The sequence below is a fragment of the Haloferax namakaokahaiae genome, from assembly GCF_042663225.1.
GTDB lineage: Archaea > Halobacteriota > Halobacteria > Halobacteriales > Haloferacaceae > Haloferax > Haloferax namakaokahaiae.
In genome coordinates this window covers 1593344-1761479 of sequence record NZ_JBHTAA010000005.1, presented here as the reverse complement: position 1 = coordinate 1761479, position 168136 = coordinate 1593344, and the positions used below count along the sequence as shown (strand labels likewise).

Genomic DNA, 168136 nt, shown 5'->3' with positions numbered 1-168136 from the left:
TGGGTCCGTGAATCAGGACGCGTTGAAGCGCCCTGAAATCGCGTTGTTGTCTTGTGCATTCTTCCGAAATGCCCTTTCACACTTAAGGTCGTCGTTTGGTGGGCACATCGGGAGAGTGTGTCACCCTGATGTGCACCGAACGACCTCGTGTGGAGGCTCGGAAGTGAAGCCCCCTGGGGCGTGTGCCCCGGGGCGCTTCTTCACATTACTTCCAATGCCGGGGTAACATAAAAGGCCGTCGAACCGATGGCGCTTCGTCATGCGGTTTCATGGCGTGGAGAACGTCAATCGAGCGTGGCAGTCGCTCACAGGCGAATAGGTATCGCGCGACTGGAGGCCGGTCGGTCATCCCTCGCATCGTACGTCAGGTCTGACCGGGTGTTGGTCGCGCAGCGAGAACTGACGTGGCCGTACTCAAATGGCTATCGACTATCGTCGCTCGTACGCGTACGCGTGTAAGAAATAATCTGCAGCGACCGATTACTCGTCGAGGTGCTCAATCCCTTGCTTGGAGACGTTGCCCTTGGTAATCTCTCCTTCCATCCAGTCCGGTTTGTCACCGGGGGCGTTGCTCGTCCACGCCCAGGCGTTGAAGATGTGGACTTTGTCTGTTCCTTTCTCACGAAGTCGAATCTCTGTTGGACTCGATTTCGCCTCGTCCTCAGAGCCGGCGGGGTCTAGCCGCCGTGCTGCTTTGAGTGCTGCCTGCCGTGGCATACTTCCTGAGAAAACGCTCGATTCTTTACCATTCTCCTCTCGGAGTACGAAGTTCCGTTTACCGTCCTCGCGTACCATGATTTTCCACCTCTATGCCAATGAACCACATGGCACATCATAAATATATCGCCGAATTTCGACCGACGACGGGGCCATGCTTATATACTCCCCCTGAATGTGCGACTGAGCGACCGGGGGAACTCACCGCACGACGACTATCCAACTGGACAACACATCATCTTGCATGACTGATGCGAAAAGTTGACCCACGGAGACAACACTTATGTATTCCCTGCGGCGAACCAACGGATAGACCCCCAGATGGTCCGGAAAAAGAAGCTCAGTCCGAGTGGCGCCAAAGATGAGAACGGCGAGTACCACAACGTGCACGTGAACCTTCACGAAGACGAACTCGCCGTTGCGGGAATGGAGATCGGTGACGAAGTGTTCGTCCGAGTCCGCGACGGAAAGATCATCATCCAGAAAGCAGACCCAGACCAAGTCGAACACGACTTCTAGGTCGGGATTTCGCGGCGTCACGACGGTGATGCCAGTCGAGACACAGACCACGATATGAACCCATACCATCTCGCAAAACCGCTCCTCTTCTCACTCCCGCCCGAAACGGCGCATCAATCGATTCACAGCCTCTTGCAGTCCGCTCGCGGAACGCCCGTCGAGTCCGCACTCGAACGACGATATCGCGTAGATGACTCCCGGCTATCGACCACCGTGTTCGGTCTCGACTCCCCGAACCCGGTTGGTGTCGCAGCCGGCTTCGACAAGAACGCGGAACTCCCGACGATGCTCGCGGCGCTCGGCTTCGGCCACGTCGAAGTCGGCGGTGTCACCGCGAAGCCCCAACCCGGAAACCCGCGCCCCCGGATGTTTCGACTCCCCGAGGACGGCGCGCTCATCAACCGGATGGGACTCAACAACGAAGGTGCGGACGTCATCGGCGAGCGACTCTCCGAAGGGCCGCATCCCGACATCCCAGTCGGCGTCAACCTCGCACTCTCGGAGGTGACGCCGACAGAAGACGCACCCGAGGACTACCGCTACACCTACGAACGGGTCACCGACGGTGCGGACTACGTCGTCGTCAACGTCTCGTGTCCCAACAGTCAGGGCTTCCGCGAACTCCAGAACCGCGACTCGCTCGAAGCGATTCTCGGCGAGCTCGTCGATGCGGGCGCAGACCCGCTCTTGGTCAAACTCTCACCGGACCTCCCCGAGCCGGCAGTCGAGGACGCCCTCGCCGTCGTGGACGAACTCGCGTTGGACGGCATCATCGCCAGCAACACCACCACCTCGCGCCCCGACTCGCTCCGGAACCCCAACCGAGCCGAGAAGGGCGGTCTCTCGGGGAAGCCAATCGAGCACGAAGCGACCGAGATGATTCGCTTCATCGCCGACCGAACCGACGTCCCCATCGTCGGCGTCGGCGGCGTCTCCGACGCGGAGGGAGCCTACGAGAAGATTCGCGCCGGCGCGTCGATGGTCCAACTCTACACCGGACTCGTCTACGAAGGCCCGAGCATCGCCCGCGACATCAACGCGGGACTCCTCGACCTCCTCGAACGCGACGGCTTCGACTCCATCGACGAAGCCGTCGGCACCGAGCGCTGACGAAGCGTTATATCGACGGCCGCTGTCGGTTTTCTCGTGCGAGCGTCACTGACCGGGCAAATCGTCGCATCGCATCCCTCGGCAGTGTACCGTGGGACGGTGTACACACAGGACGTTCTCTTCGAAGTCGAAGGCGTGCCGAAGTTCCACGTCTACGACCCGAGCAAACTCGGTAGCTGGGAAGTCGTCGGAACGGAACGGGCCTGCGAGTTGTATGTCTTCTGTGCAGTGATTACGGAGTCTCGGGAACGGGAGCGACGAATCGCCGTCGATGACGAGAACCGTCCCGTGTTCCGAGGACGAGTGACCGAGTTGAACGTCGGGGATGACGGCAGGAAAGGCGTCCTCGACGTTGGGGCAGGAACGGTCCTGTTCAGACCCGACGAGGCGGACGAACCACTCCACGTCGGGTCGTGGATTCGACTCACCCGTGCGACGATTCACCTCCTCGATTTCGACGGGTGGGATTCCACCGAGGAACGATACAACCGATTCGTGGCGAGGCTACGAGACGGAACGGAAGAAGAGCGACGAGCGGCCGCACGCTACTTCGGGAAGAATACCGCAACGAGCGCCCGAGATGACCTCGTCAGCGCACTCCACTACGACGACAGCACGGCAGTGCGATGCGAAGCGGCCACCGCACTCGGCCGAATCGGGATGACGACGCACCCCGACGGCGTGGAACGCCAGCACGTCGAGCGCGAACTCGGGCGGGCGCTGAAAGCCGACGACGACGCCGTCGAGGAGGCCGCACACCTCGCGCTCGACGATATCCGCCTCTCGGACGAAAACCACCTCCACGGGCGCGACTGGTAGAAAAGGTCGCCGACGAGCGACTACTCAGTTCTTGACGATGACGAGCGCGCCCTCGGTCTCGACGAAGTCGCCCTCGCCGGAGTAGGTGCGCGCTTCTTCGACCGAGAACATGTCGGGGCCGAGTTCGACGTCCGCGACGTGGAGTTCGTCGCCGACGAGTTCGTAGTCGTCCTGTGCGAGTGCGGCCTCGATATCGGGTACCTTGGCACCGAACTCGGGACCGACGACCGAGTAGTCGAGGTCGATGCCCGCGATGACCGACTCGATAGGCGGTTCTTCGGTGGTCGAAGAGAGGTCCGCGACGTGCATCACGCCGCTGATGTCGTCTTCGAAGCCGTCGATGTTGCCGTAGACTTCGACTTCGTCGAGTTCGACGTTGAGCGGGAGTTGCGCGTCGCTCTTGTACTTTCGCAGGGCACCGACGACGGCCATGGCCGTCTCGCCCGCTTCGAAGTCGGCGTCGAGACCGAGCGGTTCGGGCCACGCCTGCTGGTGGACGCTCGAACCCTCGTCGTACATGTCTGCCCAGAGTTCCTCGGTGATGTGCGCGAGGACGGGTGCGAACAGGACGACGAAGCGCCGGTGGGCGGTCTGGAGCGTGTAGGCCGCCGAGGGGTCGTCGCCCTCGCGGAGGCGCTGTTTGGCGATTTCGAGGTAGTCGTCACAGAACGTGTGCCAGAAGAAACTCCGGAGGCGGTCGCGCGCCTTCGAGAACTCCCGGTTTTCGAGTTTCTCGGTGACGAACTCGATTTCGCGGTCCATCGAGGCGAGGAGCCATCGGTCGATAGACTTCAGGTCGTCGTGGTCGAACTCCTCGGGTGCGTCCTCGGTCAGACTCTCGACCAACTTCGAGGCGTTCCAGAGCTTTCGCATGAGTTTCTCGCCCGCGACGAGACCCTTCTCCTGATACGGCAGGTCGTCGCCGACGGCGCTTCCGGCGGCCCAGTAGCGGGCGGCATCGACGGGGAACTTCTCCAGCACTTCGTCGGGCGAGACGACGTTACCGACCGACTTCGACATCTTCTCGCGGTTCTGGTCGAGGACCATCCCGTTTATCATCACGCTGTCGAACGGCACCTCGCCCGTGTGCTCGTAGCACTTGACGACGGTGTGGAAGAGCCAGAACGAGATGATGTCGTGACCCTGCGGGCGCATGTCGAACGGGAAGAGTTCGGGCTTGTCCATCTCGAAGGACTCGGTCTCGGCGTTCCAGTCCCAGCCAGCGTTGATGAGGGGCGTCAGCGACGACGTCGCCCACGTGTCGAAGACGTCGTCTTCGGCGACGAACTCGTCGTGACCGCACTCGGGACAGGAATCGACCGGCGGGTCGTCGGCGAGCGGGTCAACCGGCAGGTCTTCCTTGTCGGCGACGACGACGTGCTCGCACTCGCCGCAGTACCAGACCGGGAACGGAATCCCCGAAGACCGCTGGCGCGAAATCGCCCAGTCCCACTGGAGTCCCTCGATCCAGTTCTTGTACCGAGTGAACATCTTGTCGGGGAACCACTCCATCGCTTTTCCAGCGTCGAGATACTCCTCGCGCTTGTCGAGCAGTTTGATGTACCACTGGTCCTTGACGAGGAACTCGACGCTCGTACCACAGCGCTCGTGGACGTTGACGGTGTGGGTGATAGCGCGCTTGTCGAGCAGTGCGCCCGAGTCGTCGAGGTCAGCGACGATTTTCTCGCGCGCCTCACCCGAGGAGAGACCGGCGTACTCGCCCGCAACGTCGGTCATCGTGCCGGACTCGTCGATGGCGATTCGGAGCGGCAGGTCGTGTGCCTGGTACCACTCGATGTCGGTCTGGTCGCCGAAGGTACAGCACATGACCAATCCGGTTCCGGTCTCCAAATCGACGCGCTCGTCTTCGAGAATCGGGACGGTCTGGCCGAAGAGCGGAACCTCGGCCTCTTGGCCCACGAGGTCCTCGTTCTCGTCGTCGTCGGGGTGGACGAAGACGGCGACACACGCGGGGAGGAGTTCGGGTCGCGTCGTGGAGATGACGAACGAATCGTCCGAGTCGGCGACGCCGAACTCGATGTCGTGGAAGTGCGAGTGCTGTTCGTCGTCTTCGGTCTCGACTTGCGAGATAGCCGTCTCACACTCGGGACACCAGATTGCGGGTGCGCGCTGGCGGTACTGGCGGTCCTTCTCGTAGAGGTCGATAAACGAGAGTTGCGAGACGCGCTGGACCTGCGGCGAAATCGTCTGGTAGGTGTTGTTCCAGTCGATGGAGATACCGAGGCTCTGCATCTTCTCGTTGAAGTCGGCCTCGTACTCCGAAGTCACCTCGCGGCAGAGCTCTTGGAACTCCTGTCGGTCGTAGTCCTGGTGCTTGATTCCGAGTTCGTCCTCGGTCAGGAGTTCCGAGGCGATGCCGTTGTCGTCGTAGCCGAAGGGGAAGAACACGTCCTTCCCGCGCATTCGGTTGAACCGAGCGACGAAGTCCTGCAGGGTCGCCCCGTAGACGTGGCCCCAGTGCAGGCTTCCGGAGACCGTCGGCGGCGGCGTGTCGATCGAGAAGACGGTATCCGAGTCTACCGCGGCGTCCGGGTAGGCGTACAGGTCGTCATCGACCCACCTCTCTTGCCAGTTCGCTTCGACGGTTTCAGGGTCATATTCTCCGCTCGGCATTGCGTTGGCGTATCTACCACTGGGTAGACTGTTAAACAACTCGGTTAGAATGCGGGCGAGAGAGCGGAGAAAACCGACCGCCGGCGCTCAGACTACCGAGAGCGCGGCGTCGAGGTCCGAAAGCAAGTCGTCCACGTGTTCGACACCCACGGACAACCGGAGAAGCGAGTTCGAGATGCCGAGACGCTCGCGTTCGGTCAGCGAGAGCGGCGAGTGCGTCATCGTCGCGGGGTGCTCGATGAGACTCTCCACCCCGCCGAGACTCACGGCAAGCGGGAACTCCCGCAAGTTGCCCAAGAACTCCGCGGTCCCGTCGAGGTCGGTATCGAGTTCGAACGAGAGCACGCCGCCGAATCCGGACTGCTGGCGCGCGGCGAGTTCGTGCTGTGGATGCGACTCCAAACCCGGATACAGCACTCGCGTCACCGCGTCGTGGGATTCGAGGAACCGGGCGATTTCCATGGCGTTCTCCTCGTGCTGGCGCATCCGAAGCGGGAGCGTCTTGATGCCGCGGAGGGTCATGTAGGAGTCGAACGGCGAGAGCATCGACCCCATACCGACGCGCTGGAGGAACGCGAGTTCGTCCATCAGGTCGTCCGAGTCGGTGACGACTGCACCGCCGATGGAGTCGGAGTGCCCGTTCAAAAACTTCGTCGTGCTGTGGACGACCACGTCCGCACCGAGCGACAGCGGGTTCTGGAAGTAGGGGCTGAGGAAGGTGTTATCGACGCCGAACGTGACGTTCCACTCGTCGGCGACGGAAGCGATTGCCTCGATGTCACACAGGTGCATGAGCGGGTTCGTCGGCGTCTCCATCCAGATGAGCGTCGTGTCCTCGCTCATCGCCTCTTCGACGTTCGAAACGTCGGTCGCATCGACGAACGACACCTCGACGCCGAGTTTCTCGCCGAGCAGGCGGTTGAGCATCGTCTTCGTCCCGCCGTAGAGGTCCTCGAACGCCACGACGTGGTCGCCGGGCTGGACCGTCGCCATCATCGTCGCGGCGATAGCCGCCGTCCCGGAGACGAACGCGAGCGCGTGTTCCGCGCCTTCGAGCGCCGCGAGTCGGTGTTCCAACGCGTTCCGCGTCGGATTCGACAGCCGCGAGTAGAGATACTCGCCCGCGTCTGGGTCGAGCAACTCCAGGTCGGCATCGGGGTCGATATCGGGAATCGAGTACGTCGAAGAGAGGTGGAGGGGGACGACGACGTCCTCGACGCCCGGCGCGGGGGCCTGTCCGCGCTCGCCGTGGGTCACTGCCAGCGTCTCGCGGAGTAGTTCATTATCGTTCATACGAGAATCCCAACGAGCCACAGCCTAAAGATTTCTATCGTCCCGATATTGCATGCACGAAAGGAATCTCTCGGCGGTAGAAATTACCGATAGTTATCTCACCGGCGCGGGGGCCGGTCGCCACGCGTCGTTCTCGTCGATGTGTTGGGCCAAGGTTCGCGGGACGAGACCGAACCGCGACAGGTCGGGACGCCGCGGGCTGTAGGCCCCCGAATCGAACCACGCGTACATGTCGGCGACTTCGTCACCCCGAGCCTCGCGGTAGGCCGAACTCGGCGTCTGTTCGAATTCGACCGGACGGGCGAGCGCGTCGGCGAACGTCGTCGCAACCTCCGAGAGCGTCAGCGCGTCGCCGACGAGTTCGAAACTCTCGCCGAGGAACCGCGCGGGGTCGGCGAACGCTGCGGCCGCCGCCCGGCCGACATCGTCGGAATCGACGAGGTGGAGCACCGTCTCGGGCGAGACGGGGAGCGAGAGCCTCCCGGCTTCGATATCGGCGGCCAGCCACGCGAAGTTCTGCATGAAGTAGCCCGGTCTGACGACCGTCGCGGGGAGGTCACGCTCTCGAATCCGTCGCTCGATAGCGAACTTCGACTGGAAGTGCGGGAGGGGTGAGCGTTCCGCGCCGTCAACAGACGAGTAGACGAGGTGCGAGACGCCGGTGTCGGCGGCGGCATCGACGACAGCCAACCCCTGTGCGAGTTCCGCGTCGGGACCGTCCTCGAAGAACGTCGTCACGCAGAAGACGCCCTCGACGCCCGAGATGAGCGAGACCATGCGGTCGTAATCGCGCATGTCGCCTTCGACGACGTGGACGCCGCGAGCGACGAGTTCCTGTGCTCGGTCGTCGGTGAGGTCGCGTGTGAGACCGTACACCTCGTGCTCGCCGAACTCGCCCGAGAGGAGATGGTCGATGACGGCGCCACCCTGTTGCCCGGTCGCGCCAGTGACGAGTATTTTCATCACTAGAGAGAGGCGATTCAGCGAGATAACGGCGCTGAATGGGGAGATTCAGAAAACGACCGAGACGGCTTACTGCAGCGCCGACAGCTCGAACTCGAACGCCGCGACCGGCAGTTCGAGGTCGTGTTCGACGATGACGCGGGGGTGGAGTTCACCCATGACGCCCACTTCCTCACCGTCGATGACGACCGACGCAGTTCGACCCGGAATGAACGACGGGTGCTCGGTCGCGGGCGTCTCCAGTTCGACGCCGAAGTCGCGGCAGAGCGCCGTCAGGCGACTCTTTGCGTCTTCGTAGGTCGCGTCGTGGCGGGCGAGGACGGCCGCGACGTGGCGCGATTCCGCGACCCGCGTGTTCTCCGAATCGTCGCGGTGGGCGACGTGACCGATTTCGGCGAGGTCCTGCGGGTAGGCGCGGTGGGTGTTGTTCTCCAGCACCATCGTCAGCGACGGGAGCACCCACGACCGAAGCATCGTGTAGTCCTCGCTGTAGGGTTCGGTGATAGAGGCGGGTTCGCCGCCGCCGAGGACTGACGTGCCCGTTTCGACGCCCATGCGCTCGTAGTTCTCCTCCTCGGAAATCATGTGGAAGTTGAGGAGGTCCTCGAAACCGAGACCGACGAGCGAGGTGCGGGCGGCGTCTTCGAGCCGGGAGCGCGCGTGACGCTCACCGACCGTCCCCACGTCGGGATACCGCGGTTCGAGTTCGTTGAAGCCGTAGGCCCGACCAACGTCGTCCACGAGGTCGAGCGGCGAGAGCACGTCCACGCGGTACGGCGGAATGGAGACCTCGTAGACGATTTCGTCTCCCAATTCCGCGTTCGCGTCCATCCCGGAGCGCTCGAACAGGTCGATGACCTCGTCCATCTCCAACTCGACGCCCAGAATCGTCTCGATGCGGTCGTGACTGACGTGCTTCGTCTCGACTTCGAAGTCGGGTTTGACCACGGTTCCGGAGTCGTACTCGACTTCGACCTCCTCGATGGTCGCCCCGCGGGCGGCCAGCGCGTAGCAGATGATGTTGCACATCCGGTCGATGGTCCACTGGTCGGTGCCCGTGAGTTCGACGAACAGGTCGCGCGAGTCGGTGGTCACTTCGGTTCGGCGGCCGTTGATGACCGGCGGGAACGAGAACAGGCCGATTTCGTCGTAGATGGCCGGATAGCGGTCGTAGCCGCGGACGAGGTCGGCGTACTTCTGCCCGGTCGCGTGCTGTTCGAGCACCTCTTCGGGCGTCCACTCGTCGTTCGAGTCGAGCGCGACGAACGTGTCGCCCTTTGGTTCGACGCCCTTGTACGTAATCGAGTTGCCCGACGCGTCCTCAGACAGGACGTCGCCTTTCAGCATCGTCAGGTCGTGGATGCCGATTGCGCCCTTGGCGCGCTTGCGACCCATCGTCGCGTGAAGCTTCTCCTGCAACTGGATGAGCGACTCCAGCGCCGGGTCGTCGAGGTCAACGCCGCGGACGACCGCGCCGGTGACGTAGGGGCGCTCGTCCGGGACGGACTCGTCCACGACGATGGTCCAGTCGGGGTCGTTCGTCTTCGGGACGGCCACGCCGCGGGCGTCACCGTACTGGTAGCGAAGCGAGCGCGCGACACCCTCGACCGAGAGGCGGTCCAGTCGGTCGGGACCGAATTCGAGTTGGAACGCGCCGTCCTCGGTGACGCCCTCGAATTCGAGACCGAGCGCGAACAGGTCGTCTTTGAACTCGTCGTCGGATTTGTCTTCGTGGCCGGTCAGTTCGCGGAGTTCGTCGGGTTGAACGTCAACTACGGGCATTATCGGATTACCTCCGTTTCGCGGAGCAGGTCGAGGTCACACAGCGTTCCGTGTACGTCGCGGATGTCGTCGAAGCCGTACATGAGCATCAAGAGGCGTTCGAGGGCGAGCCCCCACGCCATCACGTCGCACTCGACGCCGAGGGGTCGCAGGACTTCCTCGCGGAACATCCCCGAGTTCCCGATTTCGATGAGTTCGCCCGTCTCCGGGTGACGACCGAACAGTTCGAACGACGGTTCGGTGTAGGGATTGTAGTGCGGTTTGAACTGGATATCCGTGATGCCGAAGTGCGAGTAGAACTCCTCGAAGGTGCCCATCAGGTCGCGCACCGAGAGGTCTTCGGCCATGACCCACCCCTCGATTTGGTAGAATTCGAGCAGGTGCGTCGGGTCGAGCGTGTCGTTTCGGTACACCTTCTCGACCGAGAAGTACCGCTGTGGCGGCTCTAGCTCGCCGACTTCGTGACCCGAGAGGTAGCGCATCGACAGCGACGTGGTGTGGCCGCGAAGCGCGATGGCGCGGGCGAAGTCCTCGGACCACGGCGAGTGGTAGCCGTCGCCGTCGTCGCCAACTCCTTCGAGGTGGGCCGAGCGGACGCGCTCGATGAGGTCTTCCGGGATGTCCTCCATCGGCGGCACGTCGAGGGCGAAGCGGTCCCAGTGGGTCCGCGCCGGGTGGTCCTGCGGCATGAACAGACAGTCGTTAATCCAGAAGTCGGCGTCGGCGTGCGGGCCTTCCATCTCGGAGAAGCCCATGCCGACGAGCACGTCTTTCACGCGGTCGGCGGTCTGCCGGAGGATGTGTTTCTTCCCGCCTTGGACCACGGGCGCGTCGGCCTCGACGTTGTACTCGGTGAACTCCACGTCCTGCCACTCGCCCGAGGTCAGCATCTCGGGGGTGAGACGCGAGACGGTCTCGGCGGCCTCGACGCCCATCATCAGCGCATCGACGCCCTCGTCGGTGAGGAGCACCGAGCGAATCGTCGATTCGTGGCGAACGACGAGGTTTCTCGATTCGAGTTGGTCGAGCACGTCGCCATCGACCGATTCGCCATCGAGGAGCGCCGAGAGCGCGGCGGCCTCTTCGTCGCCGTCGGGACTGGCGTCCGCGTCGGGGACGAGTTCGCCCGAGTCGATGCGGCCGTAGCCCTTTCGCGCGAAGTTCGAGAGCGCGATGTCTACTTGGGGACCGGCGAGCGAGGACGCGCCGATGACCTGTCCCATCGGGATTGAGTCGCCGTCGCCCACGTCGAGCGCGGCGCGGAAGAGTCGCACCTCGGGAAGTCCCTCCTCGGCGTACTCCTCGCCCTCGTCGGTGAGTTCGACCGTCTCTTCGACCGTCTCGGAGACCGAGACGAGTCCGTCGTCGCGGAGGTCGAACACCGCGCCCGTCACCGTCTCGGGTTTTATTCCTAACTCCTCCGCGAGTTGTTCTATCGTCTGTTCGTCTGTCGCGCTCGCGGCGTTCAACACCGCGACCTGTGATTCCGGAAGTCGCATCTGATTGTTGTCGTGTGAGCCGTCTGGTAGTCGGTTAGCAGTTTCGAAGGCCCGCCGTCGTGCGGGTGACCGAAGGGGTCGGTTTCGTCCAGCGAGCGTGGTCACACTCGGGTGGAGTCCGCCGACCTCAGGCGGTCAGAAAGAAGAAGCCGAACCCGTCGGTGGTCGGTTCGCGCACGCGCGTCCGGCGAGTGGGTTCGGTTGCCATAGGGGAGCGATTGTGAGTCTGAACTAAAAGCGTTGCGCGTCTCCCGCGTGAAATCGGCAGTAAACGTCTAGTGGGAGCACTTCGACCACTCACGAATGAACACCGTCCAAGGCCTCCTCGATTCGCTCGAAATCGGCCACGAGGCCTCGCTCATCGTCAAGCCCCCGAACCGCCCCGACGACAGGGACGACATCGACGCGTTCGTCGTGAAGACCTCGCCGCCCTACGAGTTCGACGACGGTTCGACGACCTATCGCGTCGTGGAGGACGACGGCGGCTATCGGGTGCTCTCGTCGCAAGACGTTGCCGACCCGAAACGCGTCCGCGGCGAACTCCGGACCGTCGTGAACATGAGCACCTGAGCGAGTTCTCGTGAGCGTTGAGGCACGCGCGACCCTCGGCGCTCAGCTCTCAAGCGACGTTCTGGGCACTCAAGCGACGTTCTGTTCTGTCAACGTCGTGCCCGACTCGAATCGCTCGACAGATAGCTCGGAGATATCGACCGACCCCGTGTCCTCGCCGAGACACAGGTCGGCCACGGCGTGGCCCGTCGCGGGCGCGTGCTGGAAGCCATGGCCCGAGAATCCGGCGGCGACGACGAATCCCGGAGCCACCTCGTCCACGATTGCGTGGTGGTCGGGCGTGACGGCGTACAAGCCCGCCCAGCCGTTTCTGATTCTGGTCTCGGGACCGAAGTAGGCCGCGCAGTCGTCGGCGCGTTCGGTCGCTTCGACGGCCCACTCGATGTCCATCGACTGGTCGAATCGGTCGGGGTTCACGTCGGGGTCGGTCGCCGAGAAGTGTCCGCCGACGAGCGCCGTTCCCTCGCGCTCCGGGCGGAAGTACGACCCCGTATCGAGGTCGATAGTCAACGGCGCGTCGTCGGGGAGTCTCGTCTCAGGTTCGACCACCGCGGCCTGCCGACGGCGCGGTGCAATCGGTAACTCGACGCCCGCGAGTTCGCCAATCGCTCGTGACCACGCGCCCGCGGCGTTGACCACGAAATCGGCCGTGAGCGTCTCGTCGGGCGTCTCGACCGTCCACTTCTCGCCCGCCCGCGTCAGTCCCGTCACTGGGGTCTTCGTTCGGATGTCGCCGCCGACGCTCCGAACTGCCTCCGCGAATCCCTGTACTGCGGAGTGCGGGTCGGCGATGCCATCCAGCGGCGAGTACGTCGCCGCGACGAACTGCTCGTCGCGCAGGCCGGAGAGGTGCGTTCGGGCTTCGTCGGGCGAGAGGAGTTCGCTCTGCGCGCCCGCCTCGTTCTGCATGGAGACGTTGTCGCGGAACGCGTCGGCTGTCTCCTCGGTTCGGGCGACGAAGAGATAGCCCGTCTTTCGGTAGTCGATATCGACGCCGAATGCTTGGCTAAAGGACTCCCAGACGGGGATGCTCGCCAGCGAGAGGTCCACGTTCACGCGGGTCGAAAACTGGGTTCGAATCCCGCCTGCGGCGCGTCCGGTGCTCCCGCTACCGAGCGACCCCGCCTCGCAGACAGTGACGTGGACGCCACGGGTGCACAGCGCGTGGGCACACGCGAGTCCGACGACGCCGCCACCGACGATGAGGACGTGCATGCTCGATGTAGAGACAGGCCGGCGATAAATGTGTGCCGTGCCAGCAATGCACGAAACGTTAACCAGACCCCGGTGAGAAGTCGCCGTATGGTCCGGATTCTCTCGGTGGACGTGATTCGCGGTCTTCTCTCGCTTTCAGAACTCTTTCCAGTCGTCGAAGCGGCGTTCGTCAAACAGGGTCGCGGCGAGGTCGAACGCCCACCGAGACCCCACTTCCCGGTCGGCATCGACGTCGATTCAGTCCGGAACGGAATCAACGAGTCGAATCCGGCCAGCGAGTCCGAAACCGACTCGCCGCTCGGGACTGCGCTCACCATGCCCGCCTACATCCACGGCCGCGACGTGTACGCGACCAAACTCGCGGCCGTCCATCCGGGCAACGTCGCTCAGTGTCTCCCAACCGTCAACGCACAGGTGGTCCTGACCGACGCGACGACTGGTCTCCCGCTCTCGCTCCTCGACGGAACCACGATTACGAGCGCTCGAACCGGCTGTATCGGCGGGTTGGCCGCCGAATATCTCGCGTCCGACCCGATTCGACTCGGCGTCTTCGGCGCGGGAACACAAGCGCGCTGGCAAACGCGCGCCATCGCCGCCGCCTGCGACATCGAATCCGTACGCGTCTACTCGCCGAGCGACTCCCGCGAGGAGTGCGCGGCCGACCTGCGCGACGAAGGAATCCACGCAGAAGCGGTCGAATCGCCGGAAAAAGCCGTCTCTGGGTCGAACGTCGTCGTGACCGCGACGACCAGCGACGACCCCGTCTTCGCCGGCGAGTTGCTCGAATCAGGAACACTCGTCGTCGCCGTCGGGGCCTACACAGCCGAGATGCAGGAACTCGATGCGAGGACGTTCGAGCGCGCCGCGCGGGTGTTCGCCGACGTGCCCGAGGAAGTCGCCGACATCGGCGATATTCAGGCGTCTGGGCTGTCAGAGTCTGACCTCGTGCCGCTCTCGGACGTGTTCGAAGGCGACGCAGGCCGCGAGGCTGACGACGAGATTCTGGTCGTCGAGAGCGTCGGGTCGGCGGTGCTCGATGCGGCGACTGCGCAGTATCTCTACGAGAAAGCAAAAGAGCGGAACGTCGGCGAAGACGTGGGGTTGTAGTCGAGTTAGTGGTCGGCCGCCACTTCACCTCGCTCCGCTCGGTGAAATACCGAGAATCAAAGATTCTCGACGTTTGTCTCGCTTACGCTCGACAAACCACCGTGAGACGCTTCGCGCCTCACGAGTCGCCACGTCGCTAATGCTCCGCGGCAACACCGTCGCACGTTACAGGCGCGACGAGCTGCCGCCTCACTAATGTTCGGCGGCAACACCGTGTCGTCAAAGACGCCACGAGCCGCAGCCTCGCTAATGCTCGGCTGCGACCCCTCGTCGCTCCGTCTCCAAGTCGATATCGAGCGAGTCGAGGAGTTCCTCGGCCTCTTCGCGCTTCTCTTGGTGGTCTTCGAGGAACTCGCGCATCAGCGTCGCGGCCTCCTCCTTACAGCCGCCACACAGTCGCTCGCCGCCGACACACTCGTCGTAGACCTTCTTGGCGAACTCGTCGTCGTCGCCCGTGAGTAAGTAGGCGTAGAGTTCGTACACCGGGCACTTGTCGGCCTCGCCGCCGAGTTCGCGCTGCTCTTCGGCCGTGTCGCGGCCGCCGGTGGTGGCGGATTTGACCTTGTCGTAGCCGTCTTCCGGGTCGTCCAAGAGCGAGATGTGACTCGCCGGAATCGACGAGGACATCTTGCCGCCGGTGAGACCCGTCATGAAGCGGTGGTAGGTCGAAGACGGCGGGATGAAGCCGTAGCCGCCGTGGTGAGCCTCGACTTCGCGGGCGAGGTCTTCGGCCGCATCGACGCTCATTTCGAAGGCGTCGATGTGCTGGTCGTAGCGCCGTTTCTCGCCGTCGATGTCCTCGATGAGCGCCTCGAACGCTTCGTCCGTCGCTTGGCGGGCGAAGAACCGAATCCGCGGGCGGAGCGGTTCCATGCCCGCGTTTTCGAGTTTCTTTACGGCGCTGTCTCGGACTGAGTCGGCGACGAGGATACCTTCGGCGTCGAGGTTGGCGTCGGCGAGCCACTCGGCGGCTTCGCCGCACCGGGGCACGTCGGCGTCTTCGGCGTACTCGTCGCGGGCATCGTAGGCCGCGGCGACGAGTGGTCGTTCGGTGTCGTCCAGTTCGAAGGACGCGAACGCCTCGGTCACCTTGAAAAAGCGCATCCGTTCGGAGAGGTCGCGGGCGAAGCGAACGTGCGGGTCCTGGTCGGGACCGACCGGGATAACCGTCGGCATCGGGTCGTCCAGTTGCGGGTAGAGGATGTCGGCCATCTGGGTGACGACCGATTGCATGTGCGAGACGTTGGTCTCGCCGTCGAAGCCGTAGATGGCTTGGAACTCCGAGAAGTTCGCCTTCCCGCCGAGTTCGAAGGCGAGTCGCTGGAGTCGGTCGTTGTCCGACTGCCGGTAGAGTTCGCCCTCGTCGGTGTCGAAGCCGAGCGCGATGAGCGACAGCAGGTAGTCGCGGCTGTGCTCGTTTATCTCGTCCCACGAGATGCCGCGGGCGGAGTGGGCCTCCATGTCGGCGATGAGACCGTACGCATCGCCGCCCTGCTGTTGGTGCCAGATTATCTCGTCGAAGACCAACTTGTGGCCGATGTGTGGGTCGCCGGTCGGCATGAAGCCAGAGAGGACGGCGAAGTCGTCGCCGTCGCGCATGGCTTCGAGAACCGGTCGGTAGTCGCGGTGGCCGAAGATGACGCCGCGGCGCATCAGGTAGTGGGGGTTCGGCACCTCGTCGAGCACGTCGTCGAACTCCTCGATGCCGAACTCCTCGAACAGTTTCCGGTAGTCGGCGATGGTTGACGAGCCCCACGGGTCGAGAGCGACTTCGTCGGCTCCCTCTGCTGTCCCTCCATCGGTGCGGATACGCTCCGCGGGTTCGTCTCGTGTCATGGCGTAAGCCGACTGACCGAAAGCCAGTCTACCTTCTGCTTGGCGTCGGTCAGCGCAAAAACCATTCGTTTGCGGACACCGCCGGCGAGGCGCACGTCGAGCGACAGATCGCGGGGGGCGAACGTGTGGTCGGGCGTCACGACGCGCACGAGGAACTCGGAGTGCGAGAGGTCCGAGACGGACTCGAAGTCGGTGTAGACCCGGAAGTCCGAGCCGAACTTGAAGCCGCTCTTCGGGACGGTCCCGGCCGCTCGGAGTTCGGAGTACACCGCGAGACGGCGGTCGAATCGGTCGCCTTCCACGTCGCGGCCGCAGGCGACGACGTCGGCCTCGTCGATATCGACCGCACCCTGTCGAGCGAGATGGGCGGCTTCGAGCAGCGAGAGTTGGAGCGGGCCGTCGTCGGCGTTCCGACCGTAGAGGCGCTGGCCGAAGAAGCCCTGCTGATACACGTCGTCCATCCCGGACCAGAGGAGCGCGCGGTCCGAGAGGAGTTGCGCGTCGAGGTCCGAGGGGAGGTCCTCGGTCGCGGTGCCTTCGGGGTCGTACGCCTCCGTGTCGAAGTAGGTCAAATCGCCGTCCTCGTCAACGATGGCGAGGACCACGTCGCCGAGTCCATCGACGGAGATGGATTCGCGTTCGCCGACGACGCGCATTCGGTGTTCGACCTCGCCGTCCCACGGGCCGTTGCCGCGCGGGTAGACGACGAAGTCGGCACCGTCGGCCACGTCGCTGTCTACGCCGGGCCAGTCGTCGCGGGCGGGCGAGAGGTAGAATCCCCGGTCGCGGAGGTCTTTGTAGACGACGAAATCGAGCGTCGTGCCGGTTCGGGCGAGCAGTTCGCGCAAGCCCATGCCGTCTACACCGTCGATGTCACCGCGGGCGAGGAGGTGTGCGGCCTCCACCGGGGCGACGATGAGGTCGTTGCCGCCGGTGGGTTTGCCGTAGCCTCGTGAGTCGTAGAAGCGCTGCCGGGCGTCGCCCGGCAGGTGGACGGAGTGGTCGTCGAGGCGTCCTTGCATACTCACTGGGGAGGCGGGCGACGACAAAGGGTCTGCGATGCGGGCGGCGGCGATGGGCGGGTGGCCCTGTCGCCAGCGACGGGACCACGGACGACGCCGCGGGCCTCCAGTCATGCGAACTCACAGGTCGAGTCCAGACACCGACGCCCGCGTGCGGTCTCGAAGATGGGAAGTCCGCACTCGCACGTATCGACCGCGACGCCCGAGGGGAGCGAGAAGGCAGTCTCGCACTCGGGGTAGGCGTCGCATCCGGCGAGCAGGCGGCCGCCGCGGTAGATGATTCGGAGCGGCGAGTCGCAGTCGGGACACGACCACTCGCCGTCGAATCGGGCTTTCACGCGCTCGTCGAGCGGGTCGCACGAGCGGTCGAGACAGACGTCGAACGCCGCGCCGCGTTCGACGTGAACGAGGGGGAGACCGCAGTCGTCACAGGTCGAATCGAGGACGGTGCTTCCGGCGGGGAGCGGGTACTCGACGCCCGAGTCGAGTCCGGCGACAGAACCGGCAGACCGAACCATCGGTTCGCCCGTGTCTGGGTGCGACCCGACCGGAACGCCCGCGGCAGTCGTCGGATACTCGGCACGGCCGGTCACGTCGTTGGATTTGACTTCCAAGCGTTGCTCGCCAGCGCGGGCGACGAGTCCGAACGACCCCGGACCTGATTCGACCGTGAGCGAGTCGGCGCGGGTGAGCCACGCGACCGGTTGATAGCCGTCTGCGTCGTGGACGAGGACGGTTCGGTCGGGTTTGGCGACGACGACGACCCGGCCGCGTTGGGTCCGGTCGCGCGAGCCTTCGAATTCGACGGTGCAGTCGCCCGCGAAGATGCGGATAGATTCCATGCGCCGGGGTCTGTTCGAATTCCGATTTCAACCTACGGGCGAAGGTCTATCACTGATGCCAAAACGGGGTCCATCAGTGATGCCGCGGCACGAAGGCCTTTGGTCGGCGGGCACGACGCCCGAGGTATGGACAAACCGGTCGTGCTGTTCGACATGGACGGTGTGTTGGTCGATTCCGAACCCTACTGGCACGCGTTCGAAGACGAGTGGGTCTTCGCCGACGCCATCGAGTCGGGCGACCCCGACCACGAGGAGATTACGGGGATGAACTTCCGCGAAATCTACGACTACCTCGACGCGGAATACGGCACCACCGTCTCCAAACCCGAGTTCATCGAGGCCTACGAGGCGAACGCTGTAGACCTCTACGGCGAGAAGGTCGTCCTGATGGACGGCGCGGAGTCACTCTTTTCGACCCTCCGCGAGAACGGCAAGAAAGTCGCCATCGTCTCGTCGGCCCCGCAGTCGTGGATTTCTGTCGTCCGCGAGCGCTTCGCCCTCGACCCCCTCGACCTCGTGCTCTCTGCCGACGACATCGACGACCCCGGCAAACCCGAACCGCACATCTACGAGCACGCCGCGAGTGAACTCGGCTACGACCCCGAGGACTGTGTCGTAGTCGAAGATTCGGTGAACGGCATCGAATCGGGCGTTCGCTCGGGGGCCTACACCATCGCCTACCGTGTCGGCCACAACGCCGAATTAGACCTCTCGCTGGCGGACGAAATCGTGGACGGACCCGAGGAGTTGCGGGCGGCCCTGACCGGCGAATAACGACATCAAAAACGCAGATAACCGCCATTTAGATGAAATTCAATCGGAGAGAGTTACTCGCCGCTGCGACAATCGGCTCACTTAGTGGCTGCTCGTCGTTCGGTCCTCCACCACTGGCGCTCCGGAGTGTTACGATAATTTGGACTGTCGACGAGCAGGTACTCCTCGACATCACCGTCAAACGAGACGGGAACGTGGTCTATAGCGAGACGCAGAAAATCGGACCGCAACGAGAGATGCCAGTCCGAATTCACGAATGGTCGTCTGAATCTGGCGAGTACGAGGTACTCACCGAAGCGAACGTCGACGGCGAACAGTTGCACTCTCGAACGTCGCCGACAGCCGTAGTCGACAGAACGAATCTCGACGGGAAAACGTGTCTCGATATGCAGGTGCACGTGGACGACGACGAGATGTCTCACCTGTTGTACTCGGAGTTGCCAGAAACCTGCGTGGGGACTCCAACCGAACGGTATCGATAGCCTACTCCACCCGAACCGTCCGTGTCTCCCGAATCGGTAACAACGGTAAGTCGGGGAACGTGACTTCCACCACGAATTCGAGTTCGTCGTCTTTCGCGCCGAAGACGCCGACGGGAATCGCCACCTCGTCGGTGAGATAACACGTCTTCTCGGACATCTCGATTCCATTTACCGTGACGCGAATCCCCGTGCTCGCGCCGCCGCCGCTGTTTCGCACCGTCACGTCGCGCATCTCGCTCTCACCGCGAGCGATAGACTCGGGGAACGCCCCCCACTCGACGCTCGGGTCGGGGAGTTTGCGCGCGCTCTTGACGACGCGTTCGGCGACGCCCTGCGAGAGACCGGCGCGACTGAGTTCTTTCGCGCCTGCATCGACCACGTCAGCGGGCGAGGAGAGACCGCCCGTTGCGAGCGTCTGCGCGCGGTTCGCACCGATGCCATCGACGGCGGTGAGCGCGGCGGCGTCGTTGCTGACGCCGTGGTCCACGCGCGCTTCGACGCGGCGGGCGAGGTTCGCGGCGCGGGCGTTGGCGAACGTGTCGAGGAACTCGCGGAGCGCCGAGAGGAGACGCAGGGCGTTCTGTCGAATCACCCACGCGTCGCTTCGGAGTTCGCCCGGCGTGGAGTTGGCCATGCTGGCGTGGAGGATGGCGAGCACTTTCTTCGGGCCGTCTTCGAGGTTCGTCGAGACGCCCGTGAGGACGGAATCGACGGCATCGACTTCCGACTGGCGGGCGGACACGTCGCGGAAGTCGGCCGCGCCCGCGACGGCTTCGAGGATGTCGTCGGCGGAGATACGCTCGCGTTCGGCCAGCCCGGCGAATCGGGCGGCGGTTTCGAGTCGAAGGTAGTACTTCGAGGTGAGACGACCCAGCGCGGTGGCGTTGATAGCGAGGTCCTCGTCCATCTCGACGAACCCGCGGGTGACGAGTCGGTCGAGCACGTCGCGGACGCGCTCGCGCAGGTCTTCGAAGTCGTAGGCGCTGGGTTTCGACTGCGCGCGACGGTAGTAGAACGTCGTCTGTAACCACGAGAGCACGTCGTCCAAATCTCGAATCGTGCCCATGGCAATCTCGGCGTTCAGATGCGAGTCGAGGTCTTCGGCCAGTCGTGACTCGATTTCTTTGCCTTCGCGGAGGAGTTCGCGGTACTTGTTCTGGTCCGAGTGGTCGCAGATGACCCAGCCGTAGCCCACGTCGTCGTAGCCGGGTCGGCCGGCGCGCCCGAGCATCTGGAGGATGTCCAAGGGAGAAATATCCACCTCGCCTTCGAGCGGGTCGTGGTGTTTCGTGTCGCGGATGACGACACAGCGGGCGGGGAGGTTGACCCCCCACGCGAGCGTGGAGGTCGAAAAGAGGAGCTGAATCTTCCCCTGCTTGAACCACTCTTCGACGGCCTCTCGGTCGTCGCGGGCGAGGCCGGCGTGGTGGAAGCCGACGCCGTCGAGGACTGCTTTTCGAAGCGAGTCGTTGCCGAGTTCCTTGGCCTCCGTATGAAAATCGTAGTCGCCGCGCGCGCCGATTGGCACGTCGCGCTTTGCGAGTTCGTCGCGGGCTTTGGCGGCGGCGCGGACCGCGTCCTGCCGCGAGGAGACGAAGACGAGCGACTGGCCGCCGTCGCGGATGTGGGGTTCCGCGAGGTCGAACGCGCGGTAGAGTCGGCGGTACTTGTCGGCGAAAGAGTTCTCGCCGTGGGTGTAGGTTTTGACGCCCGCGTGGAGGTCCACGGGACGGTAGTCGTCGCCGAACTCGAAGGTCGCTTCGTCGGGCGAATCGAGCCACGCGGCCACGTCGTCGATGTTGGGCATAGTCGCCGAGAGCGCCACGATTCGCGGGTCACAGATGCGGCGCATGCGCGAGACGGTGACTTCGAGGACGCCGCCGCGAGTCTCCGAATCGAGCAGGTGAACTTCGTCGATGACGACGCAGTCCACGTCTTCGATAAAGGAGTAGCGCGCGGAGTCGTGTTTTCTGGTCGCAGAATCGGTCTTCTCGGGCGTCATCACGAGGATGTCCGCGCGGGCGGCGCGACGCGGGTTCAGGTCGCGTTCGCCGGTGACGACGTACACCGAGTAGCCGAGTTCCTCGAAGCGTTCCCACTCGGATTCCTTCTCGGTCGTGAGCGCGCGGAGGGGCGCGATAAACAGCGCCGTGCCGTCGTCGCGGAGGGTGCGACAGATAGCGAGTTCGGCGAGCGCGGTCTTTCCGCTCGCGGTGGGCGCCGAGGCGACGACGTTGTGGTCGGTCTCCAAGATGGCGGGAAGCGCCTCGCGTTGCATCCGGTTGAACTCCTCGAAGCCGAAGGCGTGTGCGAAATCGGGGACGGCCTCGGCGACTTTCACGGCGCGCACCTCCGCGTCGAAGAGAGAGCACGGCGAGTGGCGAAGACGAGGGTCATACTCGTAGCCGAGTCGTCCGGGGGGAAAGGCGTTTCTCCATTCGGTCGCGTCGCTGGCCGAGCGAGAGACGAAAAAGCGTGTTCGAATGCGGTTCGTCGTGGAGGAAGTGGTGGCGGAGAGCGAACGAAAGCGGTCTGAGCCTTACGCAGCGCCGGCGAGGGCGGCGATGAAGGACCAGTTCGTCCCTGCTTTGGCTTCGTGCTTCTTCGATTCAGCCTTCGTCATGTTTCGTCTGTGTTGCCAGTTCATACCCGTAAAAGAATTTACTCGGATATAAGTTTTTCAGTCTGGTGATACATCTAGCACGGTTTTACATGCAATACGGGCTACAATCGTGATGTTTTCTGAGCGTTCGTTTACTTTCTGGTAAATACAGTATCTATATAGCATATTTTGGTTGGTGTGGTAGCACGGCACACGAATGGGGGCAGTCCGGCGATTTGATGAGAGACCACCGTCGGCGAGGCGGGCTAATCCTCACGCTTTTGCCTGCCCACCCGAAATTACTGCACATGCGCACGCGGCGGAAGCCCGATTGGTTGAAGATGCGACCCCCGTCCGGCCGGCGCTTTACCGACATCAAAGCGACCCTCCGAGAGCGGAACCTCAACACCGTCTGTGAGGAGGCCAACTGCCCGAACCTCGGCGAGTGTTGGAGCGGGCGAAACGGTCCCGGGACGGCGACGTTCATGCTCATGGGCGACCGGTGCTCACGAGGGTGCAACTTCTGTGACGTGATGACCGGCGGGATGGAGGCGCTGGACGCCGAAGAACCGGCCAACGTCGCCGAGGCCGTCGCCGAAATCGGTCTCGACTACGTGGTGCTCACCTCGGTGGACCGCGACGACTTACCGGACCAAGGGGCGAGTCACTTCGCCCAGACGATTCGGGAGATCAAACAGCGCGACCCGAGTATCCTCGTGGAAGTGTTGATTCCGGACTTCCAGGGCGAACCCGAGTTAGTTCGGAAGATTATCGACGCCAAACCCGACGTTATCGCCCACAACATCGAGACGGTCGAACGCCTCCAGTGGCCGATTCGTGACCGGCGTGCGGGCTACGAGCAGTCGCTCTCGGTGCTCCAACAGGTCACCGACGAGTCCGAAATCCACACGAAGACCTCCATCATGCTCGGTCTCGGCGAGTACCAACACGAGATTTACCAGACGCTCTCGGACCTTCGAGAAGCGGACGTGGATATCGTCACTCTCGGCCAGTACCTCCAACCCTCTCGGACGCACCTCGACGTGTTCGAGTACGTCCACCCCGACGCCTTCGAGACGTGGCGACGGGTGGCCGAGGACGAACTCGACTTCCTCTACTGCGCCTCTGGGCCGATGGTTCGCTCGTCGTACAAAGCGGGCGAGTTGTTCGTGGACGCACTCCTCCGCGAAGGGTCGTCAGTCGAAGAGGCGCGACAGGCAGCACGGGCGACCGCCGGGAACTGAGAAGCACTCTGTCTGTACATCGGCGGACTGTCTATCGAAGTTACATCTTCTGCGGGCTTTTGATTCATGCAATTTTCTCAAACTTTCCGAGTATTCGTCGGCGAGATGGGTGTTCATGCTACTTTCCTTCAGGAAGAATCGTTTAAAATCGTAAATGTCCAATTTTCTGGCCCATGAGTTTACATAGCATACACAGTCTGGCCGTATTCCGGACTAAAGTAAATTATATACGAAAACAATATAACAGCGGCGGGTGACGATTTTGCTATGACTAGGAGGGTTCTACCGTGAGCGTCCTTCAGCGTGATCCGCAGGATCAGGTACAAGTTCTCGACGAGGATGGTAACGTCGTAGGCGACGTGCCAGACATCGACGACGAAACGCTCGTTGACATGTATCGGCACATGCGACTCGCCCGCCACTTCGACACACGCGCGGTGAGCCTCCAGCGACAGGGGCGGATGGGGACGTATCCGCCGCTGTCGGGACAAGAGGGTGCCCAAATCGGCAGCGCAATCGCGCTCGACGAAGACGACTGGATGGTTCCCAGTTACCGCGAGCACGGCGCTGCACTCCTCCGCGGCCTGCCCCTCAAGCAGACCCTCCTGTACTGGATGGGCCACGAGAAGGGCAACGACATGCCGGAGGGAGTCAACATCTTCCCCGTCGCCGTCCCCATCGCCTCCCAAACGCTGCACGCGACTGGCGTCGGGTGGACGTTCAACCTCCGCAACGAGACGGACAAAGCCGCCATCTGTTACTTCGGTGACGGCGCGACGAGCGAGGGAGACTTCCACGAGGCGCTGAACTTCGCGGGCGTCTTCGACACCCCGAACGTCTTCTTCTGTAACAACAACCAGTGGGCGATTTCCGTCCCGCGCGAGCGCCAGACGGCCTCCGAGACGATTGCCCAGAAGGCAGTCGCCTACGGCATGGACGGCGTGCAAGTCGATGGGATGGACCCCCTCGCCGTCTACTCGGTGACGAAGGCCGCCCTCGAAAAGGCCAAGAACCCGAAAGAGGGCGAAGGTCGGCCCACGCTCATCGAAGCGGTCCAGTACCGCTTCGGTGCCCACACGACGGCGGACGACCCGACGGTCTACCGCGACGACGACGAAGTCGAGAAGTGGAAGGCCAAGGACCCGATTCCGCGTCTCGAAACGTTCCTCCGCGATACCGGTCGTCTGGACGACGAGAAAATCGCGGCAATCGAGAACGACATCGAGACGCGGGTCGCAGACGCTATCGAGGCCGCGGAGTCCGAACCGCGCCCGGACCCGGTCAACATGTTCAACAACGTCTACGCCGAGCGGACCGCGGAACTCGACGCACAAGCCGAGGAGTTCGAACACCTCCTCGAACAGGTCGGTGACGAAGGATTCCTCAGAGAATGAGCACGCAAAACCTCACTATCGTACAAGCGGTACGGGACGGTCTGTACACCGAGATGAGCCTCGACGACGAGGTGCTGGTCATGGGCGAAGACGTCGGCAAGAACGGCGGCGTCTTCCGGGCCACCGAGGGTCTCTGGGACGAGTTCGGTGACGACCGAGTCATCGACACCCCGCTCGCGGAGTCGGGTATCATCGGCACGGCCATCGGCATGGCCGCGATGGGTCTCAAGCCCGTCCCCGAGATTCAGTTCTCCGGGTTCATGTACCCCGGGTTCGACCAAATCGTGAGCCACATGTCCCGGTTCCGTACGCGGACTCGCAGTCGCTTTACGCTCCCGATGGTGCTTCGCGCACCCTACGGCGGTGGCATCCGCGCCCCCGAATCGCACTCCGAATCAAAGGAGATGTTCTACGCGCACGAAGCGGGACTCAAGGTCGTCATTCCTTCGACCCCGCACGACGCGAAGGGTCTGCTCATCTCCGCGATTCGAGACCCCGACCCGGTCATCTTCCTCGAACCCAAACTCATCTACCGCGCCTTCCGCGGCGAGGTTCCGGAAGAAGACTACGAGATTCCAATCGGCGAGGCGGCCGTCCGCCGCGAAGGCGAGGACGTGACCGTCTTCACCTACGGCGCGATGACGCGCCCGACGATGGAAGCCGTCGAGAACCTCGAAGACGAGGGTATCGACGCCGAAGTCGTTGACGTTCGCACGATTTCGCCGCTCGACCGCGAGACCATCGTGGAGTCGTTCAAGAAGACGGGTCGCGCAGTCGTCGTCCACGAGGCACCCAAGACGGGCGGTCTCGCCGCCGAAATCACGGCGACGATTCAGGAAGAGGCACTCCTCTATCAGGAAGCACCGGTCACGCGCGTCACGGGTTACGACGTTCCGTACCCGCTCTACGCGCTCGAAGATTACTACCTCCCCTCCGTCGCCCGCGTCGAAGAAGGTATTCGAGAGGCGGTGGACTTCTGAACAATGGCGATCAAGGAATTCAAACTACCCGACGTCGGTGAAGGCGTCGCAGAAGGCGAACTCGTAACGTGGCACGTCGCCCCCGGCGACGAGGTGACCGAAGACCAAGTGCTCGCGGAAGTCGAGACGGACAAGGCGCTCGTCGATGTGCCGTCGCCGTACAACGGCACCGTGAGCGAACTCTTCGCCGAGGAAGGCGAAGTCGTTCCCGTCGGCACCGTCATCATCACCGTCGAAGTCGAAGGTGAAGACGACGACGCGGGCGCAGCCGAGAAAGCGGCCGAGTCCGAAACCGAAGAAGCGGCCGAAGCCGACGAAGACGAAGACACCGGCGGACGCGTCTTCGCCCCACCGAGCGTCCGTCGTCTCGCCCGCGAACTCGACGTCGAACTCGAAACCGTCAGCGGGTCCGGCCCGAGCGGCCGCATCACGGAAGGCGACGTTCGCGCCGCCGCCGAGGGCGAGGAGGAAACCGAAGCAGAATCCAGCGGACCCCGCGAGGTCAAAGCCGGCAAGTCGGCGACGGCCAAGGCGAGCGAGAGCGTCTCCTCCGAGGCCGCCGACCGCGACCGGACGCTGGCCGCCCCGGCGACCCGCGCACTGGCGAAAGAGGAAGGTATCGACCTCAACGCCGTGCCCGCGACCGAGATGCGCAACGGCGACGCGTTCGTCTCGCCCGAAGCCGTCACGGAGTACGCACAGGCACAGCGCGAAGCGCAGGCCGCCGACGCAGAGGCGCTCGCAGAAGCGGGCGGCGAAGCAGGGGCCGAACCCGCCGCGGCCGCCGAATCCGGTTCCGGCGCTGGCGAGCGCATCCCGTACAAGGGCGTCCGCAAGGCCATCGCCGACCAGATGGTCCGCTCGAAGTACACCGCGCCGCACGTCACCCACCACGAGGAAATCGACGTGACGGAGTTGGTCGAACTGCGTTCGCAACTCAAACCCGTCGCCGCGGAGCGCGAGACGAAGCTCACCTACATGCCCTTCGTGATGAAGGCGGTCATCGCGGCGCTCAAGGAGTTCCCGTACATGAACTCCCAACTCGACGAGGAGAACGAGGAAATCGTCCTCCGCGACGACTACAACCTCGGCGTGGCAGTCGCCGCCGACGCGGGGCTCATGGTTCCGGTCGTCCGCGACGCCGACAGCAAGAGCATGCTCGAACTCGCCGACGAGATGAACGAGCTTATCGACAAGGCGCAGAGTCGCAAGATTTCGCCCGCCGAGATGCGCGACGGCACGTTCACCATCACGAACGTCGGCGGCATCGGCGGCGAGTACGCGACGCCCATCATCAACTACCCCGAGGTGGGTATCCTCGCGCTCGGAGCCATCAAAGAAAAGCCGCGCGTCGTCGATGGTGAAATCGTGCCCCGAAACGTCCTCACGGTCTCGCTGTCGTTCGACCACCGCATCGTCGATGGCGCGCTCGCCGCTCGCTTCACGAACCGCATCAAGGAAATCCTCGAAGACCCCAAACTGTTGGTGCTCGAATAATGGTCGTCGGAGACATCGCAACCGGAACGCAAGTACTGGTCATCGGTGCCGGACCCGGCGGCTACGTCGCCGCCATCCGCGCCGCACAGCAGGGTCTCGACACCACGCTCGTCGAGAAAGACGCCTACGGCGGCACCTGCCTGAATTACGGCTGTATCCCGTCGAAGGCGTTCATCACCAGCGCGAACCTCGCCCACGAGGCGGGTCACGCCGAAGAGATGGGTATCCACGCCGACCCCGTCGTGGACATGTCGCAACTCCGCGACTGGAAAGACGGCGTCGTGGACCAACTCACCGGCGGCGTCGAGAAACTGTGCAAGGCCAACGGCGTCAACCTCGTCGAGGGAACCGCGCGGTTCAAAGACGAGAACGCAGTGCGCATCGCCCACGGCGGCGAGGGACAAGGCTCCGAAACCATCGAGTTCGAGCAGTGTATCATCGCCACCGGGTCGCGCCCGATTCAGATTCCGGGCTTCGACTTCGCGGACGAACAGGTGTGGTCCTCCCGCGACGCGCTCGCCTCGGACACCGTCCCCGAGCGACTCGTCGTCGTCGGCGGCGGCTACATCGGGATGGAACTCTCCACGACGTTCGCCAAACTCGGAGCCGACGTGACGGTCGTCGAGATGCTCGACGACATCCTGCCGGGCTACGAAGCCGACGTGGCGCGCGTCGTCAAGCAGCGCGCGAAGGACCTCGGCATCGATATGAACTTCGGCGAGGCCGCGAGCGGCTGGACCGAAGAGGGTGAGGGCATCCTCGTCACGACCGAGACCGAAGACGGCGAGGAGTCCGAATACCGCGCCGACAAGGTACTCGTCGCAGTCGGTCGTTCGCCCGTCAGCGACACGATGGAAATCGAAAACGCCGGTCTCGAAGCCGACGACCGAGGATTCCTCGAAGTCAACGACTTCCGCCAGACGAGCGTGGAGAACATCTACGCAGTGGGTGACGTGGTCGCCGACACGCCGATGCTCGCCCACGTCGCCTCGAAAGAGGGAATCGTCGCCGCCGAGCACATCGCCGGCGAACCCGTCGCCTTCGACAGTCAGGCCGTCCCAGCGGCGGTCTTCACGGACCCCGAAATCGGCACGGTCGGCATGACCGAGGAAGAGGCCGAAGAGGCCGGTTTCGAACCCGTCGTCGGCCAGATGCCCTTCCGTGCGTCCGGTCGCGCGCTCACGACGAACCACGCAGACGGCTTCGTCCGCATCGTCGCCGACGACCCGTCAGGGTTCGTCCTCGGCGCGCAAATCGTCGGCCCCGAAGCCTCCGAACTCGTCGCCGAAGTCGCGTTCGCAATCGAGATGGGCGCGACGCTCGAAGACGTCGCCTCGACGATTCACACGCACCCGACGCTCGCGGAAGCCGTGATGGAAGCCGCAGAAAACGCGCTCGGACAGGCGATTCACACGCTGAATCGCTAAGTTTCGCTCTCTTCTCTTCTATTCGTTCTCTATCCACCACAGCGCCAGCATCGTCCCCACCACTGCCACGATGGCGGGAATCGAACGGTCCACACCGAGTGTGTCGAAGTTCACGAGGACGACACCCTCGGCGAGGGCGGCGAGCGCGAGAATCACGAACGCGAGTCCCGCCACCCATAGCTCGGGTGTTTTGACGTTAGCGATAGACATTGCAGACCGTACGGTGCAGAGTATGATAAATGTTAGCAGAAAACATGGCTGGTTGGGGGAGCGTGCCGTCTTACTGGTCGTGTTGGAAATTGAAGCCCGACGCATCACCCCCACCGTCGGCGGCCATCGGCGTCGCCTCGGCGGCTGGCGATGGCGTCGCAGTCGGCGTCGCTCGTCCGCCGGCCTGTTCGACCTCGAACCGGTTGAGCAGGTCGCTCAACTCCGTCGCCGAACTCGAAAGCGAGTCGATGCTGGTGGTCACTTCGGACATCGACGCGGTCTGTTCTTGCGATGCGGCAGAGACGCTGGCGACCTCCTCGCTGGTTCGTTCACCCGACTGGTTGACGCCATCGACCATGTCGAGTACGTCCTCGGTCAGGGTCGCTTGCTCGCTGGTCGCGCGGTCGATTTCTTGGATACCGTCGTTGACCTCGCTGACGCGGGCGGCAATCTCTTGGAAGGCGTCGAGTGCCTCTTCGACCGTCTCCGCGCCGGAATCAACGCGGTCGCCGACTTCCTGCATGTCCTCGACCGTCTCGGCGGCCGTGTGCTGGATGTTGGAGATGAGTTCCTCGATTTGCCCGGTCGCGTGGCCGGCCTCGCCCGCGAGTTCTTTGATTTCGCCGGCGACGACCGCGAACCCCTCGCCGGCCTTGCCGGCGCGGGCCGCTTCGATAGACGCGTTGAGTGCGAGGAGGTTAGTTCGGTCGGCGATTTCGGTGATGAGGTCTACGATGGTGACGATTTCACCGATTTCGTCGTGGAGAGCCTCGACTTCACCGAGCGTCGAGTCGGTCTTCGTCCGAACCGACCGCATCCCATCGAGCGCCTGCGTCGCGGACGCGCGACCGGTCTGGCCGTACTCGGCGGCGAGTTCGGAGGTCTTCGCAACCTCGGTAGAGGACGCGGCGACTTCCTCTATCGTCGCCGACAGCGTGCTCATCTCGTTCGAAACGTCCGTCAGGTTCTCGTGTTGGAGTTCGGTCTCGCCGGCGACGGAGTTCATCGCGTCGCTCACTTCCTCGCTGGCCGCTTGGACCTCGTTCGAACTCGCACGTATCTGGGTGGTCGAGGCCGCGACGTCGTCGCTGAACGTCTGGATGCGAACCATCGTGCCTTCGAGGTCCTCCATCATCTCGTTGAACGAGGCTTTGACCTGTTCCATCGTCTCGTGGTCCTTGTCGGCCCGCATCCGAACCGTGAGGTCACCGGTGGCCGCCTGCGCCATCACGTCGCTGAACTCCTCGGCAGAGGAGGCGAGCGACTGGGTGAGTTGTTCGGCCTCCTCGCGTGAGGCCGCCTCGTTCGCCCGCGACTCTTTCATGCTCTGGACGATGGCGTACGTTCCCGTCGCGCCGACCGAGAACACCGCAACCGTCGCCGTGAGGAGCGAGACGCTCACGATGTCGAGGATGGCACCGCCGAGACCGAGATGCTCGGCGGCGACGACGCCCGTCCAGAGCACCCCGAGGAGCGAGGCGAACGCGAAGTTCAGCCAGAATCCCGAGTCGTCGTCGGCCTCGCGGTACGCCTGTAGCGAGACGATTACCGCGCCGATGTACGCGCCGAATCCGATAACGTCCAGGACGGGAGTGAGTAACTCGAACATCGTTCACTCCCCGTCGGCGGCGGCGGCCGCACGCTGGGAGCGAGCGGCGAGCAGGAAGACGATACCCGAGGCGGCGATACCGGCACCGTGTTCGACGAGGTTGAGAATATCGCCGAGGACGAGCGCTTCGACGTTCGTCGCCAGCGCGCCCACACACAGCAAGAGGTAGCCCCCAGTGAACAGTTTCGAGCGTGATGTGTGTAACAACAAGACCGGAACGAGCCCAACGAGTGCGATGAGCACTAAGACGAGTTCTTTCGGGTCGAGTGCAGCCAGTTCTGAAGCCATGGTACAGATTGTCGAATGTTAACAGTTGTATATAGGACTAGGCCCCCGAGTATCTTTTCAGAGAATTACGGGCAAAAATGCCCGATAGATGGGTGATGTTTTGGAGATGTCTCTCAAAATTGAATAATTGGAGATAATACAGATTGTCAGACACGAGTTGTTCGTCGGAGGATACGATGCGAGAAGAGCGGGCGGTCGGTGAAGTTACTCTTCGGCGTCGAGGATGCCGTAGCCCTCGAACACCTTTCCTAATCGACTCATCGAGGAGACGACCACGTCGCACGCTGGGCGGACGGCGTCTTTCGGGATGAACCCGACAGACAGACCGGCGACTTCGAGCATCGGGAGGTCGTTCGCGCCGTCGCCGACGGCGACCGTTCGACTCATATCGACGTCGTGTTCGGCGGCGTAGTTCTCGAGTGCCGTGTCTTTGGTGCCTTCGATGAGCGACCCTTCGACGCCGCCGGTGAGTCGGCCGCCCTTCACGGGGAGATGGTTCGAGACGATATCGTCCACTTCGACCCCCTCTTTTTCCAATGCGCGTTCGACGCCGCGCTTGAACCCGCCGGTGAAGATAGCGACTTCGTGGCCGTGGTCGCGCAATCGCCGAATCAACTCGGCCGCGCCGGGGCGCAGTTCGACCTCGCCGTAGGCCTCCTCGGCGAGTTCCTCTTCGAGTCCTTCGAGCAGGCGAGCGCGGGAGCGAAGGCTCTCGGCGTAGCTTATCTCGTCGTTCATGGCGCGCTCGGTGATGTCTGCCATCTGCTCGGCGGTGTCGTTGCGCCGGCCGAGGAGGACGGTCATCTCCGAGTCAGAAAGCGTTCCGTCGAAGTCGAAGGCGATGATTCGCATTAATTGCTCGTCGTTCCCGCGGGGTTTCAAAGCTTCCGCGTCGGCAGTTATCGGTGAGAAAAATCGACACCGTGCTATATATCGGCCCTCTCCGTGACGGACAGTATGGACGAGGTACACGACGCCGAACACGAGACGCTCGAAGCGGTCGAAGCCGACTTGGCCGAGGACTTCGGCCGTGAGGGTGACGACCCGCTCCAACAGTTCATTTACAGCCTCCGCAACCTCGACGAGGTCGATGTTCGCGTCGTCGGCCAGTACGACGGTGAGAACTACGAACTGCTGTATCTCCGCGAGGACCTCGAATCGAAGTTCGGGCCCGAAGAGCGAACCGCGCGAATGAAGGCCATCGTGATGAAGGCCCTCGGCGAGCCGGTGACCGAACCCGAGTTCGACGACTACGGCGAGTTAGACGCGGTGCTCCGCTGGTTCGAGAACGCGGTCGTCGCCATCTATCCGCACGACGAGTGGTCGGGCGTCTTCGTCTCGTTCGACCGAACGGACTCGCCCGTCGTCGATTTAGCGCTCGAACACTTGGCCTGACGGGGTCGTGGCGTTCAGACGCGAAGCGGTGTCCACGTCTTCGGTCCGATATCGAGACCGCGAGTGCGAACTTCTGCGAGGCTCTCGGTCTCTCTCGTCTCGATGAGCGCGTCGAACGGCTGTTTGAGCAGTTCGAGTTCGCGGTCGTCGATAAAGCCGGTGTCGAGGGTGAACACGCCCGTGAACTCCGCGGCCGCGATTCGGCCGGTGATGACGTGCAGGAACTGGAACACTCGCTTGAGGTCTGTGTACATCGCAATCGTCGAGAGGACGTGGAGACCGACCCGAGCAGTCCGACCCGCCTCGAAGTGCGTGCGCAACGATTCGGTGAGGTGGATACCGATACCAGTGAGGTCACCCGGGTTCGAGACGTAGCGACTCTGGGCTGACCGCGCGTCACGCGAGAGCAGGTCGGCCACGCTCGTCGTGTCGATAACTTCGAACTGTTCGGCCGAGTGGCCGGCGATGTGCTCGAACTCGGTCGTTATCGTCGGCGCGGGCTTTCGGGTCGTGACGACGATTTTCCCGCCTCGCTGCGAGTCGTCCGACTCGGCGAGAAGCGAGAGCATCAGTCGTCGTTTGTGAGTCATCGCCGGGCCAGCGATGAGTACTGACCCGCCGTCGGGGAGCGAAAACTGCGGCGAAGATGGCGGGCTTTCCCCGGCACGATGTTCCATTTGGTAGTGGTATCTAGGCCGGAAATGAAAACGGTGACGGCACCGGTCGGACCCCCGCCGTGCGAGACACTCTCATGTTCACGATATAGGCCGTTGTGGCAATCCTTAACCCGCATGAGTTTGACCCTATCCGCATGAAGGTACTCGTCACGGACCCGATTGCCGACGCGGGTCTCGACCGGATTCGAGAGGCCGGTTATGCGGTAGAGACTGCCTACGACGTCGAAGGTGAAGCGCTCCTCGAAGCCGTCTCCGACGCGAACGGACTCATCGTCCGCTCCGGAACACAGGTCACCGCCGAGGTGTTCGAGGCCGCACCCAACCTCGTCATCGTCGGCCGCGCCGGTATCGGCGTGGACAACATCGACATCGAGGCCGCCACGGAACACGGCGTCATCGTCGCCAACGCCCCCGAAGGCAACGTCCGTGCCGCCGCCGAGCACACCGTCGCCATGGGCTTCGCCGCCGCGCGCTCGATTCCGCAGGCACACGCCCGCCTCAAGAACGGCGAGTGGGCCAAGTCCGACTACCTCGGTACCGAAGTCAACGGCAAGACCCTCGGCGTCGTCGGTCTGGGTCGCGTCGGCCAGGAAGTCGCAAAGAAACTCTCCTCGCTCGGGATGAGCATCGTCGCCTACGACCCCTACATCGGCCAAGAGCGCGCCGAACAACTCGGTGCGGAACTCGTGGAGTTCGACGACTGTCTCTCTCGTGCCGACTTCCTCACGGTGCACACGCCGCTGACCCCCGAGACGAAAGACCTCATCTCCACCGACGAGTTGGAGACGATGGGCAGCGGCTATCTCATCAACTGCGCCCGCGGTGGCGTCGTTGACGAAGCGGCACTCGCTCACGCCGTCGATTCCGGCGTCCTCGACGGGGCGGCAGTGGACGTGTTCGCCGACGAACCCGTCTCGCCCGACAATCCGCTTCTCGACGTGGACGATATCGTCGTCACGCCGCACCTCGGCGCGTCCACCTCGGCCGCACAGGAGAACGTGGCCGTCTCGACGGCCGACCAAGTCGTCGCCGCCTTCCGCGAGGAACCGGTGATGAACGCGCTCAACGCGCCGTCGGTGGACGAGAGCGCCTTCCCGCGCATCCGTCCCTACATCGGTCTCGCCGAGACGGCCGGCAAAATCGCCGGCCAACTGCTCGACGGCCGCATCGGCGAAATCGAAGTGAGCTACAACGGCGACATCGCGGGCGAGGACGTGGAACTCGTCACCGCCTCCGCGCTCAAGGGCGTCTTCACGCCGCTCGAATGGCAGGTCAACGCCGTCAACGCGCCGCGCATCGCCAAGGAACGCGGCATCGACGTCACCGAGTCGAAGTCCCGCCAGTCGGAGGACTTCCAGAGTCTCGTGAGCGTCACCGTCCGCAACGGCGACGAAGAGATGACCATCGCGGGAACGCTCTTCGCGGGCGACGACCCGCGTATCGTCCGCATCAACGGCTACCGTCTCGACGCGATTCCGCACGGTCACATGCTCATCGCTCGCAACTACGACAAACCCGGAGTCATCGGCCTCATCGGCACCGTCCTCGGCGACGGCGACGTGAACATCGCAGGCATGTTCAACGCCCGTCGCGCGAAGCCCGGCGGCGAGGCACTCACCGTCTACAACCTCGACAGCGAAGTGCCGGACGCGGTCCGCGACGAACTCCTCGCCGATGACCGTATCATCGACGTGGACATCATCACGCTCTGAGTCGGCGAACGAACGATTTGAGGCGGCTCAGGACGCCTGTCGGCATCTTCTCACGTTTTTCACGACGCGGCGGCTGTGCCTCGGAGAGCAGGTGCTCGTAGCCGTCGATGACCGACTGTCGGTCGCGCTTTTCGATGGCGAGTTGGCGTCGAAGGCGCTCGTTCGCCTTCCGAAGCGCCTCGTTTCGGCGTTGCAGGCGCTCAGCGTCAGTGGTGGTTCGTGGCGGCGAGCGCGACACTGCGACCCCGTCGTCCCGCGGGTAGGTTCGCGCTCCGGAACCGCCCGAACTGACGGTTCCAGTCGGAATGCTGGAAGCAGACATAGTCGTGACAACGGGACACACAGCAAAAAGAATGTGTCAGACGGACAACTTGCGTCCGTCTGCCGCTCGGTCGAAACTGTCCACCTGCCGCACGGCCGAGCGCGACCGGTTGGCGCGATTGCGAACGCGTCCGTTTTGGGTTACTCCGAGAGCAGGTCGAGCACGGCGTCGATGTCGTTGGCGACGGGTTCGGGGTCGTCGCCCGCTTCGAAGGCTGCGTCGGGGTCTTTCAGGAGGTGACCGGTGGTGAGACAGACGACCCGTTCGTCGTCGCCGACGACGCCCTCGCGGCGGAGTTTGCGGAGGCCGGCGACGGAGGCCGCGGAGGCGGGTTCGACGCCCACGCCTTCTGCGGCGAGGTCGCGCTGCGCGTCGGTTATCTCCTCGTCGGAGACGGCGACGGCGGTGCCGCCCGTCTCGCGGATGCCGGGCAGTGCCTTGGGGGCGTTGACCGGGTTACCGATGCGAATCGCGGTCGCCTTCGTCTCGACTTCGTCCCAGCGGCGGGTGTCGTCCCAGCCGTTCTCGACTGCTTCGACCATCGGGGCGGCACCTTCTGCTTGGACGCCGGTGAGTTTGGGCACGTCCTCGGCGTCGAGCGAACCAGATTGAACGAGTTCGCGGAACGCCTTGTAGAGCGCCGAGGTGTTGCCCGCGTTGCCGACGGGAAGGACGATGCGGTCCGGGTAGGTGTCGTAGTCGTCGAAGAACGCTTCGAGGATTTCCAGGCCGATGGTCTTCTGGCCTTCGAGGCGGAAGGGGTTGAGCGAGTTGAGGAGGTAGACCTCGCCCATGTCGGCGAGTTCTTGGACGATATCGAGACAGGAGTCGAAGTTGCCGTCTACTTCGAGGATACGGGCATCGTGGAGGGACGCCTGCGCGATTTTCCCGGCCGCGACGTTACCGGCGGGGAGGAGCACGAGCGTCTCCATGCCGCCGCGCGCGCCGTAGGCCGCGAGCGCCGCGGAGGTGTTACCGGTCGATGCGCAGGCGAGACGGTCCACGCCGAGTTCTTTGGCGACGCGGACCCCGACGGTCATGCCGCGGTCTTTGAACGACCCCGTGGGGTTCATCCCCTCGTGCTTGATGCGGAGGGTCTCGACGCCGACGTCGGCTTCGAGGCGGGGGACTTCGTGGAGCGGCGTATCGCCCTCGGGGAGCGAGACGCCCGCTTCGAACGGCAGGGCGGCGTTGTAGCGCCAGACGCCCCGACCCTCGAAGTCGTCCCACGTCGCGGGTTCGTCGTAGCGGACTTCGAGGAGTCCGTCGCAGTCGTCGCACGTGTATCGAATGTCCTCGAACGGCGCGAACTGTTCGCCGCATTCGATACATTCGAGCCAGACGCCGTCGTCGGCGACGGCCGGCGCGTCTTGGGCAGGTGCCGTGAGTTCGAGGCTCATTGCTCGGGCGGTGGCACCAGAGGGACAAAAACGGGAGGGTTCGGGCGGCACCTGCCGAGCGTCGTCTCGGCCAGCGACGTCTACGAGAACTACCGCCCGAACGAGTCGATTCGGTCGTGGACCGTCTCGGCCCACTCGTCGAGGGCGGCGTGCATCATCTCTTTCGCCTCGGGAAGCGGCGTCGCCGTGTACTGGTAGACGTAGCCGCCGGGGTCGAGCAACCGACGGCGGCGCTCGGCGAGTCCCTTCTCCAAGAGCGTCGTCAGCGAGCGATTCACGTTACTGCGGTCCCGGTCGAGCATCTCTGCGAGTTCCGCGACGGTGCTCCCCGGGTTGTCGAGGAGTGCGAGATACGTCCGACTCTCGTGGCGCTGGATTCCGAAGACGCAGGCGAGGACGTGCCCGAAACTCGGGTCGTTCGTCTCAATCAGGTCTTCCAAATCCGGTGCGTCAGCCATGCACGATGCTTCGGCGTGAGTCGAATTAAACCCTCACGTCCCGGAACACGGTGTCGCTCGTCTTTCGCGTCGTGAGCCTGTCGTCGTTCGCTCCTCGACGTCGGGAACTTGCTGTGCTCACTCCTTGGCGTAGCCCATCTTCGTGACGCACGCTCGCATCCCCGCTTCGTCCTCGTGCTTGTGGAGCGTCGTCGGCGTATCGCAGTAGAAAATCTTCCCGTCGTGGCGCAGTGTCACCTCGTGAGTACCGCCGAGCATCTCGGCGCGGACGACGATTCGCCGACCGTCCCGGAGGTGGTCGAGGATTTCGTCCGCGGTCAACTCACCGGAGTCGATGTACAGCGGTTCGGCCATACGGACCCATCACGGGCGGCCGGTATCAGTATTTTCGAAGGGGAAGGTGAACCTCGGGGGACGGTCGGTCAGTTGGTCGTCGAACGCGTCGGCGACTCGGACTCGCGTTCTGCCTCCGTCACCTCGACGCCCTCGACGGCTTCGGCGATTTCGGTGTCCTTCTCGGTGTCGATGTGCCAGCGGTCCACCTCGTCTTCGAACTGTTGAAGCAGGTCCGAGACGGTCCCTTTGAGTTCGTCGTCGTTGACGTTCACTTCGAAGACGAACTGTTCTTCTTCGGACCCGCGGCCGACCTGCTGGATGTTGGCGCTGACGAGTTCGTTGTCGAAGTAGTACGGTGCGAGTTGTGTCATGACCTTCCGATAGACGGCGTCTTCGACCTTCCGAAGCGCTTTGCGCCCGGCCGAGTCGGCCGCGCGTGCGACGTAGTTGATGGAGTCTTGCCACGATTCGACCGCGCTCTCGCCGTCTCCCTCTTCGACCTTCTCGTAGGAGTCGGTGAGTTTCTCACCCGCCGTCTTGAGGTCGTCGTTCGGGCTTTTGCCGGCCTTCTCGCCCTCGCCTTCGGCGATGCTCGCCTGCTCTGCGGTCTTCTTGTTTACGTCCTTTCCAAGGCGCTCGTGTGACTTGGGTCGCCACTCGTCCCACTCGTCGAATGCGGCCCCCTTTGTTCCGGCGTCGGCGAGCGCACGCGTAACGCGTTCGCCGTGTTCCACCACCTCGCCCCAGGTGCCCCGACACTTGAACCCGGAGATGCTCTCTTCCATGTCGTTGACGGGAATAGGCGCTAGAGAATATAAACTCTGCGAGCAAATTATTGCGATACGTTATCGAGAACCAAAGATGACGCGCTCGGCGAACGCGTCGAGTCGAGCCGAGAGACCTTCGAACCACGCCGATGGCGACGTTCGGCGGAGGTCACTATCGTCGAGTTCGATACGGTCGCCATCGAATGGGTTCGGTCCACCGTCGGCCGTCGCGTCCACGACGGTCGTCAACGAACACCGTCCGCACGCTTCTCGTTTCGGGTCCGACATAGACGTTTGATTCGGAATCATCACGAATAAACCTTGGTTTTGGGCGGGTTCACGACGGCTTTATGAGTCCGAACGTGGTGCCACGTCTCATGGGATACCGAGTTGTTGCAACCGAGGACATCGATGAGGTAGCAGACCGACCGTGCGAACTCCGCCGTATCGGGTCTGCAGGCGAGGTAGAGAACTTCGCGCTCAACTACTTCCGTGCCGAGCCCGGCGAGCAAGCGCCGCTGGCGTACCACTACCACACCGAACAGGAAGAGGCGTTCTACGTCCTCTCGGGCACGCTGTTCGTCGAGACGCCCGAAGAGACGTTCGAAGTCCCGGAGGGAAGCACGTTCGTCGCCGACCCCGAAAGCCCGCACCGCGCGCACAACCCCGAAGACGCTGCCGACGCGGTCGAACTGCTGGCTATCGGCGCGCCCGCCGTCTCGGGTGACGCCGAGGCGTACGACCCCGACGACGAATGAGCGACGAGGTCCGACCCGACGAAGAGTTCGACCCGCCGGTCTGGGACGACGAATATCTGGACCGCGTCTCCGACCGCCTCATGCACAATTACGACCTCGAACAGGACTACGGCGTCCACGGCGAGCGATTCGACCTCTTCGGGTCGATGCGCATGGAGACGCGGAAACAGTTCGTCCACCAGTCTATCAACTACGCCAACCACCACGCGAAAGAGTACCTCTTCGCCCGCTACGTCGATACCGCGACGGTGGCCGAACTCGAACGCCTCGTCGAACTCGGGCACAGACTCGCCGAGGAGTGGGTCGAACCGGACGAAGAACACTTCGGGACGGACTTCACGTTCGTCCTCGTCGCGCCCGAGATTCCCGACGACGTCCACGAGTTCGTGAGCGACTTCTCGGACCGGACGCTCATCAAATTCGGCTACTACGGCCACTTCGAGATGAACGTCGCCGTCGTCGCGCCCGAGGCCGAGACGGCCATCGCCAGTCCGAGCGCCGATTCGGTCGCCGCGTTCACCCTCTGGACCGACGTGTCGCCGACTGCGTCGGGCGGGTTGGTGCAGCGGCTCCTCGGCCGGTTACGCAAATAAAAAAGCGAATCGAAGGGTTCGATTCTAGTTCTTAGTCGTCGCTCGGTGTCGGCTGACCGCCACGGCCACCGCCGGATTCTCGTGCGTCTTGGATGTTGTCGTAGCCCATCTTGGCGAGCGACAGTGCAAGGTAGACGAGCACGAGTGCGATGATTATCTGCACGACTGCCGAGAGCATGGCGAAGAGGTCCGCACTTGCCATCCACTCGCTGTTCAGGAACTTCGCGTAGATGTTGTCGTGGAACGCCAGCCACAGCAGACCGATGGACGTGATGGTCGTCATGAGCGCCATCGGGCCGCCGGTGCTGAGAAGCTGCTTGGAGTCGTCCCAGTTAGCGAGCCAGACGGTCGCCGTCAGGAGCGCCATCGCGGCGAGCAGTTGGTTCGCGCCGCCGAACAGCTGCCAGAGCGTGAGCCACGAGCCACTCGTGATGAGCAGGTACGCGGGGACGGTCTGGACCAGTGCGTTCCCGTAGCGGTCGGATGCGAGCTCTTCGACCGACGACTCGGGCGTGCCGACGATTTCTTCCATCATGTAGCGGCCGAGACGCACGGCCGTGTCGGTCGAGGTGAGCAGGAAGCTCACGAGCACGAGGGCCATAAAGGGCCCACCGAAGCTCGTCGGAATGCCGAAACTCGACAGGATGACGCCGCCACCGGTTGCGAACGTCGGGAGTGCGAGGCCGATACCGCCACCCACGTCGGGGGCGATGATAGCGACCGTTGCGAGTGCGACGGTGGCGAGCAGGCCTTCGCCGAGCATGCCACCGTAGCCAATCATCCGCGCGTCACTCTCCTTGTTCAGTTGCTTCGAGGTGGTCCCCGAAGAGACGAGCGAGTGGAACCCGCTGATGGTCCCACACGCGATAGTGATGAACAGGAGCGGGAAGAGCGGTGCGCCGGAGCGACCGATGAACCCGTAGAAGGGTTCGAGGTTGGTCACGAGCGGTTGGCTCGACGTCCCGAAGAGCGTCCCAACGACGATTGCCACGAGCGCGCCACCGACGCCTGTGTAGAGCAGGAACGACGAGAGGTAGTCGCGCGGTTGGAGAAGCACCCACACCGGGAGTGCGCTCGCAATCGCCCCGTAGATGAGAATAATCGGAACCCACGCCGCTGCGTTTGCGCCGAATGCGCCTGCAGCAGGGAGCCACGAACCGCCACTACCGAACAGCACGAGTGTCGATGCCGGTGCGCGCGCCGCGGGTTCGAACAGTGCAATTGGGTACTGAATACCCGCGAAGACACCGATGAACATCGCCGCGACGAACGCGACGGTTCCCGGCAGGAACGGCAGATTGAGTTGGTACAGGTACACGCCGAAGAACACTGCGAGAGCGATGTACACCAAACTCGCAGTCGCCGCCTCGGGATACGCGTTGAACACGATGGCCACCACGAGGGCGAACACCGCGACGACGAGCACAATCGTCAGGAACGCGAACCACAGCAGCATGTTCTTGCCGCGTTCGCCGACGTACTCGCCGATGATGTAACCAATCGACTTCCCGTCGTGTCGCAGACTGCTCGAGAGCGACACGAAGTCGTGTACGCTGCCGAGCAGCGGATTACCGATAGCAATCCACGCGAGCGCCGGGAGCCAGCCCCACACCACGCCGGCCGTAATCGGGCCGACGATTGGTGCGCCGCCTGCAATACTTGAATAGTGATGCCCCAGTAGCACCGGCTTCTTCGCCGGTACGTACTCTTGACCGTCTTCGTATTTGTGTGCCGGTGTATCACGACTGTCGTCGAGTTCGACGAACTGCGCGAGGTACCGTGAATATCCGAAATACCCAACGGTAAACAACGCAACAACCGCTGCAACCAGCCAGATGACTTGTACCATGGTACTCTGCCCCATTGCCCGACACGGATATATCTAACTTAACGTTAACGATAGTTGGGAATCTATCACGGACGAATAACAGGTAACCGAGGAGAGGTGTGCGCCGGGGGAGTTCTGGCAAATATGTGGAAACAACAGCACCGTTACCCTTCGGTCGGAGTCGCGCCTTCAGTCGTCGTCGGGAGTCACGTCGATGTCGAGTTCGTCTGCGACCTCGCCGAGGAAGTCGCCTTTCACTTCGGCGACCCGTGTCTCGATTGCCGCGACCAGCGGCGGTTCGAGGTCTTCGCGGAGTTCTTCGAGTCGCTCTTGCTCAGTCGTGACTCGGTCGCGCAAGAACCGCGCCCCACGTCCCTCCTCGTCGGGGTCGGGTTCTGGTGTCAACCTGTTGACTGCAAGGCCACGGACGTTGAGGTCGTAGGAGTCCAGTTCCTCGACCGCTCGTTTCGTCTCCCAAATCGAGAGTTGGTCGGGGTTGACGACGAGGAAGAACGCCGCGTCGTTTTTCAGCGTCTCGGCCGCAAAGGAGAAGTTGTCGCGGCGGGCTTCGAGACGGGCGATAATCGGGTCGCCGTCCATCATTCGCCGCGGTTCGTTGTTGCCGATAGCGGCGCGTTCGAACAGCTTTACCGACTGCTTTCGCTTGTAGATGAGTCGCTGAATCCAGCCGTCGAGGTACTCGGGGAGCGAGAGGAGACGGAGCGTGCCGCCGGTCGGCGAGGTGTCGAAGACGACTCGGTCGTACTCCTCGGAGTCGCGCATGACCTCGATGAAGCGGTCGAAGAGCGCCGACTCGTGTGCGCCGGGCGTCTGGTGCGACATCTCGATTTGGCGGTCGATTTCGTTCACCATCGCCGGACTCACCTGGTCCGAGAGCGCCCGCTTGGTCTCCATCAGGTGCTCGCGGACCTCCGTTTCGGGGTCGATTTCCATCGCGTCGAGGTTCGGTTCGCCTTCGACGGGCGATGGCTGGTCGGTGAACTCCTGGTCGAACACGTCGCGGGTGCTGTGTGCCGGGTCGGTCGAGACGAGGAGCGTCCGAAGGCCCGCCCGTGAACACTTGACCGCGTACGCGCTCGACATCGTGGTCTTTCCGACGCCGCCTTTGCCACCGAAGAAGACGAATTTTTGCATGTTAGAAGTGGTACTGGTGTCCCTTTCGTTCGAGCAGCGACCCGCGGTCCCACATTCGTCGCTCCCACGCCTCGAACTCGTCTTCGAGGTAGGGGAGGAGTTCCGCCGTGTAGTAGGAGACGGGCGACGGGATGCCGAACGCGTCGGGGAAACACGCGAGCATGAACGCGTCTTCGTAGTCCTCGGCCTGCTTCTCGATTTTCTCGTAGGCCGGGTGGGTGATCATCCCGTGATAGAGGCCCCGAACCCACTCTTCGACCAGCAGTCGGAACGACTCGATTCGCGCGGCGAGGGTCATCAGTTAACAGTGTCACCATCCCCCGTGCAAAAGGGTATCGCTCACGAATTTCTACCGAAGATACCCACGGGTTCTTATACGAGGGCGAGGAAGCCCCGGCTATGACGACGCGGGAGACCATCCCCGTGACTATCCTCGGCGGAAGCCTCGGCGCAGGGAAGACGACGCTGCTCAACCACTTGTTGACGAACGCGGCCGGCAGGGACATCGCCGTCCTCGTCAACGACATGGGCGAAGTGAACGTCGATGCCGAGTTGGTCGCCGCAGAGTCCGAACTCGCGGTCGGCGGGGGAGTCACGGAGCTATCGAACGGGTGTATCTGCTGTGAACTACAGGACGACCTGGAGACGGCCGTCGTCCGCCTCGCCCAAGAGCGGTCGTTCGACCACCTCGTGGTGGAAGCCTCCGGCGTCTCCGAACCCGGCCCGGTCGCCCGACTCTTCGTCACCTCGCGTGCTGCCGCGCGGTACGACATCGCCGGTCTCGTCACCGTGGTCGATTCCCGCCTCTTCGCGGATACGTTCGCCGGCGGCGACCCCGACCAGACCGTCGCCGAAGACAGTGACGGCGAGGTTCGACCGCTCTCGGACCTGCTGGTCGAACAGGTCGAGAGCGCAGACCTCGTGGTGCTCAACAAGTGCGACCTCGTCTCCGAAGAAGAACTCGCTGGCGTCCGCGACGTGGTGAGCGCGCTCCGACCCGAGGCCGACATCGTCGAGACGACTCACAGCGCGGTCGATATCGACACGTTGCTCGCGGACCTCTACGACCCCGACGCGCCGGTCGGCTGGCGGGCGGCGCTGGAGACCGAAGCGGCGGAAGAAGAAGAAGAAGAAGAAGAACACGGCCACGGTCACGCGCACAACGGCGAAGCGCACGACCACGAACACGGACACAGTGACGACGGCCACGGCCACGACCACGCCGTCGTCTCGCACGCCGAGGAGACCTACGGCATCACGTCGTTCGTCTACCGGCGGCGTGCACCGCTCGACCCTGAGGGTCTCGAATCGGTGCTCGGCGACCTCCCGAGTTCCGTGATTCGCTCGAAAGGAACCGTCTGGGTCGGCGGCGCGGACGACGTACAGTACACCTACAGTCAGGCCGGCCCGTCGGCGTATCTCACCGCCAGCGGCCCGTGGATTGCCTCGCTGCCCGAGTTCGAACAGGACACCTATCGTCGCAACCACCCCGAGATAACGTGGCACGACGACTACGGCGACAAGCGCACGGAGTTGGTGTTCATCGGCCGCGACATCGACGAAGACGCGCTCGTGGCGGCGCTGGACGAGCACGTCCTCGGAGACGCTGGCGACGTCGCCCAGCGGTTCCCGACCGAACCCGGCGCGGAAGTCGCGCTCGCCGAACCGGAGGCGGGCGAATGAGCGAAGAGTCAGAGGGTGGCATCGAGTGGGGCGAAGGCGACCCGCGGGTGCTGATAGTGATGAACCTCATCCTCTCGTCCATCTTCGCCACGGTGGTCGTCTGGGCGCTCGATTACGCGAGTCTCTGGGCGTTCACCGCCGTCAACGTCGCCACCCTCGCGCTCGTGCTCACGGCGATAACGTACGTCGTGACGAAGTAGTCATGACGAAGTAGGCTGTGACCACGTAAGTCAGTCGTTCGTCAACGTACAGCAGGCGGACGCTGGCGGCCGATAGCCGGTTTTATGTCCTTCGGGAGTCCGCTTATTCGGTAATGCCGATTGAAGACCGAGACGACGCGTACGTGCTCACGCACGCGCTGGCGAAAGACACGCTCTCACGCCTCCGCGACGTGGAGACGACGCAGGTGGCGTTCCGGAAAGGACTGGTCAAACTCGGCCGCATCTGTGGCTACGAAATCATCGACGGGGCCATGGAGACCGAGTACGTCAGCATCCAGACGCCGCTGGCCGAGACGACCGGCGAGCGCGTGAAAGGACTGGACAACGTGGTCATCATCAACGTGCTTCGCGCCGCGACGCCGTTCGTCGAGGGCCTGCTGAAGGCGTTCCCACGCGCGAAACAGGGCGTCATCTCCGCCGGCCGCGACGAAGAGGCGGGCATGGACGACGACGGGAACTTCCCCATCACCATCGACTACGTGAAACTCCCCGAAATCACCGAAGAAGACACGGTCATCGTGGCCGACCCGATGCTTGCGACGGGTTCGACGATGTGCTCGGTCCTCGACCACATCCTCGAGAGCAACGCCGAGGTAGACCCGGCCAAACTGTTCGTTCTCTCGGCCGTCTCGGCACCGGACGGCCTGCTCCGCGTCGCCGAAGAGTTCCCCGACGTTGACCTGCTGACCGTCTCTATCGACGACTACCTCGACGACGACGGCTACATCGTCCCCGGTCTCGGTGACGCTGGCGACCGCGCCTTCCGCACGACGTAGCGCGCCCTCGGCGGGTAACGACTAAGTTGCCCCCCGCGGACTTCCGAAGCATGGACGAGACTCGCGCGACAGGAGGCACCCGCAGATGAGCGACCCATGCGACGGGTGCGGCCAGTCGGTCGAAGACGCACTTGCCCGGGACGTTCGACTCCAAGTGGACCGTTCGACGGTCGATAGCCAGCGGTTCTGTCCGACGTGCTTCGCCGAGTGGATAACGAAATACCAAGAGCAGATGTCGCCTTCCTCGAACCACGAATCGTCGGACGCCGACATCATCGTTGACTGAACGACGACCCCCTTTCTTCGAGTCGAAAACCGCATGACAGCGACGACTTACTGTGTCACAAACGGCGGTCCGAAACGTACCCACCGAGTACTACTGTGACACACACTCTCAACTGAGACCTCTCACGTCCACCTCACGATTCGATTTCCTCCCGTTCGAGTCGAACTATATACCATCATGATATCAGAACTACATTATTTACACGATTGTTGTGCACATATGTCAAGGCCGACCCGAATTAGACGATAGTGCCAAAAGATAGCATTTAACGAATTCATTGTGATAATGATTTATTGATAATCATGTGAAAATACACACAGGTTTGCCGTTGACATGAACAAGCATATATAGATAAATAACAATGATACTGTATGACTCGGAAACTTAACCGACGAGAGTTTATCGCAGCGACAGGCGTGGCCGGCGTTGCAGGTCTCGCAGGTTGTGCCGGAGGAAACGGTGGCGACGGTGGCGAAGGAACGACCGCAGAAGAGACGACCACCGAAGGAGACACGGGCGGCGAAGAGACCACCACCGAGGGTGGAAACGGTGGTGGCGGTTCGAGCCGTCTCTCGTGGCACGCAGGCGGTACGGGTGGGACGTACTTCCCGCTCTCCAACGAGTTCAAGTCCGTCGTCGAAGCGAACACGGACTACACGCTCCAGGTTCAGTCCACGGGTGCATCCGTCGAGAACGTCGGTAGTCTCGCCCGCGGCGACGCCGACTTCGCACTGATTCAGAACGACGTCGCCTACTTCGCACGCAACGGCGAAGGTATCGAGGCGTTCCAAGGCGCGCCCGTCGAGAACCTCCGTGGCGTCGCAACGCTCTACCCCGAGACGATTCACATCATCACGCTCTCGGATACCGGCATCACGTCGGTCGATGACCTCTCGGGTGCGACCATCAACACCGGCGACCTCGGGTCCGGAACGCAGGTCAACGCCGTCCAGATTCTCGAAGCCCTCGGCATCAGCGACTACTCCGAGCAGAACACTGGCTTCTCGCAGGCATCGGACCAACTGAAGAACGGCGACATCGACGCCGCGTTCGTCGTCGGTGGATGGCCGGTCGGTGCAATCGAAGAACTCGCCGCGACCGAGGACGTCGTCGTCGTCCCCGTCGATGGCGAACAGCGCGAAGCAGTCAAGGGTGCCGCACCGTTCTACGCGGACGACGAGATTCCGGCCGGCACGTACGGTCTCGAATCGGCCGTCCCGACCGTCTCGGTGCAGGCGATGATTGCGACCAACGCCGAACAGCCCGACGAGACGGTCGAAGAGGTCACCGCGGCCATCTTCGACAACGTGAGCGAACTGACCATCAAGACCGACTTCATCTCGGCGGAGACTGCACAGGATGGCATGTCCATCGAACTGCACCCCGGCGCGCAAGCCTACTTCGGCTAAGTAGTCGGCGACCGTCCCTAGAACCGCACACCTTCACCTCTTTCAATGCTCGACTCGACAGCAAAACGTCTCCTCGTCGTCCTCGCCGTCTTAGCGCTCGCTGTCGGCGGGAGCGCCGCAGTGCCGGCCGGACAGGCCCTCGTCGTCGAAGACGCCGAAACCGGCGAGGTGCTTTTGACACAGCACGTTTCGGAAAATACGACCGTCTCCGTCGAATACAACCACAGCGTCGAGAAGACGCGCGTCCTCGACGAGTACACCGTCCGGAACGGTGAACTCGAGATGACGAGAATGGAGTTCGAGTCGTACGGGTGGGGGCTTCCCGCCCGCGCCGACGTGCACAAGGAAAACGGCTCGTACGCCTTCGACCCCGAAGGAAGCTGGGAAGAACTCTACGTCAAACCCGGCCACGTCGCGGGGCACAAACTCCACGTAGGTGAGAGAACGTACGACCTAGTAGCGCTCTCGGATGCGCGAACGGTCCGACTCAGCGTGACGAACCAGTCCGTACTCGACGCAGCCCTCCACTGACCAACGACTGACCAATGACGAACCGAACACACGATGGGGGTCGAGGCAACGACCCTTCCGACGAGAACTGTGGTGACTGCCAGTCCGACGAGTGGACGGACGGCGAGACCACCCTGCCCGTGCGAGCCGATGGGGGCACTCCCACGGACGAGGCAGGCGAGCGTACAGACGAAGAACTATCCGAAGAAGAGGCACAGGAGATGCTCGAAGGAATCGAGCGAAAGCGGACGCTCACCGGGTGGGCCGCCATCGTCACCTCGATTATCGCCATCTCCTTCTCGCTCTTCCAGTCGTGGCTGGCCGCCCGCGGCTTCGACTTCTCCGCGACACTACCGTTGGTGGGCGAAGTGTCGCTCGGCGCGTTACAACTGTTACAGATCAACGCCGTCCACGTCGCCTTCGCGCTCGTCTTGGCGTTCATCCTCTTTCCGCCGACGACGGGCCACGGCGCGTTCGCCCGACGACTCGGCCGCGTCGTCCCGACGCTCGCCTCACGATTCGGCGAGGACAGTCCCATCACCCGCGCCGCAGACGGACTCCGTCGCGGAGTTCGATGGCTCGCCGTAGACCCCGAACGAGAGCGCGTGACGCCGCTCGACGTGGTGTTCATGGTTCTCGCCGCGGCGACGGCGCTCTACATGGTGATGGAGTGGAGCGAGATTCAGCGCCTCCGCGTGTTCGGTCTCTCGGCGGGTCGGACCGTCGCGGAGTACCTCGGTCCGTTCGGGGTCGTCCCCGAAGCGATCAGCGCGCTCGGGATTCCGCTGGCAGACGTCTCCTACCCGTTCTTCCTCGGCGTCGTCGGCGTCTTCCTCGTGCTCGAAGCGACGCGGCGCTCGCTCGGGTTCTACCTGATGGTCATCGTCGCCTCGTTCATCGTCTACGCGCGGTGGGGCTACCTCATCTCGCCGAGCCTGCCGATTATCGGCGTGCTCTCGATTCCGCAGGGGTCGTGGACGAACATCATCCAGAACCTCTGGTACAACACCGAGAACGGCGTGTTCGGGATTCCGGTCACCGTCTCGGTGCAGTTCATCTACATCTTCATCCTGTTCGGCGCGTTCTTGGAGATGTCCGGTGCCGGCCAGTGGTTCATCGACCTCGCCTACGCCGCGACCGGAACGCGAAAGGGTGGCCCGGCCAAAGCGTCCATCCTCGCGTCCGGGTTCATGGGAACCATCTCCGGGTCCTCTATTGCGAACACCGTGACGACCGGTGCGTTCACTATTCCGCTGATGAAGAAATCCGGGTACCGTGCGGAGTTCGCGGGGGCGGTCGAAGCCTCTGCGTCCTCGGGCGGGCAGATTCTCCCGCCCGTCATGGGTGCGGCCGCTTTCCTGATGATAGAGTTCATCGGCGTCCCCTTCTCGGATATCATCATCGCCGCGACCATCCCCGCCATCGTGTTCTTCTTCGGCGTCTGGGTGATGGTCCACCTCGAAGCGACCCGCGCGAACATCGGCGGATTGGACCGCTCGGAAGTCGTTGACCTCCGCAAGCACCTCTCGCGCGGGTGGTTCTACCTCATCCCGCTCGCACTGCTCTTGTACTACCTCATCATCGAGCGCCTGACGGTCGCTCGGTCGGCGTGGTTCACCCTCATCGCCATCATGGCGCTGCTCGCCGCGGTGGCCGCCTACAACGAACGGACGCGGATACCGTTGCTCGGGACGATTGGCGCGGTGTATCTCGCGCAGGTCGTCTCGTTCCTGACGACCGGTGTCGGCATCCCCGACGCGGTCGCCGGCGCTGGCGGCGAGGGTCTGTCGTTCGTCGGCGCGCTCTTCGCCGCCGCCGGCAACCTCGGCTACATCGTCATCTTCGTCAGCCTCGCAATCATGCTCGCGCGGCCGAATCTGGACGCGCCGTTACTCCGATTCGACGACGCGGTTGACGACGCGGCGGACAAAGTTTCCGCGGCGGTCTCGCGCCCGTCGCTCTCGGATATCAACGCGTTCCGCTACGTGACGTTCATCGGCAAGTCGATGGACTCCGGTGCGCGAACCTCGACCGAAGTCGTCATCGCCGTCGCCGCCGCGGGTATCATCCCCGGCGTCGTCAGCGCGACCGGTCTCGGCCCGAACCTGACCGCGCTCATCAAGACGGTCGCAGGCGGCTCTATCGTTCTCTTGCTGCTCTTTACGGCTATCGCCTCTATCATCCTCGGGATGGGCATGCCGACCACCGTGACGTACATCATTCTGGTGTCGCTGCTCGGCCCGGCAATCGCCCAGTCCTCGGACATTCCACTACTCGCGGCACACCTCTTTATCCTCTACTTCGGGGTGATCGCAGACATCACACCACCGGTGGCGGTCGCAGCGTATGCTGCGTCCGGGATTGCCCGGTCCAATCCGTTCAGGACGGGGACGAAGGCGTTCTCGCTCTCGCTCAACAAGGCAATCGTCCCGTTCGCGTTCGCGCTCACGCCGGGAATCTTGCTCCTCCGCGGGCGGGGTGAAGAAGCGTCGGTCATCACGTTCGCCGACGTGGCCGACCTCGCGTGGTTCGTCCCACAGGTCGTCATCCCCGTCGCGGGCGTCTTCCTCGGCGTCGTCGCGCTGGGTTCGACCGTCATCGGCTATCTCTACACCCGCGTCAGTCGCACCGAACGCGCGCTGTTCGCGCTCAGCGCGTTCTTCCTCATGGCACCGTCGCTCGTCGTGAACGCCGTCTTCGACCTCGGCGGGGCACTCGGTCTCGTCGGTGCGGCACCCGGCGGCGTCGTCGTTGACCTCGGACTGCGTGCCGCAGGCGGCGTCCTCTTCGGCGTGCTCGCGCTGAAGAACAAGCGAGAAACCGGCGACCGTAGCCAACCCGCACCCGAACCGATGGCCGAACCGACCGACTGAACGGGTCGTTCTGCTGAAAATCTTTTTCTATTCGAGTTCGACCCGGCCGCTCGTCGCACTCCGGAGTCTATCCCGCAGTTCGTCGGCGTCTTCGATAGGAACTCGAACGTCGAACGAGACCTGCTGGTCGTAGTCGGCGTCGAACTCCACGCCCGTCGATTCTAAGATTCCGCGAACGCTCCCCGAGTCGTCGTACTCGACCGTCGCGGTGAATCGCTCGTGGGGAATCTCCTCTATCACGCCCGCCGCGTCGAGCGCCTCTTTGACCGCTCTGGAGTAGGCGCGGGCGAGACCGCCGACGCCCAGGTTCGTGCCGCCGTAGTAGCGAGTCACGACCACGACGACGTTGCGGATGTCCTGTTGGACGAGGACGTTGAGCGCGGGCTTTCCCGACGACCCGGTCGGTTCGCCGTCGTCGCTCTGGTACTCGCGGAGCATGACGTTTCCACTGCCCGGAACCGACGACGATGCCGAACCCGCAGGGACGCGATAGGCGGGGACGTTGTGGGTCGCATCCGGGTGTGTCGCCTCGATTTCGTCGATGAACGCCTCCGCGTCCGCGACCGTCTCGGCGGGGGAGATGTAGCCGATGAACTCCGAACCCTGGACTTCGAACCGCGCGTCTGCCCGGCCCGAGACGGTGCGATAGGCGGTAGTCATGACTCCGAATTGGCGACGCGGCAATCAAAAACGTTCGCACAGAAAGAAGTTACAATCCGCAGGAGTTCGCGTACGACGTACAGCCATTTTGGATACAGACACCGCAGAAATGACTCGTCTCGGAGACTGCGGAACCACAACACAGGCAGGTTCGGAATTGGGACATGCTACAATGTAGCACGAATTTCTATATGAATCTTATCCCCGGAGTGACAGAACTTCACGAATAGTAACAATATCCAGAATGTCCATCATGAACGATAGTTCTAGAACGGGAGTTCACGCGATAGTGATACGGCGAACGAACGGGAGCGTCGAGAGACTGTTGAGAAGTTCGCCGGGGACTGGGTCGTCGGTGATGAGGTAGAGTTTCGGGTCGTCGGTGAACTCCGGGTCTTCGCTTATCGTCTGGCGAATCGAGATTCCCGCGTCGGCGAGTTTCGACGTGACGGTGGCGACGATACCCGGTTCGTCCGCGTTGGCCACCTCGACGGTGAGCACCGAGAGGTTCAACACGGGTGCGAGGTCCATCAGACTCGGAATCGAAGAGATGTTCTGGAAGATGCGGCGCAGTTCGTCGTCGGCGAGGATGGCGTCGGTCGTCGAATCGACGACGCGGCGGTCCACGTTCGCCTCGCGGGCGATTCCCGTGTTCGGAATCTCGATGCCGCCGGAGACGACGCGGCCTTCGTCGTTGACCGAAAACCCACGCTCCAAGAGCAATCGAATGACAGCCTGTTGGCTCGGACTGCCTTCGAACTTCTCCATAATCTCGTCAAACATCTGTTGTAGTGCAAATTTGCGTCGTGACGCATTAAGTGGTACGTCAGACAGCAGTTCCGTCACGCCGCGGGCGCGGAAATGCACCACCATCAGCGAACGAACATATCATCCAGCGAGCTTCGAACCCCTCGCGCCGGCAGACGAGGGTTTAACCCCCATCAGGGTGACACCTTGTGCATGCGCGAACTCCGCTCTTGTGACTTCTGTGGTGCCGACGCCGCGGGTATCTTCGAGGTGCTCCCCCCGGAATTCACTCCCGCCCCGGACCAGCGACGCGTCATCCTCTGTGCCGACTGCGAAGAGACGCTCACCTCCGTCATCGAACCGCTCGTGGCTCGCCTCGGCGCGGGCGACGGCGACACACCTGCACCCGATGCGACGACAGAATCGACCGGGTCTCCGGAATCGACCGCGTCTCCGGAACCGACCGGGTCGAACGCGGGCGGCGTTTCCTCGGTCGAAGTCGATGCCGTCGAACCTGCGCCGGAATCCGACGCGACGACGGGGTTGCCCGCGGACGACCCGCTCTCAGAGCCAGTAGACAGTGTTGAATCGACCGACGTCGAGAGAGAACCGAATCCAGAAGCGGAGTCAGAATCCGCCGACGTCGAGGGAGAAGCGACCGGTGTCCAGACGGAAGAAGCCGACGTCGAGACCGAACCACCGACGAACGCGGCCAGAAACGGCGAGCCGATGCGCCCCGAACCGCCGAAGTTCCGGCAGGTCATTCGAATCCTCCAAAACCGCGAGTTCCCCGTCGAGCGCGCGGAAGTCGAGGACCTCGCGTCGAACGCGTACGGACTCGAAACCGACGAAGTTCGAGATATTTTCGACTACGCAATCGAGCGTGACCTCCTCGAAGAGAAGGGCGGCCAACTGTACAGAGCCTGAGAAGCGCGGCGAATCCGCCTCGCCGAGCGCGCCTCCTTAGAGCGTTCCTTTCGTGCTCGGCGTGTCCGAACGCCGCGGGTCGATTCGAGTCGCGTCGTCGAGCGAGCGAGCGAGCGCTTTGAACATCGCTTCGACCTCGTGATGGGCGTTGTCGCCCTCGACGCCAACGTGGAGGGTGAGTCCGGCGTTCATCGCCAGTGAGAGTCCGAAATGCTCGGCCATGACGCTCGTGAAGTCGCCGATAGATTCCTGCGAGAAGTCGCCCGAGAAGTCGAAAAAGGGGCGACCGGACACGTCCACGACGACCGAAGCGACTGCCTCATCCAGCGGGACCTTGCGGTCGGCGTAACGGACGATACCTCGCTTGTCACCGAGTGCCTCCGCGAACGCCTCGCCGAGGACGATAGCCACGTCTTCGATGGTGTGGTGGTCGTCGATGTGCAGGTCACCGTCGCAGTTGACCGTCAGGTCGAACAGGCCGTGTTTGGCGAACGCTTCGAGCATGTGGTCGAAGAAGCCGATTCCCGTCTCGACGACGGCGTCACCGTCGCCGTCGATATCGAGCGTCACCTCGATAGTCGTCTCGCTCGTCTCGCGCGACAGCGCAGCAGTTCGGTCGGCGTCGCTCATACCGCGTTCGAGGGGTGGCGGGCATAAGGTGATTGCGCTCGCCACAGTCGCTCGACCCGAGAATCGTGTCAACCGATTCGAGAGTACGTCAGACGCACGTCTGCCTGAATTTCATATCGACTGCCCGTGAGTCACCCTCATGCATCGAACAGGAGCGCTGATGGCCGGGTACACCATCTGCATCGGCGGGCTGATGCTCACCGCTCCTTCAGGAACGATGGCTGCGGTGGGTGGGGCACTGGTCGTATTCGCAGCCGGGGCAACGGTGGTGAGTGAATGGGGAGACAGGAAGGCGTAGCCAGCAGTCTCAGGGAGCGACGGCGCTGGCGGACCAGTCACGGGAGGGCCGTCTAGTGTGCCTGCCAACGCCGCATCCGAAACGCGACGTTGTGACAGTGACAATGCTCGCGCTTGGCGGTCCGTTTCTGAACACCTCGCGGCCCGAGACCGCACTCATCGGCGTGCTGTTCGTCGCCGTCGGCGTCTATGGGACGGTCGATTCGCTCGGCGCACTCATCGAACGGTACTTCCATCTGTAGTTGTCGCCTCAGAGCGTTCCATCGGTTAGCTCTCACTCGACTGTTGGACCTCGTAGGTCAGAACCGCAAAGACGTCTCCCTGTTTTTCCACGTTAGTTAGTTTCAGGGGTGGGTTCGTGATTGTCCGCGGCAGTAGCGGAGCACCCGAGGCGAGCGTGACGGGAGCGACGCTGAGAATAATCTCGTCGAGTAACCCTCGGTCGTGGAACTGTCCCACTAGGTCACCACCACCGACAAGCCAGACGTTCTCGCCGTCAGCGGCATCCACCATTTCCGCGTGGACGGGCGCGACATCTCCCTGCACGAAGTGAACGTTCGCACCCTCGACCGCCGGTAAGTCCCGAGTACTGAACACCCACGCCGGAACCTCATACGGCCACTTCTCCGGGTTTTCCACGAGGTCCTCGTGCTCGAGAATCCATTCGTAGGTTGTCGAGCCCATCGCCAAGGCACCGACTTGGTCTACGAATCGGGAGTAGTCGTCGTCCACGCCCTCAATCTCCTCTATCTCTCCGAACTGAAAGAGCCAATCGAGAGAGTGATTCTCGTCCGCGAGATACCCGTCGATGCTCGTTGCGGTGTAGTATTGGGTCTTCATCGATGTGCTCACTGTACAGGAAGCGCTTCGATTGGATAATATCGCTCGTTTTCGCCTGTTGACACCGGCCAGTGACCGAGACGTGCCCCGTCTTCAGTACGCAGTTCACGTCGTGCGTCGAATGTTTCAACAGGACCGTTATTTTCACCGCACCCGCGACTCTCGGGCGGTCACCGACGCGAGGCGTCCATCGCTTCTTCCAGCGTGAATTGGCCCTCGTAGAGCGCCGTCCCGACGACGACGGCGGCCGCCCCAGCGTCCCTGAGCGCGCGGATGTCGTCCAATGTGGCGACGCCGCCGGAGGCAACGACCGGGATATCGACGGCCTCGACGACGCTCGTCGTCGTCCCGAGTTGGACGCCCTCTAGTTGGCCCTCGACGTCCACGTCGGTGAAGAGAATCGCGGCCGCGCCGAGTTCTTCGTAGCGGGCGGCGGCCTCGGCGGGGTCGAGGCCGGTCCCTTCGGTCCACCCGGAGACGAGCACTTCGCCGTCTTTCGCGTCGAGGCTCACCATCACGCCGTCGGGGTAGTCGTCGGCGAGTTCGGCGACGATATCGGGGTTTTCGACCGCCGCCGTCCCGAGAATCACGCGGTCCACACCCCGGTCGAGGAGTTCGCGGGCATCGTCGGCGGTCCGGATGCCGCCGCCGAGTTGAACCGGAACGGAGACTGCATCGAGCACCGCATCGACCGCGGGAGCGTTCTTTCGCTCGCCGTCGAACGCGCCGTCGAGGTCCACGAGGTGGAGGGTTTTCGCGCCCGAATCGACCCACTTGCGGGCGGCTTCGACGGGGTCGCCGTACGTCTTCTCGGTGCCGCGCTCGCCCTGGACGAGTTGGACGACCTCGCCGTCTTGCATATCGACCGCCGGGATGACTTCGAAACTCGGGAACATACGCCCTCCTGAGAGAGCGAACCGGGTAAACACACCGAATGCGGCGACCGGGTTGCCAGCGAGCGCCCGTGAAAAGTGGCCGACCCGAATCCCACCAGTTCGGAACGGCTTTGTCGCGCCAGCGAGGAGACACTGGCAATGAAACTCTTCGGTTCTAGCGGTACGCGCGGCGTGGTGGGGGAGAGTCTCACCCCCGAGTTCGTGCTCCGCGTCGCCAAAGCCGCGGGCACGGTCTGGAACGCCGACCGCGTCGCAATCGCCCGAGATACGCGAACGACGGGTGAGATGTTCGTCAACGCCGCGTCTGCGGGGTTGGCGAGCGTCGGCGTGGACGTTGACGACCTCGGTGTCACGCCAACGCCAGCGGCCGTCCGCTACTGCGAAGCCGCGGACGTACCGGGTGTCATCATCACGGCCTCCCACAACCCCCCGGAGTTCAACGGCGTCAAACTCGTAGACGACGGCGTCGAACTCTCGGTCGAACAGTTGGAGCGCGTCGAAGACCACATCCTCGCCGAGGATTTCGACGTGGCCGCGTGGGACGAAGTCGGCTCCGTCCGAAAAGTCGAGACGGCGAATCAGGACTACCTCGACGAACTGCTCGCCAGCGTCGATGCCGAGAAAATCGCCGACGCGAACCTCACCGTCGCCCTCGACCCCGGCCACGGCGCGGGGTCGCTCGTCACGCCCGACTTCCTCCGCGAACTCGGCTGTGAAGTCCGCACCGTCAACGCCCAACCCGACGGCCACTTCCCCGGCCGAAACTCCGAACCCGTCCCGGAGAACCTGACCGACCTCGAACGACTCGTTCGCGCGAGCGACGCGGACGTCGGTATCGCCCACGACGGCGACGCCGACCGCGCCGTCTTCGTGGACGAGCACGGCGAGGCAATCTCCGGCGAGTCGTCGCTGGCCGCACTGGTCGCCGCGAACCTCGAACCCGGCGATGCGGCCGTCTCGGCGGTCAACGTCTCTCAGCGACTCGTGGACGTGTGCGACGCCGCCGGCGCGGACCTCGAACTCACGCCCATCGGCTCGACCAACCTCATCACCCGCATTCGCCAACTGTGGACCGAAGGCGTGAACGTCCCCGTCGCGGGCGAGGGCAACGGCGGCGTCTTCTTCCCGAACTACCGACTCGTCCGCGACGGCGCGTACATCGCGGCGAAGTTCCTCGAACTCGTCGCAGAACGCCCCGCGAGCGAGGTCGTCGCGCCGTATCAAGACTACTACAACGTTCGCATCAACGTCGAGTACACGCGGGAAGCGGAACTCGACGCGATGCTCTCGGCGGCGGCCGCGTACGCCGAAGCCGCGGATGCGACGCCGAACACCACCGACGGCTACCGCCTCGACTACGGCGACGCGTGGGTGCTCGTCCGCCCCTCGGGGACCGAACCGAAAGTCCGCGTCTACGCCGAAGGGCGGAGCGAAGCACGCGCCCAGACGCTCGCCGAAGACGCCGCCGACGCGCTGTATGCGGCCTTAGACGAACTGTAGCTCTGGATTCATTTTTACGACTCGTCCGCGTACGTTCGGTATGAACAGCGACGTGGTCATCAGGCCGCCGCGCTCTCGTGCCGATATGCGCGGCGTCTGGCGCGTGAACGTGCGGTGTTGGAACGAGGCCTACGGTCATATCTTCGCCGACCGTGTCCTCCCGAGTCTCGACGAACCACCGTCGATATCCTCGCTGGGCGAACGGCTCGTCTACGCGACCAGTCTCAACGAGAGCGGGACCGGACGCTACGTCGTCGCCGTGGACGAATCGGGTGACGAGACCGACGGTGAACTGAAGGACGGCCCCGATGAGGGCGACCACGTCGTCGGCTTCGCAGCGGCGCGGTGGGGCGAAGATACGAAGTCGTTCGTCGGCGACGACGAGGCCGGACTGTGGATACTCTACGTGGACCCCGATTGGTGGGGACGGGGTATCGGAACGCGACTCCTCGAAACGGTCGAAGCGGCGATTCCCGAAGCGTACACGGCGCTCGTCTTGGACACGCTCGCGGAGAACGAGGTGGGAAGACGCTTCTATCGCGCTCGCGGCTTCGAGGTCCGCGAGACGATGCAGATAGAAATCGGTGGAGACCCGTACTCGGCCGTGATTCTGGCTCGGCCGCTCAGAAGCTAATCGCTGCGAAGAGGAGACAGAGACCGCCGAAGACGAGGAGCATGAAGCCGCGTTCGAGGTCGTCGTCGTCGATTTCGTCGTCCGGTGGGTCCTCGCGGGTCGGGTCGAGGACGAACTCCGGGTCGTCCGGCCGGGCGGCACGTCGAGCGGCGGCGGCGCTCTTGAGCAGGCGGGCACCCATGGCGAAGCAGGCGAGCCCGAGCAGGAGCGAAACCAGCGCAACCGCGTTTACGTCCACCATCAGTGAGTCGGTTACTCGTACACGTCGTCGGGGTCGAACACCTTCTCGCCGACGTCCTCACCGTCGATGGTGCGGTAGAAACACGACCGGCGGCCGGTGTGACAGGCACCGACGTTCTGCTCGACGAGATACAAGAGCGTGTCGGCGTCGCAATCGACGCGAACCTCCTGTACCGCTTGGGTGTGGCCGCTCGATGCGCCCTTCTCCCAGAGCTCGTCTCGACTCCGCGAGTAGTAGTGGGCACGCCCGGTTTCGAGCGTCCGCTCCAGTGCCTCGGGCGAGACGTAGGCGAGCATGAGCACCTCTCCCGACTCGGCGTCCTGGGCGACGGCCGGGACGAGTCCATCGTCGCCGAAATCGACCTCAACAGTCATAGTTCGGCTCACGAAGTGACGCGGGTTATCTCTTATGCGTTTCAGCGGACGAATGACAGGGATTAGACGATTCCGAGCGCGCCGAGGACGCCGAAGAGGATGTCGCCGTAGACGAACGCGACGACCAGTCCGACGAACATCGGGACGATGAACGGGATGCCCGGCGAAATCCAGACGGACTCGCGCTCGGCGACGAGTTCGAGGCCGCCCCGGAGTTTCTCGGGGGTCGTCCCGTAGGCCGTCCCCTCGATGGAGTCGAGGAAGGCGTCGGCACCCCACGGGTCGTCGGCCAATTCCTCGTCGCCGTCAGCGACACCCGCACGGTCGCCGTCGGAGGCGACGACGCCGCCGTCGGTCGCCGGTTCGCGGTGGACCGCGCCGTCGGTCGGGTCGAACGTCTCGCCAATCGTCGCGGGGTCGCGCAGGGAGCCGGGATTCTCGCGCACGTCCGCGAGGGTGAGCCCGCGCCACCGGAGATACATCCGAAGCGCGTCGAGGTCGAGTCCGTTTCGCGTGATGCCGTCGGGCGACTCGAACAGCCGACCGTGGGCGGTCGAGAGCGACGGCACCGACACCTTTCGGCCGACGAACGAAATCGGGAACTCGAACTCGCCGGCGGCGAGGTTGCGGGCCGCGAGCATGAGCGGGTAGCCGAGACCGAGGATGACCGTGTTCGTGAGGATGGTCATCGAGAAGACGCCGAGCGTGGTTCGAGTGAGCGGGAAGACTGTCCCACCGACCGCGTAACTCGGGAACGTCGGCAGGAGGATGGCGAAGACCATCAGCGCTTTCGCGTCTGCGCCGCCGAAGCCGCCGAGACGCCAGAACAGGTACGACAGCGGAATGATGAAGAAGACGCTCAGGCCGGCGCGGACGAGATACAGGCGGTCGAACACCGTCTCGATGGGGAAGACGCCGAGCAGTTCCCACGCGAGCAAGACGAGTCCCAACGCCGCCAGCGGGTACCAGACGACGTTCGGAACGCGCCGCGTGCGGATGTCGCGCCAGGCGGTCCACGCGAGGACGGGCACGACGACCAGTCGCAGGAGGTCGGGGAGCGTGCCGATACCGAACATACCCGGAGACTGGGGGCGAGGGAGATAGGTGTTCGGGAAGGATATCAATCGTGAAATCGCGTGCGATTGGTGAAAACGCACCCGCAGAAACGTCATCACGACTGTCTCCGTCGAGGACGTGGTCGTTCCCGACGACGGCGAAGTCGTCGCGTTCTGAGAGACGGGACTCGAAACTGACTAGACGGCGACACAATCCACGAAAACCCACGTTCTTCTCCAGAAGCTATAACCGCCCCCACCGCGCAGAGAAGAGTCATGTGTCGGGAGACGAAGCGAGAGCCAGCCTGGGTGTCGGTCATCAGGCTCGCCTTCCTTCGCGGGACGATAACTGTCGAAGCCGTGATGGAAGAGGCGAACCTCCAACCCGGCCACGAGCGAACGGTCCAAGACGTGCTCTCGACGATGGCCGACCGAAACCTCATCCGGCCGGTCGAGTCGAAAGAGGGAACGTACGTCCCCGGCCCCGTCCTCATCGAATCCGACCGATACAACCTCGACTTCTCGAAGGCCTCGGACGGCGGTGCGCACCGCTGGCAATCGGCCAACTGACGTGCTGGCTCCCTATCGACACTCGCTTTCCCATAGCGTAAACTATGAGTAGACTACGGGGGAACTACTCGTCTATGGGCCGTCTCACGGACACGAAGATATCCGAGAAGAACCTGACGACGATACCGAAACCAGTGCGGAACTTCCTCGACGTCGGTGCCGGCGACCGAGTCGAGTGGCACGTCGAAGACGGGCAGATAATGGTCAAAAAGCTCGTCTCTGAGTAGCGATTCGAGAGCGACGACCGGCCGAGTCGCGCCGAGCGGTGTGACAGTTCAGATGTCGTCCGGAACGTCCACGTCGCGCCGGATTCCGGGGTCATCGACGGCGACGAGCGCACTCGCCTCGCCGTCGAGGAGAATCTCGCGCCCGCCGATGTCGCCTTCCGTGTCGAGTAACGCGTCGAAGTGCCGCGAATCGAAGAGGACCGGATTTCCTCTGTTGCCGTCGAACGCGGCGGCGAGTGCGTCGCCAGCGTCGGCGGCGTACGCGGCACAGAGCGTATCGACCGTCTCCGGGGAGACGAAGGGCATGTCACCGAGGGCGACGACGACGGCATCCGCGTCGGTGGAGTTCTCCCGGACCGCTTCGATTCCCCTCCGGAGCGACGACGCCTGCCCCGTCTCGTAGTCGTCGTTGACGACGAATTCGACCGAGAGACCGTCGAGGGCGTCGCGCACGCGCTCGGCTTCGTACCCGAGGACGACGACGACCGAATCGACGCCGCTCTCGAGGAGCGTCTGGGCGGCGCGGCGGACGATGGGTTCCGAATCGACCGTCGCCAGCAACTTGTTTTCGTCACCGAATCGACTGCTCGTCCCGGCGGCGAGGAGGACGCCGACGACGGTCGGCGAGTCACCCGTCGAGTCTGAGGCGGGCGCGGCGTCGGGAGTCGCACCCTGAACGATAGGCAAGTCTCGGGATTCGACCGACTGGTCCGACGACTCCTCTTCCCGCTCCGGGCGCTCGTCCGTCATCGTTCCAGAACCGAGAAGGGGACGACGGAGACCTGTTCGTCCGCGGCGACAGGCTCTTCGGTGAGTATCACGCCGTCCGCGGCGCTCGCGCGCGTACTCGACGAGAGGACGCTCGGGTCGAACGTCTCGTCGTACACCGACAGCGGCGAATCGACGTGGCCGAGCGGCATCGCAACGCCGTCTTCCATGGTCACGGGAATCCCGTAGGTGAACCCGGGCACCGAGAGGTCAACGTCGCGCGCCATTCGCGCGGTGACGGTCGGAAGCGACGTCTCGCCGGTGAAGAACGGGCGAGCGACGAGCGCCGTCACGAGGTGTGCGCCGATTGGCTTGCCGGGGATGGCGAACGCCACCGCGTCGTAGTCGGGGAGTCGGGCGACCGCGATGGGTTTGCCGGGTCGCAGTTGGACGCGGTGGAACAGCACCTCGCCGAGGTCGGCGAGCGCCCGGACGACGTAGTCCTTGTCGCCGACGCTCGTGCCGCCGGTAGTGACGACCACGTCGTGTTCGCGGGCGAGTTCGGCGATTCGGTCTGTGACGCGGTCGTGCGTGTCGGGGACCGACCCTTCGTACGTCGCCTCGTGGCCCCACGAGCGGACGAGTCCGGCGAGCATCGGCGAGTCGAGGTCGGTCGAGCGCCCCTCGTGAATCTCGGTGCCGGTCGCCAGCAACCCGACCGAGAATCGCTCGTGGACGCGTACGTTCTCGATGCCGAGGTCACCCAGCAAGATGGCGTCCTTGGCACCGAGGCGGTCGCCGGTGGCGAACAGTTCGGTTCCCGCCGAGACGTTGCTTCCGCGCTCGTACACGTACGTGCCCGGTTCGATTTCCGGGCCGTCGAGTCGGCCGTCTTCGACGACCGCCTCTTCGCGCTTGAGGACGGCGTTCGCCGACCGCGGGAGCGGCGCGCCGGTCGCAATGCGAGTCGCCGTCCCGGGTTCGAGCGTGGGTGGTTCGTCTTCCGGAAAGACCCCGGTATCGACGACTTCGAACGGATAGGAGTCCGAGGCGTCGAAGGCGAACCCGTCCATCGTGGCGAAACTGTACTCGGGGAGGTCTCCCGGGGCGTCGATGTTCTCGGCAACTGTTCGACCGACGATGTCGTCGAGCGAGACGTGCTCGGTCCCGAGTCGGGACAGCGATTCGTCGCGGAGCGACCGAGTTCGCCGAACCGCGTCCGATACCGAGATGAGGTCGTCGCCGTCGTGCGTTTTGTTGGAGTTCATTGAATCTAGTAACCCGTGTAAGGTGATAACACATCCCCGAACACTTATTGTCACAGTAATCCATGACAGAGCTTGAGGTAATAGTATGCACATAGTGCGGGGTTATAAAAGATGACGACGACCGGAAAACGACCAACGCGGCTCAGAGAGGGGTGGCACTGATGGAGTTCAACGGCGAGTTCGAACTCGAAAGCGTCCCGCCGGAGAAGGCGTGGATCGTACTGTCAGACCCGATTGCGGTCCGAAATTCGCTGAAAGGCTGTAAGTACATCACGCCGAAGACCGACGAGTTCAGCTTCGACGACTACGAGCCAGAAGAGGACGTAGAGACGCTCCCCGAGGCGGACCCGGACGACGTCGCGGCGCGCGCGTTCAAGGAAGGCCAAGACTACGCCGCGCTGATGCAAGTCGGCGTCGGGAGCGTCAAGCCGCGCTTCGAGACGACGGTGTCGATTACCGAGCGCGACGAGGAGAAGTTCATCATGACCGCGACCGGCAGCGGGAGCGCCAGTGGCAGTAGCTTCAGCATGGAGTCGGGGATGCAAATCCACCCACTCGAAGACGGCGACGGCTCGCGTATCGAGTGGTGGACCGAAGCCGACATCTCGGGTCGCATCGCGCAACTCGGGTCGCGCGTCATCAACCCGGTGGCGAACAAAATCGTCGGCAACTTCTTCAAGGATATCGAGCGACAGATGACCGAAGTCAACGAGGAGACGGATTCGAGTATCACAGACCGAATCCGTGGGCTGTTATGAAGCCCGCACCGTTCGAGCAGCACGAACCGACCACCGTCAAGGAGGCGGTGAGCCTGCTCGAAAGTCTGGACGACCGCGCGATTCTCGCCGGCGGCCAGAGTATGGTCCCGATGCTTCGGTTCCGACTCGCGGTGCCGAAGACCATCATCGACATCAATCACGTCGAGGGACTCGACGTCTTCGGCGAGGAAGACGGGTGGCTCAGAATCGGGGCGCTCGTCCGCCACGCCGACGTAGAACACTCGGACCTCATCGCCGAGAAGTACGGCAGTTTCGCCGACACGGCCCCGCTCGTCGCCGACCCGCAGATTCGAAATCGCGGGACGGTCGCCGGGTCGGTCGCACAGGCGGACCCGAAGGGTGACTGGGGGAGCGTCCTCCTCGCCCACGAGGGCGAAGTCGTCGCTCACGGCCCCGACGGCGAGCGAACCATCCCGGCGGACGAGTTCTTCCTGTTGCCGTACGACACGACGCTCGATGAGAACGAACTCGTCACCGAGCTTCGCGTCCCGGTTCCGGTCGCCAACGAGGGAAGTTCCTATCACAAACTGAAGCGCAAGGTCGGCGACTACGCGATGGTCGGGTCGGCCGCGCGACTCATTCTGGACGACGACGGCGTCATCGAGACGGCTAACATCGCGCTCACTGCCGTCGATATCACCAACGTCCGAGCGACCGACGCCGAGGAGCACCTCGAAGGTGAGCGACCCAGCAGCGACCTGTTCAAGCGCGCCGGCGAACTGGCGGCCGAACAGTCGAACCCCGAGGCCGACGAGCACGGCGGCGTCGGATACAAAGAGCGGATGGTGAGCGTCCTCACCCAGCGCGCACTCAGCGACGCGGCCGAACGCACCGGCGCGGTGAAACGAACGGTGAAACAATGACGATTACACGAGAAATCACGCTCACGGTCAACGGGACCGAGCATACGGTCGAAGTCGAACCGCGCCAACTCCTGGTGCACACCATCAGGGAAGAACTGGATATGACTGGGACGCACATCGGGTGCGACACCGGCAACTGCGGCGCGTGTACCGTCGTCAAAGACGGCGAACCCATCAAGTCCTGTCTGATGTTCGCCACGCAGGCCGACGGGAGCGAACTGCTCACCGTCGAAGGGATGGAAGCACTCCCCGAGGCGGCCGGCGGTCTCCACCCGTTACAGGAGGGCTTCCGCGAGGAACACGGTCTCCAGTGCGGCTATTGTACGCCCGGCATGCTCATGTCCGGCAAGGCGCTGCTCGACGACAACCCGGACCCGAGCGAAGCGGAGATACGCGAGGCAATCAGCGGCAACCTCTGTCGCTGTACCGGCTACCAGAACATCGTCAAATCCATCGAGTACGCCTCGGACAAACTGACGGAAGTCGCCGCCGCCGACGGTGGCGTCGAAGCCCTCGAATCGTCCAGCACGGGTGACGCCGAGTTCACCTGCGGCGTCGAGAACTGCTGCGGCGGCCCATCGACCGACCGCGACCACGTCGGCGACACGGGAGGTGACGCCCGATGAGTAGCGACGAGCGACCGTACGTCCACTCGGAGGACGGCGGCCCCGACCCGGAGACGTTCTGTGGTCACGGCCGCGGCGGGATGGGCGAGGAGGTCAAACGCAAGGAAGACCAGCGCTTCATCACGGGTCGCGGCAACTACGTGGACGACATCAAGAAACCGGGGATGCTGCACTGCGAAATCCTTCGCAGTCCGCACGCACACGCCCGAATCAAGAACATCGACAAGTCGCGGGCGCTGGACGTGGACGGCGTCGTCGCCGTCCTCACCGCCGACGACCTGCTCGAACACGGCCTTGCGACGATGCCGACGTTGATGGCGGACACGCAGGACGTGCTCGTCAACGACAAGGTGAAGTTCCAGTCCCAAGAGGTCGCAGCGGTCATCGCAACCGACCGCTACACCGCGAAAGACGGCGCGCAGAAGGTCGTCGTCGATTACGAGGTGCTCGACCCGGTCGTGGATGCCCACAAGGCGCTCGAAGAGGACGCGCCGCTCATCCGCGACGACATCGAGGGGCAGACCGACAACCACTGTCTCGACTGGGAGACGGGCGACGAAGAGGCCACGGCGAAGGTGTTCGACGAGGCCGACGTGACCGTCAAAGAGCAGATGCTCTACCAGCGACTCCACCCCGCCCCAATCGAGACGTGTGGAGCGGTCGGCGACTACGACCCCGGCAAGGACAAACTGACGGTGCACATGACCTCGCAGGCACCGCACATCCACCGGACGCTGTTCTCGCAGGTGGCGGGCATCCCCGAACACAAGGTCCGCATCGTCAGCCCCGACGTGGGCGGCGGATTCGGTAACAAAGTGCCCATCTATCCCGGCTACGTCGTCGCGGCCGCCGCGTCGGTCGTCCTCGAAAAGCCGGTGAAGTGGGTCGAGGAGCGCTCGGAGAACATCCAATCGACCGGGTTCGCCCGCGACTACGACATGACGGGCGAACTCGCGGCGACGAAAGACGGCAAGATTCAGGCGGTGCGAACGCACGTGCTGGCGAATCACGGCGCGTACAACGCCGTCGCCCAGCCGTCGAAGTTCCCCGCGGGGTTCTTCAACATCTTCACCGGGTCGTACGACATCGACACGGCCTACGGGTCGTTGACGGCGGCGTACACGAACACCGCACCCGGTGGCGTCGCCTATCGCTGTTCGTTCCGGGTCACCGAAGCCGTCTACCTCATCGAGCGGATGGTGAAAGTGCTCGCCGACGAACTCGGCATGGACCCCGCAGAGATTCGACGGAAGAACTTCATCCCGCCGGAGAAGTTCCCGTACAAGAGTCCGACGGGGTGGAACTACGACTCCGGCGACTACGAGAAGGCACTCGACCTCGCACTGGAGATGGCTGACTACGACGCCTACCGCGAGGAACAACAGCGCCGCATCGACGAAGACGCCGACAAACTGCTCGGCATCGGCATCTCCTCCTTTACGGAAGTCGTCGGGGCCGGCCCCGGAAAGACCTGTGACATCGCCGGCGTCGAGATGTTCGACTCCGCCGACATCCGCGTCCACCCGAACGGGAGCGCCACGGTGCGAGTCGGCGTCCAGACGCAAGGACAGGGTCACGAGACCACCTTCGCCCAAATCGTCGCCGAGGAACTCGGCATGGACGTCGAGGACATCACGGTCGAACACGGCGACACCGACACCGACCCGTACGGACTCGGTACCTACGGGTCGCGGAGTACGCCGGTCGCGGGCGCGGCCGCAGCAGTCGCCGCCCGGAAGGTCCGCGAGAAAGCGAAAACCATCGCCGCGAACGAACTCGAAGCGAGCGAGGACGACGTGACGTGGGACCGCGAGACCGGCGAGTTCCACCTCATCGGTGCGCCGGACCGGTCGATTACGATCACCGAAATCGCCGCCGGAGCCTACATGAACCACCCCGCGGGCGAAGAACCCGGTCTCGAAGCCGTGGACTACTACGACCCGCCGGAGATGACCTACCCGTTCGGCTCGTACATCGTCGTCGTCGAGGTTGACCGCGAGACGGGCGAAGTCGAGTTCGAGAAGTTCGTCGCCGTGGACGACTGCGGCAACCGCATCAACCCGATGATTATCGAGGGTCAAATCCACGGCGGACTCGCCCAAGGTATCGGGACGGCGATGCTGGAACACGTCACCTACGACGACAACGGCAACGTCACCGGTGGCGACTTCATGAACTACCTGCTCCCCACCTCGATGGAGATTCCGGAGTTCGAGACGGGTTACACCGTCACGCCGTCGCCGCACCACCCGATCGGTGCGAAAGGCGTCGGCGAGTCGCCGACCGTCGGGTCGCCGCCGGCAATCGTCAACGCCGTCGTCGATGCGATGGCGCACGCCGGTATCAAACACATCGAGATGCCCATGACGCCCGACAGAGTCTGGGAGAAACTCGACGAGGCGGGTCTCGCCATCGACCCGGCCGACCACTTCGACTTCGAGTTCGAAGCGGCGGGAAGCGGCGAGGCGGCAGACGACTAAGCATAAATGACAGACGGAACAGCACACGACGCTCACCACGACGCCCACCACGACGCGGACGCCAGCGACGACCTCGCCGAACGCGAACGACTGCTGACCGAGCGCGGCGACCCCTACGCTCGGGCGACCGTCGTCCGACGCGAACCGCCGGTCTCGGCGAACGTCGGCGACCGCGCGGTCGTCACCGCCGACGGTGACCTCTTCGGATGGGTCGGCGGCGCGTCCTGCGCACAATCGACGGTGATTCGAGAGGCCCGAGCAGCCATCGCGGACGGCAAACCACGGCTACTCGGTCTCGCGCCCGACCCCGAGGACGTCGCACGCCCCGGACTGGACGCGTTTCCGATGACGTGCCACAGCGAGGGTACCCTCGAAGTGTTCGTCGAACCGGTGATTCCGGCGACGCAACTCCTCGTCGTCGGCGATTCACCCGTGGCGCGCTCGCTCGCCAGACTCGCCCCCGAACTCGACGTGACGGTCACCGTCGTGGACCCGGACGGGGCGAGCGACGAGCAGGCGGGGAGCGACGCCACGACGGTCCTGACTACGCTCGACCCCGGCGACATCGCCGCGGAAGTCGGGTCGGGACCGTTCGTCGTCGTCGCCTCGATGGGCAAGTACGACGCTCGCGGCGTCGCCGCGGGCGTCCTCGCCGACGCGCCGTACATCGGTCTCGTGGCGAGCAGCGTTCGCGCGACGGAAGTCGTCGAGCGCGCCGCCGGACTCCTCGACAGCGACCCGGAGACGATTCGGGATGCAGTCACGACTCCCGCCGGTCTCGACATCGACGCCCACACGGGGAGCGAAATCGCCGTCAGCATCCTCGCCGAACTCATCGACGTGCGAGCGTCGGTCGGTGCGGTCACTGCGTCCGGCAGTGAGTCGGCGCGCGAAACCGAGTCCTGCTGTTCCGGAGGCGACCACGACAACCACCACGACGCGGAGACGACGGAGGCCGCCGACGCGAGCGACGGGCCGCACATCGACCCCGTCTGCGGGATGACGGTCGAACCCGAGGGCGCGCCGAGCGTCACGCACGAGGGGCAGACCTACTACTTCTGCTGTCAGGGCTGTGCGGACTCCTTCAGCAACGACCCCGACGAGTACCTCGACGCGGACGAGGGACGGCCCGCTCACCCACGATGACGGGAGAGCAGTCGGAGCCTCCGACCTCGCCGTTCGGCGACCTCTCCGAATCTGGGTTGCGCGAGCGGTTCGACCGACTGAACTACGTGGCGACCGACCGCGTCGTCACCACCGTCTACCTCGCGCTGCGGATGGGCCGACCGCTCCTCGCGGAAGGGCCCCCGGGGAGCGGGAAGACGGAACTCGGGAAGGTGCTCGCCGAGGCGTTCGACACCGAGTTGATTCGCCTCCAGTGTTACGAGGGGTTGACCGTCGAGAACGCACTGTACGAGTGGAACTACACGAAACAACTGCTGGCCGTCCAGTCGGACGAAGGACGGGTGGGCACGGGCGAGACGAACGGCGAACCACCCGTAGACGAGGCACGATCGAACTCGGTGTTCGACGAGGAGTACCTCCTCGAACGCCCGCTCCTTCGGGTGCTCACCGCCGACGGCGACCGACCGCCGGTGCTGCTCATCGACGAGATAGACCGCGCAGACGAGGAGTTCGAGGCGTTCCTGTTGGAACTGCTCTCGGACTTTCAGGTGTCGATTCCAGAACTGGGGACGGTCACCGCGGACCACCCGCCCATCGTCATCCTGACCTCGAACCGCACGCGGGCGCTGAGTGACGCGCTCAAACGTCGCTGTCTGTACCTGCACGTCGAACCGCCGTCGTTCGAGACGGAGTACGAAATCGTCACCCGCAAAGTGCCCGAACTCGACGCCGTCGTCGCCGCCGAGGTGTGCGCAATCGTCGAGCGCCTCCGCGAGGAGTCGTTCCTCAAGCGCCCCGGTGTCGCCGAGACGCTCGACTGGGCGCGGGCGGTTGCGACACTCCGAGCCGACTCGGGAGACGACGACTCGGCGTCCATCTCGACCGACGAAATCGAGCGGACGCTCGGCTGTCTGCTCAAGGAGGTCGAGGACGTAGAGCGCGTCGATACGGAACTGCTCGAACGACTCCGTGAGGCCGCCAGCGTGGCGACCGACCGAACCGTGGAGGTTCCCGATGGCTCCCGGTCCTGACTTTTTCGACGGGAACGACGCGGGACAGACCCAGCCACCCGGCTGGCAGAACGTCCCCGACTTTCGACTCGCGCGACGCCACGTCGTGACGGAGTTGATTCGCTTCACGCGAACCCTCCGACACGCGGGCGTGTCGGTCCCGGCGAACGGCAGTCTCGACGGGGCCAGCGTGCTCGCGGTGATGGGGCTGTCCGACCGAGCGGCCGTCGCCGACGCGCTCCGAGCGACGTTGCTCGTCGATGCCGAGGACGGCGACGCCTTCGACGAAGCCTTTCCCGACTTCTGGCACCGCCTGCGAACGGGACTCGACCGAATCGCCACCGACGAGGGTGGTCTCTCGCCCGACGGCGACGAGTCGGACGACACAGAGAGAGAACGCCCAGTTGCGCAGTTACAGGAAGACGAGAGTGACGATGCCGACACCCCAGAGACGCTCGGCGACGCGGCGGCACCCGAGATGGGCGCCGGCGACGAACCGGGTCGGGTGGACGTTCGGATTCCGACGGGCATGCAACACTCGACGAGCGAGCGGCCCGCATCGACCGACCCCGGCGACGGGAACGCCCGGCGATACAGCGCCGTCGGCGGACGCGAAGCAATCGACGGCGACACGCCACCACTCTCTGAGCGCGACCAAGCGGCCGTCGAGCGATTCGTGGACGCGCTGGCGACCATTCCCGGCCGTCGAAGTCGCCGAACCGAGGACGGGAAACGCGTCGATGCCCGTCGCGCACTCCGAGCGAGCATCGCCACCGGCGGGACGCCCATTCGACTGCCGACCCGCGAACCGGTCGTCAACGAACTCCGGTGTTGCCTCCTCGTCGATGTCAGCGGCTCCGTCCTCGATACGGTTGACCGAGAGACCCTGCTCGCGTTCGCAGAGGCGCTCCAGACGAGCGCCCGAGCGGGGTCGGTCTTCCTGTTCGACACCGACCTCGTGGACGCGACCGACCAGTTCGCCCGGGCGAAGGGAAACCCCGCGGCCGCACTCCGCGCCGCCGAAATCGACTGGGGTGGCGGGACGCGCATCGGCGACGCGTTCGAGACGCTCCGACGAGAGCATCCCCACGCAATCGACCGGCGAACCGCCGTCGTCGTCGTCAGCGACGGTCTCGACGTGGGCGACCAGGAGACGCTCCAGCGGGGCGTGACGTGGCTCGCCGGCCGAGCCAACGCGCTCGTCTGGCTCAATCCGCTCGCGGTGTCGCCGGCCTACGAACCGAAGTCGAAGGGGATGGCGACGTGTCTGCCCTACGTCGATGCGCTGTTCGGATTTGCGACGCCGGCGGACCTGGCCGAGGCCGCGCGACAACTCGAACGCCGCGGCACCGCCGGGCCCATCGGCTACGAGTACGACCCGCGCCGAAGACGCTCCCGAGACGGCGCGGCGTCGAACGCGACGTCGAATGCGACGCCCAAAACGAGCGACGAGGGAGGAGTTTCGTGACCGACCCGCTTCTCCCCGCCGTCGTGGACCGACTCCGCACGCTCGGTGCGCCAAATCGAGCCACGCTGGAGCGAGTGACCATCGGCGATTCGGTTGTGATGGTCGAACTGTCCGGCGTGCAGGCGGCGACTCAAGTCGGGGAAGGGCCGAACGGCGAAGAGTCGAAGAGCGAACACTCGAACGGCGGGACGACTGCCGGTCTCGCCCATCGACCACCCGGTCCCGCGCCGTCCACGGACGGTCTCGACGTCTCGACGCTGCTCGATTGGGCGGCGTCGGCACCGGCCGAAGGCCCGAAAACGCCCGCCGACCGCGTCTCGTTGTCCGTCGCCGTCGCGGCGCTCAACGCGCTGTCGGTTCCCTCTACCGAGTGGACGGCGGGCGACCCGATGGCGCTGCTCGATGCGAACGTCGAGACGATTGCGACGGTGGGGCTGTTTCGCCCCGCGTTCCGGAAGTTCGACGACGTGGAGGTTCGCGTCATCGAACGCGACGCAGTCGGCGACGTGGCCGCGCCCGAGGGCGTTCAAGTCACGGTGTACGGGCAATCTGAGGCGAGCGCGGCGCTCGCCGACGCCGAGGTGATTTTCGTAACCGGGTCTGCGTTTCTGTACGGCGGCGTCGAGCGATATTTGGACGCCGCTCCGTTGACGGCGACGGTCGTGGTCGTCGGTGCGACCGCGTCGTTCCTTCCCGACCCACTGTTCGATGCCGGCGTCGATGTCGTCGCCGGCGCGTCGGTGGCCGACGCCGACCGCGCCCGAGCAGCGATTCGCGCCGGTGCGTGCGGGACCGACCTGCACGACGCCGGCGTGCAGAAAGTGTACGCCGTTCGCGGCGGGTCCACCGCGAGCGGCCTGTCGCTTCGGCGACGTGCGAACGAGGACCAGCGAGGACTGAACCCATGACAGGAAGCAAGTGGAGTGTTCCGGAGACCGAAGTAGTACAGCGCGTTCACGAGCGACTCGATGCGGACCACGCGGACGTTCTCGCCACCATCGTAGACGTGGAGGGGAACGCCTACCGACGCCCCGGTGCGAAGATGCTCCTCGACGAAGGGGGCGAAGGCGTCGGCAGTATCACCGCCGGGTGTCTGGAAGACGACCTGCGCACGGTCGCCGAGTCGGTCCGCGCGTCGGGGCGTCCCGAAGTCGTCACCTACGACCTGATGGACGACGAGGACGACGTGTGGGGACTCGGCGTCGGCTGTAACGGCATCATCGAAGTGCTGTTAGAACCACTGGACGAGACCTACCGACCGGCCGTCGAAGCGTTCACCAACGGGCGTGACGTGGCGGTTCTCACGGTTCTCGACGGTGACGAGAGCGCAGAGGGGTTCGGCAAAATGCGTGTGCCATTGGAAACCGGTGCTCGGGCGTACTACTACCCAGACGACGGGAGTTTCGTGACCCCCGACGGCCACTCGGCCAGCGACTGGCCCACGTCGAACGCGAGGTTGACCGAGAACGCACAATCGCTCGCCGAACGCGGGCGGGCGGGCGTCGTCGAACTCGACCACGAGGGCCATCGACTCAGCGTGTTCGTGGACGGTCTCGCGGCCCCGCCGAATCTCGTCGTCTTCGGAACGGGCCACGACGTCGGCCCGGTCACCGAGTTGGCCGCGAAGAACGACTTCCGGGTGACGGTCGTCGGATTCCGCGGCGGCGTCGATATCGAAGCGCAATTCCCCGATGCCGACGAGACGCTGACCACCTCACCGGGGTCGGTCGCCGACGCACTCGACCTCACCGAGCGAACCTACGCCGTCGTCATGACCCACAACTTCATCGACGACCGACTGACCGTCGAGACGCTGCTCGACTCGCCAGCGCCCTACGTCGGACTGATGGGACCACACGAACGCTTCGAAGAGATGCGCGAGCGATTCGAGGAGGAGGGAACGACTTTCGACGAACGAGCGCTCTCGACGCTGTATACGCCTATCGGACTCGACCTCGGCGGCGGGTCGCCGTACCAGATAGCCCACAGCATCGTCGCCGAGCTACTGGCCGTCTCCAACGACCGACACCCCGACCACCTCCGGACCCGCGAGGGGCACATCCACGAGCGGGTCGCCGCCGGAGCGAGTGGGGATGACTGACCGCGTTCGTTCGAGTGGTCGTCTCCTCGGTCTCGCCGCGCTCGTCTGGTTCGGTGTCGGTCCCGCCAGCGCCCACGAGTTCGGGTCGAGCGCGGGCACCGTCGTCCCGATTACCGTCGTCCTCGCTCTGTCGGTCGGCGTCGCTACGCTCGGTGGACTGTGGGCGCTCGTCGGCTCGACTCGACTCACGACGCTCGCACCGCCGACGCGACGGCGTCTCACGACCCTGTTCGGTGTCGTCCTCGTCGGTCTCGGCGTGAGCGTCTTCCTCCCAATCGCCGTGACGGACCCCGTGGTCGCCGTCGCGGGCGTCCTCCTCGGGAGCGTCGTTGGATTGGTACTGCCGCACCACCACGCGACCGGCGAGCGATTCGTGAACCGCGCCACTGCGGTGAGCGGCGCGCTGACGCTCCACCGGGTCTTCGAGGGAATCGCGCTCGCGGCGGTGTACGCGGCCAACGAGGCACTCGGCGTCGTGACGGTCCTGCTCTTGACGCTCCACACGACGGTCGAAACCGTCGCCGTCGGCGTCGAATACGGCTCGACGGGTCGGCGAAGTCGGGGTCTCGCCGCGATACTCCTGTTGCAGGCTGGATTTGTCTTCAGCGCGGCCGTCACGCTCCTCGCGGCCGGGTCGTTGCCAGCGGTCGTCCGTGGGTTCGTACTCGCGGGGGTTGCCGGTCTCCTCGTCGTCGTCGGTGCGCACGACGTTCGTGGTCACGTCGTCGAGGGACCGCGGCAACGACTCGGGAGTGAAGTGGAGTAAGCGGGCGGCGATCAAGGGTCGGGCGAGCGAGGTTCAGTTGAGCGAGGGTCGGTCGAGAGCAGTCGCTCGTCGGTCTCGCGGCGAAAGAAATGCTGAGAGTTGGCGTCTTCGATGACGCGGTTCTTTCGGCAGTTGTCTCACTCGCCGTATTTGTGGGCAATAGTGGGTAAGAGTTATTCGACAGTGGGTCATAGTGGGTACCACGATGAAAGTAGACGCCCGAGACCTGCGAACCAACGACACCGACGACCGGGGTCGAATCTATCTCGGGACGGAATACGCGAACAAGCGCGTGACCGTCGCCGTGGTGGAAGTCGAAAACGACCGGCCCGACGAAGACGAACTCGCCGCCGCCTATCGGGAAGCATCCGAAAGTGCGGAATCGTTGGCCGAAGCGTGGGACGACACGTCGGACGAGGCGTGGAACGGGCTGGATGAATGAGTGAGAAGACGGCAGTGAAACGCGGCGACGTCGTCATCGTCCGACTCGACCCTGCTGAGGGTCACGAAATGAAGAAGACGCGCCCAGCGGTCGTCGTCCAGAACGACGTCGGGAACGCGAATTCGAGTACGACCATCGTCGCACCGGCGACTGGCACGTACCGAGGCTACCCGTTCGAGGTGCTGGTCGAAGCGGATGACTCGCCGTTCGAGAAGGACTCGTCGGTTCGTCTCGACCAGATTCGGGTCGTCTCCATCGAAAAGCGGATTCACTCAGTCGTCGGAAGTCTGGACACGGGAACGATGGGGCAGGTAGACGATGCGCTAAAACTGAGTCTCGGTCTCAACTGAGAGAACAGAGCTGGTATCCTATAACTTGTATAGACTGATTTGGGGGTACAACACGAACAGACACCGGTTTACAGCTCGGTGTGACTGTTTGGGTCGATAATCATCTATCGGCAGTTTCTACAGATGACTATACGAGTATTTCAGGCAGTTTTCTGCTTAAGAATAGGTGTTTTGCGTGTTTTGTGCGTCTCGAAGGTCGAGTCAATTGATTCTGATTAGTCTGCAACTGCCGACGAGTAACTTTTCCTCCGTCTCTGGTCAGTCTACACACCACTGTCGCCTTTGTAATCCCCGTTCAATTCAGAATTTAAACGTATCTCATATGATTCCAACATCTTCCCATTTATGTGAGCGAAGAATCGGACGATACGGACTATTTCGATTACTGGAATGCGAGCAAACCCGAATTTAACGAGGTTTTCAACCGGAATCCCAGTCTGATGGGGATGATGAAGGGATATATGGCAGAGGAGAAGCTCAAGGTAGACGTTCTAGAACAGAATCCGCGAGTACAGAACCTACACAGCCCCGATGATCATGACCGCGAACTCAAAGGGGACTGGCGGTTCGATTGGGACGGGGAAGAACACATCATCGTCGAGGTGAAATGTCTCCAGAGCAATTACGTGGAGGCACGCAATACGCTGAGCGGCGAGGTTCACTACACAGGGAAGTACCAGTGTGACGCCAGTGACCGGAGGGAAATCGAACTCGATAGCGGTGAGACAGTCGAAACGACCTTGTTGGAAGTTGGTGAGTTCGACATCCTCGCCGTCGGCATCTTCGAGTTCGGCAATGAATGGAACTTCGTGTTCGCCAAGAACGAAGACTTGCCGAAGACAACGTACCATTCCTACAGTGAGGCGGCACAAGACCGCCTCATCAAGGGAATGCACAACATCGAGTACCCACTTCCCGACGACAGTATCTACAGCGAGAACATCTGGCCACTCGTCGAAGAAACCGTCGCCGAGCGGTAGAGATTACTCAGTGGCAACCCCAGCGTACTGGGTGTTGGTCGGCTTGTTGTCGAAGTTAAAGACGAGAAAGTAGGAGTGGTTCTTCCGAGCGTGAACTTGGTTATAGACGCCAGACACTGCGGGCGTGTTCGAACGGACAGTGACGAATAAATCCTTAGTATAGAAACCAAGCTGTGACTCGTAGAAGTTGATTATCTGGACGTGAGTGAGTTCCTGCGTGTTCGCGGAGACTTCATCCTGCGTTTTGACGATGAGCGTGCCGTCGTCCTTCAGCACGCGCTTTGCTTCGGCCCCTGCCGCGCAGTAGAGGTCGATGACTGCGCCGTGGTACTTCGAGCCCTTGGTATCGACGACTTCGCCGTTGCTGTAGTGTTCGCGGAAGTTTGAGTGGCTCCCATCACCACCCGCGAGCATATCCTTGTTGCGTCGGTAGAAGCCCTCGGCGTACGGCGGGTCAAGTACGACCACGTCGAACGAGTTGTCCTCGTATGGGAGGTCACGGCAGTCAACACTTTCTCCGCTCGGCGACTTGTCGGGGTCAAGGTCTGTTCCGTATAAGTCAAACGCCGTTTCGGGGATCTGCTTCCAGAAGACGCCTCTACCGTAAGTCACGTCAGCCACTTTCGAGCCAGTCTCTACGTGGAGGTCGAGAACCTTGGGAAAAACCTCGTCGTTGCGTGCTTGGTGAGCGGATACAATCAAGTCGTCAGTCGTTAGTTCCGTGGGTGCCTCGCCCGTGAGCGTAGTCTGCGGAGATGGGCCGTCGGCGTCGTCGCTCATTCTGTGATATAAAAGGAAAGTTCCAATGATAAAGTCTTCCCTTCAACCTAGGATTGAACGGTGGGCGTATTGGAGCGCTTAAGGCAGTTGCATGACACAACACGGTTTATGGGCGACGACCACAGAGGCAACTCCAGAGATGAAGGAGGACGCTGGAGTCCACAGTTCGAGGACGGAGATTTCCTTGACGCGGTCACATCTCTACCCGTCGCCAGCACCCAACGCGTCGCCGACGAGGTCGGCTGCTCGTACGACCTCGCATACCGTCGTCTCAAAGAATTGGAGAAAGACGAGCGAGTGGAGAGTGAGAAAGTCGGTGGCGCGTTTGTCTGGCTCATCGTTGAATAGTGAGTTATCTCGTTACTTCGACCCTTGCTGAGGCTCGCATTCACCACTGAAGAAGATTCATTCGCCGACTGGACAACGGCGCTCAGTGATTTCGGGTTCGTTTCCGAAATAATCAGCTAACTTGGACTCGACTATCGCATTTGAGGCTGTTACTGTACGTTTACATAGGAAAAATTCAGCGCATATACGGGACTCTCAAACACATCTATCGGCAGTTTCGTAGCAAAGAAAAATCGAATTTTAGGGGCGATAGTGCGATGTTTCGCACCTTTAAGGAGTTATCCTTGGCCCATTCTTATAGCAGATGTTAAACGTGTGTTTAACGCCGCTGTTTAGATGACGCGGTTCTGCAGGTAGTCGAGGTGCTTCGCGTTGTAGACGATTTTGACCTCGTCGGTCGTGGGCGAACCGATGCAGGTGAGACGGACGTTCTTCTCGTTGACTTCTTCGTCGGAGAGAATCTGCTGCATGTCCATCTCGATTTCGCCGACCTTGACGATGGAAGCACAGTTCGCACAGGCGCCTGCGCGGCAGCTGAACGGCCAGTCGTAGCCCTGCGCCTCTGCGGCTTCGAGGATGTATTCGCCCTGGTTGACTTCGAGTTCGCCGAAGTCTTCAGCGTCGAGGCCAGCGTCGGCGGCCTTCTCGAAGAGGTCGTCGTCGTCCATGTCCCAACCCTGGTCGTCGAGAGTTTCGTAGTTAAGGTAAGTTACCGTGGGCATCGGACTCTGATTCGAAGGCCACCCCATTAGACTTTGCTGTTTTCGTGCCAAATCGACTGGCGTGGTGGGTATTCTCACGGTATTTCGTGAGGGATTGCACTCCGACGCGAAAAATGACGGTCTCAAATCGAGACAGTCGAGAAGAGTGCGTAGGATGCAATCGCCGAAATCGACGGCGTGAGCAACCAGAAGAAGATGACTCGACCCGTCGTTCCGGGGTCGAACAGGTCGTGTGCGGCGAGTTCGTCCGGTGCTTCCTCACCCATCGCCGGCACGCGGTCTTCCCGCTCGGCGGCGAGCGCGTTCACCGATACGGCGGGCGCTTCGCCCTTGCCGAGTGCTTCGCCGAGCGTGACCGTCCGCGTCGCGCGACCCCAACCGAGTCCGACGATGCACATCGTCGCGCTCACGGCGAGACTCGCCGGGATGCCGATGGCCGAGAGAAAGGAGATGAGCGACGCGCTCACGGTCTCGACGATGAGCGCCGCGAGGATAGGGAGTTCAGTGAGGTCGTTACCGACGGTATCGAGCGTCCGCCGGGCAATCGTGAAAGCACCCAGTCCAATCGCACCCGCGGCGAGGAGAATCCCCATATCCATACTGAGCGCGCCGTTGCCGACGAGCGGGGCGACGGCGTTGGCGACGTTCGACGCGCCCGCGGAGAACGCCATGTAACAGGCGACCACGATGACGAGCACCGTACTCCCGAGTTCTCGGTAGGTCGTGTTCGGGCCGAGTCGCGGGCGCGGAATCGACCCGGTTCGGTCGAGTTTGAGCAGCGCGCCGTGGCTCTGGTCGAGTTTGAGCCACGCGTCCAGATACGGGTAGACGTACCGTCCGATGACCGCACAGACCCAGAAGGCGATGACGGGCGCGACGATCCACCACGAGATGATTTCGAGCATGACCGACGCGTTGAGCGCGCCGCGGGCGAGACCGAGACCGGCAATCGCGCCGACGGCCGTCATCGACGTGGACGCCGGAACGCCGAACGTGTTCGAGACGAGGAGGGCGAGACCGACGAAGAAGAGGACGCCGACGCTCGCAACGAGCGTGAATTCGCTCTCCGGGACGATTTGGCCGCCCATCTTGGCGACGACTTCGCGGCCGATAGTCCACCCACCCAAGAGTGCAAAGCCAGTCATCAATCCCGCCGCAGCGAGCTTCCCGAGGACGTTCGACCCGACTGCGGGACCGAACGCTACCCCTGTCGAAGAGCCGCCGATGTTGAAACCGACGAACACTGCGACCACCAGACCAACCACGAGCAGTGCTTCTACCACACCGGTTCTAAACACCCAGCCACAAAAGGAGCGACGGTCGGCGACGACGACGGAAGTCAGTTCGAAGCCGTGCGGATGGCCTGGTCGAGGTCGGCGACGATGTCGTCGGGGTCTTCGATGCCGACCGAGAGGCGAACCATGTCGGGCGTGACGCCCGCGGCGGCCTGTTCTTCGTCGGTGAGTTGCTGGTGCGTCGTCGATGCTGGGTGGATGACGAGCGTCTTCGCGTCGCCGACGTTTGCGAGGAGCGAGGCGAGTTCGACGTTGTTCACGGTGCCTTTGGCGGCCTCGTAGCCGTCTGCGAGACCGAACGTGATCATGCCGCCGTAGCCCGAATCCAAGTACTTCGAGGCCTCTTCGTGGGTCTCGTGAGATTCGAGACCGGGGTAGTTCACCCACGACACCTTCTCGTGGTCGTCGAGAAACTCCGCGACGAGTTGGGCGTTCTCGCAGTGCGCGCGCATCCGAAGCGGGAACGATTCGAGTTTTTCGAGCGTCTGCCACGCGTCGAAGGGTGATTGGGCGTTTCCGAGGTCGCGGAGACCGCGCGCGATACCGGCGTAGGTGAACGCGGCGTCACCGAACGTCTCGGCGAAGTTGATGCCGTGGTACGCCGGGTTCGGCTTGGCAATCTCGGGGTAGTCGTCGGCGTACTCGTCCCAGGGGAAGGTGCCGCCGTCTACGAGGACGCCGCCGATGGTCGTCCCGGCCCCGTGAATCCACTTCGTCGTGGACTCCCAGACGATGTCCGCGCCGTGTTCGATAGGTCGGCAGAGGGCGGGCGTGGCGAACGTGTTGTCCACGACCAGCGGCGTGCCGTGTTCGTGCGCCACGTCGGCGATGGCTTCGATATCGGGCGTCACGAGCGCCGGGTTGCCGATGGTTTCGAGGTGGACGAAGGCGGTGTCCTCGTCGATGGCCTCGGCGTAGGCGTCCACGTCGAGGGTGTCCACGAATCGGGTGGTGACGCCGCGGCGCTCGACAGAGTGGGTAAGGTAGGTGTAGGTGCCCCCGTAGAGCGACGAGGCCGAGACGATGTTGTCGCCGGCCGACGCGAGCAGGAAGTTTGCGAGGTCGAACGCGGCCATCCCCGACGAGGTGGCGACCGCGCCGACGCCGCCTTCGAGCGAGGCCAGTCGTTCTTGGAGCATGCCGACGGTCGGGTTCATCAGCCGCGAGTAGATGTGACCGGGTTTTTCCAGGGCGAACTGCGCGGCCGCGTCGGCGGCGTCGTCGAAGACGTACGAAGTAGTCTGATACAGCGGCGGTGCGCGAGCACCGGTCGCGGCGTCTGGTTCTTGTCCGGCGTGGAGACTGCGGGTGTGGAATCCCGGCGTGTCGTCGCTCATGGCTCGGCAATGGGAGCGAACCGGCCTAAATCGGTGTGGCGAGCGCAATTCCCGCCGGTGTCTGCGACGAAGTGACACGCGTGGCTCGTCGGGTCGGACGGACGGTGGTGACCGAGACTCGGAGCCGACCGGACCTACCGACTGAACAGCGAGGAGTGAACCGGTGCGAAGTCCGTCTCGTCGTCCGCGACGTGGTTGTCGGAGGCGGTGTCGGTGACGGCGCGACCCGACGGGCCGTCAACGAGGAAGTCGCTCACCGGCGGGCCGACTTTCTCGGGTTCGACGAGGAACGCGTCGTGGCCGTGGTCGGACTCGACGACGTGGTGCGAGACTGGGACCTCGACCCGGCGGCAGGCCGACGCCAGCGACTCGGCCTGTTCGGTCGTGAAGTGCCAGTCGCCGGTAAACGAGAGCAAGAGCGCTTCACCCTCGAACGCCGCGAGCGCCGCGGAGTCCGACTCGTAGCCCTCCGAGAGGTCGTAATCGTCCATCGCGCGGGTGAGATACAGGTACGAGTTGGCGTCGAATCGCTGGGCGAACTTCTCGCCCTGGTAATCGAGATAGGATTCGACTTCGCGGTAGGGGAAGAACATCGCCGCGGGGTCGGCCGGATACGAGTCGCCGCGGCCGCCGCGACCCGCCGCTCGCCGGCCGAACTTGTGGTCCATCGACTCCTTCGAGAGGTACATCACGTGACCGATTTGGCGGGCCAGTCCGAGTCCGGCGTCGGGTCGTGCGTCCTCGCCGTAGTAGTCGCCGCCGTTCCAGTTCGGGTCGGTCGTGATGGCGCGACGGGCGATGGCGTCGAGACCGAGACACTGCGGGTCGAGGCGGGCGGCCGAGGCGACGACGACGATTCGAGCCACGTCGTCGGGGTAGCGGACCGCCCAGTCGAGGGCGTTCATCCCACCGACGGAGCCACCGACGACGGCGTGCAGACGGCCGATGCCGAGGTGGTCACACAGTCGTCGCTGTGCCCGCGTCCAGTCGCCGATGGTGACGGGTGGAAAGTCGGTCCCCCACGGGTCACCGTCGGGACTGTCGCTCGCCGGGCCACTGGACCCGTAGCAAGAGCCGGGGACGTTCGCGCAGACGACGTAGTACTCGTTGGTGTCGATGGCCTTCCCGGGTCCGACGATGTCGGACCACCACGCGCGCGCTTGCCCGGCGACGCCGCTTCCGTTGCCGTAGCCCGCGACGTGCTGGCTTCCGGTGAGACCGTGACAGACGAGGACTGCATTGTCGCCCGTGAACTCGCCATAGGTGGCGTACGCAATCTGGAGGTTCGGAATCGACTCACCGGATTCGAATCGGAACTCGCCGAGGTCGGCCGTCGCCGACTCGCTCTGTCGGCCGGGACTGGTTCGCCCGCGACTCATGGTTCTGTGCGTGTCGTCGGTGAGGGTGTTTCGCCGTCGGTGCGTGTCTCATCCGTCGCCCGCGCGATGGCTTGGTCGAGGTCCGCGATGATGTCGTCTGCGTCCTCGATGCCGACCGAGAGGCGAAGCAGGTCGGGTGCGACGCCCGCGGCCCGCTGTTCGTCGAGCGAGAGTTGGGCGTGGGTGGTCGATGCCGGGTGGATGAGCAGCGACTTCGCGTCGCCGATGTTGGCGAGGAAGCTCACGAGTTCGACCGACTCGCAGACGGTCTTCGCGGCCGCGTAGGAGGCTTCGTCGTCCTCGCCGACGAGTCCGAACGTGACCATGCCCGCGAAGCCATCGAGGTACTCCGAGGCGAGGTGGTTCGTCTCGTGGTCTTCGAATCCGGGGTAGGTGACCCACGCCACGTCGTCGTGGTCGCGGAGGAACTCGGCGACCTGTCGGGCGTTGTCGCAGTGGGCTTGCATGCGAAGCCCGAGCGTTTCGAGCCCCTGAATCGTCTGCCACGCGTCGAACGGCGACTGGCAGTACCCGACGCTTCTCACGGCGCGGTGGCGCACCGCTTGGGCGAACGCGCGCTCGCCGAACCGTTCGACGAAGTCAACGCCGAAGGCGGGGTTTTCACCCGAGAGTTCGTCGTAGTCGGCCGCGTCCCACGGGAAGACGCCACCATCGACGACGACGCCGCCGACGGTGGTTCCGGAGCCGTGAATCCACTTCGTCGTGGACTCCCAGACGATGTCCGCGCCGTGTTCGATAGGTCGGCAGAGGGCGGGCGTAGCGAACGTGTTGTCCACGACGAGCGGGACTTCGTGTTCGTGGGCCACGTCGGCAACTGCTTCGAAATCGGGCGTCTTCAGCGAGGGATTGGCCACCGTCTCGATGTGGACGAACTCGGTGTCTTCGTCGATTGCGTCGGCGTAGGCGTCGATATCGAGCGTCTCGACGGTTCGGGGTTCGATACCGCGACGAGTTGCAGTGTGAGAGAAGTACGAAGACGTGCCACCGTACATGTCTTCGGAGAGGACGACGTTGTCGCCGGCGGAGGCGAGCGTCGTCGTAATCGCGTCGAGGGCGGCCATCCCGGAGGAGGTGGCGACGGCATCGACACCCGCTTCGAGGGCGGCGAGGCGGCGTTCGAGGATTCGAGTCGTCGGGTTCGAAATTCGGGAGTACACGTCGCCCTCGGCGTCGAGCGCGTAGAGGTCTGCGGCGTGGTCGGCGTCGTCGAACACGTACGACGTGGTTTGGTAGAGCGGTGGGGCACGCGCCCCTGTCGCCGGGTCCGGGACCTGTCCGGCGTGCAGGCCGCGGGTGCGGAAACCTCGTGTCATGTACGTGGTGCATAATTCTGTAAAGATGTATAACCGCCAGTTACGGCAAGCGTTGCCGGACGGGGGAGAATACGTTGATACGCTCGTGGGCGCGAGAACTCGTATGAAGTGTTTGCGGGCCCACTTCGACACCGAGTCCAACCCGTTCGGTGACCTCTACGACGTGTTCGTCACCGACGGCGAGTGGCCGCGGGGCGAACTCAGAGACATTCGACTGCGGCGCGACGGAACCCTCGTCGAACTGTGTCACCTCGAAACCGCACCGGACCCGGCGCGGGTGGCCGCCAAAGACGATATCGTGGACTTCGATATCTCGCCGACCGCGGACGGTGGTGCCGTCTGCCACCTGCACATGCACCCCACGGAGGAGGTCCGCCGCCTGCTCGAACTCCTCGACGAGTACGACCTGTTGCTCGATACCCCGATTCGACTCACGAGAGAGGGCGTGACCGTCCACGTCCTCGGCAGTCACTCGCAACTCACGGCGGCGGTCTCGTCGCTTCCGGACCCCATTTCGGCGGCGTTCTCCGTCGATGGTCTCTCCGAGTACACGCCCGTGACCGACAGCGTTCGGGCCGGACTGACCACGAGACAACGAGAGGCCCTCTCGGTCGCCGTCGAACTCGGCTACTACGACGTGCCGCGCGACGCGACCATCGACGACGTCGCCGACGAACTCGACTGTTCGCCCAGTACGGCCTCTGAGCACCTCCGGAAGGCCGAATCACACGTCCTGACCAAACTCGGGTGAGTATATAAAAGGCCGCTCGCCGACGGCAATAACCCCATTGCCGGACGCGGCGTAGCACGTGGTATGTCGAAGTCCACGCCTGTCTCGCGCGAGGACCCACCGGGTCCGTCGGGTGTCCCGTTCGCCAAGAACACGTTCCAGTACGCCGCCGGACCGCTCTCGTTCATCACCGACGTCGCACGCGAGTACGGTCCCGTCGCCCACTACGAACTGGGCGGCATCTCGTTCTACCAGTTGAGCGACCCCGAACTCGTCGAACACGTGCTCGTACAGGCGAATCAGAAGTACATCAAAGGCGAACTCTTCCAGGGGTCGCTGGGTCCCGTACTCGGCGAGGGTCTCCTCACGAGCGAAGGCGAGTTCTGGCGACAACAGCGCCACCTCATGCAACCGGCGTTCCTGCCGCAGATGCTCGAACGCTACAGCGACGTGATGGTCGAGTACACCGAGCGCATGCTGTCGTCGTGGGAAGACGGCCAGACCCGCGACATCCACGACGATATGATGAGCCTCACCGTCGAAATCGCCGCGAAGACGCTGTTCGACGTGGATATCCGCGAAGAGGAGTCGGCCGTCGGCGACGCGCTCGAAACGGTCATGGACTACTCTTCGACCAACATGCGCCGTCCCGTCGAGATTCCGCGCTGGGTTCCCACGCCGCTCAATCGTCGATACAAGTCCGCCTTAGCCGACCTGCAAGAAGTCGTCGGCCGCATCGTCAACGACTACCGCGACGGCAAGGCCGACGAAGACGCGAGCGATGTCGTCTCGCTCCTCCTCTCGTTCCGCGACGAGAACGGCGACCCGTTACCGGAAAAGCAGATTCGAGACGAACTCGTCACCATCCTGCTGGCCGGCCACGAGACGACCGCACTCGCACTCACCTACACGCTCCACCTCCTCGGGCGCAACCCCGACCAAGAGGCGATGCTTCACGAGGAATTGGACAGCGTCCTCGGCGGGGGCCGCGCGTCGTTCGCCTCGCTCGGCGACCTCACGTACACCGAGCAAGTCGTCAAAGAGGGGATGCGCGTCTATCCGCCGGTGTGGGAACTCATCCGCGAGGCGGCCGAACCCGACACCGTCGGCGGATACGAGGTTCCCGTCGGCCAGACCGTCGCCGTCCAGCAGTGGGTGCTCCACCGCGACCCGCGGTTCTACGACGACCCCGAACAGTTCCGCCCGAGTCGCTGGACCAGCGAGTTCGAGAAGGCCCTCCCTGCCTACGCGTACTTCCCGTTCGGCGGCGGCCCGCGTCGCTGTATCGGCGACCGCTTCGCCATGATGGAAGCGCGTCTCGTCCTCGCCACGCTCGCCCAAGCGTGGACCGTCGAACCGACCCACGACCTCTCGTTCGACCCCTCGATTACGCTGCGACCCGACGGGCCGGTGGAGATGGTCGTCCGCCGCCGCGGGGAGTAATCGAGAAGCGCCATCCGCCCGAACACTCATGTCGAACCGTCGAATCGTTCGAGTATGGCAACGGACCTGTGGCTCGTCGGCGTCATGTTTCTGGCCTTCGGCCTCCCCGGCGCGGTGTTTCCGTGCCGAGTGACGAAACTCGGCGAGCAAATCGACGCGTTCGGGAGCAAAACGCCGCGTGACGAAGTCGAACCCGCCGAGTGGAACGTCACGCTCACCCGGTTCGGCGGCATCTTCGCCACCGCCCTCGGCGTGGCCTATCTGTTCGCCTAACGAGCAACTTTACCCATCGCCCGTTCGACACAACGCATTATGAGCGACGCCGACGCCGGGTCCGATTCGAACCCCTACCTTCGAGCGCCACCGACCGAGTTCGACCCCATCGACTCGCTGTCTCGGGACGAGGGAGCGAAACAGGCCGAACTCCTCCGCGAAGCCATCCGCGAGCACGACTACCGCTACTACGTCGATGCCGACCCGCTCGTCTCGGATGCCGCCTACGACGCCCTCTTCGGGCGATTGCAGGACCTCGAAGACGCCTTCGACCTCGATACGACCGGGAGTCCGACGAGTCGCGTCGGCGGGACACCACTCGACGAACTCGAAACGGTCGAACACGTCGCGCCGATGCTCTCTATCGACCAGAGCACGGAGGCCGAGGAGTTGCGGGAGTTCGACGAACGCGTCCGCCGGACGGTCGGCGAGGTGGCCTACGTCTGCGAACCGAAGTTCGACGGCCTGTCGCTCGAAGTCGTCTACGAAGACGGGGAGTTCGTCCACGCCGCGACCCGCGGCGACGGCCAGCGCGGCGACGACGTGAGCGCGCAGGTGAAGACGATTCCGGCCGTCCCGCTCCGACTTCGCGGGGACTACCCAGAGACGCTCGCCGTCCGCGGCGAGGTGTACATGCCGAAACCCGCCTTCGCCGACCTGAACCGCGAGCGCGTCGAAGCGGGCGACGAACCCTTCGCCAACCCGCGCAACGCCGCCGCCGGAACGCTTCGCAACCTCGACCCCTCGGTCGTCGCCTCACGGCCGCTCTCTATCTTCTTCTACGATATTCTCGACGCCAGCGAGATGCCCGATACGCAGTGGGAATCGCTGGACGACCTTCGAGACTGGGGCCTGCGCGTCGCCGACCGAATCGAACGCGTCGAAGACGTCGAGGGCGCAATCGACTACCGCAATCGGATGCAGGCCGCGCGCGACGACCTCGATTACGAAATCGACGGGACGGTCATCAAAGTCGATTCCCGCGAGGCGCGCGAGCGGTTGGGCGAGAAGAGTCGCTCCGTCCGGTGGGCGTTCGCCTACAAGTTCCCCGCCAGACAGGAGGTGACGATACTCCGCGATATCGTCGTACAGGTCGGTCGAACCGGCCGACTCACGCCCGTCGCGCTGTTGGACCCCGTGGACGTCGGCGGCGTCACCGTCTCGCGGGCGACGCTCCACAACCCGGACGAAATCGAGTCACTGGGCGTCGCCATCGGCGATACGGTCCGAATCAAGCGCGCCGGCGACGTGATTCCGCAGGTCGTCGAGGTGGTCGAAGCCGGCGAGCAACATTCGTCGGCCCGCCGGACGGAGTCCGACGAAGACGCCGGCGGGAGCTACGAATTCCCCGACGAATGCCCCGTCTGCGGGAGCGTCGTGGACCGCGACGGCCCGCTGGCGTTCTGTTCCGGCGGTCTCTCGTGTCCCGCCCAGCGCGAAGCCTCGATTGGCCACTTCGCCATCAAGAGCGCGATGGACATCGACGGACTCGGCGGCGAGCGCGTCTCGCAGTTGGTCGAAGAGGGCCTCGTGGAGTCGGTCGCCGACCTCTACGACCTGACGGTCGAGGACCTCGAAGCGCTCGACGGGTGGGGCGAGACGAGCGCCCGGAACCTCGTGGAGTCGGTCGCCGAGTCGAAGCGGCCGACGCTCGACTCCTTTCTCGTCGGTCTCGGGATTCCCGAAGTCGGCGAGGCGACCGCCCGCGGGTTGGCTCGGGAGTTCGGGTCGATAGACGCCTTCCCGCTCGGTTCGGACACAGACGAAGCCGAGTTCGACGCGTTCGAAGCCCAATTGCAGACAGTAGACGACGTGGGCGAGACCGTCGCCCACCACATCCGCGACTTCTTCGAGAACGAGGACAACCGCGCCGTCGTTCGCGCGCTCTTGGACCGAGGCGTCGAACCCGAACCCGTCGAATCCGGCGGCGACGAACTCGACGGACTCACCTTCGTCGTCACGGGGACGCTCTCGGTCCCCCGAAGCGACGTCACGGAACTCGTCGAGCGCCACGGCGGGTCCGTCACGGGGTCGGTCTCGGGCAACACCGACTACCTCGTCGTCGGCGAGAATCCGGGGCAATCGAAGCGCGACGACGCCGACGAGCGCGACGTTCCGGTGCGAGACGAATCGGCGTTCGCGGAGTTGTTGGCCGAGCGCGGTATCGACTACCCGCCGGCGTGAGTCGGAGGCCGAGACGGCGCGAACGTCGGTGAAAACAGTCGGAGGCGACCTCAGAGGTCGCTTTTCTCGAAGGAGCGGTAGCCGAGGAGCGGCGGGACGATAATCCACGCGAGGAGGATAGCGAGGATGAATCCGCCGCTGAAGTAGAACGGGAGCGACTCCGAGAAGATTGGCTGGAGGACCAGTTGCTCGCCGAGGCTGGCTTTGAACAGGCGCGCCGCCTCCGCAGAGCCGTAGAGTTCGGCGATGAGCGTCTCGTAGGCGCGAAGCGGGTTCAGATACTTGATGAACAGCCGCATCTGGACGATTTGCGGCGCGCTGAGCGACTCCATACCGAGTTCCGTAATCACCCAGTTGAGGAGGCGCGGAACGCCCGTTGCGACCGACGCCCAGAGCACGGAGAAGATGAAGTAGATGCCAATCGTGCCGAAGAGGGCCTGTCGCTGGGACTCCGAGGTCGCCGAGAGCCAGATGCCGATAGAGACGAACGACGCGGTGAGGAGACCGGAGAGTGCGACCTGTCCGAGGTAGGAGGTGAACAGAATCTGCGTCCCCGTCGCGGCCATTGCGAAGAACGCGACGATGAATCCGACGAGCACCGAAATCGAGACGACGAGCGTCCGGCCGAGGAACTTGCCGAAGACCACGTCGCGGCGGGAGTTCGGCAGCGACAACAGGAGCTTCAGCGTCCCCGATTCGCGCTCGTCGATGAGCGCGCCGTGGGCCGTCACGAGCGCGATGAGCGCGAGGACGAACCCGAGCATCCCGGCATAGGAGAAGCTAAACAGCCCCTGAAGCGTCGAGGTCAGCCCGAAGAGGGACTCGGAGTTCGCGCCCGCACCCTTGAGCAGCACGCCGAAGAACAGCGCGGTCGAACCGCCGATGAGGAGGGCGAAAAAGACCGTCAGTCCGGCGAGCCACCGCGAGCGAATCGCATCGCGGAAGTCCTTGCGGGCGACCGATTCGAGCGTCATGCGGTCACCTCCGTGGGTTCGGCCTCGGTGTAGGCGAGGAAGATGTCCTCCAGCGAGGCGGCGTCGGTCTCGAAGTCGGAGACGGTCGCACCGGACTCCTCGATTGCGGTGATGACGCGCGTCTTCGCGTCGTCGGTACAGGAGACGACGAGCGTGTCGCCATCGGCCGTCGCCGAGGAGACGCCCTCGACCGCTTCGACCACGCCGAGTTCGACGTCGCCCACGACGTCGATTCGCAGGACCGCTTCGCCCTGCATCTGTTCGCGGAGCCCGTCGATGGTGTCTTCGGCGATGAGCGCGCCGTTTCGGAGGATTCCGACGCGGTCACACACGGCTTCGACCTGTCCGAGCACGTGGCTGGAGAAGAACACCGTCGCACCGCGTGCTGCCTCTTCGCGGACGATATCGCGCATCTCTTTCGCTCCCGCGGGGTCGAGTCCCGAGGAAGGCTCGTCGAGGATGAGCAGGTCGGGGTTGCCGACGAGCGCCATGCCGAGGGCGAGGCGCTGGGCCATCCCCTTCGAGTAGCCACCGGCGCGGCGGTCGGCGTCCTCCTGCGAGAGACCGACGCGTCCGAGAATCTCGTCGGGGTCGTCGTCCGCCTCCTTCGACTCGATGGCGAATTCGAGGTGTTCGCGCCCGGTGAGTCGGTCGTACACGTCGTAGCCCTCCGGGAGGACGCCCGTCCGCTTGCGGACCTCGACGCTCTCGCTTTGGGCGTCGAACCCGAGGACGCGAACGGACCCGCTGGTCGGGCGCACGAAGTCGAGCAGCATGTTGATGGTCGTGGATTTTCCGGCACCGTTGGGACCAAGGAAGCCAAACACTTCACCGTCCTCGACGGTGAAAGAGAGGCTATCGACGGCAGTCACGACGTCGGACGGAGAGCGGCGGAGGGTGTCTACCAACCCCTCGTGCTCTTCGAACCGTTTCGTCACACCGTCCAGTTCGATGGCGGCCATGGCCGTGGGTGTGTCGCCCTGTCATAAAGGGTTTTAGGTGCGAAAATCAGCCACGATAACAAACAGGTTCCGCGACCGAGCGTCTCGGCCTCCGAGACGCGAGTATTCGGCGAAGTTCAGATTTCTTCGTCGGGGTCGTGTGTCTCGGCCATCTTGGTCGCTTCGCTGGCGTACTGTTCTTGGAGGTCCTCGGAGACGGGCGAGAGGTCGTCTTTCGAGACGTCGATGGCGGCCGTCGTGGACATGCGACGCTGGTGCATCACGGCGGCGGCGAGTTCTTTCTGGAGTGCGTACTCGCCGTCGGTGGTCGCATACACGAGTACGATGAGGTCGCGGTCGTCGATGGAGCGTTCGACCAACCAACAGCGAACAGTGTCGTCCATGGCCCCCGATTCGGTGGCGACTCCCTTACGCGTGCCGCATCACACAACCGCGCCGTGAGGAGGGAAAAGAGAACGGCAGAAGTGGGAGAGAGAACGGCAGAAGTGGGAGAGAGAACAGCAGAAGAGCGGAGAGAGAACAGCAGAACCGCGAGATGGAGGGATTACGAGTGGTTGCCGGTGAGTTCTTCGACTTCGCGGGCGAGCGACGACAGTGCTTGGGTACTCTCGTCGCTGGCGGTGACGATGCGTTCGACCGAACTCTCGGTCTCTGCGGTGTGGTCGTGCACGTCTTCGATGGTCGCGGTGAGTTCCTCGACGGCCTCGGCCTGCTCGTCGGTGGCGCGGGAGACTTCCGCGACCCCGTCGGCGGCGGTGTCGATGGAGGTGGCAATTTCCTCGAACGCTTCGAGCATCTCGGTGATGCGCTCGTCGGCGTGTTCGATACGGTCGTTCGACTCGGTCGCCGCGTTGACAGCGTCGTCCGTGCGTGCCTGAATCGTCTCGATTTGCTCGGTGATGTCTTCGGTGTGCTGGCGCGTCTCGTCGGCGAGCGACTTGACTTCCTCTGCGACGACGGCGAATCCGTCGCCGTCTTGGCCCGCGCGAGCGGCCTCGATGTTCGCGTTGAGCGCGAGCAGATTGGTCTGTTCTGCAACGTCGGAGATGACTTCGACCACGTCTTCGATGTCGTCCATCCGCTGGCCGAGGTCGGTCACGCGGTCCACGAGTTCGTCGCCCATCTTGACGACTGCCGCCGTAGCCTCGCGCGCTTCGGTGTTCGCTTCGCGCCCGTTGGCGGTCGCATCGCGTGCCTCGCCGGCAGCGCCATCGACTTCGTCGGCGGTGGCCGCGACTTCCTCCATCGTCGCGCTGAACTGTTGCATCTGGGTCGCACCCTCGTCGAGGAGGTCACGCTGTGCTTCGACGTTCTCCGCAATCGCGTCGGCGGCGTTGGCCGCGCGGGTGACCGCCTGCGTCGCCGTCTGCGTCTCGTCTTCGACGTTCGACGCGAGGTCGGCGAGTTTGCGGGACATCTCGTTGACCGAATCGACGACGATGAGGAGTTTCTGGTCGGTCAGGTCGCCCTCGTCGAGCATGACTTTCGAGTCGAGGTTGCCGCGGGTCAACTCCGTGAGCGTTGTCTGGACTTCGTTGACGAACAGGTCCACCTCGCGGTTGCGTTCGACCTCTTCGGTTCGGTCGCGGACGGTCTGGAGGACGCCGACGAGTTCCTCGCCTTCGTACAGCGGCATCGCCGTGTGGCGGAGGTGACGCGATTCGCCGCGGGCGTCGGTGTACGTCTCGTTGGCGGCATACAGCGTGCGGGCCGCATCGTCGAGTTCGACGTCGCCGTGCTGGTCTGCGTCTTGCGGGTTCTCCAATACGATTCCCGAGAGCACGTCGTGTGCGTTATCGCCGTAGAATACCTCGCTGAGGTCCGTACGGCCCAGTGCGACTGCTGCGTCGGTCCCCGTGAGCGACTCGATACCCTGGTTCCACGCGGCGATTCGCCCCTGCGTGTCGAGGACGAGTGCCGGCAGGCCGACGCCGTCGAGTAACACTTCGTCCTCGACGTTGAGGTCGGGTGCGTCTGCCATGGCCACGGCCCCACCATCGGTGAGCGGGATTCCACGACCCGTCAGTGAACGGAGACGATTGAGGATGCGACGTATCATTTGCGCCAATTTTTCACAGACCAATATGAGTAACTTTCGCGGCAGTTATCATCCGCGATAACCAGTTAGACGGGGTGTGACGCACGAGACGCGTCACCCTCAAGCCGTTCGCGTGGCAAGAACTCCCAGATGGACGCAGACGCGGTCCGAACGCGGGCAGGTGAGTTACCCACTGACCCGGGCGTATACCAGTTCATCGCCGGGGAGACGGTCCTCTACGTCGGGAAAGCCGTCGATATCCGCGCTCGCGTGCGGTCCTACGCGGACCCGCGTTCCCACCGAATCGCTCGGATGGTCGGCCACGCCGAGCGCATCGACTTCGCCGTCACCGACACCGAGACGCAGGCGCTCCTCCTCGAAGCAAACCTCGTCAAGCGGCACCAACCGCGGTACAACGTCCGACTGAAAGACGACAAGTCCTATCCACTCGTCCAGTTGACAGCCCACCCCGTTCCCAGAATCGAAGTCACCCGCGACCCCGACGATTCGGCGACGGTCTTCGGTCCCTTCACCGACAAGACGCGCGTCGAAACCGTGGTCAAGGCGCTCCGCGAGACCTACGGACTCCGCGGGTGTTCGGACCACAAGTACGCGAATCGCTCGCGGCCCTGCCTCGACTACGAGATGGGACTGTGTACCGCACCCTGTACCGACGAGATTAGCGAAGCAGACTACGCCGAAGACGTGCAAGCCGTCACCCGATTCTTCGAGGGCGAGACTGGCGTCCTCACCGACCCGCTTCGCCGCGAGATGGAGACCGCATCCCAGCGGGCCGAGTTCGAACGCGCCGCCAACCTCCGTGACCGGCTGGAGGCCGTCGAGTCGTTCCACGGCGCGGGCGAAGAGGCCGTCTCGTCTCACGGTGACGACAGAGCAGTCGATGTGCTCGGCGTCGCCCTCCGCGGCGACTCGGCGACCGTGGCCCGTCTCCACGCCGAACGCGGGCAGTTAGTGGACCGAACCCGGCACCACCTCGACGCGCCCGAAGGCGAGGACCGAACCGCCGCCGTCCTCTCGGCGTTCCTCACGCAGTTCTACGCCGAGCGCGACTTCCCCGACGCCGTCCTCCTCTCCGAACGCCCGGACGACGAGGACGTGGTCGCGTGGCTCGAAGCCGAGGGCGTCCGCGTCCGCGTGCCCGGTACCGGCCGCGAGGCGAAACTCGTCGAACTCGCGCTCAAGAACGCCCGCCGGCGCGCCGGACGCGACGACGGTCTGGCGACCCTCGCCCGCGAGTTGCAACTCGACGTGCGCCGTGTCTCCCGAATCGAGGGCTTCGACGTGAGTCACGCACAGGGACGGTCCGTCGTCGGCAGCGACGTGTGCTTCGTCGATGGCAAATCGGACACCAGCGGCTATCGACGGCGACGACTCCCCGAGCGCAACGACGACTACGCCAACATGCGAGAACTCGTTCGCTGGCGGGCGACGCGGGCGCTCGAAGGTCGAGACGACCGACCGGACCCCGACTTGCTCCTCATCGACGGCGGGAGCGGCCAACTCAACGCCGCGCTCGACGCGCTCGAAGAGACCGGATGGGATGTACCCGCGATTGCGCTGGCGAAAGAAGAAGAACTGGTCATCACGCCCGACCGGACGTTCAACTGGGATTCGAACGCCCCGCACCTACACGTCCTCCAGCGCGTCCGCGACGAGGCCCACCGATTCGCCGTCCAGTACCACCAGACCCTCCGCGACGAGGTGAAGACCGTCCTCGACGACGTGCCCGGCATCGGCCCGAAGACGAGACAGGCACTCCTCACTCGGTTCGGGAGCGTCGAAGGAGTGCGAGACGCTTCGATTTCAGATTTGACGGACGTGCCCGGCATCGGCGAGAAGACGGCCGCGGCGCTGAAACAGCGATTGTGAGAGAGTTAGACCGCTTCTGCGACCCAGTCGAGTGCCGTCTGTTTCGAGTCGGGCGTCTCGACCGGAACCGGTGAATCGCGCGTCTCTGCGCGAATCGCCGCCTGTTTGATCTTCGGGCCGACGAACGCGAACTTCTGAATGCCGTAGGTGGGCACCCGCGAGAGGAGGTCCGAGAGACGCTCGAAGAACCACTTGCTGATTCCCAGCCCGGGGCTGAGGACGAACATCGACGATGAGATGTCCGGTCGCTGGAGGACGGCTTCGAGCGTCTCGAAGAACTCCTGTAAGACGAGTCCGCCCGCCGCGTCGAACTCGGTGAGGTCCCAGATAGCGGCGCTGTTGACGATTTCACACCGGTAGATGTCTGTAGTCACTACACGTTGTACGGCGACTACAATTGTAACGGCGCAACCTACGATATTAGGGCCGGCGTCAAAAAGCGAAAATTGCGTGCCCGAAGGCTTACGCGATTTTGTTGTACTGGTCGTGGAGTTTCTCTGCGGCGTCGTCCATGAGGTCGGACTCGTAGTCGTCGAGGTCCCATTCGACGACCTCTTCGATGCCGTTCGAGCCGAGTTTGACGGGCACGCCGAAGGCGGTGTCTTCGTAGCCGTATTCGCCGTCGAGGACGAGTGAACCGGGGAGCACTTCGCCGGTATCGCGGAGGACGGCCTCGGTCATGTGGGCGACGCCCGTCGCCGGACCCCACTGGGTCGCACCCTTGCGCTCGATGACGTCCATCGCGGACTCCTTGAGGTCGCCGAGAATCTCCTCTTTCTCGTCGGCGGAGAACGCTGGGTCTGCGCCATCGACGCGGACCTTCGAGAACACGGGCACCTGTGCGTCGCCGTGTTCGCCGAGGATGGTCGCTTCGACGTTCTTGACGGGTGCGTCGAAACGCTCGCTCAGGACGTAGCGGAAGCGTGCAGAGTCGAGACGGCCACCGAAGCCGATGACTTTGTGGCGGTCGCGGTCGCCCGCCTCGTAGAGGTGGCGGTTGAGCAGGTCCACGGGGTTCGACGTCGTAATCGAGACGAAGTCGTCGTTGTACTCTGCGAGAGAGGAGCCGATGTCCTCCATGATGGGCGCGTTGTCGCCCGCGAGGTCGATACGGGTCTGGCCCGGCTGCCGCGGGATACCCGCCGTGATGACGACTACGTCGGAGCCAGCGGTGTCCTCGTAGCCGCCCTGAGTGATGACGGTGTTCGAGTCGTAGGCGACACCGTGGTTGGTGTCTGCTGCCTGTCCGACCGTCTTGTCTTCCATCTTCGGGATATCCACGAACACGAGTTCGTCGCAGATGTCACGAAGCGCGATGTTGTATCCAGCCGCGGCGCCGACGGTGCCGGCCGCCCCAATCACGCTAACTTTCGTCATACCACCTCAAAGTCGCCGTGGATTCCGAGTAAACGTTTCGGAACGGACATCGGTACCGTGTCTGTCGATTTTCGGGTACGTCGTGCGTCGAACTTCGAGAGCCTAGTCGCACGCAGTGCGCGGGTTCTTCGAGTCCGCGCCGCTGGATTTTTCGACGTTGCTCGCCACGCACTGGATATGAGCGACTTCGATAAGGAAAAAGAGCGGCAGCGTCTCCGCGAGAAGTACGAGCGCGACGAACAGAAACGCGACTCCACACAGCGCATGAGCGAACTCCTCCTCAAAGGGGCGACGATGACCAACAAACACTGTCCGCAGTGTGGCGACCCGCTCTTTCGCTACAACGGCCAAGAGTTCTGCCCGTCGTGCCAGGCCGAAGGTCAACAGGCGAGCGCGGCCGACGCCGACGCGGCGAGCGCCGCCGAAGAAGTCGCCACGGAGGTCGTCTCCGACGGGAAATCGACCGCACCGCGGCCAGTCGAACGCAGCGAACACGCCGAGAGCGAGACGCCGGCCCAGACGGCGGAGGGTTCAGCGTCGGCACCGCCACAGCAAGGACGTACTCAGCAACCGGGTCAGCAGTCGGGCCAACAACCGACCCAGCGCCAGCGAACCGGCGATGCGAGCCTGAGTGCCGCGCGCGAGTCGCTCGTCGAGACGCTGACGTGGGCCGCGAACGAAGCCGCGAAGACCGACGACCCGCACCGCGCGAAAGAGTACCTCGCCGCCGCGCGCGAGGCGGCCAAGGCGCTCGCCGCACTCGACCGATAGGAGAAGTCACTTTATCGCCGCAGAAAATCGAGGTACGCGTATTTTAGTTCCCCGTCAATAGCACTGACGCGTAGAGACGACTTCGGTGACTGTCGTCCCCGAGTGGGTCGAACAGCCGAGTTAGGCGACCGACGCGTGGTTGGCGGTCAGACTGCTTGCCGCGTATTTCTGGTCGCTCGGACGGAAGTGCGGCATGTGGCAGTAGAGCGCGCGCTCGTCCGCTTCTTCTTCTTCGATCTCTGGGTCTTCACTCGCGGCGACGAATATATCTCGGTCGTCCACATCCGCGTCCTCGTGCTGTGGCTCGCCGTAGAACTTCCGCTGCTTGACTGACTCGTCAGCATCCGCGAAATTATTACTCATCTTCGAGTAGTAAATTGTGCGCCACCCACATAATGTTTGTTGCGATACAACAATCGTGAGTGATAGTAAATCGTGAACGACCGATTCGACACGATGTACTGGCAGTTATCGGCAGATGGATAGGAGAGGTAATGAAGGTTTTTCGTGTCGTTACCGATAGTCAGCGCCGATGACTTCTCGGATTCGCTCGGCTGTGACCGCACCGACCCCGCGCACGTCCTGGAGTTCGTCTTCGCTCGCAATCATCACCGCCTCGACGGTGCCGAACGCTTCGAGGAGGTTGCGGGCGGTGACCGGGCCGATGTCGGCGATGGCGGAGACGACGTACTCCTGTTGTTCGGCCAGCGTCTTCGAACTCTTGCCGCCGTGGACGCTCACGGTGCGCTCGCGTTCTGTCTGCTCTCGGAGTGCGATGGTTGCGAGCATCTCGGCGGTGTCGTCCTCGTCTTCGGTGAAGAGGACGCTCACGCCGAAATCGACCGCAATCGAGGAGAGCGCGCCGCGAATCGCGCCGGGGTGGATGTTGCGCTCCTCGTAGAGTCCGCGGCCTTCGACGATGAGTATCGGCCGCGCGTAGTGCCGCGTCAGGTCGGCGATTTGCTCGAAAATCGAACGGTCACCGCCGGTGAGCGTATCGAGGAAGTCGGAGACGCTCTTGCGCTCGACTGCGACGCGGTCCGAGAGGACGTAGTCGCCGACGGCGAGGGTTTCGAGTCGCGTCGTCAGGTCCTCGCGCTTCGAGAGGGTGCGCGCGATGTTGGAGTCGAGTTCGCGCTGGTCTACGACGATTTCGACGCCCTCGTCGGACTGGGCTTTGGCGATAGTGCCGGTGGGTTCGGCCGACTCGGTCTCGCCGTCGTCACCGTCTGGTTCGTCATCGGACTCATCTACGTCCGACGCCTTCACGTCCGACGCCTTCGCGTCCGACTCGCTCTCGTCGGTCGCTTCGTCCACCTCACCGTCCGGTTCCGCGCGCGCGAGTTCCTCGTCGGAGGGGCCGAAGTCGGCGAGACCCGATTGGCCGTTTGTCTCACCAGCCGAAGCGGCCGCGGTCGTCGTCGATTGGGCGGTCGATTCGCCCCCCTCAACCCCCTCGTTTCCGGTGGAACTCTCAGTCGATGCGGTCGAATTCTCACTCGATGCGAACGACGCGAGCGCCTGCTGGGCGCTGTCCAACTCGGCTTCGATGTCGGGTGCCGAGCCTTTGAGTTCGCGGAGTTCCTGTTTCATCGTCTTCTCGCGGCGGCGAGAAATCCAGAAGTAGGCCTCGTCGCGGGTGTCCTCGGCGAGCAGGACGACGACGCGGCCGTCTGCCTGACGGCCGGTTCGGCCCTTGCGCTGGATGGAGCGAATGGCCGTCGGCACGGGTTCGAAAAAGAGCACCAAATCGACTTCCGGCACGTCGAGACCCTCTTCGGCGACAGAGGTGGAGACGAGCACCTCGAACTCGCCAGCTCTGAACTGGTCGAGCGTCTCCTGCTGTTCTTTCTGGGTCATGCCCGAGGAGCCTTCGCGGTCACCTTGCCCGACGAATCGGTGGACAGAGAAGTTCTCCGAGAGGAACTCGACGAGCGCCTCGGCGGTGTCGCGCGACTCGGTGAAGACGATGACTCGCTCGCCGTCGTTGAGTCCGAGCGTCTCGGCGAGGAGGATTCGAGTCCGGCGGAACTTCGGGTGGAGACCGTCGAACGACTCGGCTTTGCGCATGGCTTCGCGGACCTTCGGTTCGGCGACGAGGCGTTGGCTCGCCTTCGACGCGCCCGACGAGCGAGCGGCGTTGCGCTGGCGTTCGAAGTACCGCCGGACCGACTCGACGGATTGGGTCTCGACGAGTTCGACGGCGCGGCGGAGTTTCATCACCTCCGCGTGCGTGGACATTCCCTTGTACCCCTCCGACTTGTCGGCGTTCATGAGACGCTGGAGTTCCGCGCGCATCCGGTTGAGGTTCTTCTGCGAGACGTCGGGTTTCGTGGATTTGGCGACGCCCAACTGCTTGAGTTTCTCCAGTCTGTCTTTGATGACCTCGTTGAGCGCGTCACGAATCTCCAGAATCTCGTCGGGGAGTTGGATGCGCACCCACTCCACGTCGGTGTCGTGAGTGTACTCGGCCACGTCGGCGTCCTCTTCGGTCATGACCTCGACTTCGCTGAGTCCGAGGTTCTCACAGACGTCCAGAATGGCTTCTTCGTCACCGCCGGGCGAGGCGCTCATCCCCGTGACGAGCGGGTGTTTCGCGTCAGCGAGGTAGCGCTCGCCGATGTAGACGTAGGCGTAGTCGCCGCTCGCGCGGTGACACTCGTCGAAGGTGAGGTGCGTCACGTCCGCGAGCGAGATTCGGTTGCCGATGAGGTCGTTCTCGACGACCTGCGGGGTGGCGATGACGATTTGCGCGTCGTTCCAGAGGGCGGCCCGGTCGTCGGGTCGCACGTCGCCGGTGAAGACGACGATATCCTCTTCGGGGATGTCGAGCGCCGTCCGATAGAAGTCCGCGTGCTGCTGGACGAGCGGTTTCGTCGGCGCGAGAAAGAGCGATTTCCCACCGACTTCGTGTAACCGCTCGGCCGTGACCAACAGACTCACCGTCGTCTTGCCGAGACCGGTCGGCAGGCACACGAGCGTGTTCGCCTCGCGGGCGGCCCCCGCGAGTTGAATCTGGTAGAGGCGTCGCTCGATGAACTCTGGGATGAGTAGCGGATGGTCAACGTACGCGGCGTCCTGAGTGGCCACCATCGGTGGCGATTGCGCGTGCTTGCCGATAAGGGTTCGCGTAGTACGGTGAAAGTAGTCCGGTCGGTTACAACGCCACCACGCGCGGCTTACTCGGTGCCGGTGGTGGCTTCGAACTCAGGGTCGTCTGGCGCAGTCGGAAGTGACGACCCAACGAGCGCCGCCCACTCTGCGACCTTCTGATTGTACGGTTTTGACATCTCGTCTCCCCTCGTGTGAATATACTCTCAATTCCCGTATATAACGATTGTGCCAGTCATTACCTACCATGAGAGAGATTACTCGCATCTGAACAAAGACGCATCTCCACTGGAAGCAAGGGGGTTCTGAAGACTGGAAGTGAGGAAGTTCAAGAGGAGCGGTCGCCGTTCGAACAGTGAGTATCGAACGAGGTCCGTCGCCTCTATCGAACGAGGTCCGTCGCCTCTATCGAACGAGGTCCGTCGCCTCTATCGAACGAGGTCAGTCGTCTCTATCGCCCGGCCCCCACGCGTCGGGGACTTCGATGACGTAGCGTCCGTCTTCTTTGAGCGAGATGATGTACTCGTCTCGGTCGTACAACTCCATCAGGTTCAGTTCGTACTGACCCGGGTTGACGATTTTAATGCTCTCGAACTGGTCGTTGAGTTCTTCGCGGAGTTGGTCGAGCGACGGGCGTTCGTCCGACGACGGTTCGATGACCGTTCCGTCTTCCGCCGTCGGACGCGACGACTCTGACGTAGCGTTCTCGCGCGCGGGGTGTGATTCGGGAGTGGGAGCCTCGGAGGGCGTCTGAGACGCCGACGGGGACGGTTCGACGTCCGTCTCTCGATACGCGGCGAGTTCCTCGGGCGAGACGACGTCGCTTCGAGCACTCTTCTGGGAGTTGTCCTCGTCTTCTTCGATTCGTGCTCGAATCGGGCGGTCCGAGTCGGTCTGTGACCGAGACCGTGTCTGTGTTCGGTCGGTCTGTGGCGTCTCCGACTCGTCGTCTTCGCCCGGTTTCGACGGCCACTCGCCCCATTCTCTCGTCTGGTCGGACGACTGGGCGCGACCCGACTCTGCGGCTGACGTGCCGTGGTCGGGTGCGCTGTCCTCAGGTACGGCAGTACCGTCTTCGGATGAGACAGTGCCGTCGGGTGAGTCAGTACCTTCGGGTGAGCCAGCACCCTCTCGGGGCGTGGTCGTGTCGTCCGCTAGCGACGAGTCGGGAGTGGCCGTCGCACCGGTCTGTTCCGGCGTGCGCTGGCTATCGACCCAGTCGCTCACCGTCATGTCCTCGTCGAGTTCGTCGCTCGATTGGTCTGTGGCCTGTGCTGCTCGCTGTCGCACTGCGTCTGCGGCAGATGAGGTCAAGTCGCGCGTTCCGGTGCCGGATGCGTCGCTGGCGGCGCTGCCGTCCGATTCGCCCGCTTGTTTCGTCGTCTTGGGCTGGAATTGGAACTTGTTGCCGCCGCAACCTGGGCACCCCGAGAGCATCTGCTTCGAGCCGTCGGGGAACACCTTACCGCACGTCGTACATTGATGTGGCATTGGTGGATGTGGGCGCCGGGTGGCGCGTGCTTCGTCTGTTCGACTTACTTCCGCGAGACGAGCGCGCTGATGAGGTTCTCGTCCTTGTGGAGCGTCTCGATTTGGTTCGCCGGGCCGATGACCGTCAGCTTCGCCGCCGATTGCCGACCCATGAGTCGGTCGAGGAAGCCTTGGTCGCCCGCCTGCGAACTCGGATACGTTTCGATTTCGATACCGTTGAACTCGTCCGGGCTGATTTCGGCCATCGTCACTTCGATGAGTTTGGACTCTTCTTCCGGGGCGAGTCCCTCTTCGAGGATGACGATGTTGCCGTCGCGGACGCCGTCCAAGATGAGTCGAATCTTCTCCATACTCGTGAGATTCGACATTCGGTTGCCGCTAATCAGGTCTATCTGAACCCCCGAGTTTCCGTCTGGTGCTTTTGCTTCAGGCATCTACATTCACCCAAAGTACTCTGCGATTTTCGAGTACACTTCGTCCATGTTCTCTCCTTCGAGCGCCGAGAGTTCGACCGTCTCGTGCTGCGGGTATGCGTTGGCGATGCGTTCGACGTTCGAATCGTCGAGGTCGATTTTGTTCGCAAAGATGAGCACCGGGAGGTTCTGACTCTCGATGATGCCGATGAGCATCGTGTTGACTTGCGAGATGGGGTCTTTCGTGCTGTCGAGCACGTAGATGACGCCATCGACGTCTTCACGAAGCCAGTGCATTGCCTCGGCGACACCCTCCGTGGCCTCGCGGGACCGACGGACGGCGTCGTCTTTCTCCATGTCGTGGTCGAGGAACTCTTTGTAGTCTACCTTCGTCGTGACACCCGGCGTGTCCACGATATCGATGGTGACTTTCTTCCCGTCACGCTCGATCTCGACGTTCTCCTTGCGGCGAGCACGACGAGTCTCGTGAGGGATGTGGCTCTCGGGACCGATGGCGTCACCAGTCCAGTCACGGGCGATACGATTTGCAAGAGTCGTCTTCCCGGCGTTCGGCGGGCCATAGATACCGATTCGCTTTGGCTCGCTCTCCGAAAAGAGCCGGTCGACGGCTCGTGAGATGCTGTCTCTAAGATCTGTAAGCAGTCCCATCTGAGGCCTCCCGCTCCTCCCGAATGTCTTCGTGGAGGGCGTATGCAGGTATGACCCAACCGTACTCACTTAAGCACTACGTCAGACATTAGTCACGTTTGAGACAGAACGACAGAATCAGAGATTCGGCCGTTTCGCCGCGAATACGGGTGTCTTGCCCGTTAATATTCACGTAGAGCGAACGTCGCTCGACGAGAGTTGGTAATTCATCGTGGCCATATTGTTGGTCTCGCGTGCATGCGCGAGGGAATGCGATAGCCGACCAACCTGACGAGACTGAACGCTGACCACTGACGAGACTGAACACTGACCACTGATGAGACTGGACGCTGACCACCGATGAGACTGGACGATCCAAGCGATATTCAGCGGTCAAACTCGGCTGGTCTCAGTACCAAGCCAGTCGTCACCGTGCCTTACGTGAACAGTGGTCAGAGTTTCACGTCGAACGAGTTGGCTCATCTGGTGGACGCATCGTGAACCACCATTCTCCTGTGGACGGGAAACGTGGGGTTATGGAACGTAGCAGGCCCCTACTGCCGGAATATCAGATATCCGCGGTCGAGAACGTGTCAAACGGTGGTATCGAAACTGTACGCGAGTGGCGCAACACCCCCACCCCTTCGTTTCAGGTGGAGCCGCCCGAACGGGTGTCGGGGGTGAAACCGCTAGACGGGAAACGGTCCTTGATTTTACCACCCAACCATACAATAATAACAAAACTGCCTCTATTACGGATTTGGTAGGATATTGGTAGTAATAAAACCCGGGGTTGTATAGACGCCGCGAGACTGGCCCCACACCTTCGAGACTCTCCACCCGAAACGAAGGGGTGTGGGGCATTCCACACCGAGGGGTTTCCCGTCGAACTGGAAACACACCAATTCTATTCAGCCGACAACCGACAGAAAAATCCGATTTTCGATTCCTTCACCGGTCTAAGACGCGAACGGCTGAAAACCCGGCTCCACGCGAAATGAAGGGGTCCACCCCACCAAAAATTCTCGTGGAGTGGAATTCGACCTCCCACTTTTCCTCCTTTCGACGGCACACAGTCTAGCGATTCTCCACGAACCGATCACCGCAGCCCCGTTCGTCGATGTCGGCGACGCCAAAGTGTCATCAGCATCGAGTGCCGCGTCGAGTCTCGGTGTGGCTTCTGCACGGTCTCGGTGTGACTCCTTCACGGTCGCGTTCGCGTTGGGCGTGCGCGTAAGTACAACATCATCCCATCATCCGAGAAATACGAGAAGACCGAACGTCCGAAAACCGAGCAGAACCCGGATGACGGGCTATCCGAATTAGTCGAGCAATCGAACGGTTGAGCAGCCGAAACGGTGGTCTGAAAGTGGTCTTTAGGCCGGGAGAGGACTCCTTCACGACCGAATCTCTCGTCTCTCTTGAAAGACCAAAATCCGTGTCTTATGGCTTCTCGTGACTATTTTCGAAACAACGCAGTCTCGTTCGACCGACTGATTCGATTACGAGCGTATTAATGAGTTAGAGAAGTAAGACTTTAGTAGCGCCTATTCGTTTGGTTCCTTTGCATCATCTGGACGCGCCTATTTCGGCTTCAACGACTGAAACCCGCTATACCGGGTTTCTGTTCCGATTTAGGTCGTTTCGCGGGCGCGTTCCACTCGAAACAAGGGGGTACTCATGATGGACGACGACGAGATGGCACGTGGTGACGAAGCAAACGAAGGCGGAACCGACTCGGAGAGTGATTCGTCTGCGACTTCGGGGGAGGTCGCACTGGACGACATCGACATCGAAGCCAGCATCGGTCCTGACGCTGACGCCGACGAGACTGATGTCGATCAGCACAAAGACCCCGCGGTCGGGCTCGACAAAGTCGTCCTGAACGACGACGAGAACTCGAAAGGACTGTTCGACGACCTGCTGGCGGGCGAACCAATCTTCGAGAACAAGGAAGTCCTCCGACCGTCGTACACCCCACACGAACTCCCCCACCGGACCGACCAAATCAACCAGATGGCGACGATTCTCGTCTCCGCACTTCGCGGGGAGACGCCGTCGAACATCCTCATCTACGGGAAGACGGGGACCGGGAAGACGGCGAGTGCGAAGTTCGTGAGTCAGGAACTCGAATCCACGTCACAGAAGTACGACGTTCCCTGTGAAGTCGAGTACATCAACTGCGAGGTAACCGACACGCAGTATCGCGTACTCGCCCAACTCGCCAACAAGTTCATCGAGAAGAACATCGAACGCATCGAGACCGAACTCGACCAACTCGACGAGATGCGAACGCGCGCGACGGAGAATCCGAACGCGCTCGACGACACCCCCTACAGTTCGATTGCAGAAATCGACGAACGCGCCGACGAACTCGCCGAGGATGCCGACGAGATGGAGACCGTCCCGATGACGGGGTGGCCAACCGACCGCGTCTACACGACCTTCTTCGACGCCGTCGATTACAAAGAACGCGTCGTCGTCATCATGCTCGACGAAATCGACAAACTCGTCGAGAAATCGGGCGACGACACGCTGTACAACCTCTCGCGGATGAACTCGGAACTGAACAACTCCCGTATCTCCATCATGGGTATCTCGAACGACCTGAAGTTCACCGACTTTCTGGACCCGCGGGTCAAATCGAGTCTGGGCGAGGAGGAAATCGTCTTCCCGCCGTACGACGCGAACCAACTCCGCGACATCCTCCAACACCGCGCCGACGTGGCGTTCAAAGCCGGCGCGCTCACCGACGACGTGATTCCGCTGTGTGCCGCGTTCGCCGCGCAGGAACACGGTGACGCGCGCCGCGCACTCGACTTGCTCCGAACTGCGGGCGAACTCGCAGAACGCGGTCAGGCAGACACCGTCGAGGAGACCCACGTTCGGCAGGCACAGGACAAAATCGAACTCGACCGCGTCGTCGAAGTCGTCCGAACGCTCCCCACGCAGTCGAAAATCGTCCTCTTCTCTATCATCCTCCTCGAGAAGAACGGCGTCCGCAACATCAACACGGGCGAGGTGTTCAACATCTACAAGCGTCTCTGCGAGGAGATCGACGCCGACATCCTCACCCAGCGGCGCGTGACCGACCTCATCTCCGAACTCGACATGCTCGGTATCGTCAACGCCGTCGTCGTCTCGAAGGGTCGCTACGGCCGAACCAAGGAGATTAGCCTCTCAGTTCCTATCGACGAGACCGAAGCGGTTCTCCTCTCAGACTCTCGTCTCAGCGATATCGAGAGCGCACAACCGTTCGTGCAAGCGCGGTTCGACAACTAACCGAATTCGGCTTCTTCGATTTTTATTCAGGACGCGAGCGCCAGCGCCGCCTGCGACGCGGTCACTGCACCCGAAGTGAAGCCCAGTCCGGGTGTCACCGGCGTTGCGGCCGAGAGCGTTCCGCCGAGCGTCAGGCGGACCCATCCGAGGTACGGGATGCGAACGCGTGCGACCCCTTGGACCCACTCGGGTTTGACGGGCGCGCTGATGCCGCTCACCTGGTCGTAGCCCGGGTTGGCGTCGCCCTTCGTGATAAAGCCGGCGTACGGTGCGGGACAGTACCTGAGTTCTTCGCAGTTGTCCGCGCCCATGTACTCCGGATTGGCTCTATCGTACCAGTTCTCGCCTTCTTCGACCCAGAGCATGGAGCGATGGATAATCGGGGGACCACCGATGCTCGGGTTGTCGTAGACGATGACGCTGCCGTAGCCTTTGAACGAGCGATAGCCCATCTCTGCGCCCGTCTCGGCGGTGACGACTGAGGTGCCATCGACGGCGGCGTCCGGGGTGAACCGCTCGGGACCTGTGATGAATATCAAGTCGCCTTTCTGCATGTGTGGGTCCATACTCCCGCTCTCGACGGCGACCATCGGCGGCCACACGCCGCTCACGGCGAAGAGGAGCGCGCCGATGAGTAACACGGCGCCGACGCTGGTGAGGGTCTCGCGGATGAACAACAGCGGTCCGTCTTGGGCCGTCATGAACCGGCCGAGGAGTCCGTCGTCGTCGCGGTTGCTGGAGGGCGAGGGTGTGCGTGCTTCGCTCGAATCGGGCGGAGACGTAGCGTCGCGGTTACGGGAGGGCGTCTCTGATGGTGGGCGCCCATCGTCAGCACTCATCACCCACCGTTTAGCCGGACCGGGTTTCAACGTTCTGGGTTTCGGCACCCTTTTGGCGTCACTCGTCCCACTCCGCGGTGTGCCTTTGGAGACGCCGGCGCGCATCGTTCGGGCACTCGTGAGTCGCGGCTACAACGCGGAACGCGAGGCCGTCACGCTCATCGCCGGTTCCGACGAACCCGGGGTGACGCTCGCACGGGTCGTCGAATCGGTCCCCGACGACGCGCTCCGTATCACTGCCGCCCACGTTCGTGAGGTGCTCGCGTCTGCACCCGTTTCGGACCCCTCGACGGCCGAAACGTCGAGTACCGACGACGAGAGGACCTCGTCGGCCCACCGAAAGACAGCCGGCGGCGACACCGGTTCAGACCCCCCTGTTTCGCCTGCAACATCGACCGCTGGCTCGGATGTTTCTCAATCAACATCTCCATCGGAAACAGGGGGGTCGTGGCCGGGGCGGAACCCCGACCTCTCGCTTCGCTCGCTCGCCATCGCCAACGACATGACCGGCGAATCCACGGGAACCGGCGAGTACGACGACTTCGTGAAAGTGTTCCGCGACCGCTACGAGAAGCTCTCGAAGATGCTCCGCGGCCGGGTCAACCACCGCCCCGCGAAGGCAATCTCGAACATGTCCGGCGGCGAGGAAGCCGAACTCATCGGCTTGGTCAACGACGTTCGCTCCACCAAGAGCGGTCACTGGCTCATCGAACTCGAAGACACCACGGGGACGTTCCCGTGTCTCGTGATGAAGGACCGCGACATCGCGGACGCCGTCAACGAACTCCTCATGGACGAGTGTATCGCCGTTCAGGGGACGCTCTCGGGCGACGCCGGCATCCTCTTCGTCGATTCGCTCCACTTCCCGGACGTGCCGCGGGGCCACCGACCGAACACGGCCGACCGACACGTCCAGGCGGCGCTCATCTCCGACGTCCACGTCGGCAGTCAGGAGTTCATGGAGGACGCCTGGAACGAGTTCGCCAACTGGCTTCACACCGAAGAGGCCGAACACGTCGAGTACCTGCTCATCGCGGGCGACATGGTCGAAGGCGTCGGCGTCTACCCGAATCAGGACGAGGAACTCGACATCATCGACATCTACGACCAGTACGAAGCCTTCTCGGAACACCTCAAGAAGGTGCCCGGCGACCTCGAAATCGTGATGATTCCGGGCAACCACGACGCGGTCCGACTCGCCGAACCGCAACCCGGATTCGACGACAACCTCCGGGAGATTATGTCCGCCCACGACCCGCGTATCGTGAGCAACCCGGCGATGGTCACCCTCGAAGGCGTCAACATCCTCATGTACCACGGCGTCTCGCTCGACGAGGTTATCGCCGAGCTGCCGGCCGAGAAGGCGAGTTACGACGAACCGCACAAGGCGATGTACCAACTCCTGAAGAAGCGACACGTCGCTCCGCAGTTCGGTGGTCACACGCGTCTCGCACCCGAAGAACAGGACTACCTGGTCATGCGCGAGGTCCCCGACATCTTCCACACCGGCCACGTCCACAAACTCGGGTGGGGAAAGTACCACAACGTGCTTGCGGTCAACTCCGGCTGTTGGCAGTCACAGACCGACTTCCAGAAGTCCGTCAACATCGACCCAGACTCGGGCTACGCTCCCATCGTGGACCTCGACACGCTGAGCATGACGGTACGGAAGTTCAGCTAACGAAGCGATTCACGCCGACTTTCGGTCCCGACTCTCAGTCTTCTGCGGTCTCCTCTAACCGATACAGTTCCGTCCGTTCGCCGTCGAATCGGGGACCGTAGCCCAGCCGCTCGAATCCCGCGCCTTCGACGATAGCCGCGATGTCGGCTTCCGACTCGACGAGCAGTATCTCGGCCGGCAACCCCTCGGTCGCCGCGAACCCCAGCGGTTCTTCGAGGAGTCGTTCGATTGCGGTCTCGGTCCCGTCGAGTCGCGTGATGTGGACGACACCGTCGCGCACGTCGAAGCCGACGAAGCCGTGAATCGGGTCCGCCTCCGACGGCGTGTCGGCGTTCGGGTCCGACCCGAGGTCGTCGGTGGCGACGCGAACCGTCCGGTCGCGGACGAGTCGTCGCATCGCGGCGGTCGGTGCGTTCGCAAGGGCCGCCAGCCGGTCTGCGTCCGTTTCGACGGCGTCTCGCACATCCATAGCCGATAATTCCCCGCCTTCGGGTATAAACCTCCGCCCAGAAATCGGGTAAAATCTCGGCTCTGTCTGTCGAATTGACGAAAGGAGGCAACGGTTGAAAAAGAGGACATAGTTATACGTCCCGCCGCGTTAGCCAATCGCATGATTGAGCACCAACGGATGCTGAAACGAGCGCGCTCGGAGGAACGATGCGCGTAGTCGCCAAGTTCGGCGGCACCTCTCTCGGGAGCGGTGACCGCATCAACCGCGCGGCGGACTCCATCGCCGCGGCCGTCGAAGCGGGTCACGAAATCGCCGTCGTCGCATCCGCGATGGGTTCGACGACCGACGACCTGCTGGACGAAATCAAGTTCGAAGCCGACGACCGCGACCGAGCCGAAATCGTCTCGATGGGCGAGCGAACGAGCGTTCGGATGCTCAAAGCCGCACTCAGCGCTCGCGGCGTCCAGGCGCTCTTCGTCGAACCCGGTTCCGACGAGTGGCCGGTCATCACGAACGACCTCGGCGAAGTCGATGTCGAAGCGACGCAGGCGCGTGCCGAGAAACTCGCCGCCGAACTCGACGGCGTCGTCCCCGTCGTCACCGGATTCCTCGCACAGAACCACGAAGGCGAGATTACGACGCTCGGTCGCGGCGGGTCGGACACGACGGCCGTCATGCTCGGCAAGTACATGGACGCCGACGAAGTCGTCATCGTGACCGACGTCGAGGGCGTCATGACGGGCGACCCGCGCGTCGTCGAAGGTGCTCGAAACGTCGGCCGCATCACCGTGGACGAACTCCGGAATCTCTCGTTCCGCGGCGCGGAAGTCGTCGCTCCCTCGGCGCTCTCCTACAAGGACGACGGACTCGACGTTCGCGTCGTCCACTACCAACACGGCGACCTCTTGACCGGCGGCACGCTCATCGAAGGCCAGTTCAACAACCTCATCGACATGCAGGAAGAGCCGCTCGCGTGTCTCACGGTCGCCGGCCGCGCCATCCGCAACCGACCCGGCATCCTCGCGGACCTCTCTGTCGCCTTGCGCGACGAATCTATCAACGTCGATTCGGTCGCCTCGGGCATGGACTCGATTACGCTCTACGTCAACGAAGACGACTCCAACCGCGCCGAGGCGGTCCTCCACGACCGCGTCGTCGCCGACGAGGCGCTCTCTTCTGTCACCGTCGAGGATAACATCGCCGTCATCCGCGTCACGGGCGGCGAACTTCCCAACCGCCCCGGCGTCGTCCTCGACATCGTCCAGCCAATCTCCGATGCGGGCATCAACATCCACGACGTGATTACCTCGGCGACGTCGGTGGCCATCTTCATCACGTGGGACGACCGCGAAGAGACGCTGAAAATCATCCAAGACCAGTTCTAGTCGGGCGTTCGGCCCGAGCTTCTCGTCCGCGACGGCGTCGTCGCCTCAGTGCCGTCGCCCGACCTCTGTCTCGTCAGGGCAATTACTATTTCGGCGATTGTTGCCGGAGACACTGATGCACACTCTCGTTCACGAACGCCGAAAATCGCACGCCGTCGCTCGATTTTAAACCGGCATACTTCTTCACATCTTCGGACGTGTCTCGGGTATGCGTTCATACAAGGCAAAGATGGTCGAGCCGATTCGGCTCATCTCACGCGAGGAGCGGGAAGCCGCGCTCGACGAGGCGGGTTACAACGCGTTCAACCTCGACGCCCGTGACGTGTACATCGACCTGCTGACCGACTCCGGGACGGGGACGATGTCGGCAGACCAGTGGGCGGCGATGATTCGCGGCGACGAAGCCTACGCCGGGAGCGAATCGTTCCACCGTCTCGCCGACTCGGTCAGCGACGTGATGGGCTTCGACTACGTCATCCCGACCCATCAGGGCCGCGGCGCGGAGAACGTCCTCTACGGGACGCTCCTCGAAGAGGGCGACGTCGTCCCGAACAACTCGCACTTCGATACGACGCGCGCTCACGTCGTCAATCAGGGTGCAGAGCCAATCGACTGTCCCTCACCCGCCGCGCGCGACCCCGACTCGACCGACCCGTTCAAGGGGAACTTCGACCTCGACGCGGGCTGGGCACTCGTCGAGGAAGTCGGCGAAGACGCCATCCCTGTCGTCGTCCTCACCATCACGAACAACTCCGTCGCCGGCCAGCCAGTCTCGATGGAAAACATCGAAGCCGTCGCCGAGTTCGCCACCGAAATCGACGCCCTGTTCGTCATCGACGCCTGCCGCTTCGCCGAGAACGCACACTTCATCAAGGAACGCGAACCCGGCTACGAAGACGTGAGCATCGCCGATATCGCCCGCGAGCAGTTCGCCCACGCCGACGCGATTACCATGTCGGGCAAGAAGGACGCGCTCGTCAACATCGGCGGATTCGCCGCGATGCGCGACGAGACGCTGTACGAACACGCCAAACAGCGCGCGATTCTCTACGAGGGCTTTCCGACCTACGGCGGCCTCTCCGGACGCGACATCGACGCCATGGCCGTCGGCTTGCGCGAAGCCGTCACCCCCCCGTACGTCGAAGAGCGAGTCGAACAAGTCGCCGAGTTGGGTGACTTACTCTCCGAGCGCGACGTACCCGTCTATCTCCCGACCGGCGGCCACGCCGTCTACCTCGACGCCAGCGAAATCTTCCCGCACATCCCGAAAGACCAGTTCCCCGGACAGGAACTCGTCTGCGCGCTCTACCTCGAAGGCGGCGTCCGCGGCGTCGAACTCGGCGGCTTCGCCTTCCCCGGCACCGACCGCCCTGACCTCGTCCGCCTCGCACTGCCCCGCCGAACCTACAGCTACGAACACCTCGAACACATCGCCGAGACGGCCGCGTCGGTACTCGACAACGCCGAGGAGTACTCGGGTCTCGAAATCGTCGAAGAACCGCCGATGAAGGAGCTTCGACACTTCTCGGCGAAACTCGAACCCGTCTCGGAGTAATCTCTCTCTCCCGTTTCAATAGCCGCTGTAGAGCCGACTGGCGAGTTTCGACGGCAAGCCGACGGCGTGAATCCGCGAGACGACGCGGTCGATGTCGTAGGCGACTCGGCGTTCATCGACGGTCTGTTCGTCCACATCGACCACCGCGTAGGCCGCTTCGGGGTCGCCGTCGCGCGGTTGGCCGACGCTCCCCGGGTTGAGGACGATTCCCTCGTCGTACACGCTGTGTGCCTGGACGTGCGTGTGGCCCATGACGAGCACGTCTTCGTCGCCGAGGAGCGAGGCCGAAAAGTCGTCGGGGTAGGTGTAGCGGTCGGGGCTTTCGGGGTGGCCGTGGACGATACGGACGCGGTCGTCGCAGCAGGTCCGCGAGTTCGGCAAGGAAGCGAGCCACTCCTTCGAGTCCGCGCTGATGGCTTTCTGGGCGAAGGTGACGCCCTCTTTCGCCATGGCGTTGAAACGAAACGGCGTCCCCGAGACGACCGCTCGGTCGTGGTTGCCCGAGACGGTCGGCACGTCGTGTTCGACGAGGAGTGAGACGCACTCGTCGGGCCACGGGTTGTAGCCGACCACGTCGCCGGCACAGACCACGCGCTCGACCGACGGCATGTCGGCTACCACCGCTTCGAGTGCTGGCAGATTCCCGTGGATATCGGAAATCACGCCGATGCGCATAGGTACCAATTCTCTACGTCGGCAGTGCTGAAAAAGTACCGTCCTCGTCTTCGAGACTATTCGCCGTTGTAGAACGCGATGTCAACGTCGTCGCCGACGGTGGCGGCCGCGGCGCACACGGCGTGTTCGAACTCGTGGTCGTAGAGTTCGCGTGCGACACCCGCTGCATCGTCGCTGTCGAGGGCGAACGCCCGCGGGTCGTCTTCTTCGTAGGTAGCGACCAGCGTCGGTTCAGAGACGGCTTCGACGATGAGCGCGTCCTTGCGGACGATGGCGATGTACGCCTCGTCGTCGCCGACGACGCCCGCGATGCGCGGCGTGTTGTAGTCGTCTTTCTCGTAGTCGAGTGCGAGCAGGCTCGTCGCAAGTGCGTCACGCGGCGGGTAGCCGAGGTCGAGTTTCTCGGCGATGGGGTCAACCTGCGACCCGTTACCGATGGCGACGTAGTCGCCGCCCTCGCGGACGCAGTTGTAGGCGATGTAGGGGTTGTCGGTCTCCGGGGCGTCGGGCGTCGGGCCGACGGTCAGCGTGCCGTCGCGGTCTGTGACCTGACGGTTCGGGAACGACCGAGAGGAGACGCGATACCCACCGATTCCGGGGCCGATGACGACGAATCGTCCGACGTACATACACGAAGTTGGATAGAACAGGGGCAAATAGTTGGTGGTTTGTGCACGTCTGTCCGACGTATTGCCACGTCGTCGCACGCCCGCGGCGACACGCAACGTTTACAAATACCCACTGACTACGAATGGGTGCGAAGTTCCATGGGGTAGTGGCCAATCCTGTCGCCTTCTGGGGGCGACGACCCAGGTTCGAATCCTGGTGGAACTATCTCTGTTCCCGCGGTGTAACCATTTTCACGCTCTTTGCTCACCGAGGCCACGCCGTCTCCCGTTCTCCACTTGAAACGAAGGGCGGCGTCAGACAATCACAAGGGGACCGTTTCGTGTGGAACTCTATCTCTCGACGGTGAGCAGCGCCACTCGTTCGACGACGAGGGCTTCGAGGTCACCATCGACGACAGCGAGTTCTTCCTCGCCGATATCGAAGAAGTCGCGGACGAGCGGTTCGTCCATCCGCTCGCCGAGCGTCGGTCCAGCCTCGATATCGAGGCGTTCGAGCAGTCTCTCTTCGGCTTCGTCCTCGTGGTCGCCATCGATTAGAATCACGACCGACCGCTCACCCTCACCGACGCCCATCTCGAAGGCGCGGTTGATTTGGCGGCGACCGCTCGCATACAGCAGGATTTCGACCGCTCTGTCGCGGGCGATTTCGTTCCCGCGGGAGATGGCGCGGTCCGCGAGTTCCACCGCTCGTTCGAGGTGCGCACGACTGACGACGAACCGCGCGTCGAACGCCTGAATCGTCGTCTCCGTCTCGTCGGCGACTTCGCCCAACGTCTCGATGAACGCATCGAGGTCGGCGATGGTCACCGTGCCTTCGAGGAGTCTCATTCGAAATCACCCAGACTGGCCTGTTGGTCCGCTCGGTCTTTAGCCGTCTCGAATCCAGAATCATCGGGAATCGCGTCGTCGGGCGCGTCGGATTCGTCCACGTCGTCCATCGAGGGGTCTTTTCGCCCCGCGGCTTCGAGAATGTTTTCGGCCGTCTTGCGGCGACCACGGAGCGCGGCGAGGACGTGCGCCTTCGGTGCCTCCCGAAGGTCTGCGCGCGTCTCGATGCCCGCCTCGAAGAGTCGGCGAGCGCGCTTTCGACCGACGCCGCGGACGCCCGCGAGGTCGAGCAGTTCGTCGCGCACGCCGTACTCGACGCGCTTTTTCGCCTCTCTGACCGCGAGTGCGGAGTCGAGGTCCAACTCGCTGGCGAGGCGTTCGGCCGCGCCGAGCAACCACTGGGCGGTTTCGACCTTGCCACGAATATCGCCCGGGCCGACGCCGTAGCGGTCGGTGATTCGGTCCTCGTCAACTTCTCGCGTCCAGTCTTCGAGGAGTTTCGCGGTCTTGAGCGCCGAGAGCCAGTCTTCGAAGGCGACGTCCTCGTACTCGGAGGGGACTCGTCCCAGCAGTTCGGGTTCGCGCTCGTAGCAGAGTTCCGTGTAGGTCTCTCTGTCACCCGACTTCAGGTACAACTGGTACATATCGGGGGTGCGGCAGACCAGATGGAACAACCCGAGTGCGGTCGGATACGTGCGGTCGGTCTCGATAGGGCCGTCGCCGTCGTCGGACGTGGCCATCTCGCTGGCGCGCTGGAAGCCGCCGGGTTCCTCCCGTTGCTTCTTCGGCTTCGATTCGACTTCTCCCTCTAACTCGCGGAGCTTCTCGTTCCGGCTCTTCGCGGCCCACTCCAGTCCGTCGATGATTTCGGCGGCGCTCATCGGGTCGAGGTAGAGACGCGAGACAGTGTGCCCAATCGAAGTTGCGCGAATCGTCTGATTGTCGAATTCGATGAAGCCGTTGACCTCCAAATAGTTGAGTACCCGGTCGGTGACCTGTTCTAACCGCTGGTCGTCGTCGGTTTGGGTCGCATAGAGGGTCTGGTCGAGGAATTCGAGCAAGCCCTCGCGGGTGTGCGCAAAGCCGGAGGCGACGGTGGCGAGCAGGTGGGTTCGGAGCGCGGGTTCGGCCGCGAGTTTCGAGTACACCTCTTCGGCCTCGGCCCAGATGTACCGTTCAAATAGCTCGTCGCGGGTGTCCACGTCGCTGGCGAGCAGGACGGCCTCGCCGTATGGGTCGAGGCCCGGGCGTCCGGCACGGCCCATCATCTGGTGGACTTCGAGCACTTCGAGCGGTTTCATGCCGCCGTAATCGCCGTCGTAGCGCTGCCAGTCGCGGACGATGACGCGCCGACTCGGGGTGTTGACGCCCGCGGCGAGGGTGGGCGTCGCGCAGATGCACTTGATGAGTCTGTCGCGGAAGGCGTCCTCCACGAGCGTTCGGTGTTCGGCGGCGAGTCCGGCGTGGTGGAACGCCGCGCCCTTGGCGACGACGTTGGCGAGGTTGTCGGAGGTTTCGGTGTCCGAAACGTCGCGTATCTCCGCGGCGAGTTCGGCGAGTTCGCCGCGTTCGACGCCGGTGATGTACTCGTCGGTGACGCCCGCCATGCGCCGTGCCGCGGACTCGGCGTTTCTGCGGGAGTTGACGAACACGAGCGAGGAGCCTTGGTCGTCGTCGTCGTCGCCGTCCAACGCGTCGGCGACGAGCGCGGGTGCCTGCCGGTCGCCTTTAGCGACCGGAACTTCGCGTTGGCTCCCGTCGTCGAAGTTGATGGCGTTGCCGATGTGGACACCCATCTTCAGGTCGATCGGTCGCCAGTCGGATTGCACCAAGGTCGCGTCCAACCAGTCGGCGACTTCGCCCGCGTTGCCGACGGTGGCCGACAGGGCGACGACTTGCAGACTCGGATTCAGTCGCCGCAGTTTCGCCAGCGTCACTTCGAGCGTCGGCCCGCGGTGTCGGTCGTTGACGAGGTGGACCTCGTCGGAGACGACGCAGGTGAGTTCGTCCATCCACGAGGCGTTGTTGCGGACGAGCGAATCCACTTTCTCGCTCGTGGCGACGATGATATCGCGCGAGGAGAGCCACTCGCTCGTGGAGTCGTAGTTGCCGGTGGAGACGCCGACGGTGATTCCGAACTCCTCCCAGCGTTCGAACTCCGCTTTCTTCTCGGAGGCGAGCGCACGCAAGGGGACGATGTAGAGCGCCTTCCCGCCGCGGGCGATACTCGACAGCATGGCGAGTTCCGCGACGAGCGTCTTCCCGCTGGCTGTCGGGACGGCGGCGACGAGGCTCTGGCCGTCGGTCAATCCCGCCTCGACGGCCTCCGCCTGCGGGGGATAGAGTTCCTCGATACCCTCGTCGTGGAGGGCGTCGGTGACCCCGTCGGGGAGACCCGTTAGGTCCGCTGTTCGCATTGACTTCACTTGGAAAGTGATGGGGTTTAAACCATCGGACGGTTCGGGCCCGTTTTGCTGCCGCGGGGATGCGTCGGCAGGGCTATGTACGACCCACGGAAAGAACGAGACATGAAAGTCGAGTACGACCGCGAGACGTGCATCGGTATCTTCCAGTGCGTGGACGAGTGGGACGCGTTTCAGAAAGACCTCGACGCCGGGAAGGCCGACCTCCAAGACGCAGAAGAGGTCGAAGAGGACGTGTTCGTCCGCGAGATTCCCGAAGACGCCGAGTTCGACGCGAAGTTCGCCGCACGCGTCTGTCCCGTCGAAGCCATCCGCATCATCGACGACGACGGCGAGCAGTTGATTCCCTGACTCTGTTTTTCGTCCCTTCTCGTGTACGTCTCACACACCCCTCCATTTCGAGTGGAGAATCACCCTGACGACGGACTATAAGCGTTTAAGCGTGGGGCCGCTAATCGTGACACCATGAGCCAAGCGACGAAAATCGTACTCGGTACCGTTGGCATCTCGGCACTCCTCGCGCTCGTTCTCGTCGGAATGAGCCTCGCGTAACCAGATGTTCGAACCGCGCACGCTCTCGGCGGACCTCGAAGCCGTCCACGAGGAGTACGCACCCGACGCGCTCGTCTTCGACGTGGAGACGGACTTCGAGACGATTCCCCCGGCGGCCGCGGAGAACCTCGGTCTCGTGGTCGAGTCGCTCTCCCCGGCGTCGTACCCCACCGAGTGGCTACCACCGGAGGTGCCCCAACTCCTCGGGGCCTACGCGTCTTCCGATTTCACCATCGGCATGCCCGGCGACGGGACGGTGGTCTGGACGCGACAGACGACGCCACCGACGGTGTTCTTGAAGCATCGCGCGAAGAACACGCCAGACCACTTCTTGGACTTCCTCGTCGCCGAGGCGTTCGTCCAACTCAGTTTCGAGGACGTCCCGGAGCACTTCCTGCCCTTCTTCGGCGAACACTACCGCGACCTCACGGAGGCGATTCCGGCCGGTCCAAACGAGGTGTATCAAATCGCACTCGCGCTGTTCGAAGGCTGGATTGGACTGCACACCCGCGACGTGTTCGCGTCGTGGGAGGGCGAACACGACGCGCTCTACGACACGTGGGAAGACACGGGCGAACGACTCGACGAGCGACTCGCCGACCTGCCACGCGCCGTCGCTCTCGGCGACACGTCGTTCGCAAACGCGACGGAGTACGCGTGTTCGGCGATCAAACACGGTCGGGAACTTCCCGCGCCCTTTGCGGCACTCGACACCGAGGCGTACCTCGAATACGGTCCCGCCTACGCGGTTCGCTGGGCCGAGAAGACGTTCGAGCAACTCGCCGAGAAGCACGACGCTCGGCGAGAGAGCGAGTCGAACTGAGCGAAAAACTCGCAGTTCTATTTTAGAATTCGCTGGTGACGGTGCCGTCTTCGTCGAGTTCGACGACGCTCGTGAAGAGTTCGCGGAAGCGGTCGAGCGTCTCCTCGTCGTGGACTTCGTTCGAGAGGTGGAACAGGCCGACTGCGTCGTACTCCACGAGCAGTTCGAGAATCTGCTTGGTCGCTTCGAACGCGCGGTCCACGTCGGCGTAGTAGGCCATCTCGGTGACCGAATCGACGCTGAGTCGAAGCTTTCCGTCGTGCGATTCGAGGAACCGTCGGGTCTTTTCGACGATGGCGTCGAGGTCGTCGGGCGAGGCGACGTAGTAGATGTTGTCTGAGCTTCGCCGCGAGTAGCCGCGCTCGATAGAGAGCGTGTCGAGAATCGTCGCCCGCGACTCGTCTACCTCGTAGTGTTCGAGCTTCTGTTCGACCTCGCGCGCGGTGGTTCGCGTCGAGATGACGAGGAAGTTGTCGGTGTCGGTCTTGAAGAAGTCCGTGTCGATACGGTCCGTCTCGCCGATGCTCGGGTGAAGGAGCAAGATACCCGTTCCGGCGGGAATTGTGTCCGGAGTCGTCTCGATGGCGAGCTCGTAATCCATACCCGATGGATTGACCGCGCGAACTTAACGGTTCAGGGTCGTACGGTCGAGCTGTCTCTTCTCGGACAGGCCAGCGTGGTCACCTTAAAACAGCGAATCGGCGGTGGCGGCACCGATGACGCTGAACACCGCACCGACGCTCGTCGCCTTGAGAGTGATGGCGACGACAGCGAGGTCGAGAGTCATCCCGGCACCTTCGAACAAGACCCGCCCGGACACGTCGGCGAGGAAGGTCCCGGGCGCGTCGAACGCGAGTGCGAGGATGAACACCGAGAGGTACGAGACGCTGATGAGCGAGATGAACCGAAGTGGAATCCCTGCAATCTCTCGTTCCTTTTCGGGGTCGCGGTCGTCGGCTTTGTACAGTGCGCCGTAGCCGACGGCGAAGACGATGAGGGCGGTGAGGAGTCCTTGGAAGAGCGACATACTTCGGGCGAGCACCCACACCTCTTCGGTCACGACGAACGGCCCGGCGAGCAGAAAGCCCCCCACGATTTGCTGTGCAGAGTCTGCGAGGGCAAACCTGCGACGGACGCCAACCATACACCGTCTGTGGGGCGACTGTAATTAAATGGCGCGCCCGCGGCGGTCGATTAGTGGCGGCTTTGCCACGAGTGCACCGCCTCGCTTCGAACCGGTTTAGTCGCCCGCCCGTGTGCCTCCGGTATGAGCGTACGCGACGAGTTCGACGACTGGGCGACCGACGGCCGAGACAAGGGAATGGAAGACCGCCACTGGCACACGGCGAAACACGCCCTCGCCCGGATGCCGGTCGAACCCGGCGACGTGGTCCTCGACCTCGGCACCGGCAGCGGCTACGCATTGCGCGCCCTCTACGACACGAAAGATATCGGTCACGGCTACGGTCTCGACGGCTCGCCGGAGATGGTGAACAACGCCCGCGAGTACACCGAGACCGAGGACATCGAGTTCGTCGTCGGCGACTTCGACGACCTGCCATTCGCCGACGACAGCATCGACCACGTCTGGTCGATGGAGGCGTTCTACTACGCGCCCGACCCGCACCACACGCTCGAAGAAGTCGCGCGCGTGCTCAGGCCCGGCGGGACGTTCTACTGCGCGGTCAACTACTACGAGGAGAACGTCCACTCCCACGAGTGGCAGGACAACATCTCCATCGAGATGACGCGCTGGACGCACCAAGAGTACCGCGAGGCCTTCCGCGACGCCGGACTCTACGTCGCCGAGCAGGACTCCATCGCGGACATGGACATCGAGATTCCCGACGAGAGCGAGTTCCCGACCGATAGCTGGGAGACGCGAGAAGCCATGGTCGAGCGCTATCGCACGTACGGGACGCTTCTGACCGTCGGCGTCGCGCCCTGAGCATCGACTCGCTCGCTACCTTCACTTCTCGACGTTCGAGACCGTCACTCCACGACGTGGACGTCCTCGCTATCGAATCCGACGACCAACCGCGCTCCGTACTCGAACGTCGCTCGCGTCTCGTCGGCGACGGCGACGGTCAGTTCGTGACCGTCCCAGTCGAGCGTCAACCGCGTCGTCGCGCCCTGAAACTCGGTGCCGACGAGCGTTCCGCGTATCTGATTTTGCCCGCCGTCGAGGACGAACTGCTCGGGTCTGACACAGAACGTCACGCTTTCGCCGGGCGATTTTTCGATGCCGTTCAGTCGCCACTCGCTCTCGCCGACTTCGACCACCGACCCCCCCGTTTCCGGTCGAGATTTCACTCGCCCGTCGAACACGTTGTTCTCGCCGACGAACGACGCGACGAACTCCGTCTTCGGCCGGTGATACACGTCGCGGGGGTCGCCAACCTGTTCGACGCGGCCGCGGTTGAGGACGGCCACGCGGTCCGAGACGGCCAGCGCTTCGGACTGGTCGTGGGTGACGTAAACGGTAGTGACGCCGAGTTCGGTTTGGATGCGCTTGACTTGTCTCCGAAGACGCTTGCGGAGGCGGGCGTCGAGTGCCGACATGGGTTCGTCCAACAGGAGTAACTCCGGACCCGGTGCGAGGGCGCGAGCGAGGGCGACGCGCTGCTGCTGGCCGCCCGAGAGCGAATCTGGCTCCCGGTCTTCGAACCCCGTCAAATCGACGAGGTCGAGTAGTTCGGAGACGCGTTCGTCGCGGGAGACGCCGCCCGGCGGGTCGGTAAATCGCAGGCCGTAGGCGACGTTCTCGCCGACGCTCATGTGCGGAAAGAGCGCGTAGTTCTGGAAGACGACGCCGACACCCCTCGATTCGGGTGGGACGCCCGCCATCGACTCCCCGTCGAACCTGATGGTCCCCGTCGTCGGTGCTTCGAACCCGGCGATACAGCGGAGCGTGGTGGTCTTGCCGCACCCGGAGGGACCGACGAGCGTGAAGAACTCGCCGTCTTCGACGGTCAGCGACACCGAATCCAGCGCCGTGGCGGTGCCGTACCGCTTCGAGACGGCTTCGAGTTCGAGTTTCACGGATGGCCCCCCCGTGCTGTCTCGCTCGCCGAAGTCGCGTTCGTCGAAGTCGCACTCGCCGAGACCACACTCCCCGAAATCACACGACTCGGTTTCGACACGCGCCTCATAAATCACTCCACCTCCCGCCGAAGCGGTCCACGACGACGAAACTGACGGACGTAACGAAGAGAAGTACACACCCCATCGCCGTCGCCGGACCTAACCGTCGGCCCAAAAACCGCTCGACTGCGACGGGCATCGTGTAGCTCTGTGCGCCCTCGGCGAGGATGATAGTCGAGTTGAACTCGCCGATGCTGATGGCGACGGCGAACGCCGCGCCCGCGACGACACCGGTCCAGACGAGCGGTATCTCCACGTCGCGGAGGGCATGTGCCCGCGTCGCGCCCAGACTCCGGGCCGATTCCACGAGCCGGCCGTCGAGTCTGGCGAGCAACGGCGCGACGTTTCTCGTCACGAATGGGTACGCGCTGACCGTGTGGGCCGCGACGATGGCGAGCGCGCCGGTCACCTGGGTTCGCATGCCGAAGAGTTCGGTTCCGAAGACCAGTCCCCGAAGCAGGCCCAATCCAACCACGATTCCCGAGACGGCGAAGGGGGCCATCGCCAGCGCGTCGATGAGCGTGCGCCCGCGGTAGCGACGCGTCGTCAACACGGCCATCGTCACGCCCATCGGGACGGCGACGACGAGCGTCCCCGCGGCGAAGACGAGCGAGTTCCAGATGGCGGGCAGGGGTCGGACTTGGAACTCCGCGCCGGTCAACTGGCGTTCGACCAGGAACTGGTAGTTTTCGAGGCTCAACGTCCCGTCCGCGCCGGTGAAACTGGCGAGAATCATGCTCGCAATCGGGACGACGAAGACGAGGAAGACGACGACCGAGTACGCGCTGATTCCGAGGGTTCGGAGCGTGAGTCGCGGCGTCCACGAATCGGGGAGAATCGACTGCCGCGGGAGGGGACTCGCCGCACCGCCAGCAGACCGCTGGCGTGCTTCGTACTGGAGATAGACGACGGTCAGACCGAGCGAAATCACCGTCTCGATGACCGCCAGACTCGCGGCCTCGGCGTAGGCGAGGTCACGGACCTTCGAGAAGATGAACACCTCGATGGTCGCCAACTGAAAGCCGCCGAGGGCGAGGACGATGGGGAACGACGCGAAGGTGAAGATGAACGTCAGCGTCGCGCCCACGGCGATAGACGGGAGGAGTTGGGGGAGCACGATATCGTAGAACGCGCGCCAGCGACCAGCACCGAGTGCCCGGGCGGTTTCGACGGCACGGGCATCGACGCTCTCCCACGCCGCGGTGGTGACGCGGGCGACGAGCGGCGCGTTGTAGAACGCGTGGGCGACGATGATGGCTTCGAGCGTGTAGAGCAACTCGATAGGCGGCAGGCCGACGAGGGCGAGCGCCCGGTTGAGCGTCCCGTTCTGGCCGAACGTGGCGACGAAGCCAGTGGCGACCATAATCGAGGGCATGACGAAGGGGAGAATCGTCAGCGAGCGCAGCGTCTCTCGGCCGGGAAAGTCGAAGCGGGCGAAGAGCCACGCCGCGGGGAGGCCGAGAAGGACGCTCGCAATCGTCGAGTAGAACGCCTGCTTGGCGGTGAACCAGATGATGTCGTCGCGGTAGAACTCGCTGGAGAGGATATCGACGATGGGGTCGAGCGTGAACGACCCGTCTACGAGCACCGCGTCGGCGAAGACGGTCCCGACGGGGTAGTAGAAGAGGACGAGGAGGACGAGGGCGGTTGCGACCGCGACGACAGAGAGCAGGTGCTGTTCGAGCAGTCGGGTGACGCGGCGCGCGGTCGATGTCACCTCACTTGCTGGCGAACTCCTGGGCCCACGCGTCGGTCCACTCACTCAAGTTCCCCTTGAGGCGCTCGTAGGAGAACGTAACGGCTTCCGGCGGCGCTTTCGCGTACTCGGCGAAGTCCGCGGGGAGTTCGGCCGTGGTCGTCGCCGGGAACTGGACGTTACGAACGGCGATTTCGGCCTGCACCTCGGGCCGGAGCATGAAGTCCATGAACTCGGCGGCCATCGAGGGGTTCGCGGCGTCGGCGAACTGCGCCATGCCCTCGGGGTTCGCGTAGCCCTGGTCGTTCAGGAAGCGAATCTGGTGCTTTGCGAGGTCGGCACCCGACTCCTTGGCATACACCTGGTCGGTCGAGTACGAGACGACCATCGGGGCTTCGCCGTTCGAGTAGGCGGTGTAGGAGTCTTCCCACGTCCCGAGGACGCGAACGCCGTTGTCTTTCAACTGCGCCCAGTAGTCGAGATAGCCGTCTTCGCCCTTCGCGTCGATAGTGTGGAGCAAGAACGCCTGCCCGGTCGCCGACGAGGTCGGATTCTGACAGAGCAGGTCGCCCTCGAACTCGGAGTCGAGGAGTCCGTCGAACGTCTCGGGGGCGGTGAACGTCCCCGACTCTGCTTGGGTCTCGTCGTAGACGAGCGAGATGTAGCCCGTGTCGTAGGGAATCGCCCGGCCTTGCGGGTCGAATTCGAGTTCTTCGTTCACGTCGCCGAGGTTCGAGAGACCCTCCGCCGGGACGAACAGGCTCTCGTCGAGTTGTTCGTCGATACGGACGAGCATCTGGGCGTCCAGACCGACGTAGGCGTCGGCGTCGGACTCGACGCCGCGTAACGCGCGCTCGATGTAGTAGTTGACGCCGGCGTCGGGAGTCTGCCACTCCAGTGTGGCGTCGAACTCCGATTCGAACTCCTGTTTCAGCCACACGCCGGGACTCGAACTCGGCGCATCGACGAACGCGCCGTAGGTTGCGACGGTCAGGACTTGGTTCCCGCCGCCGGTGGTCGTTCCGTTAGTCGTCGTGGTCGAATCCCCCGATTCGGTCGTCGTCGTCGGTTCTTGCTGGCCACCGCCGTCACCGGTACACCCCGCGAGCATCGCCGAGGCTCCACCGGCACCGGCGACTTTGAGGAAGGTGCGTCGTTTCATCACTCAGTTGTTACACCTGGTGATATTTAATCGGCGTGATATTGGAGGGCTGTATCGCCGTGGTGGCCTGTGGCGGCACAATGACTTTGACCCCCTGTGCAGTAGTCACGGGAATGACGAATCGTCGCCCGTACGTGCTCGGCGGGTTCTTGCTCGCGCTGTCGGTGCTCGTTGCGTTCATTCTCGTCGATGTGCTCGCAACCGTGTTTTTCGCCATCACGGTCGCCTATCTCCTGATTCCGCTTCGCCGGTGGCTCGAAGACCGCGGCACCTCGCGTTGGGTCGCCAGCGTCGTCTCCACGATCGCGGCCGCAATCGGCGTCGTCGTGGTGTTCTCGCCGCTGGTCGTGATTCTGTTCCTCCGATTGAACGACTTGGTCGCACTCGCCTCGCTCATCCCCGACACGCTCTCTATCGACCTGTTCGGGTTCTTCTACCAACTGACGCTGGACGAAGCTTTTACCGTCGGATTCTCGCTGCTGCGGTCGGTCGCCCGAGCGACTGCACTCGCCGCGCCGGTCATCCTCATCAAACTCACGCTGTTCGGCTTTCTGGTGTTCGCGTTGCTCATCAGCGGTGATTCGGTCGGACGAACGCTCCTCGCGCTCGTCCCCGAGGCGTACCATCACGAGGCGACGGCGCTGAACACCCGCGCCCGCGAGACGCTCTTCGCCATCTACGTCTTACAGGCCGCGACGGCCGTCGGCACTTTCGTCATCGCCGTCCCGGTCTTCTGGCTGCTCGGCTACGACTTCGTCATCACGCTCGCCACCATCGCGGCGGTCCTCCAGTTCATCCCCATCGCAGGGCCGAGTTTCCTCCTCGCTGGCATCGCGGCGTACCACCTCGCCGTCGGCGATATCGTCGCCGCCGGACTCGTCATCGTCGCCGGCGGCCTGTTCATCGCGTGGCTTCCGGACATCCTCATTCGCCCGCGACTCGCCAAAGAGACGGCCGACCTGCCCGGCAGTCTCTACTTCGTCGGCTTCATCGGCGGCCTGCTCAGTCTCGGACCGGTCGGCATCATCGCCGGCCCGCTCGCGGTCGCCCTGCTCGCCGAGACGGTTTCGCTCCTCCGTGAAGAACTGAACGTCGAGGACGAATCGGAGACGCCGACGAACGGGCAGATACCGGACGACAGTGCTCCCCCGACCACCGACGGGACGGCCAACGACTCGTAGTCGTACGAGAAAACGGCCTTCCGGTCACTACTCTTCGACCAACTCGCCGTCGCGGGACTCCCACTCGGTGAGGCTCCCTTCGTAGAACGCCACGTCGTCGAAGCCGAGGTCTGAGAGGACGGCGAAGGTGTGACTGATTCGCCGGGCGGTGTTACAGTAGAGAAGCACGCGCGCGTCCGGAGTGAGTCCCTTCGCCGCGAGGATGTCGTCGAGTTCGGCACGGGGCTTCAGTCCGCGGGTCTCGTCGTCCACGAGTTCTCGCCAGTCCAGATTAACTGCCCCCGGCAGGTGACCCGCCGCGTACTCCTCGGGGTCGCGCGTATCGACGATGACCGTCTCACCGTCGTCGATGGCGGTCTCGACGGCCTCGAATTCGATGAGCGGCGACGTCGTCGTGTCGCTCACCTCGTAGGTCACCTCGGGGACGTCGCTCCCCTCGGTCGTGGTTTCGAACTCGCGGTTCCACGAACTGTAGTCGCCGTCGAGGAGGTGCAGTTTCGACGGGTCGTGACCGTAGAGGAGCGCCGTCACCAGAAACCGGGCCGCGAAGACGCCGTGGGTGTCGTCGTAGGCGACCATGTCGTCGTCGGGGGCGATGCCAGCATCGGAGAGCAGGCCGGCCCACACGTCGCGGCCGGGGAGCATTCCGAGGTCGCCGTCGGCACTTCGAAAGGAGTCGAAGGGAATCGATACCGCGCCCGGCACGTGGCCGATTCCGTCGAATTCCCACGCGTCGCGCACGTCCACGACGCGAACGCGGTCGAGGTTCTCCGAGAGCCACGCCGACGAAACAACGTCTGTCATGCGAATTCGTTTTCCCCCCGAGGGTTTAGTCTCGTGGCTCTGTGCACCCCTCGCCACGTGTGCGTGATACCAGAAATTGTTGCCGGCTATGGCCCAGATGCCGCCAACGCGGCTTCATTCGGGAGTTCTCAACTGAATATCAGCGAGGATTCACCACTCTTTTGAGGTGATAATTGCCGCATCACCGGGGGTGAGGCTGAACATGCCGTCGTTGTGAGAGTTATCCCACTTGCTGTACTACTCACTCGTGTATGTCAAACTCCGATTACGCGAAGGACGTGCTCGTCTCTGCGGACTGGGTGGAATCCCACCTCGACGAGTTCCAGAGCGACGACCCGGCGTATCGACTCGTCGAAGTTGACGTTGACACCGAGGCCTACGACGACAGTCACGCCCCCGGTGCCATCGGCTTCAACTGGGAGTCCCAGTTGCAGGACCAGACCACCCGCGACGTGCTGACCAAGGAGGACTTCGCGGACCTCCTCGGTTCCCACGGCATCAGCGAGGACTCCACCGTCGTCCTCTACGGCGACAACTCCAACTGGTTCGCCGCCTACACCTACTGGCAGTTCAAGTACTACGGCCACGAGGACGTTCGCCTGATGAACGGTGGCCGCGACTACTGGGTCGATAACGACTATCCGACGACGGACGAAGTCCCCTCCTTCCCGGAACAGGACTACTCGGCCAAGGGTCCCTACGAGGACATTCGCGCCTACCGCGACGACGTGGAGAAGGCCGTGGACAAGGGCCTGCCGCTCGTGGACGTTCGCTCGCCCGAAGAGTTCTCCGGCGAGATTCTCGCACCCCCGGGACTCCAGGAGACCGCCCAGCGCGGCGGCCACGTCCCCGGCGCATCGAACATCTCGTGGGCCGCCACGGTCAACGACGACGGTACGTTCAAGACGGCCGACGAACTCCGTGACCTCTACGCCACCGAGGGCATCGAAGGCGACGAGTCCACCATCGCCTACTGCCGCATCGGCGAGCGCTCGTCTATCGCGTGGTTCGCACTCCACGAACTGCTCGGCTACGACAACGTGACCAACTACGACGGCTCGTGGACCGAGTGGGGCAACCTCGTCGGCGCGCCCGTCGAGAAGGGTAACTAAGGGTTCTCGCGGTTCGATTCTTTTATTTTCGTGGTGCTGATGGTGGCTCAGTAGCTGAGAGGAATCACTAAACGTATCGAATACAAAATCTGTAGTTGGAAATTTATTTAGTCTCACCGACGTGGGACATTCCAGTACCATTTGGCTCCTGCCCAGACGCAGCCAACTGTAAGGACTGTGAGGAACCCTTTCACTGTGAGTGGGGGAAGGTATTTCGTAGTAGCATAAGCGCTGAAACCAGCGAATGGCCGCCCGTGTGCAATCTCGTTGAATAGGTAAATTAGAGCAAGTGTGGCTCCGCCAAAAACGAGCATTGGGTAGGTGTTCTTGAATGCACTTTTCACGATGTACTTGAATGCGCCTGTGATGTAACCCATGTTAGAACCAGCCAGTACGTGGATCCTGAGTGTTCCAGGGCGGCGTATTACCGTGTTTGTTTTCGTAGTTGTCGAACTCGTTCTTCTCCATTGATTTCGGACTCTGGAGAAACCCTGCCTCTTTGAACCGGAACCGGTTCGGCTTCTTATCGTCAAGGTGTTCTAGTAGTCGTCGCTGGAGATTGTCGGTTTGTCCGATGTATAACGCTCGCTGTTTGCCAAAGCTCGTCAGTTCGTACACGCCACTGCTGGTGGGGGCAGTCTGCTTGATTTGGGAGCGATTCATTCTACTCCATTTTTTTGGAATTGGCATTATCGTGAGGAAGGATAGCAGATTGCTTAAAAATTATCACGTTAGAAATGTTAGTAACGTTGCAATCGTTACAAAAGTGATTTTTGTTGGAATGACCTGTTTTGGAGCAATGGGAATTCATGTTCCCGACCGGGTTCACGTTTCGCCCCTCGGATACGAGTTTGACCGGGTTCTGAAGCCAGCTATAGATTACAAAGCTGATCGCGTGTATCTGCTGGAACACGAGGAACCAAACAGTGAGAAACCGGAGTACCATGAGACGCTGAAAGAAGACTTGCAGGATGCTGGGATTACCGTGCACTCAGTTCAGTGCGACATCTTCGATCTGTACACAGTGCTAGGTGAGATTGCACAAATCATAACGACGCACGCGAAAGACGAGGTGTACGTCAACCTCTCCACGGGAAGCAAAATTTCGGCTATTGGCGGGATGATCGCCTGTATGGTAACCCGAGAATCGGCAAACGTGACACCGTACTATGTTCGAGCTGAAGGCTATGCACCCGACGAGGAAGTTGAAGAAGGAACCCCGGTAAGTTTCGGAATGGCTGCCATTACTGAACTTCCTGCCTATCCGATCCAAGGCCCATCGAAAGAAGAAATCGTAATTCTACAGTTCATCTCTGAGGAACAGCCAATCACGAAGAAACAATTAATCCGTCAAGCAAGGCAGGTTGTAGGCCGATTCAAACAGAATGTCGAAGACAAAGGCATTCAAGTAGACAGTGATCCGTACATGGGCGAGTACCGGTTATTGGACACCCACATCCTCGACCCTCTGCAGAAACGAGAGTGCGTCAAGATTACTGAAGTCGGACGCTCTAAAGAAATTGTAATAACTGACGAAGGCCAGAACACGCTCAAAGCATTTGAGTACTTACTAAATGACGATTGAGAAACTATCCGCGCATTATTGTTTGAACCTGGACTCAGATATACGAACATAGAAATTGAAAATTGTTCTGGAAGCCACGCAAATAGATGTGCGAAATGACCCCCTCATCGAGCGTTTGGGGATTCTCAAGGGTTTGAGTGTGAATTTATTTCAATTTCACCATCACCCACTCAAAAATTCGATACTCTGAAGTATAGACTGCGATACGTAGGCCTCTAAGCAGCACACAATTCCAACTCTCAATTACGGGTTTTGACACCCGAGTCAGAAAAATCAAAGCAATTCTTTCGGAGGCTCACCCTCCGACTCACTTCACATCGGGAGGACGGTAATCCCGACGGCGACGATGACCCCGACGCCGAGCAGAACCATCACGCAGTAGCCCATGATGTCGCGGACGGAGAGACCACTAATCGCAAGCAGTGGAATCGCCCAGAACGGCTGAATCATGTTGGTCCACGCGTCGCCCCACGCCGCGGCCATGGCGACTCGCGGGATGGACTCACCGGAGGCGTTGGCGGCCGTGACGAGCGTCTCGCCGATGACCGCCCATTCGCCGCCACCGGAGGGGACGAACACGTTGACGATGCCCGCGGTGAAAAAGGCGATTGCGGGGAGCGCGCCCTCGGGTGCGATGGCGACCATGCCCTGTGCAATCTGCGTTGCGAGGCTCACCGAGCCCTCCGGCGAGTAGGCCATGATGCCCATGATGCCCGCGTAGAACGGGAACTGCAGGATGATACCCCAGACGTTCTCGACGGCCTCCATGATGGAATCCACGTACGCCCGCGGCGTGCCGTGGAGCGTGAGACCGAGGAAGAGGAAGCCGAAGTTGACGATGTTCAAGTTGAGGTTGTTCCACGGCATGACACCGTTCGTGACACCGTTGGCGAAGTAGAGTCCGACGGCGAGGAGTCCGGCGAGACCGATACCGACTGCGACACCCGTCGAGTGCTCGATACGCGTTGCGAGCGTCGCATCAGCACCGAGCGTCGCCGATGCGGTCGAACCGCCGTCGGTCGCCGTCTCGAACTCGGTCGGGTCGATTGGCGTCTTCTTCGCGTCGCTCTTCGGGTACATCAGCGCGAAGAGCGCCGGCAGGAAGAGGAACGCGATGACGACGAAGAGGACGAGGTTGGCGACGGTGAAGATGGTGCCACCGGTCCCGAACGTCGAACTGAGGATACCCGCCTCGATGAGGAAGTTCCCCTCGGTGTTCAAGAGAAGCGGAATCGACCCGGCGAGACCGCCGTGCCAGACGACGAACCCGGAGTACGCCCCGGCGACGACGATTGGGAAATCGATGCCGCGAATCTCGTCCGCAATCTTGCGAGCGAAGAGCGCGCCGACCACGAGACCGAGTCCCCAGTGGATGAACGACGCGACGGCGGCGACGACCGGAACCATCGCCGCGGCGCTCTTCTCGCTGTTCGGAACCCCCGCGAGTTTCGTCAACACCCAATCGACTGGCTCGGTCTGTGCGAGTGCGTAGCCCGTCATCAAGATGAGTGTCATCTGCATCCCGAACGATAGCAAGTTCCAGAAGCCACCGTACCACCCATCGACGAGCAGGTTTCCTGCGTGGCCGACCATGCCCGTCCCGGCGGCCGCCGGAACGAAGAACAACGCCAACGCGTACGCCACTCCGGTCAGGAGGATGGCGAACAGGAAGGCGTCGGGAAGATAGCGCTCGACCAGTTTCGAACTGCTCTCTGCGGCTGCCCTGATGATATTTGCCATGTTATAGACTCACATCATTATTATATGATATAATTGTTTATATTCGTGGCCTCAGACAGGTCTCTGTCGTCGTAGACGCCCGCCAGAACTCGCCGCCGCCGATGGGTACAAACCGCAGACCGGCGTACAAAGTGGTATGACCCAGTTCCTCGATTCCCTCCGCGACGACCACGAGACACCCCTCTCACGACTCGGCTCTTCGAAGGCGCTCTACGCGCTCACCGAGGGCGACATGAACGCCGATGCGGTTCGCGCTGCCGCCGCGGCCGACGCGTCCGCCGCCGCCGACCTGTTCGACCAGTGGACCGCCGCCGAGGCCAACGGCGACGCCGCGACCCACTTCTCCAACGTCGCTGAGACCGCCCGCGACCACCTCGAAACCGTCGCTGCCGACGACGAAACCGACGCTCCCCAACTCTACGACGTGCTCGCCGAGTTCGAGACCACCGACGAGCGACTCGGCGGCGCACTCGCTCGGGCACTCGTCTCGCTCAAAGCGACCGAACAGATGGTCGGCTTCTTCGTCGGCGACGCCGACCCGAAATCGGCGAACTCCTTCCGGACAGTCAAATCTGACTTGCAAGACCAACTCGACGAACTCGCCGAGGCCGTGGACGAACTCGTTGACGACGAGGACCTCGCCCGAACCGCCGCCGACGCGGTCGTTCAGTCGGCTTACGACGAGTACGTGGAGACGCTGGAAGGGATGGGTATCAAGCCGAAGAACGTCTGTTAGACCCCCACTTTTTTCCTCCTCGAGGTCGCCGCTGGCGACCCTCTCGGAGCAAAAACCTGGAGGAAAAAGGGCCGCGACTCGGCCTCCGGCCTCGCCGCGGTACAGTACACTTGGTTTTCTCCGCGTACAGCTACCGACACAACGACTATCCGATACGAATTCAACACTCGACCATGTTCGATGGCCCCGCACGCAACTCGTTTCGGTACGCACTGAACCCCGAACTGCTCAAACTCTACGGTGCTGTCGTCGCCGGGTGGGTCTTCTTGGGTCCCTTACAGTCAGTTCTTGATGGACTCCCTCTTCTGCACCGACCACTCTTGACCCTCGTCGAACTCCCGTTTTTGGTCCTCGGGTCGATACTGTTTTTCGGTGGATTAGTCGGCGTGCTTCACCGTGTGGTCGCGGACGCCACTGCTGAGTGAACAACAGCGTCGCAAATCAAACTCTCGCCCGAAAACACTTACTCTCGCATAGAGGTTTTCTGTCCGTGAAAGACGACGCCCGATGGTGGATACTCGGTCTCTCAACACTCCTGTTCGTCGTTCCGTTTGGCGTGCTGACCGGGCTTCGCCTCTGGAGTCTCGAACCACCGACCGCTGTGCAATCGCTCATCGTCAACGTCTCAGCCGTCGTAATCGTCGGTTCTGTCGCCTACTACGCCGCGAAAGGAGGGACGTTTAGGGGATGTTGGTTGCTCGCTTTCGGTCCGAGTCTCGCGTTCACTTGCAACCTCTTCGTCCCAGTCGCGGCGATGGATTCGCTCGGCTGGGTCTTTCTCCCATTCGCCAGCGCAGCGGGTCTCTCGCTCCTACTCGGTGGGTTTGGGTTTCTGGTCGGCTACGTCGGCAGCGAAATCCGGCGTGAACAAAACGGCACGCAGGCACCGTAGCTCACCGACCACCGCTCGGAGTTCCCCGAACATCTAGTAAATACTGAACGTTTGGTGTAGTTCAGACCACCACCACGCTGTATGCGTGTTAACTACACACTCTCCAGTGGAAACGAAGGGGTTTGTCAGACGTGTGTCAGACGCCTGGCACACTCTTTCGGTACTCGAAGAGTTGCGAGCGCGCTTCGGTTACGGTCTCGCTCACGTCGCCCTCTGTTTTACCCGCGAGGTCGTGGAGCACGTTCATGTGTCGGTCGAGTCGCCCGTGGTCGGGGCCCTCCTCGCGCGTAGCGAGTTTCGCAATCTGGTCCGACTGTTCGTAGAGGCGTTCCTGCACGTCGCCCGTCGTCTGTTCGGCCGCGTCTTTGAGGAGTTTCGAGGCCGTCTGAAGCTCTTGTCGTGTCATGCGTGAACCTACGCTGACTCGGCGGAAAATAGTTACCACAGCGACAGACACCGCCTCGCTCAAGTACGCCGACACCCAACACCTGTCAATGAGCGAGTCCGGTCCCCTCTCGGCCGATAGACCCGACGTAGAGCGCGAATTCCGCGTCGATGCCCCCTTCGACCCGGCGGGTGACCAACCCGAGGCAATCGAGCAACTGGCACAGGGGTACCGCGAGGGCGCAGACGTCCAGACCCTCCTCGGCGTCACCGGTTCCGGCAAGACGAACACGGTGTCGTGGCTTCTCGAAGAGATTCAAAAACCGACGCTCGTCCTCGCCCACAACAAGACGCTCGCCGCCCAGTTGTACGAGGAGTTCAAATCCCTCTTTCCGGACAACGCCGTCGAGTACTTCGTCTCCTACTACGACTACTACCAACCCGAGGCGTACATCGAACAGACCGACACCTACATCGACAAGGACATGTCCATCAACGAGGAAATCGAGCGCCTGCGCCACTCTGCGACCCGTTCGCTCCTCACCCGCGACGACGTCATCGTGGTCGCTTCCGTCTCGGCAATCTACGGTTTGGGTGACCCGAAGACGTACACCGACATGGCGCTCCGACTGGAGGTCGGCGAGCAACTCGACCGCGACGAGCTCCTTCGAAAACTGGTGGACCTCAACTACGAGCGCAACGACGTGGACTTCCAACAGGGCACCTTCCGCGTCCGCGGCGACACCGTCGAAGTGTTCCCGATGTACGGCCGCTTTGCCCTCCGCATCGAGTTCTGGGGCGACGAAATCGACCGCATGCTGAAACTCGACCCCCTACAGGGCGAGGTCAAATCCTCCGAACCGGCCGTCCTCGTCCACCCGGCGGTCCACTACTCGATTCCCGACGAGAAACTCGAGACCGCCATCGGCGAAATCGAGGAACTCATGGAGGACCGCGTCCGCTACTTCCAGCGACAGGGCGACCTCGTCGCCGCCCAGCGAATCGAGGAGCGAACCACCTTCGACATCGAGATGATGCGCGAGACGGGCCACTGTTCGGGTATCGAGAACTACTCGGTCCACCTCTCGGACCGCGAACCCGGCGACGCTCCCTACACGCTGCTCGATTACTTCCCCGACGACTTCCTCACCGTCGTTGACGAATCGCACGTCACGCTCCCGCAAATCAAGGGCCAGTACGGCGGCGACAAGTCCCGAAAGGACTCGCTCGTGGAGAACGGCTTTCGCCTGCCCACCGCCTACGACAACCGCCCGCTGACCTTCGAAGAGTTCGAAGAGCGCATCGGACAGGCGTTGTTCGTCTCCGCGACCCCCAGCGATTACGAGTACGAACACTCCCAACAAATCGTCGAGCAAATCGTTCGTCCGACCCACCTCGTGGACCCGAAGGTGGAAGTCGCGGAAGCGACCGGACAGGTGGACGACCTGATGGCTCGCATCTCCGACCGTATCGACCGCGACGAGCGCGTCCTCGTGACCACCCTCACCAAACGCATGGCCGAGGACCTGACCGACTACCTCGAAGAGTCCGGCATCGACGTGGCCTACATGCACGACGAGACAGACACGCTCGAACGACACGAACTCATCCGGTCGCTCCGCCTCGGCGACATCGACGTACTCGTCGGTATCAACCTGCTTCGTGAGGGTCTCGACATTCCCGAAGTCTCGCTCGTCGCCATCCTCGACGCCGACCAGCAGGGCTTCCTCCGCTCCGAGACGACGCTCGTCCAGACGATGGGTCGTGCGGCCCGCAACGTCAACGGCGAAGTCGTGCTCTACGCCGACGAAGTGACCGACGCGATGGACGCCGCGATTGGCGAGACCCAGCGCCGTCGCCGCATCCAACAGGAGTTCAACGAGGAACACGGCCACGTTCCAAAGACCATCGAGAAAGAAGTCGGCGAGACGAACCTGCCGGGGAGCAAGACCCACTCGCGCGGCGTGGCGAGCGACGAACCCCAAGACGAAGACGAGGCGGTCGAGCAAATCGCGTTCCTCGAAGACCGCATGCAAGAGGCCGCCGACAACCTCGAATTCGAACTCGCCGCCGACATCCGCGACCGGATTCACGACCTCAAACGCGAGTTCGACATCCAACGACTCGACGACGGCATCGAACCCGAGGAACCCGACGAGTTCTGATTTCGATGGTCACGTTCGCCGCGGGCGGCCTGCTTCGACGCGCTGACGGCCGAATCTGTCTCGTCCACCGACCCCGATACGACGACTGGTCGATTCCGAAAGGCAAACTCGAACCGGGCGAGACGTTGGTCGAAGCGGCGGTTCGAGAAGTCGAAGAGGAGACGCGCTGTACGGTGGAGTGCGGACGGTTTGCGGGACGCTACGAGTATCTCGTCGATGGCGACCCGAAAGGCGTCTTCGTGTGGCACATGACGCTCGTCGAAGAACGACCGTTCGTCGCGGACGACGAAATCGATTCGTGCGCGTGGCTCACGCCGAAATCATCCCTGTCGCGGCTTTCATACAACGCCGAGCGGGTACTGATTCGCAGAACGTTCGGGTTCGACGACTGAACCTCTCTGAGGGTTTGTGCAACAGTTGCCGCCAGTTCGACGCGCGTCGGTGTGTTCGTTGTACCACATTCGGCCGAGGCATCAAGACTTTTCACCCTCCCCTCGTTTAGCCCGAGTCACCGTGACCCGCAACTCGGCGGACGACTGCTTCGAATGGGATGCACAGTACGTGCTTCCGAACGGAGGCATCACGTAGATGCACGTGTCCTCGCTCGCAGGATGCGTCGGTTCGTCGCCTCGCTCCAACGACCTGACTTTCGACCCCGTCGTGGCGGCCACGACGGGTGACGACGGCAGCACGTGGTGCGATTCCGCTGATAGTATGGTAACTGGTCTGTTTTCCTCGCGTCACACCGCTGGCGCGAGTGTCGCTGCACACTGACACAACACTCGACTACAGAACCATGAGTACCCAGTCTCTCAGTCACGTCCAGAAGTTGTTCCTGAAGTATCAGCACATCCTCGTGTTCATCGCACCCGTGCTGTTCATCGCCACCGTGTTTACCGCGGCACCACTCCCTGCTGACGCCGGTACCGACTACTGGCTTCAGTACTGGTGGCTGTTCCCGGTGTTCGTCCTCGGTGCGACTATCGTGAACACGGTTGGCATTAGTGGGTCGGCGTTGTTCGTGCCGTTCCTCATCTTCATCTTCCCCATCTTCGCGCATCCACTCGAACCCGCGACGTTGGTGAAGGTCGGTCTCATCAGCGAGGCGTTCGGTCTCTCCAGTTCGTCCATCGCGTTCATCCAGTACGGACTGGTTGACCGCCGACTCGCACTCACCATCGTCGGCGGGGCGGTGCCCTTCGTCGTCGGCGGTGCACTGCTTTCCTTTATCATCCCAGAAGTGGTGTTCCACACGCTCCTCGGTATCGCCCTGCTCGCGGCGGCCTACCTGCTGTTCAAGGCCGACCTCGACCACGAGGAACCCGGCAGCCACGCCGACTCCGGACAGGCCACCGCGGCAGACGGCGGGACCGTCAACCTCCCGAACGACCCCGGCAAACTCGGCCCTGCGGGCGTCCGTACCGACGACAACGGCACTGTCACCCGCGTTGACCGCGAGGGCGGCGATTACCGCTACAACCGTGGCGGCTACCTGCGCCGCTTCGCCAACTACAGCATCGGCGGCACCTTCCAGGGTCTCGCTGGCTTCGGCGCCGGCGAACTCGGTATCATCTCGATGCTCAGCACCAAAGTCCCCGTCCGAGTTGCGATTGGGACCAACCACATCGTCGTCGCGCTGACGGCCATTCTCGCCTCGCTCGTCCACGTCTTCGGTGGCGGCCTCGTCGGCGGCCACTCGCTCAGTCTGGCTTCGACGCCGTGGAACATGGTCGTCTTCACCGTCCCCGCGACGGTCCTCGGCGGTCAAATCGCTCCCTACGTGTCGAACGCACTGGACACCGACACCATCAAAAACTTCGTCGGCGTGCTGTTCGGCGTCATCTCGCTCGCGCTGTTCCTGATGGCGCTCGGCATCTAAGCCGACGACACTCACGCTCGCTTTTTAGGTCAAACCAATGTACGACAACATCCTCGTCCCCACCGACGGTAGCGATGCGACCGAATCGACTATCGAACACGCGGCGAGTCTCGCACGGACCTCCGACGCGACGGTTCACGTCCTGTCGGTCGCCGACTCACGCAACCGATTCGAGTCGCCGTCGTCGGGTATCGCACCCGACGTGTGGCAGGAATCCGAACTCGAACGCGCCGAACGTGCGGCCGACGCCGCGCTCGAAGCGTTACCAGACGACATCACCACGGAACGAATCGTCGAAGAAGGCGTTCCGGACACGGTCATCACCGAGTACGCCGACGACCCCGATATCGACGTGGTCGTGATGGCGACACACGGCCGAACCGGTCTCGACCACTACCTCATCGGGAGTATCACCGAACGCGTCGTTCGAACGTCGTCGGCTCCGGTGCTGACGGTTCGGGCTGAAGAATAGGGAGCGGCTCGGCACTCCGCTTTCCGAGTCTGACGTTCGCGTTAGTCCTCCGGCTCCGTCTCGACGAAGTCTCCAGAGACGCCTCTACAGCGTACAACGAGGATGGCACTGACCCGTCCACAAAACAAATTCACTTGTATTATTGAAATTCTGCTTGGTAACTCTTTTACCACTTCGCGCAGACAGAGTGATACAGCCGGTTCGCCCGCGATTTTACCCGATACAGGGCCACTACGGGCGGTTCTGTAGTGGCGACACTGTCGAGTGATGCGCTGGGAACCGGTCGTTCACCCACCATGAGTTCCACAGCAACGACCGAGTTAGACGAGGCGATTCGGACGGTTCTCGACCGTGCAGTCTCGCGGACGGGTGTATCGCTCTCCGACCAGATGTTCGAGGCAGTCCGTACCGAGGCACGTCGAAATCTGTACGACGGCGCATCTCGTGCGGAACTGTTCGACGTCGTCACCGACGTTCTCACCGCCCGTATCGACCGCGACCCGTCGTACGACGACCTCGCGGCCGACGTCTTCTTGCAGGGATACTTCGAGGAAGTCGCCGGGACGCGACCAGACGACGAGAGTCGAGACAGCGTCTACCGCGAGACGTTCGTCGAGCACATCGAACGGGGTGTCGAAGCGGAGTTGCTCGACGACCGAATGGCCGACTACGACCTCGCTGACCTCGCGGCCGAACTCGAACTCGACCGCGACTCGCAGTTCGACTACATGGCCGTCGATACGCTGTACCAGCGCTACTTCCTCAAGACGACCGACGGCGACCGACTGGAACTCCTCCAAGCGTTCTTCATGCGGGTGGCGATGGGAATCGCACTCCGCGAAGACGAATCCGAGCGACAGGAGCGGGCCAAAGCGTTCTATCACCTGCTCTCGACGCTTCGGTTCCTCTTTTCGACGCCGACGCTCTTCCACGCCGGAACCACCCATCCACAGCTCTCGTCGTGCTATCTCACGACGGTCCAAGACGACCTCGACGACATCTTCGACTCCTACAAGGCGCACGCGAACCTCTCGAAGTGGTCCGGTGGTCTCGGTAACGACTGGACCAACGTCCGTGCCGCCGGGTCGCTCATCTCCTCGACGGGCGTCGAATCCACCGGTACGGTGCCGTTCCTCAAAATTTCGAACGACGTCACCTCGGCTATCAACCGCTCCGGCAAACGGCGTGGCGCGGCCGCGGCGTACCTCGAATGCTGGCACCTCGACTTCCGTGACTTCCTCGACTTGAAGCGAAACACCGGCGACGAGCGCAGGCGAACCCATGACATGAACACCGCGGCGTGGGTCCCCGACCTCTTCATGAAGCGAGTCGCGGCCGACGAACAGTGGACGCTCTTCTCACCGAACGAGGTTCCGGACCTCCACGAGACCTACGGCACGGCGTTCGAAGAGCGCTACGAGGAGTACGAACGCCTCGCCGACGAGGGCGAACTCGAACAGTTCGAGCGCGTCGATGCCGCGGACCTCTGGCGAACGATGCTCACTCGCCTCTTCGAGACCGGACACCCGTGGATTACGTTCAAAGACGCCTGTAACGTCCGCTCGCCACAGGACCACGTCGGCACCGTCCACTCCTCGAACCTCTGTACCGAAATCACGCTCAACACGTCGCAGGAAGAGACCGCCGTCTGTAACCTCGGGTCTGTCAACCTCGCCGCCCACGTCGCAGGCGATGGCTCCGGGTTCGACCGCGAGAGGCTGGCCGAAACGGTTGAGACGGCGATGCGAATGCTCGATAACGTCGTTGACCTCAACTTCTACCCGACCGACCGCGCCGAACGCTCCAACATGCGGCACCGACCAGTCGGTCTCGGGATGATGGGCTTTCACGAAGCGCTCGTCGAACTCGGCGTTCCGATGGGCGACGCCGAAGCCGTCGATGTCGCCAACGACGCCGCCGAGATGCTCGCGTATCACGCCATCCTCGGGTCTTCGAAACTCGCCAAAGAGCGCGGCACCTACGAGACCTACGAGGGGTCGAAGTGGGACCGAAACCTCTTCCCGCAAGATACGGTGGACCTGCTCGAAGCCGAGCGCGGCCGCGAGATTCCACTCGACCGAACCGAGTCGCTGGACTGGGACCACGTCCGCGACCACGTCGCCGAACACGGCATGCGCAACTCCAATACGATGGCCGTCGCACCGACGGCGACTATCTCCACGATTGCGGGGACGACGCCGTCTATCGAACCGCGCTACTCGAATCTGTACGTGAAGTCCAACATGTCCGGCGATTTCACCGTCGTCAACAGACACCTCGTCTCTGACCTCGAAGCCGAAGGGCTGTGGGACGACCAGATGCGCGACCTGCTGACCTATCACGATGGGTCTGTCGGTGATATCGACGAGATTCCCGAAGAGATTCGAGCACTCCACCGCGGCGCGTTCGAACTCGACCCGCGTCACCTGCTTCATCTCACCGCCCAGCGCGCGGTGTGGATCGACCAAAGCCAGTCGCACAACGTCTTCTTCCCGAGTACCGACGGCGAACTCCTCGCCGACGTGTACGAGACCGCGTGGGAACTCGGTCTCAAGACGACCTACTACCTGCGGACACTCGGCGCGTCACAGATAGAGAAGTCCACGCTCGATACCAGCGAGTACGACGACACGCAGTTCCGGGTCTCTGACGATGCCGATTCGACCGACGGCGATGCTGACGCCGATTCGACCGGCATGGAAGACGAGACGAGTGGTTCGTGCGACCTTCCGTCGGTCGAAGACCCGACGTGTGACGCCTGTCAGTGAGTGCCGACCGAACCGACTTCGACCACCTTCGCTATCCGACAATGCCAATCGTCAACAACGACAGCCATCACGACCCGAACAAGATACTGCCAATCGACTACGACTGGGCCCGCGAGTACTACAAACAGGGCGTCGCCAACAACTGGGTTCCCGAAGAGGTCCCGATGGGCGACGACGTACACCAGTGGAAGACGGGCGAACTCACCGACTCCGAGCGCCGCCTCGTCGAGTGGAATCTCGGCTTTTTCTCGACTGCCGAATCGCTCACGGCCAACAACATCGTCCTCGCCATCTACGACCACGTCACCTCCCCCGAGTGTCGCCAGTACCTCCTCCGACAGGCCTACGAGGAGGCGATTCACACGGACACGTTCATCTACTGCTGTGACTCGCTCGGCTTCGACCCCGAGTACATGTACGGCATGTACGACCGCATCCCCGCTATCGCGGACAAAGACGAGTTCGTCGTCGAACTGACCCAAGCAATCGACCGCGACGACTTCACCATCGAGACCGACGACGACCTTCGGGCGTTCCTGCGTGACCTCGTGGGCTTCTACGTCATCATGGAAGGCGTGTTCTTCTACGCCGGATTCGCCACGATGCTCGCGCTCAAGCGCCGCGGGAAGATGGTCGGCGTCGGCGAGCAGTTCGAGTACATCATGCGCGACGAATCGCTCCACCTCAACTTCGGTATCGACCTCATCAACACGATTCGAGACGAGAACCCCGGCGTCTGGACCGACGAGTTCGAAGCGGAGGTCAGGGAACTCGTCGTCGAGGCGGTAGCGCTCGAAGCGACCTACGCCCGCGAGGCGTGTCCGCCCGACGTACTCGGGATGAGCGCCGAACAGTTCGTCGAATACGTCGAATACGTCGCCGACCGCCGTCTCGGCCAACTGCGAATGGACGCCGAGTTCGAGACGGAAAATCCGTTCCCGTGGATGACCGAACAGGTCGATTTGAACAAGGAGAAGAACTTCTTCGAGACGCAGGTCACCGAATATCAGTCCGGTGGCCAACTCAACTGGTAGCCAGCACGACGTCTGGTTGGTGACCGGCGCGACGTCTGTCTGGGAATCCACCTACGATTCGCGCTCTTCTTCCATCTCCGTGCCGCCGTCTTCGATTTCGATATCGACGCCCGCTCTCGCCTCCGCTTCGGCGGCGGCCTCCGCGGCCTCGACTTCGCCGATGAGTTCGTCGATGTCGTCGAGTCCGAGCAACTCGCGCGTCTCTGCGTCGAACGCCAGACTGTCGAGACTCGGTTGCTGTTTGACTGCGCTGTCGGTCAGGCCCTTTCCGTAGCGACCGAGCAGCGAGGTGAGTTCCTGCGGGAGGACGTACGTCGTCGAGGGCGACGTGCCGATACTCGCCAGCGTCTCCATGCCCTTGTCGATGATGGCGCGCTCGCCCATCGACTCGGCGGACTTCGCCCGAAGGACGGTCGAAATCGCATCACCCTGCGCCCGGAGGATGGCGGACTCTTTCTTCCCCTGTGCGCGGATGACGTTCGACGCCTTGTCACCCTCTGCCTTCTCGACCGCAGAGCGGCGCGCACCCTGCGCTTCGAGAATCATGGCACGGCGACGGCGCTCGGCGGCGGTCTGTTGTTCCATCGCGTTCTCGACGTCTTTCGAGGGTTTCACCTCGCGGACTTCGACCGATTCGACGCGAACCCCCCACTCGTCGGTGGGTTCGTCGAGTTCGACGCGGATCCGAGAGTTGATCTGGTCGCGCCGGGCGAGCGTGTCGTCGAGTTCCATGTCGCCGAGCGCGGCCCGAAGCGTCGTCTGCGCGAGGAGCGACACGGCGCGTTTGTAGTGGTCCACTTCGAGGAAGGCCCGCTCGGGGTCCATCACGCGGATGTAGACGACGGCGTCGGCGGTCACCGGCGAGTTGTCCTCGGTGATGGCCTCTTGGGTCGGCACGTCCAGCGTCTGGGTCCGCATGTCGAAGCGGTAGGTCTTCGAGACGAACGGCGGGACGAAGTTGATGCCGGGTTCGAGGATTCCCTTATAGCCGCCGAAGACGGTGAGCGTCCGCTTCTCGTACGCTTGGACGATTTCGACCGCGTCGTAGACCGCGGCGATGGCGAGCGCGAGCAGGACGTACCCGACGATAGTCACCGGCGTCACCGGCAAGAGGACGACGGCGAGACCGAACGCGAGGATAGCAATCGCAAGGGGACCAATCCAACGCGGGAGACGAGGACCGCCAACCGTCGGCGAGGATGACGACAGTTTCCCGAGTTGGTAGAACATGCTGTCCATGTGTTGACGTAGCATCGGGCGGGATGTAAACCTATCCGGCCACCAAGTATTTGGCTTCGAGCGACTGAGGGCCTTCCATGCTGCCAGACCGCGGAAAACTCGAGGCGGATAGTCTCGTCCGAATCGTGCTGGTGCTCGTGCTCATCTGGGTGGGTCTCGAAATCGTCGGCGAGATTCTCGACCTCTTTAGCTGGTTGCTCGGGCCGCTTCGACCGCTGCTCGGTCTCGTGGTCATCGCTATCATCGTCCTCTGGCTCCTCGACCGAATCTAACCGTTTCTGGACCGAATCTGACTTCTGGGCGCACACCGCGCTCGCTGTCGATACGTCTTTCTCTTCGACCCGTGAGAGACGGGTGTGTACAGTCTGAACGTCCCGGTTCCCGGCCAGGTCTCTCGGCTCGCATCGGACCTGTTTCCGTATCTCACCGCGTTCGACCGGATACGCGACCGACACACGCTCGTCTGCAAGCGATTCGAAGACTCGAATCGCAAGCGCCTCCAAGAATCGCTCCGGCACGCACTGCGCGGTTCGCCCGCCTTCGAAGTGCAAGTCACGGGCATCGACTACTTCGAGTCGCCGCCGGTCGGCTCTGCGCCCGTCGTCTACCTCGCAATCGAGAGTCCCGGTCTCTTCGACCTGCACGACCGACTCACCGACGAATTCGGGACTGTCGAAGGATTAGAAGGCGAGAACTACACACCGCACGTCACGCTCGCTCGAAGTGGGTCGCTCGCGGACGCACAGGCGCTCGCAGAACGCGATATCGACCCCATCACGTGGACCGTCTCCCGACTCGAACTCTACGACCCCGAGTTCCGCGAGTCGGTGGCGACGGTTTCGCTGCCGGCCTAACGGGGCGGCGCTGGTCTCTCTTTCCTCTCTTCCCCCTATCCTCTCTACTCTCGACGCGTGAGTCGCATCCCCATCGGTTCGCGGGGATGCATCGTCAGCGACCCGCGGAGGCTGAACGGTTCGTCGCGGATGTAGTCGAGTTCGTACTCTTGGGCGACGGTGCCGAGGATGAGTCGCCCTTCGAGCAGCGAGAGGTGTTTGCCGATGCAGTGGCGCGGGCCGCCGCCGAACGGAAAGTACGCAAAGCGCGGCCGATTCCGCGCGTTCTCCGGCTTCCACCTATCCGGGTCGAATTCGAGTGGATTGTCCCACCAGCGCTCCGACCGGTGGACGACCCACTGCGGGAGCATGATTGCCGAGCCTTCGGGGACGCGATAGCCGCCGAGCCGAACGTCGGCCTTCGCCTCGCGGAACATCACATATACTGGTGGATAGAGGCGCATCGCCTCGTTGAGCACGCGCTCGGTGTACTCCAGTTTCCGCACGTCTTCGAACGTCGGCGTCCGCCCGCCGAGCACCTCGTCCAACTCTCGCTGGAGTTTGGCTTCGGCCTCAGGATGTTGCGACAGCAGGTACCACGCGTAGGTGAGCGTGAGGGCGGTCGTATCGTGGCCCGCCAAGAGCATCGTCATGAGTTCGTCGCGGAGGTTCTTCTCCGTCTGCTCGCCCTCGTCGTAGGCCCGAAGGAGGATGGAAAGGAGGTCCATCGGTTCGTCGCCGACCGGTTCACCCGCAACTGACGACGCCGGTTCGGTGGCGTACTCGCTCCCGCGGCGTTCGTCCACGATGTCCCAGATGACCGCTTCGAGCACCGACAGCGCGTGTTTGTAGTCGCGGTTCTCGCGGGTCGGCGCCCAGTCGGGCATCAGGAAGCGCAGGGGGTCGGGTTCGAATCGTGCGCCGAGCGGTTCGAGGTGCTCTTGGACGAGTTTGATACGCTCGTCGTCGAGGTCGGAACCGAACATCGCATCGACGATGATTTCGACGGTGAGACGGGCCATCTCCAACTGGATATCCACGACGTCGCCGTCGTGCCAGCCAGTGAGCATGGACTCGGTGCGGTCGGTCATCATCTCCGACATGGTCGAAATCCGTCGCACGTCGAAGGCGGGTTGGGCGAGTCGGCGCTGTCTCTGCCACGTCGCGCCCTCGCTCATCAACAGGCCGTCACCGAGTAAGTCGCCGATTGCTCGGTCCTGAAACCGCGGCTTTCTGAACTTCGCCGACTCGCTCACCAGCACTCGCTGGATGTCTTCGGGGTTGGTGAGCATGTAGGTCTCCAACGGCCCGAGGTCGAAGTGAATCACGTCGCCGTAGGCCTCCGAGACTGCCGTCAGGAAGTGAAACGGGTCGCGCGCGTACTGCCTGCTCGCGCCGAACAAGGGAACGCCCTTCGGTCCGGGAGGGGTCGTGCTCATGCTTCGTGTTGGCTTGAACACGGATGAATGTCTCGCCGGGTTCGACCCGCTCTCGTCGCGCCTACGGCCGCGGTGGCGCGCCGTCGTAGGCGTCGTGGTCGTTGTAGAAGTTGAGCATCGCAAATTTGAGTTTCGCCGGCGAGATATCGACCATCTCTGCGCGCTCTTCGACCGGGAACGCCCCGCGGACGCCGTACTTGCCCATCGACGAACTCTCTCGCGTGTAGCGCTTGTCGGCGAGGATGCGAACCCCGAAGTCGTCGGGCGAGCGAATCACCCGACCCAACGCCTGTCGCGTCTTTCTGATGGTCGGAATCTCGACGGCGTACTGCCAGCCGGCGTCCTTGACGCCTTTGTACGCCCGGTCGTAGGCGTCTTGGACGGCCTCCATGCGCTCGGAGAGGTGCGGGTACGGCACGCCGACGACCACCACGGTTCTCGCGTCGTCGCCGTCGAAACTCACCCCCTCGGCGAGCGTCCCCCACAGCGACGTGAGGAGCACCGCCCCGTCCTTTCCGACGAACTCCTTTCTCGCCTCCTCGGCGCGGACGCCCGGTTCGTCCAAGAACAGGTCGTCTTCGACGTCCGAGCGCATCCTGAGGCGTTCGTGGTGGCGCTCCGCTTCGGCGTACGACGGGAAGAAGACGAGCGTGTTGCCGGGCGTAAAGCGCGAGGCGTCGGCGAGCACCTCCTCGATTTGTTCTTGGGTGTTCGGGTTGTCCCGTTCCGACGAAAAGAGCGCCGGGAGCGACACCGAGAACGTCCGGCGATTCTCTTCCGGATACTCCAGACCGTAGGCCATCGTCACCGGATTCGGAAGCCCCAGCGTGTCTTCGGTCACGTCGAACGGCCGCAACGTCGCCGACATGAGGATGCTCGCGTGGACCTCTTCGAACAACTCGCGGGTGACCGCTCGCGGAATGCAGGTGTAGAGTTCGGCCCGGCCGTAGAGTTCTTCGGTCCCCGAATCGCGGCGCACCGAGAGCATCGGATGGTGACCCAACTCGCCGCCCATCTCCATCCAGTCGGAGATGAACGACGCCGCCTGCAACGTCTGGCACTCCCGTCGCGTCGTGGACTCTCCATTTTTGTACTCGTCTTCGTACTGCTCGTCCAGTCGCTTGCCCAACTGCAAGGCGAGTTCGACCTCCACGTCGATGCCGCGGCCCTCGTAGGACTCGAGGAACTTCATCGTCAAATCGTCGCGCCGGCCGCGGTTCGCAATCGAGAGGTCGTACCAGTTCTCGCCGACCTGCTCGCGCTCGCCGAATCCGAACGCCTCGTCGTAGCTCTCACGGAGCACGGAGAGGAACGTCTCGATGACGTTCTGGGCGCTCTCGGCCCGCGAGTCGTCCACCTCCTCTAACTCGTTGACGGCGCTTTCGAGCGTGTTCTCGGTCAGCGCCCGACTCGCGTGGTCGCGGGCGACGCCTTCGATGTTGTGGGCCTCGTCGAAGACGGTGATGACCTCGTCGGGGTCGCGGCCGAGCCATCGGAAGAACTGCTCGCGTATCATCGGGTCGAGCAGGTGGTGGTAGTTGCAGACGACGAGGTCGATACCTTCCATTCCCTCTTTCAACAACTCGTAGCCGCACATCTTCTGCCGACCGGCGTATTTGAAAATCTCGTCCGGCGTTCGAACGTCGTCGAAGAGCCACTGGAAGAACTCGTCGGTGTTCTGCGTGAGGTTGTTGTAGTAGTGTTCGCACGTGTTGCCGCCGCGCATCTCACTCAGTTCGTCTTCGAGCGAGTCGAGTTCGTCGGTGATGGCGCTGCGAGCGTCGGCGGCACCCTGCTGCCCCTCGCGCATCTGGTCGAGCAACGTCTCGGCCTGCGTGGCCAACTCGGCCTTGTCGGACTCCTTCTCGACCAGACTCCGGGTCGTATCGCGGAGCGTCTGGCACTCCTGAAACCCGACCTCGATGTGGCACATCGAGGATTTTCCGCGGAAGACGACCGCACGAATCGCCTCGCTGCGCGTGATTGCGCGGGCGTCTTCGATGAACTGTCGCATCTGCTGGTGGACGTTCGTCGTGATGACCACCGTCTTGTCGTGCTCGCGGGCGTGTTCCAACGCGGGCACGAGCGCCGAGATGGTCTTTCCCGTCCCCGTCGCCCCTTCGAGCAGGACGTTTCGACCGTCGTCGAGCGCGTCGGCGATACCGGACATCGCCGCCTGTTGGTTCGGATACGGCTCCTCGTAGGGGAAAAATCGCCACGTTCGTGGTTCGTCCTGCGGGCCGTTCGAGGAGGACACGACCAATGCTCGGTCGCCATCCGATTAAAAGGCTCGGAGGGGAAGGCGACCACTGTCCGTCGAACTGGAGTTACCGACCGACCTGACAAATACGCTATCGGTCGAACGAGCGTACTAGCGCGTGGTGACTGGTGATGATACCAACCCCCCGACGCAAAGCAATCGTCGAAAAGCAACTCGAAACCGTCTGGGACGCCCGCGACCCGGAGAGTATGGACGAGTTCTGTACCGAAGACTTCGTCATGCACGACCCGATGGGCGACCGCGACCTCGACAGGGCCAAAGGAATGCTGCGAGACGTTATCGACGGAACACCGGATATCGAGTTCACTATCGACGACCTCATCGCCTCCGCCGACCGCGTCGTCGTTCGATACACGCTCGAAGGGACGAACGAGGAGCCGTCGTTCCTGACGGACCAACCGACGGGTCTCCACTGGCGCTCGCCCGGAATCACGGTCTACCGGTTCGAGGGTGAGGAAATCGCAGAACAGTGGAACGCGTTCGACTACCTCGGGACGATGCGACAACTCGGTCTCATCCCGTCGGAAGCGAACGCGGATGCGACGGGCGAGAGTGGCGCACAGGCGTAGAATACCTCAGTTGTGCTGTTTTTTGGTGTCGTCGAATCCATCGACTTCTGACAGGTATGGTGTGACACAGACAGAGGATGAGTTCAGCACAGCACCGATTGTGAATCAGGAGTGTACGCGCTCTGTTCTACCAATAAACCTACGATCAAAACTGGAGTAGTGAGAATATGCTACCGAGTACCTCCGTTAAGTTGGCTCTCCTTGGAATTGCTATCTTGGTGGCAGGCGTCGGTGCTGTGGTTTGGGCACGATATATTCTATCTTGGCTACGCAATTCGAGGAACTGAAACCTTCTACACTTGGTGAGGAGATGCTGGCGATGATGACCGACTCGCGCCCTGTATTCAGCACGTCATCAACAAACTATCAGAAACGGGGGTCTTCGACAGAGTCGCGTGGTTAGTTCGGAGAGTACGGGTCTGTGGCAGTGTCGAGCCGGTAGACATCGTCTATCGCATCAAACTCATCGTCAAACGCGTAGAGATATCCCAAGCCCCGGGTCTGCATATACGCAACAATACAGGCATCGACGAACGAGAGTTGACGGTGTCGTCTGAAGAGTGCCTTTGCGGTCGCAAACGCATCGGAGTTCACAGACTCGATGTGGAATCGCGCGTTCTCCTCGAGTCGATCTAAGAAGTCTACTGCAGAACCGTGTCCGGCGTGAGTCGTTAGCCCATTGAGTGTCTCTGCTAAAACATAATCGAGAACGACTGCTTCTGGAAGCGACGCGTCATCGATCCCCTGAAGAATTGGTCGAGCTTCGGTGTGCATCCCGTCTCGACGGTACGCAGCAGCAAATAAGACGGTCGTGTCGATAAGTGCCCGTGGCATTTACTCTGTCTCGACGCCCCACGCGTCATGGTCCGTGGTGGCATCTGTTTCTTCTACACCGTCGTACCCATCGAAATCCGCAAACGTTCCACTCCGTTGTTGGACAACCTGGACTCGGATACTTCCGTCTTCTTCGAGATGCCAGCGGAGTTTATCTCCATCGTCGATCCCCAATTCTCGACGAATTCGGGCTGGGATATTCGCTTGGTTTCCAGACACCTTGCTTTCAGCGTCTACCGGTTCACTGCTCATGAACGAGTACTAGCACCGCTTGTTGAAAAGACTAGTGTGCCGCCACACTAGGTGGCTGAAGACGAAACCAGGTTACTCTTCGAGCAGCTCCACGAGCAGGCCTTTCTGCGCGTGCAGACGGTTCTCCGCTTGGTCCCAGACGAGCGAGCGCTCGCTTTCGAGCACGTCGCCCGTTATCTCCTCGCCGCGGTGGGCGGGCAGACAGTGCATGACCTTGGCGTCGGTTCCTTCGAGCAGGGTTTCGTTCAACTGGAAGCCCTCGAACGCCTGTAGCTTCTCGTGGCGCTCGCTCTCTTGGCCCATCGAAATCCACACGTCGGTGTAGACCACGTCGGCCCCGTCGATGGCCTCCTCTGGGTCTGTCGTGATGGTCGGTGCCGTCCCGAGTTCTTCGGCGCGGACGAGTACTTCGTCGTCCACCGCGTACTCCGGCGGGGTTGCCACGGTGAGGTCGATACCGGCCATCGCACAGCCGAGGACGAACGACTGGCCGACGTTGTTGCCGTCGCCGACCCACGCCGCACTCACCTCGTCGAAGTCGCCGACGAACTCGCGGATGGTGAGCAGGTCGGCGAGCGTCTGGCAGGGGTGCGCGTCGTCGGTCAGGCCGTTGATGACCGGGGCGTCGGAGTACTCGGCGATTTCCAAGAGGTCGGCGTGGTCGAAGAGGCGAACCATGATGGCGTCGCCGTAGCGACCTAACACTCTGGCCGTATCGGAGAGCGGTTCGCCGTGGCCGAGTTGGATGTCTTCCGGGCCGAGAAAGAGCGCGTGGCCGCCCAACTGCGTCATCCCCGTCTCGAAGGAGACGCGGGTGCGCGTGCTCGGTTTCTCGAAGAGCATCGCCAGCGTCGCTCGGGAGAGTCGCGTGTCGTCCGCCCCGGATTTGAGGTCGGCGGCGCGGGTGAGCACGCGGTCTAACTCCGATGCGCTGATGTCGTCGATATCTGTGAAGTGGGTGGTTTCGAGCATTGGTTCTTCGAGAATGTTAGTCGAGCAAGCGCTCGCAGACGTCCACGAGCACGTCGATAGACGCGTCGAACTCGTCGAGCGCGAGGCGTTCGTCGGGGGCGTGGTCGAGGTCCGAGTCGCCGGGACCGTAGGTGACCATCGGACAGTCCCAGACGCCCGCGAAGATGTTCATGTCGCTGGTGCCGGTCTTACGAAGCAAGCGGGGTTTCGCGCCAGCGCCGCGAATCGCCACGCGGAAGGCGCGTGCGATGTCCGTCCGGGGACTCTGCATCACCGGCGGGATGGGTTTGTTCCAGTGGACGCTCCCGCGGGTGAGTTCGCCCTCCGCGACTTCGCGCACGTCCTCGATGGTGTAGCGAGGCGGGACGCGGAACTGCACGTCCACGGTCGCTTCGACTGCGAGACCATCTTCGGTGGGACCGCCGTCGAAGTTCACGGGCTTCGTCGTCACGGTGTCGAAGACGCCGTCGCGTTCTTCGTCGAAGAAGTCGGCGACGCGCGACCACCACGCGACGGCGGATTGGATGGCGTTCTCCTCGGGGCGCGAGGAGTGTCCCTGTTCGCTGGTGGCGATGTACGTCCCCGAGAGGAACCCGCGGTAGCCGAGCGTAATTCCGTCCCAGCCGGAGGGTTCGCCGTTGATGACGGCCCCGGGTTCGTCGCGGGTCTCGGCGAGGTGCCACGCGCCGCGCGAGGTCTTCTCTTCGCCGACGACGCCGACGTAGGAGACGCCGGTTTCGACCGCCGCGGCGGCCATCGAACAGAGCGGCCCGGTCGCATCGACGCTGCCGCGACCCCAGAGCACGCCGTCTTCGACTTTCACGGGGACGTCGCCGGGGACGGTGTCGATGTGCGAAGTCAAGAGGACCGAGTCGTCGGCCGGTGCGCGAACGTTGCCGACCTCGTCTATCCACACCTCGCGGTCGTTGGCCTCGAAGAAGGCCTTCAGAACCTCGGCCGCGTCGGCCTCGTCGCCCGAGACCGAGGGCGTCGAAACCATGTCGTAGAGCAGGCGACGCGCCTCCGTCCAGTCGCTCCCCGCGACGAGTTCGGCGTCGGTTTCGCTGGTCGCCTCGTGGTCGAGTTTCGCGGTCATAACACGTTCACCATCGCTTCGACGACGTCGTCTGCGTGCGACTCGTCGATGACGAGCGGCGGGAGGAACCGCACGACTGTCCGGCCGGCGGGAAGTGCGAGCACCTGCTCGGACAGCGCGAGGTTCTTCAGGACGCGGTTCGCGCCGCGTTTCACCTCGACGCCAATCATCAGACCCTCGCCGCGAACCTCTCGAATCGGCAGGTCGTGTTCTTCGGCCGCGGCTTCGAGTTCGCTCGTGAGGTAGTCGCCAATCTCGGCGGCGTGGCCGGGTAGGTCCTCTTCGACGATGGTGTCGAGCGTGGCGTTCGCGGCGGCACAGACGACCGGTCCGCCGGAGAAGGTCGAACCGTGGGAGGCCGCGCCGTCAGCAATCCAGTCGGCACACAGCGTCGCGCCGAGCGGAAGCCCGTTTGCGATGCCTTTCGCGCTCGTGAGGATGTCGGGGACGACGCCCGAGTGTTCGCACGCCCAGAGTTCGCCCGTGCGTCCGAGACCGGTCTGAATCTCGTCGAAGACGAGCGCGGCACCGGCGTCTTCGGTCAGGTCGCGGGCGGTCTGGAGGTACTCCGCGGTAGCGGGATTGATGCCGCCTTCGCCCTGAATCGGCTCTAAAAATACGGCGGCCGTCTCGTCGTCGATTGCCTCGGCCAACTCTTCTTCGTCGCCGTAGCTGACGAACTCGACGCCGCCAGCGACCGGCTCGTAGGGCTTCTTGTACTTCTGTTTCCACGTGAGCGCGAGCGACCCCAGCGTGCGGCCGTGGAAGGCGCGCTTGGTGGCGATAATCTTCTGGCGACCGGTCGCCGAGCGAGCGAACTTCAGTGCAGTCTCGTTGGCTTCGGTTCCGGAGTTACAGAGCCACACCTTCGAGAGGTCGCCGGGGGCGAGCGCGCCGAGCTTTTCGTACAACTCGGTGCGAACATCGACGGGATAGGACGCCTGCACGTAGGTCAGCTTCGCGGCCTGCTCCTGAACTGCGGAGACGACGGCCGGGTGAGAGTGACCCAACGCGGCGACGGCGTAGTTCGCGCCGAAGTCGAGGTATTCGGTCCCGTCGTCGCTGTAGAGGTATGCGCCCTCACCGGATTCGATTGTGATGGGCTTCTCGGAGAAGACGAATCCTTCCCCAGTCATTGGTCTGCCTCCGTTTTCTCCACGAGCGCCCCGGGCGTCACGTGCGTGCCGCCGCCGTTCAGCGCGGTCACGATGGGGTCGTTCACGTTCGCGTCGGAGACGATGACCTCGGCGGCCCCGCCAGAGAGTGCTTCCTTCGCGGCCATGACTTTCTTCGTCATGAAGCCTTCCGCGGCCGATTCGAGGTTCGAGAACGCCTCGGGCGTGTCGGCGTTCTCGATGAGCGTCGATTCGTCGTCGGGGTCGGCGTAGACGCCTTTCACGTCGGTGAGGACGACGAGTCTCGCGCCGAGTGCACCCGCGACTGCGGCGGCCGCACGGTCGGCGTCGGCGTTCACGGGAACACCGTCGTCGGCGAGCATCGGAACCGTGACGATGGGCGTATAGCCGCCGTCGAGGAGCGTCTGGAGGAGCGTCGCGTTGACGCTCGTAATCTTCCCAGAGTGGTCGCCGCGCTTGATTTTCTTCTTGCCGTTCTCGACCACGCGAACCGCCGATTTGCGCGGCCCGGTGAGGAGGCCGCCATCGACGCCCGAGAGACCGAGCGCATCGACGCCCGCCTCGCGGAACAGCGCCGTCAGGTCCGTGTTGAGTTTGCCGGGCATCACCATCGAGAACACCTCCATGGTGCGCTCGTCGGTGAAGCGGCCGGTGACGCCGGAGGGCGACTCGACGTAGGTCGGTTCCTCGCCGAGTTCTTCGAGCGTCTCGTCTACTGCTGTCGAACCGCCGTGGACGACGACGACGTCGGTGCCGTTGGCGACGAGGTGGGCCACGTCTTGGACCGCGCCCTCGGGGTCAACCGCTTTCGCGCCGCCGATTTTGACGACGACCGGCGGCTCTGAACCACCATCAGCTAGCAAGTTCACGTCGTTGTCGATGAGCTGTTCGTGTGCTGCGAGCAGTTCCGTGCGTGTGTATTCAGTCATTGGTCAGTCTGGGGGACAGTTAGGGCGACCCGATGGGGTGGAAGCCCGTGAATTCCAACCCGGCAGTCTCGTCCAGCCCGAGCGCGATGTTCGCGGCGTGGATGGCCTGCCCGGCGGAGCCTTTCATCATGTTGTCGATGGCCGAGAAGACGACGAGGCGGCGGTTCGAGGGGTCGATTTCGAAGCCGACTTCGCCGAAGTTGGTGCCGGCGACGGCCTTCGGTTCGGGGTAGCGGTAGACGCCGCCGCCGCCCGCGACGGTGCGCATGAAGGGTTCGTCGCCGTAGCTTCCTTTGTACGCCTTCCACATGTCGCCTTTCGAGACTGGCGAGTTAGGAAAGACGTGACACGTCGCGGCCGCGCCGCGAACCATGTCCACGGCGTGGACGGTAAAGGAGACGGAGAGACCGAGGTACTCCTGAATCTCGGCTTCGTGGCGGTGGCCCGTCGGTGCGTACGGGCGCACGATGCCGGAGCGCTCGGCGTGGGTCGAGGCCTTGCTCGCGCTCGCGCCGCCCTCGGAGGAACCGACTTTCACGTCCACGACGACCTGTTCGTCGCCGTCGAGGATGCCGGCGTCGAAGAGGGGCTTGAGCCCGAGAATCGTCGCCGTCGCGTTACAGCCGCCGGCGGCGATGAGGTCCGCACCGGGGAGGTTCTCGCGGTTGAGTTCGGGGAGTGCGTACTCCGATTTTTCGAGGTACTCTGGACAAATGTGGCCGTCGTACCACTCGTCGTACTGCGCCTCTTCGGAGAGGCGGAAGTCGGCCGAGAGGTCTACGACCGTGTCCGCTGCGTCCTGAAAGTCGTCGATGTGCTCCATCGAGACGCCGTGGGGCGTCGCCGTGAACAGCACATCGACCGATTCGAGGTCTTCGGGGTCGCTAAAGCGAAGGTCGAGGTGACGGAGGTTGGGGTGGACGTTGCCGACGGTCTTGCGCTCGTAGGAGCGACTCGTCGCCTGCACGATGTCGAAGTTCGGGTGGCCATCGAGGAGGCGAAGGAGTTCGCCGCCCGTGAAGCCGGAACCGCCGACGACGCCCGCGGTGAGTTGCTCGCTCATGCAGACGCCTCGGCGACTTGCTTCTCGCTCTCGACTTTCGCTTCGAGCCAATCGACGACCTTCGCGGGAACGTCCACGTCGGTGGCCTCGTTGAGCGCCTTGAACTCGACGGTGTGGTTGACCTCGTGGACCGTGTAACCGTCTGCTCCGGTCTCCATGAGGTCGATACCGAGCAGTCCGCCGCCAACGGCGTCGGACGCCTGTTTCACGAGTTCCTTTGCGCGGTCGTCGAGTTCGAACGCCGAGGAGTCGGCACCCTTCGCGGCGTTCGTCAGCCAATGGTCGGAACTGCGGGTCATCGCGGCGATGGGTTCGCCATCGACGGCGAGGACGCGAATGTCACGACCCGGCTTCTCGACGAACTCCTGGATGTAGAACACCTTGTGTTCGTAGCTTCCGAGCGTCGCCTTGTGTTCGAGGATGGCCTCGGCGGCGGCCTCGGAGTCGATCTTTGCCATCAGGCGTCCCCACGACCCGACGACGGGCTTGAGGACACAGGGGTAGCCGAACTCTTCGACAATCTCCATCGCCGAGTCGATAGTGAACGCCACTTTCGTGTTCGGCGTGGGCACGCCCGCGTCAGCGAGTGCGAGGCTGTTCTGCGCCTTGTCGGCGCAAATCGCGGCGGTCTCGTGCGAGTTGACGACCGGGACGTCGTAGGACTGCAGGAAGCGCGTGATGTAGAGGCTCCTGCTCGTCGCCAGACAGCGGTCAACGACGATGTCCACGTCGTCGAACACGGCCGGGGCCTCGGTGAGGTCGAACTGTTCTTTGCGGACATCGATTTTCGTCACCTCGTGGCCGCGGTCGCGTAGCTCCGAGAGCAGGAGCTTCTCGTCGCGGCGAATCCGGGAGTACAGGAGTCCAACGTTCACTGTGACCACCCGTAGGCGTGCGTGAGAGTGTCGCTATGTTCGGCTGTGTTCACGGTTACTCTCCCCAGTCCTCTTCGAGTTCGGGCGCTTCTTCGAGTACCACGGGGTCGAGCGAGACGACTTCCAGCTCGGCACCGGTGGCAGGGCTGTCGATGATTTCGCCGACTTCCACGTCTGCTGGGATGTCGATTGCTTCTCCGGTCAGCGGGTCTTCCGCGGTGATAGTGTCGCTCATTACATCCGTGGCTGGACGTGGGATGGTATTAAATCCACCGAAAATTGCATGGCAAAAAATGGCGCAAAGAAAGCTCTAACGGAGTTTATCGGGCGATTCGGCCACTTTGTTTGGCCGAACAGCCGACGTATCGAGCTTGGGTGCCAGCCTCACTCGATACTGGGAATGGCCCCGGTCGAACCGGTCGGGCCATCCCCGTCGTCGGGCGCGGTCGTGGTCGTGGTTCCCGTCGCGGGAGTCGGACCGGTCGTCGCGGCGGTCGCGGAGCAACCGCTCGCGGTGGTCGCGGCAGCCGAGTCGGGACCTGTTCAGACATACTCCGAAACCTCCTCTTCGAGGGATTCGGCCGCGGCCGACAGCGACTCGCGTGCGTCGGCGACGGCGGCCTCGTCCGATTCGAGTTCGTCGCTCGCCGTCGAGAGCGTGGACTCGACGGCGGCGGGCGCAGGCCCACCGACCGAGTCACGACTCGCCACGCTCTCGGTCGGGTCGAGCGCGGCTTCGACGGCGGCTTCGGTCACGTGTGTAAAGAGAGACTCCCCTAATACGTCCGTGGCGACGGCGTCAAGTGTTGCCACGTCGGGTGTCCCCGTGGACTGGGCGGCCGCCTCCGCGACGACTTCGTGGGCCGTCCGGAAGGGAAGGCCCGCCATCGCCAACAGGTCGGCCACGCCAGTCGCAGTCGAGAAGCCGTCTCCCGCCGCGTCGGCGAGAGCGTCTTCGGGCCACGTCGCCGAGGCCACTGCTCCGGCGGCGACCGCCGTGGCTTCACTCACGTCGTCCACTGCGCGGAACGCGTGCGTGTGGGCGCGTTGCAAGTCGCGGTTGTAGGCGCGCGGAAGCCCCTTGAGCGTCGTCATGAGTCCCGTGAGTTCGCCGACTGCGTCGCCCGCGACGGCGCGGACGAGTTCCATCGTGTCGGGGTTCTTCTTCTGGGGCATAATCGACGATGTGGACGAGTAGTCGTCCGAGAGTTCGACGAGGCCCTTGTTCGAGAAGACGATGAGGTCCTCGGCGAGACCCGAGAGGGTAATCGCGTGGGTCGCCAGCGCCGAGCACGTCTCGGCGAGGAAGTCGCGGGTCGCCGAGGCGTCCATCGAGTTCTCCATCACGCGGTCGAAGCCGAGTAACTTGGCGACGAGTTCGCGGTTGATGTCGAAGGGCGTTCCGGCGAAGGCCGCAGACCCGAGGGGTGACTGATTGATGCGGTCGTACGCACACATGAGGCGGGCGCAGTCGCGGGCGACCGCCCGTTCGTACGAGAGTAAAAAGTGCGCGACCGTCGTGGGTTGTGCGGGTTGCAGGTGAGTATAGCCGGGCATCACCGTCTCGGTGTGCTGGCTGGCGACCTCGACTAACGCTTCGCGGAGTGCGAGCGCGGCGTCGAGCGTCTCCAAGACGTCTTCGCGCAGACGGTAGCGAATACAGGTCGCCACCTCGTCGTTGCGCGAGCGCGCCGTGTGCATCTTCCCGCCGTCGGGACCGACGATATCGATGACGGCGGCCTCGATGGCTTCGTGTACGTCCTCGCCGCCGGAGAGCGATTCGTGGCCCGCGGCTTCGACGTCGTCGAGTGCGGAGAGAATCTCGCCTGCGACGTCGGACTCGACGATTCCCTGCGAGGCGAGCATCACCACGTGCGCGCGGTCCACGGCGAGGTCGGCGTCGAAGATGCGTTCGTCGGCCGCGAGGCTCGACATGAACCCGCGGGCGGGGCCGCCGCTGAAGCGACCCCGGCGAATGACACTCCCGTCGTCGCCGTCCTCGCCTGTCATCTCAGTCGCTGCCGCCGTCTGCGGCCAGTTCGGGCTTTGCTTTCTTCGCGCCCTCGTTCGCCAGACGCGACTGGAAGCCGTGGTACTTGGCGACGCCCGTCGCGTCGGCCTGTTCGATTCCGTCCACGGTTTCGGTGTTGAAGGAAGCGGCCGACTCGGAGTAGACGGCGTAGTCGGAGTCGCGGCCGACTGCCTGTGCCATCCCGCCCTGGAACTTGATGGTCACCGTGCCGGTGACGCGCTCCTGGGTCTTCTCGACGAAGGCGTCGAGTGCGCCCACGAGCGGGGCGTCGATGAGACCTTCGTAGGCCTTCTGTCCCCACTCGGCGTCAACGGTCTGCTTGAAGTCGCGCTCTTCTTTCGTGAGGACGAGTCCTTCGAGCGACTCGTGCGCGTTGAGGAGCGTCGTCGCGGCGGGGTGCTCGTAGTTCTCGCGGACCTTCAGGCCGAGCATGCGGTCTTCCATCATGTCCGTGCGGCCGACGCCGTGGGAACCGGCCTTCTCGTTGAGGAAGGCGATGAGTTCGTTGGGTTCCATCTCCTCGCCGTCGATGGCGACGGGATATCCGTTCTCGAACTCGATTTCGATGAGTTCCGTCTCGCCCGAGGGCTGGGAGGTCCACTCGAAAATCTCCTCCGGCGGGACGTAGCTGGGGTCTTCGAGGTTGCCGCCCTCGATGGAACGGCTCCAGAGGTTCGTGTCGATGGACCAGACGCCCTCGTTGCCGCCCTGCACCGGGAGGTCCTTCTCGGCGGCGTACTCGATTTCCCACTCGCGGGTCATGCCCATCTCGCGGACGGGGGCGATGACTTCGAGGTCGGAGGCGCGCCAGACGGCCTCGAAACGGAGTTGGTCGTTTCCTTTGCCCGTACAGCCGTGGGCGATGCCGTCACAGTCTTCTTCGAGCGCGAGGTCGAGGATGGCGTTTGCGATGACCGGGCGGGCGAGCGCGGTGCCGAGCGGATAGCCCTGATAGTCCGCGTTCGCGCGGACGGAGTCGAGACAGAGCTGTGCGAACTCGTCTTTCGCGTCGATGACGTAGTGGTCGAGACCGAGCGCTTCGGCGGTCTCGTAGGCCTCTTCGAACTCTCCTTCCGGCTGGCCGACGTCCACGGTGACGCCGATGACTTCGTCGTAACCGTACTCTTCTTTCAGAATCGGGACGCAGACGGTCGTGTCGAGTCCGCCTGAGAATGCGAGTGCGACTTTCTTCATACCTCTCTGTGACGTGGATAGGTAAATAAATTCTTTGACTTCGATTTATGAAATTAAGTGGTAGAGATGCCTATGGGCAAGAAAACGGAAGATTAGCGAATTGGACGTGTCCCGAAGGATATGATGTGTGTGGCCCTAAAGGGCCGGTCGTCGTCGTCGGACAGCAGCGGCTCGTAGCGCGGAGAACGAGGCGAGGGTGCTACGAGTCGCCATCGGTTGTGAATCTGTACTGTGTACTCGCTATTAAACTCTTTCGGGGGCGCAATGTTCGCCTCAGTCGAGAACCTCGACGGCGAGCTCTAAGAGGAGTTCCTCGTCGAACAGCGCGACCACGAGTGCGAGGACGGCGAGCACGACGAGGCCGACGATGAGCCATTCGATGAGTGTCATGGATTCGTACGGCCGTGATGGACGCCTCGATAAAATATTCTGTGGCCGCCTGGTCCGGCGAAACGCGTGCGCGTGCGCGTCTCGACTTAGGCGCCCCCCGCTAGGCGTCCCCCGCTGCCGACCGGTCGGGGAGGAGCACCCGCTCCACCAAATCCGACCGCTGCATCAACAGCGTTCCAATCGTGCTCATCAGGAGGACGTAGCCGACGGCGAACGCCGGAATCACCTCTTGCATCACTGTCGTCCCGCCCGACGCCGCGAGCGCCGCGATGACGAGCGAAAACTCACCACGCGGAACCATGCCGACGCCGACGCGGAGCGACCGGTGCCGCGAGAGGTCGTAAATGCGCCCGCCGAGGTACCCCGAGAGGACTTTCGAGGGCGCCGTGACGGCCACCGCCACTACGAGCGGGACGACGACCGTGCCGAGCAACACCGGGTCGGTGCCGACGCCGATCCAGAAGAAGAATATCCCCGCGAAGATGTCTCGGACTGGTGCCAAGAGGCGCTCGATGCGCTCTTTGTGGCTACTCGTCGCAAAGCCCATGCCGACGAAGAAGGCGGCGACTGCCTCGCTCACGCCGAGTTCGAGCGCGACCCCCGCGATGGGGATGACCACGGCCAGCGCCCGCAGCACGAACGCCTCTTGTCCCCCGATGTCGAGGACGCGCTCGAACAGTTCCGTCCCGTACTGGACGGCCACCAACAGGACGCCGAGAAAGCCGAACGCGACCGCGAGCGATTGGCCGAGAGCGAACAAGTCACCGCCGCCGCCGAGGATGAGCGAGGCGACGACCGAGAGGTACACCGCGATAGCGAGGTCTTCGAAGACGAGCGTCCCCAGTATCGGTCCCGACTCGGCGTCCGCAATCCACCCGAGGTCGATGAGCGTCTTCGTGATGATTGCCGACGACGAGATGTAGATGATGCCGCCGAGAAGCAGCGACTCGACGAGCGACCACCCGAACAGGATGCCGATGGCGATGCCGATTGGGAGGTTGATGACGAGGTCTACGACGCCCGCCCGCCCGATGTTCTGCCGGGAGGCGAGCAGCCGTTCGAGGCTGAACTCCAAGCCGAGAAAGAACAGTAACAGGACGATACCGACCTCGGCGAGTAGCGTCACGACCTCGGTGTCGGCGACGTAAGGCAATCCCACGCGCCCGGCGACGAACGGTCCCGCGACGAGGCCGCCGACGACGTACAGCGGGATGACCGACAGTCCGAGGCGCAGCGCCACCGCTCCGGCGAGCGCGAGTACGACGAAGAGGTAGCCGAATTCGAGCAGTTCCGCCGCCATCAGGCTCCGGTCACGAACTCAGTGAACTTACTGCACGCGTCGGGCGACCCGATGACGACGAGCACGTCCCCGACTTCGACTCTCGTGTCGCCGCCGGGCGGGGCGATGATTTCGTCGTCGCGTTCGATGGCGATGACCGACGCGCCGGTCTCCCGGCGGAGGTCAGACTCGACGAGCGTCTTCCCCGCGAGCGCCGAGCTATCGCCGACTTCCACCCATTCGAGGGCCGTGTTCCCGCCGAGCAGCGTCTCGATGTCGCCCGAACTCACGGGCTGGAAGTACGCGCCTTCGAGGAGCGTGCCGACCTGTCGGGCGAGTTCGTCCCGTAGTTCGAACAACTTCTCCGAGTCGCTGTCGGCGCTCGCACGGCGGAACACCTCGCGTTTACCGGTGTTGTGGGTCACGATGACGAGACGCGACCCGTCTCCGAGTTCTACTTCGTGTTTTTTTCCGACGCCGGGTAAGTCACTCTCGTAGATAGTCACGACAGGGAATTTAGACGGCGATGAGATAAAACGAACTCTGATTAGCCGACGACCCAGACCACCGCGGCGATTGCGGTGCAGGCGACCGGCGGAATCGACAGGTTGTCGTCGATGACGTAGCTCGCCACGACGGGTTTCGCGCCGTCGGCGACTGTCGCACCGAGCGCACCCGCGAACGACGCAATTCCGCCGACGACCGCCCCGTAGACGGGGACGACGAAGATGGCGGCGAACGCGAAACAGACGGTGAACATCGCAACGAGCGTCTGCGGCGCTTTCGTCTCGCCCACCCGGTTCGACCCGAGCAATCCGCTAATCGGGTCGCCTATCGTGAGCATGAACATCCCCGGAATCGCAATCGCCGGGCCGAACACCAGCGCGACGAACGTCTGGCTGTAGACGTAGAGCGCGTAGCCCGCGACGTTGTCCTGTTCGTACTCGCGGGTGAGTTCGTCGTAGATGCGCCACTCGAGGTTCCCGAAGAGGCGGAGCACTTCGAGGACGGTGACGACGACCGAAATGCCGACGAACAGCAGGCCCAGTGTGGGCCAATCGACGAGTCCGAGGAGATACAGCAGTGGCATGCCGGACCCGCTGGCGTGGACCAGTCGCCGTTTCAGTTCGCTGCTCGTCGGACCCGACACGGTTTGACTTAGGCCTCGACGGCTTCGTACGCGTCCACGACTTCGTCGAACGCGGTCGTGCCTGCGCGCAGGCCGACGAGCGTCTCGACGAGCGAGTCTGCCGGAATCCGAACCTGTCGGCCGGTGTCGCGCTCACGAATCGTCACCGTGGTCGGGCCGTCGCCCTCGATGCCGTCGCGGTCGATGGTGACACAGAAGGGCGTGCCGACCTCGTCCTGTCTGCGGTAGCGACGACCGATACTGCCGGAGTCGTCGTAGACCACCGCGAAGCCTGCGGCGCGGAGTTCGGCCGCGATGTCGTCCGAGAGGTCCACGAGTTCGTCAACGTTGCTGACCAGCGGGAAGACGCCGACGTTCGTCGGCGCGACCGCGGGCGACAGCGAGAGGAACGAACGCGCTTCGCCATCGACTTCGTCGGTCTCGTAGGCGTGCGCGAGGAGCGTGTAGACCGTGCGGTCGATACCGAACGAGGGTTCGACCACGTGCGGGGTGACGTGCTCGCCCGCTTCGGTCTGGGTCTCGACCGAGAAGTTCGCAATGTCGGTCTCGACGGTGATGACCTCGCCATCGACTTCGACGGTCACCTCGTCGCTCTCGAACGCCTCGGGGTCGCTCGCCGCGAGCGCTTCGAGGGCGTCCGCGACGTCTGCGGCTTTCGCACCGAATTCCGGACCGAGTGTGGCCATGTCGGGGTCAACGACGGCGCGTTCGACCGTCTTCGGTTCGTCGTACTGCTGGAAGATGGTGAAGTCGTCGTCGGCGTGTTCACCGTGCTTGGACAGGTCGTAGTCGCCGCGGTAGGCGAAGCCAGCGATTTCTATCCAGTCGCCGTCGATTTCGCTCTCGGCGTCCCAACAGTCGGCGGCGTAGTGGGCGCGCTCGCCGGGGAGGTGCTGACGGAAGCGGAAGCGGTCCATATCGACGCCGACGTGCTCGTACCACTCCTGGGCGATACCGAGGTAGTAGCCGATCCAGCCGTTGGCGATGACGCCCTCTTCGACGGCCTCGCCGATGGTCGTCGTGACGTAGTCGCCGTCGTCCTTCTCTTGTTCGGTAATCGGGTAGAGCAAGACCTCTACGTCTTCGACCGACGAGAGGTCGGGTTCGTCGCGCTCGGGGTCCACGAACTGCTCTAACTCCGCCTGCGTGAACTCGCGGGTGCGGACGATGTTCTTGCGCGGGCTAATCTCGTTGCGGTAGGCGCTGCCAATCTGCGTCACGCCGAAGGGAAGACTGTTACGAGCGTAGGCCTTGATTCGCGGGAACTCCACGAAGATACCCTGTGCCGTCTCGGGGCGGAGATAGCCGGGCGTCGTCGAACCGGGACCGATGTTCGTCTCGAACATGAGGTTGAAGTCCGTGACTTCTTGGCCCGCTAACTCCGCACCGCACGACGGGCAGACGAGACCGAGTTCCGAAATCTTCTCGGCGGCCTCCTCGGGCGAGAGCGTCTCGGCGTCCTCGAGGTCCGAGTTGTCCTCGATGAGGTGGTCGGCGCGGTGGGACTCACCGCACTCCGCACACTCCACGAGCATGTCGTCGAAGCCGTCGAGGTGGCCGGAGGCTTCGAAGACCGGTTCCGGCATGATGGTCGGCGCTTCGATTTCGAGGTTGCCCTCTTGGACCGCGAATCGGTCGCGCCACGCCTCTTCGACGTTCGATTTTAGTGCCGCACCCTGCGGGCCGTAGGTGTAGAACCCGCCGACGCCGCCGTATGCTTCGGAGGAACCGAAGAAGAAACCACGGCGCTTGGCGAGTTCGGCGAGTGCGGCGGATTCGCTGCCTTCACTCATAGAGCGCCTCCAGGAGGTTGATGTCGCGGACGATGGCGATGAGTCGGTCGCCGGTCATGACCGGAATCTGCTCGATGTCCTCACGAATCATGATTCGGGCGGCCTCCTTGGCGCTCGCGCGCTTCGAGACGGTCACGAGGTCGTCGGTCATGAACTTCGAGACCGGTTCAGCGGGAATCTCGACGCTTCGGGTCGGGATGTAGCGGTTGCCGACCGCCTTGATGCCTTCCCACATCCACTTGTCGTCCTGATTCGCCACGGAGTCGCCCGTGCCCTCTTCGCCTTCGACGACGCGCGCGACGTCGATGATATCGACTTCGGTGACGATGCCTGCCATCGACGCCTCGTCGTCGAGGACGACCGCGTAGGGGACGTTCGCGTAGTAAATCTCCCGCTCGACGATGGGGAGCGGAACCTCGACGTACGTGGCGTTCACGTCGCGGGCGGCGAGGTCGGCGACGGGCGTCTCGCCGTCGATGTTGCCGCGAGCGATTGCGCGAATCACGTCGGTCACGGTGATGATACCGACGATTTCGTCGCCATCGACGACCGGGACGCGACGAGTCTCTTCGGAGACCATCATCGCGGCCGCCTCTTCGAGGCCGGTGTCGGCCGTCGTCGTCGGCACCTCGCGGACGAGGACGGCCAGTTGGTCTTCTTCGGGGTTCTTGATGAGGTCTTCTCGGGAGATGAGACCACGGTAGTTCGTGCCCTCGTCGGTCTCTTTTACGACCGGAACCGAGGAGAAGCCACGCTCTTGGAGGTACTCAAGAACGTCGTCGCGGGTGCCCGGCAGGGACACCGTCACGACCTCCTCACCGGGGGTCATCGCGTCGGCTACTTTCATACCCACGCTTTCAGTCCCACGCCTAATGTACTCTGCGAACACATCCAGCGTGACTTGACACGTTTCGATGCCGATTGCGTACCGTCGAACACGCACCGCTCATCGGTCGAGTCGTCGAAAAACCACGCGACACCGTGTTGTCGCTACGCTTCGTCGGTCTGTGCGTTCGAGTCGTCGAACTCGTCGGCGTTCGGTGCATACGACTTGATTGCCTCGACGTTCGGGAAGAACTTCTCTGGGTCGTCGTGTTCGACCACGCCGACGACCGTGCCGTCGAGTTTCTGGAGGAAGGTGTACATCAGCCCTTCGTCCATCGCGGTCATCGCGCACTCCAGGGCGTGACGCATCTCCCACGCACCGGCGACGAGAATCGCCGTCTGAATCTCCGGGGCGAACAGCGCCGTCACCATGTACACGAGACCGTTGTTCTCGGCGCGGTAGATTTCGTACTCCGAGAAAGACGCTTGCTCGAAGAGGTCGCTGACCTCCTGTGCTTTGTCGCCCGGGATGACGTAGGCGAGACCGAAGGCCTCGCTGTCTCCTTTCTGGCTCGACGGGCCGAACGGTCCGCTGTCACCCGCTGCAATCCGGACCGTCTCCCAGCCGTCGGCTTCGAGTTCGTCGGCCATCGCGGTCATGTCGTCGAGGGTCGCACCCCACGCTTCCCGCCGCTGGTCCGCATCAGCGGCGAGACGGTCCGCGTCAGATACGTCTTCGTCTCCAAGCTCGACCATACACCCGTTCGACGGTGGATATGGTAAAAGGCATCGAAGCACAGGGTTCGGGCTATCTCCGGCGTCACGGCCCGAGAACCGATATCGCTGGCCGTCAGTCGCCGATGGCAGTCAGTAGTTGATGCCGAGGGCGACTTCCATGAGGAACGAGGTCAGGAGGATTCCCACCGCTGCGAGGAACAACTTCGTCCCGTTCGACGGTCGCTCGTTCGGTCCCGGTCGGAGTCGCGGGGGGAGCACTCGGTCGAGCACCCCGCTGACGGCCTTTGCGATGCCTACCTGTTCGCCGTCACCCGTGAACAGTCCGCCGTCGTCCCCGTCTTTCCACGCGGCTTTCGGGCGGAGTTTGAGCGACGCGTAGCCGAGCATCGCAAACCCCAAGAAGAACATCAGCCACTTCGACCCGGGGAGACCGCCGCCAGCCGCGTAGCTCACGAGTGCAGTGAGCAGAAACACCACGCCGGTGAGGACGACGGCGTAGGCCACCGCGTCGATCGTCTTGACCGCGATTCGGCGTGGGTCGAATTCCATCTACTGTGTGAGCGCTTCGAAGGCGGTCGATGGCTCGTCGTATTTCGCGTCGTGACGGTGACAGAGGCTCAGGCGACCGTTCTCGCCGACCGTCAACTTCGACGGCTGTTCGCGGTCGCAGATGCTGCCGAACTCCTCTTTGAGGTAGGCCTGTGCGGTCTCCTCGTCGTCTTCTTCGGCGTACGACGCGGCTTCGTCGATGTGTCGCTGGACCGCCGCCGGAACGTCGAACTCGCCGAAGAGCTCGGCGACGACTTCGTCCATGCTCGTCTCCATCGTCTCGCGCCCGAGGAGTTTTCGAACCCGGTCGGACAGCGACGGTTCGGCGCGACTCCGCTCGCGGAGCACCTCACGGAACACTTCGATACGCTGCCAGAGGTCGTCGTCCAGCGTCTGGTACTGTTCTGGGCGAATCTTCACCGGACAGCGCGTCGAGAACGGACAGCCTGCCGGCGGGTCGCGCGGACTCGGCGGCGTGCCGCGGAGCGTAATCCGGTCGCGTACCTTGGTCGGGTCGGGTTCCGGAATCGCCGACAACAGCGCGTGCGTGTAGGGATTCGCCGGGTCCTGGAACATCTCGTCGGCCGGGCCGATTTCCATGATGTTGCCGAGGTACATCACGGCCACGCGGTCACAGATGTGTTTGACGACCGCGAGGTCGTGGGCGATAAAGAGGTACGTCAGGTCGAACTCGTTTTGCAGGTCTTCGAGGAGGTTCAGCACCTTCGCCTGCACGGACACGTCGAGCGCCGAGACCGGTTCGTCGAGGATGATGAACTCGGGTTCGAGCGCGAGCGCGCGGGCGATGCCGATACGCTGGCGCTGGCCGCCGGAGAACTGGTGCGGGTAGCGGTAGTAGTGTTCTTCTTGCAGACCCACCGTTTCGAGGAGTTCGCGGACGCGCTCGCGGCGTTCGGTCGGCGTCTTCCACTCGTGTACGTCGAGCGGTTCGCGGATTATCTCGCCGATGGTCATCCGCTGGTTGAGACTCGAATCGGGGTCTTGGAACACCATCTGCACGTCTCGGCGGAACTGCTTGAGGTCCGCGCCGGAGAGCGTCGTGATGTCCGTCCCGTTGAGTTTAATCTCGCCGTCGGTGGCCTCTTCGAGTCGCATCAGCGTGCGCCCGAGCGTCGATTTTCCACAGCCAGACTCGCCGACGAGACCGAGGGTCTCCCCTCGCTCGATGTCGAACGAGACACCGTCAACTGCTTTGACAGGCTGGCTGCTGAGGAGACCGCCGTCTTCGTAGTACGTCTTGAGGTCGTTTACTTCGAGGAGCGTCTCTTGACTGCTTCGTGCGGGGGCTTGTTCTTCGGTGGACGTTGTGCTGCTCATCGGTCATCACCTCCAGTGGTTTCGCGTTCGCGGTGGCGCGCGACTGCCTCCTCCGTCGGGAGTTCCTCGGGATAGAGCAGACACGACGCTCGGTGGTCAACGTCGCCTTCGTGAACGTCGATTGGGACCGGGTGAACGGTGTCACACGCGTCGAACGCTTTCGGACACCGCGGCGCGAACCGGCAGTACGTCGGCTTCTCGTTCGGCGTGGGAACGTCGCCTTCGATAGTCGCCAGTCGGTCGCCCTCTTCGAGTCCGTGTCCCGGAATCGAGTTGAGTAACCCCTGCGTGTAGGGGTGCTTGGGCGATTCGAACAGTTCGAGGACGGGAGCGCTCTCGACGATTTCGCCCGCGTACATCACGTTGACGCGGTCTGCAATCTCCGCGATGACGCCCATGTCGTGCGTGATGAACATAATGGCGAGGTCGCGCTCTTCTTGCAACTCTTCGAGGAGTTCCAGAATCTGTGCTTGAATCGTCACGTCGAGCGCCGTCGTCGGCTCGTCACAGATAAGCAGGTCGGGGTCGCAGGCGAGTGCCATTGCGATGACCGCGCGCTGGCGCATCCCACCAGAGAACTGGTGCGGGTACTCGCGGAGACGACGCTGTGCGTCCGGAATGCCGACGGCTTCGAGCAGGTTGATGGCCTCGCGGGTCGCCTTCCGCCCGGTCATACCGCGGTGGAGTCTGAGCGACTCTTTGATCTGGTTCCCGACCGTGTAGACGGGGTTCAGACTGGTCAGCGGGTCCTGGAAGACCATCGCGATTTCGCCGCCGCGGATGCCGCGCATCTGTCGCTTGCTCTTGTCGAGCAGGTTCTCGCCCTTGTACATCACTCGGCCGCCCTCGATGCGGCCGGGCGAGTCGATGAGGCGCATAATCGACCGGGCGGTCACGGACTTTCCGGACCCGGACTCCCCGACGATACCCACCGTCTCACCGGGGTAGATGTCGAACGAGACGTTATCGACGGCGCGGATGACCTCCTTGTCCGTGTAGAACGACGTCTGGAGGTTCTCGATGGACAGAATCGCTTCGTCTGTCTGTCGAAGTGCCGCTTCTTGACTGCTCATGCGCCACCACCTCCGGCGGCCGCACCTTCAGAGCCAGTGTCGGCTTGTGGGTCGATGGCGTCGCGGATACCGTCACCGAACGCGTTCAGCCCGGTCACGACGAGCGTGATGAGAAGTCCGGGAATCAGCGAGATGTGCCACGAGGGACTCGCAACGTACTGCTGACCGTTGGCGATGAGGCGTCCCCACTCGGGGGTCGGCGCGGTGATGCCGAGACCGAGATACGACAGCCCGGCGACGCTGATGATGATGCCACCGAGGCTGAGCGACGCGTAGATGAGCATGTAGCTGAACACGTAGGGAGCCATGTGCTTTTGCATGACCTGCCCCGGGGTCTGGCCGAAGGACTTCGCAGCGTCGATCCAGTCCTGTTCCGACACCTGGAACGCGGGACCACGGATGGACCGCCAGATGAACGGCCAGTAGACGAGGCTGAAGATGACGATGATGAGCACCGCCCCGTCGTACAGGTCTTTCAACCACGTCCCTTGGAAGATGACGAGCATCAAGATGAGGACCATGATGACCGGCAGCGCCTGAATCGAGTCACTCGTCAGGACGACTGCGAGGTCGGCGAGACCCTTGTAGTAGGCGGTGATCATCGCCAGCGCGAGACCGATGACGCCCGCAATACCGATAGAGAGGGTTGCGATGGTCAACGATATCCTCGCTCCGAACGCCACTTGGGTGAATAAGTCCTTCCCGTTCGTCGCGGTTCCGAACGGATGGTACCGTCCGAAGTCGTCGTACGAGAACGGACCGACGTTGTTGTCACCGGCACCCTTCGAACTGGAGTCGAGGTTCGCCTGACCGACCAGAATCGACTCGACAGACTGGGTGTCTTCGCTCCAGTAGTTTATCTCGTAATCGTACGGGAAGAGGATGTTCTGGTCCATCGTCGTCGGGCCGACGGTCGGTGCGAACACCGCGAGGACGACGAAGAGCACGACGACGACGAGACCGAACTTCCCCCACGAGTGGGTTCGGAATCGGTTGACGACGTCGTCCCGAGGCGTCCAATCGACACGGCGGTAGTGGCGACGGTAGCGGTTGTAACCGTTCCACAGCCAACCGAGGACGGCGAACGCGTACGCGTAGACGACGACGAGTCGGACGGCCCACGCCGCCGCCGGCGAGAGACCGAGGAACGTGCCGACGTACTCGCTGCCGTTCCAGTACCCTTGGTTCGGGATGACGTCACGCGAGAGGAGCGTCGGAATCGCGTCGAGCGATGCCTGCAGCGAGGCGACCGCCGCTGCGCCGGGGTCCCCCGGCAGCAGTCCGACGACGACACCGGCGATAGCGCCGATGACTTGCAGGATTGCACCGAGTTCGACGCCGACGAGGACCACACCGATTGCGGCCCAAATCAACGCGGGTTGGGGATTCTCAGCGACTCGTTGACGGAACGGAATTTCGGTTTCGGTTGTCTTGCTCACTGTGATTCACCCCTCGTACCCGACACGCGGGTCGATAACGGTGTACAGGAAGTCCTGCAGGATGTTCGTGCCCACCAAGATGAGGATAAATATGTACATCAGCGTCCCGATGAGCGGGAGGTCTCCGTTGATGGCGGCGTTGAAGAACAGCCACCCGAGACCGTTGATAGCGAAGACCGTCTCGACGAAGACCGAGCCGCCGAGGAGCAAGAACGCCTCACCCGTGATGATGGGGACCAGCGGGATGAGGGCGTTCCGGAAGATGTGTTTCCAGACGAGCGACCGTCCGGGGACACCCTTCGCGCGGGCGGTCTCGATGTAGTTCGAGTTGATGGTCTCGAGCACGGCGGTTCGGCCGATACGCATCTCGTTCCCCATCGACGCCGACCCGAGGACCAGCGCCGCAGGTGCGATCTGTTTCGTCGCCTTGACGAGCGATTCTAACCACCCGCTCGGGTCCCGCATGAACTGTTCGAGCGGGGATTGGAAGAAGCCGAGTGCGGGGGGCGTGACGACGTTCGTCCGAACGATCCACGTCTGCCACGTGAAGAAGCCACTCGTCCACTGCCCCGTCTGTGACAGGGCAGTTACGAGCATGATCGCCAACCAGAAGTTTGGCATTGCTCGCCAGACGATTCCGCCAAACGAAGCGAGGTAGTCAGACGGCGTGTTCGGGTTCAAACCGGCGTAGAAGCCGAGTGGAATCCCGACGAACAGCGCGATGACCACCGACCAGAAGCCGAGCCAAATCGTTCGCGGTGCGTACACGGCGATGAGTTCGTACGCGGTCGTCCCCGGCGCGATAACCCACGACTGACCGAGGTTGAACGTGAACAAGTCCCACATAAAGTCGAAGTACTGACTCCAGAGGGGCTGATTTAATCCTAAGTTCTGTCTGATTTGTTCGGCTGCCTGGGGATTGTATTGCGTCCCTAGAATCGCTGAAACAGGGTCCAGCGGACCCAGACGAATGAGTGCGAATGTAATCGTCGTCCCGAAGATGATGACCGGAATCGACATGAGTACCCGCCGGAGGAAATACTCCCATCGACTCATCGGTTCACCTCGCAGACCGTTCGAGCGGACATTACTGTAAGGGTTTAATGAGTGGTATGGATATGTCTTGCGCTTCTAATTCTTAATCTCGGTGTTTGACGTAATTGTTGCGACGAACTCCGAAGATAGCAGAGACTAACTGTACGCTTGTAAAAAACGTTTGACCGTTTGTAATTTTCTGGCGGTTCGGAGAGGTCCGATTACCGGTTGAGCTGAACCTTGTTCAGCTTCTGGCGGCTCGGGCCCATGCCACCGAACGGCTCGATTTCGACGGTGTCGTACCAGAAGGTCTCGTCCTTGCGGTTGTAGATGGGCAGCATCGCCACGTCTTCCCAGTTCGCCGTCTCGATTTCGACGTATGCCTCGTTACGAACTTCCGCAGCCTCTTCGGTCGGTGCCGGGTTGTTCTGGACGCGCGAGTAGGCGTCGGTCGCCTGCTGGTACGCGTCGCCGGTCTCCGGCAGCCAGTTGAGGTACGAGATTGGGTCGTTCGACGGCACTTCCGTTTGCGGCGGGTTGAGCAGCTGGAGGAAGTTGTCCGGTGCTGGCCAGTCAGCGATCCAGCCGAGCGTGTAGGCTTCGAGCTGACCGTTGCGGCCGCGCTCGAGCAGGGTCGAGAAGTCTGCCTTCTCGATCTGCATGTCCACGTGTGCGGATGCGAGCTGGTCGCGGAGGATGGTCGCCATCTCTTCCCACGTCGTGGAGTCGTACTGGGTCCACTGGACTTCGTACCGGTTGTCCGGACCGTAGCCTGCTTCTTCCATGACCTCGCGTGCGGCCTGGATGTTCGTCTCACCAGCGCCGTACGGGTAGTCGGCGTCGATCTTGTCTTGGGCTGCCTGCGCGCCACCTGGGTAGATGGTCGGCGGCGTGAAGATGTATGCCGGGGAACCGCGGCCCTTGAACACTTCGCTGACCATCTGGTCCTGGTTCATGACGTGCGCGAAGGCCTGACGGACGGGCTTCGGAACCTTCGACATGTTGAAGCCGACGTAGAAGATCGAGAGCGTCGGAACGCCCACGTAGTTGACGGTCTTGCCGTTACGGATTGGACCGTACTTGCCGATTTCACGACCGAACTCGTCCGTGTTCTCGACTTGAACCTTCGAGGGGTCGTACTGCGCGGTCGGCAGTCCGAAGTAGTCCGCGTTCTCGTTCATCGCGTAGTTGTACGCGGCGGTGTCGTCCTCGATGATCTGCCAGCGGACGTTGTCAACCTGCGCGACGTCGCCGTAGTAGTCGTCGTACTTGGTGACGGCCGCGGAGGTACCCTGCTCCCAGTAGTTGAACTCGAACGGGCCGGAGCCGATCGGGTTGTTGCTGGAGAACTCGGTGTACTCGACTTCGCCGTCGTAGCCTTCGACGTCGCCAACGATGCCTTCCGGCACTGCGGCGAACGAGGTGTAGGCGAACATCTCGAGCACGCTGTGGAACGGCTCGGCGAGCGTGACGACGAGCTCGGTGTCGCTCGCGGCTTCGAGGCCGAGCGAACCGGGCACGTAGTTACCGTCACCGTCGGTCTCGTGTGCGATGCCGACGGAGTCGAGGATGAAGTACGCACGACGGCTGTTCTCGGAAGCTGCGAGGCGCTCCCACGAGTAGACGAAGTCGGACGCGGTGACTGCGTCGCCGTTGTGGTAGGTTGCGTCTTCGAGCTGGAACGTGTACGTCGTGAAGTCGTCGGAGACCGTGTAGTCTGCGGCGAGTTCGTTCTCGACGGTCGGGAGTCCGTCCGGATAGGACATCAGACAGTCGAAGACCTGTTGAATGACGATACCGGAGGCAGTGTCGGTAGCCGCCACGGGGTCGAGCGTGGTGATGGTACCGGTACTGATGCGCTGGAAGACGCTTCCGGAGAGTTCGTTTCCGGACTGCTCTTCGGTCGTCTCCTCTTCCATCTCGGTGGTCGTTTCCTGTGCGCCACCGTCTTCGGTCGTCGTCTCTTCTTCTCCGTCTCCACCCGTACAACCGGCGAGGGCTGCAGCGGTCGCAACACCACCCGTCGCTTTCAGGAAGCGGCGGCGTGAGAGTTTGTTAGTGTCTGGCATTCGGACGTGTCTTTCCGTGCCGATTGGATAAACTTACCGTATTGTATTTGTTTGATATAGTGTAACGTGGAGGGGTAGTAGTCACCTGCCCAAACGGCGAATTCTGCCACCTCGCGTCCTGGTAGTATTGCTTTACATTTTAAACCAGTTTTCAAAACAACAGAATTAGCCACCGAAGC

General features: G+C 63.1%; 165 protein-coding genes and 1 tRNA gene. 72 read left to right on the top strand and 94 right to left on the bottom strand.

Translation table 11 applies throughout. The features are described 5' to 3' along the window. Nucleotides 1-480: 480 nt before the first annotated feature. A complete protein-coding gene (locus ACFQJC_RS16880; RefSeq protein WP_390225564.1) occupies nucleotides 481-795 on the bottom strand; it encodes a non-histone chromosomal MC1 family protein in 315 nt (104 codons plus the stop codon). Between the two features lie 243 nt (nucleotides 796-1038). On the opposite strand from ACFQJC_RS16880, the gene ACFQJC_RS16875 reads away from it, so the two are divergent. Genes ACFQJC_RS16875 through ACFQJC_RS16865 form a run of 3 tightly spaced genes read left to right on the top strand, consistent with a single transcriptional unit; the run spans nucleotide 1039 to nucleotide 3165 of the window. After that, entirely contained in the window at nucleotides 1039-1236 is a 198-nt protein-coding gene (locus tag ACFQJC_RS16875; protein ID WP_004044784.1) for a hypothetical protein, read from the top strand. Between the two features lie 54 nt (nucleotides 1237-1290). Next, nucleotides 1291-2346 (top strand): quinone-dependent dihydroorotate dehydrogenase, encoded by a 1056-nt coding sequence (locus tag ACFQJC_RS16870; protein ID WP_390225561.1) that lies wholly within the window; start codon nucleotides 1291-1293, stop codon nucleotides 2344-2346. A 36-nt stretch (nucleotides 2347-2382) separates the two neighbouring features. Further along, nucleotides 2383-3165, top strand: a complete 783-nt coding sequence (locus ACFQJC_RS16865) for a HEAT repeat domain-containing protein (RefSeq protein ID WP_390225559.1) — start codon at nucleotides 2383-2385, stop codon at nucleotides 3163-3165. Nucleotides 3166-3189: 24 nt separating this feature from the next. Here ACFQJC_RS16865 and ACFQJC_RS16860 read toward each other — a convergent pair whose 3' ends face one another. The 5 genes from ACFQJC_RS16860 to pheS all read right to left on the bottom strand — a co-directional run bounded on the left by ACFQJC_RS16860 (nucleotide 3190) and on the right by pheS (nucleotide 11336). Then, nucleotides 3190-5799, bottom strand: a complete 2610-nt coding sequence (locus tag ACFQJC_RS16860; RefSeq protein WP_390225557.1) for a valine--tRNA ligase — start codon at nucleotides 5797-5799, stop codon at nucleotides 3190-3192. A gap of 87 nt (nucleotides 5800-5886) precedes the next feature. Continuing rightward, nucleotides 5887-7092, bottom strand: a complete 1206-nt coding sequence (locus tag ACFQJC_RS16855; RefSeq protein WP_390225555.1) for a trans-sulfuration enzyme family protein — start codon at nucleotides 7090-7092, stop codon at nucleotides 5887-5889. Nucleotides 7093-7185: 93 nt separating this feature from the next. Beyond that, complete coding sequence (locus tag ACFQJC_RS16850; RefSeq protein WP_390225553.1) at nucleotides 7186-8055, bottom strand: NmrA/HSCARG family protein; 870 nt, start codon at nucleotides 8053-8055, stop codon at nucleotides 7186-7188. 69 nt (nucleotides 8056-8124) lie between these two features. Then, nucleotides 8125-9837, bottom strand: coding sequence for a phenylalanine--tRNA ligase subunit beta (gene pheT / locus ACFQJC_RS16845; RefSeq protein WP_390225551.1), 1713 nt, complete (start codon nucleotides 9835-9837; stop codon nucleotides 8125-8127). Further along, nucleotides 9837-11336, bottom strand: coding sequence for a phenylalanine--tRNA ligase subunit alpha (gene pheS, locus ACFQJC_RS16840; protein WP_390225548.1), 1500 nt, complete (start codon nucleotides 11334-11336; stop codon nucleotides 9837-9839). Before pheS ends, pheT begins: the two co-directional genes overlap by 1 nt. Before the next feature lie 303 nt (nucleotides 11337-11639). Here pheS and ACFQJC_RS16835 point away from each other — a divergent pair, with 303 nt between their 5' ends. After that, complete coding sequence (locus tag ACFQJC_RS16835; protein WP_390225546.1) at nucleotides 11640-11906, top strand: hypothetical protein; 267 nt, start codon at nucleotides 11640-11642, stop codon at nucleotides 11904-11906. 69 nt (nucleotides 11907-11975) lie between these two features. On the opposite strand, the gene ACFQJC_RS16830 is transcribed toward ACFQJC_RS16835, so the two are convergent. Continuing rightward, nucleotides 11976-13121 carry an NAD(P)/FAD-dependent oxidoreductase gene (locus ACFQJC_RS16830; protein ID WP_390225543.1) on the bottom strand — a complete coding sequence of 382 codons (1146 nt, stop codon included), beginning with the start codon at nucleotides 13119-13121 and terminating at the stop codon, nucleotides 11976-11978. 87 nt (nucleotides 13122-13208) lie between these two features. On the opposite strand from ACFQJC_RS16830, the gene ACFQJC_RS16825 reads away from it, so the two are divergent. Next, complete coding sequence (locus tag ACFQJC_RS16825) at nucleotides 13209-14228, top strand: ornithine cyclodeaminase family protein (protein ID WP_390225541.1); 1020 nt, start codon at nucleotides 13209-13211, stop codon at nucleotides 14226-14228. A 246-nt stretch (nucleotides 14229-14474) separates the two neighbouring features. Here ACFQJC_RS16825 and ACFQJC_RS16820 read toward each other — a convergent pair whose 3' ends face one another. From ACFQJC_RS16820 to ACFQJC_RS16810, 3 genes are all read right to left on the bottom strand, one after another. Beyond that, nucleotides 14475-16064, bottom strand: coding sequence for a tryptophan--tRNA ligase (locus tag ACFQJC_RS16820; RefSeq protein ID WP_390225539.1), 1590 nt, complete (start codon nucleotides 16062-16064; stop codon nucleotides 14475-14477). Then, nucleotides 16061-17086 (bottom strand): tRNA-intron lyase, encoded by a 1026-nt coding sequence (gene endA, locus ACFQJC_RS16815; RefSeq protein ID WP_390225537.1) that lies wholly within the window; start codon nucleotides 17084-17086, stop codon nucleotides 16061-16063. Before endA ends, ACFQJC_RS16820 begins: the two co-directional genes overlap by 4 nt. 110 nt (nucleotides 17087-17196) lie before the next feature. Continuing rightward, nucleotides 17197-17928, bottom strand: a complete 732-nt coding sequence (locus ACFQJC_RS16810; RefSeq protein WP_390225535.1) for a PDDEXK family nuclease — start codon at nucleotides 17926-17928, stop codon at nucleotides 17197-17199. 126 nt (nucleotides 17929-18054) lie between these two features. On the opposite strand from ACFQJC_RS16810, the gene ACFQJC_RS16805 reads away from it, so the two are divergent. Next, nucleotides 18055-18702, top strand: coding sequence for an HAD family hydrolase (locus ACFQJC_RS16805; protein WP_390225533.1), 648 nt, complete (start codon nucleotides 18055-18057; stop codon nucleotides 18700-18702). A gap of 483 nt (nucleotides 18703-19185) precedes the next feature. Here ACFQJC_RS16805 and ACFQJC_RS16800 read toward each other — a convergent pair whose 3' ends face one another. Further along, nucleotides 19186-21525 carry a DEAD/DEAH box helicase gene (locus tag ACFQJC_RS16800; RefSeq protein ID WP_390225531.1) on the bottom strand — a complete coding sequence of 780 codons (2340 nt, stop codon included), beginning with the start codon at nucleotides 21523-21525 and terminating at the stop codon, nucleotides 19186-19188. Nucleotides 21526-22094: 569 nt separating this feature from the next. Between ACFQJC_RS16800 and lipA the strand changes: the two genes are divergently transcribed. The 5 genes from lipA (at nucleotide 22095) to lpdA (ending at nucleotide 28328) form a co-directional block, all read left to right on the top strand. After that, the gene (gene lipA / locus ACFQJC_RS16795; RefSeq protein WP_390225529.1) at nucleotides 22095-23030 is read left to right on the top strand and encodes a lipoyl synthase; all 936 of its coding nucleotides are present in this window, start codon (nucleotides 22095-22097) and stop codon (nucleotides 23028-23030) included. 287 nt (nucleotides 23031-23317) lie between these two features. After that, nucleotides 23318-24424, top strand: coding sequence for a pyruvate dehydrogenase (acetyl-transferring) E1 component subunit alpha (pdhA, locus tag ACFQJC_RS16790; protein ID WP_390225527.1), 1107 nt, complete (start codon nucleotides 23318-23320; stop codon nucleotides 24422-24424). Continuing rightward, nucleotides 24421-25404, top strand: a complete 984-nt coding sequence (locus ACFQJC_RS16785) for an alpha-ketoacid dehydrogenase subunit beta (RefSeq protein ID WP_390225525.1) — start codon at nucleotides 24421-24423, stop codon at nucleotides 25402-25404. The genes pdhA and ACFQJC_RS16785 overlap by 4 nt, the downstream gene beginning before the upstream one ends. A 3-nt stretch (nucleotides 25405-25407) precedes the next feature. Continuing rightward, nucleotides 25408-26901 carry a dihydrolipoamide acetyltransferase family protein gene (locus ACFQJC_RS16780; protein WP_390225523.1) on the top strand — a complete coding sequence of 498 codons (1494 nt, stop codon included), beginning with the start codon at nucleotides 25408-25410 and terminating at the stop codon, nucleotides 26899-26901. Further along, nucleotides 26901-28328 (top strand): dihydrolipoyl dehydrogenase, encoded by a 1428-nt coding sequence (lpdA, locus tag ACFQJC_RS16775; protein WP_390225521.1) that lies wholly within the window; start codon nucleotides 26901-26903, stop codon nucleotides 28326-28328. Before ACFQJC_RS16780 ends, lpdA begins: the two co-directional genes overlap by 1 nt. A gap of 18 nt (nucleotides 28329-28346) precedes the next feature. Here the strand turns inward: lpdA and ACFQJC_RS16770 are convergent, their stop codons facing one another. The 4 genes from ACFQJC_RS16770 to serB form a co-directional block, all read right to left on the bottom strand. Further along, a complete protein-coding gene (locus ACFQJC_RS16770) occupies nucleotides 28347-28538 on the bottom strand; it encodes a hypothetical protein (RefSeq protein ID WP_390225519.1) in 192 nt (63 codons plus the stop codon). 70 nt (nucleotides 28539-28608) lie between these two features. Further along, the gene (locus tag ACFQJC_RS16765) at nucleotides 28609-30147 is read right to left on the bottom strand and encodes a methyl-accepting chemotaxis protein (RefSeq protein WP_390225517.1); all 1539 of its coding nucleotides are present in this window, start codon (nucleotides 30145-30147) and stop codon (nucleotides 28609-28611) included. 3 nt (nucleotides 30148-30150) lie between these two features. Continuing rightward, the gene (locus ACFQJC_RS16760) at nucleotides 30151-30435 is read right to left on the bottom strand and encodes a hypothetical protein (protein WP_390225515.1); all 285 of its coding nucleotides are present in this window, start codon (nucleotides 30433-30435) and stop codon (nucleotides 30151-30153) included. A gap of 204 nt (nucleotides 30436-30639) precedes the next feature. Further along, nucleotides 30640-31287 (bottom strand): phosphoserine phosphatase SerB, encoded by a 648-nt coding sequence (gene serB, locus ACFQJC_RS16755; protein ID WP_390225512.1) that lies wholly within the window; start codon nucleotides 31285-31287, stop codon nucleotides 30640-30642. 105 nt (nucleotides 31288-31392) lie between these two features. Between serB and ACFQJC_RS16750 the strand changes: the two genes are divergently transcribed. Further along, nucleotides 31393-31830, top strand: a complete 438-nt coding sequence (locus ACFQJC_RS16750; RefSeq protein WP_390225510.1) for a DUF7522 family protein — start codon at nucleotides 31393-31395, stop codon at nucleotides 31828-31830. A gap of 14 nt (nucleotides 31831-31844) precedes the next feature. Here ACFQJC_RS16750 and ACFQJC_RS16745 read toward each other — a convergent pair whose 3' ends face one another. After that, on the bottom strand, nucleotides 31845-32507 hold the full coding sequence (locus tag ACFQJC_RS16745; protein ID WP_390225509.1) for a DUF7504 family protein: 663 nt from the start codon (nucleotides 32505-32507) through the stop codon (nucleotides 31845-31847). Between the two features lie 134 nt (nucleotides 32508-32641). Between ACFQJC_RS16745 and serA the strand changes: the two genes are divergently transcribed. Beyond that, complete coding sequence (serA, locus tag ACFQJC_RS16740; RefSeq protein WP_390225507.1) at nucleotides 32642-34219, top strand: phosphoglycerate dehydrogenase; 1578 nt, start codon at nucleotides 32642-32644, stop codon at nucleotides 34217-34219. On the opposite strand, the gene ACFQJC_RS16735 is transcribed toward serA, so the two are convergent. From ACFQJC_RS16735 to ACFQJC_RS16710, 6 genes are all read right to left on the bottom strand, one after another. After that, complete coding sequence (locus ACFQJC_RS16735) at nucleotides 34209-34541, bottom strand: hypothetical protein (RefSeq protein WP_390225505.1); 333 nt, start codon at nucleotides 34539-34541, stop codon at nucleotides 34209-34211. The two genes, serA and ACFQJC_RS16735, sit on opposite strands and share 11 nt — an antisense overlap. A 140-nt stretch (nucleotides 34542-34681) precedes the next feature. Further along, entirely contained in the window at nucleotides 34682-35941 is a 1260-nt protein-coding gene (gene thrC / locus ACFQJC_RS16730; protein WP_390225503.1) for a threonine synthase, read from the bottom strand. Between the two features lie 89 nt (nucleotides 35942-36030). Continuing rightward, nucleotides 36031-36399, bottom strand: coding sequence for a helix-turn-helix domain-containing protein (locus tag ACFQJC_RS16725; RefSeq protein ID WP_390225501.1), 369 nt, complete (start codon nucleotides 36397-36399; stop codon nucleotides 36031-36033). A gap of 117 nt (nucleotides 36400-36516) precedes the next feature. After that, the gene (locus ACFQJC_RS16720; RefSeq protein WP_390225499.1) at nucleotides 36517-36753 is read right to left on the bottom strand and encodes a hypothetical protein; all 237 of its coding nucleotides are present in this window, start codon (nucleotides 36751-36753) and stop codon (nucleotides 36517-36519) included. A 68-nt stretch (nucleotides 36754-36821) separates the two neighbouring features. Beyond that, complete coding sequence (locus tag ACFQJC_RS16715; protein ID WP_390225497.1) at nucleotides 36822-37520, bottom strand: DUF5828 family protein; 699 nt, start codon at nucleotides 37518-37520, stop codon at nucleotides 36822-36824. A 60-nt stretch (nucleotides 37521-37580) separates the two neighbouring features. Continuing rightward, nucleotides 37581-37790 carry a hypothetical protein gene (locus tag ACFQJC_RS16710; protein ID WP_390225495.1) on the bottom strand — a complete coding sequence of 70 codons (210 nt, stop codon included), beginning with the start codon at nucleotides 37788-37790 and terminating at the stop codon, nucleotides 37581-37583. A gap of 89 nt (nucleotides 37791-37879) precedes the next feature. On the opposite strand from ACFQJC_RS16710, the gene ACFQJC_RS16705 reads away from it, so the two are divergent. Next, on the top strand, nucleotides 37880-38260 hold the full coding sequence (locus ACFQJC_RS16705) for a cupin domain-containing protein (protein WP_390225493.1): 381 nt from the start codon (nucleotides 37880-37882) through the stop codon (nucleotides 38258-38260). Then, entirely contained in the window at nucleotides 38257-38853 is a 597-nt protein-coding gene (locus tag ACFQJC_RS16700; RefSeq protein WP_390225491.1) for a DUF8052 family protein, read from the top strand. Before ACFQJC_RS16705 ends, ACFQJC_RS16700 begins: the two co-directional genes overlap by 4 nt. Before the next feature lie 31 nt (nucleotides 38854-38884). Here ACFQJC_RS16700 and ACFQJC_RS16695 read toward each other — a convergent pair whose 3' ends face one another. From ACFQJC_RS16695 to ACFQJC_RS16685, 3 genes are all read right to left on the bottom strand, one after another. Further along, complete coding sequence (locus ACFQJC_RS16695) at nucleotides 38885-40702, bottom strand: carbon starvation CstA family protein (RefSeq protein ID WP_390225489.1); 1818 nt, start codon at nucleotides 40700-40702, stop codon at nucleotides 38885-38887. A gap of 168 nt (nucleotides 40703-40870) precedes the next feature. Further along, nucleotides 40871-41836 carry an ArsA family ATPase gene (locus ACFQJC_RS16690; protein WP_390225487.1) on the bottom strand — a complete coding sequence of 322 codons (966 nt, stop codon included), beginning with the start codon at nucleotides 41834-41836 and terminating at the stop codon, nucleotides 40871-40873. Nucleotide 41837: 1 nt separating this feature from the next. After that, nucleotides 41838-42134, bottom strand: a complete 297-nt coding sequence (locus tag ACFQJC_RS16685; RefSeq protein WP_390225485.1) for a DUF7990 family protein — start codon at nucleotides 42132-42134, stop codon at nucleotides 41838-41840. Nucleotides 42135-42235: 101 nt separating this feature from the next. Here ACFQJC_RS16685 and ACFQJC_RS16680 point away from each other — a divergent pair, with 101 nt between their 5' ends. From ACFQJC_RS16680 to ACFQJC_RS16650, 7 genes are all read left to right on the top strand, one after another. Then, nucleotides 42236-43519 (top strand): CobW family GTP-binding protein, encoded by a 1284-nt coding sequence (locus ACFQJC_RS16680; RefSeq protein ID WP_390225483.1) that lies wholly within the window; start codon nucleotides 42236-42238, stop codon nucleotides 43517-43519. Continuing rightward, nucleotides 43516-43719 (top strand): hypothetical protein, encoded by a 204-nt coding sequence (locus ACFQJC_RS16675; protein ID WP_390225481.1) that lies wholly within the window; start codon nucleotides 43516-43518, stop codon nucleotides 43717-43719. The genes ACFQJC_RS16680 and ACFQJC_RS16675 overlap by 4 nt, the downstream gene beginning before the upstream one ends. Before the next feature lie 113 nt (nucleotides 43720-43832). Beyond that, on the top strand, nucleotides 43833-44516 hold the full coding sequence (gene upp, locus ACFQJC_RS16670) for a uracil phosphoribosyltransferase (RefSeq protein ID WP_390225479.1): 684 nt from the start codon (nucleotides 43833-43835) through the stop codon (nucleotides 44514-44516). Between the two features lie 85 nt (nucleotides 44517-44601). After that, complete coding sequence (locus ACFQJC_RS16665; protein WP_390225477.1) at nucleotides 44602-44802, top strand: DUF7569 family protein; 201 nt, start codon at nucleotides 44602-44604, stop codon at nucleotides 44800-44802. A 371-nt stretch (nucleotides 44803-45173) separates the two neighbouring features. Then, complete coding sequence (locus tag ACFQJC_RS16660) at nucleotides 45174-46211, top strand: TAXI family TRAP transporter solute-binding subunit (protein ID WP_390225475.1); 1038 nt, start codon at nucleotides 45174-45176, stop codon at nucleotides 46209-46211. Between the two features lie 45 nt (nucleotides 46212-46256). After that, nucleotides 46257-46742: a DUF1850 domain-containing protein gene (locus ACFQJC_RS16655; protein WP_390225473.1), complete on the top strand. Its 486-nt coding sequence runs from the start codon at nucleotides 46257-46259 to the stop codon at nucleotides 46740-46742. Between the two features lie 14 nt (nucleotides 46743-46756). Further along, nucleotides 46757-49594, top strand: coding sequence for a TRAP transporter permease (locus ACFQJC_RS16650; RefSeq protein WP_390225471.1), 2838 nt, complete (start codon nucleotides 46757-46759; stop codon nucleotides 49592-49594). A 27-nt stretch (nucleotides 49595-49621) separates the two neighbouring features. Here the strand turns inward: ACFQJC_RS16650 and ACFQJC_RS16645 are convergent, their stop codons facing one another. Both ACFQJC_RS16645 and ACFQJC_RS16640 read right to left on the bottom strand, forming a co-directional pair. Further along, nucleotides 49622-50254 (bottom strand): IMPACT family protein, encoded by a 633-nt coding sequence (locus tag ACFQJC_RS16645; protein WP_390225469.1) that lies wholly within the window; start codon nucleotides 50252-50254, stop codon nucleotides 49622-49624. A gap of 279 nt (nucleotides 50255-50533) precedes the next feature. Continuing rightward, complete coding sequence (locus ACFQJC_RS16640) at nucleotides 50534-51037, bottom strand: ACT domain-containing protein (RefSeq protein ID WP_390225467.1); 504 nt, start codon at nucleotides 51035-51037, stop codon at nucleotides 50534-50536. Nucleotides 51038-51214: 177 nt separating this feature from the next. Between ACFQJC_RS16640 and ACFQJC_RS16635 the strand changes: the two genes are divergently transcribed. Then, complete coding sequence (locus tag ACFQJC_RS16635) at nucleotides 51215-51928, top strand: hypothetical protein (protein WP_390225465.1); 714 nt, start codon at nucleotides 51215-51217, stop codon at nucleotides 51926-51928. Between the two features lie 36 nt (nucleotides 51929-51964). Here ACFQJC_RS16635 and hisB read toward each other — a convergent pair whose 3' ends face one another. Beyond that, nucleotides 51965-52558, bottom strand: a complete 594-nt coding sequence (hisB, locus tag ACFQJC_RS16630; protein ID WP_390225463.1) for an imidazoleglycerol-phosphate dehydratase HisB — start codon at nucleotides 52556-52558, stop codon at nucleotides 51965-51967. Nucleotides 52559-52959: 401 nt separating this feature from the next. Between hisB and ACFQJC_RS16625 the strand changes: the two genes are divergently transcribed. Continuing rightward, nucleotides 52960-53097, top strand: a complete 138-nt coding sequence (locus tag ACFQJC_RS16625; RefSeq protein ID WP_390225461.1) for a hypothetical protein — start codon at nucleotides 52960-52962, stop codon at nucleotides 53095-53097. A 25-nt stretch (nucleotides 53098-53122) separates the two neighbouring features. Here ACFQJC_RS16625 and ACFQJC_RS16620 read toward each other — a convergent pair whose 3' ends face one another. Both ACFQJC_RS16620 and hisA read right to left on the bottom strand, forming a co-directional pair. Continuing rightward, complete coding sequence (locus tag ACFQJC_RS16620) at nucleotides 53123-53707, bottom strand: dihydrofolate reductase family protein (protein ID WP_390225459.1); 585 nt, start codon at nucleotides 53705-53707, stop codon at nucleotides 53123-53125. 158 nt (nucleotides 53708-53865) lie between these two features. Next, nucleotides 53866-54591: a 1-(5-phosphoribosyl)-5-[(5-phosphoribosylamino)methylideneamino]imidazole-4-carboxamide isomerase gene (gene hisA, locus ACFQJC_RS16615; RefSeq protein ID WP_390225457.1), complete on the bottom strand. Its 726-nt coding sequence runs from the start codon at nucleotides 54589-54591 to the stop codon at nucleotides 53866-53868. Nucleotides 54592-54729: 138 nt separating this feature from the next. On the opposite strand from hisA, the gene glmM reads away from it, so the two are divergent. Continuing rightward, the gene (gene glmM / locus ACFQJC_RS16610; RefSeq protein WP_390225455.1) at nucleotides 54730-56091 is read left to right on the top strand and encodes a phosphoglucosamine mutase; all 1362 of its coding nucleotides are present in this window, start codon (nucleotides 54730-54732) and stop codon (nucleotides 56089-56091) included. A gap of 40 nt (nucleotides 56092-56131) precedes the next feature. Beyond that, a complete protein-coding gene (locus ACFQJC_RS16605; RefSeq protein ID WP_390225453.1) occupies nucleotides 56132-56725 on the top strand; it encodes a GNAT family N-acetyltransferase in 594 nt (197 codons plus the stop codon). Here ACFQJC_RS16605 and ACFQJC_RS16600 read toward each other — a convergent pair. The 3 genes from ACFQJC_RS16600 to ACFQJC_RS16590 form a co-directional block, all read right to left on the bottom strand. Next, nucleotides 56715-56966: a hypothetical protein gene (locus ACFQJC_RS16600; RefSeq protein ID WP_390225451.1), complete on the bottom strand. Its 252-nt coding sequence runs from the start codon at nucleotides 56964-56966 to the stop codon at nucleotides 56715-56717. The genes ACFQJC_RS16605 and ACFQJC_RS16600 overlap by 11 nt on opposite strands. Nucleotides 56967-56977: 11 nt before the next feature. Beyond that, on the bottom strand, nucleotides 56978-57340 hold the full coding sequence (hisI, locus tag ACFQJC_RS16595) for a phosphoribosyl-AMP cyclohydrolase (RefSeq protein WP_390225449.1): 363 nt from the start codon (nucleotides 57338-57340) through the stop codon (nucleotides 56978-56980). A 62-nt stretch (nucleotides 57341-57402) separates the two neighbouring features. Then, nucleotides 57403-58416, bottom strand: coding sequence for an A24 family peptidase (locus ACFQJC_RS16590; protein ID WP_390225447.1), 1014 nt, complete (start codon nucleotides 58414-58416; stop codon nucleotides 57403-57405). Nucleotides 58417-58671: 255 nt separating this feature from the next. Between ACFQJC_RS16590 and ACFQJC_RS16585 the strand changes: the two genes are divergently transcribed. Beyond that, on the top strand, nucleotides 58672-58965 hold the full coding sequence (locus ACFQJC_RS16585) for a hypothetical protein (protein WP_390225445.1): 294 nt from the start codon (nucleotides 58672-58674) through the stop codon (nucleotides 58963-58965). A 74-nt stretch (nucleotides 58966-59039) separates the two neighbouring features. After that, nucleotides 59040-59192 (top strand): AbrB/MazE/SpoVT family DNA-binding domain-containing protein, encoded by a 153-nt coding sequence (locus ACFQJC_RS16580; protein WP_390225444.1) that lies wholly within the window; start codon nucleotides 59040-59042, stop codon nucleotides 59190-59192. A 48-nt stretch (nucleotides 59193-59240) separates the two neighbouring features. On the opposite strand, the gene ACFQJC_RS16575 is transcribed toward ACFQJC_RS16580, so the two are convergent. Next, nucleotides 59241-59942: a nucleotidyltransferase family protein gene (locus ACFQJC_RS16575; protein ID WP_390225442.1), complete on the bottom strand. Its 702-nt coding sequence runs from the start codon at nucleotides 59940-59942 to the stop codon at nucleotides 59241-59243. Then, on the bottom strand, nucleotides 59939-61168 hold the full coding sequence (locus ACFQJC_RS16570) for a molybdopterin molybdotransferase MoeA (RefSeq protein ID WP_390225440.1): 1230 nt from the start codon (nucleotides 61166-61168) through the stop codon (nucleotides 59939-59941). The genes ACFQJC_RS16575 and ACFQJC_RS16570 overlap by 4 nt, the downstream gene beginning before the upstream one ends. A gap of 161 nt (nucleotides 61169-61329) precedes the next feature. Between ACFQJC_RS16570 and ACFQJC_RS16565 the strand changes: the two genes are divergently transcribed. From ACFQJC_RS16565 to ACFQJC_RS16505, 13 genes are all read left to right on the top strand, one after another. Then, complete coding sequence (locus ACFQJC_RS16565) at nucleotides 61330-61926, top strand: CoxG family protein (RefSeq protein ID WP_390225438.1); 597 nt, start codon at nucleotides 61330-61332, stop codon at nucleotides 61924-61926. Next, nucleotides 61923-62810, top strand: coding sequence for an FAD binding domain-containing protein (locus tag ACFQJC_RS16560; RefSeq protein ID WP_390225436.1), 888 nt, complete (start codon nucleotides 61923-61925; stop codon nucleotides 62808-62810). Before ACFQJC_RS16565 ends, ACFQJC_RS16560 begins: the two co-directional genes overlap by 4 nt. After that, nucleotides 62807-63436: a (2Fe-2S)-binding protein gene (locus tag ACFQJC_RS16555; protein WP_390225434.1), complete on the top strand. Its 630-nt coding sequence runs from the start codon at nucleotides 62807-62809 to the stop codon at nucleotides 63434-63436. The genes ACFQJC_RS16560 and ACFQJC_RS16555 overlap by 4 nt, the downstream gene beginning before the upstream one ends. Beyond that, on the top strand, nucleotides 63433-65916 hold the full coding sequence (locus ACFQJC_RS16550) for an aerobic carbon-monoxide dehydrogenase large subunit (protein WP_390225432.1): 2484 nt from the start codon (nucleotides 63433-63435) through the stop codon (nucleotides 65914-65916). The genes ACFQJC_RS16555 and ACFQJC_RS16550 overlap by 4 nt, the downstream gene beginning before the upstream one ends. Nucleotides 65917-65922: 6 nt before the next feature. Then, on the top strand, nucleotides 65923-67062 hold the full coding sequence (locus tag ACFQJC_RS16545; RefSeq protein WP_390225430.1) for an XdhC family protein: 1140 nt from the start codon (nucleotides 65923-65925) through the stop codon (nucleotides 67060-67062). Further along, the gene (locus ACFQJC_RS16540) at nucleotides 67059-68072 is read left to right on the top strand and encodes an AAA family ATPase (protein WP_390225428.1); all 1014 of its coding nucleotides are present in this window, start codon (nucleotides 67059-67061) and stop codon (nucleotides 68070-68072) included. Before ACFQJC_RS16545 ends, ACFQJC_RS16540 begins: the two co-directional genes overlap by 4 nt. Beyond that, the gene (locus ACFQJC_RS16535; RefSeq protein ID WP_390225426.1) at nucleotides 68056-69519 is read left to right on the top strand and encodes a VWA domain-containing protein; all 1464 of its coding nucleotides are present in this window, start codon (nucleotides 68056-68058) and stop codon (nucleotides 69517-69519) included. The genes ACFQJC_RS16540 and ACFQJC_RS16535 overlap by 17 nt, the downstream gene beginning before the upstream one ends. Next, nucleotides 69516-70427 carry a Rossmann-like domain-containing protein gene (locus tag ACFQJC_RS16530; RefSeq protein WP_390225424.1) on the top strand — a complete coding sequence of 304 codons (912 nt, stop codon included), beginning with the start codon at nucleotides 69516-69518 and terminating at the stop codon, nucleotides 70425-70427. The genes ACFQJC_RS16535 and ACFQJC_RS16530 overlap by 4 nt, the downstream gene beginning before the upstream one ends. Continuing rightward, a complete protein-coding gene (locus ACFQJC_RS16525; RefSeq protein WP_390225422.1) occupies nucleotides 70424-71620 on the top strand; it encodes an XdhC family protein in 1197 nt (398 codons plus the stop codon). Before ACFQJC_RS16530 ends, ACFQJC_RS16525 begins: the two co-directional genes overlap by 4 nt. Further along, complete coding sequence (locus ACFQJC_RS16520; RefSeq protein ID WP_390225420.1) at nucleotides 71613-72386, top strand: ZIP family metal transporter; 774 nt, start codon at nucleotides 71613-71615, stop codon at nucleotides 72384-72386. Before ACFQJC_RS16525 ends, ACFQJC_RS16520 begins: the two co-directional genes overlap by 8 nt. Nucleotides 72387-72591: 205 nt before the next feature. After that, nucleotides 72592-72828 carry a hypothetical protein gene (locus tag ACFQJC_RS16515; protein ID WP_390225418.1) on the top strand — a complete coding sequence of 79 codons (237 nt, stop codon included), beginning with the start codon at nucleotides 72592-72594 and terminating at the stop codon, nucleotides 72826-72828. Next, entirely contained in the window at nucleotides 72825-73178 is a 354-nt protein-coding gene (locus ACFQJC_RS16510; protein ID WP_390225416.1) for a type II toxin-antitoxin system PemK/MazF family toxin, read from the top strand. Before ACFQJC_RS16515 ends, ACFQJC_RS16510 begins: the two co-directional genes overlap by 4 nt. A gap of 347 nt (nucleotides 73179-73525) precedes the next feature. Further along, nucleotides 73526-74158 (top strand): hypothetical protein, encoded by a 633-nt coding sequence (locus tag ACFQJC_RS16505; protein ID WP_390225414.1) that lies wholly within the window; start codon nucleotides 73526-73528, stop codon nucleotides 74156-74158. Between the two features lie 3 nt (nucleotides 74159-74161). Here the strand turns inward: ACFQJC_RS16505 and ACFQJC_RS16500 are convergent, their stop codons facing one another. Further along, complete coding sequence (locus tag ACFQJC_RS16500) at nucleotides 74162-74938, bottom strand: DNA methyltransferase (protein WP_390225412.1); 777 nt, start codon at nucleotides 74936-74938, stop codon at nucleotides 74162-74164. A 108-nt stretch (nucleotides 74939-75046) separates the two neighbouring features. Here ACFQJC_RS16500 and ACFQJC_RS16495 point away from each other — a divergent pair, with 108 nt between their 5' ends. Further along, on the top strand, nucleotides 75047-75286 hold the full coding sequence (locus ACFQJC_RS16495; RefSeq protein WP_390225410.1) for a transcriptional regulator: 240 nt from the start codon (nucleotides 75047-75049) through the stop codon (nucleotides 75284-75286). 332 nt (nucleotides 75287-75618) lie between these two features. On the opposite strand, the gene fer is transcribed toward ACFQJC_RS16495, so the two are convergent. The 5 genes from fer to ACFQJC_RS16470 form a co-directional block, all read right to left on the bottom strand. Next, on the bottom strand, nucleotides 75619-76008 hold the full coding sequence (fer, locus tag ACFQJC_RS16490; protein WP_390225408.1) for a ferredoxin Fer: 390 nt from the start codon (nucleotides 76006-76008) through the stop codon (nucleotides 75619-75621). Nucleotides 76009-76130: 122 nt separating this feature from the next. Next, nucleotides 76131-77252 carry an inorganic phosphate transporter gene (locus ACFQJC_RS16485; protein ID WP_390225663.1) on the bottom strand — a complete coding sequence of 374 codons (1122 nt, stop codon included), beginning with the start codon at nucleotides 77250-77252 and terminating at the stop codon, nucleotides 76131-76133. 95 nt (nucleotides 77253-77347) lie between these two features. Then, nucleotides 77348-78640 (bottom strand): O-acetylhomoserine aminocarboxypropyltransferase/cysteine synthase family protein, encoded by a 1293-nt coding sequence (locus tag ACFQJC_RS16480; RefSeq protein ID WP_390225406.1) that lies wholly within the window; start codon nucleotides 78638-78640, stop codon nucleotides 77348-77350. A gap of 134 nt (nucleotides 78641-78774) precedes the next feature. Beyond that, nucleotides 78775-80019, bottom strand: coding sequence for a homoserine O-acetyltransferase MetX (gene metX / locus ACFQJC_RS16475; RefSeq protein WP_390225404.1), 1245 nt, complete (start codon nucleotides 80017-80019; stop codon nucleotides 78775-78777). Continuing rightward, nucleotides 80016-81353: an O-acetylhomoserine aminocarboxypropyltransferase/cysteine synthase family protein gene (locus ACFQJC_RS16470; RefSeq protein WP_390225402.1), complete on the bottom strand. Its 1338-nt coding sequence runs from the start codon at nucleotides 81351-81353 to the stop codon at nucleotides 80016-80018. The genes metX and ACFQJC_RS16470 overlap by 4 nt, the downstream gene beginning before the upstream one ends. A 103-nt stretch (nucleotides 81354-81456) precedes the next feature. Between ACFQJC_RS16470 and ACFQJC_RS16465 the strand changes: the two genes are divergently transcribed. From ACFQJC_RS16465 to ligA, 4 genes are all read left to right on the top strand, one after another. After that, nucleotides 81457-82104, top strand: coding sequence for a helix-turn-helix domain-containing protein (locus tag ACFQJC_RS16465; RefSeq protein WP_390225400.1), 648 nt, complete (start codon nucleotides 81457-81459; stop codon nucleotides 82102-82104). Between the two features lie 63 nt (nucleotides 82105-82167). Then, on the top strand, nucleotides 82168-83526 hold the full coding sequence (locus ACFQJC_RS16460) for a cytochrome P450 (RefSeq protein ID WP_390225398.1): 1359 nt from the start codon (nucleotides 82168-82170) through the stop codon (nucleotides 83524-83526). A gap of 54 nt (nucleotides 83527-83580) precedes the next feature. Continuing rightward, complete coding sequence (locus ACFQJC_RS16455; protein ID WP_390225396.1) at nucleotides 83581-83799, top strand: DUF6199 family natural product biosynthesis protein; 219 nt, start codon at nucleotides 83581-83583, stop codon at nucleotides 83797-83799. Nucleotides 83800-83838: 39 nt separating this feature from the next. Then, nucleotides 83839-85983 carry an NAD-dependent DNA ligase LigA gene (gene ligA / locus ACFQJC_RS16450; RefSeq protein ID WP_390225394.1) on the top strand — a complete coding sequence of 715 codons (2145 nt, stop codon included), beginning with the start codon at nucleotides 83839-83841 and terminating at the stop codon, nucleotides 85981-85983. 50 nt (nucleotides 85984-86033) lie between these two features. On the opposite strand, the gene ACFQJC_RS16445 is transcribed toward ligA, so the two are convergent. The 4 genes from ACFQJC_RS16445 to ACFQJC_RS16430 form a co-directional block, all read right to left on the bottom strand. Beyond that, nucleotides 86034-86957, bottom strand: a complete 924-nt coding sequence (locus ACFQJC_RS16445; protein ID WP_390225392.1) for an ABC transporter permease — start codon at nucleotides 86955-86957, stop codon at nucleotides 86034-86036. Then, the gene (locus ACFQJC_RS16440; RefSeq protein ID WP_390225390.1) at nucleotides 86954-87919 is read right to left on the bottom strand and encodes an ABC transporter ATP-binding protein; all 966 of its coding nucleotides are present in this window, start codon (nucleotides 87917-87919) and stop codon (nucleotides 86954-86956) included. Before ACFQJC_RS16440 ends, ACFQJC_RS16445 begins: the two co-directional genes overlap by 4 nt. A 116-nt stretch (nucleotides 87920-88035) precedes the next feature. After that, nucleotides 88036-88302, bottom strand: a complete 267-nt coding sequence (locus tag ACFQJC_RS16435) for a DUF7967 family protein (RefSeq protein ID WP_390225388.1) — start codon at nucleotides 88300-88302, stop codon at nucleotides 88036-88038. 161 nt (nucleotides 88303-88463) lie between these two features. After that, nucleotides 88464-89978: a methyl-accepting chemotaxis protein gene (locus ACFQJC_RS16430; RefSeq protein WP_390225386.1), complete on the bottom strand. Its 1515-nt coding sequence runs from the start codon at nucleotides 89976-89978 to the stop codon at nucleotides 88464-88466. 129 nt (nucleotides 89979-90107) lie between these two features. Between ACFQJC_RS16430 and ACFQJC_RS16425 the strand changes: the two genes are divergently transcribed. Next, a complete protein-coding gene (locus ACFQJC_RS16425; RefSeq protein ID WP_390225384.1) occupies nucleotides 90108-91847 on the top strand; it encodes an excinuclease ABC subunit C in 1740 nt (579 codons plus the stop codon). Nucleotides 91848-91852: 5 nt separating this feature from the next. On the opposite strand, the gene ACFQJC_RS16420 is transcribed toward ACFQJC_RS16425, so the two are convergent. Continuing rightward, nucleotides 91853-92221 carry a hypothetical protein gene (locus ACFQJC_RS16420; RefSeq protein WP_390225382.1) on the bottom strand — a complete coding sequence of 123 codons (369 nt, stop codon included), beginning with the start codon at nucleotides 92219-92221 and terminating at the stop codon, nucleotides 91853-91855. An 88-nt stretch (nucleotides 92222-92309) separates the two neighbouring features. Beyond that, nucleotides 92310-93224 carry a malate dehydrogenase gene (gene mdh, locus ACFQJC_RS16415; RefSeq protein ID WP_390225380.1) on the bottom strand — a complete coding sequence of 305 codons (915 nt, stop codon included), beginning with the start codon at nucleotides 93222-93224 and terminating at the stop codon, nucleotides 92310-92312. 177 nt (nucleotides 93225-93401) lie between these two features. Between mdh and ACFQJC_RS16410 the strand changes: the two genes are divergently transcribed. After that, the gene (locus tag ACFQJC_RS16410; RefSeq protein WP_390225378.1) at nucleotides 93402-93995 is read left to right on the top strand and encodes an Sjogren's syndrome/scleroderma autoantigen 1 family protein; all 594 of its coding nucleotides are present in this window, start codon (nucleotides 93402-93404) and stop codon (nucleotides 93993-93995) included. A gap of 120 nt (nucleotides 93996-94115) precedes the next feature. Here the strand turns inward: ACFQJC_RS16410 and ACFQJC_RS16405 are convergent, their stop codons facing one another. The 5 genes from ACFQJC_RS16405 to ACFQJC_RS16385 all read right to left on the bottom strand — a co-directional run bounded on the left by ACFQJC_RS16405 (nucleotide 94116) and on the right by ACFQJC_RS16385 (nucleotide 99679). After that, nucleotides 94116-94358, bottom strand: coding sequence for a hypothetical protein (locus ACFQJC_RS16405; protein ID WP_390225376.1), 243 nt, complete (start codon nucleotides 94356-94358; stop codon nucleotides 94116-94118). Nucleotides 94359-94508: 150 nt separating this feature from the next. After that, nucleotides 94509-97088, bottom strand: coding sequence for a DEAD/DEAH box helicase (locus ACFQJC_RS16400; RefSeq protein WP_390225374.1), 2580 nt, complete (start codon nucleotides 97086-97088; stop codon nucleotides 94509-94511). A 459-nt stretch (nucleotides 97089-97547) separates the two neighbouring features. Continuing rightward, nucleotides 97548-98567 carry an OapC/ArvC family zinc-ribbon domain-containing protein gene (locus ACFQJC_RS16395; RefSeq protein ID WP_417377309.1) on the bottom strand — a complete coding sequence of 340 codons (1020 nt, stop codon included), beginning with the start codon at nucleotides 98565-98567 and terminating at the stop codon, nucleotides 97548-97550. A gap of 74 nt (nucleotides 98568-98641) precedes the next feature. Next, nucleotides 98642-99031, bottom strand: coding sequence for a DUF2073 domain-containing protein (locus tag ACFQJC_RS16390; RefSeq protein ID WP_390225371.1), 390 nt, complete (start codon nucleotides 99029-99031; stop codon nucleotides 98642-98644). 6 nt (nucleotides 99032-99037) lie between these two features. Further along, nucleotides 99038-99679 carry an Era-like GTP-binding protein gene (locus tag ACFQJC_RS16385; protein WP_390225369.1) on the bottom strand — a complete coding sequence of 214 codons (642 nt, stop codon included), beginning with the start codon at nucleotides 99677-99679 and terminating at the stop codon, nucleotides 99038-99040. A gap of 1662 nt (nucleotides 99680-101341) precedes the next feature. On the opposite strand from ACFQJC_RS16385, the gene ACFQJC_RS16380 reads away from it, so the two are divergent. Next, nucleotides 101342-102940: a Cdc6/Cdc18 family protein gene (locus ACFQJC_RS16380; protein WP_390225661.1), complete on the top strand. Its 1599-nt coding sequence runs from the start codon at nucleotides 101342-101344 to the stop codon at nucleotides 102938-102940. Nucleotides 102941-102966: 26 nt separating this feature from the next. Here the strand turns inward: ACFQJC_RS16380 and ACFQJC_RS16375 are convergent, their stop codons facing one another. Next, nucleotides 102967-103779, bottom strand: a complete 813-nt coding sequence (locus tag ACFQJC_RS16375) for a S24/S26 family peptidase (protein WP_390225367.1) — start codon at nucleotides 103777-103779, stop codon at nucleotides 102967-102969. A 79-nt stretch (nucleotides 103780-103858) separates the two neighbouring features. Between ACFQJC_RS16375 and ACFQJC_RS16370 the strand changes: the two genes are divergently transcribed. After that, nucleotides 103859-105460: a DNA-directed DNA polymerase II small subunit gene (locus ACFQJC_RS16370; RefSeq protein WP_390225364.1), complete on the top strand. Its 1602-nt coding sequence runs from the start codon at nucleotides 103859-103861 to the stop codon at nucleotides 105458-105460. 34 nt (nucleotides 105461-105494) lie between these two features. Here ACFQJC_RS16370 and ACFQJC_RS16365 read toward each other — a convergent pair whose 3' ends face one another. Next, complete coding sequence (locus tag ACFQJC_RS16365) at nucleotides 105495-105929, bottom strand: hypothetical protein (RefSeq protein WP_390225362.1); 435 nt, start codon at nucleotides 105927-105929, stop codon at nucleotides 105495-105497. A 188-nt stretch (nucleotides 105930-106117) separates the two neighbouring features. Here ACFQJC_RS16365 and ACFQJC_RS16360 point away from each other — a divergent pair, with 188 nt between their 5' ends. Both ACFQJC_RS16360 and ACFQJC_RS16355 read left to right on the top strand, forming a co-directional pair. Next, a complete protein-coding gene (locus tag ACFQJC_RS16360) occupies nucleotides 106118-107296 on the top strand; it encodes an aspartate kinase (protein WP_390225360.1) in 1179 nt (392 codons plus the stop codon). A 208-nt stretch (nucleotides 107297-107504) separates the two neighbouring features. Then, entirely contained in the window at nucleotides 107505-108851 is a 1347-nt protein-coding gene (locus ACFQJC_RS16355; RefSeq protein WP_390225358.1) for a tryptophanase, read from the top strand. A 15-nt stretch (nucleotides 108852-108866) separates the two neighbouring features. Here the strand turns inward: ACFQJC_RS16355 and ACFQJC_RS16350 are convergent, their stop codons facing one another. Beyond that, complete coding sequence (locus tag ACFQJC_RS16350; protein WP_390225355.1) at nucleotides 108867-109526, bottom strand: metallophosphoesterase family protein; 660 nt, start codon at nucleotides 109524-109526, stop codon at nucleotides 108867-108869. A gap of 56 nt (nucleotides 109527-109582) precedes the next feature. Continuing rightward, a complete protein-coding gene (locus ACFQJC_RS16345; RefSeq protein ID WP_390225352.1) occupies nucleotides 109583-110155 on the bottom strand; it encodes an IMP cyclohydrolase in 573 nt (190 codons plus the stop codon). 132 nt (nucleotides 110156-110287) lie between these two features. Here ACFQJC_RS16345 and ACFQJC_RS16340 point away from each other — a divergent pair. After that, nucleotides 110288-110360 (top strand) — tRNA-Gln (locus ACFQJC_RS16340). Nucleotides 110361-110485: 125 nt separating this feature from the next. Here ACFQJC_RS16340 and cgi121 read toward each other — a convergent pair. Both cgi121 and ACFQJC_RS16330 read right to left on the bottom strand, forming a co-directional pair. Next, nucleotides 110486-110983 carry a KEOPS complex subunit Cgi121 gene (gene cgi121, locus ACFQJC_RS16335; protein WP_390225350.1) on the bottom strand — a complete coding sequence of 166 codons (498 nt, stop codon included), beginning with the start codon at nucleotides 110981-110983 and terminating at the stop codon, nucleotides 110486-110488. Beyond that, nucleotides 110980-113400 (bottom strand): ATP-dependent DNA helicase, encoded by a 2421-nt coding sequence (locus ACFQJC_RS16330; RefSeq protein WP_390225348.1) that lies wholly within the window; start codon nucleotides 113398-113400, stop codon nucleotides 110980-110982. The genes cgi121 and ACFQJC_RS16330 overlap by 4 nt, the downstream gene beginning before the upstream one ends. A 111-nt stretch (nucleotides 113401-113511) precedes the next feature. On the opposite strand from ACFQJC_RS16330, the gene ACFQJC_RS16325 reads away from it, so the two are divergent. The 3 genes from ACFQJC_RS16325 (at nucleotide 113512) to ACFQJC_RS16320 (ending at nucleotide 114781) form a co-directional block, all read left to right on the top strand. Continuing rightward, nucleotides 113512-113757 (top strand): ferredoxin, encoded by a 246-nt coding sequence (locus ACFQJC_RS16325; RefSeq protein ID WP_390225660.1) that lies wholly within the window; start codon nucleotides 113512-113514, stop codon nucleotides 113755-113757. Nucleotides 113758-113871: 114 nt separating this feature from the next. Then, nucleotides 113872-113958 (top strand): hypothetical protein, encoded by an 87-nt coding sequence (locus ACFQJC_RS18285; protein WP_465261524.1) that lies wholly within the window; start codon nucleotides 113872-113874, stop codon nucleotides 113956-113958. A 4-nt stretch (nucleotides 113959-113962) separates the two neighbouring features. Beyond that, nucleotides 113963-114781 (top strand): DUF7089 family protein, encoded by an 819-nt coding sequence (locus ACFQJC_RS16320; RefSeq protein ID WP_390225346.1) that lies wholly within the window; start codon nucleotides 113963-113965, stop codon nucleotides 114779-114781. 22 nt (nucleotides 114782-114803) lie between these two features. On the opposite strand, the gene ACFQJC_RS16315 is transcribed toward ACFQJC_RS16320, so the two are convergent. Together ACFQJC_RS16315 and ACFQJC_RS16310 are read right to left on the bottom strand one after the other, a co-directional pair. Beyond that, nucleotides 114804-115382, bottom strand: coding sequence for a DUF7090 family protein (locus tag ACFQJC_RS16315; protein ID WP_390225344.1), 579 nt, complete (start codon nucleotides 115380-115382; stop codon nucleotides 114804-114806). 84 nt (nucleotides 115383-115466) lie between these two features. Then, nucleotides 115467-115925 carry a DUF2391 family protein gene (locus ACFQJC_RS16310; protein ID WP_390225342.1) on the bottom strand — a complete coding sequence of 153 codons (459 nt, stop codon included), beginning with the start codon at nucleotides 115923-115925 and terminating at the stop codon, nucleotides 115467-115469. A 123-nt stretch (nucleotides 115926-116048) separates the two neighbouring features. Between ACFQJC_RS16310 and ACFQJC_RS16305 the strand changes: the two genes are divergently transcribed. Continuing rightward, nucleotides 116049-116729, top strand: a complete 681-nt coding sequence (locus ACFQJC_RS16305; protein ID WP_390225340.1) for a class I SAM-dependent methyltransferase — start codon at nucleotides 116049-116051, stop codon at nucleotides 116727-116729. A 44-nt stretch (nucleotides 116730-116773) separates the two neighbouring features. Here the strand turns inward: ACFQJC_RS16305 and ACFQJC_RS16300 are convergent, their stop codons facing one another. The 3 genes from ACFQJC_RS16300 to ACFQJC_RS16290 form a co-directional block, all read right to left on the bottom strand. After that, entirely contained in the window at nucleotides 116774-117823 is a 1050-nt protein-coding gene (locus ACFQJC_RS16300) for an ABC transporter ATP-binding protein (RefSeq protein WP_390225658.1), read from the bottom strand. Between the two features lie 106 nt (nucleotides 117824-117929). Continuing rightward, complete coding sequence (locus ACFQJC_RS16295) at nucleotides 117930-119642, bottom strand: ABC transporter permease (protein ID WP_390225338.1); 1713 nt, start codon at nucleotides 119640-119642, stop codon at nucleotides 117930-117932. A 1-nt stretch (nucleotide 119643) separates the two neighbouring features. After that, nucleotides 119644-120783, bottom strand: coding sequence for a thiamine ABC transporter substrate-binding protein (locus ACFQJC_RS16290; RefSeq protein WP_390225336.1), 1140 nt, complete (start codon nucleotides 120781-120783; stop codon nucleotides 119644-119646). A gap of 113 nt (nucleotides 120784-120896) precedes the next feature. On the opposite strand from ACFQJC_RS16290, the gene ACFQJC_RS16285 reads away from it, so the two are divergent. Continuing rightward, nucleotides 120897-121964, top strand: coding sequence for an AI-2E family transporter (locus ACFQJC_RS16285; protein ID WP_390225334.1), 1068 nt, complete (start codon nucleotides 120897-120899; stop codon nucleotides 121962-121964). Between the two features lie 27 nt (nucleotides 121965-121991). Here the strand turns inward: ACFQJC_RS16285 and ACFQJC_RS16280 are convergent, their stop codons facing one another. Beyond that, entirely contained in the window at nucleotides 121992-122768 is a 777-nt protein-coding gene (locus tag ACFQJC_RS16280; RefSeq protein ID WP_390225332.1) for a sulfurtransferase, read from the bottom strand. Between the two features lie 251 nt (nucleotides 122769-123019). On the opposite strand from ACFQJC_RS16280, the gene ACFQJC_RS16275 reads away from it, so the two are divergent. Continuing rightward, complete coding sequence (locus ACFQJC_RS16275; protein WP_390225330.1) at nucleotides 123020-123880, top strand: sulfurtransferase; 861 nt, start codon at nucleotides 123020-123022, stop codon at nucleotides 123878-123880. Nucleotides 123881-123993: 113 nt separating this feature from the next. Here ACFQJC_RS16275 and ACFQJC_RS16270 read toward each other — a convergent pair whose 3' ends face one another. Together ACFQJC_RS16270 and ACFQJC_RS16265 are read right to left on the bottom strand one after the other, a co-directional pair. Next, nucleotides 123994-124257, bottom strand: coding sequence for a hypothetical protein (locus tag ACFQJC_RS16270; RefSeq protein WP_390225328.1), 264 nt, complete (start codon nucleotides 124255-124257; stop codon nucleotides 123994-123996). Nucleotide 124258: 1 nt separating this feature from the next. Continuing rightward, entirely contained in the window at nucleotides 124259-124570 is a 312-nt protein-coding gene (locus ACFQJC_RS16265) for a GIY-YIG nuclease family protein (protein WP_390225326.1), read from the bottom strand. A gap of 4 nt (nucleotides 124571-124574) precedes the next feature. Between ACFQJC_RS16265 and ACFQJC_RS16260 the strand changes: the two genes are divergently transcribed. After that, the gene (locus ACFQJC_RS16260) at nucleotides 124575-125465 is read left to right on the top strand and encodes an HFX_2341 family transcriptional regulator domain-containing protein (RefSeq protein WP_390225324.1); all 891 of its coding nucleotides are present in this window, start codon (nucleotides 124575-124577) and stop codon (nucleotides 125463-125465) included. 312 nt (nucleotides 125466-125777) lie between these two features. On the opposite strand, the gene ACFQJC_RS16255 is transcribed toward ACFQJC_RS16260, so the two are convergent. After that, complete coding sequence (locus ACFQJC_RS16255) at nucleotides 125778-127205, bottom strand: short-chain fatty acid transporter (protein WP_390225323.1); 1428 nt, start codon at nucleotides 127203-127205, stop codon at nucleotides 125778-125780. Nucleotides 127206-127341: 136 nt separating this feature from the next. On the opposite strand from ACFQJC_RS16255, the gene ACFQJC_RS16250 reads away from it, so the two are divergent. The 3 genes from ACFQJC_RS16250 to ACFQJC_RS16240 all read left to right on the top strand — a co-directional run bounded on the left by ACFQJC_RS16250 (nucleotide 127342) and on the right by ACFQJC_RS16240 (nucleotide 128833). Beyond that, nucleotides 127342-127941, top strand: coding sequence for a transcription antitermination protein (locus ACFQJC_RS16250; protein ID WP_390225321.1), 600 nt, complete (start codon nucleotides 127342-127344; stop codon nucleotides 127939-127941). A 173-nt stretch (nucleotides 127942-128114) separates the two neighbouring features. Continuing rightward, a complete protein-coding gene (locus ACFQJC_RS16245) occupies nucleotides 128115-128366 on the top strand; it encodes a hypothetical protein (RefSeq protein WP_390225319.1) in 252 nt (83 codons plus the stop codon). A 65-nt stretch (nucleotides 128367-128431) separates the two neighbouring features. Further along, complete coding sequence (locus ACFQJC_RS16240) at nucleotides 128432-128833, top strand: hypothetical protein (protein WP_390225317.1); 402 nt, start codon at nucleotides 128432-128434, stop codon at nucleotides 128831-128833. Between the two features lie 136 nt (nucleotides 128834-128969). Here ACFQJC_RS16240 and ACFQJC_RS16235 read toward each other — a convergent pair whose 3' ends face one another. Then, the gene (locus tag ACFQJC_RS16235) at nucleotides 128970-129239 is read right to left on the bottom strand and encodes a DUF7553 family protein (protein ID WP_390225315.1); all 270 of its coding nucleotides are present in this window, start codon (nucleotides 129237-129239) and stop codon (nucleotides 128970-128972) included. A gap of 88 nt (nucleotides 129240-129327) precedes the next feature. On the opposite strand from ACFQJC_RS16235, the gene uvrB reads away from it, so the two are divergent. The 6 genes from uvrB (at nucleotide 129328) to ACFQJC_RS16205 (ending at nucleotide 137535) form a co-directional block, all read left to right on the top strand. After that, nucleotides 129328-131382, top strand: a complete 2055-nt coding sequence (gene uvrB, locus ACFQJC_RS16230) for an excinuclease ABC subunit UvrB (RefSeq protein ID WP_390225313.1) — start codon at nucleotides 129328-129330, stop codon at nucleotides 131380-131382. Between the two features lie 5 nt (nucleotides 131383-131387). Beyond that, on the top strand, nucleotides 131388-131774 hold the full coding sequence (locus ACFQJC_RS16225; RefSeq protein WP_390225311.1) for an NUDIX domain-containing protein: 387 nt from the start codon (nucleotides 131388-131390) through the stop codon (nucleotides 131772-131774). A gap of 404 nt (nucleotides 131775-132178) precedes the next feature. Then, nucleotides 132179-133261 carry a sulfite exporter TauE/SafE family protein gene (locus tag ACFQJC_RS16220; RefSeq protein WP_390225309.1) on the top strand — a complete coding sequence of 361 codons (1083 nt, stop codon included), beginning with the start codon at nucleotides 132179-132181 and terminating at the stop codon, nucleotides 133259-133261. A gap of 37 nt (nucleotides 133262-133298) precedes the next feature. Further along, nucleotides 133299-133733, top strand: coding sequence for a universal stress protein (locus ACFQJC_RS16215; protein WP_390225306.1), 435 nt, complete (start codon nucleotides 133299-133301; stop codon nucleotides 133731-133733). Between the two features lie 296 nt (nucleotides 133734-134029). Then, a complete protein-coding gene (locus ACFQJC_RS16210) occupies nucleotides 134030-136501 on the top strand; it encodes a ribonucleoside-diphosphate reductase subunit alpha (RefSeq protein ID WP_390225304.1) in 2472 nt (823 codons plus the stop codon). Nucleotides 136502-136542: 41 nt separating this feature from the next. Then, a complete protein-coding gene (locus tag ACFQJC_RS16205; RefSeq protein WP_390225656.1) occupies nucleotides 136543-137535 on the top strand; it encodes a ribonucleotide-diphosphate reductase subunit beta in 993 nt (330 codons plus the stop codon). 51 nt (nucleotides 137536-137586) lie between these two features. Here the strand turns inward: ACFQJC_RS16205 and ACFQJC_RS16200 are convergent, their stop codons facing one another. Continuing rightward, nucleotides 137587-138774, bottom strand: coding sequence for an SPFH domain-containing protein (locus ACFQJC_RS16200; RefSeq protein WP_390225302.1), 1188 nt, complete (start codon nucleotides 138772-138774; stop codon nucleotides 137587-137589). A gap of 77 nt (nucleotides 138775-138851) precedes the next feature. On the opposite strand from ACFQJC_RS16200, the gene ACFQJC_RS16195 reads away from it, so the two are divergent. Next, the gene (locus ACFQJC_RS16195) at nucleotides 138852-139046 is read left to right on the top strand and encodes a DUF7554 family protein (RefSeq protein WP_390225300.1); all 195 of its coding nucleotides are present in this window, start codon (nucleotides 138852-138854) and stop codon (nucleotides 139044-139046) included. 84 nt (nucleotides 139047-139130) lie between these two features. Further along, on the top strand, nucleotides 139131-139628 hold the full coding sequence (locus ACFQJC_RS16190) for a 2'-5' RNA ligase family protein (protein ID WP_390225298.1): 498 nt from the start codon (nucleotides 139131-139133) through the stop codon (nucleotides 139626-139628). A gap of 44 nt (nucleotides 139629-139672) precedes the next feature. On the opposite strand, the gene ACFQJC_RS16185 is transcribed toward ACFQJC_RS16190, so the two are convergent. Next, entirely contained in the window at nucleotides 139673-141046 is a 1374-nt protein-coding gene (locus ACFQJC_RS16185; RefSeq protein WP_390225296.1) for a cytochrome P450, read from the bottom strand. 61 nt (nucleotides 141047-141107) lie between these two features. Beyond that, nucleotides 141108-143303, bottom strand: coding sequence for an ATP-dependent DNA helicase (locus tag ACFQJC_RS16180; RefSeq protein ID WP_390225294.1), 2196 nt, complete (start codon nucleotides 143301-143303; stop codon nucleotides 141108-141110). A gap of 134 nt (nucleotides 143304-143437) precedes the next feature. On the opposite strand from ACFQJC_RS16180, the gene ACFQJC_RS16175 reads away from it, so the two are divergent. After that, nucleotides 143438-143896 carry an ester cyclase gene (locus ACFQJC_RS16175; RefSeq protein WP_390225292.1) on the top strand — a complete coding sequence of 153 codons (459 nt, stop codon included), beginning with the start codon at nucleotides 143438-143440 and terminating at the stop codon, nucleotides 143894-143896. A 399-nt stretch (nucleotides 143897-144295) separates the two neighbouring features. On the opposite strand, the gene ACFQJC_RS16170 is transcribed toward ACFQJC_RS16175, so the two are convergent. The 23 genes from ACFQJC_RS16170 to ACFQJC_RS16060 all read right to left on the bottom strand — a co-directional run bounded on the left by ACFQJC_RS16170 (nucleotide 144296) and on the right by ACFQJC_RS16060 (nucleotide 167957). Beyond that, nucleotides 144296-144730 carry a PIN domain-containing protein gene (locus tag ACFQJC_RS16170; RefSeq protein WP_390225290.1) on the bottom strand — a complete coding sequence of 145 codons (435 nt, stop codon included), beginning with the start codon at nucleotides 144728-144730 and terminating at the stop codon, nucleotides 144296-144298. Then, entirely contained in the window at nucleotides 144731-144982 is a 252-nt protein-coding gene (locus ACFQJC_RS16165; protein ID WP_390225288.1) for an AbrB/MazE/SpoVT family DNA-binding domain-containing protein, read from the bottom strand. Nucleotides 144983-145054: 72 nt separating this feature from the next. Beyond that, nucleotides 145055-145954 (bottom strand): ornithine carbamoyltransferase, encoded by a 900-nt coding sequence (gene argF / locus ACFQJC_RS16160; protein WP_390225286.1) that lies wholly within the window; start codon nucleotides 145952-145954, stop codon nucleotides 145055-145057. Between the two features lie 16 nt (nucleotides 145955-145970). Further along, complete coding sequence (locus ACFQJC_RS16155) at nucleotides 145971-147050, bottom strand: [LysW]-lysine hydrolase (protein ID WP_390225284.1); 1080 nt, start codon at nucleotides 147048-147050, stop codon at nucleotides 145971-145973. Beyond that, nucleotides 147047-148186: an aspartate aminotransferase family protein gene (locus tag ACFQJC_RS16150; RefSeq protein WP_390225282.1), complete on the bottom strand. Its 1140-nt coding sequence runs from the start codon at nucleotides 148184-148186 to the stop codon at nucleotides 147047-147049. The genes ACFQJC_RS16155 and ACFQJC_RS16150 overlap by 4 nt, the downstream gene beginning before the upstream one ends. Continuing rightward, nucleotides 148183-149115 (bottom strand): acetylglutamate/acetylaminoadipate kinase, encoded by a 933-nt coding sequence (locus tag ACFQJC_RS16145; RefSeq protein WP_390225280.1) that lies wholly within the window; start codon nucleotides 149113-149115, stop codon nucleotides 148183-148185. The genes ACFQJC_RS16150 and ACFQJC_RS16145 overlap by 4 nt, the downstream gene beginning before the upstream one ends. 19 nt (nucleotides 149116-149134) lie before the next feature. Next, nucleotides 149135-150178, bottom strand: a complete 1044-nt coding sequence (gene argC / locus ACFQJC_RS16140; RefSeq protein ID WP_390225278.1) for an N-acetyl-gamma-glutamyl-phosphate reductase — start codon at nucleotides 150176-150178, stop codon at nucleotides 149135-149137. After that, nucleotides 150175-151053: a lysine biosynthesis protein LysX gene (gene lysX, locus ACFQJC_RS16135; protein WP_390225276.1), complete on the bottom strand. Its 879-nt coding sequence runs from the start codon at nucleotides 151051-151053 to the stop codon at nucleotides 150175-150177. Before lysX ends, argC begins: the two co-directional genes overlap by 4 nt. A gap of 55 nt (nucleotides 151054-151108) precedes the next feature. Beyond that, complete coding sequence (lysW, locus tag ACFQJC_RS16130) at nucleotides 151109-151288, bottom strand: lysine biosynthesis protein LysW (protein ID WP_390225274.1); 180 nt, start codon at nucleotides 151286-151288, stop codon at nucleotides 151109-151111. Nucleotides 151289-151596: 308 nt separating this feature from the next. Further along, complete coding sequence (gene argH / locus ACFQJC_RS16125) at nucleotides 151597-153063, bottom strand: argininosuccinate lyase (RefSeq protein WP_390225272.1); 1467 nt, start codon at nucleotides 153061-153063, stop codon at nucleotides 151597-151599. A gap of 1 nt (nucleotide 153064) precedes the next feature. Next, entirely contained in the window at nucleotides 153065-154306 is a 1242-nt protein-coding gene (locus tag ACFQJC_RS16120) for an argininosuccinate synthase (RefSeq protein WP_390225654.1), read from the bottom strand. Nucleotides 154307-154769: 463 nt separating this feature from the next. Further along, nucleotides 154770-155969 (bottom strand): cation:proton antiporter, encoded by a 1200-nt coding sequence (locus tag ACFQJC_RS16115; protein WP_390225270.1) that lies wholly within the window; start codon nucleotides 155967-155969, stop codon nucleotides 154770-154772. Further along, entirely contained in the window at nucleotides 155969-156454 is a 486-nt protein-coding gene (locus ACFQJC_RS16110; protein ID WP_390225268.1) for a cation:proton antiporter regulatory subunit, read from the bottom strand. Before ACFQJC_RS16110 ends, ACFQJC_RS16115 begins: the two co-directional genes overlap by 1 nt. A gap of 41 nt (nucleotides 156455-156495) precedes the next feature. Continuing rightward, on the bottom strand, nucleotides 156496-157038 hold the full coding sequence (locus tag ACFQJC_RS16105) for a dolichol kinase (RefSeq protein ID WP_390225652.1): 543 nt from the start codon (nucleotides 157036-157038) through the stop codon (nucleotides 156496-156498). 68 nt (nucleotides 157039-157106) lie between these two features. Next, entirely contained in the window at nucleotides 157107-158891 is a 1785-nt protein-coding gene (glyS, locus tag ACFQJC_RS16100; protein WP_390225266.1) for a glycine--tRNA ligase, read from the bottom strand. After that, on the bottom strand, nucleotides 158884-159738 hold the full coding sequence (locus ACFQJC_RS16095) for a CBS domain-containing protein (RefSeq protein ID WP_390225264.1): 855 nt from the start codon (nucleotides 159736-159738) through the stop codon (nucleotides 158884-158886). Before ACFQJC_RS16095 ends, glyS begins: the two co-directional genes overlap by 8 nt. 143 nt (nucleotides 159739-159881) lie before the next feature. Beyond that, nucleotides 159882-160472 (bottom strand): DUF7529 family protein, encoded by a 591-nt coding sequence (locus ACFQJC_RS16090; protein ID WP_390225262.1) that lies wholly within the window; start codon nucleotides 160470-160472, stop codon nucleotides 159882-159884. A gap of 111 nt (nucleotides 160473-160583) precedes the next feature. Next, nucleotides 160584-161003: a DUF7555 family protein gene (locus ACFQJC_RS16085; RefSeq protein ID WP_390225260.1), complete on the bottom strand. Its 420-nt coding sequence runs from the start codon at nucleotides 161001-161003 to the stop codon at nucleotides 160584-160586. Continuing rightward, on the bottom strand, nucleotides 161004-162341 hold the full coding sequence (locus tag ACFQJC_RS16080; protein WP_390225258.1) for an ABC transporter ATP-binding protein: 1338 nt from the start codon (nucleotides 162339-162341) through the stop codon (nucleotides 161004-161006). Then, on the bottom strand, nucleotides 162338-163414 hold the full coding sequence (locus ACFQJC_RS16075) for an ABC transporter ATP-binding protein (protein ID WP_390225256.1): 1077 nt from the start codon (nucleotides 163412-163414) through the stop codon (nucleotides 162338-162340). Before ACFQJC_RS16075 ends, ACFQJC_RS16080 begins: the two co-directional genes overlap by 4 nt. Continuing rightward, nucleotides 163411-164853 carry an ABC transporter permease gene (locus ACFQJC_RS16070; protein WP_390225254.1) on the bottom strand — a complete coding sequence of 481 codons (1443 nt, stop codon included), beginning with the start codon at nucleotides 164851-164853 and terminating at the stop codon, nucleotides 163411-163413. The genes ACFQJC_RS16075 and ACFQJC_RS16070 overlap by 4 nt, the downstream gene beginning before the upstream one ends. Nucleotides 164854-164859: 6 nt before the next feature. Next, entirely contained in the window at nucleotides 164860-165909 is a 1050-nt protein-coding gene (locus tag ACFQJC_RS16065; protein ID WP_390225252.1) for an ABC transporter permease, read from the bottom strand. Nucleotides 165910-166109: 200 nt separating this feature from the next. Beyond that, entirely contained in the window at nucleotides 166110-167957 is a 1848-nt protein-coding gene (locus ACFQJC_RS16060; RefSeq protein ID WP_390225250.1) for an ABC transporter substrate-binding protein, read from the bottom strand. Between the last annotated feature and the right edge of the window lie 179 nt (nucleotides 167958-168136).

Excerpts from the sequence above, each read along its gene's own strand:
- ACFQJC_RS16880 (WP_390225564.1), bottom strand. The coding sequence starts at position 795 with ATGGTACGCGAGGACGGTAAACGGAACTTCGTACTCCGAGAGGAGAAT.
- ACFQJC_RS16875 (WP_004044784.1), top strand. The coding sequence starts at position 1,039 with ATGGTCCGGAAAAAGAAGCTCAGTCCGAGTGGCGCCAAAGATGAGAAC.
- ACFQJC_RS16870 (WP_390225561.1), top strand. The coding sequence starts at position 1,291 with ATGAACCCATACCATCTCGCAAAACCGCTCCTCTTCTCACTCCCGCCC.
- ACFQJC_RS16860 (WP_390225557.1), bottom strand. The coding sequence starts at position 5,799 with ATGCCGAGCGGAGAATATGACCCTGAAACCGTCGAAGCGAACTGGCAA.
- ACFQJC_RS16855 (WP_390225555.1), bottom strand. The coding sequence starts at position 7,092 with ATGAACGATAATGAACTACTCCGCGAGACGCTGGCAGTGACCCACGGC.
- ACFQJC_RS16850 (WP_390225553.1), bottom strand. The coding sequence starts at position 8,055 with ATGAAAATACTCGTCACTGGCGCGACCGGGCAACAGGGTGGCGCCGTC.
- pheT (WP_390225551.1), bottom strand. The coding sequence starts at position 9,837 with ATGCCCGTAGTTGACGTTCAACCCGACGAACTCCGCGAACTGACCGGC.
- pheS (WP_390225548.1), bottom strand. The coding sequence starts at position 11,336 with ATGCGACTTCCGGAATCACAGGTCGCGGTGTTGAACGCCGCGAGCGCG.
- ACFQJC_RS16835 (WP_390225546.1), top strand. The coding sequence starts at position 11,640 with ATGAACACCGTCCAAGGCCTCCTCGATTCGCTCGAAATCGGCCACGAG.
- ACFQJC_RS16830 (WP_390225543.1), bottom strand. The coding sequence starts at position 13,121 with ATGCACGTCCTCATCGTCGGTGGCGGCGTCGTCGGACTCGCGTGTGCC.
- ACFQJC_RS16825 (WP_390225541.1), top strand. The coding sequence starts at position 13,209 with ATGGTCCGGATTCTCTCGGTGGACGTGATTCGCGGTCTTCTCTCGCTT.
- ACFQJC_RS16820 (WP_390225539.1), bottom strand. The coding sequence starts at position 16,064 with ATGACACGAGACGAACCCGCGGAGCGTATCCGCACCGATGGAGGGACA.
- endA (WP_390225537.1), bottom strand. The coding sequence starts at position 17,086 with ATGCAAGGACGCCTCGACGACCACTCCGTCCACCTGCCGGGCGACGCC.
- ACFQJC_RS16810 (WP_390225535.1), bottom strand. The coding sequence starts at position 17,928 with ATGGAATCTATCCGCATCTTCGCGGGCGACTGCACCGTCGAATTCGAA.
- ACFQJC_RS16805 (WP_390225533.1), top strand. The coding sequence starts at position 18,055 with ATGGACAAACCGGTCGTGCTGTTCGACATGGACGGTGTGTTGGTCGAT.
- lipA (WP_390225529.1), top strand. The coding sequence starts at position 22,095 with ATGCGCACGCGGCGGAAGCCCGATTGGTTGAAGATGCGACCCCCGTCC.
- ACFQJC_RS16785 (WP_390225525.1), top strand. The coding sequence starts at position 24,421 with ATGAGCACGCAAAACCTCACTATCGTACAAGCGGTACGGGACGGTCTG.
- ACFQJC_RS16780 (WP_390225523.1), top strand. The coding sequence starts at position 25,408 with ATGGCGATCAAGGAATTCAAACTACCCGACGTCGGTGAAGGCGTCGCA.
- lpdA (WP_390225521.1), top strand. The coding sequence starts at position 26,901 with ATGGTCGTCGGAGACATCGCAACCGGAACGCAAGTACTGGTCATCGGT.
- ACFQJC_RS16770 (WP_390225519.1), bottom strand. The coding sequence starts at position 28,538 with ATGTCTATCGCTAACGTCAAAACACCCGAGCTATGGGTGGCGGGACTC.
- ACFQJC_RS16765 (WP_390225517.1), bottom strand. The coding sequence starts at position 30,147 with ATGTTCGAGTTACTCACTCCCGTCCTGGACGTTATCGGATTCGGCGCG.
- ACFQJC_RS16760 (WP_390225515.1), bottom strand. The coding sequence starts at position 30,435 with ATGGCTTCAGAACTGGCTGCACTCGACCCGAAAGAACTCGTCTTAGTG.
- serB (WP_390225512.1), bottom strand. The coding sequence starts at position 31,287 with ATGCGAATCATCGCCTTCGACTTCGACGGAACGCTTTCTGACTCGGAG.
- ACFQJC_RS16750 (WP_390225510.1), top strand. The coding sequence starts at position 31,393 with ATGGACGAGGTACACGACGCCGAACACGAGACGCTCGAAGCGGTCGAA.
- ACFQJC_RS16745 (WP_390225509.1), bottom strand. The coding sequence starts at position 32,507 with ATGGAACATCGTGCCGGGGAAAGCCCGCCATCTTCGCCGCAGTTTTCG.
- serA (WP_390225507.1), top strand. The coding sequence starts at position 32,642 with ATGAAGGTACTCGTCACGGACCCGATTGCCGACGCGGGTCTCGACCGG.
- ACFQJC_RS16735 (WP_390225505.1), bottom strand. The coding sequence starts at position 34,541 with ATGTCTGCTTCCAGCATTCCGACTGGAACCGTCAGTTCGGGCGGTTCC.
- thrC (WP_390225503.1), bottom strand. The coding sequence starts at position 35,941 with ATGAGCCTCGAACTCACGGCACCTGCCCAAGACGCGCCGGCCGTCGCC.
- ACFQJC_RS16725 (WP_390225501.1), bottom strand. The coding sequence starts at position 36,399 with ATGGCTGACGCACCGGATTTGGAAGACCTGATTGAGACGAACGACCCG.
- ACFQJC_RS16720 (WP_390225499.1), bottom strand. The coding sequence starts at position 36,753 with ATGGCCGAACCGCTGTACATCGACTCCGGTGAGTTGACCGCGGACGAA.
- ACFQJC_RS16715 (WP_390225497.1), bottom strand. The coding sequence starts at position 37,520 with ATGGAAGAGAGCATCTCCGGGTTCAAGTGTCGGGGCACCTGGGGCGAG.
- ACFQJC_RS16710 (WP_390225495.1), bottom strand. The coding sequence starts at position 37,790 with ATGTCGGACCCGAAACGAGAAGCGTGCGGACGGTGTTCGTTGACGACC.
- ACFQJC_RS16705 (WP_390225493.1), top strand. The coding sequence starts at position 37,880 with ATGGGATACCGAGTTGTTGCAACCGAGGACATCGATGAGGTAGCAGAC.
- ACFQJC_RS16700 (WP_390225491.1), top strand. The coding sequence starts at position 38,257 with ATGAGCGACGAGGTCCGACCCGACGAAGAGTTCGACCCGCCGGTCTGG.
- ACFQJC_RS16695 (WP_390225489.1), bottom strand. The coding sequence starts at position 40,702 with ATGGTACAAGTCATCTGGCTGGTTGCAGCGGTTGTTGCGTTGTTTACC.
- ACFQJC_RS16690 (WP_390225487.1), bottom strand. The coding sequence starts at position 41,836 with ATGCAAAAATTCGTCTTCTTCGGTGGCAAAGGCGGCGTCGGAAAGACC.
- ACFQJC_RS16685 (WP_390225485.1), bottom strand. The coding sequence starts at position 42,134 with ATGACCCTCGCCGCGCGAATCGAGTCGTTCCGACTGCTGGTCGAAGAG.
- ACFQJC_RS16680 (WP_390225483.1), top strand. The coding sequence starts at position 42,236 with ATGACGACGCGGGAGACCATCCCCGTGACTATCCTCGGCGGAAGCCTC.
- ACFQJC_RS16675 (WP_390225481.1), top strand. The coding sequence starts at position 43,516 with ATGAGCGAAGAGTCAGAGGGTGGCATCGAGTGGGGCGAAGGCGACCCG.
- upp (WP_390225479.1), top strand. The coding sequence starts at position 43,833 with ATGCCGATTGAAGACCGAGACGACGCGTACGTGCTCACGCACGCGCTG.
- ACFQJC_RS16665 (WP_390225477.1), top strand. The coding sequence starts at position 44,602 with ATGAGCGACCCATGCGACGGGTGCGGCCAGTCGGTCGAAGACGCACTT.
- ACFQJC_RS16660 (WP_390225475.1), top strand. The coding sequence starts at position 45,174 with ATGACTCGGAAACTTAACCGACGAGAGTTTATCGCAGCGACAGGCGTG.
- ACFQJC_RS16655 (WP_390225473.1), top strand. The coding sequence starts at position 46,257 with ATGCTCGACTCGACAGCAAAACGTCTCCTCGTCGTCCTCGCCGTCTTA.
- ACFQJC_RS16650 (WP_390225471.1), top strand. The coding sequence starts at position 46,757 with ATGACGAACCGAACACACGATGGGGGTCGAGGCAACGACCCTTCCGAC.
- ACFQJC_RS16645 (WP_390225469.1), bottom strand. The coding sequence starts at position 50,254 with ATGACTACCGCCTATCGCACCGTCTCGGGCCGGGCAGACGCGCGGTTC.
- ACFQJC_RS16640 (WP_390225467.1), bottom strand. The coding sequence starts at position 51,037 with ATGTTTGACGAGATTATGGAGAAGTTCGAAGGCAGTCCGAGCCAACAG.
- ACFQJC_RS16635 (WP_390225465.1), top strand. The coding sequence starts at position 51,215 with ATGCGCGAACTCCGCTCTTGTGACTTCTGTGGTGCCGACGCCGCGGGT.
- hisB (WP_390225463.1), bottom strand. The coding sequence starts at position 52,558 with ATGAGCGACGCCGACCGAACTGCTGCGCTGTCGCGCGAGACGAGCGAG.
- ACFQJC_RS16625 (WP_390225461.1), top strand. The coding sequence starts at position 52,960 with ATGCTCGCGCTTGGCGGTCCGTTTCTGAACACCTCGCGGCCCGAGACC.
- hisA (WP_390225457.1), bottom strand. The coding sequence starts at position 54,591 with ATGTTCCCGAGTTTCGAAGTCATCCCGGCGGTCGATATGCAAGACGGC.
- glmM (WP_390225455.1), top strand. The coding sequence starts at position 54,730 with ATGAAACTCTTCGGTTCTAGCGGTACGCGCGGCGTGGTGGGGGAGAGT.
- ACFQJC_RS16605 (WP_390225453.1), top strand. The coding sequence starts at position 56,132 with ATGAACAGCGACGTGGTCATCAGGCCGCCGCGCTCTCGTGCCGATATG.
- ACFQJC_RS16600 (WP_390225451.1), bottom strand. The coding sequence starts at position 56,966 with ATGGTGGACGTAAACGCGGTTGCGCTGGTTTCGCTCCTGCTCGGGCTC.
- hisI (WP_390225449.1), bottom strand. The coding sequence starts at position 57,340 with ATGACTGTTGAGGTCGATTTCGGCGACGATGGACTCGTCCCGGCCGTC.
- ACFQJC_RS16590 (WP_390225447.1), bottom strand. The coding sequence starts at position 58,416 with ATGTTCGGTATCGGCACGCTCCCCGACCTCCTGCGACTGGTCGTCGTG.
- ACFQJC_RS16585 (WP_390225445.1), top strand. The coding sequence starts at position 58,672 with ATGTGTCGGGAGACGAAGCGAGAGCCAGCCTGGGTGTCGGTCATCAGG.
- ACFQJC_RS16580 (WP_390225444.1), top strand. The coding sequence starts at position 59,040 with ATGGGCCGTCTCACGGACACGAAGATATCCGAGAAGAACCTGACGACG.
- ACFQJC_RS16575 (WP_390225442.1), bottom strand. The coding sequence starts at position 59,942 with ATGACGGACGAGCGCCCGGAGCGGGAAGAGGAGTCGTCGGACCAGTCG.
- ACFQJC_RS16570 (WP_390225440.1), bottom strand. The coding sequence starts at position 61,168 with ATGAACTCCAACAAAACGCACGACGGCGACGACCTCATCTCGGTATCG.
- ACFQJC_RS16565 (WP_390225438.1), top strand. The coding sequence starts at position 61,330 with ATGGAGTTCAACGGCGAGTTCGAACTCGAAAGCGTCCCGCCGGAGAAG.
- ACFQJC_RS16560 (WP_390225436.1), top strand. The coding sequence starts at position 61,923 with ATGAAGCCCGCACCGTTCGAGCAGCACGAACCGACCACCGTCAAGGAG.
- ACFQJC_RS16555 (WP_390225434.1), top strand. The coding sequence starts at position 62,807 with ATGACGATTACACGAGAAATCACGCTCACGGTCAACGGGACCGAGCAT.
- ACFQJC_RS16550 (WP_390225432.1), top strand. The coding sequence starts at position 63,433 with ATGAGTAGCGACGAGCGACCGTACGTCCACTCGGAGGACGGCGGCCCC.
- ACFQJC_RS16545 (WP_390225430.1), top strand. The coding sequence starts at position 65,923 with ATGACAGACGGAACAGCACACGACGCTCACCACGACGCCCACCACGAC.
- ACFQJC_RS16540 (WP_390225428.1), top strand. The coding sequence starts at position 67,059 with ATGACGGGAGAGCAGTCGGAGCCTCCGACCTCGCCGTTCGGCGACCTC.
- ACFQJC_RS16535 (WP_390225426.1), top strand. The coding sequence starts at position 68,056 with ATGGCTCCCGGTCCTGACTTTTTCGACGGGAACGACGCGGGACAGACC.
- ACFQJC_RS16525 (WP_390225422.1), top strand. The coding sequence starts at position 70,424 with ATGACAGGAAGCAAGTGGAGTGTTCCGGAGACCGAAGTAGTACAGCGC.
- ACFQJC_RS16520 (WP_390225420.1), top strand. The coding sequence starts at position 71,613 with ATGACTGACCGCGTTCGTTCGAGTGGTCGTCTCCTCGGTCTCGCCGCG.
- ACFQJC_RS16515 (WP_390225418.1), top strand. The coding sequence starts at position 72,592 with ATGAAAGTAGACGCCCGAGACCTGCGAACCAACGACACCGACGACCGG.
- ACFQJC_RS16510 (WP_390225416.1), top strand. The coding sequence starts at position 72,825 with ATGAGTGAGAAGACGGCAGTGAAACGCGGCGACGTCGTCATCGTCCGA.
- ACFQJC_RS16500 (WP_390225412.1), bottom strand. The coding sequence starts at position 74,938 with ATGAGCGACGACGCCGACGGCCCATCTCCGCAGACTACGCTCACGGGC.
- ACFQJC_RS16495 (WP_390225410.1), top strand. The coding sequence starts at position 75,047 with ATGGGCGACGACCACAGAGGCAACTCCAGAGATGAAGGAGGACGCTGG.
- fer (WP_390225408.1), bottom strand. The coding sequence starts at position 76,008 with ATGCCCACGGTAACTTACCTTAACTACGAAACTCTCGACGACCAGGGT.
- ACFQJC_RS16480 (WP_390225406.1), bottom strand. The coding sequence starts at position 78,640 with ATGAGCGACGACACGCCGGGATTCCACACCCGCAGTCTCCACGCCGGA.
- metX (WP_390225404.1), bottom strand. The coding sequence starts at position 80,019 with ATGAGTCGCGGGCGAACCAGTCCCGGCCGACAGAGCGAGTCGGCGACG.
- ACFQJC_RS16470 (WP_390225402.1), bottom strand. The coding sequence starts at position 81,353 with ATGACACGAGGTTTCCGCACCCGCGGCCTGCACGCCGGACAGGTCCCG.
- ACFQJC_RS16465 (WP_390225400.1), top strand. The coding sequence starts at position 81,457 with ATGAAGTGTTTGCGGGCCCACTTCGACACCGAGTCCAACCCGTTCGGT.
- ACFQJC_RS16460 (WP_390225398.1), top strand. The coding sequence starts at position 82,168 with ATGTCGAAGTCCACGCCTGTCTCGCGCGAGGACCCACCGGGTCCGTCG.
- ACFQJC_RS16455 (WP_390225396.1), top strand. The coding sequence starts at position 83,581 with ATGGCAACGGACCTGTGGCTCGTCGGCGTCATGTTTCTGGCCTTCGGC.
- ligA (WP_390225394.1), top strand. The coding sequence starts at position 83,839 with ATGAGCGACGCCGACGCCGGGTCCGATTCGAACCCCTACCTTCGAGCG.
- ACFQJC_RS16445 (WP_390225392.1), bottom strand. The coding sequence starts at position 86,957 with ATGACGCTCGAATCGGTCGCCCGCAAGGACTTCCGCGATGCGATTCGC.
- ACFQJC_RS16440 (WP_390225390.1), bottom strand. The coding sequence starts at position 87,919 with ATGGCCGCCATCGAACTGGACGGTGTGACGAAACGGTTCGAAGAGCAC.
- ACFQJC_RS16435 (WP_390225388.1), bottom strand. The coding sequence starts at position 88,302 with ATGGACGACACTGTTCGCTGTTGGTTGGTCGAACGCTCCATCGACGAC.
- ACFQJC_RS16430 (WP_390225386.1), bottom strand. The coding sequence starts at position 89,978 with ATGATACGTCGCATCCTCAATCGTCTCCGTTCACTGACGGGTCGTGGA.
- ACFQJC_RS16425 (WP_390225384.1), top strand. The coding sequence starts at position 90,108 with ATGGACGCAGACGCGGTCCGAACGCGGGCAGGTGAGTTACCCACTGAC.
- mdh (WP_390225380.1), bottom strand. The coding sequence starts at position 93,224 with ATGACGAAAGTTAGCGTGATTGGGGCGGCCGGCACCGTCGGCGCCGCG.
- ACFQJC_RS16410 (WP_390225378.1), top strand. The coding sequence starts at position 93,402 with ATGAGCGACTTCGATAAGGAAAAAGAGCGGCAGCGTCTCCGCGAGAAG.
- ACFQJC_RS16405 (WP_390225376.1), bottom strand. The coding sequence starts at position 94,358 with ATGAGTAATAATTTCGCGGATGCTGACGAGTCAGTCAAGCAGCGGAAG.
- ACFQJC_RS16400 (WP_390225374.1), bottom strand. The coding sequence starts at position 97,088 with ATGGTGGCCACTCAGGACGCCGCGTACGTTGACCATCCGCTACTCATC.
- ACFQJC_RS16390 (WP_390225371.1), bottom strand. The coding sequence starts at position 99,031 with ATGCCTGAAGCAAAAGCACCAGACGGAAACTCGGGGGTTCAGATAGAC.
- ACFQJC_RS16385 (WP_390225369.1), bottom strand. The coding sequence starts at position 99,679 with ATGGGACTGCTTACAGATCTTAGAGACAGCATCTCACGAGCCGTCGAC.
- ACFQJC_RS16380 (WP_390225661.1), top strand. The coding sequence starts at position 101,342 with ATGGACGACGACGAGATGGCACGTGGTGACGAAGCAAACGAAGGCGGA.
- ACFQJC_RS16375 (WP_390225367.1), bottom strand. The coding sequence starts at position 103,779 with ATGAGTGCTGACGATGGGCGCCCACCATCAGAGACGCCCTCCCGTAAC.
- ACFQJC_RS16365 (WP_390225362.1), bottom strand. The coding sequence starts at position 105,929 with ATGGATGTGCGAGACGCCGTCGAAACGGACGCAGACCGGCTGGCGGCC.
- ACFQJC_RS16360 (WP_390225360.1), top strand. The coding sequence starts at position 106,118 with ATGCGCGTAGTCGCCAAGTTCGGCGGCACCTCTCTCGGGAGCGGTGAC.
- ACFQJC_RS16355 (WP_390225358.1), top strand. The coding sequence starts at position 107,505 with ATGCGTTCATACAAGGCAAAGATGGTCGAGCCGATTCGGCTCATCTCA.
- ACFQJC_RS16350 (WP_390225355.1), bottom strand. The coding sequence starts at position 109,526 with ATGCGCATCGGCGTGATTTCCGATATCCACGGGAATCTGCCAGCACTC.
- ACFQJC_RS16345 (WP_390225352.1), bottom strand. The coding sequence starts at position 110,155 with ATGTACGTCGGACGATTCGTCGTCATCGGCCCCGGAATCGGTGGGTAT.
- cgi121 (WP_390225350.1), bottom strand. The coding sequence starts at position 110,983 with ATGAGACTCCTCGAAGGCACGGTGACCATCGCCGACCTCGATGCGTTC.
- ACFQJC_RS16330 (WP_390225348.1), bottom strand. The coding sequence starts at position 113,400 with ATGCGAACAGCGGACCTAACGGGTCTCCCCGACGGGGTCACCGACGCC.
- ACFQJC_RS16325 (WP_390225660.1), top strand. The coding sequence starts at position 113,512 with ATGAAAGTCGAGTACGACCGCGAGACGTGCATCGGTATCTTCCAGTGC.
- ACFQJC_RS18285 (WP_465261524.1), top strand. The coding sequence starts at position 113,872 with ATGAGCCAAGCGACGAAAATCGTACTCGGTACCGTTGGCATCTCGGCA.
- ACFQJC_RS16320 (WP_390225346.1), top strand. The coding sequence starts at position 113,963 with ATGTTCGAACCGCGCACGCTCTCGGCGGACCTCGAAGCCGTCCACGAG.
- ACFQJC_RS16315 (WP_390225344.1), bottom strand. The coding sequence starts at position 115,382 with ATGGATTACGAGCTCGCCATCGAGACGACTCCGGACACAATTCCCGCC.
- ACFQJC_RS16310 (WP_390225342.1), bottom strand. The coding sequence starts at position 115,925 with ATGGTTGGCGTCCGTCGCAGGTTTGCCCTCGCAGACTCTGCACAGCAA.
- ACFQJC_RS16305 (WP_390225340.1), top strand. The coding sequence starts at position 116,049 with ATGAGCGTACGCGACGAGTTCGACGACTGGGCGACCGACGGCCGAGAC.
- ACFQJC_RS16290 (WP_390225336.1), bottom strand. The coding sequence starts at position 120,783 with ATGAAACGACGCACCTTCCTCAAAGTCGCCGGTGCCGGTGGAGCCTCG.
- ACFQJC_RS16285 (WP_390225334.1), top strand. The coding sequence starts at position 120,897 with ATGACGAATCGTCGCCCGTACGTGCTCGGCGGGTTCTTGCTCGCGCTG.
- ACFQJC_RS16280 (WP_390225332.1), bottom strand. The coding sequence starts at position 122,768 with ATGACAGACGTTGTTTCGTCGGCGTGGCTCTCGGAGAACCTCGACCGC.
- ACFQJC_RS16275 (WP_390225330.1), top strand. The coding sequence starts at position 123,020 with ATGTCAAACTCCGATTACGCGAAGGACGTGCTCGTCTCTGCGGACTGG.
- ACFQJC_RS16270 (WP_390225328.1), bottom strand. The coding sequence starts at position 124,257 with ATGGGTTACATCACAGGCGCATTCAAGTACATCGTGAAAAGTGCATTC.
- ACFQJC_RS16265 (WP_390225326.1), bottom strand. The coding sequence starts at position 124,570 with ATGCCAATTCCAAAAAAATGGAGTAGAATGAATCGCTCCCAAATCAAG.
- ACFQJC_RS16255 (WP_390225323.1), bottom strand. The coding sequence starts at position 127,205 with ATGGCAAATATCATCAGGGCAGCCGCAGAGAGCAGTTCGAAACTGGTC.
- ACFQJC_RS16250 (WP_390225321.1), top strand. The coding sequence starts at position 127,342 with ATGACCCAGTTCCTCGATTCCCTCCGCGACGACCACGAGACACCCCTC.
- ACFQJC_RS16245 (WP_390225319.1), top strand. The coding sequence starts at position 128,115 with ATGTTCGATGGCCCCGCACGCAACTCGTTTCGGTACGCACTGAACCCC.
- ACFQJC_RS16235 (WP_390225315.1), bottom strand. The coding sequence starts at position 129,239 with ATGACACGACAAGAGCTTCAGACGGCCTCGAAACTCCTCAAAGACGCG.
- uvrB (WP_390225313.1), top strand. The coding sequence starts at position 129,328 with ATGAGCGAGTCCGGTCCCCTCTCGGCCGATAGACCCGACGTAGAGCGC.
- ACFQJC_RS16225 (WP_390225311.1), top strand. The coding sequence starts at position 131,388 with ATGGTCACGTTCGCCGCGGGCGGCCTGCTTCGACGCGCTGACGGCCGA.
- ACFQJC_RS16220 (WP_390225309.1), top strand. The coding sequence starts at position 132,179 with ATGAGTACCCAGTCTCTCAGTCACGTCCAGAAGTTGTTCCTGAAGTAT.
- ACFQJC_RS16215 (WP_390225306.1), top strand. The coding sequence starts at position 133,299 with ATGTACGACAACATCCTCGTCCCCACCGACGGTAGCGATGCGACCGAA.
- ACFQJC_RS16210 (WP_390225304.1), top strand. The coding sequence starts at position 134,030 with ATGAGTTCCACAGCAACGACCGAGTTAGACGAGGCGATTCGGACGGTT.
- ACFQJC_RS16205 (WP_390225656.1), top strand. The coding sequence starts at position 136,543 with ATGCCAATCGTCAACAACGACAGCCATCACGACCCGAACAAGATACTG.
- ACFQJC_RS16200 (WP_390225302.1), bottom strand. The coding sequence starts at position 138,774 with ATGGACAGCATGTTCTACCAACTCGGGAAACTGTCGTCATCCTCGCCG.
- ACFQJC_RS16195 (WP_390225300.1), top strand. The coding sequence starts at position 138,852 with ATGCTGCCAGACCGCGGAAAACTCGAGGCGGATAGTCTCGTCCGAATC.
- ACFQJC_RS16185 (WP_390225296.1), bottom strand. The coding sequence starts at position 141,046 with ATGAGCACGACCCCTCCCGGACCGAAGGGCGTTCCCTTGTTCGGCGCG.
- ACFQJC_RS16175 (WP_390225292.1), top strand. The coding sequence starts at position 143,438 with ATGATACCAACCCCCCGACGCAAAGCAATCGTCGAAAAGCAACTCGAA.
- ACFQJC_RS16170 (WP_390225290.1), bottom strand. The coding sequence starts at position 144,730 with ATGCCACGGGCACTTATCGACACGACCGTCTTATTTGCTGCTGCGTAC.
- ACFQJC_RS16165 (WP_390225288.1), bottom strand. The coding sequence starts at position 144,982 with ATGAGCAGTGAACCGGTAGACGCTGAAAGCAAGGTGTCTGGAAACCAA.
- argF (WP_390225286.1), bottom strand. The coding sequence starts at position 145,954 with ATGCTCGAAACCACCCACTTCACAGATATCGACGACATCAGCGCATCG.
- ACFQJC_RS16155 (WP_390225284.1), bottom strand. The coding sequence starts at position 147,050 with ATGACCGCGAAACTCGACCACGAGGCGACCAGCGAAACCGACGCCGAA.
- ACFQJC_RS16150 (WP_390225282.1), bottom strand. The coding sequence starts at position 148,186 with ATGACTGGGGAAGGATTCGTCTTCTCCGAGAAGCCCATCACAATCGAA.
- ACFQJC_RS16145 (WP_390225280.1), bottom strand. The coding sequence starts at position 149,115 with ATGACTGAATACACACGCACGGAACTGCTCGCAGCACACGAACAGCTC.
- argC (WP_390225278.1), bottom strand. The coding sequence starts at position 150,178 with ATGAGCGAGCAACTCACCGCGGGCGTCGTCGGCGGTTCCGGCTTCACG.
- lysW (WP_390225274.1), bottom strand. The coding sequence starts at position 151,288 with ATGAGCGACACTATCACCGCGGAAGACCCGCTGACCGGAGAAGCAATC.
- argH (WP_390225272.1), bottom strand. The coding sequence starts at position 153,063 with ATGACAGGCGAGGACGGCGACGACGGGAGTGTCATTCGCCGGGGTCGC.
- ACFQJC_RS16115 (WP_390225270.1), bottom strand. The coding sequence starts at position 155,969 with ATGGCGGCGGAACTGCTCGAATTCGGCTACCTCTTCGTCGTACTCGCG.
- ACFQJC_RS16105 (WP_390225652.1), bottom strand. The coding sequence starts at position 157,038 with ATGCCACTGCTGTATCTCCTCGGACTCGTCGATTGGCCCACACTGGGC.
- glyS (WP_390225266.1), bottom strand. The coding sequence starts at position 158,891 with ATGAGTGAAGGCAGCGAATCCGCCGCACTCGCCGAACTCGCCAAGCGC.
- ACFQJC_RS16095 (WP_390225264.1), bottom strand. The coding sequence starts at position 159,738 with ATGAAAGTAGCCGACGCGATGACCCCCGGTGAGGAGGTCGTGACGGTG.
- ACFQJC_RS16090 (WP_390225262.1), bottom strand. The coding sequence starts at position 160,472 with ATGGTCGAGCTTGGAGACGAAGACGTATCTGACGCGGACCGTCTCGCC.
- ACFQJC_RS16085 (WP_390225260.1), bottom strand. The coding sequence starts at position 161,003 with ATGGAATTCGACCCACGCCGAATCGCGGTCAAGACGATCGACGCGGTG.
- ACFQJC_RS16080 (WP_390225258.1), bottom strand. The coding sequence starts at position 162,341 with ATGAGCAGCACAACGTCCACCGAAGAACAAGCCCCCGCACGAAGCAGT.
- ACFQJC_RS16075 (WP_390225256.1), bottom strand. The coding sequence starts at position 163,414 with ATGAGCAGTCAAGAAGCGGCACTTCGACAGACAGACGAAGCGATTCTG.
- ACFQJC_RS16065 (WP_390225252.1), bottom strand. The coding sequence starts at position 165,909 with ATGAGTCGATGGGAGTATTTCCTCCGGCGGGTACTCATGTCGATTCCG.
- ACFQJC_RS16060 (WP_390225250.1), bottom strand. The coding sequence starts at position 167,957 with ATGCCAGACACTAACAAACTCTCACGCCGCCGCTTCCTGAAAGCGACG.